Origin of the sequence: Paenibacillus sp. FSL H3-0310 (genome assembly GCF_038002785.1) — a bacterium.
Classification (GTDB): domain Bacteria; phylum Bacillota; class Bacilli; order Paenibacillales; family Paenibacillaceae; genus Paenibacillus_AQ; species Paenibacillus_AQ odorifer.
Genome location: NZ_JBBODC010000001.1, coordinates 4036176 through 4266861, shown reverse-complemented (window position 1 = coordinate 4266861; position 230686 = coordinate 4036176). Strand labels below are relative to the sequence as shown.

Genomic DNA, 230686 nt, shown 5'->3' with positions numbered 1-230686 from the left:
CGAAGGAAATAGTAACCGGTAAATATAATGGATAAGGTAGGGATCATCTCATGGCTAAAGCATCGAATAAAGTAAATACAACTTCACTGGAACAGATCATGAATCGTCAGGTTGCTAACTTAAATGTCCTGTACGTAAAAATTCATAACTTTCATTGGTATGTCAAAGGAGAACAGTTCTTCTCCCTTCATGTGAAATTTGAGGAATTATATAATGAAGTAACCCTTCACATGGATGAAGTAGCAGAACGCTTGCTAACCATCAAAGGCAGTCCGGCAGCAACATTGAAAGAATATTTGGAATTAGCTACAATTCAAGAAGCTACAGGTAAGGAAGATACACGGGGAATGGTTCAGTCTCTGATTGAAGACTTCGCCACCATCTCTGAAGAGCTGACAGAAGGCATCGAGCTTGCCGAAGAAACCAAGGATCAGCCAACCTCAGATATGTTCATTAAAATCCGTAGTGATCTGGAGAAACACCAATGGATGCTACGTTCGTTTCTTAGCTAATCATTAAGCAGTTTGAATAAGGCTTCCTGCGGGAAGTCTTATTTTTGCGTAGTCTTATGTTTAATGAAAATCTTCTCTGAGTCACAAGTGATTAGCTAAAGAGAAATTTGTAAAAAAACAAGGTTTGATATAAAATTAGTGAGAATCATTGATAATCATTGTGATTCAATTTATAATAATTATAATGTGATAGAAAATCTAATTGTGCTGGGAATCAGGATTATCCTGTTTCAATACAACTTTTGATTTCGCAAATCGATCAATGGAGGGAATAATATTATGGCAGCAGAATTTGTCATTGAGGGTCTTAAAGCGACGATTGAGGGAAAAGAAATTTTGAAGGGGATTAACCTTCAAATGAAAGGTGGCGAAATTCACGCCATCATGGGACCAAACGGTACAGGTAAAAGTACTTTGGCTTCGGCGCTAATGGGTCATCCTAAATACGAAGTAACTGATGGAACTGCGACTCTTGATGGTGAAGATCTTCTGGAGATGGCTGTTGATGAACGCGCACGTGCAGGTCTTTTCCTGGCAATGCAATATCCAAGCGAAATCTCTGGAGTAACTAACTCCGACTTCTTGCGTTCTGCCATCAATTCCCGTCGTGAAGAGGGAAGCGAAATCTCGTTGATTCGTTTTATTCGCCAAATGGAAGCAAAGATGAAAGAACTAGATATGAACCCTGAGTTTTTACACCGTTACTTGAACGAAGGCTTCTCCGGTGGTGAGAAGAAACGTAATGAAATTCTACAAATGATGATGCTGGATCCAAAAATCGTGATCTTGGACGAAATTGACTCCGGTCTTGATATTGATGCTTTGAAAATTGTAGCTGAAGGCGTAAACTCCATGCGGAGCGAAGAACGCGGCTTCTTAGTTATTACCCACTATCAACGTCTTTTGAACTACATCAAACCTGATTATGTTCACGTTATGATGCAAGGTAGAATCGTGAAATCCGGTGGTCCAGAGCTTGCACAGCGTCTGGAAGCAGAGGGTTATGAATGGATTAAAGAAGAACTTGGAATTGAAGATGAAACTGTAGGGCAAGAAGCGTAAGAAACGCCAGGAAGGAGGAGACCACTATGACGACACAGACCATTCTTCCGGTGGATGCCGAACGCTTGAGCGAATTATCGCACAGCAGCGGCGAACCGGGTTGGCTGAAAGAAAGCCGCTTGAAGGCACTAGAATTGGCAGCTACTCTGACACTGCCTAAATTAGAGAAGACACGGATTGATCGTTGGGATGTCAATAATTATGGTAGCTATAAAGCAAGTGCACCTTTTGCTTCGCTAAGTGATGCACCTGCATCTATTTCTTCCTTGATCAAGGATCAGGAGGAAGGCAGCCTGATTATTCAACGCAACTCTGGTGCAGTATATACACGTATCGCTCCTGAGCTTGCAGAACAGGGTGTTATTTTTACAGATCTACAGACAGCTGTTAAAGAACACGGAGATTTGGTTCAACGTTACTTGCATAAAGCCATTCAGCCAGACGAACATTCTATCGCAGCGCTTCATGCTGCATTGTGGAATGGTGGAGTATTCCTCTATGTTCCTAAGAATGTTGTTATTGAAACTCCGCTTCAAGCAGTGCTGTTAACGGATGATGCGGAAGCTACTTTTGTTCCACACATTCTGGTCGTAGCTGATACTAACAGTTCCGTAACCTATGTAGACAACTACGTATCGGATAAAGAAGAAGCTGGACTACACAATGGTGCGGTAGAGGTATTCGTGGGCGCTGGCGCTAAAGTTCGTTATGCTACAGTGCATCAGCTTGGTGTAGATACTACAGATGTAACTTATCGCCGGGCTGTTGTTGAGAATGACGGAGTCATCGAATGGATCGTTGGTGAGATGAACTACGGAGATACTGCGAGTGATACCAAGTCTGTGCTTAAAGGCAACGGTTCTAGCTCCGATGCTAAAGTAATTGCAGTAGGTACGGGATCACAGAAACTGAATTACACCACTCAAGCTCAGCATTTTGGCAAAAGCACACCAAGTGACATGATCACTCGTGCAGTTATGCGTGATTCTGCTACTTCTATCATCAACGGAATCACCAAGATTGAGAAAGGTGCTACTAGAGCGGACGGCCAGCAAACGGAAAAAGTATTGATGCTGAGTCCAAAAGCCCGTGGTGACGCCAATCCGATCCTGCTTATTGATGAAGATGATGTTACAGCCGGCCATGCCGCTTCCGTAGGACAGGTCAATCACGAGCAAGTCTTTTACCTAATGTCCCGCGGAATTACACGGCATGATGCAGAGACTCTGATCATCTACGGCTTCTTGGCTCCTGTTGTGTCACAAATTCCACTGGAGGGACTGCGCAATCAGCTCCAATCTCTTGTGGAAAGGAAGTTAGTGCAATGATTAGCAACGCCATCCGGGAGCAATTTCCCATACTGAACCAAAATGTGAACGGACATCCACTGGTCTATCTGGACAGTGCTGCTACTTCACAGAAGCCTCGGAAAGTAATTGAGGCGGTCAAGTCGTATTATGAGTGGGATAACGCCAACGTACACCGTGGCGTCCATACTTTAGGCAGCCGAGCAACCGATGCCTACGAGGGAGCCCGGGAGAAGCTAGCTAAGTTTATTAACGCCCGCAGCACTAAAGAAATTATCTTTACACGCGGAACAACTACAGCCTTAAATCTTGTGGCCTCTTCTTACGGACCCTCTGCTGTGGGTGAAGGCGACGAAATCGTCATCACCTTAATGGAGCATCATAGTAATCTGATTCCATGGCAGCAGCTCGCTAAGAAGACCGGTGCTACATTAAAATATATACCGTTGCAACCTGATGGAACGGTTACGTTGGAAGCTGCCGAGCAGACGATTACGGATAAAACCAAAATCGTTGCTATCGCTTATGTATCCAACGTTATGGGAGTAACTCATCCTATTAAAGAGCTTGCGGCTATTGCTCATCGTCATGGTGCAGTAATTGTCGTAGATGGTGCACAAAGCACACCACATATGAAGGTCGATGTGCAGGATCTGGATTGTGATTTCTATGCACTATCTGGTCATAAAATGCTCGCACCAACCGGAATTGGCGCTTTGTATGGCAAGAGAGCACTTCTCGAAGCCATGGAGCCCGTCGAATTCGGTGGCGAGATGATCGATGATGTGGGTCTTTATGAATCCACATGGAAAGAACTGCCTTGGAAGTTTGAAGGCGGTACGCCGATCATAGCTGGTGCTGTTGGTCTAGGTGCAGCCATTGATTTCTTACAAGAAATCGGTTTGGATGAGATACACCGCCATGAGAAAGCTCTTGCAGCGTATGCAGAGCAACGTCTGTCAGAGATCGAGGGTCTGAACATTTATGGTCCTCGAAATCGAGAAGTCGGCGTTGTCACCTTTAATCTGGGTGACGTTCACCCGCATGATGTCGCTACAGTGCTAGATGCGGAAGGCATTGCCATCCGCGCCGGGCATCACTGCTGTCAGCCGCTGATGCGCTGGCTGGAAGCCAGCTCTACAGCACGTGCAAGCTTTTATCTGTATAATAACGAGCATGATGTAGATCGACTGGTGGACGCTTTAATCAAGACAAAGGAGTACTTCAGCTATGAACTTGGATGACTTATACAGACGCGTAATTATGGATCATTATAAAAGTCCTCGAAATCGCGGTTCATTTGAAGATGATGCTCTAAAAATTGAACTGAATAACCCAACCTGTGGTGACCGGATTACTCTTCAGCTTAAGGTAGAGGATGGAATCGTAAAGGATGCCCGTTATAATGGTGAAGGCTGTTCGATCAGTATGTCATCGGCTTCGATGATGACTGAGGCGATCAAAGGACAAACGGTTGAACGTGCGCTTGAACTGGCTGATAACTTCTCCTTACTGATGAAGGGTGAAGACGTGGATTTTGGAGATTACGAAGACATTGAAGCCCTTTCGGGTGTGAATAAATTCCCTGCGCGGATCAAATGCGCAACACTGGCTTGGAACGCACTTCGTAAAGGAATTGACGAAGAAGAGCAACATAAATAACAGTAGAACAAGGAGGCTGACACCATGGCTAAGAAAGCGCCTGATATGGAAGAATACCAGTACGGGTTCCGTGATGAGCATAAATCGATATTCCAGTCTGGTAAAGGTTTGACGGCCGAAATTGTTAAAGAAATTTCAGCAATCAAAAATGAACCACAGTGGATGCTTGACTTCCGCTTGAAATCTTTGGAGCAGTTCCGTAAAATGCCAATGCCAACATGGGGCGGCAATATGGATGATTTGGACTTCGAGGATATTCAATACTATGTAAGACCTTCAGAGAAGCAAGGGAAGACTTGGGAAGAAGTTCCTTCCGAAATCAAAGAAACCTTTGATAAGCTGGGGATTCCGGAAGCGGAACAGAAGTTCCTCGCCGGCGTTTCGGCACAATATGAATCTGAGGTAGTCTATCACAGCATGCAGAAGAGCCTTGAAGATCAAGGGGTTATTTTTACAGATACCGACACTGCATTGCGTGAGCACCCAGAGCTTCTGAAAAAATATTTCGGGACGATCATCCCTCCAACCGATAATAAATTTGCCGCACTTAACAGTGCAGTTTGGTCAGGCGGCAGCTTCATCTATGTTCCTAAAGGTGTGAAATGTGAAGTTCCTTTGCAGGCTTACTTCCGTATTAACTCCGAGAACATGGGACAATTCGAACGTACTTTGATCCTTGCTGATGAAGACAGCTTCGTGCACTACGTAGAAGGATGTACTGCTCCAATCTATAGCACGAACTCTCTGCACAGTGCGGTTGTTGAAATCTTGTGTATGAAGAACGCCCGCGTTCGTTATACCACAATCCAGAACTGGGCTCCAAACATCTACAACCTCGTTACGAAACGTGCGGTTGCAGAAGAGAATGCTACCATGGAATGGGTCGATGGTAACATCGGTTCCAAGCTGACCATGAAATATCCTGCGGTTGTTCTTAAAGGCCGTGGTGCTAAAGGTTCAGTACTATCCATCGCGGTAGCAGGTAAAGACCAGCATCAGGACGCGGGTGCCAAGATGATCCATTTGGCTCCAGATACAACATCCACCATTGTATCGAAATCCATCAGTAAACATGGCGGTAAAGTAACTTACCGTGGTCTAGCTTCCTTCGGCCGTCAAGCAGAAGGTGCGAAATCGAACATTAAATGTGATACGCTGATTTTGGATAATGAGTCCACTTCGGATACTATTCCTTACAATGAAATCATGAACGATAACATCGTTCTTGAGCATGAAGCAACCGTGTCTAAAGTTTCTGAGGAGCAACTGTTCTACCTGATGAGCCGTGGCCTCACAGAAGCAGAAGCGACTCAAATGATTATCATGGGCTTCATCGAGCCGTTCACAAAAGAACTGCCGATGGAATATGCGGTCGAAATGAACCGTCTGATCAAGTTCGAAATGGAAGGTTCAATCGGTTAATAAGAGCGCTTATGAATGGAGGCCCGTCCTCCTAACGCTTATATATTTCTTCAAAGCATCCGTAGATATTTTTCTGCGGATGCTTTTTTATTGGCACAATTGAAAAAATCCCCGAATGCTCCGGGACACACCTTTAATATTTTTAATTATCCATTTCCGGCAACGGCAATTCCACTGAAGGATCTGGCTCCCAGAGATGCCGTTCTAATCGCTGATGCTACAATGGTGTATTGGATCTGGCCGGTAAGCACATCGGTCGAAGGCGGATAGTCGACAGCGGTTATTCCAACCATTTCATATTGGGTCATTGTATTATTAATGTTTCCGGGGTAGGTTGTACTAAAAATTAATATATTATTGCGGTAAATACTAAAAGTAACATCATTCTGAACTATAATGCTGACATCAACACTAAGTCTGGCAAAAGCATTCAATGTGACTCTCACTAAACCTGCATTGGCAGGGGTAACATTTACTGTCTGAAGTCCAATGTCACCGAAAATTGCACTTGAACGAACTAAATTAAGACTTTGTGAATCCATAGTACTGTCCTGTGAGATCCGCATATCAAGAAACTGTATACTCATCCAATTCACCTAACCTCTCATTGTTGATTTTACATTTTATGAGAGAAAGAATAGAATGGCGCCAAATCATTGGCGGTTTTTTTATATATATAGTAAAGGCTACTGTTTTACCAGATCATTCACTTCTTTACTAAAAGCCTCTGAATATTGATTGAATTTACCTACATCAAGTTTTAAGCTGTTATCGTTTGCTTTTGGAGGTGTCTCCTGGATCTGTTTATATAAAAGATCAATTTCTGGGGAAAGCTTGGCCCATATTTTTTTTATAGAATCATACTTTGTATCTAACTCATTCATATATGTATCGTATTCTTTTTTCTCTTCTATGGCTTTGCCAAGCTGTTCGATCGTAAAGTCAATGTCCATACTCGCTCCTGTACTGCTTGTACCACTTCTAGTGTATGAGATAACATCTACAAACCCCACATTCCAAATGTCAGCAATAACAAAATTGCTTATTTCTCTTAGCATTTTTTCAGGTGAGGGTGCTGTATCAGTTTTTGAGGAGATTTCTCCGAAATTAAACAAGTTTTTAGATTCGTTGATCGCAGTGTTTGCGTCCGTAGGGTTAATGTTATTTGTATTGCTACACCCTGAAAGAAGGATAATGGCGATAATACAAGATAAAACAAGCTGCTTTTTCAATATAGTTCCCCTCCATAATATAAGTAAAAAGTGTTGTATTACTATATTACGGTAAATTGTGGTAAAAGTTTTACATCTGAAGCAAATTTAAGACGGCGAAAAAGTGAACTCTTCGTATCCCGGAATAAATTCCAATAATTATGCAAAAAACCGAATAAAGGTCCTCCTAATATTACACGATGATTACAATAATCATGTAGATTCTTAATTCATCAGGATTAAGGAGGAAACACGAGCATTTTAAGATAACGAGGGTCCTTTATATCATGTAGATGCTGCTTTTTTCCGAAATAACCGCAAAAACGCGCAATTCTCCCCTTTGCCGCATTAAATTATGGATGATACACTGCTTAAAGTCACTAAATTGTAAGCGCTAAAAAAAGCTAGCTTACGATGTAACATTTGCTTTATACAAAAAAATGCTTACTAAGTAAGCCTTAAGGAGGAGAGATATGGATGTTCTCAGGCAACTGCGCGGTTATTATCGGGAGAAGCTGCATTTTCTGATTCTTTCGATTATATGTTTGGCCGCTGCAACTGCAGTGGGGCTGATTACCCCCAATTTGTTAAGAAAGCTGATCGATGATGTTATTGTGCCACTTAAGTTTACAGAGGTGCCAGTGCTCGCATTGAGCGTGTTAGCTGTAGTAATAGTAAAAGCATGCCTGCAGTTTGCACATGGATTTTTTGGAGGACGGCTAGGTAACTTTCTTGCATACCGGCTGCGTAATGCTTGTTATGAGAAGCTGCAATTCCTATCTTTCCGTTATTATGATACCGCGAAAACGGGAGATTTGATGTCCCGGCTAACCGGAGATTTGGAAGCGATTCGTAACTTTATCGGTTTCGGTTTTGCTCAGCTGCTGAATGTCTTTTTTATGGTCATTTTTGGTTCGATTATGATGTTCTCACTCAATTGGCAGCTTACTCTAGTAACTTTGATTACGATGCCCATCCTGGCGTTTATTGCGCTAAAATTCGAGTCTAAGATTCACCCGGCCTTTCAAGAGATGCGTCTTGCACTCAGTTCTCTGACAACGGCTGTACAGGAGAATATCACGGGTGTGCGCACCGTCAAATCATTTGCGAGAGAGGCTCATGAAGTAGAGAAATTCTCACACCGCAACGAACGTTATAAGAATAACCAGATTTTTGCCGCTGAGCTCTGGAGTAAGTTTTTTCCGGCGATGGAGTTTTTAGCATCGATCAGTGCAGCTATTCTGCTTGGAGTAGGCGGAACGTTAGTTATTAAGGGGAAAATGTCACTAGGCGAACTGGTTGCTTTTTTCAGCTTAATTTGGTACATCATTGGACCGATTTGGGGTCTTGGATTCCATATTAATAACTATACACAGTCCAAAGCATCGGGAGAACGTGTATTGGAAGTACTTAATCAGAATATTGATGTGAAGGATAAAGAGAACGCCCGTGAACTGGTACCTTCTGAGGTTAAGGGAGATGTAGCGTTTAATCACGTCACATTTGCTTATGGGAACAAAATGCCTGCGGTTACAGACATTGATTTTGAGGCAAAATCTGGTGCGGTTATAGGGTTCCTTGGAGGTACGGGCTCTGGTAAATCGACCATTACACAGCTGATGATGCGTGCTTATGACGTTAATGAAGGCAGCATCACACTGGATGGGATGGACATCAGAGAATACAATGTTCGCAGCTTGCGTTCACAGATCGCGACGGTCTTTCAGGAGACCTTCCTGTTCTCCTCCTCAATTCGCAACAACATCTCCTATGGGTTGAAAAATGTAAGCATGGAAGAAATTATCCGAGCTGCACAACTTGCCAAAGCCCATGATTTCATCATGGAGATGGAAGACGGTTATGACACTGTGGTGGGTGAGCGCGGAATGGGTCTTTCCGGTGGACAAAAGCAACGGATTGCCATCGCTAGAGCCCTGCTTAAGAATCCGCGGATTCTTATCCTCGATGATGCGACCAGCGCTGTCGATATGGAGACGGAGCACGAGATTCAAGCCGGATTCCAAGAGGTCATGAAGGGGCGCACTACACTTATTATTGCCCATCGGATCTCCTCCTTGCGCCATGCAGATCAGATTATCGTCATGAACGAAGGTCATGTGCAGCAGCGTGGTACCCATAAAGAGCTAATTGAAGTGCCGGGTCCTTATCAGGATGTATACCGGATACAGTATGCTGATTATCTGGCCAGAGCGACCGGAAGAGGGGAGGAGTGAGGCATATGAAACTTGAAGCCAAACCAATGACCGCTACGGGAGCAAAAAATAAAGCAGCCGAGCAGCAAGAACTGGATGAACGTTTTGTATATAAAGATGATGATGTCATCGATAAGGCTTTTGACTGGAAGCAATTCACCAGACTATTCGGGTACATGAAGCCTTATGCAAAACAGATGCTTCCATTGGTGTCCATCATGATGATTCTGGGAACCATCACGAAGTTGACCGTCCCGTTCCTAACAAGTTTAGCCATTGACCGTGCGATTGCGCCAAAGGTGGGGAATCCCAGCTTATCACTGCTTTATTCGCTTACAGCAGGGGTAATCGTCTTATATCTGATTCAATGGATTGCGGGAGTGTACCGGATTAAATATACGAACATCATAGGCCAAAGAGTGATTTATGATTTGCGCTCAGATTTGTTCAAGCATATTCAGAAGCTCTCCTTTAACTTCTTTGATAAACGTCCGGCAGGTTCGGTATTAGTACGGGTAACCAATGATATCAACTCACTGCAGGATCTGTTCACAAACGGGGTTGTCAATCTGATGATTGACTGCGTGCAGCTTATGGGGATTACCATTATTCTGCTAGTGATCAACTGGAAGCTAGGTCTTGCAGTAATGGTTACGGTTCCGATTATGTTCTTTGTTTCAACTAAGCTGCGCCAAAAGATTCGGATCGCTTGGCAGGATGTGCGGATGAAGAACTCCAGAATTAATTCTCATTTAAATGAATCGATTCAGGGAATCAGAGTCACACAAGCCTACACCCAAGAACAAGAAAACATGAATTATTTCGATGTTATGAATACCGACAGCAAAAAATCCTGGAACAAAGCCTCTGCGATGAACCAGGCGTTCGGTCCGATTATTGAGGTCACAGGTGGTTTTGGAACAATGATCCTCTTTTGGCTGGGGGCTTATCTGATCCAATCTGGAGAACTCACAGTAGGTATGCTGGTAGCATTCAGTTCTTATGTCAGCAATTTCTGGGACCCGATTAATCGCCTTGGGCAGATGTACAATCAGCTGCTTGTGGCAATGGCTTCCTCGGAACGGATCTTTGAATATTTGGATGAGCAACCGGCGGTGCAAGATAATCCTGGTGCTAAGCCAATGGGAACGATTCGTGGGGATATTAACTTTGAAAAGGTCATTTTTGAATATGAAAAAGGCCGGGCTGCACTAAAAGGTATTGATCTGGATGTTCAAGCAGGACAGTCGATCGCGCTCGTAGGTCATACAGGTTCTGGTAAAAGTACGATCATTAACCTGATTGGCCGGTTCTATGATATTAAGAGCGGCCGAATCACGATAGACGGTGAAGATATCCGCGGGGTTACGTTAGACAGCCTGCGAAGGCAGATCGGAATCGTGCTGCAAGATACCTTTATTTTCTCGGGAACGATTCGGGATAATATCCGTTTTGGCCGTCTGGAGGCTACAGATGAAGAAGTGGAAAATGCCGCAAAAGCCGTGGATGCCCATGACTTTATTATGAAGCTGCCCGGAGGGTATGAGACTGAGGTGGAAGAGCGCGGTAGCGCATTGTCGATGGGACAACGTCAGCTGCTCTCCTTCGCCCGGGCGCTTTTGGCAAATCCGCGGATACTAATCCTGGATGAGGCAACTGCCAGCATTGATACGGAGACGGAGCTGAAGATCCAGGAGGCACTCAAAATCCTGCTTCAAGGCCGAACCTCCTTTATCGTAGCGCACAGACTCTCTACCATCCGTCATGCGGATAAAATAGTCGTCCTCGATCATGGAGAGATTAAAGAAGAAGGAAACCATCATGAGTTGACATCCCGTGATGGGGTATACAACGGTCTGATCGAAGCGCAATTCCGCTTCCTATAGACCGACAGAACGGAATAGAACAACAGCTCATTCCAGTTGCTTAGGCAACTGCGGGGTGGGCTGTTTTTTATAGGGATATAGTGATTAAGGTGGTCGGGGCTTGGTGGATCAGAGTAGAGTGGAATATGGCAGAGGTATTACGGAACAAGGCAACCGAAGAACGGAAGAACGGAAGAACGGAAGAACGGAAGAACGGAAGAATGGAAGAACGGAAGAACGGCAGAACGGAAGAACATAATGCAGCAGGGTAAGATTTCTATGATTCAGTTACTTGGGGCGTTTGGATACCCTGCCCGTCACACGCAGCTCAAACATTTGTGCACAAATATCTTGATGCCATTGTAGATCAGCTGTCTGTTCCGCTAATAGGATTTCATTTTGTAATCGGGCCATCTCATAGCAGTAGGTTGCGTTAATTTGCAGGCACTGCTGTTGCTCCGTTTCCTCAGCAGCAGTAAGCTGCCGTCTACGGCTCAGGGTGAACAACTCGGCAAGGCGTTCATGGACAGGAAGCATGCTTTTTTCCTCCTATAGCAATTTAAAACCACATATTAGTCTCGCCATTAGAAGAGGAATTCAAACGTTACGTCAGATAATTAAATTGAGGGGCCTTACTATGTTGAGGGTAGGGAGGAACTATCTTAGAAGTCAGAAGGAAACAATAGAGGTGAGAGAGGTGAGAGAGGTGAAAATCGAGGAATGTTTAGGAGTAATCTGGAAACCAATCTTTAGTTGCAGTTTGTACAATAGAAACCATCATTCTCGTTATAAAAATACTGTTAATTGCACTTTGTGCAGCTATTTTCGAGAAATGTGCTTATAAAGAGCATTTTCCTTAATTCTAGTTGCACAAAGTACAACTAAATCAGAATTTGGCTTGCTAGACGTGGATTTAGTTGCACAAAGTACAACTAAATCAGAATTCAGCTCGCAAGACGTGGATTTTGTTGTACAAAATACAACAAAATCAGAAATCGGCTCGCTAGATGTGGATTTAGTTGCACCAAGTACAACTAAATCACAATTCAGCTCGTTAGATGTGGATTCTGTTGCACAAAGTACAACTAAAAAATCCCCCGTAGTTAAACCGGGGGATTTAGTGTACAAACAGCAGCTCTGAACCTTCTGCTAAGCAACGCAGGACCTCAAGAAACGCCCTAGTCCATGTAGATTTCCACAATCGTAACGTTACGTTCGCGGGCTAGATCGACAAATAATCCATCGATCTTTACCAGCGGACGGAAAATATCAACTGGATTGTTCATGATAATCACACCTGTGTCCCCCGTGTTCAGCAATACTCGCTTGCCGATAAAGTTGGGCATTAAATGTTGTATAAAGGCTTGAACCGTTCTGCCGTTCAGCTTACCAAAGCTGAGGTCATTTAGTTCACATAGGACAGAAATAAGCTCTTGCTTGGACTGATAGACGCGTTTGGAAGTCATCGCACTATAGATGTCAGCTACAGCAGCAATTTGCGCATAAGGATGAATCTCGGATTTGGTTAGATTATTAGGATAGCCAGAGCCGTCCTCACGTTCATGATGCTGTAGGGCTGCCAAGGCTGTATGTGAGTCATCCATCGAATTGCGGATAATTTCGTAGCCGTACTTAGTATGTAGTTTAACTTCTTCGAATTCTTCCGCGGTTAATTTTCCAGGCTTATTTAATAGAGCAGGTGAGATTCTACATTTTCCAATATCAATTAAATATCCAGCTCGTCCAATCTCATAGCATTCTTGTTTGGAATACCCAAGCCAGATTGCAATATAATAAGAGAGCATACCTACCTGCAAAGAGTGATTGTAGGTATAATTATCTTCGCGATCGAGCAGAAGCAGGAGGGAGACTACATCCTTTTGCTTGTCCAACGATTGAAGCGAAGGCTGAAGAATGTCGTTAACCACGGATTGGTTAAAGCTTCCTTTTAATAGTGCTTCCATATAAAGATTCTCAAAGCCGTCAATCATGGTATCAAAACTAGTGGTCACCGTCTGAATAATTGAAGGTCTGCTTAATGGGGCAGGTGCTTCCACTAACGTCTGGATATCAACATAATCAACTCCATGCTGCATCAGCTTGGCGATATCATCTATCTGGAGCAGCGATCCCTTTGGTAATACATGCAGACCTCTTGAACTATAAGCGTCTGAGTTGAGGTGATTACCAGGTTTTAGATCCGAGACGTGTACTCTCAATGCCTATGCCACCTTTTATCCGATTTTATCCAGAATATCAACAAAGTGCAGATTTTTCAATGAAAAAGGAGTGAAGATTAATTGTGGAGGGAATCGGCAGCCTTTTGTTCAGAGCCTACCCAGTGCTGGCCTGATTCATTGATGTCTTTTTTCCAGATAGGGACGGTCTGTTTCAGCAGTTCAATGGCCCGACGACTAGCCTCGTAACAGGTATCGCGATGAGGGGTGGAGACAGCAATGATAACGCTTGCTTCCTTAAGACCAACAAGCCCAATGCGGTGGGAAATCGCGCAGCGTGCATTCCAGCGATTCTGTACCTCATCACCAATTTCTTTCAGCTTATTTAAGGCCATAGGAATATAGGCTTCATAGTCTAATGCTGTTGTGCGTTGTTCTCCGGTCATTTCGCGTGTAGTTCCTACAAATAATAGGGATGCTCCATGATTGGCATCGAGGACGGCATCCAGAAGCTTCTCAGCATTTAATGGCAGATCCGTTATGCTATAGAGGCCGTCAGGAGTGCTCTCATATAAAGAACCATTCTCTCCCCCGGAAACGGGAGGGATTAATGCAACTTCGGCAGACTCGGTGATGAGGGCTTCATCAGGTGCATATTCCCGGTCAATAGCGACCAAAGAAGTTCCAATTAGGGATGCTGCATCCGGATAAGAGGTTGAAAGGAGTTCTTTTAACTTCCCAGCGGTTAAGGGATTCTCCGTCGCATGAAAGGTCAGAGAAGATGAACCGATAATCTCAGCCAAACCCGCGAACAGGCGGATTGTGATATGCATACTTATTCACCTCTGAAATATGTTGTAATGTCTACAATATACCATAATGAGCCTGAAAATGTTATGCTAGGCTCTATAAGATCATGCATCGGCTGCTTCATTAAAGAGCGGCTCAACAGGTAGGAGGAATGTTGCTAATGGGGCATGTGCCGCAAAGACTGACCATACTTCATACCAATGATATACATAGCCATTTCGAAATGGTGAGTCCATTGGCAGCAGAAATCGAGAGACAAAGAGCTGCAGCGGGAGAAGAGCCTGTGCTGCTGCTGGATATTGGCGATCATATGGATCGTGCAGCCGTCGAGACAGAAGGAACTATGGGTCAGGCTAACATTGATGTACTTAATTTAACAGGATATGATGCTGTAACCATCGGTAATAATGAGGGGTTAACATTCTCACAGGAGATGTTATCCTCTATTTTCTCCGGGTTACAGTGTCCAGTGGTATGCTGTAATTTTGTGGAGACTGCAACAGGGGAACCTCCCCACTGGATGAAGCGTCATGCCATCTTGGAGAAGGACGGAATCAGAATAGGAGTGACTGGAGCGACAGCGGCATTTACTTCGTTTTATTCCTTGCTGGGCTGGGATGCTCTGGATCCCGAGACAACCCTTCGGGAACAATGCCTTCTTCTAGCTCCTCAGGTGGACATTCTAATCATCCTTTCTCATTTGGGGCTTCCCGCAGATCGAATTCTGGCAGAGCGGCTGGAAGGTGTGCATGCTATTCTAGGTGGACATACACATCATATGCTGGAAGAACCGCTCATGATTAACGGAACAGCTGTATGTGGAGCCGGGAAATTCGGGCGTTACCTCGGGCGGCTTCAATTCGAGCGGAGAGAGGGACAACCTGGATTTAGCCTGGTGGCGGGTGAATGTATTCCGATTGACCCAGGACTGAAGGAAGAGATTGTAGGTCCTGCCGCTACTATTCATTTGGAGCGTGGTCGTGAGGCTCTTCAGCAGACCGTTGCGATCACAGATCGTGAGCTTCCTTTGATTTTGCAGGGAGAATCCCCTTTTGGCAATCTTTTAGCCCAAGCTGTACGTAGATTTACAGGCACTAGTTTGTCGATAGTTAACACAGGCCAGCTTCTAGGACCTTTGCCTGAAGGGGAGGTTACAGCGGGAATGCTGCACGCCCTATGTCCTTCTCCCATTAACACCTGCGTAATCAAGCTGAAAGGCCTAGATATTCGCATAGCTTTGGAGCAGAGTCTTACTGAAGAATTTTATAATAAGGTGATTTTTGGGTATGGCTTTCGCGGGAATTATCTGGGCAGCTTAGCAGTAGATGGGATAAAAATCTTGTACGATCCGCAGAAGATACCGTATGATAACAATATTGCAGTTTTTGTCGAAGGAAACCCGCTGGAGGATGATAAAGAGTATAATGTTGGTACGCTGGACATGTTTACTTTCCGTGCAGGCTATGAGACGATCGCCAATGGGAAGGATCCTGTATTTTTGCTGCCTCATTTTTTACGCGACCTGCTTGGGATGGAATTGCAGCGTCCGGACAGTCTTGATGAATGCATGCTCACTCGGTGGGAGATCAAGTCTGAGTAAACCTGCAGCTCACAAGATATACTTTTTGATTCCATTTAAACAGTGCTAGATTCCCGAAAAATAGGAGGAGATTATGGACACGATTACAGCTATTATTTTAGCAATTGTCGAAGGGATCACTGAATTTATTCCTGTTTCTTCTACAGGACACATGATCTTGACCTCGAAGCTTCTGGGCTTTGATGAGCAGGATTCGATTATGAAGACTTATGAAATCGTTATTCAGCTAGGGGCAATATTGGCGATTGCGCTTGTTTACCGCGAGCGTGTGCTTAATTTGCTGGGCATTGGGCGTAAGAACTCAGGAAGAGGCGGTGTGATGCCGGCGTCTCGTTTGAACTTAATCCATGTAATACTTGGGATTGCCCCAGCACTAGCTGTGGCATTTTTTGCCCGCGATTTTATAAAAAGTCTCTTTGGAGCCACGACTGTTCTTTGGGCGCTTGTCGCCGGCGGGATTCTAATGATTATCGCAGAATGGGTAAACAGACGCAAAATTAGAATTACAGCGCATGAGCTGGACGATCTTTCTTACGGACAGGCGCTGGCTATCGGGATGTATCAGATTATTTCAGTGCTGTGGCCAGGATTTTCCCGTTCGGGATCTACGATCTCCGGAGGGATGTTAAGTGGGGTTAGTTATAAAGCATCTGCGGATTTTTCCTTCCTTATAGCCATTCCTATTATGTGTGCGGCTTCCGGATATGAAATGTTGGATTCTTATAAGAACTTCACTAGTGAGACGATTGGCTATTTTGTAATTGGATTTCTGATTTCTTTTGTAGTGGCTTATGTAGTGGTTATTTTGTTTATGAAATTGATTCAAAAGATTAGATTGACGCATTTCGCGATCTACAGATTTATTCTTGCTGCTATATTCTGGTTGTTTATTATGCGTTAATGCCCATAGGCAAAGACCTAGACACACCCGATGTTCTTCATGGTGCACCTGTCTGATCTCTACATAAACGGTATAGACAAAGCGTGTGACCCAAGGATTTCAAAACAGAATAGCATTTTACCGTTAAAGGCAGGAGTGAGCTAAGTGCGTTTAGTATCCGTGAATCAGCTTCAAGCAGGCATGAAATTAGGTAAAAAAATATATAATGATGAAGGTCTAACTCTCCTCGCGGATGGGGTGGAGCTTACTGATGCATTGATCAAGAGGCTTTCAAGAATTGACATCGGTTATATTTACATAGAGGACTCTGTCACGGACGATGTTGAGATTATAGGTATGCTTCAAGATGAGACACGTAATCAGGCACTGAAGGTGATTCGTAATCAGTTTCAGCAAATGACAGGCGCTTCAGGAATAAGCAAGGGATTCTACCATCTGGATAAAAAATTCTCAAAGATCATGGATAGCATCCTGGATGATTTGTCTTTACAAGAAGATCCGATGATCATGCTGCTTGATATGCACACCGCTGATAACTACTTGTACGTCCATTCCCTGAATGTCTGCTTGTACACTTTGGTGCTTGGCATTGCGCATGGGTACAGCAAAGAGGAGCTTCGAGTGATTGGTCTGGGTGCGCTGCTGCATGATATTGGCAAGACCCAAGTCCCGATAAAAATCATTCAAAAACCCGGTAAGCTCAGTGAAGATGAATTTCGCCATATGCAGGCACACACCGAGATCGGGTATCAGATTCTCAAGGAAGAACCGAATATCCCGCTGCTCGCGGCTCATTGTGCGCTTCAGCATCATGAACGCATTGACGGATCCGGATATCCGCGGGGATTAAAAGGGCCTCAAATTCATGAATATGCCAAATGGTTGGGCGTGGCTGATTCCTACGATGCCATGACCTCCAACCGGGTCTACAAAAAGGCTATGCTGCCACATCAAGCCGTTGAGGCGCTTTATGTAGGTTCTGGTACATTGTATGAGCAGAAGCAGCTAGAGTTATTTAGAGATCGTGTGGCTATCTATCCTCTTGGTCTTACGGTGAAGCTCAGTACGGGGGAAAGTGGAGTTGTTGTCAAAATAGACCCAAGTACGCCTCACAGACCGATTGTACGTGTGCTTACAGGGCCTGAAGGAGAAAAAGTCGTACCGTTCGAAAGGGATCTAGGAAAAGCCCTCTCCGTTGTTATCGTTGACGTCGCAGATCAAGGCGATTCTGTGGGAACGCCAAAATATTTATCATAGCAGCGAAGAGAGAAGATTAGGCTTGTCCGCATAACTCGCGGAAGCCTATTTTTCGTCTCGCTGCTATTATTTTTTACAGTGAAAAAGCTTGTAAGGACAGTCTGAAAGACATCCGAAGTGCAGTTTTTCTGACTAACGTGGTATGATATAGGATAAGACACCGTTCAATCTTCATGATTATGGGTTAATAATAGGAATAAGATTTAAAGGAGCTAGTACAAATGAATGTTTTAAGACCATTAACATCTTCACCGAAGGAGCTGTCGCCAAGCTACGATCCGTGGGATCCCATTACTTCTTTACGTAAGCATGGACGCCATGTGCTAACGAGTGTGGAATTCACAGTAACCAATTTATGTAATATGCGGTGTGAACACTGTGCGGTAGGTGATAGTTTAACCTCTAGAGAAGGGGATATGCTGCCGCTTAAAAATATGTTGGACCGTTTAGATGAGGTAGAGCATCTGGAGACGATTAGTATTACCGGCGGAGAGCCTATGTTCTTGGCTGGAACGGTGGATAATATCATAGTGCCGCTCTTAAAGTATGCCAAAGAGCGGGGGATTAGATCGCAAATTAATTCTAATCTGACGATGCCGTATGCTCGATATGAAAAGCTGCTTCCGTATTTGGACGTTATGCATATTTCTTTTAATTATGTGAACGGAGACGATTTTCATGAAGTTGGTTTTGCCAACAGCGGGCATGCAGTTTCAAAAGAAAGTGCATATCGGTTATATAATGCAATGATTGAGAATTCTCGACGGCTAAGTGAGGATGGTATGCTAATTTCTGCGGAAACTATGATTAATTACCGTACACATACTAAGCTGCCTGAAATTCATAAGTTGATTCTCGATATGGGCGCCAAACGGCATGAGGTACATCCTATGTACAACTCCAGTTTTGCTTCGGCTTTGCCAGTGTTGTCCTTGAATGAAATGCGGACGGCAATCCATAAACTACTGGATACCCGTGATCCGGAGATTTGGATGCTGTTTGGGACCCTTCCGTTTTTTGCTTGCAGCTTCCTGGAAGAAGATCAGAAGCTGATAAGCAGAATGCGCGCCGAGAAGAATGTTACCCTTCGCAATGATCCGGATGGCCGGAACCGAGTGAACGTAAACATGTTTACTGGCGATGTTTTTGTTACAGATTTCGCTGATATCGCAGCCTTTGGCAACATCGAGAACCAAAAGCTGGATGATATATTTATCGATTGGCAGACTAAACACCCGCTGAACCAAAAGGTGAACTGCCACTGCGATGCAGCAGGCTGCTGCGGACCTAATCTGTTAGTGGCTGATATGTATTATCCGGAAGTTGACTTCAAAACTAGAAAAGCGATCAATCTGTAGAAATGAGGCGTTGTTAAGTGGTGCATACGGAATTTGAAGTAGGGAGATTATTGCTTAATCTTTTGCTGGTTCTGGTGCTCGTATTATTGAACGGTATTTTTGTAGCAGCGGAATTTTCATTAGTTAAGGTCAGGCAGTCCCGCCTGACCCAACTTGTCAGTGAAGGTAATAAAATGGCTGGATATGCTCTGAAAGTAAATAAGAGACTGGATTCCTATTTATCCGCCACTCAGTTTGGGATAACACTTGCGTCGCTGGGCTTAGGTTGGGTTGGAGAGCCCGCGATTTCTGAGCTGTTGGTCGAACCTTTAATGTACCAGATGGGGATCACCGATCATACCCTGATTTCTACCGTATCTGTGATTATTGGATTTTCGATCATTACATTTTTACATATTGTACTTGGGGAGCTTGCTCCTAAATCGCTCGCGATTCAAAGAACAGAAGGTTCGGCACTGTTGTTATCTGCACCCCTGATGTTCTTCTATAATGTGTTCATGCCTTTTATCTGGGTGCTGAACGCTTCAGCCAACGCGTTGCTTCGGTTAGTCGGTGTGGAGCCTGCAAATGAAAGTGAAGCAGCACACTCGGAAGAGGAAATACGTATTCTGATGAATCAGAGCGCCAAGAGTGGTGTCATTGACAAAGATGAAATGAAACTAATGGATAATATCTTTGAATTCTCAGATCTGCTTGCACGTGAAGTCATGCTGCCTCGTACAGATATGGATGTGCTTTACAGCAATCTTTCGTTAGAAGAAAATATGAAGATTATTACCGAAACGAGACATTCGCGTTATCCGGTTGCTCTGGAAGATAAGGACCGTATTATCGGTTTTATTCATATTACCGACCTGTTGTTTGCTCCACCGGAGCAACAGAATGATCTTACAACTCTGGTTCGGCCTATCCTTAACGTTCCGGAATCGATGGAAATCAGCCATACTCTTCGTTTTATGCAGAAGAATAAGGCTCAGCTGACGTTAGTTGTCGATGAATATGGCGGCACAGCAGGTTTGCTGACAGCAGAAGAGATTCTGGAAGAAATCGTAGGCGATCTGCATGACGAGTTCGAAGATGAGCGTCCAAGTGTGGAACATAACGGGGAGTACATCTCTGTTGAGGGCCGGATGCTGATTGAGGATGTCAACGATCTTACGGGTGTTGTGATTGAAGACGATGAGGTGGATTCCATCGGCGGCTGGTTGTTTAAGGAGCTGGAGGGTAATCCAACCAAAGGAAAACGTGTCAAAGTAGAAGATGTTATTTTTGAAGTCGAGGAATCAACAAGATTGCGTATCACTAGAATTAATATCCACCGGGAACCACGAGTCGAGGACGAAGAAACCTCAGCAGAACTGAATGAGGATAAAGAATAACCTATTGAAAATTATAACGTATTGTTCCGGTTGATCAGGGATATAATGAACTCCTCCTGCAAGAGCTGTATGGCTCATGACAGGAGGAGTTTTTTGTGGACACATAAAGGACATAACGCTCGTCTATGCTAATGTTTATTAATTGTTTGAAAGCGGGGTCTAGATTGAAAAAGAAACTTCTTCTCGTTGAGGATGAAATTCGTATTCGTGAACTGGTATCTGATTATTTCTTACAGAATGATTGGGAGGTACTTGAGGCGGATAATGGAAGAGATGCATTGGTTTGGTTTGATTCACTGCTGCCGGATCTGCTGATTTTGGATATCATGATGCCTGCTATGAATGGATTTGAAGTGTGCCGTGAAGTTCGTGAAAAATCAGCGGTACCCATCATTTTGTTAACAGCCAAGTCCACAGATGACGACAAAATCTACGGTTTTGAATTAGGAGCCGATGATTATGTTACAAAACCATTTAGTCCAAAGGTACTAGTAGCCCGGGCAAATGCACTTATGAAACGGGTTGAAGGCACTCATCAGCCTGAATCTAGCATAATAAAATTTGGTTCCGCGATGTTTAATACCATGGCCCATCGGCTGGAGGTAGAAGATGCGGAAGTGGAGCTTACCCCTAAGGAATATGATCTTTTATGGCTTTTAATACGAAATAAAGGGATTGTTATTTCAAGGGATACGATCCTCAGTCGGATCTGGGGAATTGAATTTGAAGGAGATTCCAGAGTTGTGGACAGTCATATCAAAAAGCTGCGAAGTAAATTGGGTTATGAATCACGTTTTATTCGTACGGTAATTGGCACAGGATACATGTTCGAGGAAGAGGCATGAGAAGACGGGGAATTACTTTTAAACTGTTTGTGATGACCGTTATCTTTTTCCTTTGCTTCTATGGCATGGTGATTCTAAGCCAATTGCTGTTGTTTGACAATTTCTATCAGAAGCAAAAAGAGCACCGCGTGGAGAAACACCTTAAGAGCTTTGCGGCAAGATATATAAGCGAGCCATGGGGAAGCACCCGAACCTCTCAGGAGCTTGTCCGGTTTATGCTGCGGAATAAAACACAAATGGTTATTTTGAAGCTGGATGGAAAGATGAATTCAGAAGATCCATTTCATATAAAGCTAATCGATGATGACGGGAAGAGTATGGTTGTTTCTTTATCCCTATTCATGAATCAGTACGGAGATTCACTGAGAGCAGCAAACATTAAAGTAGATGATCAGTTGAGCGTGGAAGGCGAACTTCTGGATGAAGACAGTGCTTCACCCGTTATACTCTACCCCATAAGCATTACAAAAAAAGGGGGCGAAACCATAGGGGAGACGGGAGAGACTGGGACGATTCATGCATCTGGTACTGTTGCAGAAGTTGTACTGCCTGATTTAAAAATATGGAATCCCCGCCAGGGAATATTGTTTGAGGCTCTTGAGGAATGGTTTCCTTTGACACCAGCGCAGATAGAAGACTTTAAAAATTTGAAAATACAGAAGCAAGACTGGGTTGCTCCCTGGAGTGGGAGTCGCAATTCTGTGGTTATTCTGCCCCTGAAGCAAAGTAACGGAGAAATTGAATTACTATTCACAGTCACTTCATTACAGGAAGTTAAGGATTCGAACGATGCCTTACGTTGGTTCTTTTTATATCTGGGAATGGGTGGCTTTGTCCTGATTCTGGTGCTTTCTCTCTTTTTCTCGAAAATGGTAACGCGTCCGCTAATTAAGTTAAACAAGATAGCAAAACGGATGGTTTCTCTGGACTTTACAGGGGACACATCGATTCGGCAGAAGGATGAGCTAGGCAGCCTTTCTAACAGCATGTTCACCTTATCACTAAGTCTGGACTCTGCTTTAAGGGAGTTAAGAGAGGCCAATCAGCAGCTAGTTGAGGATATGGAGCAGAAGCAAAGAATGGAGATCATGCAGCAGGACTTTTTTGCCAACGCCTCCCATGAATTGAAGACACCCCTCAGTATTATCAAAGGGTTTGCTGAAGGTTTGGAAGACGGCGTTAGTGCCGGCAAGCAGGATCACTACATTAAGGTGATTATTGAGGAAGCCGATAAAATGGAGTTTCTTGTTAAAAATATGCTAGATCTAGCGCGGTTGGAGTCGGGCACGATTAAACTACGGAAATCTTCCTTTATGTTAAGTGAACTGACGGAAAAGGTGACAGACAAGCTGGTCCACTTGCTGAGTGAAAAACATTTGGAGGTCATCATTATTCCTGCGAATGAATTACCGGTCTATGCGGATGTGAACTGGATCGAACAAGTTATGCTAAATTTTATGACCAATGCTATCAGGCATGCGGAAGAAAGAAGTTCTATCACCGTCAATATTGAGAGTCATGCCCAAACTATTGTATTCACTATTCAAAATATAGGAGAATCAATCCCAGAAGATCAGCTGGAGCAGATCTGGGAACGGTTCTATCGGTCGGAGCCATCCCGCAGTCGAATGACAGGCGGTACGGGTCTGGGGCTTTCCATTGCAAAGCGAATACTAGATATGCACGCTTGTCTTTATACAGTGAAAAATACGGAGAACGGTGTCAGCTTTACTGTGACCTTTGAAGGTTAAACCGAATCAACAGAAATACTGCTATGAAAGGGGTGAAATTGTATGAAATTGAACTGGTTGCCTTCAACGTGCACACTCGGAAATTTGGGACTAGGATCACTATCCTTGTATTTTACGATTCAAGAACGATATAGCCTAGCTTTATTAATGATATTGCTCGCGGCAATATGTGATGTACTGGATGGATTACTGGCAAGAATATTGCAATGTACTAGTGAATTCGGTAAACAATTGGACTCATTGGCGGATATTATATCATTTGGTTTAGCGCCTACCTTCCTTATCTTGTTGTATAGGTTAGAAGATGCCCACTGGATTGGACCTGCAGCTGCAGTTTTCTTTTTGATCTGTGGCGCACTTCGTTTGGCCAGATTTAATCTGTCGGCGCCTTCCAAAGGGTTCGTGGGGATGCCCATTACTGCTGCTGGAGTCATTCTGTCGATGATTTCTTTACTAGATGAACGGATGAAACCAGGACTGGTCATCGGATTAATGGCATTGCTGTCCGTAATGATGATCAGCCGTATCCCATTTCCGTCCCTTAAAAAATCCTTCAACAGGAAGTGATACACCCATGCCTTGGATTATAGAGTTCATTTCACAATACGGATATTTTGCCATATTTGGCCTTATGGCACTTGGGATTATCGGACTTCCTGTGCCTGATGAGGTGTTAATGCTGTTTGTAGGCTATTTATCCTCCGTTATGGTTTTGGATTTTTCACTTTCCGTATTGGTTTGTTTTATGGGATCCATCACAGGAATGCTTATCAGCTATACCATTGGTTTAAGGCTAGGACAACCTGTGGTAGCTAAATTCGGCAAGTGGGTTGGCCTTACACCCAAGCGTTTTGCCAGTATGAAAAGATGGTTTTTGCGGTTCGGAAACTGGGCGATTTTCATTGCTTATTTTATTCCAGGTCTGAGGCATGTATCGAGCTATATCTCTGGAATCAGTGCTATGTCTTTCAAAAAGTATATACTCATAACGACTGCAGGAGCGCTAACCTGGTCACTCCTTTTTGTTTCCATCGGCTTTTTTGTGGGGGCTAAGTTTTCCTTTTTATAGCCATTGAAGCTTAACATTATTAATCGCAATTGAATGGAGCAAGATCAATGAATGTATTCAAGCGATTCTACGCGAATAGTACTACCAGACGCTTTTTTATTCTCGCACTTATCGGGTTGCTGCTGTACATGGTTCGAGGGATGCTTAATCTGGTACTGCTGACGTTTCTGATTGCTTTTGTCATGAACAGCTTTCAGATTGTGCTCAGTAAAAGAATTGGTAAATTCATGAAGGTCAACAGTAAGGTGATTATTGTCATTTTATACCTTGCTTTAATCGCATTGATTGTACTGGCCCTTGCAAAATATCTTCCTAAAGTATTGGAGCAGATTAAGCAATTAGCCATCTTCCTCACCAATCTCAAGTCAGAGGACCTTCCGCAGAACAAGATTACATTATATTTGTATGATATGCTCAGGGACCTTAACTATCAGTCCTATATCAAAAGAGGCATCGATTATGTGCTGCAGGTTAGCAACTGGGGTGCAACTTTCGTTCTATCAACCATTTTAAGCTTTGTGTTTATTCTGGAGAAGAACCGGGTCGTCAGTTTCACTTCTAGGATAAGAGAGAGCAGGATTGCCTGGTTTTATATAGATCTGGAGTATTTCAGCCGAAAATTCATCGTTTCCTTTGGAAAAGTAATTGAAGCGCAAATTCTCATTGCCATGTTCAATACCTGTCTTACTGTTATTGGCTTGTGGCTGCTTAACTTCCCGTATTTATTTGCCCTAGCGATTTTGATTTTTCTGCTCAGTCTCATTCCGCTGGTTGGTTTTTTGATTTCGCTCATTCCGCTTTTAATAATTGGTTACAACATCGGCGGTCTGATAACAGTTACATATGTGCTGGCGATTATTGCGGTGTTGCATTTTATCGAAGGCTATTTCTTGAATCCTAAGTTGATGTCCACAAAAATGAATTTGCCGATGTTTTTCACCTTTAGCGTGTTGTTGTTCTCTGAGCATTATATGGGTGTCTGGGGACTTATTCTTGGTATTCCTATCTTTGTATTTATGTTGGATATCCTTGAGATTACCCACGAAGATTCGTTCAAAAGAGCGAAGCCCTAAGCTGAATACTAAAAAACCCAAGTTATAAGCTGTTTTCGGTACTTTTCCGGAGACAGCTTATTTGTCATGCACATTGCACAAAAAAAATTGCTAATGGGCTTTTTTTGTGAATAACGTTTTATATTGTGTCCTGCTGTCATAAGTTAGCTAAGGGAGTAATGTTCAGAGTCTTTAAAGAAGGAACAGGAACAAAGGAGGTACAAAAAAGATGGAATCACAGCTGCGGAGGTATACCCCCTTTAGGGGCCCGTTTGATCCTTGCCCACCGGTGCCGTTCAAGACGTATGTAGTTCCACCCAATCAATTTATCACCTTTCAGCCGCCCGATTTGCCACAGTTTAGTTTGCAGGAGGCTCTGAAGTATGGAACGCTCTGGCCAGCACTATTTAGTCCGTATGAATCCAAGTGCAAAGGAGGAGGAAAATAGACTATGGAGGCAAATCCTTGCGACCAACGTTATTATGAATTGCTTGAACAGTTGCAGACCCTTGATTTTGCCTTAGTGGAGTTGAACTTATATCTAAATACGCATCCTGACGATCTGAGAAGTATTGAACAATTTAATCAGCTTACGCTGGAACGAACTAAGCTAGCGAATCATTTTCAGGAGTTATATGGTCCGCTGCAGAATTTTGGCCGCGCTTATTCTAAATGTCCATGGGAATGGAATCAACCCCCTTGGCCTTGGCAGGTGTAAGAGGAGTATAACCGTAAGGAACTATTTTTCTAGAGGAGGGAAGTTCCCGAATGTGGATATACGAAAAAAAACTGCAATATCCGGTACGGGTGGGTAAATGTGATGTCCGGATGGCGCGTTATTTGAGTGAGCAATACGGAGGCGCAGATGGCGAGCTCGCCGCTGCACTACGCTATATGAATCAAAGATACACGATTCCAGATAAAGTTATTGGCGTGTTGAACGATATTTCTACTGAGGAATTCGCTCACCTTGAGATGATTGCCACGATGATCTACAAGCTGACGAAGGATGCTTCGGTATGTGAATTAGAGGAAGCGGGATTAGGGCCACATTTTGTAGCGCATGATCATGCCTTGTTCTACACGGATGCTAGCGGAGTTCCATTCACCGCAGCCTATATTCAAGCTAAGGGAGATCCGCTGGCAGACCTTTATGAAGACATTGCGGCTGAGGAAAAAGCCCGGGCTACATATCAGTGGCTGATTGACATGACGGATGACGTGGATCTGCAGGATAGCCTTAAGTTCCTGCGGGAGCGGGAGATTGTGCATGCATTACGGTTTAAGGAAGCGGTGCAGATTATTATTGATGATCGGAATCAGAAGCGGGTGTTCTAAGGATTTCTGTGAAAAAGACATTTAAAGCCGTTCTCTTTTAAAAGAGAACGGCTTTTTTACGTTAAAAAATATGGAGGCTCCGCAGGAATTGATAGAAGAAATACCCGCCAAAGCCGATTAATACAACACCTGCGCTGATAGTCACCCATTTAATAGCCGTCCGGTTCATTGCTTTTCGTGTGGTGGATACAATCGTCATCAGGCCAATATCATGGAGCAGGATACCAATCAGGATACCTAATCCTACGAGCAAAAAGCTGCCCGTATTAGTACGGTCAAAGGAGTCGGACAATACGGTACCAAAGACACTAACCCAAAATACCAGGTTTCCTGGTGAGATCGCCACTAGCAAACCATTTTTGTAAGAAGAGAACAGCGATTTGGACGTCTTCTCTCCTCCAAGGGAAATATCATGATCTGCATTCTTGATGCTGTCATATCCAACGTAGCATAGGAAGAGAGCTCCAACTAACCACATGATTACTTGTATGATAGGCATGGAAAGAATAGAGGCTAGACCCAGGTATAAGCCTAGAATTAGGAAGAGGTCGATAGTCATTCCCCCGAGGCCAACAATCCAACCATGCATAAAGCCATTTTTCAAGCCTTGTTTGGTCATTTCAATGGTAATGGTACCTACAGGTAGAGCGATGGAAAAGCCGAGCAAAACGTATGTAAGAAATAAAGTCATTAAAATTTAAAGCCCCCTTTATCAAATTAAACGAAAGTATATTTTACACCATGAAGTAATAGGGGGCAATTCTTTTGAGTGAATTTATCTATTACAAATTTGCTCTAAAATTTTCGACCGCTCTAATAGAGACGGTCTTTTTTATTTATTTGAGGATCGCCAGAGATGAATATTAATGGTCTCGATTTTCTTTACCGATGAATTATTGCTCGAAAATTAAAGGGTGACATGAGATGAAAAATGTGATTTAGTTAGGTGAAAGTTAGTATATAAGCGATTATTTGAAAAAAAAGAGCCTCATTAGCTTCGGCTAACAAGGATCTTGATACTGTCACGAGTTTGGATTCCATTATTTAATTGTTATCTTTATCGGTTTGTTTGATCAGTTCATAAGCGATATACCCGATCATTCCCAAGAACAACCCTGTGCCTGCAATAATGTAAACGATCGTAAATATTTTTCCGAGTGCTGTCTGGGGAACAAATGTTGGATGACCTAATGTACTAAGCGTTGCAACGCAGAAATAAATAGCATCCAGGACAGACAAACCTTCCTGTTTGACATAAAAAATGGTTCCGGACAACAGTGTCATCAAAACTAATAAGAATAATGCTTGGAAATTTTTACGTTTGAGCGCTTTCCATAAGCCCGAGAATAAACGTTTTAAAGTTAGTAAAAATGATAACATGCAGCTCCACCCTTCATTTATATTAGAGCATACATAACAAATTAACGTCAAATTTAAAATAGATTTGCGGGAAGAAACTGAGGAGGCTGTGGGGAACTTGAATTTCTAGCATTCAGAGCTGAAACTGGTCACACTCCATTCAAAGCTAGTCTAAGCTATGTTATTATTACCTTATATTTTCCTATAAATAACAAATTATAGAGTTTGGAGGTTTAAGAATGAAAAGTAAGCGTAACTTGATAATGCTGTTATTGTTTGCTTTGACGATTATACTTTCAGGATGTAATGATAAAGAAGCTGCGATATTATCCCTGGATGAAATACGAGATCTAGCTCAGCGAGGCGAGGCGTTGTCGTGGAAGGATTTTGAAGGTCATCCCTTTGAAGATGTCGGTTCAGGTTTGTACATCCGTAAATATGAAATTAATGAAAACTACCATGTGCTGGTGGGTGGCGGAAGTGTTGATGCAGCTCCTCTGTATATAAATCTTGTCAAAAGAAACGGAGAAAAGATCGATATCCGTTATGATGACATCGATCATTTTATCCTCAATTAAATGAGGGGTTTTTAGGCTATTCAAATCTTATTCCGTTAGATAATTCATCCAGACGCTCCCAGTCGAGTACAACAATTTCTTGCTTAACTTTATATAAAATTCCCATGTCGGTGAGCCGCTGAATGACACGGTTTAAATGGCGGGGAGTAGTCCCAATTAACGAAGCTATATCTGGGATATAGGGTGTCTGAATTTCTTTTCCAAACTCACGTTGGAGTTGAATGGTCAATAAATAACTTGCAAACCTTTCCTCTACAGAGCCCAGCAAGTTCGTTCGGGATGCGGATGTGCAGGTTAGAAGCTTGTAGGAGAGATGTTTCAGCAACAAGTCTTTAAACCTGTGGTTATCCATTAGGTCAGACTCAACCTTTTGTTTGGGGATAAATAAGAGGGTGGTTTGTTGTACCGCTTCAACTTGGGATTGGATCACAACCTCCTGCACGTATTCAATATCCCCGAATAATGACAAGGGTGAGCAGAAACGTAATAACAAGGATTTTCCCGTCCCCACACTAGAAGAAACCTTGGTACGCCCCTCCACTTGAAAATAAATTCCGTCCAGCTCATCCCCCTCACGCAAAATGATTTCATCCTGCTCATAGACAAGTAACTGGATTAAAGCATGTGTTGACGTTGTGAATACTTGGTCTAGATTAAATTGTGTAATGTAATGTGATATCAGATTTGGATCGTGAATAGATTTCATCGTTTACTCCTTTTTGGACATCGGTCCTTTCCATTATATCTGAACTCGTTAATATAGAGAAAAAGGGGAGGTTATTAACTGTGAAATTTATTTTTGATTTAGATGGGACGATTTGTTTTAACGGCAAACCTTTGAGTGAATTTATTGTACAAGCCTTGGATTCTCTAATTGAAAAAGGACATGAGGTTATTTTTGCGTCAGCCCGGCCTATTCGTGATTTATTGCCTGTGTTGCCTGCTCGTATGCATCATTTTTCTATGGTTGGCGGGAATGGCGCGTTTATTGCAAAGGGTGGGGAGGTTATTTCGACGATACATTTTGACCCACAGACTGCGGATAACATCCTGAATTTGATTGAAGAATTTGATGCAACTTATTTGATTGATAGTCATTGGGACTATGCATATTCGGGTTCTGCGAACCATCCCATCCGGAGAAATGTAGATCCAGAACAACGCGCCAAAAATGTAACTCCATCAGAGCTGGATGAGATTGTGAAGGTAGTTATTTTGAGCAGTCTGAACGGGGAACAACTTATACATAAGCTGCAAAATCTGCCGATTGTGATCTACCAGCATGGACAAGAAGATATTATGGATATAAGTCCACAAGGTGTGAACAAATGGACAGGACTAAAGAGATTAGGCATAGAACCGCAGCAATTTATTGCTTTTGGTAACGATGCTAATGATATAGAAATGTTTAGACATTCCGCACATTCGGTTTGTGTTGGCGATCATATAACCTTGGGAGAAGTTGCAACGGAAAAGGTTAGTAGCGGTGAAGAGCAGATTGTTAGAACAATAATGGAGCTGGTGCGAGGTCTGCGATAATTGTTGGGATGGTGATCACCAGCTCAGAGGTCATTGTTGCGGACTGTATAGTCGCTATTTCAGGATTTAGCTTCATTAGGCGGAGTGTTCGGACTCAGGAGGCGTTATCTAGTCAGAAGACAGCGGTTTTTGCACACAAACAACTCAATAACGACTCTGGGGTCCGAATAACCTCATTTCTGTCTATTTCGAAGCCAATAAGGACATTTGAGTCCGATGGTAGGAGGTTGGTCGCTATTTGCAACAAAAAACCTGCCATAAAATCAGCAGGTTTTTTTGAGTGGATGAGCAGAAATAAGTGCGATAACTATTCTAGATAAGTTCTTGGCGGCGATTTAAATAACGATATAAAACACAACCGGATATCGCGCATATAGCTGCACATAAGCCGATAAAACCATACCCAGCTTGAAGACCACGTAGCAAGCCAGTTTGTGTTTCTGCTCCGTAAAGCCTCTTTACACCTTCGATTACTGCACCTATGGCATAGTTGCCAATCACGCTACCGACTCCCATTAGTGTAACTGTAAAGGTGATGGCAGTGTCACTGCCATGCGGATACCTTTTTGCGATAAACGCCATGACGGTCGGATAAATCATAGCGATACCTATGCCTGCTGCTGCGAATAGAAACGCGAGCTGTTCCCCACCCAAAATAGCAGCAAACGTACATAAGGCAGAGAAGGCTGAAAAGATGATAAGCGATAGATTGAAACCAATCTTATCTGTAACCGGCCCCAGCAGGAGCCTTGCTAGCGAGAAGCAGAGAAAAAAGGTGGACAACATACCAGAAGCTGTAACTGTATCCCACAAGTATGCTTTTTCCAAAAAATTCACTAGCCATCCACCTACTGCAAGCTCTGACACTACACCGAAAGAAAGAATAAGCACCATCAGCCATAAAGCGGGATCGCGGACCAGTGTTTTTAATGAGATCCGGTCCTCTTGCGGAAGATCGTCACCCGGAAATGTACTGCGCAAGGCAGATAGAATAGGCAGTAAAGATAAGCTTAGCATAATCAGATACATTCCGCGCCAGTCGAGTGGATGGCCAAATATACTTACCGACATGAGTCCTGTTGCCAGCAGTGGAGCTAAGGTTGAACTAAATCCGTAGAAAAAATGGGATAAGTTCATCATCGTCCCGGTATTTTTTACGAAGATGCGTGCTCCCAAAATGGCAAGACCAATCTCCAGCATTCCGTTTCCGATGTACATCAGGAAATAAGAAGCTGAGAAGAAGGGATAGCTGTGGGAGATATAGATTAACACTCCTGAGAATATCATGGATGCAAAAGCAATGATACTGACAGCCTTGATCCCCCACTTCCGAACCAATACAGCTGTAAAGGAGCAGGCGATCAAATAACCTAATGCATTTAGGGATAAAAGGGTGCCGAGCTGTTTCTCGTCCAGATTAAAGTCGAATTGGATTCGCGGAATGGCAGGTCCTTTAATATTTTCCGATATGCCAAACACTATAAATCCTAAAAAGATGGTTGCCAATTGCATGGCGTAAATCTTGTTAAATCCCCCGAAGCGCTTTTTCAAATTGAGATCCTCCCAGAACGGGTTACTTTATTGCTCAATGTCTCTGTAATACTCTTCTTTAAGTTTTTCCCAGTGTTGCTTATCGTCGTCGGTGATTGCTCTTAATACCTTGCATGGGTTCCCCACCGCAATTACATTGTCAGGGATATCCTTAGTCACGACTGAACCTGCACCGATGATTACATTGTTGCCGATTTTTACCCCAGGATTAATTACTGCGTTTCCACCAACCCACACGTTGTTTCCGATGGTAATCGGTGTACCGAATTCAAGCATACTAATACGCACGTCCGCATCTATGGGGTGACCAGCAGTATATACGCCTACCCTAGGTCCAAAGAGAACATTGTTACCAATCGTTACTTTAGCTACATCAAGGATAATGCAGTCAAAATTAGCGTAGAAGTTATTGCCAACGGTAATATTACTGCCGTAATCACAACGGAAAGGAGGTTCAACATATAATGACTCTCCTGTAGACTCAAATAATTGCTTGAGTAGTTCTACTCTATATTCACCTTGTTCTTCCGTCGTATTGTTAAATAAACGAGTGAGCATTCTGGATCTTTTGTTATCCTTTGCTAATTCTTCACCGCCTGCCATATATAGCTTTCCTGCAATCATGTTTTCTTTGTTTGTTGCCATTCGTAGTTCCTCCTGAAGTGTATGTTAGTTTTATGTTTTACCGGCGCTTCTCAACCAGCTGCAACGAGTAGGTTAAGCTTTCCAGTGTGATCGCAATTAATCCGTTCATGTAATGATCATCAGGTTGATCCAGCACAATTAAGTGAGGCATATGCTCCTCTGGAATCACTTCCAGACAACGTTGATAAATCGGCCGCACATTCTCTTGTTTGACTTGCTCTCCTGTGAGAGCTATGGTCTCTGGATTAATAATTGCAATCAGGGACGATATAGTGTGAGCCGCCAAAGGGATGAAGGTATCCGTGTGGTCCAAGCTACTCAATTGCTGTTCACGCGAGATTCCAAACGGTAAAAAAGAGACTTCACCAGCAAATCTGGTATTACCTTTGTGGATATGCCCGTCGATCATCATCCCGGCGCCTGGAAAAGCTCCTTTGATAAAGGTCACCACGACAATGGTTTTATCCTCTTCATAATCCTGCTGTTTATAGAACCCGTAAACGGTCAGATTCATATCATTTTCAATCGTGACTTCAAGCTCGTATTTTTCTCTGAGTAGTGATTCTAAGGGAGCATTAATTAACTCTTTAATGTCACAGATATTAATGACACCTTGGTGAGCAAGTCCGGGAATCCCAATCCCTACTGCCTTGATGTTGTTATATTGTTGGATAAGCGTATCCAGCAGATGGTCGATGGCTGCAGCATCTACGTACTCTAATTCCATCCATCCATGATCCACACGATCACCAACTGAATTGGTCACCGCATAGGTTATGGATTTCTGGCCATCCTCAATTTTGGCATAGATACATGCAATATAGGAGAAATCAGCGTTATAGATAAATCGTCTGGCCGGTCGGCCTCCATTTGAAGCCTCCAGTTCAGTCTCAATGACTTCACCAGTCTCCAGAAGTTCATTCAGGATATTTCCGCAGGTAGCAATACTTAATCCGGTGGCACTTGCAATCGTGGATTTGGTTCCTTCCTTCATCGATTTCAAGGCCTGCTTGATAAGCTCCTGATTTATCTTTTTAACACGAATAGAATTGTTTGCGATTTGGTTTATTTTATTCACCTCTAGACTTTTGAAAATGGTTATTAAAAGTATTATCAATACTATAACTTGGCTCTATATAATTGTCTAGCAATCGACAGTTTTTTTATTATGGATTTTTTTGAACGGACATGTGGCTTTCAATCAACCTGCGGTGTCTAATTAAATGTAAGGTCAAGAGGAGGTTCTTACAATGTCTGGAGCTCATGACAAATCCACTGTTTATCCGGATGAACAGGGAGACAAGCAAAGCTTTGAAATCACTTATAATCAATATCGCGAAAGAATCCATAAATATCTTTCGTTGAAAGTAAATTCGGGTAGCGCGGAAGACTTAACGCAACAGTTTTCTTAAAGGCCTTGGAAAAAATTCATATATTTAAAGGAATTCGAGCTTATTCACTTGGATCTTCAAAATCGCACAGAATATTGTGAAAAATGAATATTGGGGCTTTTATTTCATTGCGCTTTTTTGTAGACTGCACCTTGTCAGAGATTTCTAAGATTGTTGGAATGCGAGAAAGTGCGGTTAAGAAACGATTGTACCGTGCATTAGAGAAATTAAGAAGTGAACTAAAAGAGCTGTTGGTGAAGTAGACGCTCCTAATTGGTTCATTGGCACTTTTGAGGGAAACAAATTGAAAATTGTTTCTCCTTTAGATCCAGGGCCAAAGCATACGTATGAAACTATTCTTAAATCCACGCTGCACTTGTTTACAATGTGGTTAATCGGTGACATTAATCCACTTGCTCCTAAATGGCTGTGTCAAGGGATTGCAGGATACGAAGTAAAACAAATGCCTGATGAGTTCATTAAAAATTCGACTTCAGAGCAAATTCATAATCTTGTTATTCCTACTTTTCAAGAATTAAATTCCGAGGGCTGGGATTTCGAAACGATGAATGGCTTTCAGTTCTCTTATTTAATCGCTGAATTATAGTTTTTATTATAAAAGGGTCACATTTACCATGTATTTGAGGCTATTGTGACCCTCTTAATTGTCGGGCTAGAAACTATTAAAAGAATAGACAGCATCATTTGTTTCATCGAACAAAAATCCACCATTTACGAAGATTTTCACAAAAAGACCACTTGTAATGAGTGTACACCATGGAAATTAATAGAATCAATGTTATATAATTCACTAAGATACAAGCTAAAAATGTTCACTCACAATTTGAACCGGTGACATAATCTAGGGAAAATTTATATTCGGCCAGCCAGAACCTTCTGGTTGGTCTTTTTAATGTGATGCGTCTACTTCGTAGGCGATTTCGTTATATTTAGTAGATTGGTAGATTGGTAGATTGGTAGATTGGTAGATTGGAGGGGAATTAAATCGGGGAGGACAAATGGGTCACAGAAGCGCAGCAGGGCAATGAGGCAGCGGTGGAATTATTAATTCGGCATACCTATAGTGATATTTATCGATTCATCAGATGGAAAATACATAATGACGAATTGGCCTGGGATCTTGCACAGACGGTGTATGAAAAAGCATGGGCCAAGCTTGACAGCTATCAAAATAAACAGGGGAGTTTCCGAGCTTGGTTGATGGCGATCGCGCGAAATGTCTGCATTGACTATTTTCGCAGCAAAGGTGCTCGGCAAGCCGAGTTGAATCAAAGCTTATCTGATGAAATCACAGTCGAAGGAGATTTTCTTGAAGGAATATTACTTCGTGAAGAGGTTAAGCAGGTATACGCCGCGATTTACTCACTGCCAGAGGAACAGAGGGATGCGCTCTTGTTAAGGTATAAATATGAATTTACGTTTACAGAAATAGCTGCCGTAACTGATGAACCTGAATCTACTGTGAAGTCAAGGGTAAGCCGATCGCTGATTAAATTACGTGATTTACTAAGCTATTCCAAGCAAGAGGACATATCCCAACCCCTAAAGAAAGGAGCAGGAAAATGAGGGTTAAACGTAACCATCAAGATTACTTCAATCTGAATTTACAGGATGAGATGACAGCAGAGTCTGTAGAGGAGATCGTGAATTATATCAGGTGCATTCCTGAACCGCCACGCCTTGACGGTTTTGCAGAAGAAGCCATGAGCAGGTGGAGAAAATCCAAGCGGGCTTTACCTGCGCCAGTACCACCCGTTCCTCTATTTGCACGGCAACAGCTGAGGATTCTTTTTTCACAGGGATGGTGGAAAGAGGTTGTGCTTGGTGTGATCTTGTTTGTAGTAGGATATTTGGTGCTGAGTGTTATGGAGATTGTTAGCCCTATGTTCATTCTGTCCATCGTGGGTTGTATTCCTTTACTGGTGGTCGTCTCTCATACGGCTCGGAATACGCTCTGTGGAATGGGAGAACTCGCACGTAGTTTTAGAATTCCGTTGCATCGGTATGTGCAAGCTCGGTTCCTTATGGCAGGGGTGATCTCACTACTGATTAACGTTAGTGTAACTGCTATGGTAACCCCGGTAGGGGGAACGGAGTTTATGCTGCGTATGACCCTGCTATGGTGCATCCCGATCCTAAACAATGCGGCGGTAGCGTTAGTATTATCCACGCTGATACGTAATTTTAGACAATTAACGACCGTACTCTTCATGGTGCCTCTCTTTTGGATGATTTTATTTTCCGGAGAATTTGCAGTGAGATGGACGATGTCGGTCGAGTTATTTTGGTTAATGGGACTGGGCGTTCTGTCGGCAGTGGTATTTAGCCTAGCCATGAGGTTTCAATCCAGAATATTGAGCAGGGGAGGGTTTCTGATTGGAGCTTAAACTATGTAATATTGTACATGATTTCGGCAAAAAGCGAATTTTAAATACGATCAACCTTTCTATGTCACCTGGTGTGTATGGTCTTCTAGGACCTAACGGAACAGGAAAAACGACATTGATGCGTATTGTTGCAGATATTCTGTATCCGACTCGTGGAAATGTACTTTTAGATGGACAAAACAAGGATGATATGGGGGATCAGTACCGGGCTCAGATAGGTTATTTACCGCAGGAACTGGGGATGTACAATCATTTTTCAGCTCGCGATTTCTTGTATTATGTTGCTGCCCTAAAGGGGTTGACCAAGAAGGAGGCGAGTGATCGTATAGAGGTTCTTGCTCAAATGGTTAATCTATCCGGAGAAATGGATAAAAAATGTGGTAAGTATTCCGGCGGAATGAAACGTAGACTCGGTATCGCTCAAGCATTGCTTAATAATCCGGGCATCCTCATTCTGGATGAGCCCACAGCAGGACTTGACCCCTCGGAACGCGTAAGATTTCGAAATTTAATTTCTGAAATATCAAATGAGCGCATCGTTATTTTGTCTACTCATATCGTTTCTGATGTTGATCATATAGCTAAACAGGTGCTACTGATGGGGCGAGGAGAGTTACTTCGTCAAGGAACAATTAAGGAGTTGACCAATGAATTGCAAGGAGAGGTTTGGGAGGCACATGTCCCCGGGCGGTTGCTGGCTCAAATCGAAGAGAATGGAACTGTAGTGAATGTGCAGCAGACAGATACTGGACTAGTGGTTCGGGTAGTCAGCAAGACTTTGCCAGTTGAGAATGCACTGATGGTGAATCCTTCATTAGAAGATGTATATATGCATTATTTTCGGAGGGGATGACACACATGAAACGTCTGGTGATGTTTGAATTACGTAAAATTATGATTCCCAGAGTCTGGATTTCTATAGCTGGAAGTATTGCATTAGCCATTTTTTGTTTTGTTAGTTTCTACCCATCCGGTACGGATAGTCTATTGGTTGTAAACAAGGAAAAGCCTGAAGCTATCGCCGCTCATCTAGGACCGATTCAACCAGATTTAGCTTTGAAATACGCACCTAGACTCAAAGAAGAATATGCTGAAGACAGCGCTTGGCCCAAAGAGGAGAAGATGAAACGAATTCTGGAGCAACACTATGCTGGTACAGCTTATATGGTAGATCAATTCAACAGAAATTTAACAGAGCTGAGAGAGCAGAAGGTTTTAATGGAGAGGCAAGAACCAGGATCTTATGCGCTAAGAGATGTTACTAAAAAGCTCTCCATGCTGGAGGAGGGAAAACCACGGGGGTTTTATGTAACTGAGGACTGGGACTTATTACATATATTTTTTTCGAGCTCGCCTGGCGTCGGGGATCTTTTGATCGGTCTTATTCTAGTATTTGCACTGGCCTCCCTGTTCTCCGGCGAGGAAAACTATAGAATGGTTGCACTTATTCTATCTAGTAAATACGGAAGGTTGAAGATTGTTGCGGCAAAACTATTAGCTGGATTTATAGTTACGTTTGTCTGGGTTACTCTTTTTTACGGGATTTGCACATTGCTGGCCTGTTTACCGTTCGGCTTCGTGGGCTGGAATGCCCCGCTGAATAGTTACTTTTATTTTGATGAGACTCCATATGCCTTAACCCAGCTGCAGGGATTTGCCGTGAAATATGCTGTAACCTTGCTGGCTGCATGTGGTCTTTTGTTATTGACAGCGCTGATATCCGCTTTGTGTCGGAGTAGCTTAAGCAGTCTTGGACTGGCAGCATTCTTAGTTATTCTTCCCCTTTTCTCTTTGCCTGGAATGTTGGGCAAAATAATCTCTTTTTTGCCGTCAGGTGTAATGGTTAGCAGATCCTTAATCGAAAAATATGTATCCTATAACATTTTTGGCATCCCTATATTACATCTACCCTTGTCAATCCTTTCGGTGATAATTATAGGTATAATTGCTATAATGCTTATCCCCAAAGCTTTCGAACGTCGATTAAAGGTCTAAGTAGTAGATACGTCCAGATCGTTCCCGCTATGAAGTGGGGCGATCTTTTTTTGTTCTTCTTGTGAAAAAGGAGAGCAGTATATTTACGAATTAGACATTTCACCCGATAGTTAAGACAAAGGGGAATCACGATAAACCTGGCAAAGAGAGCAGGAACCCCTTACCGATAAGAACGAAAGGGATTATTAAAATGAAGATAATGAAGCTATTGGTACTAGGTCTTATCTCAGGGACAATTGTGACATGCGGCAACGTGAGTTATAGAGTTCATGCTGACACGACAACGTACGAGAATACAGGGACATATGAAGAAGTGGACGAGGACGGTGAGGAGGATCCGGTATCTTCACTGTTTACTGACATTCAAGGTCACTGGTCAGAGCCTTGGGTGCGCTGGGCGTTTGGCAACCAATTGATGGTTGGTTATGATGATGGGAGTTTTCGACCGGATCAGCCGATTACGGAAGCGGAATTTTTGAAATTATTTTATCTTTCTTTCGGCTATCCAAAGGCTACTAGCATAGGCGAAGAATGGACAGCAGCACCGTATAGAATGGCTAAGTGGTGGAATCATCCAGTTACTGGACTACAATATCCAGTGGCAAAATCGACTCCAATCACCAGAATGGCCGCCGCAAGGTTAGTTGCATCTGGTCTAGGGATGAATTACAACGAAACGGATTCCGTGGTTTATTTGCTGGGTAACTCTCTACTTCCACTTCCCGGAGAGCCAACTTTAGTAGGTTTCAAAGGAAATCTCCCGCTTACAAGAGCAGAGGCTATACAATGGATGAGAATGCTCAAGCTTAAGGGAATATATACTGTAATTTCTCGTCCAGAAGAACGATCGGATCGGAGTCTATTACCGTCATTACCGGAACAGGGTACAGGCTTGAAGGATTTTATAGCGGTTCCGGTAACTGATCGTGATTTCGGAATAGCGGATAGTGGACGTAATCTTTTTATTGATTTTGGGAGTTCAAGAATGTTAGTAGAGGAACATTACGGGGATTCAACAGGTCAAGATGTATTCAATAATGAAATGTATAAAGAAGTATCTGTACATTATGATACCGAAGGTCGGCTGAACGCTTGGAAAATAGACAAAGATAATGAGCGCATTGATCCAATCCACATAGGTACATTGAACAATATTCGACCTGGGGTAAGTACATTGGAAGATGTGCTAAAGGCATACGGTACATACGTTGCAGTGGATAACGAATACGGGATTATAGTGAGTTACTGGTTTGAGAACAAGGGTGGAGTGTATGAGCCCCGATTGTCACCTTTTGAAATGGATAATATGGAGGGTGGGTTCTATATAGGCTTCATTATTGACAAACAATCTCTGAAAGTTCAAACCATACTCATATCTACAGCTCAGCAGGCAATGAATCCTACGGATATATAGGAATTGTACTGGAACCTTATTCATTCTTTAAAATGTGACGGCATGTCTTTCTGAGGCAGCCGTCTTTTGTTTTATAATTTTTTTCACCTCATAAGCTAACATTCCGAGAACTTTATCGTTATACATACGAAGGGAGGTGCAGGATGAAGCCCGGGCAGCTACATCAGATACTTCAACCTAAAATGTTAGAAATTCAAAAATACTTGATTCGTCTCGGGGCACCTGCAGCCGACGCTGAAGATATCGTACAGGATACGGTGTATAAGGCTCTTTTGTATATTAATTCCATTGATGAGAACAAATTCAGTGCATGGTTATATAAAGTAGCGATCAATCGCTACTATGATCTGTGCCGCCGCCGCAAGCGGATAGTCATTCCTATTGACTATGTAGATGTGCCGGATATGGAATTGCCAGAGGATCATGTGCTGTTAAAAGAGAAACGGGAAGACATCGAAAGAGTGTTGGATGAGCTTCTACCGCTCCATAAACAACTCATTATTATGAAGTATGAGCTGGAGCTGTCCTATCAGGAGATAGCTGAGCTTCTGGGAATTACGACAGATACAGTGAAATCGGCATTGTTTCGTGCCCGCAAGCAATTTCAAAAAAAGTATAGAGGTGAAGCGGAATGACAGCTCCATGGGAACAAAAGGATGATCAGAACCTTTCAAAAGTAATTAAGAAGGCAAAACGAAAAACAATGATTCGAAACACAATCATTTCTCTAGTGGTGACGGTTATAGTATTATTCGGCGGGATGCTGGGTAACGCCCATCTGACAAGCTGGTTGGCGATGCGTGGTTTGGATGAAGAGAGGATCATGATGAAGATTAGCAGTCCTAACCTTCAGGAGTTGAGAACTGAGCTTGATTTAGGGTTTCTATCGGGTAAAGTTGAACTGAGCACTTACAAAGTTGTTGAGGGTGTGCCCATCGTATGGGATACTAAAAAACTGTATTTCGATATGGGCAGCCGGTTTTCTCTGCTTAATAGGGGATACTCTAGTATAAATGTTCCTGACCCGGTAATGACACAGCAAAATTATGAATACTACCGAGGATATAACAGTCAAAATGGTCAGCGGGAAATGATGTTTTATGTGCCTGGAGTGAATTATAACGAAAAAGTGCTGAATGACCTGCCTTCACTCGAACAAATGGAACCTGGCAAGCTCGTAGAAATGGCTGTTTCTTTTGATAAAAGCTACACTCAGGTAGAGGTAGAGAAGATGCTGCCGGCGGGTTTGACACAGACTTGGTATTGGGTAGATACGTATGACAATAAAAAGAACCTTGAGTTTATTAGGAATGACAGCAGCCCGAATAAATATGCCTTACCGGAATCTGCTAGACAAGTATATGGCTACGGTGGGGAATGGGAAGGGTTATTTAAGCCGAAACCAGAGGATTTTTTACAATCCTTAACCTATGGGCTTCAGATGAAGGGCAAGCATTACGGAGAGTTTGAGCGAATCTCGAATTACTTGAAAAAGGATAAAGCGGCGCCGGACGCCAGTGATGTACAGCTATTGGGAGTTGTCGTTACTGGAACTGCGAAAGAGCTCCAAAGCCTCAAAGGAAAACCCTATGTAAATACGGCAGTTCTCGGCGCGATTGTGGATAAATATTAGATCAATATAGTAAAAATGCTGGAGGGGTTATTCTATATGTGGATTTTCTACGAAAAGAGACGATCTCTCCTTCATTTTCAAAAATGCAAGGGTCAAAAGAGCAGCGATTCATCCTCCTATTGGATCTTCGCTGCTCTGCGTTTTTGATTATCCGCGATCTGCTTCAGTAGTAGATTGAAGGCAAGGCAAAGCCTGCTGACCTCAAGTGGTAATTTGTCTATGACGTGATCGCAGAAATCGCTGATATCTCCGGTTGTTTTTAGTTAACCAAATCCGTATTCCGACTCTATAATTAGGGAATTTCTCTCTATAATTCTTAGATATTTGGTCATCTAACTTATAATTAGGGAAAACCTCCCTGTGATTTACCTGATTTGGTGAAAAATAAAGGAATTACCTCGATTTTTAGGGAGAAATTCCCTCATAATGCTCTTTTTTAGCGAATTTCGGCTATTTTTCGGGAGTTTTTCCCCAATTACACTAAAGCGTACATCATACATCGCACACCGCACACCGCACACCGCACGCCGCACGCCGCACGCCGCACATATCCCATGGGTTAAGTAAGAATCCATCCATTGTATAGCCTATTTATAAAAAAGAAGCTGCCCTATAAGTAGAATTCTCTACTTTTTGGACAGCTTCTTTTTTCATCAGTCACAATCTGATCAAGCTAAGTCCATTTCGCGGACCACAGCTTCATTTCCTTCAAAATTTGATGTAAATCCTCACCTTTGGGAGTAAGCGAATATTCTACCGTAACAGGAACAGTCGGAAATACGTGACGTTCAAGCACACCATGCTCCTCCAGATGGCGCAACGTAGTGGTTAGTGCGCGGGGAGAAACATTAGTGATTTTTCGTTGCAGTGCCCCAAAACGCTGCGTGCCGTCGAATAGCTCTCTGAGGACAAGAAAGGCCCATTTTCCACCTAATACTTCAAGTGTTTTTTCAACATTACATTCAATAGTAACAGGGGTTTTGGGGATATAATTATTAGTAGATTTAGCTGTCTTCAAGGTATCTCCTCCTGTTTGTGAAGCTACTATACTCTAGTATAGTAACTACACTAGAGATCATATAATAAACTAATTTTCACTTCTTTCTATTATATACAAACTATTCTAGAATGAATATGAGTGCTAAGCAACCTGCCAAAATCAAACACGGAACTATGGAGAGGAGCAGTTATTATGAAATATCGCAGATTAGGTGGAACCGGTTTAAAAGTCAGTGAGATTAGTTTGGGAAGCTGGCTGACATACGGAGGCTATGTGGAAAGAGATAATGCTGTTAATGCCATTGAAACCGCTTACGACTTAGGCGTAAATTTTTTTGATACTGCAAATGTTTATGAAAAAGGTGCTGCCGAGAAAGTACTAGGTGAGACTTTACGTAACTACTCTCGTGAGTCCTATGTATTAGCTACTAAAGTATACGGGGAAATGGGCTCGGGGCCTAACGACCGTGGACTATCCCGCAAACATATCACGGAACAGTGTCATGCTAGCTTGAAACGTCTCGGAGTAGAATACGTGGATATTATGTATTGCCACCGTTTTGATCCGGAAACTCCAATTGAAGAGACCTTACGTGCGCTAGATGATCTGGTTCGGCAAGGCAAGGTATATTATGTCGGTGTTAGTGAGTGGACGGCGGCGCAAATGACCGATGCGTTAGCTGTAGCAGACCGCTATTTGCTAGATCATATTGTTGTTAATCAGCCGATTTATAATATGTTTAACCGTTATATTGAGAAAGAGATTATTCCGCTCGGCGAGCGCCGTGGGATTGGACAGGTGGTATTTTCTCCACTGGCTCAAGGGCTGTTAACTGGAAAGTATAACACGGACATCCCTGAGGATAGCCGTGCTGCTAAGCTGGATCGATTAAAAGATTCGATTACAGAAGAAAAGATTGAAAAAGTCCGCCAATTGAGTGGGATCGCCACGGAACTGAATATTTCTGTTGGGAATTTGGCTTTGGCTTGGATTTTGCGTCAACCTAATGTAGCTAGTGCGCTGGTGGGTGCCAGCCGTCCGCAGCAGGTCGAAGAGAATGTTAAGGCTTCAGGTATTGAGCTTTCGGAAGAGATTTTGAAGCAGATTGAGGAGATTCTGGAGTAGTTGTTAGCTTCATAAAAAAGGAGACACACTCATGGCGAAAGTAGTTGTTACAGGCGGTAGTGGGATGTTGGGCAGATGGGTGGTCCGGCATTTTGTAGAGCAAGGGTATGAGGTTGTGAATGTAGATACGCAAAAATCCGCAGATTCTTTGTGCCCAACGATGATTGCTGATTTGAATAATTTGGGTGAAGTATATGGTGTGCTTGCAGGCGCTGATGCAGTTGTACATTTGGCTGCGATCCCAGCTGCAAATATAAAGACGAGTGAGGTCACCTTTCAAAATAATGTAGTATCTACCTATAACATTTTGGAGGCTGCAGCGGGTCTCGGGATTCGGAAAGCAGTGATTGCTTCCAGTGAATCCTCTTACGGAATCTGTTTTGCGGTTAATCCTTTGGGGCCGAAGTATGTGCCTATGGATGAGGAGCATCCACAGTTACCTGAAGACAGCTACGGTCTGTCTAAGGTTGTGAATGAGCAAACCGCTGAGATGTTCTATCGCAGAAAGGGTATACAGGTCGTTTCCCTACGAATCGGAAATGTTATTGATCCATCGGCGTATGAACGTTTCCCTTCCTTCATTCATGATCCAGCGCAGCGCGATCGGATTCTATGGAGTTATATAGATACACGGGATGTAGCAACAGCTTGCCAATTGGCAATCGAAACGGATGGATTGGGAGCGGTTGCTCTTAATATATGTGCAGATGAGACCAGCATGGCTGTTCCTAGCAGAGAGCTAATGGCCGCACGTTATCCAGAGGTGACGGATTTCCGCCAGCCACTGGAGGGTCACGAGTCGCTACTCAGTAATGAGAAGGCCAAAAAGCTGCTAAATTGGCAGCCGAAGCACGTATGGCGAAATTTTGTTAACCAGTAAATAACGAGCGGATTCACTATAAGGAGCGTGCAAAATGAAGGTCTTATTTATCGGAGGTACGGGATTAATTAGTCAGGCTGTATCCCCGTTGGCTGTAGATCAAGGAATCGAGCTGTATTTGTTCAACAGAGGACAGCGGGATGAATTCGTTCCAGAAGGTGCAAAAGTAATTAAAGGAGACATTCGTAATCCGGCAGAAGCCGCATTAGTATTACGAGATTACGAATTTGATGTAGTGGTAGACTGGATTGCTTTTACACCGGAACATGTGCAGGCAGACATTGACCTGTTCACAGGTAAAACGAAGCAGTACATTTTTATCAGCTCAGCCTCTGCTTATCAGAAACCGCAGCGTAATTATGTAATCACAGAAGAGACACCGCTGGAGAATCCTTATTGGGAGTACTCGAGGAATAAAATTGCGTGTGAGCAGCTGTTGATGGAAGCTTACAAGGCGAACGGATTCCCGGTTACGATTGTTCGTCCTTCCCATACCTATGGAAATACAGCCATCCCTGCGGCACTCACGAGTGGCCAGCATCCTTGGTCACTGATCGATCGTATCCGCCGTGGCTTACCTTTAGTCATACATGGAGATGGAACCTCTTTGTGGACACTGACACATAATTCGGATTTTGCCAAAGGTTTCGTTGGATTGCTTGGACATCCGGAAGCGATAGGCGAGGCCATTCATATAACTTCCGACGAGGTATTAAATTGGAATCAGATTTACGCGGCCATCGGACAAGCGGCAGGTGTGGAACCTAAAGTGGTGCATATCTCCACAGACTTTATCACAGCCTTTTCCCCTCCAGGGACAGCGGATGGTTTGGTCGGTGATCAAGCGGTAAGCAGTGTTTTTGATAATAGCAAAATCAAACGTTTCGTGCCTGACTTCCAGGCTACTGTGCCTTTCTCCGAAGGGATCAAGCAGTCGGTTGCTTGGTTCGAGGCTCATCCTGAGCAATGTACGGTCGATGCAGAATGGTCTGCGTTACTTGATAAGTTGATCGAGAGACATGGAATTGAGGCCAAACCTCTCTCATTCTACGCATAAGGTTTATACAGTTATATTTAAAGACGGTCTGTTCCTAAGGGAGCAGCCGTTTTTTTAGGTTTGTCTCGTTCAATGTAAGGTTATGGAATGAATCAGCAAATCATGAATATACTCTCACTACCTAAAATTCCGTTGAAAAAGGAGTCCTGGCCATGCCAACCCATCCCTTTGTCTCGCGTTTTTTCGTAAATTCAGATGCACGTCGTGAGAAGTTAATTTATGATCTGCCGGAATCATGGTGGAGCCGTCCCTTTGAATATGAGTGGTGTATTAACTTTATTTCTCCGCATGGTGTTGTGCTGGATGCAGCCTGTGGGATTCCTCATCCCTTAAAGTTTTATTTGGCAGGGGTTTGTGCAGAGGTCTATGCCTGCGATATGGACAGTAGGGTTATTTACCCAAAAGCTATCCAAGAATGTATTGAGAATGAGATTGGGGAAAAAGCGGCGAAGCAGGTTATCGCTAGAAGAACAAACAACCTGCATTTCGCTCAAGCTAATCTGACGGATCTGCCTTATGAGGATGAGAGCTTTGACACTGTTTTTTGCATATCGGTATTGGAGCATTTGAGCTTTGAGGATACGGTCGGTACTTTACGGGAATTTCACCGGACGTTGAACGAAGAAGGATTATTGGTATTGACATTTGATTATCCAACGGTAAATCTGAGTCTTATGAATGACCTGTTGCTGCAAACTGGATTTCAGTATTGGGGGGAGACAGATTTTGAATTGCCTGCGGATGCTGTGCATACGGATGCATGGGGTGGATTAAATTGTTTTAGAGCCGTTCTGAAAAAAGCAAAGGAATAACAGGTCTTTCTACTCTTAATTTAGTAACCTCTTTCCAGTATGCTAGGATCATAGCTAACAAAAGATGAGAGGAGGCTGTATTTTTTGAGATTAGGATCGAAGATTTTGCGTAGAATAGCACTCATTACACTTATGTTATCACTAATAGTTCCTGTGACATCTGCTTCCAGTGCAGCTTCACTATCTTCAGATCCTATAAAGCTTGCTTTTGCGGGTGATATCCTTTTGGACGGTTTTGTTGGCGATCAGATTGCTAAATATGGGGTGAACTTTCCGTTTTTAAAGGTCGCACCTACTCTGCAAAAGGCTGACATCGCCTTCGCCAATCTGGAGACGCCTGTGTCTATCCGAGGGAAAGCGGCAGAGAAAACCTTTGCCTTCAGATCCAAACCAGCAACGTTGGGCGGCTTAACCTATGCAGGGATTGATGGAGTGTCCTTGGCGAATAATCATATTTTGGATTATGGAAAAGACGCTATGCTCGACACGCTGATCCATTTGGATCGAAACAAGATTGGCCATACAGGTGCTGGCAAAGATGAAGACGAAGCGTTCAAGCCTTATACTAAGACGGTAAAAGGGAAAAAGATCGCCATCCTTGGTGTTAGCCGTGTGCTTTCAAATCCTTCATGGTATGCCGGCAAAAACAAACCGGGAGCCGCTTCAGCTTACACCTCGCAGCCTATGCTTAGCGCCATTCAGAAGATGTCCAAGGAGAATGATTTCACGATCGTATATATTCACTGGAATGAAGAGTTTAAGGATTTCCCTGAAAAGTACGCTCGCACACTAGCTAAACAGATGATTGATAGCGGGGCGGATTTAATCCTTGGCGCACACAGTCACTGCCTTATGGGCATCGAATACTATAAGCACAAGCCCATTTATTATTCACTTGGGAATTTTGTGTTTAATCGCTCCACACGTGGTGGGGAAAAAACACTTAATTCTATGCTATTGAACGTTGAGATTAAGGACTCCAAGATGACCAGCAAGATTACCCCTGTCAAAATCATTGGCGGACAGCCCAATTTTATGGATGATTCCTACAATAGGAAAACGATTAAGCTCCTGAACACCCTATCTTTTAATGCCAACATAGATGCTAACGGCAGGGTCACGGAGAAAGAGCTTTAATAAATACAAACTCTGATTAGCTATTCACGGATCGCGCTCGATCTCGTTAGAATACGAAATGTGTGGAGTACTTATGAAGTAACTGTGGAGTCCGTATGGGGTGGCATGAAGTACGTATGGAGTATGTATGGGGTGGGATGAAGTACGTATGATGTACGTATGATGTGGCGTATGGAGTACCAATGGAGTGCCTATAAAGTATCACCGTTGTGTTTGTGAAATAACTGTATTCTATACACCTATTTTATATGTAAAACGGACCATTTTGCTTTTAAGTGTATTCTATACAACTAAAAACTAGAGAATCGACCTAGAGGGCAATAAATCAACAAAATAGTTGCACGAAATACAGCTATATCCATCGGCCGAGCGAGTTGCAGAATTATAGTTGTACAAAATACAGTTAAACTACTAGTTAGTATTGGAATGTCTGCATCAAAAGCTGACCGCAGCAGTATGTAGAGTATTGGAACGTCTGCATCAAAAGCAGACTGCAGCAGTATGTAGAGTATTGGAGCGTCTGCATCAAAAGCTGACTGTAGCAGTATGCAGAGAGTACCAATGGAGTACCAATGGAGTACCAATGGAGTACCAATGGAGTCCGTATGGAGTGCCTATAAAGTATCACCGTTGTGTTTGTGAAATAACTGTATTCTATACACCTATTTTATATGTAAAACGGACCATACTGCTTTTAAGTGTATTCTATACAACTAAAAACTAGAGAATCGACCTAGAGGGCAATAAATCAACAGAATAGTTGCACGAAATACAGCTATATCCATCGGCCGAGCGAGTTGCAGAATTATAGTTGTACAAAATACAGTTAAACTACTAGTTAGTATTGGAACGTCTGCATCAAAAGCTGACCGCAGCAGTATGCAAAGTATTGGAATGTCTGCATCAAAAGCAGACTGCAGCAGTATGTAGAGTATTGGAGCGTCTGCATCAAAAGCTGACTGCAGCAGTATGTAGAGTATTGGAACGTTTGCAAAAAGGGGGAGATCCATATGGATCTCCCCCTTTTTATGCAGAAGCTAAGGTTGGGAATCAGATAATCAGCCCTTCACCGCCCCCGCAACAACACCCTTAACGATATACTTTTGCAAGAAGATGAATACCACGATCGATGGCAGCACCGCCATGACCATAGCTGTCATCGCATATTGCCAATCTGAGGTATATTGGCCCACGAAGGTGTAGGCAGCCAGTGTCAGCGTTTTGGTATCTGGGGAGCCGTTGACCATGAGCAGCGGGAGCAGGAAGTCATTCCAGATCCACATTACGTCGATAATGACAATGGTTGTTGTGACTGATTTCAGGAGTGGGAAGATGACACTGAAGAACAGGCGGAAGCCGGATGCTCCATCAATCGTGGCACTCTCATCAATTTCAACCGGAATACCCTTGACGAATCCATGGTAGATAAACACGGCGAGTGGAGCACCGAAACCCCAATATAACAACCCAAGTCCCCAAGTACTCTCAGAGAGATTTAAAGTCTTAGCCGTTTGCAGAACGGTCAGCATGATCGATTGGAACGGAATCAGCATCGGCATAATGCAGAGGAAATAAATCACCCCGCTCAGTCTGGATTTCGTCCGTGCCAGCTTGTAGGCTGCTATGGATGAAATGAACACAATACCCAGAAGACCTACACCGGTAATGACAAAGTTGTTCAGGAACAGCTTCGGATAGTTGATAAACTTCCACACGTAGGAATAGTTGCCGAAGACCAGATGTTTCGGCAGGGCGATGACATCCGTCATGACTTCGCTAAAGCTTTTTAACGAGTTGATAATCGTCAGAAATAGCGGATATAGAAATAGAAGAGAGAGGATGACCATAACAACCTCTAGAATGATTCGTCCTGCTTTGCGGTTTGTATTCATTATGCCTCAACCTCTCTTCGTTTGAAGAATGCTAACTGGAGAATGGTTACCACCAAGACGGCTAGGAACAGGATAAGCGCTTTCGCTGTACCGTATCCATACAGATTGTTCTGGAAGGTATCCCGGTAGATATCGTAAGCGATACTGTAGGTAGTTCCGCCAGGTCCGCCCCCGGTTAATGACAGGATGACATCGAACACCTTGATCGAATTGGTCAGTGCCATGAACACAGAAATCGTAATGGATGGAGCGAGCAGTGGCAGTGTAATACTGAAGAATTTTCTCATGGGACCAGCGCCGTCAACTGTGGCTGCTTCTTTGAGATCCTCAGGTACAGATTGCAGACCGGCAATATAAATGACCAGATAAAAACCAATCGACTGCCAGATGGAGACGGCCAGTATGGAGACGAAAGCAAGTCCCGGCGTCCCTAGCCAGCTTAGACCAAATATGGACCAGCCTGTACTTTCTCCGAGTGAGTTGAAACCTTGCATAAAGATAAATTTCCAGATAAAACCGACAATGACAAGACTGAGGATATAAGGAATAAAGAAAGCGGCTCTCAGCCAAGGGGTGCTCTTCAGCTTCATGTCCAGAACCAGTGCGAGCAGAATGGCCAGCACGTTAACGAGAACAATGTACAGAATCGCATACTTTATGGTGAACCAGGCTGAATTGGCGAAGTTGGTGTCGCCCATAAAGATTTGTTTGAAATTATCAAGTCCGACAAACTTAGGGTGTTTCGAAATTCCGTTCCATTTGGTCATCGAATAGCGGATAGTCATGGCAAACGGAATGTAGAATGCTACAGCGATACAGATGAGGACTGGGAGAGTGAATAATCCGAATTCTGTTTTCTCGCGCCATCTTTTGCCGAGTGATTTTAACATGGATGCACCTCTTCTTGATTTGTTGGGTGGTAATATCGACTAGGCTTGCCACACATAACCATTCCGGTTAGTCTATATTGTGTATTATAGAGCAGTACCCTATACTCAAAAATGGATTTAAGAGTACAGTTAGGGGTAAAAAGGTGAACTGAAATATTTATAATTAAGCCTGTAAATCGTGGAGGAGGTTGCCGGTCATTATTAAAAAGTGGATCATAAAGCGGTTTGAACCCGTGCTGGAGCTTGTCTCACGCAGGTTGGCGAACAAGCTTATTTTGCTGTTTACAATAATCATTATTTTGGTGGTGACCTCACTGACATTCATTTCATACGGCATGCTGCGAAAAGAATCGGTGGATAACAGCATCGCCAGTACGAGCAACAATCTGTTGCTTGTCGGCCGGAATCTGGAGAGTTATTTGGACGGCATCGAGCAATTATCCCTGCCGCAAATATCGTATGACGAGATCGCCTATGCGATTTTGCATGAATCGGAGGATTATGCCTCGAAGATGTATGTGGAGGACTACTTGAAGAACCTGTACTTCTCCCGCAATGATCTGGAAGCTATCTACCTGTATGTGATCAAGGAGCACAAGTATTATTATGTCACCAAAGAGAACTACAATATTACCGTGCGGGTCGCCGAGCATCCGTCGATTGAGAATCTTTCCTGGTATAAAAAAGCGCTGGCCAGCCCGTTTAACCGTTCTTACCAGTCTTTTGTAAAAAACCAATCCTCGATGATCAATAGCTCCGACTACCCTATAAATAAGGATAAAAGCTTCATGGGCTACCATCGATTGCTGCGCTCCATAGTCTCCAGGGAACCGCAGGCGGTGCTCTCCCTTTATTTCAACTCCTCGGTTACGGACGAGATTATGAAGGATATTCCCTTCAGTAAAGGGCAGCACCTAATGTACGTCAGTCCCGATAATGAACCTTTTGTGGTGGATGACCCCGGGTTTTATCAACAGAGCGAACAAGAGGGACTGCTTAAGGAGCTGACACCAGCCTCAGGAGGACGCGTGACGTGGTCGGATAAAGAAGAGAAGTATCTAGTGATTTATGACATCAGCAAAAAAGAAGGCTGGAAGCTGATTAAGCCGATTCCCTACAAAGAAATTTATGAAGCGGCCACGACAACACGCAAATTGAACTATTTCATAGGACTGTTATTTTTAATCGTTTCGGTCATCTTGGTCAGCTTTATTTCGAACAAAATAACGAGCCCGCTAAAGAATCTGTCGCTGCAGATGAAGCGGTTCAGTACAGGCAGCTTTGACGCTGAAGCACAGGTTGAAGGAAAGGATGAAATTGCTTATCTGTCTCGCCACTTCAATAAGATGGTGGAAAAGACGAATGAGCTGATCAATGAACGGTACAAAATGAAAATTGTCGAGAAAAATGCTGTACTCAAAGCACTGGAAGCTGAGATCAATCCGCATTTCTTATATAATGCCCTGCAAGCCATTTCCACCAAGGCGCTGAAAAACAACAATGATGATATTGTCGATATGGTCGATAATCTTGCTATGACGCTAAGATACTGCATTAGCGGTAAAGATGTGGTCCATGCCAGAGAGGAATTAAAGCATATTGAACGTTATTTAGCGCTGCAGAAGGCCCGTTTCGGAAACAGAATGCAGGTGGCCTACCAGTGGGAAGACCCTTTGCTGGAGCTGGAAATTCCGAAGCTGTCCATTCAGACCTTGGTAGAAAACTGCATCAAGCATGCGCTGGAAAAAGTATCCACAACGATCACAATTACCATTGAAGCGCATGTGACGCCTAGCCATACTGTTATTTCAGTGACGGATGATGGACCGGGGTTTAGCGGGGAGCGGCTGGAGCAAGTGAGAAATTCTCTTCAAATCCAGTGGGAGGATCAGGGCGGAGAAAACGCTGCAGAAAGTGACACGGAAAGCATCGGACTGAAAAATTTGAACACGCGGCTGAAGCTTTTGTATGGTGAGGCTGCGGGTTTGGCCATTACCAGTGATGCTGGCGGAACAAAGATGGACATGCGGTTACCGCGGGGAGGGATTAACCATGTATAAAGTACTGATTATAGATGATGAGGAACCGTTGCGTGAGGCGATCAACATCCTGGGAGACTGGAAAGGACTAGGTGTCGATCAGGTACTGGAGGCTACGGATGGAAGTATGGGCCTAGCCATGCTGCGTGAGCAAAAGATCGATCTCGTATTGGTCGACATGAAGATGCCGGAGCTGAACGGAAGTGAGCTGCTGCAGATCGTGGAGAAGGAGTTCCCGGAACTGCTGACGATTGTAATCAGCGGCTACAATGATTTTGAATATACCCGCCAGGCTATCCGCTCTAAGGTAGTTGATTATTTGCTGAAGCCGGTCAACCGGGTGGATTTGAATGCGGCCTTGCGTAAAGCTATAGATGTGCTGGAGGCCAAACGCAAGAAAGAAAGTGAGTTCATCAACAGGAACATTACGCTCAACATGTCTCTGCCGAAGCTAAAGGAGAAAATCTATCTGTCGATCATTGAGCGCAGCTTCAAAAATCAGTCCAACGAGGCTTTTCTGCCGTTGATCGGCGCCGATACAGCTGGGAATTATTTTGCTGCGGGTGTACTGCGGGTGCTCAATTTGGAACAAGTGCGTCGTAATCGCTTCCATGAGGACCGGGATTTGCTGCATTTTGCCGTCACAAATGTGATTAATGAGAATAGCGATGAGCATTTTCAGGCTTTCAGCTTCGCCAGCCATAAGGGAGAACGCGAGTTTATCGCCATCTTCACGATGAAAGGCGGCTATGAGAAGGACGCAACTTTCCGCTCTTTACATCATATGAAGAAGTTAGTCTCGACGCTGAAAGAGCTATTCGGAATTGTTGTTGCCGGAGGAATCGGACAGCCCTATGGTGACATCATGGCGCTTGCTCAATCCTATGAGACTGCCAAAGCCTCTCTCGACGGGATTGACCTTCTGAAGCTGAAGGGAGCAATTGTCACAAATAGCAGCAACGATACTTCCCAGGGGAAAGATAATCCTTCCTTGACAGGGCGTATGCCCTTGATTCGCAACGCACTGGAGAGCGGGAATATCAATCATGCCAAAAGTATTTTAAGCGAATTCACGAAGAAATGGGAGGCTTCCGGACGTTTTAATCTGGGCGAGGCTGACCGGCAGATAGAGGAGTTTATTATTTTGCTGAACGATATTGCCACGGAGCTGGATGCGATCCCCGAACGTATTCGCGGCGGTAAAGATAAAGGATTGCGTGGGCTAGGCATCGGGAGCGATTTTGCTTCCTTTGGCGAATTTGAGCGGGTGCTGAGCGGAATTCTAGATTGCTATGGCAATGAAATCAGCAAAAGCCTTGCTGGCAATCGCCCCAGCGTACTGGAAAATATTAAAGCATACATTGATAATCACTATTTTGAGAATATTAAAATATCGATGTTCACGGATAAATATTTCCTGAGCAGAGAATACTTGATGAAACTTTTTAAAGGGCAATATGGTTATGGCATACATGAGTATGTACAAAAGGTAAGAATGGACAAGGCAAAGGAGCTGCTATCCACCCCCGACTTGAAAATCCAAGACATTTCCGAGATGTTGGGGTACAAGGACAAAAATTATTTCAGCAAGGCGTTCCGGAATTATTATGACTGTTCACCTTCTGAATATCGGGTTCTGCTATTGAACGGGGAGGAGTGAAGCGGTTACATGAACACACTTTTTTACCCTAATAAGTTCACTTATGTACATTCTTATCCTTTTTCTTTTTCTTTAGAATTGTCTCAAGACCACTAGATGCATGAGGAAAAGGGGGCAACATCATGTTAAAAAGATTTATGGCTTTATCTGCGAGTCTGCTGCTCGTCGGCGGATTACTGGCGGGCTGCGGCGGAAACAACAATGCCGCTAACAATAGCGGAACAGGGAATACTCCTGCCACAGATTCTGGCAAGCCGGTCACGATTAATATGTTCACCGCATCACCCGAGTACACTGATGCTTTTAACGCTTATATTGCCGAGTACAAGAAAGTTAAACCGAATGTGACGATTAATCTGGAGATTATGCAGGCTGACTACAATACGGTGCTCAAATCGAAGATTGCTGCGGGAAGTACACCTGACGTATTCCAGACCACAGCGGGCGGAGATATTGATACCTTTGCGGAGTATAGTGCTGACCTAACTAATGAGCCACTGGCTGCGGCGATGACCGATGCAGTGCGTTCTAACATGAGTTCTTCGGACGGTAAAGTGCTCGGTCTTCCGGTAAAAGGAAATCTATTCGTCCTGATGTACAATAAGAAACTGTTGGCTGATGCTGGGATTACAGAAGTTCCTAAGACAACAGCCCAAATGGACGATGCGATTACTAAGCTTGAAGCTAAAGGCATTACTCCTTTTGCCAACGCCTATAAAGAGTGGTGGGTATGGAAACATATCTTCCAACACTTCGTAGATGCGGCAGCCCAAGATGCAGGTACGGATGCTAAGACACTAGTAAATGATTTTATTGCCGGAAAAACCACGATCAAGGATCACCCGGTGCTGTACAATAACTTCTTCAGCTTCGTTGATACCACTGTTAAACATGGCACAGACAAACCGCTTGAACGGGACAGCAATGCTGAAGTCAGCGACTTTGCATCCGGCAAAACAGCGTTCATGACGGGTAAAGGCGCATGGGATGAAGAAGCCATTAAGAAAATTACACCGGACTTCGACCTGGGTATTATGGGTTACCCAGTCAGCGACAAGGCTGAACAGTCCCAGATTATTACTGGTGCGGATCAAGCCCTGCGTATCAATAAGGATTCTGCTGTAGCTGGTGAGACTATTGAATTCTTCAACTGGCTGTATACTTCTGAATACGGTAAGAACTGGTTCTCTACAGTAGCTAAGGTTATTCCTCCAATTAAGGATGCTCCAATGCCTGACCTGCAAATGCCAAAAGAAATGGAAGAAATCCTCAAAACAGAGAAATCCGGCGACCTGTCCGTGAACTACTCTCTGGATACCTTCCACCAAAAGTTTGGTGAGCTCATGCAGGCTTACATCGGCGGCAGCAAAACTAAGGATCAAGCCATCGATGAAATTCAAAAAGCTTGGATTCAATTCGGATCGGCAGAATAATTAGGTTCAGATCAGGGGCGGGCTCCAAGGTAAGATTCACTTACTGGAGAACCGTCCCTTTTTTACATGTTATATAATCATAAGAAGATACTGAGACAAAGTCAGGAGGTACATTATTGTGAATAGCAAAATGATTGAAATCATTGAAAATGGACTATATCTTACGATTGAAGTTACGGAAGATCAGGATGTTCGGCTGTTGCATTTTGGAGCGGCACCTTTGGAAGCAGCCATAGCGGATAAGAACAAGCAAGGCTTCCGGCTGCTGGAGCTGCAATTATCGGGCGAAGACCGCGCCGAATATCACGGGCGCACACACCGAGCATCCTATCCGGGTCTTCGGATGGTATATGCGGGGCACAGCGATAAAGTGAATGCGCTCGGACGTAAACTGGAGTTTAGCTTGGCTGATCCGATTTCGGGAATCCAGGCAGTGCAGCATTTTCAGTTCTACAAGGGTGTGCAAATCGTTCGAAGCTGGACAGTGCTAAAGAATGCTGGAGAAGCTGAGGTGGCAGTGGAATACATCTCCTCCTTTGCTCTTACAGGTGTAGACAAAGAGGGGGGCGGGGAGCGCAATGATAAGATTGAAGTATCCCTTGCTCACAGCGGATGGCAGAGTGAACTTCAGTGGCGGACCTACCGCCTGCCTGAGCTCGGAATGTATCATTTGGCAGACCGTGGCTCCAAACGAATTGCCGCAAGCAATACAGGCTCTTGGTCAGCATCGGAACTTCTGCCGATGGCGGTTTTGCATAATAAGGAGAGCGGGACAAGCCTGTTCTGGCAGATTGAGCATAACGGCTCCTGGCATTGGGAGCTGACGGATCAATACGATCAGCTTACACTGCTGGTCAGCGGACCTACAGAACATGACAACCATTGGTGGCTGAAGCTAGCTCCCGGTGAAGAGTTTACTTCAGTACCAGCAGCTGTAGGTGCAGTGCGGGGAGGATTTCAGGGCGCGGCAGAACAGCTTACGGTATATCGCCGGATGATCCGCAGACCTAATGAGGATAATGAGCTGCTGCGGATTATTTTTAATGACTATATGAATTGCCTATGGGGAAGCCCAACGACTGAGAAGCTACTGCCTTTAATTGATGCTGCCGCAGAAGTAGGTTGTGAATATTTCTGTATTGATGCTGGCTGGTATGCACCCGGAGAGTGGTGGGATGGCGTAGGCCAGTGGGAGCCTTCCAGCGAACGGTTTCCGGAAGGGATTAAATATGTGCTCGACTATATCCGCAGTAAAGGGATGATTCCCGGACTATGGCTTGAGCTGGAGGTTATGGGCATCAACAGCCCGAAGCTTGCGGAGACTGATGACAGCTGGTTTTTCATGCGGCATGGTAAAAGGGTTAAGGACCGTAGCCGCTATCAGCTAGATTACCGCAACCCGAAAGTCATTGATCATGCAAACGGTGTTATTGCGCGTCTGGTTGAGCAGTACGGTGTAGGATACATTAAAATGGATTACAACATCAATGCAGGCATTGGGACAGAAACGGATGCGGACAGCTTCGGAGATGGGCTGCTACAGCATAACCGCGCTTATCTGGCTTGGTTGGACAGCATCTTTGTTCGTTATCCGAAGCTTGTAATCGAGAACTGTTCCAGCGGGGGAATGCGCATGGATTATGCGATGCTCAGCCGACACAGCATCCAGTCTACTAGCGACCAGGAGGATTATGTACAGTATGCGGCCATTGCCGCAGGTTCTCCGGCAGCGCTGACACCGGAGCAGTCCGCAGTTTGGTCTTATCCGCTGCGCGAGGGGGACGATGAGGAAGTCATCTTCAATATGGTTAATGCGCTGTTGCTTCGTGTACACCAGAGCGGTCATTTGGCGGAGCTTGAACCCCACCGCAGAAGTCTAGTTAAAGAAGCGCTGGATTATTACAAAACCATTCGCAGTGATATCCCACACGCCACACCTTTCTGGCCACTCGGCCTGCCGGACAGTGAGGGCGAATGGGTCAGCCTTGGCCTGCGGCGCGGCGAACGACGGTATGTCGCGGTATGGCGGATTGCCGGAGAAGCTGCGAATGTCCAATTGCCGATAGAAGAACTGAAGGGACTTGAACCAGCGATCACCTGTGCCTATCCTCAGCAGCATAGCTCAACCTGGAATTGGGATAAATCGGCAGGGGTTTTGACGGTGGCGCTCCCACCAGGAAAAACAGCGAGATTGTTTGAGATTACTTCGTAAAGCTTGCGGCGGGCCTGCTCTCCTTCAATCTGATGTTTGGGGAGCGGTCGCTGTAGCTTGCTAGGGAAATAGTTTATTCACTGCCTTTCTAATTCGGTCAGGATTGGCGTATCTGCTGAAAGTATGTTTAGAAAAGGCAGTACAATGATAGTTTCGAATTCATTATTTTCAGCGTTAGTAACCAGATGACCTCCGTATTTTTCGGTGACACTTTGAATATTTGTTAAGCCGAATCCGTGAAAAGCGGGATTCTCTTTAAAATTATGCTGTACTATAGTGCTAGAATCGTTCCGTGAGTTGGTGACTTGGATAAACAATGAAGTATCAGTAGTGAAAATTAGCAGCAGAATAAATCTATCTTCTTTTTTGGGAACTCTTGCAGCGGCGTTTAGAGCATTATCCAGCACGTTCCCGATCACGGTACATAAGTCAAACCGATCAATATCAATAGCTTCGGCGTGTATATGAATATCATAATTCATAGCAATTTTGTGTTCACAAGCAATATTTAGCGCGTTACCAATTAAAGAATCAATTACCAAATTACCTGTTGATAGTTTTAGAGAAGGCTGATGAATTTGACCGAGCATTGAATTAATATGATGGATAGATTCCTGAATCTCATTCTTCTGAATACAAGTCCGGACATATACCAATTGCTTGTTCGTATCATGGATAACTTGTTTGATGCTTGTAAGGGAATGTGCGGTTTTTTCATAGCTGTTGTGTTGATAATCCATTTGTTTATGTAATTGCAGATTTTCTTTAGTCAGTTTGGCATTTTCATTAATTTTACCGAATAAAAGGATGGTTTCTCTGATTAGCAGAATAAGCAACATCATGATTACCATTGATAGATAAAGAGTCGTCATCCTCGTTCTTTGAATTGTGCAATCATATAATAGGCGTAGGCTTCTTTAACCTCTTTTGCCTGAGTACGGCCAATAGGAAACTGCTCTTGATTGTGCATGATTACGGAAGTAGCTGTAAACTTATGGACATGTTCCAGATTAACAATAACGGAACGATGAATAAGCATAAACGGACGGTTTAGTTTACTTATATATTCTGAAATTGTACCTGAAATTATGTAATGCTGCATTGAGGTAATGATCTTTAGCCGGTTTTTAGCCAAGGAATGTTTGATTTTAACAATCGCAATAACGTCAGAATTTTTGATCACGATATGTCCATCTTCAGTTTTAATCATTAGAAACCTATTTACAGAAGAAATGATATAGTTACATAGCTTTATTATCTTTGCCTCAAAATACTCATAGTCTACCGGTTTAATCAAATAATGGAAGGGTTGCACATCAAAGCTGTTCATTACGTACTGCGGATAGTTAGTCAAAAAAATAATTTGAACCTCTCGATCCGGAAGTGCACGGATTTTTTTTGCAACCTCGATTCCATTTAATCCTCTCAGTTCAATATCCATTAGAAGTATATGAAAAGGATAACTACTCTGTTGATTATAATAGTGAAGCAATTCCTCACCACAGGTAAAATATTGAATCTCGAAAGAGTAAGCCGTGCTTTTCATAAGTCTTGGGAGATATTCCTTTAGCAACTCGTGTTCCTTTTTCTCGTCATCACATACGGCTATGCGTAACAAAGTCATTCCCCCCATAATTAAATTTGTTAATCTTCAGAGATACAAAAACCTGACACAAAACGTCATTCAGCCTCCTATTTCAACCATTAGCTACCAAATTACCCCAAATATTCTTTTATATGATATATTGATAGCGTTCTCAATGTCAAACCGAAGCTTGAAAGTAGAAGAGGATATATTCTATGAATGATAAGAATACCCTTAAAAAACTTATCAGATTATTCAAACCGCATAAAAAGAATTTATGTTTTATTTTTCTGCTCTTAATATTTTCTACTTTGATTAGTTCCATTTTGCCGATGTTCAACAAAATCATTATTGATGAAGGATTTATGAAATCAGATGTTAGAACCATTATTTTAACGGCAATCTACATTTTTCTTTTGTCAATGTCTAGTAGCTTTTTAGATTTGCTCAAAGAAAAACAAAGAATAAAAATAGCTTCAAATATTATCTACTCCTTGCATAAAGCTGCATTTGATCTACTTATGAAAGTGAAAGTGAAATATTTCACTGATAAAAACTGCAGTGAAATTTTAAATCGCGTTAGTACCGATATATCGAATATTTCGCAAATAACGGATGGTAGCATGCTTTTTATTGTTAGTCAGTGTTTTAGTTTGGTAGGAGGAGTTATTGGACTTTTTATCATAAGTTGGGAACTTACACTCATTGTGCTTATTTTAATCCCTATAGAATATTTTATTTTGAAATCGTTTGCTAAAAAAAGAAAGATGCTTGCGGAAAAATACATCACGAAAGATGGAGAATATTCGCATTGGTTTGAGGATAGTTTGAACGGTGTGAAGGAGACAAGGCTTTTTAATTTATTCGTTTTCAAAGAAAAAGAATTTGCGGACAAGCAGAATCAAGTAATAACCTCCCATATGGGAATCAGTTTATTGGACAATTGGCGGATTACTGTGGAGAGATTTCTAATTGGAGGACTAGTTCTTCTTATATATGCTTCTGGATCGACGATGATATTAGATTCAAAGCTTTCGGTAGGAAGCATATTTGCTTTTATTACCTACAGCGCTTATGTAACCACTCCTATCTCATCGATGTTGAATATTGGATACTTATTGTCGGGAATAATGCCTTCTGCCCGAAGGTATTATTCGTTGCTCGAGGAAGAAATCGAAGCTTGTGATGTAGAATCCGACAACATTGGTATGAAGCGACTCAATCCTTTTGGGAGCATTCAGTTTGAAAATGTAAGCTTTGCTTATGATACTGAACTGATCTTGTCAAATGTGAATTTCACGATTGGCAGCCATGAGAAAGTGGCCATTGTAGGAATGAATGGTTCGGGGAAGTCTACAATCCTAAATTTAATCCAGAGGTTTTACGAACCACTTGCAGGACGAATTTTATTCGATGGAGTGGATATTAAGGCTATTAATTTGAATGAATATCGGGAATTAATTTCGACCGTTAGTCAAGAGGTATATCTTTTTGACACAACCATCGAAAATAACATAAAACTTTACAGTGAAACCCATGATGAGCAGTATAGACAGGCTATTGAGGCTACCCAATTATTAGAGAAGAATACAAGCCAGTTTAAGAATTATGTCGTAGGTTCTAATGGGAACAAGTTGTCCGGTGGACAAAAACAAAAAATCGCGATAGCCAGAGCATTAGTAAAAAGCAGGCCCATGGTGATTTTTGATGAAGCGACCTCCAACCTTGATCTTCACTCTGAACAAGCAATTAACCATCTATTAGATACAGTACTCAGTAACAATACAGTGATTATAGTCAGTCATAGGCCGGAAATTCTGAAGCATGTGGATAGAGTAATCTTTTTAGAAAAAGGTCGGGTATCCGATATTGGACTTCATGAGGAGTTGTCCTATACAAATGAAAGGTATCGGCTCATCACTCAACAGCATCAATTCGTTTAATGGGTTTACCCTTCGAGTGATTTAAATATCAAATATTGATATTTAGATAAATACGATTTGAAAGGAGGAATAGGCATATGAAACAACTTGTAAAAAGAACAAATGCAAATTATGAAACGTTGGAGGCATATGCAGCTTGCAGTGCATGTCCTTGTTATGCATGTACATGCAATGCCAGCGGATCAAACAAAGCAGCCATGAAACAAGTAACCTATACTGGTAACTCCATGAAGATGACTGCTATTGGAATCGGGTAGTAAGTGCAATCTTAAGTATAGCTAAGAGCAGGATGGCTAAATGGCTTTATTAAAAAAGCTGTCCTGCTTCACTTTTAGAGTGGGGGGAGTTCAGGTGCCAGTATTTCATTTATTTGAAACGGTAATGGGAAAATATATGTTCGATGCGAATGCAAATACATTTCTTAAATTAAATGAAAGATCTTATCAGGCTTTGTTGAACTATAGAAATTCAAACTTTGAACAAGTGGAACCGGAGATTCAAAACTTATTTGATTCCGGTTTTTTGGCGGAGAAACAGGATTTTGAGATGATTCATCCCATGAGCGACTCTTTGCAGCACAATTTAAGCAGAAGCGTTGGCTCGATAACTTTGCAGGTCACGCAAAACTGTAATTTAAGATGCAGCTATTGCGCGTATTCAGGGAGCTACTTACACAGAGTACATACCAATAAGAGAATGAAAAAAGAGGTTGCTTTGAAAGCAATTAAGTTTTTGATTGAGCACTCCGTAGATTCTCCAATTATTAATATTGGATTTTATGGAGGAGAGCCCTTACTGGAAATGGACTTAATAAAAGCTTGTGTTGCTTATGCCAGAGAACAAAGTGCGGGCAAAGAACTAACGTTTAACCTTACTACAAATGCAACTTTAATTACCGACGAAACCTTAGAGTTCTTATCTTCTAATGATTTTAATTTAACGATCAGCCTGGACGGCGATGAAGTCGCGCATGATAGAAACCGAGTTTTTGCGGTAAATAATAAAGGTAGTTTTCAGACTATTATGGATAATATTGAAAATATCAAAAACAAAACACCAGACTATGTTGATAAAGTGATGTTCAATGCAGTTATTGATCCAAATTCAGATTTTAGCTGTTCCACAAACTTTTTTTCAAACTATGAGACCGTAAAAGACTTTGCTGTTATGGCAAGTGATATAGCAAGTAGCTACAAAAAAAGTGAGTCCTTAATCAATGACAGTTTTATCAAGATGTATAATTACGAAGTTTTCAAATTATTTCTTTATAAATTTGATAGGCTTAAGAAAAATGATGTATCCAAGCTGGTGATGGAAAGCTTTGATCAAATCCAGGAGAATGTCCATAACAGGCTTAGAATCTCTTTCTATGATGTAAAAAAAGACCATCATTCCGGACCGTGTGTTCCAGGAGTACAACGATTGTTTGTGAATGCTGACGGTGCTCTGTATCCCTGTGAAAGAGTTAGTGAAGCATCTAGTGTAATGAGGATTGGGCATATAGATACAGGCTTTGAATTGGATAATATCCGGAACATACTAAACATTGGAACAATAACGGAGAAAGAATGCAAAGAGTGCTGGGCCTTTAGATATTGCACTTCTTGTGCAATGGCCGCCGATGATATCAGTGAGTTTTCTGCTGCCAAAAAATTAAGTATCTGCAATAAAGTTAAAGAAAACACTGAGAGTTTGTTTAAAGATTATTGCGTACTAAGAGAGTTAGGCTACGACTTTGATAAAGAAAAAGTGTAATGGGGGAGACAATGGTGAAAAAAAGAGCAATTGTTTATCCATATCATGCAGATTTCGGTCCGGTCGTCAGATTCTCCAATTTACTGGGCAACTATGAGCTTGTTTCATTAATGGCACCTTTAGGTTTTGGACTGAATGAAAAAGATGCAGCGTACAGCTATTATGGTGAGGATGTGGGTATAAAAGTTAAAGATTCTTTTTCAGATGCTGAATTTGATGTGTTAATGATTTGTGAATTTGAATGCAGTTTTGAAAAAGTGGTGTTCCCGACAATTATCAAAGCCGCAGAGATGGGAAAAGATATTGTTCTGCTTAACAGATGTGCTGATCATGAAGTTGAAATGGTAAAGAAGGTATGCCTGAAAAATAATGTGGAACTCACAAGTTTTTTTGGAATTGACATTGACAGAACGAAAGTAGAACTCGTTGAGAAAATACTGCTGGATATTAATGTTCCGATAATCTGCGTGGCGAGTCTTATGGAAAAATCCAATAAATTTGATGTTCAGCTTAGCCTAAGGGATTATTTCTTGAAAGAAGGGTACAAAGTAAGTCAAATTGGGACAAAATCTTATTGTGAGATTATGGGATTTCATTCTTTTCCTGATTTTATGTTTAATCATAAAGAAGCGGAGATAGATAAAATATTTCTTTTTAATCACTTCTGTAAATATATTGAATTGAACGAACGACCTGATGTAATGATTATCGGAATTCCAGGCGGGACAATGGTATATAATAATCTGTTTACCAATAGATTTGGTATTACTGCATTCGAGGCGGCTAGTGCAATCCATCCGGATGTCGGTATTATGAACTTGACCTATGATGATTTTAATGGAGAGTTTCTCGATAAGATATGTGTGTCAACAAAGCATAAATTAGGTTTTGATATTGATTGTTTTAATATGTCAAATCATAAATTTGATACGGGCAGAAGCAAACAGGATAAAGAATTGAAGTTTTTTACGGTTGATTCTAAGTTGGTTGATGAAAAAATTGCAAAAATATCGCTAGAGTCAGTGGTTCCTCTGTTTAATTCGTTAAATGGGACAGACACTTTGAAATTAGCAGAATGCTGTGAAGCTCTATTGTTACAGGAAAATATGCAAATCGTATAAAAGAAGGGTGATATTTATGGATCTGGATCAAGTGCGTGAACAGATAAACGAAATATTATTCGACGTAATGGGAATGGACAAGATCAAGCTTAATGAAAACTACTTCTATGAAGATTTATTGGGCGAGGCGATGCAGTTCTCACCACGGGATTTGTTGGTTCTATTTGTACATATTGAGGAAAAACTAAAAATACAAATTCCGGAAACCGATATATTAAATGGATGCTTCAACAGCCTAGATCGAATTAATAATACAGTTTGCCGCATTCTACAGGAAAAAAGAATAAGGGAGTTGGTTTAAGTTGTTGAATGTAGCTTCACTCAGTAGCCTGAATCGTGCGGGGGCTGCAATGGTAATCCAGAAAAATAAGAGTTCAGAGATTTCATTTCAAGACGCGCTATCGACATCGAGTTCGGAAGCGGTTTTGATGGAATTGGAAAAAAAATTCGACATTAAAATCAACGTTCAAGCCATACCAAAGAACAATGAAGCAGTGAAAAGTGTATACTCTGGTAGTGTTGGCAAAGGGAATGTAACCATTGCTCCAAATATACTGAATCAGTCGGCAACAGATTCACAAATGCAAAAAAGGGTAGAAGCAATTATTCAGGATCATTTTGATTCCAGCGCTAATGATAAACCCGGTGATGCCAGTGGCGTCATTATACATCCGGATGGAACAGCTACTTTTTGGGTGATTGGTGATTATTTAACACCTGCCGAGCGGGAGAAGATTAATAAAGAAGTAGAGGCAGATAAAAAGAAAAAGGCGGAGCAGTTAGACTCGTTGAGTAAATTAAGTAGCAGCTCTAGCCTATCACAATTCGGGTTATTTATTGACAACTCCAATAATGGTGAAGAAGATAGCATGTATTTAAATAGTGTGCTACAAGCTAGTCTGGATTCGATGCTGCGGAAAAAGAACCTGTTTAATTAAATGATTAATCACTTTTTTAATCATGACTACCGTCTGGGTCAATGGATTTGTGACCAATGAGGCGGTTTTATTTTTGTCGATCTGTAAAAGGAGATGATGAACATCGAAGCTAAAGTGAAAATTGCCGTGATTGATGATGGTATCAACGAATATTTGCTAGGTGAACCGGTTGTTCAACAGTTGATCTTCAATGAAGATTTCACAATAGACGCTTATACAATAGACAGTCCCGAAAGAATAACTCACGGCACCATCTGCGCAGGCATAATTAAGCACTATTATCCGGAAATCTATATGTATAGCTTGAAGATATTGTCTTCTACCTTAAGGGGAAATATCCAGAAGTTGTATAGTGCACTAGAATGGTGCGTTCAAAATGATATCCAAGTTGTAAATATCAGCTTGGGAAGCCATTGCTCAGCGGATTTATTAGAAACGCAGAGAGTTATAAACAAGGTTGCTGGTCAAGGCTTAGTTATTGTAAGTGCCGCAAGTAATCATAATTATATTACATATCCAGCTTCTTTTTCAAACGTTATAGGCGTTAAGAGAGAGGTAAGCAACACGCTGCACGAAGGGGAGTTTTATCTCAATGATAATATCATCGACGGTATAGAATTTACGGCTTTTGCTAGACATCATTTGAATGGTAAAGAGTGCAGCAACTCGAACAGCTTTGCCGCGCCCATGATTACAGCCAAAGTATGTGAACTCATTGGTAAATCTCACCTAACTAACTTGCAGCAAATAAAACTCATGTTGTCGAAAATGGCAAATAACTATAGGGACGATAAACACTTGTTTATTTGCTATGCTGACCCTGATTGGATAAGTGATATATTAGTATGCTATGTGAACGGAAAATGCAAATTGGACAATCTGAATCTTTGCGTTAACATACACGGTGAAATTGTCGTTCCCGCTGAGTCGGTTTATGATGCTGTTGATGCAGCCCTATTGGCTTACAATGAAAATATTGAGACTCTCGTTGTGATCAGCAGAGATCTTTACCCTGATGCTTATGTTGAATTACAGTGGATTGCTTCGAAATACAATAAAAATGTAGTGTTTATTGACAATTACCAAGGAAAAGATATGAACAAGATAGTTAACAATCAGTGTACTAACATTAAGTTATGGCATAGCTTATTCAAAATACACAACATTTACACACTTAACAGCACCCCGTTGCTGATCGAAGAGCCAATGGTTTCTATTTACATCCCTGCTGACACTGACTTTGAAGTTATTCTCTGGTTAAAAGGGCAATTTAAAAATAATAACTATAACAGTTATTTTGCATCGAATCACCCTATCGGAGTTTTATACGGAATAGACTATGTTCCTGAGACAAACTCAGCGCAGACATCTTCCTATTTTTCCTTAATTCTGAATAAGAAATCTTACGATATCGCGATATATGTCTTATATGGCTATGATATTTCGGATAAAATAGAAACGGATATTGAAATAGACATTGAACCATTAAACGGTTACTTTCAAGCAACTTTTGCTGTAAATGGCTTATGCCAGGAACGTATTATCAATATTAAACAGATTGATGAAACCTTTATCAGAGAACTATATAATTCTATAATTTATTTACTCTCTTAATGGGGGACAAAAATCATCAAACACTTAGAATACTCTCCATTAATAACTTCTTTGCTAGCCCCTCGTTAGTCGACTTCCGGATTCATCGTATTTACACTACAGTGATATCATCAGCCTTATATTTACATGAGGATTCGATACACACACTACTCATAGCGAATTTATTATTCCAATGATAGATCCTATTTAAGTTTGACTTACTAAACATCTGGGTAAATGACGGAGTAGCGTTCTTGCTAGTTTTCGACAATTTCCTACTTACTGTGATTGCGGATAAGCGGAGTGACAAGATTTACAAATAGATTAACGAAGGTATTTTAGGGTAGAATTGTCATCAAGTAGGGTTACATTCTGGGTGAATTTCGACATTCCAGAGAATCCCCTATTTTTTTGTGTTCTGACATGGCTTCAAATCTTGGTGCTCAACAGATATCATACATTGTCGAAATTTTGTCGAATAATATCATATAATGTAGAAAAATAATTGACAGGAAATGAATAGAACTTTAGAATTAGGTAGTAGCGTAATCATTACTATCATATAGAAGCGTACATAGCTTTTAGCAAGAATGATTATAAATGTGACTTCAAGGGAGGATGTACGATGATGAAAGCAACAGGCATAGTAAGAAAAGTGGATGAATTGGGACGTATCGTAATTCCTATTGAACTGCGTAGAACAATGGGAATCGACATAAAAGACCCGCTCGAGATTTTTGTAGACGCTGAAAAGATTATCCTTAGAAAATATGAGCCAACTTGTATCTTCTCCGGAAGCTCAGAAAACCTGATCAATTTCAAAGGTAAAATGGTAAGCAAAGATGTTCTTGATGAACTTATTGCAAGCTTTGATAGAGCATAATCCATATACCACATATGATTTCAAAAAAAAGAACCGGTATTACAAGCACAAGATGTGCATGTAATACTGGTTCTTTTTTTATGGTGTACTTTGGAAAGCGGGTTTTATTTAGACTCTAGCACACTTTGGATTTTTTTGATAAAAGCATCATATTGTACGAGGCCTAGCTCCATGCACAACTTCTGGTAGGAAGATAACTTGTAATCTAGCTGGTTCAACTTCTGTTCCAGATCGTCGTACATTGCCTGCTTTTCTATCAATGCTTGCCGAAGCAGATTATCTATGTTCTCTTTGTCCGTCTTTTCCCCAAAATACAGGTGCATAAAAAAGTCAGAACGCAGAACATCTTTTTCGGCTGGTGATTGTAGATAAGCGTGGAACTGATCCAAGCCGGCAGAGGTAATGGTGAATACATTTTTGTCGGGTTTGCCTTCCTGTCGCACAGATTCTTTAGTGATCAGATTCAGCTTTTCCATCTTGCTTAGGGTAGGATAGATCGTGCCATAGCTGGCATCGAAGAAAAATGAGAAGTATTCCTCGAAATGTCGTTTTATCTCGTAACCAGAATGAGGTTTTTCGCTTAAAATCCCCAGAATAACATCTTGTATGTTCATAAATCATTGCCGCTCCTTTCTTTCACTTCCTACCATATCACAACTGCATATCGCTCTCAATTTGAAATGGCATAGCCGGAGTGGCAAACTGTATAATTACGCATTTACTGGCACGGGCTCTTGTTCTCGTGAGATCCGAGTTTCTTTACGGAGGAAAGTGACAAGTACGCTTAATACAGCAATTGTTGCCCCAATACAGAGTAAATAGAACATATCCTTCCATACCCCGTTACCCCCGATAACCAGGTCGAGCATACCATTAACTGCATAGTAAGCGGGCGAAAAGGGACCGATCCAGTTATAAAAAGGTGAAAGCACATCGCGTGGAATAGTTGCTCCGGACGCTAACATTTGCATGGAGAGAAGCGCAATATTTAGCCAGCCGCCAGCATCCCCGAGGAGCAGCAGACTAAACTGAGCAAGGATCATACAGGAGAGAATTACCGTGAACTCGAACAGCCACATAAGCAGAAAGCCACGATTAGAGTGGATACCGAGTGAGTTAACCATGATAGTTCCCACGAGTGAGATAAGCACAGCCGTTCCACCCATTATGACAAATCGGGCTGCAAAGCGATTCCATTTACTAAATTGTCCAGACAAGTTGGAGGAAGCTTTATGGAGATTCATCGCGAGTAACATAGCACCGGTAAATGAGGCGGTAACGATCATTAAGGGAACCATAGTTTGTGCAAAATTAGTTGTAGGGTTAATGATTTCGACGTTGGCGGAAATGCGGCTGCTTGCAGCACTTTTGATGATCTCCGCTTGTGCTTGCGGCAGATTCATAGCTTCCAAGGTGTGGCTTAGTGCTGAATTACTGCTTTGAGTGTTCATTGCTGCCGTGACTTTAAGTGCTACCGACTGCATCACATTGCTGACCATCTGCGGATTAGATTCATTTAAGAAGTAGTGGAGTTCAGTCTTTGCAGATGGATTACTGATCTGTCCAGTGAACCCTTGGGGAATATTGATAATCATGCGGATTTCTCTATGCTCAAGTGCTTCTTTTGCATTTTCTAGTTGGAGATCCTGTCTGGTTACGAACTGAAGTGATCCTGCAATCCCATCGACTATAGGCTGGGCATTTGTACCATCCTCATTAACAATAGCAATGGGCAACTGATCTACCCGATCCGTTACATGATCGTACCCTGTAATCCAAATTAAGCTGAAAAAAACTTGGAACAACAGTGCAGTTATAATTCCAATGATGGTAGCAGGCTGCTTGAGGAAGCGCATGATTAATTGATTTGACATGGTTATTTCTCCTTTATATTTCAAGTTGTAATATTACAGATTGAAATATAGCATAACGAAATATAAACTGCAACAGAAAAAGCTAAGAGCATGGACATTACAAAGCGATTTCATATATCATAGGGCTTGTACTGGAAATATCGCACAGATGAATGTCTTACCTGAAGCTGAACAGAATGGGGAGGAACAACAGATGAGTAACGAAGTACAAGGAACGGAACAAAACGTGGTTCATGCGAAACTGAACAAGCCAGAAGCGATTGTATTTGATATGGATGGAACATTGTTCCAGACTGAAAGTCTTTTATTGCCTGCATATCATAAAATGTTCGATATTTTGCGGGAAGAGGGACTATACGTAGGACCTACACCACCAGAAGAACGTATTCTAGGCTGCTTAGGGATGTTGCTGGCAGACATTTGGAAGAATGTTATGCCTGAAGCAGATGAAGCCGTGCACCGCCGGGCGGATGAATTGCTCCTGCAGCTGGAGATTGAAGGGCTTGAAGCCGGAGGCACACTACTGTATCCACAGGTGGTTGAGACACTGACAGCGCTTAAAGAGCGCGGAGTGAAGCTGTTTGTGGCTAGCAACGGGCTGGAGGATTACATTCACAGCATCGTTGTGGTGCATGAGCTTAAGGCGTTGTTCGAAGGCTTGTATAGTGCGGGAGGTCAAGGCACTGCGACTAAGACCGAGCTGCTACGTATTCTTTTGGATAATCATGGTATCAGCAGTGCCTGGATGGTTGGGGATCGTTCTTCTGATGTTCAGGCAGGTAAAGGAAATGGCCAGACCGTAATCGGCTGCGCCTATGCAGGCTTCGGACGTCAGGATGAGCTGAAGGGCTCTGATGTCATTATTACCTCCTTCGACGAATTGGTTGACTTATACGACAACGCAACGATTAGTGAATAAGAACTTACGATGGGGAGTTTGCTTAGCTTACAAGCAAGCGCTTGATCAAAAAAAGGCATCCTTGAAGAAGGGTGCCTTTTTATTTTCAATACTCCAAATGCAGGTGCAGGAGCGGTCAGTCTAATGTCAAAGATATACATAAATAAAGGGAGTAATCCGATAAAAAATGGAGAGGAAAAATGTAGAAACCGAGAAGCGAGAAGTGGGCCAAGGGAGCATAAATATGATAATGAGTTTCTTTTTTATTGCTTTAAGTGCTGCTATTGGAGTGGGGATGTGGTTTTTAGTTATAGGTATAGTCTTTTCTATTGGTGGAGGGAGCCTATTTGTAACTCATTATGATTCCTTGTTTTTTTATAGTGCTGTTCTTTTGTTGTGCATTGTAAGTTATCTATGGTTTATAAAACATCTATTTGAAAAAAATTTGGAGCTATTGCTCCTTATCTGTGTGGGTACCACAATGCTCTTTTTTTTCCTTACAGGTTGGCTTAACTAATCATATGGGGGGAGGACAGGCAATTCTTTATGTACTACTGGTTATTGGCTTATATCTTATCTTATTAATACAATTTATTCTGACTTTATATTATTTAATCAAAGTAAGAAATGAAATTTAAATAATATAAAGGGTTCTAAATGTTTTGCATGCCTAATATGTAAACCCTTTATGTTAAACTATCGTTCTCTGTTGGTTAAATTACCAATCGGATTCATTTACTTTAAAAGAAGTGATTCAATAAATGGCTCTATGTCAAAGGGTTCAGTCGTTGTTTCGTATCTACCGTATACATGACCGTTTCTATCGATTAAAAACTTTGAAAAATTCCACTTAACCCCATCTCCGGCATATATGTCCGGATACTTTTCCTGCAGAAAATCCTGCATCCACTTACCGCCTGATGTCTCAGTATCGAATCCTTGAAATAGTGCTTGCTGTGTTAGATATTGAAATAAAGGATGGGCAGACGGTCCCCTAACCTCAACTTTTTCAAATAACGGAAACTTAACTCCAAAGTTGCTCTCACAATATTCATGTACTTCCGAGTTGCTTTCTGGCTCCTTCTCGTTGAATTGGTTACAAGGAAAACCAAGTATTTCAAACCCTTGCTCATGGTGAACTTCGTAAAGTTTTTGAAGATCAGGTAATTGGCGAGAATAGCTGCACCTACTGGCAGTGTTCAGAATAAGCAGAACTTTTCCACGATAAATGGACAATTCAACAGGCTCACCATGAATTGACTTTGCTTGAAAATCATAAATAGACATCAGACCATCCCTCCACGTAATTAATAACATAATAGCGCTATAGGCGTTTATTGGTCTAATATATAATAGGAATAATATTTATAGTATTAACCTATAACGAGTATATCTCCACTATAAAATGCCGCTTAAATTTTTATTTTTGCGCTTTTAACCAATGAGCAGTTTCCCTCTTATCCTTCAGGTTACTTTGAAAATAATTCTAAGAGTATCAGCAACGAAAATTCCCCAAACGTAATCATTTTGATTGAATTATCCTGCTCGCCGTCGTATTGATTCAAGGTTGGCCATTATACCGCTTTCATCACGGTGTTCGAAGGCCAAAAGAAGCGTGCTCCTTAATGGAGACACGCTTCTTGACCGGTATGATAATTGCCGCGGCGGTGCTTACTGCTGCTTAGCGTACCATTCGGAAAATTGTTTCTGGTATTCAGCGATATATTTGTCTATTCCCGCTGCTTTTAGTCTGTCTAGCGCTTTGGGAAAGGCGGTGTCATAATCACTGAAGCCGCTGCCGATCGGAGCGAGGTATTCAGTGAATACGCCGTTCAGCTTCGTTTCTTCATTCTTGACGGGTGTATTGTCAAAGTTGAAGCCGGCACCTTTGGAAATGATGGCTCCATCGTCCCAAGCTTTATATTCTGCAATAAACTCATCCGGTACCGTGTTGTCGAAACGCATGAAGTTTTTGTTCATCAGCAGCCAGTCGGGGATCAGCGAATCAGTGGTTATTTTGGTCAAACGCCCGTTTTCATCCAGCGTATAGTCTGTTCCTTCTATCCCGTAGGCGAACAAGTCGTACAGCTCCTGGTTTTTTTGCAGCAGATTGAAGAACATGACGTAACGTTCAGGTTCTTTAGCTGCGGTGGAGACAAAAAAGGCGGTGCTGTAAGTGCCGCGGCTGATTTTTGGACGACCGCTGCCGAGGAAATAGTTGACCAGTTTGGCATCAGGCACTGCTTGTGAGATGGTTGCTGCACCTTCGAATGGACGTGCTGCTGTGCCGGCCCAGAACATCGCTTTTCCGGAGTTCCAGTCAGACTGCAGCTGTGGGACATTGGTGGCGGCATATTTCGGAATGATTCCTTTTTTATACCAGCCGTGCATAAGGTTCGCATAACTCTTGAACTCTTCGGTTTCAAACCAGCTAATAATTTGATCATCCTTCACAGACTCATCCAGGGCAATAAAATCATTTTGCCAATAGAGGTTTTTGTCCGTGTAATCATATTGTAGGAGTCTGCGTGCATCGGTGTTAGCGTATCCGGTCAGTTCGGGATGAATGGCATGGACCTTATCATAGAACTGCTCTAATTCTCCCAGTGAAGTGACCTGTGTCATGCCGGCTTCTTCAAGTAAATCCTGTCTAACTAGCGCACTGTAGAATTCCGCAGAATTCGGTTTGTTGCCGACGGGGATCGCATACTGCTTGCCTTCCAGCTGAAAGGCTTTGAAGGAGGCCTCGTCCACATTTTTACTCAAATCAGCGGCTGCATCGGCATACGGAGTGAGGTCGGCATAAAGCCCCTTTGCCACAGATTTTACCATGTAATTGGCATCTGTATAAGTTGCGAAGTCTTCTCCCGTAGACAGCATTAAGTCAGTTTTGCCGCCGCCATATTCGGTCCAAGGAAGAAACTGGAATTCAACCTCAGCATTGATTTCTTCCTTAATAGTGTCGTAGAACGATGTCTTCGCTAGTTCCTTCATCCGGTTGGACTCATCCCCGTACAGCACAATTTTCAATTTGGCAGGAGCCAAGGCGCTGCCGTCTTTACTACCGCTATCCGTAGAGGAAGAGGTACCTTCATTTCCAGTTCCAGAACTAGGGGGAGCGCTTTCATTGTTGCCCTGAGCACAGCCACTTACCAAGAACACCGCAGCGAGGAGCAAACTTAACCAACCTTTTTTCTTTTTCATGATGAACCCTCCTGAAATAGAATCATAATGTTTGAGGCATCTATTGCAAAGGCCGTGCTCCCTTAAGTCCCATTGTACATCAAGAAGTAGGGGAGCATAAACCCGGTGCAACCGAACATAATATGGCATCTTTGCTGGAAATTAGCCTTTGACTGAACCTACGATAATGCCTTTGACAAAAAAGCGCTGGAGAAAAGGATATAATATGGCGATTGGCAAAACGGTCAGACAGGTCATTGCCATTTTGGCTGTCTCCAGTGGCGGTGCGATGATAGCTCCACCAACTTGAGCAGCATTGCCGGAAGCCAGGAACTGAATGTTCGCCATCATGTTGTACATCAAATATTGGATCGTATAGAGATCCTGATCGGTTACCAGCATTAGTGGCAAATAGAAGTCATTCCAGAATTGCAGTGCGTAAAAGAGCGAAATGGTGACCAGTCCGACGCGGCCCAGCGGAATCATAATGCTGAAGAAGATCCGCAGATGTCCGGCACCATCGATTTGCGCAGATTCCACGATTTCATGCGGGATGCTGCGGAAATAGTTAGCCATGAGAAACATCAGAAAGACGCTTAGCACATAAGGGATGAACAGGCCGATGAGCGTATCGCCCAAATGATAGTATTTGGTGCTAAGCAGATACCATGGCAGCGTTCCTCCGCTGAACAGCATTGTAAAATAGGCGAAGAAGGCGAAGAAATTTTTGAGCCGGAAGCTTTTAACGGAAATGACATAAGCGTAAGCGGTGGTCACCAATACGGCCGATATGGTACCCAGCACCGTAACGATCACCGACATGGAATACGCCCGCAGAATCTGCTGTGCCTTCGAGCCAAACAGGAATTCGTAGGTTTCAAAGGTAAAGCCTCTGGGCCAGAACGAATAGCCTTCCGCGGCGATTCTGGATTCGGTAGATAATGAGCCGGATACTGCCAGAATAAACGGCGCTAGACAGATTACTGAAAATACGGCAATACAGATGTAAAAGAAAATGAGCAGGCCTTTGTTTTCGGTAGTTTGCATCTTATCAGTCTCCTAAAATAGTTTGCTGTCTTTGTCATACCAGCCGGCTAATTTGTTGGCCACCAGCACCAGAATGAAACCAAAGACGGATTGATAGAGCGTGATGGCTGAAGCAAAGCCGAATTCTCCGGAACGGATGGCTGTGCGGTATACATACACATCGATAATGTCGGTAGTCGGCAGAAGCAACGGATTCAGGAACGTTACCCCCATAATCATACTGAGATCGCCTTTCAGCATGCCCCCGATGCCCAGCAGCGTCATCAGAATGATCGACGGAATCAGCATTGGCACCGTAATTTTGGTGATAATCTGCCATCTGGAGGCACCATCGATTCTTGCAGCTTCATAATAGGAAGTGTCGATGCCTTGCAGCACCGCATAATAGATGATGGCACCGTAACCAGCGCTTTTCCAGATATTCGCTAGCACGAGAATGATTACGAACAGCCAAGGGCTGGAATACCAGTCAACCTGGGAGAAGCCGAATGTCTGGAGCAACTGGTTCATAATGCCTTTGTCGTAATCCAGCAGGGAGAACAGAATGGCTCCGATAATAATCCAGGAAATAAAATACGGGAAAAACATGACGCTCTGCGTGATTTTGATAAACCATTTGCTGCGCAGCTCATTTAGAATAATGGCGATGGCCACTGAAAAAAACGTGCCGGTTAGCATATACAGCGCATTTAACATCACCGTGTTGCGTGTAGCCCTAAGAGAATCTTCCATACTAGAGAAGAAAAACTCGAAATTAGAGAAGCCGGCCCACGGGCTGCCGAAGATTCCGTCGTTGAAGTTGTAATTTTTAAAGACGAGAATCAGACCACTCATCGGCAGATAAGCAAAAAGAATTAGAATGACGATTCCCGGAAGAGCGAGCAAATAAAGCGAGCTGTCCTTCCTTAGGGATTTACGGAAGCTCTTGGCTTTGGCCGTCCTGATTCCCGGACTTGGCATTCCTTGTGTCTCCGATGTAGCCTCTTGCATCATTAACAGTCCACTCCTTTATACTAGTGTTGTCATTTCCGTCCCTTGTTTTAGGAGAACGCTTTATATGAAAATCATAAATCCACCCGTAATGTAAACGCTATCATAATAAACGGAAAAAAGTTAAAAAAAGCGGAAAAGGGCAGCTTAAAAAAACGAAAAAGACAGAACTTTTTTGTTTTTAGGGTGCTCAAAAGCCTGATTTAAAGGGGGATTTCATAGTATAGGCCGGCGCGAGGGTTATTCATTGAAAGTCAAAAAGGGGATGTCTCCGGCTATGAAAATGCTGCCGGGACATCCCCTTTGTTCCTTACTTTTAGCGGGTCAATCAGGAAGATTCTGTTTCTGTAGAATATGATTCATTCTCCATTTAGAAGGTGTAACCCCATAACGCTTTTTGAACTGGGTTGTAAAATAGGTGCTGCTGTTGTAGCCCACTTTCTCGGCAATTTCCCGGATATCCAAGTCAAGCTCAGTGACTAATAACATCTGCGCCTGCTCCAGACGCAGCAGGTTAACGAAATCGGGAAAGCTGCAGTTTACTTCGTCGGCAATAAGTCTACTGAGATAAGCGGGACTTAGCGATAGCTTGTCAGCAAGGGCATTAAGGGAGAGCCTGGAGTCATCATAATGATCTCTGATATAACAAATGGCTTCACCAGCAATGCTCTTGGTCTGTACAGCGCTCATGCTGGCAATACGCTCGTGGGCGGTATAACAGCTGTCTACAATCCAATTCCATAGCTTGTCATAGCTTTGGATCTGCCAGATATGCTGGTAATTATCTAGAAAGCCGGAATGCTGGACGTCTGCATTAAGCTCAGCCGTGCGACTGAGTTCAAAGACCAGTCTCGATAAAGCGATGGTGGCAGGCTCGACGCGGTAACTGCAGGCTACTGCCAGCAATCTCTCCACTGCCTGCGGAATATGGTTCGAGAGTTCCGTCTGCTTAACGGCTTGCAGTACCGGTTCAAGGGCACTGTCGGGCATTGGGCTGCTGTTCAGGTGGATCGTATCATCGGCAAAGATGATGTTCTGCTGCACATGAAATTTAATATATTGCAGACTGTCCGCAGCCTCATTGTATTTAGCCCTCAGTAGGTTTAAATCATCCGTCAGCCCGCTGATTCCGAAGGCGCAGCAGGCTCCGGAAAGCTGTAGCTGAGCGGCGGTTTCTTCCCATTTGCCGCGGTACAAAGCGTAATCGCCGAAGCTGCCGCTGTGAAGCTCGCTCAGAATAAGTACAGCAGTGCCCTGATGCGGGCGGAAGGATTGAATGGCTGCAAGTTCACAGAAGGCATGTTCAATCTGTTGTATGTTTTCCTCAAAGGTATGCCGGAAGTCGGAGTCTTCAGGTTGTTCGGGCTCCAGAGCGGTCAGCACGCATACACAATATGCTCCCACAGAAGCGGCTATGCTCATCAGGGGTGTCCCGCTGTTCTCTGGTGTTCTCTGCGGGGAAAGCAGCCACCGCATCAAGGCGCTATCATCGCTTTCTTTTTTTAGCTGCTCCAGCTTAACGCCAATCTGTTCGAGCTCCTGGCTTACGGTATCGAAATCGCCACCGGTTTTCAGCGCTTCTTCATTACCAGATAGATGAGCGATATTGCCGAAGAGCCGGCCGATTGGCTTATACATCCGCCGCGAGATCAGGTTGGCGGTTATAGATGCGGCGGCAATCAAGGCCAAGCACAGGCCAGTCATCAGATTACGGGCATTGGAGATATCACGGATGCTATCCTTGTAGGAAGTCTCCGACACAAACCACAGCTTGTCCGCTGCAGAATATACATAGGTAATCAGCTGTGGCTCTTCACCTCCCTTATAGACAAAAGAGCCTCTTTCTGAGGTGGAGGACACCACCTGCTTTAACATGCCCTCTTCCAGAGGGATGTCAGATAATGCACTGTGCATGAGCACAGATGCTTTTCCGTCAAGCACAGCGTAACGGGTGGCTTCGCCTTCTTTTTGCGTAAACAGATTATTCTGCAGCTTTCCCAAATTGACGGTCAGTGCTACCGCACCATTATATTCGCTATTCACAAACGCCCGGTCATTATAAAACACGGTGAGCAGGGTAATGGGGGTACCGTTATTCAAGGTTGCCTCCCACAGAAACGGTGATTCAACAATGATGTTATCCCGCATTCTCGAGAATAGCTCCAGCTTGGATTCAGGGCTTAGCGGAAGGTTTTCGAACATGGCAACAGGCTCATCCACTCCCATGATATAGGCGTTCTCCATATATTGGTTCACAACCAATGCTCCGCGGATTTGGCTTAAGGCACTGTACAACTGGTCGCTCCAGCTGGTATCGCCATTCATCATGAGCGCGTTGATGTTTGGATTCCTATAGAAGTCCATAGCGTAGTTCTGGACGATCTCTTCATAGTTTGTAAAAACGGTTTCAGTATTCACCAGTACATTTTGGTTCGCCTTGTTGACATTATCTATCGTAATATTCCGGTACCAATAAAAGATCACTACAGCCAGTACTAGAATACAGCAAACTGAAATCGCGGTTAGGCTCATAAAAAAGCGGGAGTACAATTTCTTTCTTTTTCCCAAGCTGCTCACCCCTTCAGGTAAATCCTATTACACCCATTCTAGAGGGAAAGGCTATTCGCTGACAAGGAGTGAAATATGGGCAATATAGCATGAAAGTATAAAAATGAAGAAATAGAACATAGAAAATACAAGAAAGTTAAACTTATACGAACTATAATTGGTGGTGCTTACATTTGAATTGTTTTGAGGAGGATTACTTTTAATGAGAACATTCCGCAATCCAGTGCTGCCGGGATTTTATCCTGACCCTTCCGCTATCCGTGTTGGTGAAGATTATTATCTTGTGACTTCAAGCTTTGAATTTTTCCCAGGCGTTCCTATCTTCCACAGCAAGGATCTGGTCAATTGGCGCCAGCTTGGCCATGTACTGGACCGCCCGTCCCAGCTCAATCTGGATCACTCGATTCCCTCCATGGGCATTTGGGCACCGACGCTCCGCTATCATGAGGGAGTTTTCTATATGATTACCACTTTTATTGACAATGACAAGAACCAGCATAATTTTTATGTAACAACAACCGATCCGGCCGGAGACTGGTCTGACCCTGTATGGCTGGAGGATGCACCCGGTATTGACTCCTCTTTGTTCTTCGATGAAGACGGCAAGGTGTATTATACCGGCAACCGTGTTCCGCCGGAAGGGCAGGCTTATCCGAAGCATATGGATATCTGGCTGCAGGAGATTGATCTCAGCCAAGGGAAGCTAATCGGCCCGAAGCAGAGTATTTGGCAAGGCGCACTCAAGGTAGCTCATGCGCAAGAGGGACCGCATATTTATAAGATCGGCGCTTGGTATTACGTGCTGATTGCCGAGGGCGGAACCGGGCATACTCATGCGATTACGATTGCCAGAAGCAAGAGTGTGACCGGTCCTTATGAGGGCCATAAAGCCAATCCGATTCTGACGCATCGCCATCTTGGCAGAGCGTATCCTATTGTTAATGTGGGTCATGGAGAGCTTGTGGAGACTCAGCATGGTGACTGGTGGATGTTCTGCTTGGCTTCACGAACCAGCGGTGGTTATTACCGCAATCTGGGACGTGAAACCTTCCTGACACCGGTAATCTGGGAGAATGAATGGCCTGTGGTCAATCCTGGCAAAGGAGTGCTGGAATTTGAGACGGAGGCTCCGGATTTGCCAGAGACAAAATGGCCGGAATTGCCTGCGCGCGATGAGTTTATAGGTAATGAGCTGGCACCGATCTGGAATTTCCTGCGGACACCGCGGGGTGAATTCTGGAGTCTTACCGACAAGCCTGGAGTTCTGCGGCTTCGCCTGAAGCCAGAACGGCTCTCGGAGATTGCCAATCCATCTTATATCGGTAGACGCCAGCAGCATTTGAGCTTCAGAGCGGCGACTGACATGACGTTTAGTCCCGCTGCAGAAGGGGAAGTAGCTGGTCTTGTTCTCCTCCAAAATGCGGATCACCACTTCCGTTATGAACTGGGGCTAGAGGCAGGCGAATGTGTATTACAGCTGATTCATCGGATGGGTGGCAGCGAGCAGCTGCTGGCGTCAGTGCCATATCCACAGGATCAGGTACAGCTTAAGGTGGAAGCCAGAGGACAAGAGTATAGCTTCTATTACAGAGCTTCTGAAGCCGCCAAGTGGACAGCCTTCTGTGAACGGACGGATGGCAGAGTGCTCAGCACCGATCTGGCCGGAGGATTCACAGGAGCATACCTCGGGATGTACACAAGCTCTCAAGGTGCAAAGAGCGAAAGCTATGCCGATTTCGACTGGTTTAGCTATGAAGGACTTGAGTATTAGGAGGAGGTGAAATTCAATGAGCAGCAATCTTGTAACTAACACGTATCCGATTCCCGAGCTTCCCCAGATTCCCGAACGGACTTTTGCAATCACGGATTATGGGGCAGAAGAGGGGGGATTAACGCTATGTACCTCTGCTATTCAGGCTGCACTGGATGCCTGCGCTGCGGCGGGAGGCGGAAAGGTTGTTATTCCCGCTGGCATCTGGCGCACAGGACCCCTTACTTTACGTAGTCGAATTAATCTGTATGTAGACAAGGGAGCGTTGGTGCAGTTTGACCCTGATCATACCTTGTATCCGTTACTTTCTTCCCATTATGAGGGGAATGCCGGCTGGCGCTGTCAGGCTCCGCTCGATGGAGAAGCTTTAAGCGATGTGGCAATAACCGGTGAGGGGATATTCGACGGCAGTGGCGAAGGCTGGCGCCCAGTGAAGCGGTTTAAGATGACCGAGAAGCAATGGGAGCGTTTGATCGAATCTGGAGGAGTGCTTGATCCGCAGGGCGAAGTATGGTGGCCTTCCCGGAAAGCCATGGAAGGTGAGGACTTCTGCCGGAAGCTGTGGGACAAGGGAGAAACTAGTATGGAGGCTTATCTGCCTGCTCGTACGTATCTTCGTCCGACGTTGCTTAGCCTGCGCAATTGCCGGCGGGTGCTGCTGGAAGGGCCGACCTTCCAGAATTCACCTGCTTGGTGTCTTCATCCCATTGGTTGCGAGCAGATTACCGTACGAAATGTTCAGGTACGTAATCCTTGGTATTCGCAGAACGGGGATGGCCTTGATTTGGAATCCTGCACGCATGCTCTAGTTGAGTACAGCAGCTTTGATGTGGGTGATGACGCCATCTGTCTCAAGTCAGGCAAGGATGAGGAAGGCCGTAAGTGGGGAATGCCCTGCCAGTATATTACCATCCGGAATTGCACGGTATATCACGGACATGGAGGCGTTGTGATCGGCAGCGAGATGTCCGGAGGTGTACATGCAGTTCGAGTTAGTGACTGCCTGTTCATCGGCACGGACATCGGCCTGCGGTTCAAAAGCACCCGGGGAAGAGGCGGTGTGGTGGAGGATATTGTAATGGAGAATATCAACATGACCGGCATCATCCACGAGGCTGTATCCTTTCATATGTTCTATGCAGGGGTTGAAGGATCGGAAGGGTATGACGAGCAGTTATTTTCGGTTACAGAGGAAACTCCGCAATTTCGGAAGATTACCCTGAAGAATATTGTGTGCCATGGTGCGGCAACCGCTCTACTGGTTAACGGGCTGCCGGAGATGCCGCTTGCTGATCTAACCATCGAAAAATTCCACGCAGTGAGTGATCAGGGAATTGTGCTGCGGCATGCCACGGGGCTCACGTTGGATCGTATCCGGTTGCAGACTTCGCAAATGCCGAAGATAACAGCGCATAGATGCAGCCACGTCACGCTCACTCATTCCGAAGATTTGACGATTACAGATAGATAAAAAATTCTATGGATGATGGAAATCCGTCTTGAACTTCCGTGGGTGTGACCTTGCTTCTTTTCGGTATTGGAGCGGGGTCAGACCGGTTGATTTTTTGAATGTTTTATTGAAATGGGAAAGATGTTCAAATCCGACAGCGGAGGCGATCTCCTGGATTTTGCCTGTAGATCCGACAAGCAGCCGTTCGGCTTCCCTTACGCGGACATGAACGATGTATTCCCGAAAGTGAAAACCCGTCAATCGGTGAAATACCCGGCTCAAGTATGAAGGACTAATGTAAAAATTACTCGCAGTCTCTTCCAGAGTAAGGGCCTCACGGTAGTGATCACGGATATAGGTGGCTACATCCGTTACTAGATGATGGAGCGGATGTTTCGTCCCTCCAGCTTGTGAGATACTCTCTGAACGCTGGAGGAGAATCATCAGCTCGGAGAATAAAGCGATTACGCTGGTTTCGTAATACGGGCGCTGCAACCGGCATTCTTCCAGCATCCGGTTCATTAGGATTTCCGCTTCGTCCTGCTCGCGCAGGGTCAGCTTGAACAAGCGGTACCCGCGGTCATGAAACCAGATGGCTTCATTCTGCAGGGATGGCGGTAGAAGAGCAGGATCATAGTTGATCAGAATCCGCTCGAACTCGGCTACTTCCGAGCTTGCTGTGGAATGAAGCTCCCGGCCGGAGATAAGAATAAGCTCACCCTTATGAACCGTAATGACTCGGTCGTCGACAAAGTATACCCGCTCCCCTTGTATCAGATAGTACAGCTCGGCTAAGTCATGGCTGTGGGGACGTGGCATAGCAGTGATGCCTTTACGTTTCATATGCTGGATGCTGTAGCGGTCTTCTTCAATATGATATTTGTGATTGGGGCTAGTCAGGCTAGTCATAATTCTCCTCTTCTCTTACGAAGCGTTACGGTTATTATAGAATAAACTCAGGTTGATAGGAAAGGAGCCGCAGATGTTAATTACAGTCTCTAAGAGTGTCGACGAAGGATTCAGTAGTCTACAGGCAGCGTTGGATTCAATTCCACAGGAACACAAGGAAGAAGTGACGATTCGTATCAAACCCGGCATTTACGAGGAAAAAATTACAGTGAAACAGGGAACGCCTCCGGTTCTGCTACTGGGGGAAGACACGAATTCCACCATCATTACCTGGTCAGACAACGCGCACACTTTAGGTCCGGACGGAGAGCCGATTGGCACGTTCAAATCCGGTACCCTGAATGTATTCGCTGAGCATTTCACCGCTGAAAATCTGACCATTCGAAATGCATCAGGTCCCGGCACTGGTCAGGCGGTGGCTGCTTTTGTTGATGCTGGTCATGCTGTATTCCGGCGTGTACGCCTGCTGGGTGATCAGGATACTTTGTATACAGGGCAAGGAAAGCAATATTATAACGAATGTTACATTGAAGGCGATGTGGATTATATTTTTGGCGCGGCTACGGCTTTGTTTGAACGTTGCCGGCTGCATAACAAACGTTCCAGAGGATATATAACAGCCGCATCAACGCCTGAAGGCGCACCGTTTGGTTATGTATTCCTCGATTGTGAAATTACTGGCGGTCAAGGTGTAAGTGAAGTGTATCTTGGCCGACCTTGGCGCCCTTATGCACATGTGGCTTTTATCCGCACGGTCATAGACAGTTCGATTATCGGCGAAGGCTGGCATAATTGGGGGCAGCCGGACAGGGAGGAAACTAGCCGCTATGAAGAATATGGCAGCAGTGGACCGGGAGCCAATCCCGAAGCCAGAGCTGCATGGTCGCGGCAGCTGATTCCACAGGAAGCTGCGGAGTATAGGGTGCTGACCGTGCTTGATGGCTGGCATCCTGAAGGATATTAAGGAAGGAGCACTTCGGATGGAGCCTCTGGAACAATACATGAAAGAACTAGCTGGTTCAGCACAACGTAACTCGGCTTTCAGCAAAGACATACCCTTTCAGCAATGGCGTGATGAGCTTAGCGCAGCATTTACGAAGCGGTTAGGTGGCTTTCCAGAAATAGCTGAGGAGCTGCAACCGGTTCTGCTGGAACGAACCGTCTGCTCCGGGTATACCCGTGAACGTATAGAGATAACTACCTATGAAGGGTTGCGCATGCCGCTGTATCTTTTGATCCCGGATCAGCCGTTCTCTACCCCTGTTCCTGCCGTTCTTACCATTCATGGACATGGCTATGGAAGCCGGGAGATCGTAGGCTTGAACCCGGACGGATCGGATCGGCAGGGAGATCCCGGGCTGCACAAAGACTTCGCTGTTTCACTGGTAAAACAGGGCTTTGTAGTGGCAGCCCCGGAGCTGCTCGGCTTTGGGGACAGACGATTGGAAGAAGACCTAACAAGCGGGGAGCCTGGACGTAATTCCTGCTTCCGCCTGTCATCCGCATTGTTGATGGTTGGGAAGACAATGGCCGGCTACCGTATCTACGAAACCATGCGGGCACTGGATTATTTGCAGACAAGAAAAGAAGTTAAGGATGAACGAATTGGAATTATGGGTATTTCCGGCGGGGGACTGGTGGCTGGCTTCACAGCTGCACTTGACGAACGAATCGCTTGTGCGGTCGTAAGCGGGTATGCCAATACTTTCGCAGACAGTATTCTGACACGCAATCATTGCCTTGATAATTATATTCCAGGGATTTTGCTGGAAGCGGAGATGCCTGACCTACTGGGCCTCATTGCCCCTCGTGGCCTGTTCCTCGAATCGGGAGATGCCGATCATCTGTTTGGCCCGCGCGGAACAAAATTAGCTTTAACCCAGTTGCAGACGATTTACAGGTCGGCGAATCATATCGGACAGGTAGAAGCGGACTTCTTCACCGGAGGTCATGAGATTCATGGTGAACCAGCCTTTGCCTGGCTGCGCAAGCAGCTCAACTGAGCATAAGATTAGACTTCATATGGATGACAAACGAAGGAGGAATAAGGATGTCTATAACTGAAGCAACAACCGTTCGCTTGTCCAGTAAAATCGCGAGTACGATTCTTGGAGGGTGCAACAAGCAGGGAGAGCATGAATATGTGCTGGAAAGATGGGCTTATGTTCCGGGCATGCTGCTGATGGCAATGGCCCGGGCGGGTGTTCAGCTCGACCAGCCTGAGTATGTCTCCTTTATGGAGCGGCATATGGACACATTTATTGGAGAGGATGGTTCCATCCGTACCTACAGGCTGGAAGAATACAATCTGGACCAGATTAACGAGGGGAAAAACCTGTTCTTGCTATACCAGAAAACCGGAGAAGAACGGTATGCTGAAGCAGCCCATTTGCTGGCCGCACAGCTTATTGGACATCCCCGCACCTCCGAAGGGGGATTCTGGCATAAGAAGGTATACCCTTTCCAGATGTGGCTGGACGGGCTGTACATGGCATCGCCATTCCTAGCGGAATACGGCAAGGTTTTTCAACGACCTGAACTGATTGACGAAGCGGCGCATCAGCTGCTGCTGGTTGAGCGGCGGACCCGTGATCCACGGACCGGTCTGCTCTATCATGGCTGGGATGAATCCAAAGAGCAGGAATGGGCTGACTCTTCTACCGGATTGTCCTCTCATTTTTGGAGCCGGGCGATGGGCTGGTATGCGATGGCTGTGGTTGATTGCCTGGAGCATTTTCCGCTCACTCATCCGCAGCGGGGGACGATCATTGGCATTTTCCAGCGGATGTGCGGCGCGCTTCTGGAGGTTCAAGACAAGGAGACTGGCCTCTGGTACCAGGTGTTAGATCAAGCGGGGAGAAAAGGCAATTATCTTGAAGCTTCCGGCTCGTGCATGTTTGTTTATGCGATGGCTAAGGGACTAAGATTAGGTTATCTGGAATCCTCTTTTATAGAGGCGATGTTGCAAGGGTATGAAGGCATTTTGACGCATTTGACTGAAGAGGATGAACAAGGTGTGCACTTGCACCAGATCTGTCATGGAGCGGGTCTGAGCAAAGACCGTAATGGCTCATACGATTACTATATCTCTGAGGACGTATTGTCGGATGTGCCTATGGGCGTCGCTCCATTGTTATTAGCATCACTTGAGGTGGAACGGTACCAAGCTGAAAAATAACAGAAGCCCAATCATTCCCTCTGAAATGGAATGATTGGGCCTTTTTTTGCTGCCAGATATATATTTATTAGCGTTTCAGCAGATCCTCGCGGATAGGTGTGAAGACATCGAGCAGCGCAGAATCTGCTTCCAATGCGGTTACACCGTGCTTTGCATCTGGCGGTATGGCAATACTTTGCCCCGCGGTTACCTTATGCTTCTCGCCGTCAATACGAAATTCAAAGCTTCCACGCAGACAGTAGCTCATCTGCTCGTGAGGATGGCTATGCTCATAGCCCTCGGCTCCCTTTTCGAAATGAACCTCCATCATCATCAGACTGGCTGCAGCGTTCAAGATACAGCGTTTAACTCCCGGTTCTGCTGGTTCCCATACTCCAAGATTGCTCATGTTCTAATCTTCCTCCTTGTATATAGTTATCGGGGCATGGCGATGTGAATTCTGCCTGCCTCAATTCTTAATTGGGTTGCTTCAGGTTGCCCGGATGTTGACTCAGGTTCTCCGAGCAGCCTAAGCGGTCCGAGACCCGGAACAGTAACAAGGTGTTCCTCCTTGGTGCCGTTGATGGCGGCGATAAACCATTTCCCATCCGTACGGGATATTCTGTACAAGCGTACTCCTTCGATAGCCTCTTCAAAATCAAGCTGTTCAAGCTGTAGTGAAGAAGCATCTTCTGTCCGGGGATGAAGCAGAATGACGTAATCGCTTTTACCACCATAAACACGAAAATGTTGCTGCTCTGCCAGCGGATAATTCCCGGCTACAGCGCCTTCTCCCATTGTAATCACTGGAAGTTCTGGTTCGGCGATATAAGCGCTTAGGTGCTTGCCGTTCAGGCAAGCTGCATCAATGGATTGCTCCATTATACTTGCATCAGTACTGAGTGTATGCAGATTCCAGACGCTGTTCGATGCTCCCTCAATTCGATCCCATATCAAGTAGACGTTAAAGCCTGCTTTAATGAACAAGAAATTCCGCTCATATTCCCTGGCGTTAGCCTCTGGAATAAGACTGCTGGCATGATCTAACTCTTCTGAAAAGCGTACTTCCTTGCATGTGCTTTGCAGTGGCCCATTGGCAAAATTTCCGAATGAATCGGTAAATTGAACAACATTATGAGCTGCGCTGGACACATACCAATGCCGATCCCCGTTATAATAACCTCCCGTTCCAGAATCAAGGGTTACTGGAACACCATCTGCCCAGATGGAGAAGTGCCCTTCATCATGATGAGCGTGATAAGTCAGCGGAGACGCCTCGTAGATTGCATAATGCTGAAGGTTCTGTTCTCCGTTGCGGAAGATGACATAACCGATATCGGGATAATGTACGGAGTCGAGTGCAGGCCTTTGTTCTGCTAAATCGGGCTGTGGATATAACAGCGCGACCAGAGGCAGAGGAAATGCGCCACTATCCTCAATCGGTTCTCCGCCGTGCTTCCACGTCCAGAGCATTTCCCCGGCAAGCTGGGGGTCTTCGTCCATATAGAATGGGGCCGCATATCCAAGCAGGCGAAACCATTTTTCCTGCACATTGGCATCGCCGACCGCTGGTGTAAGCAGGATGGGGGAGCCAGAAGAGCCGCCTTGAATAATATCTGGTGCAGTCACTGTTCCGATTAGGAAACGGTACATGCCCTTTACCTTCTCATGCTTGAAATAATCAATGCCCTTCAAACGCTTTAATAGGACGAAGAAGAGAAAATAGCGATGCAATACTGCGCCATGGTAGCGAATATTTTCTGGCCATGCGCCGTCTGAATCAACCACTTCTGCCAGCTGCCAGTTGATGACAGAGAGGGCATGATCAAGATATGCCTCACTTTGTTTTTCATTGGGAAAGAGGAGGGCATATACACCCAGTCCGGTTGCCCGGTCGGCATTCCAATTACTGCGTTTTCCCCCCTTTTCATCTGGGAAGGTCTCCAGATCAAACCGGTAGTAGTGGGTATCCATCATCATGTCTGCGATATAGCGGAAATGAGCGAGAAGTTCGGTTTCTTCTCCAGTGAGGAATACACTGCTGCCAGCAATCTGATCGTAGATTACCGAAGCAGCAGCGAGCCCCCTCCCGATATGCACCGCGCCGTAAGTATCATCGTCATGCCAGCCGTCTCTACGGAAAATATCCATGCCTACCCGTATATCGGCAAGCATGTACTGGAGCTTTTGCTTGGCTCGAACCGCAAATTCACTTTCACCCGTGATCATATACATATTGGCGTCCGCTCCCGTAGCCTCCAGCAGGTAGGCCCAATTGGTAAGTGTCGGCCGATTAAAAAGCGGGGAGAGCAGCTCAGTTCCTAACGGCTGCCCCGCAGCATTTAGAAAATGGACCCCGATGCAGATTCCTTCGCCTAGAGGAGCTTCCAGACTGAGCGCCGTCTGCACGCTGTAATGATCACCTTCATATACAGGTATGGTCTCTCCATAATGAAGGATTGTCAATCCTTTCACTTCCTCATTACTGATGCAGATACATTGCAAATCGTCTGCCAGACTAGCGCCAGATGGGGTTACACCAGATGGCTGGAGACCTTGCTGCCAGCTGGCCAATTTCTCTAGATATACTGTGCTTCCGTTTTCTCGGTCTTGACTCCACCCCAGCATCCCAGATTCTAGACCGCCATTCGCTAGTTCAACCGGCAAGCCAAGCTGCGAATGAGTCAGACGCAAGCCCCCGATGCGCGCCGTGCCCTTTCCCCGAATCTGTACAGAAAGCTTGAGGAAGGCCGTTCTGGGAGGGGTTTTAAAAACAAAGGGTTCTACCCGGAACACCCCGAGTTTATGGAGGGGCGCAGCAGCTTCTCGGCTGGCAAATTGTTCAGACAGCTGTTGTTGTCTTTCGTACTCTTGCCGGACCTTGGGAAGCTGTTCGATTCTAAGGCGTATGCCCTCAAGCTCTCCTTCGGTATAACATCCGAAGGGGCGTGAACCGCCACCATATGCTGAAATCATCGGTAGTTCTAACCTCCTTGTAAAGTAGTCATGGTTCGTGGGTGAGCTTTCTCTTAATTAGTATAAACGTGGCTTTACGAAGGACGGGATAGATAAACAAATGAAGGAAAGGGGACAAAGCAACTGAAAAAGTGAAATTCTCCCCCAAGCGCAGTCGCTTTCTCCCTAACCGTTACGAACGGATAGAATTATCATTAAGGACATAAGCTTAGTCCAATGGACAGGAGGAACAATAAATGAATTTATCAAAACGTCAAATTAACGCCTGGACCTTCGTTGCTCCCAGTTTGATTCTGACGCTGGTTTTTGGAGTATATCCGATCTTTTGGGCTCTGAAGTACATGTTCTATGATTACCAGGGTTTCGGCGAACCCCTGTTTATCGGACTGGAGAATTTCGAGCGCTTATTAAGGGATAAGGAATTCTGGAAGTCAGTGGTCAACACCTTTATCTACGCTGGAGGCAAGCTGCTCATCACCTTGCCATTATCATTTTTACTGGCGGTTGTCCTCAATCGTGCTTTGAAAGGGCGGCAGCTGCTAAGAGCGATTTACTTTATGCCGACCGTAATCAGTGCTTCGGTTATGGCCATCGTATTCTACGTTATCTTTAATTCATACAACGGGATGGTTAACCAGCTATTGGTCGGCTCTGGAATTATTTCCGCTCCGATAGATTGGTTAGGGCCGAAATATGCCTTACTAACCGCTATTATGATTGCGATATGGGGGGCTATCGGTAACTATATGCTGCTCTTTATCGCTGGTTTACAGAACATTCCTGAGGATCTCTATGAGGCGGCATCTATAGATGGAGCTGGACCTTTCAGAAAAATGTGGAACATCACCGTTCCCATGCTCGGACCTGTATTGCAAATGATCATTATGCTCGCTATTACCGCCTCCCTAAAAGGCTACGAGAGTATTATGGTGCTTACCGAAGGCGGTCCTTATGGCAAGACGGAAGTTATGTACCTGTACCTGTATAAGCTGTTCTTCCCTGTATCCAGTGGAGGTACAAGCATTCAGCAATTTGGCTACGGTAGTGCGGTTGGTTTTGCCACAGCAGTTATTGTAGGTCTGATTACCTTAGTCTACTTTTATGTATCTAAAAAGCTAAATGATATCTATTAAAAGAGAGGAGAATGAACAGTGAGTACATTACATGCGGAGACGAAGAACACTTCGGTCCAGCCTGTCCGGTCCTTCAAGACCCGAGCGGTGCTGTCCCGGACCTTGCTGTGGATTTTTCTACTTATAGTGGCGGCTTTTGCGTTGTTTCCGATTATTCTGGCTTTTTTCGGATCCCTTAAGACCAATCTGGAGTTGACGACAGGAACCACCTTGCTGCCTAAGTCATGGCAGATTGGAAACTACGCGCAGGCTTGGAATTCGGCTAACTTTGCCCGCTTTACATGGAACAGTGTGTTTATCAGTATCTTTACCACCTTAGGCACTCTATTAATTGGAACGATGGCCGCATATGCGGTAGCGAGAGTCGATTTTTACGGGAAACGTATATATGTTGTAATTCAGTCCTGCACGCTGTTTATCTCGATCGGTGCTGTGGTGCTTCGGCCGCAATTTGACCTTATGGTAGCGCTTAATCTACAGAAATCGTTATGGGGTGTCATTATTATTCTGATTAGTGCGCATGCCACGGCATTTTTTATGTTGATTGGTTTTGTACGAGCGATTCCGAAGGATCTGGATGAGGCTGCTTTTATTGACGGCTGTAATTTCTATAGCGTATACTTTCGAGTTATCTTACCGCTTCTGACACCCGCCCTTGGAGTCACGGCGCTCTGGACCTTCCGCGGAGCATGGAACGAATATATTCTGCCGCTGGTTTTTACCATGACACAGCCAAAATTACAGACACTCACCGTAGGATTGGCGGGGCTAAAATATGGTATCGGCGATGCGGCGCAACCTCAATTGATGCTCGCGGGTGCATGTCTGTCCATGTTGCCAATGATTGTTGTCTATATTTTCGCTAATAAATCGTTCATGCAGATGACAGCTGGCTCTGTAAAGGGCTAAATTCGGGGCGGGCTTCGGACAGTTATTCAAGAAGGATGTGAATACATGCTGAAGGCCTGGGTTTATCGTACCTCTTTGAAGAAAAGAATATGGCTATCTTTTACCGCACTGACGGTATTCTGTATTTCTGTCACCGGTTTATTGGCTTACTCCATCGCTTCTCGGGCGATGGAGCGTAACTCTGTCGAGTTAAATCAAAATGTGCTGAATCAGTCAATCAATGTCCTGGACCAGAAGTTAAAGCAAATCATTGTGGCTTCCTCCACGATGATGTTGAGCGAAGCTTATCAGCAGACCATCCGGGATATTAAAGCTCATAATATGGAACGTTTTTTTGCCAATTTTTCTATGCTGCAAGCGCCCTTCACGCAGGTAGAGTTGACGGAAAACTCCATTGAATCTATCTTGATCAGTACGCCGGACGGGGATTTCTACTCTACCAGCAATCAGCGCAGAACCTTGACCCCATTTCTAGAATCTTCGCTGTATCAACGGATTAAGGAGAAACCTGAAACCAATTGGGTGGAGAGTCATCGGGACGAGCTATTTGCCGGGAAACACCATGTTATTTCCCTAGTCTTGCAGCCGCTTACAGACAATTATGTCCCTGATCTATTTTTGATCGTTAATGTAAAAGAGGACATTCTTGAAGATACTGTAAGTGGAGGCGGGAGTCTTGGCTCCGCACGTTTTTTACTGATCAATAAAGAGGGAACAAGCGTCTTCGGAGACGGGAGACGTCCGGAATGGTCTCGGGACTCTGTGTTTTTGGACAAACTGAGGGAAGCAGACCGGGGTAATTTTGAATATTCTGCTGGGGATGGGCCAATGCTGCTCAGCTATGCCAGTTCAGGGTACGCAAAAGACTGGGTGTTGGTCAGCTACCTGTCCAAAAAGGAACTGCTGCAACCTGTTCGGAGTATTCAATGGCTGGTGTTGATGATCATGGCGGCATGTATCGTCATCGCGCTTTTCCTTGCAAGGTATCTGTCCGCTTTGCTACTGGGACCGCTGCTGAAACTGCAACGGACGATGTCTCGTGTTGAGCAAGAGGATCTCAGTGCACGCTTCCAGAGTCCTTTCCAGGATGAGATTGGGGAGGCGGGACGCAAATTTAACCAGATGTTGGACCGGATTGGTGAGTTGATTGCTGAAGTCAAGGATACAGAAAAAGAAAAGAGAAAAGCGGAGATCAAGGCGCTTCAGGCGCAGATCGAGCCTCATTTTTTATATAACACATTAAACACGATTTTCTGGAAATGTGAGATGGATGAATATGAAGATGTGAAACAGATGGTCATTTCGCTGTCTGCACTGTTTCAGCTGGGACTGAACAACGGGCAGGAAATTACGACCTTAGGCAAGGAACTGGAACATGTCCGCCAGTATCTAAACCTTCAGCAGCAATGTTATGAAGGGTTGTTTGACTATACAATTGATGTCGGAGTGGAACTGCTGGAGCTTCCTGTATTGAAAATTATTATTCAGCCCTTGGTGGAGAACTCAATCCTGCACGGCCTTAAGGAATTAAGGGGAGGGGGAGTGATCCGGATCTCTGTAGAAGTAGCCAAAAACACACTGCTCATCCGGGTTACCGATAACGGAACCGGCATGAATGCGGAGAAACTCAATGCCTGGCTGAAGGAGCCGAACGGCAGTGGAGGCTATGCTCTGTCTAATATATGTAGCCGACTGCAGCTGTACTACGGCAAAGAAGCCGGATTGGTCTTTCGAAGCAGTCCGCGTGTTGAAACCGAAGCTGTTCTATCCATTCCTGTGGAAGGGGGAATAAATCCTGAGCGCCCATTCAATTAAAATATGTATTGTTGATGATATTCCTGCAGTGGTCCGCGGATTGTCGCAGCGGATTCCTTGGGAGGAACATGGGATTGTGATCGCGGCCACCGCGGCAGACGGGGAAGAAGGTCTGGAGCAGATCCGCAAGCATCGTCCTGACATCGTATTGACGGATATCCGAATGCCTTTTAAGGATGGTTTAGAGATGATGCGGAGCATCCAAGCCGAGCAGCCAGGCATCAAACTGATTTTTTTGACGGGTTATTCTGATTTCACCTATGCCCAGGAAGCAGTTAAGCTGGGTGCCTTTGATCTGATTGTAAAACCGTATACCAAGGTTCAAGTGCTTGAATCTGTGTTGAAGGCCAAAGAAGTGTTGGAGCGGGAACGCAGTCAAGCTGAGCAGATGATGGGCATGGAACAAAAGCTGCGCGAGAGCTTACCTTATTTGCGTCAGGAATATATGCGTCTGCTCATCCGTTATGGAACTAGACAGCAGCACTTGAGCCAGCAGTGGGATTTTTACAATATCGAGATGAATAACTATAATTTTTGCGTGATGGTAGCGGAAGTGGATTTTTTTGTGGAACGTACATCAGAACTTACGGTTTCCGAGGTGGAATTAATCCGCTTTGCCGTACAGAATATTTTGGAAAATACAATATCCGAATACACTCGGGGCATTGTGTTCCGGGAAAATGTGAATCAGTTCGTTATTGTGATGAACCCTCTGGCGGAGCCGAATATGGAGCAACTTGCAGAGAAATGCCGGGAAAATGTACATCGGTATACGTACCAGACGGTATCCATTGGACTGGGTGGAGAGGTGGAGGAGGTAGGGCAGCTTTCTGCTTCCTATGCGCAGGCGCTGTCTGCACTTGCGAACACCTTTCTGAACGGTGGGAACAGCGTGTACACCTATGTTGAAGATGCAGTCGTGAATGCCGCGCTACCCAGATACTCATATGACAAGGAGAAAGAATTGCTTTATTGTCTGCGTTCGGCGAATTTACCCAAAGCAGAGGAGCAGCTGGATCATATTTGGCATGATTGGATTACTGCACCGGCAACGCCTAATCCGTCCATCGTTAAGACGTTATGTCTTGAACTGGCTCATTCTATCCATCGGATTTTCTCGGAAAAAGCAACGGATTCGGAAGTTAAAACTCTGGAAAATAAGCTTGCAGACATGAGCAGTGCAGTCTCTTTTGAAGATCTTAGCCGCCAGATTCGGGAATTTTGCCGTTTGGGCTGTACGTATTTGCAACAACGCCAATGCAGTGACGCGCGTATGCTTGTGGATCGGGCCATCACTCATATCAATGGAAATCTGCATCGAAATCTATCCGTCGCGGACTGTGCACGGGAGGTGCATCTTAGTCCTAGCTACTTCTCCAATCTTTTTAAAAAGGAGACGGGAATGACACTCGCCCAATATATTATCGGGAGACGAATGGACAAAGCCAAGGAGCTGGTGCTGGAAGGCATACAGGTTCAGGATATTGCCATCTCTTTGGGCTATGAGGATCGACCCTATTTTACAGAGCAGTTCAAAAAATACACCGGAATGACGCCGACTGACTTTCGTGCAAAATATACCTTGCCCAAAGTGGAGGGAAACAGTGATTTCGTCTCCCATTGACAGTTGTTTTCTCCTTCACTGATAAAAGGGCAGTGGAATTATAATTTTCTTAAGAAATGAATGCGATTTCAAAAGAAAAGGGAGGCATTTTAGATGAAAAGAAATAAATGGATATTAGCTGGGGTTTCGCTGATGCTGGCTGGCTCGTTGGCCGCCTGTTCATCATCCGAATCTAATACGGAGGTAAGCAGCAGCAATACAAACTCCGACAAAACAAAATTGGTCTACTGGACCATTGATCGTCATGATTCTGATTTTATTGAGCAAAAGATCAGCGAGTATGAAGGTCTTAATCCCAATATCGAGATTGAAATGAAGGTTATGGCAGAGAACTATACGCAGTCGGTGGATATTGCCTTCTCCAGCATGCAGGCGCCTGATATTCTCCGGGTGGATACTTATAACGTGCCAACATGGGTCAAAAGAGGGTATCTGGAATCTTTTGATAGCTACATTTCACCAGAGATGAAGAGCCGGTTCGAGAACGTACTTATCAACGAGAAAAATACCGTTGACGGCAAAATATATAGCCTTCCCAATATCGGTCAGTTCTGGCGCCTCATCTATAACGGAGATTTGTTCGAGAAGGCTGGCATTACAGAGCCGCCTACCACACTCGCAGAGATGGTCGAGGATGCCAAGAAAATTACGGCAGCGGGAAAAGATATAGGCGCTTACGGCTTCGCGGGTAATTTCAAAAGTACCAGTGGATTTGAGCGTATCGCTTATCCAATAACAACACTTAGCAAGACTAAGGGCACAGAGGGCTTCGACTTCCAGACCGGGCAATTTGATTTTAGCGTCTATAAAGAGGTTGCTGAGGCGCTGCGGCAGATTAAGGTGGATGGAAGCATGATGCCAGGATCGGAATCGCTTGATATCGACCCGCTGCGTGCGCAATTTGCTCAAGGCAAGATCGGTATGTATTTCAACCATTCCGTTGAGCCGACGGTCTACAAAACCCAATTCCCAACTGAAATTCGCTGGGCAGCTGCGATTCCTCCAACCATTGACGGGGAGCAGAAGGGTGTCAGCCAAGTTATTGCAGGAAGTTATTTGGCTATGAGCAAGGATTCGAAGCATAAGGAAGAAGCTTGGAAGTTTATTGAATGGATGTACAGTGATGATGTGCAGATTGCTTACCAGGAAGCAGGGTATGGGGTTTCGGTTATCCCATCGGTTGCTACTGTTGCCAAGGCACCAGACATTGCAGGAATTGAAGATTTTCTGCCTACGAAGTTAGACGGGATTTATCCAGCGACTCCGATGGTTATCAGTGAGGGACGTCTGGAAGGACTAAAGAAGGTTGATGTCTTCAATAGATACATTTTTGGTGGTGGAGATTTAGATAAAGAGCTTCAGGACTTGAATACTCGCTATAATGCGGCACTTGAAAAAGCCAAAGCCGCAGGTGACACCGATATCGAAGCACAGCCGGACTTCAATGCAGGTTCCCTGCAGGGATCATTGGCCAAATAAATCGAAAAAGACGCCTCTTAGGCTCCGTATTAATACGAGCTAGTGGCGTCTTTTTTTGATGACTACTATGATAATTTTTATTCCTCAGTCGTTTTAGCTGTGCTCGGGGTTCCTTTGTTATTGTAGAGCCACAGCGCGTATTCTAGAGGGCGAATCAGGGCTTTGCGGTATGTGGTTCCGTCACCTGATCTTGCGAACACTTCACGGGCGGGCTTGGGATTAACCTCCAGCACGTAAATTTTACCTTCGCGATCAATGGCGAGGTCCAATGCAAGCTCACATAAGGCTCCGTAACTTTCTTCCAAGAAGGCTGCGGCATCAAGGCCCAACCTCTCGGCAGTCTTCATGACCTTATCGGTTTTATCCTGACTGCCCAGCCATTCCTTCAGCAGCGTTTCCGCTCGAACGGCATGACCACCGCCATGAAGATTGGAGGTTACACTCCGCGCTGCACCGACCCGTGCTGCCATACCTGTCAGTTCCCAGACACCTTGCCCATTCTTTTGAACGAGCATCCGGTAATCATGGAAACGTCCGCCCGGCAGACGTAATGGGATCCCCTGTTGGATAAGGAAACGTCCGCCGATACACCATTGCCGTACGATGGAATCCAGCCGAGTAGAAGAGACTTTACGGGTGGGAATGATTCGGCGATCCTGGCGACGGCCTTGAATATCATATACCCCACGCCCATCCTTCATTCTCTCAATTCTGAGGATGCCACGTCCGCCTGTGCCGTTTGCCGGCTTGATATAGACTACTGAATTGGTTTTCAGCATCCGGCGCAGGTCGGCAGAGGACTGATAGAGTAAAGTTTCTGGCATATGCTGCCGGAAACGGCTTTTTTGTGAAAATGTTTGGTGAATGGTCCATTTGTTGCGCAGTGGACGATTCAGAAATAACAGATGATTGTAGCGTTCTCGGAAACGAAGCAGTTGCTGAAAGCGTGAGCTGCGCTGAATACGGCAACGGTCATAAATCATATTCGGAAAAGAACGCCATTTGCGTGACCATTTTCCGCTCTTGGGATCAAAGACAAGGGCATGGATCTGCTCTTTGCTGGGATGAACATCCATGGGGGTAAACACAAAGACATCCAAGCCAATTCGTTTGCCCTCGACGATCATTCTCCGGTACACGGCCTTTTCTTCAAGCTGCTTAGCTTCGTTAATATATAAAGTAAGAATGCCTAAGACGGGCTCTGGCACAGGAGTTCACCTTCTTGTGGAGAAATAGTAGTGCTGCCGGTATGATGGGGTGACCGGAGCAGTAATGTTGGCTTGCCGGTAGGACCAGTGGTAAGTGTGTCGGCAGCAAGGCCGATATTGAAGCACATCTTTAGGCTAGCAGTATTGTCGCAGGCAACACTGCATTGCAGATGCCCGAGGCGTTTCAGCTGGGCAGCCATTAAGGCAGTGCCGGTATGTCTATTCCGGTAGAAGGGGTGCACAGCGACAAGACAGGCTTCTGCACCGAAACCGGATACGAAGCTGACTCCTGCGAGCTGGCGCCCATTCTGACCGCGTACGGTGGCGACAAGCAGCGAGATACCCGGCTCTGACAACTGATCCGGTGTTAATCGGGCCAGCACTTTGCAAGCTTGGTTTGTGATTCGCTTCTCCCCATGCGCTCTTATAAACTCAAGCAGTCCAGCCAGCCGTGATTTCCACTGCTTGGCATTTATGTCATAGATGGAGGATATCTGCATGCTGTGTCACATCCTTTTAATGATTTCTATTTAAACTGGCGCGCTAAGTGCTGGCCGTAGTGAAAGATTCGCTCTAGGGACAGCTTGCGGATCGCGGGTTCATCAAATTTCATCGGCCGGGAGTTGGCCTCAAAGAACCAGAGTCCCCCGTTCTCATCTACACCCAGATCCATCGACATCTCTCCGAGCATAGAATCAGAAGCTCTTTCAATTTGTCTAGCGATAAGAAGGGCGGTTGTAGGTACACTCTTCAGGATCATGGCTGCTCTTTCGGTTCCAAATGTACTTTCCAGCATGCTGGCAGGCTCTTCAATACTACCGCCGCGTGGTACATGTGTTGTTATACTTCGGGCACCGGCGAGGCGTGCACCTATGCCGGTGACTCCCCAGCCGCCTCGGCTGTTTTTTTGCAGCAGCACCCGCAGATCAAACGGTCTTCCCCGATGAGTCGCCAGTTCAATAGCCTGCTGCACAATATAACGAGAGGTTCCTTTTTCTTTTCCTATTCTTGCCCAGAGCCGATCCATGGAAGCTGCTTTGTACGTCACATTTTTTTTGCCGCTTTGAATTTGGAGCCGGTAAGGCAAAGCGGTATCTGCACGATATTTTAGGCGCATAATTCCTTTTCCTGCTTTGCCGTTCTCTGGTTTAAGGTAGAGGCTGGTATGCTGATTCAGCATGGCAGTAAGGGTGTTTGCACTGCGTAAACGCCTCGTTTTTGGAACATGCTTTGAGGTGGAGTGCGAACCCCTTAACCATTCGAATAGACTCCATTTATTGAAAAAGTATGGATTATATAGCTTAATGCCTGGATGTTCCAGGCATTGAGCTATTTTACGTACCACAGCAGGCTTTTCCTCATCCTCACGGGTGGGAATTCGGTTATAAATGATTTGTGGAAGAGGTACAGGAATGCTGTACCAGATTTTACCGCTGGACGATGGGACATATCCGTTCACCATCCGTTCCTCAAGCTTGAGGTCACGGACAGTGACGACGTAGACAAGAAATCCCATTTCTTTGCCTGTGCGAATAATGTCCCGGAAGTTGCTGCGGTTGCCATTAAATTGCCGTACTTTATCGCTGGTTGTCAGTATGGCAATAACAGGTTTTGTATCTTCCGGATTATGGGTGCTCACATCTCATCCCTCCTGCGGAATTTGCTGAGGTATAGACAATGCTCCAGAATGTGCTCGATGGAAGCTTTGCCCTCAGCGCGCAGGGAAGGGTGACGGAAGATGGAACGACCTGGTTTGGCGTTGGCCTCGAACATCCAGATGTCTTCATCCTGATCAATTCCGAGATCAAAGCCAATTTCACCGAGCAAATGACGATGCTGGACTTCTAGTGATTCTGCCAGCTTGATGGCTGTAGTCTTTGCACGCTGCAGTACTTCATCAGCTCTTGCGCCGAATACACGTCCGAGTGCTTGCTGAGGTGTAAGCAATGCTCCTCCATTTTTAAGGTGAGTGGTGACACTGCCACGGCCGGCTTTTTTAGCGCCTATGCCGACTACAATCCACTGATTACTGCCGTTTTTATGCATATGGAACCGGAAATCAATCGGGCAGCCATCTATTTCAATGAGACGTATTCCCTGCTGAACTATATAATTTTGCAGATTTTGACCGTGACGCGAACGAAGCATACGCATAAGGGCTTCAAAGGTGGTAAAGCGTAAAAGAACGTTTTTTCCACCGCGGCGGTAGCGGGCAAAATACCCCTTTTTCGGGAGATAGGTAAGCCGATAAATGCCGTGACCCAGACTTCCCGCAGAAGGTTTATAGTATACAAAATGATGGTGATCCAGCATTTCTCTCATTTTTTCCGTGGACGGATTGCTGTGGGTTTCAGGTACATAACGATTTGCCGCCCCATCATTTTCTAAAAGCTTATAGATATCGGATTTATTGAAAAAGCTCCAGTTAAAGTATGGAATTCTTTTCCGCATAAATCGTTCGCGAAGTTGGTTGATATAGGGTGAGGTCTCAGCTCTCCGACTGGGCAATCGATTATAGACAACATCAGGCAGAGGGACCATTTTTCGTTCAAACTTACCGCTTGAGGTCAAAAAATATCCATAGACCTGTTCCTGTTGCCAGTTGATGTCACGCGGCATAAAGGCAAATATATAACATTTGTTGCTGCCTTCCCGCAGCAATTGCTTGATGAACCCTGTGCGAGAACCGAAGGGCTGAGACGAAGAAGCAGGACCATCGGACAATATGCCAACTAAAGGTCCTAGCTGCACCTCGTCATTCTGTAGATTGCGTAAATAGACACCGCCCGATTTCGGAACCTTGATAGCGCTTTTTACGCCTGAGGCGAGATATAGGTGATTTCCGGCGCGCTTGATGGGCTTGATCATGGTCGGGGTGGCATCTTTACCGAGCCTTAAGCGTATATTTTTTTTCCCCGTTAACTTCAAGCTTTTCATCAGTGCACCTGATACATATACAACTCTTTGGGGCTGCTTAGTGAAATGCACATTGCAAAAAGTGAGACTCATTTATGAATCCTCCTTAGGAACCATTGTTATCATTCTCCCGTTTGTAACGGAGCTGTCCGTAGATAGGGATGGTATCCGTCGTTGTGTGAGCAGTAGATGGCGCGCATAAGACAGTGGATTCTCGGCGGCGAGCTTAGCAGCCCGGCGGTCGCCCGTCAGCCGGAATACCGTGCGCCCTGGCTTGGAATTTGCTTCTAGTAAATGAATCCGACCGCTCGAATCAATACCGAAATCAAGGCCGAGTTCTCCAAGCCTGCCGCATGCAGCCTCCAGTAGGGGAGGCAAGTATGCAGCTTCTGCAGCAAGCTCATGCATGATGTCTTTTCCACCCTGACCATATTCAGCAAGCAAAAAAGGCAGGGGAGAAACAGCTGTTCCGCCGCCATGCAGGTTCGAAGTCAGCGAACCTTGGTTACCCAGCCGTACGGCCATGCCGGTAAGAGTCCAGCGGCCAAGGCCATTCTTTTGCATCAATACACGCACATCGAACGGTTGCCCCTTACTATTCGTTAGGTGCAGGAAAGGCTGTATAATATAGCGGCGTGAGCCGATAAATTCATGAATCCAGTTCAGTCCTTCAGCCTGTGAGTCGAAAACATATTGAAAAGGTGTATTTGTACCGTCACGCCCTCGTACTCTCATGCCTCTGTTTTGCAGTATGGCATGTAATGTACGTTTGCCATGGGTGCCGGCCTTGGGCTTTAGAAAGACTCCATATTCTCTTTCAGCAAGCATTGTACTTAACCTGCGGGTACCGGTATAGAGTACAGTTTCCGGCAGTATTGCCGCTGCTCTCCGGTCGCGCTTCAATATCTCATGTACACCCCATTTATCTGGCAAACCTCGAGACCAAGGCAGGGAACGATGAAGAGTAGAGAGAGCAGCGGAAGCTTCTTTTCTTTCTTTAGGACCTTCGTAAAAGCAGCGATTATAGACAATATCTGGCGGTGAAGAAGTGGTATTCTGCCAGCTTCCATCTTTCCAGGTATAACCGGTAATGGAGGACCCGTCTGCCGCTACTCCGTCTGGATGAAATACGAGGACTTTTAGGCTGTATAGAGGAGCTGCCCGGCATAAATGACTGCAAAACTCTGGCTCGGCGATCGGTGGATTCCCGTTGCGGCGGCCTGTCATAATGCCGAGGAACCCCACTTCTGTTTCAGTCATCGTGTCCTCCTTATAAACCGGCCAAGTAGCGGCAATATAAAATCATTTGCTTGACGGACGGTCTTATTTTTTGATCATTTAACGGTGTATTATCGTTCTTGGAGGGCTTGGAGTTAACCTCTAAGAGCCATATTCGTCCTGATTGATCCAGTGCCAGATCGATTCCGAGCTCTCCGAAATGAGCGGGGATAAAGGTTTCGACCCCTCTTGCAATGGCAAGTGCTGCTCTGGGCAGCTGAAGCTGAACGTTTTCTTTTGTGCCCGGAGGAAGACTGCTCTTGCTAACCGCTTCTTTTACTGTGCTGAGACTGCCACCTCTAGCTAAATTAGACACGAAGTGATTGCTTCCGGCGGTGCGGGCGACAATGGAGGTAACCCCCCATTTGCCGCTGCCATTCTTCTGAACAAGTGCCCGGAAATCTACAGGTCGCCTTCCTAGCTCCATCAAAGGCAATCCCTGCTGAATCTGGTATCGAGTAGTCTTCATTTTGGGAGCGATGGACTGGTACAATTTAGCGAGAGTGGTGTAGCTTTGCTTGCGTGTACCTATGGAGGTAGTAGACAACAGACGGTAACCTCCGCCTTCTTCTTTAGAGATACGAAGTATGCCTTTGCCGAGACTGCCTCGTACAGGTTTCAAAAATACACTTGGGTAATGGCTGCACATCTTCTTCATTACGGCAAAGCCGTTCAACGCATGCGACTCAGGTAAATACCGCTGCAGGGAAGGGTCTTGCGCTAAAGCTTCAAATACCTCTGTCTTGTCAAGAAATTTTTCGTTGAAGAAATGCGTTCCATATCGTGATTTTACATCCGCCAAAAAATGCTGTACGCTAGGTTTATTCTCCACCTTTCGCGTCGTTAACCGATTGTTGATTACATCGGCAATGGGCAGACTCATTTTTCTCCAACCCTCGTTGTATACCCAGCCCTGAATGGAAGAACTGCGTGTTTCCAGCGCTTCCGGGGTAAAGAAATATACATAGGCGCCTTGTGTGTGGCAGGCATTTGTCAATTCCCGGCAGAACATGGTAATGGGTCCAAACAACCTGTCGAGATTATCTGGATGGTCACGACTGACGAGCACGCCGATCAACGGTCCAAGCCGCAAGGTGCGGCTTACAGAGCTGTAAGAAACGTTGAGGGTTTGTCGGTGTTTCCATCCGGTCCGCTGCGCCAGTCCTTCGCTTACACGCAGGATGTCGGATTTGGGAGCCGAGATAATGGTAACCTCCTGCCGGAAAGAGCCGAATGCCAGCTGGAGTGTTCCGTGAGACGGGATTTTGAGTCTTTTCATGGATTTTTCGCCAAGCATTATAGCGTTTTCCTGCAGGATGCCCGAGTTGACCGTATGGACCGGGATCTTGAATTGGGACATCGTGGATCTCCTTCCGGTAGGCAGCATGATGCCGGCAATTTGGTAGCTAAGGGTTACATATCATTCATCATATGGAGACAGATGACCCTTGGTGATTGACCTAACCGCTAAAAACCTTGCCCAGTCATTTCATAAGCTCGGCCCAAGAAGCGAAACAAGTATGGAATGAGCGAATATTGGAAACTGAAGCGACGTGGATTCAGGAAGCAGCTGCTAACAAAACTTAAGCGTATGTTTTCGGAGTGAGTTTTTAGAGCAGAGTAGATTCAGGAAGCAGCAGCTAACAAAACCTAAGCGTAAGCTTTCGAAGTGAGTTTTGTACGAAGACGATTTGAGGAGTGTACGCTAACAAAACTTAAGCGTATGCTTTCGAAGTGAGTTTTGTACGAAGACGATTTGAGGAGTGTACGCTAACAAAACTTTTAGGAGGAATCATAATGAGCATTCACGACAAAGCACATGAATTGGCGAAAGCCATTAAAGAGAGCAGCGAGGTATCGGATATCAGAAATGCCATGAAGGTCGTAGAAACAGATCCTGAAGCGAAAGCGATGCTGGACAATTTCCGCCAAGGTCAGATGGAGCTGCAACAACGGATGATGAGCGGAGAAATGCCTCCACAGGAAGAAATGGAAAAGATGGAGAAGCTGTTCGAGGTGCTTAACTTGAATCTTGGCATTCGTCGTCTGTTCGATGCGGAACGCCGTCTGAGCGTTGTAATCGAGGATGTAAATAAAATTATCACCGAGAGTTTGTCTCAATTGTACGGCGAATAAATTTTAGCAATGAAAATCAAAAGAGGGTGTTCCCGAAGCCGGTGGCTCTGGAAACACCCTCTTTCTTGTGGCTGTGACTATAGGGCTAGCCTAAGTTCAAGCTCGACCCAATCTCAACCTCAACCTAATCTTGTTTACCTTCGACTGCGCAGAGAAGAATACCAGCTGCCAAACCTAAGCGGCGATCAAGCTTGCCTTTTCGATCCTCCGAGAAGTCAGCCATAATTTTGGTGACAAATGGATTGAAATTTTGCTTGAATGCAGGGATCGTAGTATCATCCATCTCGATATTATATTTCTGCGGAATAATAGCGATGAAGCGGCGCAGTAGAGCCATCGCGGTGCTGTCTTCCTTGATTTTTCCGATTTCCTGATCATGACGGTCAAGAATAATCCATTCATCCTTCAAAATAGATTTGAGACCCTTACGTCGAAAAGAACCAATATGCTCACCGGACTCTGTATCGTGTACATCATAAGTAGCACTAAAATCGACCACGTTGCGGGCTTTTATGCGCAGCAGCTCCTTCTGCATGGACTCATCCGTATAAAGTGCAATGTCTTCTTTAAGCTTGAACGCTTTCATTTGCGAATAGAGCACAAGCTGCTCAGAGCTATCAAAAATATGAAGTTTCGCACCCATGATCGAAAATACTTTTTTGCGAATTATGTATTCGGTATGATTATAAGCTGCATTCAATTCAAAAACGCCTCCCTAAATGAAATCATCATCTCATATATAAGCGTCTCTTGCTATATAAATGCTAACCTTTTATACATAATTTTGAAAAGGTATATATTTTTTAATGGACTTGTCTCATATTACGGGCCTCATGTTCATAGAGTAGAGATATAGATTCAATCGAATATCCTGTCTACGAAGGAGCTGTTATTAATGAGAAAAAGAAACAAGTTCAAACATGGTATCTATTTGTTGCTGGCGTTGGCCATGCTTTTGTATGCACTGCCGAAGCTTTCGCTTGCGAATGGACCGAGCTGGGTGTTTGGTTTTGGAGTCGTCTGGTCACTTTTTGCGTTTATGGTCATTGCGGCACATTTGCATTTTATTATCGGGGTTGATGAAGAAAAGTCCAAACGTTTGGAAGCTGTGCGAAAAGCAAAGCTGGAGCAATGGCAGACAAAGTGGAATGAAGAAACTAGAGTTTCGCAAAGATAATAGAGTTGACATCGGATACTAAAAAGCTAGATTAGCTTCAGGTCTCTCGAATAAGCGCGGCAGTCGTGCAAAGAGAGGCAAAAATGACTTAGAATGTTGCGGAAAGCGCAGAAGTAGTGCAAAGAGAGGCAAAAATGCCTCAGAATGCTGCGGAAAGCGCGGCAATGGTGCGAAGAGAGGCATAAGTGCCTTAGAATGCTGCGGAAAACACCAAAGTAGCCAAAAGAAAGGTATAAATACCTTAGAATGCCGCGCAAAACACCAAAGTAGCCAAAAGAAAGGTATAAATACCGTAGAATGCCGCGCAAAACACCAAAGTAGCCAAAAGAGAGGTATAAATACCGTAGAAAGCCGCGCAAAACGCGCAAGTAGCCAAAAGAAAGGTATAAATACCGTAGAATGCCGCACAAAACACCAAAGTAGCCAAAAGAAAGGTATAAATACCGTAGAATGTCGCACAAAACGCGCAAGTAGCCAAAAGAAAGGTATAAATACCGTAGAATGCCGCGCAAAACGCACAACTAGCCAAAAGAGAGGCAAAAATGCCTTAGAATGCTGCGGAAAGCGTAGGAGTGGCGCGAAGAGAGGCAAAAATGCCTCAGAATGCCGCGAAAAGCGCAGAAGTAGCGAAAAGAGAGGCATAAGTGCCTCAGAATGTTGCGGAAAGCGCGGCAATGGTGCGAAGAGAGGCAAAAATACCGTAGAATGCCGCGCCAAAAGACACACTCATACGAAAAAGCCCACTAGCCTAAGCCAGTGGGCTTTAATATGCCCCTGCATTGCTAGCAGGGGGCTAAATGTTATTTTCAACCCGTAAAAGGATTGATCTCATTCGTGAGATCTCTTCCAGCCTTCTTTTCTTCTGCAGATATCCGTTTACCGAGAGCCGCGTAATACCACACTGCAGGAACGAGAACCGCGAGTATAACAAGAAATTGCATAAGCTCAGCTCCTTTCACGTCGATAGTATAAACTTTTTTCCTGATCGTAGAAAGGATGGATATGATCCTACCATCCTCCCATCCGACCATCATCCCACCCACTTGTTGCAAAAACAATCCGACTACTTTTTACTGACCGAGCCTTCTACTTCAAATACATAACTGGCGCTTCCCTGAGGCCATCTTGCATGGATGATATACAGATGTCTGCCTCTACCTGCTGCGAGTTGAAAACTATTTTTGTCCACGGAAAGGGCTTCGTCCGGTCGTTCCTCACGGGGAAATGAAGCCATAACCTCTATCTCTTTGGGTGCATATGAGAACTCGAGTTCTACCCGATCACCGCTGATGGCTTTAGGATGTACCTTTTGTTTGGAAACCAATTCATCGTAAGAAGCCATATCCACACATACGCCTTTGCCATTGTCGTTCCAGCAATAAGAGCCTTGAATAGACTCGAACCGCTCACCGCCAACAGTAACTTGAACACTTGGGGGCTGTGGGTTAGCAGTGTCTTCTGATGAAATCTTATCTTTAAAAGTTGATTGAAACAAGTCCAATAGATCTTTTTTGCTGGTATCTGACAGATGATAGTGGCCCATTTGTCCGGATTTAATGAGTAACCCACTGTTACTTCCGCCGATCCAAAAAGAGAACTCATAACTTATGCCATCCTTCATGTTCACAGTGGTGCTGTAATCGCTGGGAGCAATATCTAGTTGTCCTCTATCATATTCAGCAGTAGTTATGGCTTGAACGAAACGTTCAAACGAGGATGGATCCGAAATAGTGGCCATGGGCTGTTTTTTTTCAATTAAGTTAATAGAAACTATATTATTTGCATCCAACTCAATCTGGCCTGCTTGTTTTACTTCGTTTCCCGTATTTCCACAGCCGACCAGTCCTATAAAAAGCAAAGTAATAGTAAGTAGTAATAAAGCGGTCTTGTTCATATCTTCAATGCTTCTTTACACATTCTTTAATTCTCAGACTATAAAAAAAGGAAAAGGTTGCTAAATAAAGGAAGTGAATTTTTAAGGTCAGCTTAAAACGCATCAGAGATATTCAGTTTCAAAAAATTCGATTTTAAGGTGGTTTTCAAACTTACTATGTGGCAATACCTACCTTAATCGTAGATTGTGTAAGGAGAGTGAAATTCGAATTCGAAGCTTATGAATCGGTTGTACTGAGCCATTCTATCCGTGTATAATAGGTACAATTATACACGAAGGATTAATAAATCCTTTAAGATACTGGTATTTCTAACTATTTTATAAATGAAATCATGTGATGAATAACGGATAAATAACATTTCTTGCAAAAAATTAAAAGTCCAGAACATTCCCGAACTTTATCTTCACCTTTTCTCCAGCACTCTGCTTCATTTTACTGGTGATATGAGTATATATCTTTAATGTCGTCTTTGGACTTTCATGACCGACTCTTTTCATAATGGTAGGCAAATCCACTCCGGCTTCAGTCAACATGCTAATGTGTGTGTGTCGAAATATATGAGGTGTAGCTGGCTTGGTGATGCTTGTCATTCTTAGTAATGTTTTCATTCTATCTAAGAAGGCTTTTTGAGTATAAGGATATCCGTTAGAACGACAAAAAATAAAATCTCCATTATGAAAATCTGAATAATGCTTTTTATATTCTCTGTGAATTTCATTTTGCTTTACTTTAAATTTTAATAACATGTCGATAATGGATGGGTCTAAATCTATAGTCCGAACTGATCCTTTTGTTTTGGGAGGGGTTAATCGGTAATCTAGCATATTGTTATGAGGATTGTATAACGTTTTTGTGACTCTGATTTCATTTGTATCTTTGTTAAGATCACTCCACTTCAATACACTTGCCTCCCCTGGACGTAGACCGCTAAAAGCCATCAGATAGAAAAACTCCTTATCTCGTTCCTTTCCATGTTCACGAGCAGCCTTTAAAAATTCTTCCAGTTCATGTATTTCTAAATATTTATCTTCTAATTTATTTTTCTCTATATCCTCCACCGTTTGAACTTTGGACGGTATTACAACTCCCGTGCAAGGATTGTCCAATCTAAGTTTATTTTTGATCGCGTACTTCATAATCTGATTAGCAGTACTATGTACACCTTCTATAGTGCTTCTTGTATAATTTTCATTAAATATTTTCTTAATCACTTTCTGGTAATAGGCATGAGTTACCTTTTCGACTACCAAATTAGCCATGTACTTATTCAGAATAGCTATCTGACTCTCTCGAATTCTAACGGTGCTTTCTTTAACCTCACCTAAAGCATATGTCTCCAGCCAGTCAAGAGCTATTGTCATGAATTTGGCTGATTTTGCTTTCTTTGCGTCTAGTCCAAACTTCAACGCCTCTACAGCGTCTTGAGCGCGCTTTGATGCTTCTCCTTTAGTGTCCGCACGGCGAGAAACTTGTCGTCGCTCACCAGTAGACGGGTCTGCTGGTCCTTCCATGACACACAGCCATTTGTATCCTTGTTTATTTTTTGCGGGTATTTTCTTTAAGTACGCCAAGAAAAAACGCCTCCTTTACTAAAAATTTATAGCATCTTCTATAGCTTCCATAGGTAGATACAAACGCGAAACTGCTGTTCCGTGGCGCCAAGCTACCCTAGACAGGTTAATGGTTACATATCCTCTGCGGCTAGGAATGGAGAGATCTCCAGTGAGCACAGTTGCAAATTCTCGGGAGATGTGTGAAGGTAAGTCGCAGCTTTCATAATTTCTATCAACCTCAACGTCTAGTGGTTTGTCCCAGTCGAATCCCTCAGGAGGTTCGATGATGAGTATTTCTGGACGGGAACAATCTCCATCCCAATTGTAATATGCTTGGATGCGAGTTTCTGATCCAAATCCATAAGTTGAGTTATTAGAACCTTCAGTTGATTCACAGAGAGTTTCTTCAGATGCAGAAATATATTTGAATGTGGACAAATATAGCCCCTGCCTTATTCGATCCTCAATTTGTTCAAATCTCTTCTTCGCAAAATTTAGTGGAACTTTAAATTCACGAGATAAATATCCAATTGCTTCGGCTCTATTTGAAGGAAGGCTTATTTTTTCGATCATAAAGAAAGGAATAGCAGCGTAAAAAATAAAACGATCTGCTTCAATCTCTTGTGCTTTTGTAAATTGTTCTGGCATCAATAATTGGTTTCCAGCATGTCGGAGTAAGTGACAGAGTTCATGAAAAAACTCAAGACGTTGTGATTCTTCCGAAAGGCGATTGTCAAGAAACATACTGTACACCCCATTAGAAACCTCGATTCCTTTGCTCTTCTTATTATGATAATGAATCCAAACATTGAATTTTTTTGCTAACAATTCAATAGATAAATGTGATGGCTCGATGATGTTATGGCTCTGATATAATTCAGAAATCTTTTTTTCAAGTGGGGGAGTTTGGTAGTTTTTAATCATGTTATTCTCCTTGTATGCGATCATATGTTCTGATTTATATTAAAAAGAAAAGCCATTTCTGGCTAAAATTTCTTTTGGTCATTTTTCTCCTTGGACATCTCCAGGCTTACGGCCTTTCTCTTTATCCTGGAGTATCTTAAATATTTCCCGCATTTCTTCGCGTCGTTCTTCGGGGGCGCTTAAATAATCTCTAAAAAAGATACCATGTTCAGGGTTGTTAATGAAATCCTCAAACTTGGCTTGTTCTTTTTTTTCTAAATCACCCTTATCCAGAGAAGATCCTTTATTGTTTGTTCTTCCAAGGATGTAATCGCCCGAAACATCAAAGAAATCTGCAAAGGAGTTTATTTCACTGTCTGCTACAGGACGTCTACCGGATTCTATTCTCGAAAGAACACTGTTGTTAATGCCGATTCGATTAGCAAGTTCGATTTGGCTTAAATTTCTTTCTTCTCTCAATTGTCTAATGCGATCTCCTGAAATCGACATCCCAGCCACCGCCCTTTATTTCTGTTTTAGCAATATGATATTAACACTTTTCTAAAATAGAAAAAACATTTTTGCTAAAACAACAAAATATTATTGGCATTGCTATTTTAGCAATGTATATTTAATGCAAGGCTTTGCTAAATCAGCAAAGAACGGAGGTGCAAGATGGGACATCTAAATCTATTATTTATAAAAAAACGCCGTCTAGAATTAAACTTATCACTTCAAGAAATGGCGGAGTCACTAGGTTTTAAAAATGCTTCAACATATATGAAATATGAGGAAGGTACTTACTCCTTTAAAGCCAACCACTTGCCGATTTTAGCAAATAAACTCGATGGAAAAATTGAAAATTTTTTTATTGATAACTTTGCTGAAATAGCAAAGTTAGAACATTCCGCAACTAAGGAGGTTGTCTAAGTGGCCATTGTTCTTATTGAAACCAATGAACTTGAAAAAATCATTAACAAAGCTATCTCTACCGCTTTAGAAGGCCAACGTAGCAATAACTTACCTCCACTTCTAACCAGACAACAATTCATGGAATTGCTTGAGATAGGAGCAACGAAAGCCGCAGAACTTTTCAATCGGCCCGGATTCCCTGTCACACGGGAATTTGGTAATCCCCGAGTAATCACCCGCCTGCTTCTTCTGTGGGCAGAGGAAAACAGTGAATGGATGAGCCAGCATGCCAATGTAAGCTGGAAGTCAGCGATTTAAAACCCGCCGCGCCATAACGGTTGCGGCGGTTGAGGGAATGTGGGCAAGGGGAATTGCTTAATAAAAGCATACATCATTCCCTTGTCCAATAGCACCTAACTAATTTGGACAAATAAGGGGGCAATAAGTGTGGCAGTTGGACATTTTCCAGGAGCACTTCAAGAAGTGCTTAAAAGAACAGGCGATTCATATCAAAAGGCTGGACGAGCTGCACATGTTGACGGTTCGCAGATAGGGAAAATCATAAATGGTACTCGCAAGCCATCTAAACCAGTAATGCAGGCTGCGGTTAGACACTACGATGATATTCGGTTGATTATTGGCGCAGCAGAAGAGGTTACGGGTGGGGCATGTGTACCTTACTTAGATGGCGCTGACTTACATCCAAGTTCAACATACATAAAAACAATCGAGGAAATCCAAGAAGCATTACTGGCTTTACAGTCAATTCCAATCACTAAGAGATTAGACCAGTTGACGCCTGCTGATCATGAGAACGTCAAAAATGGACTAATGGAGCAGATAGAGGCCATAACGGCACTTACACATAATGCAGCAGTCCTTTGTCGGAAATATGATATTTCTTACCTTGGGTTATGGGCGGATCATCGGAATGAACTGAGACAAAAAAAATATATGAATTGAGGTTTTTTTATGAGACTCGAAGATTTGGAAGATCAAGCGCGGTTTGAAGCTAAGAACGCTAAGCGTAATCTGAAAATGATAAAACGCCAAGCAGAACATATTGATCCGATCAAGTTGAAACGAAACATTCGTTGGCTAGAATTGCTGATCTGGTTGCATCAATGTGAAATGCATCATGCCAAAGAACAACATAAAAAAGCCCGCCTGGCACGGCGGACCTCATTGAGAACCCGGTTGATGAGCCTCGTTACGTCTATTTTAACTCTTGATCGTCTAAAGCACAAGCAAGAGACAGTGTAAATGGTTGAGCTTACGCTTTAAGGCAGAAAGGCTTCGGCCTCTGTCTCACAGCATCAGACCTTAGATTAACCTTCCTCCGGCCGATGCTGTGAGATGCGGCTGACGCATCCTAATTTGCTATGAAAGGAGATACCCAATGAATGACAACCCCTTTTCAAAAGTCTCAGTCAGAAGTCATATTTCAGGATGGAAGACCCCTAACAAAAAGCCTAGTCGGACCTCGGATAATGCTTCTACTGGATACCGATCCGGCAGCGTTTGAGCAGGAAGCGATCAATTATTTTGCTGTAGGTTATCCAGGATTAACAATTGTTCGGTTTGAAAACCCGACTTTCTACCTCCGTGATGACAGACCATTGAAACCTTATTTTAAAGAAAAGCAGCGACAGCGGAGGTGAAATTATGCCTGAGGGCAGTTACCCCTTTCCGATGTACTCCGGGTTATTTGAGCCAAAACATTATAAAAAAATAGCTTCAGCGATTTGGCTGTTTGCCTGGTGCATCAGCTCCAGGACGAAGGAAGTCGAAGAGGACGGAACTATCTGGGGCATTGTTCTTGGTAATAAGCCGATGAAGCTGTCAGAGATCGGAGAGCAATTTGGGGTCAATGACAAGACGGTTAGTAGGTGGCTCGGAGATCTACAAGATCATGATTATATTCAAGTCACAAGAGCACCTAGAGGATTGATCATCAAGGTGAAAAATTCTAAGAAAGACTTGCTTAAGAGATCAGACAAGAATGTCCGATCACAAGAAAGTGATAAGACAAAAATGTCCGATCACATATCAGATGATCAGACAAAAATGTCCGATCATGAGCCAATTTCATCGAGTGATCAGACAAAAATGTCCGATGCAAAAGATATTAAAGATCTTATTACTACTACTACTATTATTTTAGAAAATGAGTTTTCCGAAGAAATCAATCCAAATCCTGAACTGGATGGAATGATCGCCATTTTAAACGCTTATTGCGAATTGCATAAAAAAATTGACACGAATGTCAGCGCACTTGAACGCCAAGCCATGAATCAGATGGTCGCCGGGGGGATGCCGGTACCCTTTACCATCAAAACTATGGAAAAAATGTACAAGGCCAAGCAAAACCGAGATAAGGATAACTTTTACCAACCGAATAGTTTTGCTTACTACGTGTCCGGTATCGAAGAAGCGTGGCGGAATACCAATGCTGTAAAAACGACACAACCTAAAAAAACTACGCCACGAAACGGCAAGCAGGATAAACTTGCTGACCTAAGGCGTAGAGCAGAGGAGGCAAAGCAACTTGAAGAGAGCAGAAGTCATTGAGCTACTAGTAAGGATTGCAGAGGAATATAGCCAGGTCGATACTAGCGATTCAGAGATTGATCGGCTTTATGAGCACCTTAAAGATTTCCCGTTTGATGTTGCTTCCGAGAATGTGCGACAGCATATTTTGACTAATACGTATCCACCCAAGATTGCACAGATTCGCGGCAAGCATGGAGACTTAAAAGAGCATACTCGTGAGAAGTTAGAGGCTGCCCACTTCTTAGCGGAAATGGAAGCAGCTCAGGCAGATATCATTTCACCGCCGCCCGGCTGGAAGGAGAAAATAAATGGAATCCTTGGCAACAAGAGAGTTACCGAATAGTCCGTCAGCCGAAGCAACAGTACTAGGAGCAATCATCATTGACAGCACAGGGGATGCAGCAGACTTAGTAGCAGCGATGAGTCCAGAGGCTTTTTATAACCCGGCAAACCGCAATATATTTGGTGCTATTACATCCCTATATCAGTCAGGTAATCCAATAGAGTTACCGTCGTTAGCTAACCAATTAAACCATGAAAAACAACTGGAACAGATTGGTGGAGTGTCCTACTTAGCTAAGTTGGCTAGATCAGTACCCACAGCGTCGGATGTAACTTATTACATAGGCGTAATGAAGGAAAAGCACACACTACGGAAAGCAATCCATTCAGCGCAGGAGCAAATGGAACTTGCTTACAACAGTGATGATGCTGAACAAGTCGTAAATAGTATGCAGATTGCTGCTTCAGATATATCGGACCAAACGACCACAAAGGCTGATTTCAAATCTGTGAGAGACGTCTTGATTGAAGTGATTGAAACCACTGAAACCAAAGTAGAAAACGCCATTAATGGTGTAGTTTCCGGAATTCATACGGGATATACGGATCTTGACCAAATGACGGCGGGTCTTCAAAAAGGGGACTTAATGATAGTGGCTGCTCGGCCTTCAGTTGGAAAAACTGCATTTGCCTTAAACATCGCTCAAAATGTGGCGGTTCGCTCAAAAGAGACGGTAGCAATATTCAGCCTTGAAATGTCGGCTCCCTTACTCGTTCAACGGATGGTAAGTGCCGAAGTCAATTTAGACGCTTCAACGCTACGGACTGGATCAATGCGGGAAGATGATTGGAATAAACTATCTGTTGCTGCTGGGATTCTAGGTGAGTCCAATCTATTCATAGATGATCCTGCAGTAATTACGGTTCATGAGATCCGCGCGAAGTGCAAACGGTTGAAGAAAGAGAAGGGATTAGGTTTGATTGTCATTGATTACTTGCAGCTTATTCAGGGCAGGGGCAGTAAGAACGGCAGTGAGAATCGTCAACAGGAAGTATCTGAAATTTCTCGTACTCTCAAGCAGATTGCCCGTGAACTGGATGTGCCGGTTATTGCATTGTCCCAGCTCAGTCGTGGAGTGGAGCAGCGCCAGGACAAGCGTCCAATGATGAGCGACCTTCGCGAATCAGGATCTATTGAACAAGACGCTGATATCGTGTCATTCCTATACCGTGATGATTACTACAATCAGGATTCCGAAAAGAAAAACATCATTGAGGTGATCATTGCCAAACAGCGCAATGGCCCTACTGGAACCGTTGAACTGGTGTTTTTGAAGAACTTTAATAAGTTCGTGAATTATGAAAGGGCGCATGTCTCATGACTATTGTCTGCATTGAATGCTGCACTGACATGGTGGAAATCAGAACGGACCTATACCGCTGTAAATGTGGATTTGAGATAGAACAACTGACCATTGAAAGGATGGATGAACTTGGATTCTGCAATCAGAAAGATACAAAAAGCCTTAAAGCTTGCTGATGGAAATGCGAATGCCGAAGAATCTCAGAATGCAATCTTGCTTGCTCAACGGTTAATGGCTAAGCACGGCCTAACGGCTCAGGACGTTGGCTCTCAGGAGGAAAAAGCACCTGAAGCACGTAAGGGTTCTATTCGCAAGAGTCGTGTTGAATGGTGGCACCGTATACTCAACAGTATCATTGCCGATAATTTTCGTTGCTTTGGATTCTTTACCAGTGGGCGGAATATTGGATTCCTTGGTTTGCCGGAAGATGTTGATATTGCAATTGAGGTGTATGGATTTGCCGAGAATGCTATTCGGCATCACGCAAGCGAGTACCTGAAATATTACTGTTATTCAAGTTCCCGTAGGGTATCCAATGGGATCAAGAATGATTACATTACCGGATTCTTGCAAGGCTTACGTGAGAAGCTTAAGGAGCAAGTTGCAGCAGAGTGCTACTCACTGGTTCTTGTGAAACATGAAGTTGTTGTCAAAGCACATGATGATGCAGGCTGGAAGACGGGTAAGCCCGTTCAAATGAATCTTGCCGGAGACAGCGAAGCACGCATGCAGGGATATATTGACGGCAAAGAGTTTAATAACCCGGTTGGGAAAATGATCGGATAAAAGGAGTGAGTGAATGAGTCAGTTCACAGTTAAGTCAATCCATCCCAGGGCTGTTGAAATGATAACTCAAGCTATCCGTCCTCTTCTATATAAGGGATGTAAAATAGAATCCTTGCAACTGTACGTATGCTATCAATCGGAAGTTGCTCAACACGAAACCATAGATACGGCATTTGGTAAATTACGTGTGCGTGCAAGCTACTACATTCCAAAGGGATTCTCTTATATCCGCGAAGATCCTGGAAGTAGGTTTTCGTGGGTAACATTAAAACAATCTAAGGAGAAAAAAGCAATATGAATGGATTGATAATAAAAGCGAAGTGGGCTGACCTGATCCTTTCTGGTGACAAGACTTGGGAAATAAGAGGAAGCCGGACAAATAAGCGTGGAACAATCGGGATTATCAAGAGTGGCAGTGGACTTGTATATGGAACTGTGGATCTTGTGGGTTATCTGCCTCTAACTATGTATGCTTGGGATTCGAATAAGGAGAAACATCTTGCACCTTACGCAGATATAAATTACAAGACTCCGTATGCATGGGTACTGCAAAATCCAATTATCTATCCGAAGCCAATTCCTTACACACATCCACAGGGTGCAGTCATATGGGTTAAGTTGCCGGAAAACCTATTGGAAGGAGTGAATCCATCATGAGTAATACACCAGAACGTATAAAAGAGATCAATCAAATAATGGTTGGAAAATGTGTAAGAGAAGAATTGGAAGGCGCAGATTTTCCTTCAGCCGAAGACAAAGCAATTATAGATTTGCTGGCTGCTTTGGAAGATGCATATCAAAGAGAAACGAAATTTAAAAGTGATATAGAAAATCTTCTTAAAAAGTACGGAGCATAACAAAGACCCCTAAAACCTGGCCGGGTGCTGGGGTCAATGTACAATAAATCTCTCAAACCCATTATAACACAAAGGGGAATGAGGGGAATGGCAATGGTGTGGGAACAAGGGGAATTGTTTCCGAGTGCGAACAAGGCGGATATTGCAAAGACCAAAATGCTGCTCCGCAAATATCCAGATATGATGTTAATCGTTAATGGATTGCAAGTGAGAACGGAGCTTTCAGCGGATGAAGAAGCCATTCTTAAAAAATGGGGTCCAACCATTAAGAACATGGAATTGGCGATTGAATCAATAATTGATCATGAGGTAAAACAAATCATGAAATATAGATTCATTAGTCGCAATCCGCGTAAGGCTGCTGTCACTAGATGGTCGTCATTCACTGACCGTTCGCTTGATCGGAAAATTCAGGAAGGCATTGAGTCTGTTGCCGGAACACTTAAGTTACTCGGCATAATCTAAAACGTGTCTGTTTTACGTCTGTTTTGCGTCAGCATTACGTCTGTAGAATGGATTTAAAGTAGGGACATAGGGAAGAGGTTATTCCCAGGTGTCCCTGCTACCCTTAATCGTGGCAGGACTCGTCAGAGCTGAGCAGTGATGATGTCTGTTGCCATAGCAACGGTTTTAATGGCGGAACTGATAGCACAAGTAGAAAGTAGATGTTGCGGCGGTCTGATGCGGGGGATGAGAGTTCATAATCACTCTCGAAGCGCTCCACCCGGGCGCGATATGAGCATAAGGGATATGTTACGGCTTAGGTCGTACGACACCGTGCAAATACGGGTATTTATTATATGGCCTCATGGATCAGAGGGTTCGATTCCCTTCAAGGCCATAACGAATAGCATTATAACGAGGTCGCTCATTGATGGGCGGCTTATTAAGGTGTCTCCGAGAGCCACCGGAGAAGCAGTATCATTCTAAGTGTAAGGGATGTGTCTGAAGTCGCTGGGAGCGCCAGTTCAATTTTGCTCAAAGACCTTGGGTTGCATTAAGTCTAATTATTGAAGGGGACCCTTTAACCTTTTTGCGCTTAGTGTCATAGTATTAAAAACGTTAAACAAGTTAGAGGATTTGGATAAGATAGGGTAAATAGTAAATAAATAAAGATAACTATACAGGGATGTGTTAATATAAAAAAATCCAAAGTATAGGGGCTGAAGAATTTGATTGAAAACCAACCAGATAATCCTAATTCATATGAACACTTTCTAGAAAGTTTCTCGTTAAACTTATATTCTTTAAGATCATTTGCGAACAATGTGAGTCCAGTGCTAATTAGTGAAATTCCAAGTATTACAGATATAAAAAAAGTTGGGGAAATTACTGTCGTACATCTTATACAGTCAATACTATTTCTTAAGGACAATCCTGATTTAGAGAAAGATGAGTTCGAAGAACTAGAGGAACTAGAGGAGCTAGAAGAACTAGAAGAACTAGAGGAACTGGAGGAACTAGAACTAGAGGAATTAGAGGAACTAGGGAAACTAGAGGGACTAGAGGGACTAGAGGGACTAGAGAAACTAGGAAAGCAAGAGGAACATAGTGGATATTATGTGAAAAACAAACTTTTATTTCTGGAAAAATATCTTTATGAAAATTATGGTGTTGAAATAAAAGAAGGTGGAAAGCTTAAAATTTCCGGAAAAAATGCCAAACAAACGTCAAAAGCTATTGATGAATTTCAATCAAAAATGAAACAATTACATATTCTTTATCAAAGTACTTTGATGAGTCTTGCAATATATTTTGAGGTATTAATTGCTTCAATTATCAAGCAAAGGATGGTGTTACATCCTAAATCATCTGATATTGAGGAAAAGACTCTAACATTAGAGAATATAAGGAAATTAGGTTCTTTTGAAAATGCAGAGTTATTTTTAATTGAACAAGAAGTAGAGACTATTATACGAAAGAGTTATACGGATTGGATTGATTATTTAAAGAAAAATATGAAATTGAAAATGGATTATATTGAACGTTACAACGATAAAATTATTGAAATTATTCAAAGAAGAAATTTGTTTGTTCACAATGAAGGAATTGTAAATAGTATTTATTTGAAAAATATTGATCCTAAGTTAAAAGAAGGAGTGAAGTTGGGGGAGAGACTTTCTATAGATCATGCTTATATAGATGAAAGTATAGATATAGTAGAACATGCTGGTACTCTACTTGGTTTAGAATTTTGGAGTGTGATGGAGAAGCGATCCGATGAAAGAGTGAAATATACAATAAATAAAGGTATAGACCTAATGTCTGAAAAAAAATGGGAACTCTCAAAAGATCTATTTCAACTCGTTTTAAATGAAAAAATAATTGATAGCCGAGAAAAGAGTCTTTCGCAAATAAATTATTGGCTCAGTATGAAGAGATTAGGAAAATACAATGAAATTCAAAGTGAAATTGAAAATAGTGATTTTTCAGATAAAACTAGAGATTTTCGAATGTGTTATTATGCGTTAAAAGGTGAAACAGATGTAATGTATGAAATTATACAAAAAGCTCTCGAAGTAAATGAAGTTACGTTAGCAGATTTAAGAAACTGGCCAGTTTTTGACGACTATAGAGATGATGAGCGCTTTATTGGCATAATGCTCGATGAGAAGGATGAAGGTGAAGAATCTATCTTTTTATACCCCCCGGTAAGTTGAAGATGGATTTATACTTTTCTTGTTTTATTAATTGAAAAAAAAGTCGCTCATTCTTGAGCGACTTTTTATTTTTTTATTGGAGGGATAAATATTATGAAGAGAGGGCGATAAGGTTCTGGGCAAGCTCTCTGCAAAGCATGCCATGATACTAAGACTGCAAGAGAAGACGGTGGTTTTGGTCGATATATGTCTATTAGTAGAATAATTACTTGTTAAAATTCCATATTGTAAATATACTCCATTTATAAGTATTTTATATAAGGAGAATGAAAATGGAATTGAGAGATGGCTTAGAACTGGTATATTTTATTACTGGTGGCCCTGTGTTGGCTCTTATTGGCGTTTATGGATTAAAACAGCTGAAAATATCAAAAAAAGATATTTCTACACGTATTGAGAGAGAGGGTTTAATTGTAGCTAGTGATCAAGTTAAGATATTCCTCGAAAATATTATTCCTATTTTTGATGATTTCACAAAAAAATTGAATGAGAGCATGAATGCTGGGGTTTGTGAACGATTTGATATAAGTGATTTTAAGTGGGATACCTTTAAACAGGAATACTCGACTGAAAAAGCAAAAGAATATAATGGTTTAATGTTTGAGCTAATAGAGGAATTACTACTTGTTTTAAATGCTTTGGAATCATTTTCGGTATATTTTACAAAAAGAGTAGGCAATGAAGAAATTGCATACTCAACCATGGGTCTCTCCTATTGTGATACGATAAGCGTTTTATATCCATTTTTATGCCGATTAACTGAAAACGGGCATTTCAGTAACATAGTTGAGTTAACGTTATTATGGAATGATCGCAGGACTATAGAGAATACAGAAAAAGAAATTGATAGATTAAAAAAAAACTTGGAAACCAAAAATAAAAAAAAATTAAAGTTATGGGGAGTTTAACAAAAAAAGCAAGCACAATAGATGCTTGCTTTTTTTGTCCCCAATTAGTAAGAAAACAACAAATTACATTAGACCGAATCGAAATCAAATGTATGAAAATATCCCTAACAAAATTTAAGGAGCTTATCCGTGGAAGGTTTGATTGCTATGAAATAATAATATGCGATACCTCAGATGAACTGAACATACATGAACGTAAATTGACCGTAAGTTGAATACCATATGTCAGGTTTTCCGTGATACATTGGTAATGTAGAATTTGAAGAGAAAAAATTATCTAAAGGTCGCTTATACAAATGCGACTTTTTTTGTTTTCCAATGGAGGAAAAACATGAAAAGGATAAAGACTTTTAAGGAATCGCCGCTTCTTAAGCAGCTAAAGTATAAGGGGTATATATTTGGAGAATGGGAGGAGTCATTTGTTCAATTCTGTTCTAAGCAAATTGAATCTGTAAGGTCAGATGGTGGTGGAGGCGAATGAATTTTGTTCAGCCGATTCGCGATCAAGAGACTATTGATGATATCAAAAGATTCTTTCGGAAGGAATTTGGCAAACAAGGCGAACGAAACTGCATGATGTTTGTTCTAGGCATTAATACGGGACTGCGGATTCAGGATATTTTGAAGTTCTGCAAACGGGATGTTATTGGGGATCAGATCGTTATGAACGAGATGAAGACAGGAAAAAGGAAGATTATTCAGATCAACCCAACCCTAAAGCGCGAACTAAAAAAGTATACGGCTGACATGGACATGGATGATTGTTTATTCGCTTCTCGACAAGGCGGGAGCAATAAACCGATTAAGCGTGACATGGCATATAAGATCATGCGAAAGGCTGCTGATGAGTTTGGTCTAGTGGACATTGGTACTCATACCCTGAGGAAGACATTTGGTTATCACATGTACCAGAAGACGAAGGATATCACGCTCGTGAAACGTTTGCTAAACCATTCGAACGAGAGCATTACAATGGGGTACATTGGTATGGATCAGGACATGATGAACATTGCTATGAATCGTTTTGGCCTATAAGTTATTCATTTTTAATGAGTGTATAACTGATACTTACGTAGTGTTCATAAACCCTTATGTATCAAGGGATAGCAGCTGCCAACCGAGTTATGCAGAATATTAAGATATGAGGAACTGGTAATCTATACAAAATATGCAGTTTAGTATGATTTATGTAGTAGTTATTTATCATATAGCAGCAGAATGAAGCCCTTTTAAATAAGGGTTATTTGGCGTTGTTTGCCTAAATAGTTCCGTGAATATTTATACATGATAGGATGAAGAGGATGTGAAGCAGTGGCTTTGAAGAAATTCTGTAGGAAGAGTGGATGTAAATCACTGGTTGAAGGCGGGTATTGCGAGGAGCATAAGGACCTTGATAAGCAGTATGAACAGCAGAGAGGATCAGCAGCAGAACGAGGGTACGACAGCAAATGGAAGGTTGCTCGCGCGCGGTTTTTACGAAGCCATCCATTATGTGTTCACTGTGAATTATCAAGCTTAGTGACAGCTGCTACAGTGGTCGATCACATCATTCCGCATAAAGGAGACATGCGCCTGTTCTGGAATGTGAGCAATTGGCAAGGGCTTTGTGCCTCTTGTCATAGTATCAAGACAGTAAAAGAAGATGGAGGTTTTGGGAATGTTCCAAGAGCTGTTAAGTGAATGTTAGACGAATAACAAAGAGCCTATGGGTAGCACCCCATAGGCTCTTTGTTCCACGCTTGTACACCTCAACTCGTTTGCAATTGTTAGGGACTCAGGCTTGGTTTTCTGAGCAACGACTATGGTTGGTCATCTAACCTAACAATGCCAAAAGTGCTATCTCAGCTTCTATGTACGAGGCCATGACTTATGCAGCTGTGACCCTGCAAATGAAGCTTGTCTTCCCCTGTAAGCCCATGGCAGCCGATGATTCACGTAACATGATGCAACCCGTTATGTTCCGTTTTATGCCCGTCGGCAGGAAGGCAGCGATTACTTCCCATCAACGCCCCCGGTTTACGCCCGTGTGCGGAGAGCGGTGTTAACACTCAATATATACACCTGGGTTATGTTACGATCTTCATCCTAATTTGAGGAACAAGGGGAGCTCAAAAATTGGCCCAATGAGACCAACTCCTCTCTCCCCTCTCTCGAGGGATAATAAAGATACGCATTTAATGCAGATAAGTTTCGGAAAATTATTCCTTTGAAAATTTTTTTTTCAATTAGGGGGAGGGGGGCAAAATCTCTAAAAATTTTTTATATAAGAGACCGCATCGGAGTTTATTCGCGTAAAAACTCGTTTTATGAATTTTTTGAAGATTTCAGGAGGTGGCCCGGATGGGCAGAAATGCGAAACCTGTTGCTCTGCAAATTGCCGAGGGCAATCCGAATCGTTTGACCAGGGAACAGATCCAGCAGCGGAAAGATGCAGAGGTAAAGTTAGGGAAATCAGACTTGGATCGACTCAGGCCACCTGCTTTAGTGAAGACGGACGCGGTTGCTCTGGGACACTGGAAGCAGGCATTGAAGGAGTACAAGGAAGCTGCCAAGAGTGGGGCTAACCTTCTAACCAGTTCGGACGTTGGGCTGCTGGCGATGTATTGCCGGACCTATTCCGAATACGAGAAACTGCTTATTCAATATCAGACGATTGAGAACATCAAGATTGACACTAACATTTTCGAAGAATACTTTGATAAGGCTGAAGAAGTGGAAGGGATCGAGCTGAAGGCGCTGGTCTATCTGTCTCAGCTGGCTTCCCTTGAAGGCGTTCTGAAGATAGAGACGGCCATTAATAAAAAAATGGACATGCTGCTGAAAATGCAGGATCGGCTTTTCCTTAACCCGTCCTCCAAAGTGAAAAATGTTCCGACTCCAAAGAAGAAGCAGGAGACACCAAGCAAGTTCAGTCGGTTTACCGGGAATCAAAGTGGATAGCGTGGGGATCTACCCGTATAACGCCGTTTCAGAGTTGGACAGGGTAACGGCATACGCTCATGAGGTTGTCTCCGGTCGGATCATTGCCGGACAAACACAGCGCCAAGCCTGTGAACGGCACCTGAGGGATTTGGAGCGGCAGGGAACAGCAGAATTTCCGTTTGTGTTCGATGCTGAGTGTGCCCAAGTTTTAATCGACTTTGCAGAGGCGTTGACACTGGCAGAAGGAGAAGAACCGGAACCACTCCAATTGTGGGGCTTCCAAGACTTCATTTTTGGGAGCTGGCACGGTTGGTTAACGCTGGACGGGTATCGGCGCTTTCGAACCTCTTATGTCCAAGTCGCCCGACAAAATGGTAAATCCCTTGGTAATGCTGTGCCGTCTCTTTTTTATGGCAACTTTGACGGTTACAATTATCCGCAGATTTATTGCGCTGCCACAAAGGAAGATCAGGCGCGGATTGTTCTAAAGGAATGCTTGAAGTTCATAAAAGCTGACCCTGAATTATGTGGGAGCAAATATGAAACGGGGCTGTTCACTTCTAAAGAATATAAGAGCATGATTCTTTGCAACAATACGCGCGGCGAAATCAAGGCAATCGGTCGGGACACGGAGACAATAGACGGATTCCGTCCTTACTTTGCTTCGGTTGATGAATATCACAAACACAAAACTAATCAGATGTACAAGCTGCTTACCGGCGGTCAGCGAAAATTAAAGCAATGTTTAACTTCAATCATTACAACTGCCGGTTTTGATCTTAACCTTCCATGTTACGAAGAATACGAATATGGAAAAATGATTCTCGCCGGACTTCATCACGATGAGACGCATTTCGTATTTATCTGTGAGCTGGATAAAGATGATGACATTTGGGATGAATCTAACTGGCCGAAGGCAAATCCGTTATGGACCGAAGAAACATTAACAAGCCTGCGTTCTGATGCACTCAAAGCTAAACAGAAAGGCGGCAGTGACCTTCGCGATTTCATGACAAAGGCTTTGAACATCTGGGTGATGTATGCGGATAAGCAATTCATGAATCTGCAGCATTGGAAAGACTGTGAATCTGACCTGACCATTGCAGATATGGCTGGTCGTGAGTGTTACCTCGGGTTGGATCTTTCATCCGGCGGTGACTTGACTTCCGGTGCTTTGGAATTCCCGATTGACGATGAAGAGACTGGGGAACGCAAGTATTTCATTGATTCACATAGTTGGATTCCATCAGCGCGGGTTGCGGAACATGTGAAGACTGACAGCGCACCTTATGATATGTGGATCATGGAGGGCTTACTTACTCCAACGGAAACCATGGGTGGTGTAAAGACAGATTACAAATACATCATTGCGCATTACCGCGACCTTATCAAAAAGTATAATCTCAAACTAAAAGGCATCGGTTATGACCCACATAACGCAGATGCCTTTTTGTCTGACCTGGAAGAGTTCGGGGTTGATACTGTCGAGGTTATTCAGAGTGCCCGCAGCCTAAATGACGCCACAGTAGATTTTAGGCTGGAAGCTGAGGCAAAAAACCTCATGTATGATCGGAGAAACAAGCTGCTTACATGGAGCATGGCGAACGCCAAAACGACAGGAAACAGCTTCGGTGAAATCAAAATCGATAAAGAACCGAACGCTAAAACGAAGCGGATTGACCCGATTGACGCGGTCATAGATAGCCATAAACTGTTGCTTTCTATGTCTGCCAAGAATAAAAAATCTGTTTACGAGGAACGTGAAGTTCGCGTTCTATAAGGGGGTGAAGAATTGAGGGTTCCTATTTTGTCAAATTGGCTGGAGCGGCGCAGTGATAGCAGCGATTTAACTCATCCTAAACGATGGCTACTCGACTCCTTTAGGGATTTTATTGGAAAAGGTATTTCGGTTTCTGAGAAAACGGCTATGCGGTCAACGGCGGTTTTAAGCTGTGTGCGGATTCTTTCTGAGACAGTCGCTTCTCTACCGATACCAGTTTATAAGCGGTTAAATCCAAGAGGGAAACAACGTGTTAGTCATTTGGTTTCTGATTTGCTGGGTAAACTGCCAAATCCAAGAATGACCGCCTTTACGTTCCGAGAAACAATGATGGCTCATATCTTGCTCTGGGGGAATTGTTACGCTGAGATTGAGTATAATGCAACCGGGGATATTGTAGCCTTGTGGCCCATTCCTCCTTATCGGGTTGAGCATATGGAGACTGTGGAAGGTATTCCATATTTCCAGGTCACAACAAAGGATGGAAAGCAACACAATGTGCCATTTTCTAATATGTTTCATATCCCTGGGCTTGGTTTTGATGGAACAAAAGGAATTTCCGTCATATCATGGGCGCGACGTTCTATTGAGTTGTCGTTAGCAACTGAACAGTTTGGTGCAGAGTTTTTTGAAAATGGGACAAACGTTGGGGCCGTTGTTACACACCCAACTACATTAAGCGATCCGGCGTTTGAACGTTTAAGCAAGTCTCTACAGGAAAAATATGAAGGTCTTGGCAAATCTCATCGACTAATGCTACTTGAAGAGGGAATGTCCTTCGCTAAAAACTCTATCCCTCCTAATGACGCACAGTTTTTGGAGACGCGGAAGTTTCAAATTCTTGAAATCGCTCGGCTTTTTCGGGTACCGCCTCACATGTTAGCAGACCTAGAGAGAGCTACATTTAGTAATATTGAACAACAAAGCATCGACTTTGTAACCCACACGATACGGCCTTGGTTGATTCGATGGGAGCAAACAATAAATTGGAAGTTGTTCAGCGTTAATGAGCAAAAACGTCTATTTGCTGAGTTTTTGCTTGATGGTTTGTTACGAGGTGAGACAAAGGCGCGTTATGAGGCTTATAACATTGGTCGTAACGGCGGGTGGCTCTCAGTAAACGACATTAGGGAAAAGGAAAACATGAATCCAATAGAGGGTGGAGATCGTTACTTGCAGCCATTGAACATGGCCGAGGTTGGTAAAGCCGATGAAGGAGGTGAGAAGAGTAATGAAGACAACAAAGGAGCAGAGGGAGACCCTATTGCAGGGGAGCCGTTTGGAGGTGAGACGTGAAGATGGACAGCCTGCTAAGATTATTGGATATGCGGTTCGATGGGATCAGCTCTCTAATCCGATATTCGGAATGTTTCAAGAGCGATTTTCTCGGGGGGCATTCGCAGCTAGTCTGATCAACCCAGATGTATATGCATCCTGGCAACATGACAGCCGTGAGATTCTTGGCCGAACGCCAAACACGTTAATTTTGACAGAGGATGATTTGGGGCTAAGATACGAAATCACACCGCCCAGCTGGGCAGATAAATACATTGAGACGATCGAGCGCGGCGACGTGCGGGGATCGTCTTTTATTTTTCGCTCTGTTCGAGAAGAGTGGGACGATTCGAACGCAGCTATGTCCATTCGCACGATTTATGAGGCTGAACTATTCGAAGTCAGTCCAGTTACTATGCCCGCCTACCCTCAGTCTAGTGTGGGCATACGGTCAGCAGAGGAAGTATTTGCCTCCCGTCCACAATCAGAGGCAGAGGCCCGGGAAGCACGGCAGGCAGAAGAGGAACGAATCATGAATGAGCATGAAATGAGATTGAAAAAATTGAAATTATAAGGAGTTGGTTTCGTTGTTTAAAAACCTGAATGAAATGCGTAAAAAATTGGCTACGAAGAAAGAAGAAATGCGTTCTCTAATCATGCAAGCACAGTCTGAGAAGCGTGGTTTTTCTGCTGACGAGGAATCGAAATTTGGTTCTTTGGAAAGCGAAGCAGATGCGCTTGAGGCAGAAATTAAGCTAGAAGAACGGTCACAGAAATTGGCAATGGAGGGCGGACACAAAGAGAATGAAGAGAGGGATCAAATCGAGACAACCAAGGAATATCGTAGCGCCTATGAGAAATACCTAAAATATGGCCGAAATGCAGACTTCACCGACGAAGAACGCCAGGCATTCAAGGCAAAACAACAAGAAGCTCGTTCCATGGTTGAAGGAGACAAAACAGCTGGCGGCATCCTTGTTCCAGAAGATGATAGCAAGGAAATTATGCTTCAAAAGAAATCTAAGCGTTCTATCCGAAATTTGGTAGGCGTAAAACCTGTAGGGACCCTTTCCGGCAGCCGTCCGAAACGTCGCGGAACAGATCTGAAGCTTAAAAATTACGACGAAAAAGCCCCTATTGGTAAAGAAGGTACGCCAGAGTATACCGAGGTCAAATATAAGGTTCATAAATATGGTGGGATCTTTGAAGTTACTAATGAGCTGCTTGCTGATAGTGCAGTAAATATCAGTGAGGAACTTCGTGACTGGTATACAGAGGCATCACTTAATACTGAGAATGACCAAGTATTTAATGGACCAGGGGGAGAGGATTCAGCAGAAGGAATTTTTGTAACTTCTGCTTATCGAACAGTCCCTTCACCGTCACAAATCGATATTAAAACTCTTCGTAAAGTAAAAAACATGGTCGATGCCTCTTATAGAGGCGGCGCAAAATGGATCATGAATACCGCAGCGACAGAAGCACTTGCAGATATGAAATATGCAGACGGGAAAAGCGTTCTTGTCCCAGATCCGACACAAGCGGATGTCTTCACATTGTTTTCATATCCAGTTGAGGTATATGACGATATCACGACGACAGCAGGTAAAACAGAGATTGCCTTTGGTAATTTTGAAGTAGGTTATTATTTCTTTGATCGTAAAGTGTTAGAGGCTAAGACCACAGATGAGGGTGGGGATGCATTCGAGAATGACACCACACTCACCCGTGTCATTCAGCGTTTTGATGGTAAGCCAGCCAATGAAGATGCAATCGTAATTCTTACTGGTCTTAGTGTGGAAGCGTAAATTATAAGGGGGTCAGCCCCCTTAAGGAGGGTTTCTATGGGTTATATTACAAAGAATCACGCTAGCGCGGAAAAATGGGTAGTTGGCGGTGAGCTGGCGTTTGTAGGTGAAGCGAGGATTACTAAAGACGGTGAAGAGGTGAGCCTTGGAGGTGACGGAGTTCCGGGTCCTACAGGCCCAAAGGGCGATAAAGGGGATATTGGGGCAACTGGTCCTAAGGGTGACAAGGGGGATACTGGCGCCGCTGGTACTTCCCCGGCAGTGGGGACTCCTGCTTTATTGCAAGCGGGGAGCGATGCTGTACAACGTAGCTGGTCGGCTAAGGATATTAGCGATGAGATTAAACGGCAGATAGCAGCAATTTCTTCGGGTGCTTAATGTTAACGACACTTAAACGAGCTAAGTCGGCACTAGGTATCATGGAGGGAGATACGGAGCAAGATTTTTCCCTGCAAATAGCATTGGAGGCTGCATCGAATGCTATTGAACGGGAATGTAATCGCGAATTTGAGTTGAAGACATATACACAACGTCTTGACGGATCGGGAACACAGTTTCTACGGCTTCGGAATTTCCCTATTCAAACCGTTTCTGAAGTAAGAGAGGCTGGAAAGGTAATTGCAGATGATAGCTACGAAATTGAGGGAGATAACGGAATGCTATTTAAGCGTTACTGCTGGCCGTATGGGACACGGAATATTAAAGTGGAGTATACAGCAGGCTACGTCCTTCCAAGTGATGTAGCAGGGGCAGCCGAGAGTACATTGCCCAGGAATTATGAACTAGCTTGCATCCTATTTGCACAGACTCTAATGCAAACACCAGGCGTTACATCGGAACGGGTCGGGGATATTTCTGTGACTTATGCTTCCACAGCCTCCGGTGTGCTGCCTTCTGCTGTAGCTGCACTAATAAAATTATGAGGTGATTTTATGGCGAGTCAAAGATCCAGAGCGAGGCGGGTCGGTGTGCAAGTCACCGGCGAAGATAACCTGCGGTTGCTAGCCGAGCGACTTCACCCATTGACCAAGAATAAGATTCGTATTGGTATGCAGGGTGATGCCGAACTGGCTATGATTGCAGGAGTTCACGAATACGGCTCGGTGAAAATGAAGATTCCAGCCCGTTCGTTTATCGGGACCGGAAAAAAGAAAGGACAGGCTCCTATAGGTAAGTTGGTCCGGGCTGGGGTGACAGAGATTGCCCACGGTCGCAAGCGGGTAGACGAATTATTTTCGGAGATTGGTGAGACGGGACTTGATCGAATGAAGAAGAATTTTGAACGAATTAAGCAGCCGCCCTTATCCGCCCGATATGCCTCAAGAAAGACTGGCTCCCGAAAGTTGCTGCACCGGGAAGACGAGCTGCGCGACTCCCTGATTTATGACATTGTACCGAAGGGAAGATAATCATGCGGCAATTTAGATTTGCTGGCGTCATTCGAAAATATTTCAGACCTTATACCCTGATCCGAGACAGTGGAGGTGCGTGGGTCAAGGGGAAATGGGTTCCAAACTCACCGGAACGACTAATATGGAGCGGCAGCATCCAGCCTGTGAGTGCTCGATTGAAAGCGACAGAGGGCGGTAACTATACCGAGACAGATCGTATGTTATATACGACTTCGACGCACAGTACGGGTGAACGTATTGACTACATGGGCGTACAATACACCGTTAATGAATCACCAGATCGAGAGTATTCCGATATCAATCAATATCTGTTGCGGAAGGTGGTCGCCAATGCTCCCGTTTGAGGATATTAGAGTTGCCATTGTTGAGGGTATGGAATCGGCTTCCGGTGGTCTGGTCATTGAAATGAACGGCGGAGGGGATACTCCTTCCGGTGATTTCATGACTTATAGTTTCGTTGGCGGCTTCGCTTCCACCGGCGGACAACCGATTATTACCCAGCAGCTAGGAAAGCAATATAGGATGGAGACGGTGACATTTACCGTCTCTTTTAATTGTTATGCGGATGACTCAGACGTAGCTCTAGTTAACGCCATGAGGGCGAGAGATTGGTTTAAGTCAGATGGACATGATCTGTTAAAGGACAAACTTGACGTGATCGTGATTGAGATTGGAGAGATCCAGAACCGGGACATCAACATTGGTGAAGAGTGGGAAAGGCGTCAGGGGTTTGATGTTGAGTTTCGGGCTACAGATGTTGTGATAACGGATATGTCAGGCTGGATTGAGACAGCACCAACAACAAAGGAGTGAGTATTTTGAGTATTAGGGATGTTACGGTAACCATTGCCGTACAGCAGCCTACGCCGATCTTGGGCGGATTCGGGAAGCCCTTAATCTTGGGTAGTAGTACGGCAGGGAAGGATTTTAAAAACTACGCAGATATCAACGCGGTAAAGGTGGATTATCCGGCTTCGACGGAGGAATATAAGGCTGCATTTGCTCTGTTTGCACAGAAAAATCCACCAGCGGAGATTGCAATCGTGTCTCGTAAGACGGGAGCGGCTCCGGTGACGCTAGAAGATTTGCTACCGTCTTTGTTCCTCAAGGACTGGCACTTCCTAGTTACGACATCAACTGTAGTAGCGGACATTATTGCAATAGCTGACGCAGTAGAGGCGGATAAGTCTAGGCAGTTTGTCGCCCGGACCAGTAGCAAAGAGGACCTAGCAACTATCAAGGCCAAAGGCTATGCAAGGACGTTTGGCATGTATCACAAAAATATTAACAACTATCCAGATGCAGCTTGGGTTGGCGCTGTGGGAAGTCTTCCTGTGGGCAGTGTGACTTGGAAGGGCTGGACACTAGTTGGAATTGAACCTATGGACATTGACGCCACTGAACTTAATGCAATTCACGCACTGGGTGCTAATACCTATTTGACCAAAGCGGGAACCAACGTCACTAGTGAGGGGAAGACGTTCAGCGGTGACTTCATTGATTTTATTCACTGCGAAGATTATATCGTGTATTCCATTCAGTATGAAGTGCAGGACTTATTTAACCAGGCTCAAGCTGCGCTTACGAAGATCCCATATGATAACCGTGGAATCGCTCAGATTGAGAGTAGAGTACGCACTGTTCTTCAGCGGTCATTCCTTCAAGGCATGATTGCTGCTGACAATGATGGTGTACCACTGTATAACACTACATTTCCACCACGTAGCCAAGTGGACCCGGCGAATATCGCGGCCCGTAATTATCCTGATGGTCAGTTTGAGCTTGTAATCGCTGGGGCGATTCATAATACCGCTATTCGTGGTACCATCAAATTTGCGTAATTTAAGGAGGGATTCAAGTGTCAGAAGCAAAAACATATGACCCTATGGACGTCACCGCAATTGTGGGTGGCGTTTTTTTAACGGGATTCGCAGAAGACTTAGTCACCGTGGCTAAGGATGAGGAAAATTTCAGTACAAAGGTAGGAGCGCAAGGTGATGTGGTCCGAACAAAGGTAAACAATCCACTCGGTACGATTACGATTACCCTTCAATGCACCAGCCCGCAAGTGCCTTATTTAGATAGTCTAGGCAACAGCGGGAAATTGGTTCCGGTGTCCGTTGTTTATTCCGGGACACCCAAAGAAACAAATACCGCAACGCAGGCCTATCTTAAAAAACCATCAGACCGAGAGTATGGCGCGGAAGCTGGAGATCGTTCGTATGAATTTCAATGTCTTGACTTAAGCATGAACTAAAATCCAAAACTTGAGAGGAGCCAATATCCATGGCTAATACAAATTTTAAACAAAAAGAGATTACTACAAAAGCAGGAAAGACTTATACGCTTCAACATCCAGGTGTGCGCAATGTTACCCGAATTAATGACCGGGTAAAAAATAAGCATGGTGTGAATTCCGAAGAAAAGATTTGCGATGAAATGTTCAAACATGTTGTCGTGCAACCCAAGGTAACTATTGACGATTTTGAGGACTACGGAGAAATGGTTGAGGTCGCCAACAAAGCCTTTTACTTTGTTACTGGCACTCCTGATCCAGACGAAGTAGACCCGGATGAAGACAATGACGATAAGTAAAGAAGAAGCAAAGCGGCGGGCTAAAGAGAATTGGTCTTTGTGGCGGCTTTTACTGTCGGATATGGGCATTACCTATAATGACCTGGACAACATGGATCAGGATGACGTCGCCGAAGCCAACGCTGCCTTAGATATTCATATTGAACAACAGAATAAGCAAAGTAAGAAATAATAGGCGTCCTCCGGGGCGCCTACTTCTGTTGCTAGAAAGGAGGGCATATGGCAGGCGGAATAATCGGATCATTAATGTACTCCGTGGGGTTCAAGTTTAACAGCAAGGGTTTGAATGATGCAGATAAGAAAGTCGGAAAGCTCACGAAAACGGTTGTTGGACTTGGAGCTGCGGCTGGCGTTGCAATGGTCGGTATTGCGGCAGCTGGTTTAAAAGCAGGCTCTAATTTTGAAACAGCAATGAAGCAAGTCCAGGGAGCTACTGGGAAAACAGCTGAACAGATGGAAGATACTCGGGATATTGCCAAGGATCTTTATTCCAAAAACTTCGGTGAGGATTGGAACGATTTAGGGGCTGCCATTGCTAATGTACAGCAGGTTACCGGGCAGACCGGGGTTGAGTTGGAGAATACTACACGAAACGCTATTCTAATGCGGGATCAGTTCGGGTTTGAAATACCGGAATCCATTAAATCTGTGGATACCATGATGAAACAGTTTGGCATAACCTCTGAGGAATCTTATAACCTGCTTGCTCAAGGTGCGCAGCGGGGGCTTGATAAATCAGGTGAGCTGGTGGATTCTGCGAATGAGTATGCCAACCAATTTAAATCGTTAGGCTTTACCGCTGACGAAATGTTTGATGTCTTCGCCGCTGGATCTGCGGAAGGTGTTTTTCAAGTTGATAAGGTGGGGGATGCGGTCAAAGAGTTTAACATCCGTTCCAAGGATGGCAGTAAAACATCTTCTGATGCATTTACAGCTTTGGGACTTAATGCAGAAGCCATGATGCAAGTCTTTGCTAAGGGTGGTCCAGACTCGAAGCAGGCATTCAGTGATATCGTATCCATGATATCAGATATCGAGGACCCCGTAGCCAGGAATAATATAGGCGTTGCGCTCATGGGTTCACAGTTTGAAGACCTTGAGGTTAATGTCATATCGGCAATGGGGGCTGCAACGCGGTCGTTTGATAAGACGAAAAAGACCATGGATGATTTGAACCGAATCAAGTTTGAAAAGCCTGGAGAAGCGATGAAAATGTTTGGTCGTCAGATCGAGGTCGGCATACTGATTCCTGTTGGACAAAAGTTGTTACCGTATTTAAACCGATTCGGTCAATGGCTGTCTGACCATAAGCCGCAGATCGAGGCGGTGGGCAATGCAATTGGTGACGGTCTTGGTGCAGCAATCAATATGGTAAGCGGCTGGATTCAGGCGGCAATGCCTTATCTACAACAATTTGGAACACAAGCATTGCAGGTGTTTGGGTACCTGATTGATAAGGGGAAAGAATTGTGGACCTCTATCCAGCCGGTGGCCGTGATGATTGGGGAGACCTTGTTAAATGCCGCAATTCAATTATGGCCACATATCCAGCAAATCGGTTCATCAATTGCTGATGCAGCTAAAGCATTCTACGATTGGGAAGGATTTGCACCGGTGGTGAGCGGAATTGTCGCGGCACTGGTCACATATAAGGCAGTCGTGGGCACGATAACAGTCGCAACCAAGATTGCGGCAGCAGCGACCAAAGCATGGACTGCAATTCAGAAGGCTTTTAGTATAGTCATGGCTGCCAATCCTATTGGCATAATTATCGCCGCCCTAGTGGGTTTAGGCGTGGCGCTGGTAGTCGCTTATAAAAAATCAGATAAGTTCCGGGCGTTTATTGACGGGATGTGGTCTGGAATCAAGACGGCTACCATGGCGGTACTGAATTTTTTCAAAATTACGGTTCCCCAGACCTTCATGACAGCTTTTAATGCAGTGACTGGATTTTTGAAGACTTGGGGAGTAACGATCCTGGTTGTGATTGGAGGCCCCATTGCATGGATCGTTGCCTTGGTCGTTAAATACTGGGATGAAATTAAGGCAGTGACATTTGCAGTGTTCAGCGCAATTGGTAGCTGGTTATCATCCATATGGAGCAGTATCAGTAGTACTGTTTCTGGAGCTGCAAACGCCGTTTGGAATGCGATCACCGGTGCTTGGAATAGTGTTTTATCTACTACGTCAAACCTGATGACACAGGTATGGAATAAGATAACAAGCATTTGGGATTCAATTGTAAATGGAATTAAGACAGCAGGGACAAATGTTTGGAATGCCGTGACCACGATATGGGGGAAGGTAACTAGTTTTTTCGATGGAATTAACCTTATGGACACAGGCAAAAAAATTATTCAGGGTTTGATCGACGGAATTAGTAATATGGCGGACACTCTTATGATCAAGGTCAAAGGGATTGCAGATAACATCAAAGGATTTTTTGGGTTTAAAACTTCTGCGAGTGTGTCCGTTTCCACCGAAACTAATGGTTCCGTGGCGGTTGATGGTAGTCATGCAAACGGGCTTGCAAACGTACCGTTTGACGGATATATTGGCGAACTACACAAGGGCGAACGCGTTCTAACCGCCGAAGAAAACAAAGACTACAACAGGGAATACACGCCGGATTCGGCTCCTGCCCGGACAAGCAATAATCAAAAGGGCAGCATCCCAGCACCAATAATCAACATTACGGTGCAAGGTAATGCGGATACAAATACGGTTCAGGAGATCGGAAGCGTTGTAGATCAAAAACTGCAAGACTTTTTAGAAGCAGCAGCCCGGATCATGGGGGTGGAGATCGTTGGCGCTAATTGATGGTAAGTATATCACTGTAGAGTCTGAATCTCCGTCCTTTCCAGTGACTGTTACTGAGCAGCCAGTGGAAAAGGGGATTACCCTCATCGACCATGTGCAGCCCCAGGCTCGGATGTTGTCTTTATCTGGTGTGATCGTCGGACCCGAAGCAGCGAAGATCCGAGCCTATATCATTGGGGCTAAGGATAAGGGTCAGATTATCAACTATATTGGTCGTAACCAGTTCAAGGGCTTAATCACTGATTTCTCTACCGGGCATGAATATACCATTGCGGATGGCTTCACATTTTCCATGGAGCTGCGAGAGATAAGGATTGCAACGTCTTCGTATGTTGACACTCTCCCAGCACCTATAAAGACACAAGCTGCCAAAATCGTCAATTCTGGAACGAAACAGACCAAGGAGAAATCTAGTAGTAAAAATAAGAAAACAACAACTACAAAGACTAAAACTAAAACAACCACCACTAAGAAAAAAGAAAAAGAGAAAGAAAAGGTTCAAAAGGTTAAGTTTAAGGAAGGTAGTAAGTGGAGGGAATAATATGAAGATTATCGAGATCGAGAAGGAAAACATTCCATATCGGTTTGATATATCCATCGCTGATGAAATCTTTACTTTCGAAGTTCATTATAATTCGGATTATGATTTCTTCACAGTGGATCTTGAAGGTGGTGGCGAACAACTAGTATTTGGAGAAAAGCTTATCTATGGTTTACCACTTTTTTATGACGTTCAGGATAACCGATTCCCCAAGTTACTTATCGTACCCTGGGATGAATCGGGAAATAGCACAGCAGTATCTTGGGAGACGCTTGAGGCAAGCGTCTTTTTGTATGTTATGGATAAGGATGAGGATAATGGCGAGTAGAAATTTCGGGCGGGTTGCGGAGATTATGACTGCCAATATGAAATTCATGCTTGATAAATACACGATGGAAGGGTCTGTGCCTTTTGACAATGACGCGCTACCGAACGAGTCGGAGTTGCGGTTGTGGAATCTGGCACAGACCACTATCAATAACATCAAGCGTAACGCTGTAATCATGGTTAATGCAGGCTACAGTGGAGATATTGGACTTATCCTACATGGTCGTATTTCATCGGTCAGAACCAAGTGGGAGGGCGTGGACAAGATCACTACCATTAATGTCCTAGACAGCGAAGACCTGAGCAAACGCGAGGTTACAGAGATTGCCTTTGCTAAAGGCACCCTTGCCAGTGCGATCATTAAGCAAATGGCAGGATACATTGGCTTGCCGGTGGCACAAATGACACTTAATCAAGATTACAGATATCAAGATGGGTATACGGCAAAAGGAAAGGTAACGGATATCATTACAGAGGTTTGTAAAGATTGTGGAACTTCATGTTTTATTAATCAGAGTAAGTTATATGTTCGAAATCTCCGCAGCGGTGCTGACGGAGTCTTTGCCTTGTCACCAGATACCGGTTTGATCGGCAGCCCGGAGTATTTTGAAGACAACGGCATCCAGGGCTTTAAGATACAGGCTCAACTACAGCGCCGTTTAACCACAGTATCGGTCATTAACTTAACCTGTCGTGAGTGGTCAGGCAAGTTACATGTCCGCAGCGGTAGTCATAGGTTTTCGAATACCGGCGACTTTATCACAGAAGTGGAGGCGATTATGTGAATAAGACAGACCCAGCTGGAGCGCTGGCCCGTATGCTGGGCGGGCATGGAGCAAAGCAAGCTGACAATATCAACGTGGCTTTGCCGTGCAAGGTAATAACCTTTGACCCTGTGACGCTTACAGCCTCCGTGCAGCCTTTGCTCAAACTGTCCGCCGCTGCTCCTGCTCAAATCATGTCCGTACCCGTTAGCGGGCAGAAATTTAAATTTGAATTGGATATCGGTAACGGTCTCCGGGAGTTTGAAACGATCATGCGCCCAGCACTGGAACCGGGAGACACTGTCTTTGTCGTTTGCGCAGATGCTGAGATTAGAAAAACACTAACTGGTCGCGTGGCTGCGCCAGACTCTGTCAGGCGGCATAGTCGTATGGATGCCGTAATTGTGGGGGTGATGCCGTGTTCACTTTAAAGATTGACGATACCGGTGATATTGAGCTGAAATCTGGACACCTACAAATGGTTTCGGGTCAGGATGAAATCGCTCAATCCTGCCGGATTATCCTGGGCATAAACAAGGGCGAATGGTTTCTTAACCCAGAACTAGGCATTGATCATTCTAAATTTCTAGGCAAAGGTGTATCTGAGGATGAAATGCGAGATGAAATCATGTCAGGGCTTCTGCAAGAACCTCGGGTGCAAACAGTGGAATCCATTGATATAGAGATCGACCGTGCCAATCGGAGTCTAGTGATTTCATTTGTTGCGATTTCGAAAGAGGGTCAAGTCATAACGGCTGAGGGGGTGGAGATCGGTGGATGAACAAGGATTTAAGCGTCTACGCTTTGTAGACTTTTTGGACGAAATGACTGATAAAGCAAAATCAGCGTTTGGCGACGAGGTGGACACCTCAGAAAATTCACCACTTGGAATGATCCTGCGCTTGTTCGCTTGGCATCTAGGCAAGGAAGATGAAAGATTAGAGGATGTCTACAACTCAGCTTCTCTCAACGCATCCACGGGGGCAAACCTTTATAAACTTGGGGGTAATGATGGGTTGTCTATTTATAGTGAAGAATTTGCAAGTGGGCAGTTAACGGTAATGGGTACACCGGGTTATGTGTTGCAGGCTGGATTTTTGGGTGCTACAGATTCCGGGGTGCGTTTTGAGACCATGGAGGATCTCACGCTCTCTGCAACTGGAAACGGGATAGTTGAAATTATGGCGATGGAAATGGGGAGTGCAGGTAATGTAGAAGCTCACAAAATAACCGTTATTATCAATCCTAATCCAGATGTGTTCAGCATTACCAATGTCACACCTACCAAGGATGGGCGGGACCGCGAGACTGATTTAGCTTTTCGGGAACGCATTTTGCAACGGAAGCAAAATCCTGGTACGAGTGGCAATAAAGCGGACTATCTTCGCTGGAGCCGGGAAGTTCCAGGTGTGGGGGCGGCAAGAGTGTTTCCGCTGTGGGCAGGTCCTAAAACAGTAAAGGTTGTCATCGCAGATGCTGAAAAATTGCCCGCCTCTGCTAACTTGGTTGCCGAGGTTCAGGCATATATTGACCCGGACCCTGGGCTAGGAGAGGGGCAAGCGCCTATTGGTGCTGTGGTAACAGTTTCCGCCGCCGTTGCTAAAACGATTAACATTGCTGCTAAGGTTGCTCTAGTTTCCGGTTATGCACTACAGGATGTCATTGAAGCGTTTCGCCTTAAGGTTGAGGACTGGCGAAAGAAAGCTGCGTTTGAAGTTTCCTATATCAGTCAGGCAGTGCTTGGTGCGCTGCTACTTGGAACGGATGGGGTGCTTGATTATTCATCTCTGACTTTGAACGGCAGCGGAGCAAATATTGCACTGACTGATGAAGAAGTGCCACTTCTTGGTACTGTAAATCTGGGGGTGTGATATGTCCTATCCAAACGACATTGATGTTTTTAACGAGAAGCTGAATAAGAATCAAACCGGGAAGAGTTACGTGATCGAGGAACGTCTGTCGATTGTAGGCGGTGTCTACGATGGTCCACTACGGCACGATAATATCAATAACCAAACGATCCGGGTATTTGCCGGTTCCCGGTTTACAGGAGAAGAAATAAAAAACTATAGTATATCATTCCCTGATGCTACGCCATGGCGCCGGTTAATCAAGATTTTCACCTCTTTGTCTGAAGTTTACGTAACTTACGAAACACCAGGTGACACGGTAGAGGCTGATGATATTAATGCGCTACAAAGTGCAGTAACAGCCACACAAACAGAGGTAGAGCGGTATAAATCGAGTGGACTTATAGACGGCGGTTCATTTACGAGAGGGGTATAAGATGGCACAGACGATACAAATAAAACGTGGTACCAAAGCTCAACTTAGCACTTACGGTGCATTACTCATTGGCGAAATGGGCTTTTGTACAGACACAAAAGAAATATATATCGGAGACGGTACAACGAACTCAATGGTTGGTAGAGCTTTATCAGGTGCAGAGGCTTCGCGTCCGGTGGCCGCATCGGTCGGACGTCTGTTTTATGTCACGAGCGGAGCCAATAGCGGATATCTTTACTTTGATGATGGGACCACTTGGAGGCGTGTGAATGCTCAAGCACTCAGTGATTTAACGGGGTCGCTTGATAATATAGCGGATGGTGCTACTTATGCAAAGGTATTAAAGGCTGATGTCAGTGCGGGTCATATCAATAAGGTGTCAGATGGCACGAATACTAAAACTGCTGCTGAAATCAAAAATCATATTGATGATGCAATTAAACACCGAGTCATTAATGATAGTGGGATTGCTATTACGGACTTATGGTCTGCCCAAAAAATCAAGAATGAGATTGAGTTAGCCAAGCATAATATCGAGCCGCAGGCGTCAGTTAAAGATCAGCATTTGACCACCCCGCCGGCAAGTCCCGTAGAAGCCGACCGTTATATTATTCCAGCATCAGCGACAGGGGCATGGGCAGGTAAGACAAACCAGATAGCAGAGTATCAGTCTGGAGCCTGGGCTTACTATACGCCTGCTGTCGGTTGGACTGCTTACGTTGACAATGAACAAAAAATCTATAGTTGGAACGGTACGGCTTGGGTTCGGACAGGTGGCGCCTTACAGACAATTACAGCGGGTAACGGTCTAACCGGTGGAGGGCAGTCTGACAGTGTTACATTGACGGTTGGAGCCGGGAACGGGGTTGTTGTGGATTCTACAACCGTTGCAGCCAAGGCAGGCAAAGGTATTGTTGTGAATGCGACAGGGATCGAGGCTAATATTGATAGTTCCAGCATTGTCTACGATACAGCTAATGGTAATAAACTTACGGTGGCTACGATTGATGGCGGTACGTTCTAGGAGGTGAGGCAATGGCTAGAAAAGTAATGATTCAGATCCGACGAGGTCTAGAAAGTGCTATCGGCACACTAGCTGTCGGCGAGCTTGGCTATTGTACTGATACAAGCAAGTTATATATTGGTGGGACTACCGGTAATGTCTTACTGGTGGCTGCTCAAAGCTCAGGGGATATGCTTAAAAGTATCTATGATACAAACAATGACGGTAAAGTGGACTATGCTGCCAATGCTGATGCTGTTCCGTGGTCTGGCGTTTCAGGCAAACCAGCAACATATCCACCATCATCCCATACACACAGCGAATATATGCCTAAAGGTCCGATTTCATGGAACCAGATTAAGGGGGTATAGTGTATGGCCTATGGAGAATCTCAATATGGCACATTACTATTTTCAGACCAGTCGGAAGATGAAGATTCTTCGGTCGTTCCGATTCCTGATATAAGTAAATCCTTACCTGATATTTATCATAAATCTCAGAACGGAAATCTCAAAAAGCTACTGGATATCCTGGCAGAACAAATTGCAATTCTCAATAATCGAACGGAGGACATAAGGGCGCAAAACATTGTGGATATGTCCACATGGAGTCTGAGCCGTTGGGAGCAAGAGCTAGGTTTATCCGTTGACACCTCTAAATCATTCGATACCAGAAGGGAAATGATTAAGGCAAAGTTGCGAGGAATAGGGACAACCACTCCCCAAATGATCCAACGGACAGCCTCCGCATTTTCTGGCGGTGATGTATCAGTAGAAGAAGTTCCAAATGAGTATAAATTTATCGTTCGCTTTATCGGTGTTTTGGGCATACCGCCTAACATGACTGGTCTGATTCAGATTCTAGAAGAGATCAAACCTGCTCATTTGGCTTATGAATTTGCCTACACCTATACGTTTTGGGAGTCGGTTAAATCTCTGCTATGGTCCTCAGCTGCAAACAAAACATGGAATGAATTAAGAACCTACGGATAGGAGAGAGAAAATGAAAAATACAGGAAATTTAGGTCTGAAAAAGCCAGAAGGCACAGATTTGGTTGATATTGACGATCTCAACTATAATGCTGACATAATAGATACTGCTATTAATAACAAGGTTGATAAGGTCACAGGTAAACAGTTATCTACCAATGATTACACAGCAGCCGAGAAAACAAAGCTGGCGGGTATCGCAACAGGAGCAACGAACTATACTCACCCGGCAACTCACCCACCATCTATAATCGCGCAAGATGCAAGTAATCGATTTGTAACTGATGCTGAAAAGACAACATGGAATGGAAAAGCACCGAATACTCTTGTTTCAGCAGCACCGCAAAGTGACGGGTTGATGCGGGCAACTGACAAAATAAAGCTCGACGGAATCGCCACAGGAGCAAATAACTATGTTCATCCAGCAAATCATCCAGCAACTATGATTACTGAGGATGCTACTCATAGATTTGCGACTGACACAGAAAAATCTAACTGGAACAGTAAACCCAATTTAGCTACTACACCGCAACAAACAACAGCAGACATAACTTACTATGTCCGTACAGACGGGAATGACAGTAATACTGGGCTGGCGAATACTGCGGGTGGGGCCTTCAAGACAATCGGGAAAGCTATTAGCGTAATCCCACAGATGTTGAATCACGCAGCTGTCATAAATATTGCAAACGGAACTTATGCAGAAACCGTTTCTATTTATGGATTCAGCGGGAAGGGATCAATTACATTTAATCCGAGCACATCTGCCATTAACGATTCTTTGATGATTAACAATATGATTGTTACAAGATGTTCCATTCCCATTGTTGTTAATGGTATCAAGGCTATATCAACTTCGACCGATGCGTTTTCGGTTTGGGAGAGTATTAACGTGCAATTCCTCTATTGTAAGTCAGATTCGACAGCTCTGAATAGAGTGGGAATATTGGGGAATTGCTCAAAAGTATATATATATGAGTGCATTTTATCTAATAAAAATTACGGAATATATGGAGGATTAAACGCCGATGTATTCAGTTTTAGTAACTCAGGAACGGGAAACACTGTTGCTACTTATGCCGCTGAAGGCGGTCGAGTTTCTAGGATCGGCAGAGCTCCTGCCGGAACATTATCTACAGAGGTTGGAAACAGTGGTTTAATCGTTTCTACTGGAGTTATTAACCCATGGGGAGATAATACAATGTATTCTCGTAGTGTTATGAGGGCCTCTATGGGTAGTGCAGCAACTATTGCACCGAATGCTTTCTCAAAGTTGGCGTTTAATGTAATGCATCAAGATTTTTCAAATGAATTTAATACAACTTTAAATAGATTCACAGCGAAAAAAACCGGTTGGTATTTGGTTTCTGGCTCTGTTAGTCTTGGTCCAATCGCTCCGGGGAATGCTATAAGTCTGAGTGTTTTTGTTAATGGGAACAGGGAAATGGATATCGGATCATTTTCTCCTAGTGGTGTTGCCGGTCCAGGTACAGCAACTCAGGGCGCGACCTGCTTATACTTACCTGCCGGCGCCTTTGTAGAACTGTTCTGTTACCCCAGCGTAACAGTAACAACTTATGCTGGCTCAGCACATACCCACTTCACAGTTACACAGATAGCATAAGGAGGCGACATAATGAATATTGCAGATGCTATTATTTTCATTTATCCAGAGGCGATACCTTTACGAGATTTTGTTATTCAAAACAACGGACCTGAGCCTGTATTACGTCCGGGGGCAGAAGTAAAAGGGCGTGTTCTATATGAGATCAAGCAGCCAGAAAAAGAAGAGCAGACTGTTGAGGGAGTGCACTACCGTTACGGTATAGACTACAATCTGCTTACCGAGGGCGAGGATTACGACCTGCTTGAGAGAGGCCCACATATTGCAATGTGGAATCTGAACGCGCCACAACCGACTGAAGCCGAACTTCAAGCAGCTTGGACAGCCTACCAGGAAGCCGAAGCTAATAAACCGCCCGAATTGACGGAAACTGAGCAACTACGCGCTGATAACGCAGCTTTATTACTGGAGCTAGTGCAGACGCAGGCTAGGCAAGATCAAGCTGAACAAGATCAGGCAGCCTTACTGCTGAGCCTCGTGGAAGGAGGTGTGCTATAAATGAACTGGTACGCACTGGTTAAGCGATACTTTGACGCAGGGTTGTATACGGGAGAGCAGTTACAGGTATTTGTTACCGCCAAAAAGATAACAGCTAAACAAGCAGAAGAGATTACAGCCAACGCCGAATAGTAGGCGTTTTTATTTTGCCCTCGGATCTCCGAGGGCTTTCATTTTGGGGAGATAGATGGGGGGAGGGGCAATCGTGACAGAAATGGATGTACTTAAATATTTTTTAACGCAAGGTCCATTCGCGGTGTTATTCGTTTGGCTGCTGATCTACGTAATGCGCGCGAATAAAGAGAGGGAAGGACGATTGCAGGATTTACTTGGTAAGTTTTCTGAAAAATACGATGTAATCATCGTGGAGCTGCGTGAAATGAAAGAGCGATTTCCACACAGAAATTAATAATATTGAGAGGATGAATTGATATGGAATGGAATGTAGTTGCGAATTTTATTAAACCGGAATTATTACTTATTGTTGCTGTATGTTGGGTGATTGGCTTTTGCTTAAAACAAACTCCGAGAGTACCAGATTGGACAATCATTTATCTGGTCACATTGGCCGCGATCATCATTGTATGTCTTACTCTTGGCTTTAATGTAGATAGTTTTGTACAAGGCATCTTGTGCGGAGCTGTGGCTGTATATGGTAATCAGTTGCTTAAGCAGGCAAAAAAGGGGGTTGATGAGTAATGCAAATCTTTCAGAAGGGAAATAAGCACACAAATTGTAGCGGTCGAGGTGGTCATATACCGTTTGCTATTGTAAATCATATAAGTGGCGGTACGATGAGTTCTATGGATAGTTGGTTTCAATCTTCTGGTAATTTAGTTAGTAGCGCTCATTTTGGCGTTTCTAAATTGGGGGAGATCCACCAATACGTTGATATAACAAAAATGGCTTGGTGTAACGGAATCACAGTCGATTCAATTCCCAAAGCCAAGGCGGCAATCGTCAAGGAACAAGCACCAACGAATCCTAATAAGTACACTATCAGTATCGAGCATGAGGGTATGGATGGTAGTTTGACAGAGGCGCAGTTTGCTGCCTCCGTATGGCTACATAAATTTATTAGTGATGAAGTAAAAAGGCTCTACGGTAAAGCTATCATCTTGGACGAGAAACATGTGATAGGTCATTTTCAAATTGATCCGGTGCGAAAGCCTTATTGTCCCGGTGCGAAATTTCCATGGAGTCGGTTGTATACTGCTCTAAAAACTAAGGAGGCGGAAGATGTGAGGGTGGATAAGGCTAGCACTGTAGTAAATGGGGAAAAACTGAATGAAGGTTGTTTTCTGATCGAGGGGCGTACTTACGTACCGTTGGCAGCCATCGGCAAAGCGTTGGGTGCAGTAGTATCTTTTGATAATGAAACTAAAACAGCTACTATCACTACCAAAAAGTAAATATCTAACGATTAGAGATACGAAAAAGCCTCACTAACCTATATAAGGTCAGTGGGGCTTTTTTTATTATAAGGATTAACGGCGTCCACTGGCTTTAATTAGTGCTGCAATCGAGAGGACCAATGCAGCAACAATTACTATCCAGGTAATCATGTTCAGCATATACCTTCCTCCTTTAAAGGGACCGTAGCCCTTCGTTACTTAAAAAATATCATCGACACTGATGGTGACTGTTCAAGATCAAGAAGTTCTTCCTCAGTCACCCAAATTTCATTTGATCCACCAAAACTCCAGAGAACTATAGCTAATCTTGCCATTTCCTTTTTTCCTCCTGTATATGCCCGCCGACTAATTGTATCGTTCAAACCGTTTATGTTATGATTGGGTGGAGAGCAAGGGGTGCAACCCTCACTCTCCGGGAACCTATTTACGTTTGCGTGGTCCGCGGCGTTTTTTGGTTCCTTTCTTTTTGTCCTTTAGCAGCAGCGTTGCGGTAATGAGTTGAATGATTGCTGTAAGGAGCGTAACCCAATCTTTCATGTGCCTTGTTCACCTCCTTTCTTATCTTAATTATATACTGGTACCAGTATATTGTCAACATATTTCTATACTGGTAACAGTATATTTTTTGTGGTATCCTATAGCAAAGGGGTGATAACCTATGGAACAGCAAGGTAAGGCATCAACACGCGCAAAGGATAAGTACAACGCCGCAAATTATGATCAAGTGAAACTTTGGGTTAAGAAAGGTGACAGGGAAAAGATTGACGCTGTCGCTAAACAACTTGATAAGAGTCGCAACGCCTTCATTTTGGAAGCGATAGAAGAAAAGATATCAAGAGAATGTACAGAGCCGCCACAGGAGTAGTCCTGAACGGCTCTTTTTTGTCATAAAAAACCATTGATTAAAAAACCAATAAGCACATACAATACAAACAAGTGTTCTTATTTTGGGGGCGTTAATTATGTTAAGCGATACACCGCGTAAGCTTTTATTGATCATTACTCATTACTCACGACATTTTGGTCGTCTCCCTTCATTGCCTGAGTTAGAACGATTGAGTGGACGAATGCCAGTTGATATCCGAAATGGGTTGAAAGAGTTGACGGAGGAAAACTACATCGAATGGAATCCAAATACGCCACCTGAAATGGCCTGCATTATCTCTGGTTGGGAAAGAGATAATCCATCACACCGAGATCCAGAAGAGGCACAAAAGGTTAAAAATGTAGCTAGCAGCACTGACTATTGGCTGTATTATTAGGGGGATATGTATGCAGAGAAAAAAACTAGAAGGTAATGGTCTGTGGGAAAGTAGTCGAATGATTATGCCAGAACACAAAATCAGGATACTTGACGATGCCCTAAACGAAGAGACTCGTAAAAAGCCCGAATTAGACCCTCAAGCCTTAACTGAAATCTCAGAGGTATTAGCGCAATCGTTAGAGGATTGTAGTCCGATCACACTTAAATTGTTCGGGGAATATGAAGACAGATCCATCCATGGAATAGTTATGAGGGTTGACCGTCTGCTGGGTCAGATTAAGTTTCGTCATGATGATGATTGGGAATGGATTAAAATAGAGGATGTTGTAGGTGCTAATACATAGTAAATTCCCAAGCGCTTACGAATTTAAAAACCCCGCCTTTTGATTGGCGGGGTTTAGCTATGTAAAGATGATAAGAATCACAATCAATAGAGCAAAGGCAATACCTATAAACTTAAATATAGTAAGATTCTTTTTTCGATTTTCAATTTGTTTTGGTGTCATTTCATCCACATTTAGTGTCGGGTTACTACGACTAGAATGTGACGATTTCCCTCCACCAATTTTTTTAGAGTATGAAAGCCCGGTTCCAGGAAGGGATACTGTAGCCCTTTTCCCACTAGGACCGGCACTAACTCGCGCACCTTTTACACCGGCGCTAATTCCAACGCCCTTTTTACCTAGGTTCAACTTTACACCGCCACCAAGATTTATAGACTTTCTAAATCTGAACGATCCCATATTAATCACTCCAACAAGGAAATTTATTCCTATTGTATAATACATTAAGGAATGATGATATATAAGTTATCATTGTTAGTGTTTGCACTCGAAATGTGGGTTGGTTTATTTTTAACGTAGCACATGAAAGAAATAACTAAAAAATCACAATATTAATGAAAGTACGCGAAACTAAACGGCAGTTTATTAATAGTTAAGATAATAAAGAACCGTATATAGTGTATTAATGAAAGGTTGCGCAGGTAAGCGAAAGTATATAATATATAGGTACAGTATAGTACAGATCGGAGCATGGGGGTGTAACAGTTGGAAGGTCAAGGCGATGCGATTACTAAACACGAGCAACTGCTGCAGCATATTGAAGGTCTTAAGGTAGGCACCAAAATATCTGTTCGCAAGCTCGCCAAAGAAATGCTAGTCAGCGAAGGGACTGCTTACCGTGCAGTGAAGGAAGCTGAGAATCTCGGGATAGTCATCACGAAGGAACGGATTGGTACAGTTCGTGTAGAAAAGAAACCTCGGAACATTTCAGAACAGCTGACGTTTGGCGATGTAGTTGATATTGTTGAAGGGCATGTGCTCGGCGGAGCAAGTGGACTAAATAAACATCTGCATAAATACGTGATCGGGGCGATGAAGGTCGATGCGATGATCCGTTATATAGATGCTGACAGTCTGTTGATTGTAGGTAACCGTGATGATGTTCACTCTCTAGCGCTGGAGCAGGGTGCGGGGGTTCTGGTGACAGGGGGCTTTGGGACGAGCCGTGAAGTGAAGGCCTTGGCAGACGAGCTGGATCTTCCCATTATTTCTTCGAGACATGACACGTTTACCGTCGCTTCAATGATTAACCGTGCTATTTTTGATAGATTGATTAAGAAAAAAATTATGCTGGTAGAGGATATTATCGACAGCAAACCGCGCCTGAATACGTTAAAAATCTCTAGTACCGTCGGCGAGCTACGACAGGTTTCTGAGGAAACTGGAGAGCAGCGCTTTCCCGTTACGGATGAATGGAACCGAGTCATCGGCATTATCGGTCGCCGCGATGTAGAGGAATTGACGGAAGGCCAGATCATTGAAAAAGCGATGATCCGCAGTCCGGTTACGGCTGCACTGCAAACCTCACTAGCCTCCGCGGCCCAGATCATGATGTGGGAAGGCGTGGATTTTCTGCCCATAGTGGACCGTAACCGTAAACTGGTAGGCTCCCTAACCCGTAAAGAAGTGCTGCAAAGCTTACGCGATGTCCGGAATCAACCTCAGCTGGGAGAGACTTTTGATCATCTCATTTGGAATGGTTTTGCGGATGAGCGGGACGAAGAGGGACGATTGTTCTTCCATGGCTTTATTACGCCGCAGATGGCCACGGATCTTGGGACGATTTCTGAAGGAATATTGTCTACGCTTATGACGCTCTCGGCATTTAAAGCAGCTAAGGACATCACAGGAAATGATTATGTACTAGATAATATGTCCACTTATTTTATCCGACCGGTACAGATCGAACATGCGATCATTGTAATGCCGAGACTGCTCGAAATCAGCCGCCGTACCTGTAAGCTTGAAATTGAGATCAGCCACTCGGATACTCTGGTAGCCAAAGCTGTTCTGATGCTGCAATCCATTGATCATGGCTAAAAATGGTTTGCTAGCTGGATAGCATACGGTAAATAGGATCGTATACATGCTAAATAGACTGCCCTCATCATTGAAAGAGAGGGGAGTCTATTTTATTCTTTCTATTCCGTCAGAACAGCAGCTAAGCTTTCGACTAGTGTTGTTCCTGGCTACGGCTGCGACTACGGCTGTAAAAACTATAGCTGCGTAGCCCCGAGAAGATGTTGAACGCACCAATCAGCAGAAAGGCAGCTTCAACAATGATATTAACGGTAGAGCCGCGAAACAAAAACATGGATATCAAGGACAGCGTTACGAGCATAGCACCGAGCATCACATTCATGACGGAGCGTTTCAGCCCTTTATCTTGGGGATTTAAGGCACGGCGGGAGGATATGCTGAACACAGCGGCACCGATTACAAAGATCACCAGCAGGATAAACAATAAATACTTGATAAATAAAACCATGGACAGCCAGCTCCTTTATCGTGTCTTGCAGTAGCCAAGAAGTAATTTCCACGTCTGTCCATTATTGTATCACACGATGGCTGTCAGCTGCGCTTAAAAGGACTGATTTCTACCCAGATTTGCAGGACGCCTTCCATGACGAGCATGGTTCGGATTTTGACAGAGTATTCCTTGTCACGCACAATGTATAGCTTGCCATCCAACAGCAGTCTAACCAGTTTGCTGTCTGTATCAATATCGAACATGCTGCGGCCGCGCATCGGTTCCAGATCTGAGCCCATTTGGCTTATGATTAATTTTACAGTTACGGGGTCAAGTGGGGTATCTTCTTTGGATTTGCTTTCCTCCGATCGAATTTTGATTTCTCTGATCACGGTTGAGGTATTATTGTATTTTTTGAGTGTCTGAATATCTTTTTGATATTGCTCGATCTGTACACGCAGATCTTGATTATGCAGCCATAATACGTTATATCCTACATGGTAAATAGCATTGTATATGACAGCTCCTACGACGATCCCTAGCATGAATATAGCGGAGATCTGGGTGAATCTGCGAAAACGACTGAATGGTGGAACTCTCACTGGCGTTACCCCCTGCCGCACACCCATTTTACTAGCTCACTGCCCATATGGGCTCCTAGAAAAGCGAAGGCAAGATACATGATTTGTTTGATGGCGGGGGAGAGGTTGCCTCCAATCATGTTGCTTTCAATGACCCGTAAGGGGTCCATAGTACCTCCTACAGCGGCTGCTAGTGCCCATATTTTAATCCGATCTGCCACATCCAGCATCGTTTGCGTCGGCGGTTGCAGGGATACAACGGCGCCGATTCCGCCGAGCATAGCTCCGCCAAGCACGATGCCGAAGGCGATAAAGAAGTCGAGGATAGCTTTGCTCATAAAAATGCTCATACAGGCCCCTTCCCGGACGAGGCATTTACAAGCTTTGCCTGTCCTTATGCTCTTAATCCATTCTATGGGCGGGTCCCCCTTTAATATGATAAAATAGTTTCATCTTATGTTTGATTTTTGCAGTAGAGAGGAAGTGGGGTTATGAGCCCTTTCGTGCATTTGCATGTGCACAGCGAATACAGTTTACTGGACGGGGCGGCGCGCATTACCGATCTCGTGCGCCGGGCCGGCGAATACGGCATGAAGTCGCTGGCGCTTACGGATCATGGAGTGATGTACGGGGCCATCCCCTTTTATAAAGCGTGTAAAGAGAATGGAATCAAGCCGATTATTGGCTGTGAAGCTTATTTAACCGCGGGTTCACGCCGTGAGCGGGGCAGTCGAAAAGATCAACCGATCTACCACTTGATTCTGCTCGTCAAGAATGAAACCGGCTACAAGAACCTGATGAAGCTGATCTCTATCGGCCATCTGGAAGGCCATCATTATAAACCACGAATTGATATGGAAGTGCTGGCAGCTCATTCAGAGGGGATTATCTGCCTAAGTGCTTGTCTGGGCGGAGAAGTGCCGCAGCATCTGATGCATGGACGTGATGAGGAGGCGCGCAAGGCTGCGCTGCGATATAAGGCGATTTTTGGCGAAGATTTCTATCTGGAGCTGCAAGACCACGGGATCTCCGAGCAAAAGAGAGTCAATCCCAAGCTGATCGCCCTTGCCGAGGACTGTGAAATTCCACTTGTGGTGACGAATGATGTCCATTATTTAGCGAAGGAAGATGCTGAGGTTCAGGATGTGCTGATCTGCATCGGAACAGGCAAAACGGTGGATGATGAGGAACGTCTCAAGATCGGAACAGATCAGCTGTTTCTAAAAAGCAGCGAGCAAATGGCGGCATTGTTTCCGCATGTGCCGCAGGCTATCGCCAATACCTTATTGATCGCAGAAAAATGTAATTTGGAGCTGACCTTTGGCAATCATATTCTGCCTGCCTATTCTCCGCTCCCTGAAGGCATGGATTCCGCTGCTTATTTGCGTGAGCTGTGCTGGAAGGGGATGGAGGAACGATATATAGATACACCGCAATGGACTACACCTGAGCAAAGAGAGACGGCTGAGAAGCGTCTCACCTATGAGCTGGGCGTTATCGAGAGTATGGGCTTCAGCGATTATTTTCTAATTGTGTGGGATTTTATTGCTTATTGTCATCGTCAGGGAATTGCTACGGGACCCGGACGGGGATCTTCCGCGGGTAGTCTCACCGCATACTCTTTGCGAATCACCGATGTGGACCCATTGAAATATAACTTGCTCTTTGAACGTTTTCTAAATCCAGAACGGATCACCATGCCGGATATTGATATCGATTTTAGCGATGAACGGCGTGATGAGGTTATTGGTTATGTAGTGGAGAAATACGGCAAAGAACATGTGGCGCAAATTATTACTTTCGGAACTATGGCTGCACGGGCTGCCGTTCGTGATGTAGGCAGGGTGCTGAACTTGCCTTATAACGAGGTAGACAAAGCTGCCAAGCTTATACCTGGTCAACTAGGGATCAGCCTTGCCAGAGCGCTGGAGAGTACACCAGATCTTAAAGCACTGTATGATAGCAATCCAAAGATTAAAGGGTTGCTGGATATGGCTATGAAGGTGGAGGGCATGCCCCGCCATGCTTCGACACATGCTGCTGGGGTTGTTATCTCGAAAGGTCCGTTGACCGATGCAGTCCCACTTCAGGAAGGTAACGAAAGTACGGCGTTAACCCAATACTCTATGGAGCATTTGGAGAGTGTCGGGCTGTTGAAAATGGATTTTCTGGGTTTGCGCACGTTGTCGATTATCGAACGCTGCATGAATTCGATTAAAGAAATGAGCGGAAGTGTTCCGGATTTCCGTGTCATCCCAGATCATGATCCAGCTACGTATGAAATGCTTGGGGCTGGTGAGACAACAGGGGTCTTCCAGCTGGAGTCGGCGGGCGTTAGACGAGTACTTAAAGATCTGAAGCCTAACGGCTTTGAAGATATTGTATCGGTTCTAGCGCTGTATCGTCCCGGTCCGATGGAATTTATCCCGAAATATATAGCAGGCAAACACGGTGAGATTGAAGTAGAGTATCCACATTCTGATTTGAAGGCTATTTTAGCGGACACCTATGGGATCATTGTGTATCAGGAACAGATCATGCAGATTGCTTCTCTGATGGCGGGCTTCTCGTTAGGAGAAGCGGATCTGCTCCGTCGAGCGGTCTCAAAGAAAAAACGTGAGACGCTGGATAAGGAACGGAGCCATTTTGTTCAAGGCAGCTTGCAGCAGGGGTATAATGAAACGGATGCAAATGCTGTTTATGACATGATCGTGCGCTTTGCTGATTACGGCTTCCCGCGTGCTCATGCCGCGGCTTATGGAGTACTGGCTTTCCAGACAGCCTATCTCAAGGCACATTATCCGGTGCAGTTTATGGCGTCTATGTTGACCGCTGTAATGGGCACTCACCGCAAGGTAGCGGAGTATGTGCTGGACTGCCGCCGCACAGGCATCGGCGTGTTGCCGCCGGATGTGAACGAGAGCGGCGTATTGTTTACTCCGGTTCCTGGCGAAGGAACCGGAACCGGGCATATCCGCTTTGGACTCGCAGCCATTAAGAACGTCGGCACGCTGGCAGTGGAGAACATTATGGCGGTCCGCAAGGAGCGGCCGTTCGACAGTCTGCTAGATTTCTGTCGACGTGTGGACCTGCGGGTCTGTAATAAGCGGGTAGTGGAATCTTTGCTGCAGGCGGGAGCTTTTGACTGTCTGCCGGGTCATCGCGCCCAGCTGCTGGCTATGCTGGACGAGACGGTTGACGCTGCGCTGAAATGGCGCAAGGAGCGGGATGAACTGCAAATCCAGCTGTTCGACGATTTGGTGGAGACACCGAACTGGGAAATCCGCTATCCGGATATCCCTAAGTTCACCATTGGCCAGCAGCTGGAGATGGAACGTGAGCTGCTGGGGTTATATCTTTCGGGCCATCCGCTTGATGATAGCGCGGAACTGCTTGAGGAGCCCGGCATGCAGCGGCTGATGGATCTTGGTGAAGCCGCGGATGAGAGCCAGACGGTTACGGCCGGAATGGTAGTATCCGTTAAGGAAATTACGACGAAGCAAGGAAAATCGATGGCCTTCGTCGAATGGGAAGATCAGATCGAGCGCTGCGAGGTCGTGCTCTTCCCTGAGGTGTGGAAGCGAAGCCGCAGCTTGATTGCCAAGGGCGCGCTGCTGGCCTTGCGCGCTAAGGTTCAGCAGGAAGACGAAGGCTTCAAGCTGCTGGCCGAGGAAGTGGCGCTGCTGTCTGCGGAGGCTCTCCGCGGGCTGTTGCAGCGCCGCAGTGCCGCCGCGTCCCGCTCGTACAGCGCGGGACGCTCGGCCTCGGCAGGAGCGCCGCCACGCGGCGCAGCTCCTGCTTCCCGGACCAGCGGTGCCGCCACTGGTCCGGCTGCCAGGCCAGCAGGCGGCACAACGCCGCCTGCAACACCTGCACAGGCCGCGCCAGCAACAGCGGCGACCTCAGGCCAGCGTGTCTTTATCAAGATCACACCGGCCTCAGAGAATGCAGCGTTGCTGTCGCGCCTGAAAGAGCTGCTGCAGAATCATCCCGGTCCAGCTGCGACGCTTCTGTTCTATGAACAGGATCAGAAGCTCCTAGCTCTTAGCGATAATTATCGAATTAAGCCGTCCGAGGAACTTTTCGCGGCGATCGAGGTTATGCTGGGTGCAGGTACGGTAAGAATAAAATAAGAACAATTCTCCCCTTTTCCGCATACATTAGGAAACCACAGGGCACATCCCTGTACGGAAAGGGGAGTCGCAGCATGTCCTATCAAATGGCAGTAGATCTGTTGGAACGCAGAGGTGTATCACTTTCCTCCATTGCTGAAATCGTATATATTTTACAATCGGTTTATTATCCTGGTTTAACCAAGGATGAATGTCTGTCCAGCGTCAAGTCTGTTTTGGGCAAAAGAGAAGTGCAGTATACTTTAATGACAGGTGTTGCTCTTGATGAATTAGCCGAGAAAAAACTGCTTCCACAGCCGCTGCAGGCGGTAATGGAGGCTGATGAATCCCTCTACGGAGCGGACGAGACTCTGGCACTTGGTATTACAGGGGTATATGGGATGATCGGACTGACAGGTTTTGGGTATTTGGACAAAATAAAGCTTGGAATCATTGGTGAACTGAACGATGATAAAGGTAGGATTCATGTATTCTTGGATGACCTTGTTGCCGGCATTGCTGCCGCCGCTTCCGCCAGAATTGCTCATCGGCATGAAGGGGCAAAAGTATATCCTTTAGGCACGGACAAGGAATAATTGAGCCCCTTTATTTCGTTTGAACAAGTTCCTCAGTCTTGCTTCCTATGCCCTACTCCTGTTGCGGGAAAAAAGAAAACTGTGTTATCATAATTCCATTATACGGGATACGGCTGGGAATTAAGATTGGGGAGGCCTTGCAGGGCATGTGGACGGTAATATATATCGCGCCGACCGCCAGAGTGGCGGATATGATTAAGAGTAAGCTGACAGAAGAAGGTTTTTTGGTAGAATGCCGTCCAATCAATATGTCCAAGCAGCAGTTTGAGATATTGGTTCCTTCAGGTGAGCTGGAGGAAGTACAGGAAGTCCTTAATCTTATTCTGCATCCCTGAGTTTCTTACAAGACAAAAGTCATGACAGCGGCAAGCTGCATAACGCAAATAAACGGCTGAAGAGGTGCGGGTGTGTTCAAAGATTTATTTCAGAAGAAACGGAAGTACGCGACTATTCCTTCAGAACGTCTGGAGCGGAGCGGCGGGCCTGCGGAAGGCGAACGCCCCAAACGTGAAATCCCTGAAGGATTAATGAGCAAATGTAATAAATGCGGAACGATCCAGTATAGTAAGGAATTAGAGAAGAACCTAAAGGTATGTCCTAATTGTGGTCACCACTTGCGCCTAAATGCTGTGGAGCGCATTGCAATGACATTAGACCCTGAGGGCTTTATTGAGTTTGACAGTGAAATGTATTCTATCGACCCGCTGAAATTTCCGGGTTACGCTTCCAAAGTGGAGCAACAGCAGCTGAAATCTGGACAAACTGAAGCCGTAATTACGGGTCAGGGTTCCATTGGTGGCCATCCAGTCATCGTAGCTGTGATGAATTTTGAATTTTTCTCAGGCAGCATGGGCTCTGTAGTAGGGGAGAAGATCACCCGTGCGATAGAAGAGGCCACAGAGCAACAGCTTCCACTCCTTATTTTCTCTACTTCAGGTGGAGCGAGAATGCAGGAGAGTATTCTTAGTCTAATGCAAATGGCGAAGACCAGCGCTGCGCTGGCTCGTTTTAACGAGGTTGGAGGTCTTTACATCTCGATAATTACGGATCCTACTACCGGTGGAGTATCTGCGAGTTTTGCCAGCCTTGGTGATATAATTATTGCAGAGCCTGGAGCGGTATTTGGTTTCGCAGGACGTATAGTCATTGAGCAGACCATTCGCCAGAAGCTTCCGGATGATTTCCAGACCGCTGAATTTAATCTTCAGCATGGGTTGCTTGATATGGTCGTGCACCGCAAAGAAATGCGCGCTACATTGACTAAAATTTTGGAGCTGCATGACGTGAAAGGGGGATTTTAGGTTGGCAGGAGAGTTGCCTTTTGAAATGCCTCTGGTAGAAATGCGCAAGAAGATTGCTGAACTGAAGCAGTTTGGCGAAGAGAAGGGTATTGATTTTACGGACGAGGTAGCTAGGCTGGAAGAACGATACCGTGTGCTGGAGGAAGAGATATATTCTAATATTTCTCCTTCGCAAAAAATGCATTTGGCTAGACATCAAGGACGTCCGACTTCCCTTGATCTTATGGGGCAGATCTTCACTGATTTTATTGAACTCCACGGTGATCGGATGTTTGGGGATGATCTTGCTATTGTAGGCGGCATCGGTAAACTAAATGGGTTGCCGGTTACAGTTATTGGCCAGCAGCGCGGTAAAGACACCAAAGAGAATATTTTACGATTCTTCGGCAGTGCACACCCTGAGGGCTTCCGTAAAGCGCTGCGTCTGATGCAGCAAGCGGACAAGTTCAAACGTCCCATTATTACCTTCGTGGATACGAAAGGTGCATACCCAGGCAATACAGCCGAGGAAAGAGGTCAATCCGAAGCGATTGCCCGTAATTTACGCGAGATGTCTCAGTTTGGTGTTCCTGTAATCTGTGTGGTCATCGGTGAAGGCGGAAGCGGTGGCGCCCTGGCATTGGCGGTTGGGAATAGAGTGCTCATGCTGGAACATGCCATTTATTCGGCGATATCTCCTAACGGAGCGGCCTCTATTCTGTGGAAGGATGCTTCGAAGGCTGATCAAGCGGCAGAAGCCATGAAGATAACGGCTGCTGATCTGCTTGAGATGGAAGTTATAGAAGAGATCGTACCAGAGCCTAAAGGCGGCGCTCATCGGGATTACGAAGCAACAGCAGCGGCGATTAAGGATGCATTATGGCGGCATCTGCAGGAGCTAACCCAGATGAACTCAGTGGAATTGAAGGATGATCGATACCGTAAATTCCGTAAAATTGGTGAGTTTGCAGAGGCTCAGCAGGAACAAATTTTTATTGAAGAAGAAGTGAAGTCAGAAGTGTAAAAGTGCAAAATCATTTGCACTTTAAGACATATAGCTATACTTAGTGGGTCTTTTGGATATAGTGTAAAATATACAATTTATTGGAATTAAAATAATCTCGATCCACTAACGGGATTATTTTAATTTTTTTTATGTTTACAGAAAATTCGACTTAAAGTTACACCCAAAAGTGCCTACAACATTGATTTTGTGTCTGGTTTGCAGTAATATTCATAAGGGCGTACTTAAAGGCACATGTGACAAAGTTCCTATTTTATTAGTTAGCCTTGTAGTAGATTTTGTAGTTGGAAAAAGTGAGACAGAGAGAACGAAAAAACGGAGGAAAACCTAATGCGGAAAAGTAAAATTGTATGTACGATCGGACCTGCGAGTGAATCGTTGGAGAATATCAAAAAATTGATTTTGGCTGGTATGAATGTGGCCCGTCTGAATTTCTCCCACGGCGATTTCGAAGAGCACGGTGCTCGGATCAATACGATCCGTCAAGCATCTAAGGAACTGAACAAAACAGTTGCTATCCTGCTCGATACTAAAGGACCGGAGATTCGCACAGGCAAGCTGGAAGTAGAACCGATTGAACTTGTTCAGGACGAGTACCTGACACTGACTACGGAAGAGATCCTTGGTACTCAAGATCGTATTTCCATCACGTACAGCGAACTTCCTAACGATGTTCAAGTAGGATCCACAATCCTTATTGATGACGGTCTGATTGGTTTGACAGTTGTCGACATTCAAGGTACAGAAATCAAGACCCGTATTGTAAACGGTGGTACGATTAAGAGCAAGAAGGGCGTTAACGTACCAGGAGTAAACATCTCCTTGCCGGGTATTACGGAAAAAGACACCAACGATATTCTTTTTGGTATCGAACAGGACATCGATTTTATCGCCGCTTCCTTCGTTCGCAAAGCTAGCGACGTTCAGGAAATTCGTGAGCTGCTTGAGAAAAACAACGCTTCTCACATCCAAATCATTTCCAAAATCGAAAACCAACAAGGTGTTGACAACCTTGATGAAATTTTAGAAGCTTCTGACGGCCTGATGGTTGCTCGTGGTGACCTTGGTGTTGAAATCCCAGCTGAAGATGTACCTTTGGCTCAAAAATTGATGATTCAAAAATGTAACGTTGCTGGTAAACCAGTAATCACAGCTACACAAATGTTGGATTCCATGCAACGCAACCCACGTCCTACTCGCGCTGAAGCAAGTGACGTAGCAAACGCTATTTTAGATGGTACAGATGCAATCATGCTTTCCGGAGAAACTGCTGCTGGTAAATATCCAGTAGAATCCGTACTTACAATGTCCCGCATTGCTGAGAAAGCGGAATCCGCTCTGAACCACCATGAAATCTTCATGAAACAACAAACTGCACAAGAAACTACAGTTACAGAAGCAATCAGTCAATCCGTTGCAATTTCTGCTTTGGATCTGAACGCTAAGGCTATCATTTCTTCGACTGTAACAGGTCATACTGCACGCGTTGTTTCCAAATACCGTCCTAAAGCACCAATCATTGCCGTTACAACACAAGAAAGAACTATGCGTCAATTGTCTCTCGTTTGGGGCGTAACGCCAGTGTTCGGACAAGTTGCATCTTCCACAGATGAGCTGCTGGAAACAGCAATCAAAGGTGGTAAGGATTCCGGTCTGGTTCAAACTGGTGACCTAGTTGTGATTACTGCAGGAATTCCACTTGGACGTTCTGGTTCCACTAACTTGGTAAAAGTAAGCACAATCGAGTAGTTCTCGATTGGCTTCACCTGTTTAACAGGTTCCATAAAGCTTAATTAAAGGGTTGTCTCAACTGTAGTGAAAATCTACAAGCGAGGCAGCCCTTTTTTTCGTGTTTATCAACATATTCGATTGAAGATTATGTTAAATCCATTTATGCTGTTAGTAACAAATCTTGAATGATAGGTTCGAGTATTTTTATTTGGGGTATGTTCGTTTGACAGTAAAAGAATCCCCACGATGGTTTGGACAAGAAGGAACGGCGATAGTAGCGTTATTTTGCACCATGATTCCTCCCATATTGAGAGTGAGCCTTGGACTTTTGCCATTAATTCGACAGCAATAGAAGCAAGTAGGGGAGACACGCGCCAGCTTTGCGATCGAGCCGTCTACCTCGGGAGCCTCCATAATCCATTCACCAGAGGTTTGTGGTCCGGTATATCGCTGTAATGTTCGAAAAATCCAATTTCGGCTCAAATTGCGGAGCGTAATCGTCCATTTGTTGCGGCCTACCTTCGTGATGTTCGCTTTTATATGGTCTCCAGGGCTCACTGGAAGGGGAATTACCGTTTCGACATCAGGAAGGATTTCCCACCAAGCGTAATACCGGGCACGGCCATTTACGAATTCATGGCCTGTACCCGTTTGGATCAGGCTGCTGTTCTTGAAACCGTCTATACCAATCCAAGCAGAGGAATAGGAAGGTTTAGAGGTTGGTTTTACATATGGAACGATCCATTCACCGGCAATGCGGTTAAAAGCCCCCTTTTTTCCAGTGATCGTATATCCGCTCCAGTTTGTTGAAGACCAGCCGAAGCCGGAGCTTTGAAATTTGTTCGCATTAGATTTGTCTTTTAGACATGGATGATTGACCCGATTAGAATTTTGCTTATCATTCAACTTGTCCACCGCCTTTATAGTACTGCTATATTAAATGCGGTGATTACATAGGAAGTACGGGTGTTCTGCTAAAATATAAGAGAGTGCAATGCTTGATTAAGAAGCTGGAGAGGATTTGTAGCTTAAAATGGAAAAATTATCGAAGCTGCGTGGCTTTTATCTGTTTTTAGGATTGGCCGGCGGTTCATTTGGCTCATATCTAACGCTGCTGCTTGTCCACAATGGACTTGATAGCGGGCAGATAGGTATACTAATGGCAACAGGCACGCTAATTGCGATCACGATTCAGCCAATATGGGGAATTGTCTCGGATCGGTATAATCAGACGCGTTTGGTACTAATCCTAAGTGTGGCGATACCGGCTTTATTAGCCGTCTTTTACCGTTCGGAATATTTTATAGTGTTACTGCTGGTGTATACCCTCTCCACAATCTTTTCCTCGACACAGGCGCCTATAGCCGATTCTTACGCGATTTCAGCGGCGAAGAGGGCTGGGGCTACTTATGGCAGTATAAGGCTTATGATGAGCATTGGAGCGGCTGTGGGCGCCTATTTAGGCGGATTGTATGTATCGTCCTTCTCTGTATCCACGATATGGCTGCCCTTTCTTATGTTTAATCTGATTGCTGTTCTTATTGCATTGACGCTGCCGAAGCAGGCAGAAGAGAATCATATGATGCGGCAATCGTTTTCTCAGGGGGTTAAAAAGCTGCTGGGGAATCGGGTGTTCCTAGCGTTTTTGGGTGGCAGTTTTCTTGTGAACCAGACGATGACTGCTTTTGGAACCTACTTCGTCATTGCGTTTCAGTCGGTTGGAGGTTCAACTCGTTATGCAGGAATTGCGCTTTTCCTCGCATCTGTAACGAACGTGCCCTCCATGCTGTTTGCTTCCAAGGTAATCAAAAAGCTGGGGCGCGAGCGGACGCTGCTCCTTGGCGCACTTATTTATGTCTTGCGGTGGGGTATTCAGGTGGCTTTCCCTTATCCATCCGTAATGATTGGAGTGCAGGTACTGCATGGTCTGTCATTCGGGTTCTTTTATATTGCTGCCGTTGAATATGTATCTCAGATCACCTCTAACGAGATGCAGGCGACTGGGCAAAGTGTTTTTAATATGGTGTTCTCGGGTTTTGCCGGTGTTGTTGGCAATTTATTAAATGGATTCTTGCTCAATCAAGGCGGCGTAGAAGTGATGAACCTGTCTTGTATGTTGAGTTCAATTGCAGGAGCGATGCTGTTATTTTATGTCGCCAGAAGCTCCCGAAGCAAACTATCGACGACAAAGCTATCTTCAGACGGGGCCCGGGCCTAAGCTCTCCCTGCTGCCTATGCCGAAAGGAGTATTTATAAATGGAATTACAGCAAGACGGCTTGCGAAGCCGGTGGTATGAGTCTACCCTGCGTGTTCGATACCAGGAAAGTGATCAGATGGGCGTAGTGTATCATGCGAATTATTTGAACTGGTTTGAGTCTGGCCGTACGGAGTTGTTACGTCAGCTTGGCTTTACTTATCGTGAGCTTGAGAATCAGGGAGTGCTGCTGCCTGTTACCTCAGCCGATTTGCAATTTAAAAGTCCGGCGCGATATGATGATCTTATCTCCGTGTATGCGCGAATGACTACCTTTTCGGCGTTAAGAGTCGCATTTGAGTATCAGGTGCGGAGGCTCTCGGAAGCAGAAGGTAGGAATTTAGAGGGTTCAGCGGCTACTTTGGGACAATTGCGGTCGATGGACCTCCCCGGGGAACTGCTGGTTACCGGCTCGACAAATCATGTTTGGGTGAATCGAGAATGGAAGCCTGCCAGGCTGGATAGAGCCCTTCCGGAGCTGTTTCACGCGATTAAAGGAGCGCTGCGGGAAGAAAGGGGTTCTGTATGATTAGAAGCAAATGGTTGTGGGCTGCATTATTTATCATTCCTGCCGTGGAATTATTCGGCTTTATCTTTGTAGCAGATCAACTTGGAGCATTCAAAACGCTGCTGCTTATGTTGACGACCTCGGTTATCGGACTATTGATGATGCGTTTCGAAGGGAATAAAGTGCTGCAAGACAGCAGAACACATATGCAGGAGGGACGCGTTCCTGGCCGGACGATGCTGGATGGCCTATGCATTTTTTTCGGTGGCTTACTGCTGATCTTACCTGGCTTCATAACGGATATTGTAGGTTTCTCCTTGGTGTTTCCGTTGACTCGGCCTTTGTATCGTATATTTTTGCTGAAGTGGATTGAGAAAAAGATGAAAAACGGCACCTTCACCTTTTACCGCCGCTAGTCATAATCAAAACAAAAACAGAGCGGGCCCCTGTCATTGATAGGAGCCCGCTCTGTTTTGCTATTCCAAGAATTGTAGGGTATTGTTTATTATCTTAGTCTTCCGCTGACAATATAGCTGTGTAATGCGTGAAATACACCTGCTCGGTTAAAGGCTACAAGAATAACTAGAATAACGGGACCGATGATCAGCCCAAGCATACCGAACAGCTGCAAACCTGCAAACATGCCGACCAGCATAGCAAGGGGATCAAGCCCAATGCTGCTGGCGAGCACTTTCGGCTCAAGCACTTGGCGGGTTACAAGGATAACGGCATATAGGATAGTAAGTCCGATCCCCAGTACCAGATTGTCTGTCATGTAAGAGTATAACGCCCAAGGAATCATTACGATTCCAACCCCTAAATAAGGCAACAGATCCACAAAACCAATCATTAAGCCAATAGCGAAAGCAGATTTTACACCCAAGAGCAGCAACCCGATCACGACAATGACCGCTGTAATGGAGATCAGGATTAGCTGAGCCCGGAGATAGCCGAAGAGAGCTTTTCGCAGATCCCGCCAGATACCCGATACCGGCTTTAAGAATGGGGCTGGCAGCCAGCCTGTGAGTTTGGCATTATGTCTTTCCCAGCTAGTACTAATAAAAAAGGCAGCGAGAACGACCACGATAAGAATTGTACCCATACTGGGTAGAGCGGAGATCAGCTTTAAGATCACATTAAAAAATCCGGTCACCACTTGCGTAACTGCGTAACCAACGGTTTCCGTTGTTCTGCTGATATTGCTGTCAATGGTGGCGTGATAGTCAGGATTGTCGCGGTAGAACTGATTTATCTGGTTAATGATATTCTGTATGCTTGCATTCTGGCTCAAGGACAGCAGAAGCTCTCTCCATTGGTCCGTATGAAGATTAAAGGTCTGCAGCAGCACGATCAATTCTTTCACTAGCCTTGTAATCATCGCGGTCAGTACTAGTGCGGTTCCGCCTATGTAAAATAGCAGCGAGAGCGACACCGCCAGCCACGCTGGGAGCTTAAGGCCTTTAAGAATCAACACTAGTGGATGCATGATATAAGCGAGCAACCAAGCGAGCAGGAGGGGGTATAACAGCGGAAGCAATAAATAGATTGCCAGCAGGAGGATAGAGGTAGCCAGAACGACCCACAGGCCGCGCAGCAGTCTTTTTAATGCTAATCGGTCCATACGAAGATCTACACCTCCTTCATTCCTGCGGATGCAGGGGAATAAAAGCTCGTCTTCATATATATTCATAGAACCTATTTAAAGACTAGGAAACGGGATAAATATTGGGCTGAACCGGATGCTATAAACTAAAATCCCAACTGTGAATCAAGGGTTTAGAAGTTTTTTTCTATCTCTGTGATAAAATCATTTGATGCGCTGCAAAGCTTCCACATTGTTCACATAACCGACAAAATCCAGTATGATGAATAAAGATTCGATTACGAAAGTCAGACAACATCCTCGCCGGATATGTCCTTGAACTGCACTCCTTAGATTTTTCAATGCTTTAAATTGGAAATGTTTACATGAAACCGAGAATGCTTTTTATACCTTGTTGGCAAAGGAGAGATATGCTATGACAGCTACCAAAGGCTTGGAAGGTATCGTTGCAACAACTTCATCCATTAGCTCTATTGTGGATGGGGTACTCACTTACCGTGGTTATGATATTGATGATCTCGCAGAAAATGCTACCTTCGAAGAAACCGCTTATTTATTGTGGTTTGGCAGTCTACCAACAACACCAGAGCTGGAAGCGCTCAAACGGGATTTCAGTGCTTTCGCACGGATTCCTGAGCCAGTCATCGAGCAAATGAAGCTCTATCCAAAAGACACCAACACCATGGCAGCATTGCGGACTGCTGTATCAAGCCTTGCTCTCTATGATGAAGCGGCTGACGATATGAGTAGAGAAGCTAATGAGATTAAAGCAGTAAAACTACAGGCACAGCTCCCGACGGTTGTGGCGGCCCTATCGCGTATTCGCAAAGGTCTGGAACCTGTGGCTCCTAAAGAAGGCGTCTCGATTGCCGAGAACTTCCTGTATATGTTATGGGGAAAAGAGCCTGACAGTGTATCTGTTAAAGCGCTTGATACCGCACTTGTGCTTCATGCGGACCATGAGCTGAATGCTTCAACTTTTGCAGGCAGAGTTACGGTTGCAACCTTGTCCGATATTTATTCCGGCGTGACCTCCGCTATCGGCGCACTAAAGGGTCCACTTCACGGTGGGGCGAATGAAGCCGTTATGAAGATGCTTGAAGAGATCGGAAGTTTGGAAGCGGTTGAACCTTATATTCGTAAGAAGCTGGATAACCGCGAGAAGATCATGGGCTTCGGCCATAGAGTATACAAAAATGGTGATCCACGTGCTAAACACCTGATGAAAATGTCACTTGAACTTGGCACAATGAAAAATGATACTACGCTGTATGATATGTCCGTAAATATCGAGGAATTGATTACCGGACAAAAGGGACTTAAACCGAATGTTGATTTCTATTCGGCATCAGTTTATACACAGCTGGGTATTGAACGTGAGCTGTTCACTCCTATCTTTGCAATTAGCCGGACTTCAGGCTGGACTGCACATATTCTGGAGCAATATACAGATAACCGTATTATCCGGCCACGTGCAGAATACACAGGTATGATTGAACAGAAATACGTTCCAGTAGACGAAAGATAGAAGGGCAGCCTTGCAGGCTGCTCCTAAAGTTTAGTAGAATGAACCCTAGAATATATGCAATAATGCATATTCATACGTAGAGAGTTTTGTTCGAGGCTTGTCCATGAGAAATTAAATCCCACAAAACTTTAGGAGGAATACACTCAAATGTTGAAACTAGAAAAATTCGATCTGCCAACAGAAGGCGAACAAATCACAATTAAAGATGGTAAACTGCAGGTTCCTAATCATCCAATCATTCCTTTTATCGAGGGTGACGGCACAGGCCGTGATATTTGGAAGGCTTCCAAACGCGTACTTGATGCAGCAGTAACTAAAGCTTATGGCGGCACAAAGCAAATCGCTTGGTACGAAGTTTTTGCTGGCGAAAAAGCCTTCAATACATATGGCGAATGGCTGCCAAATGATACTTTGGAGGCAATCCGTGAATATTTTGTAGCTATTAAAGGTCCACTTACGACTCCAATCGGAGGCGGTATTCGTTCATTGAACGTAGCTTTGCGTCAAGAGTTGGATTTGTACGTATGTCTGCGTCCAGTTCGTTATTTCGAAGGGGTTCCTTCTCCTGTTAAACGTCCTGAGCTGGTGGATATGGTTATTTTCCGTGAGAATACAGAGGATATTTATGCAGGGATTGAATATCAAGAAGGTTCTGCTGAAGTGAAGAAAGTCATCGAATTCCTGCAAAAAGAGATGGGAGTTAACAAAATCCGTTTCCCTGAAACTTCTGGTATTGGTATCAAACCAGTATCCTCCGAAGGTTCAAAACGTTTGGTACGCGCTGCTATTGAATATGCGATCAAACACGGACGCAAGAGCGTAACGCTTGTGCACAAAGGAAACATCATGAAGTTCACTGAAGGTGCCTTCAAAAACTGGGGTTATGAAGTTGCTGAGCAAGAGTTCGGAGATAAGGTCTTCACTTGGAATCAATACGATGTGATTAAAGAACGTGAAGGTGAAGCTGCTGCCAATGCTGCTCAGAAGGATGCTGAAGCTGCGGGCAAAATTATCATCAAGGATGCCATTGCGGATATCGCATTGCAACAAGTTCTGACTCGTCCGACTGATTTTGATGTTATTGCTACCTTGAACCTGAACGGGGATTACCTGTCTGACGCGCTTGCTGCGCAAATCGGCGGTATCGGTATCGCTCCTGGAGCGAACATTAACTATATTTCTGGACATGCGATTTTTGAAGCCACTCATGGCACCGCACCTAAATATGCAGACAAAGATGTTGTGAACCCTGGTTCCGTGATTCTGTCCGGCGTAATGTTGCTGGAGCATCTGGGTTGGCAGGAAGCAGCAGATCTGATTTATAAAGGTATGGAAACAGCTATTAATAACAAAACCGTGACTTATGACTTTGCCCGCCTGATGGAAGGCGCAACTGAACTGAAATGCTCTGCATTTGCCGACGAGATTATTAATCACCTCTAAGATAGGCTGGCTCAACCAACTGAATATATTGAAGTTTAGCTAATACAAGCTATACCGACACCGTTCTAGGAGGAGAATCCTTGGCAATCAAACGTTATAAAATTACAGTTGTAGGTGCCGGTTTTACTGGGGCTACTACAGCTCTTATGCTTGCTCAAAAGGAGCTTGGTGACGTTGTGCTGCTTGATATCCCACAAATGGAGAACACAACCAAGGGGAAGGCACTAGATATGCTGGAAGCAGGTCCTGTACAGAAATTTGACAGTCAAATTACAGGAACCTCAAGCTATGAAGATGCTGCGGATTCAGATATTGTAATCATCACTGCAGGGATTGCCCGTAAACCTGGAATGAGTCGCGAGGATCTCGTGAACACCAATGCAGGTATTGTGAAGTCGGTATGCGAGAACATAAAACGTGTAGCACCAGATTCCATCGTAATCATTCTGAGTAATCCAGTTGACGCTATGACCTATGCGGCATTTAATGCGCTGGGTTTTCCGAAGAGTCGCGTAATTGGACAATCCGGAGTGCTGGATACAGCCCGTTATAACACGTTTATTGCACAAGAGCTGAAGGTATCTGTTGAAGATGTACGTGGTTTCGTATTAGGCGGACACGGCGATGATATGGTACCGCTCGTAAGGTATTCCAGTGTCGGTGGCATTCCAATTGATACATTGATATCTGCGGAGCGTATTGATGAGATTGTGCAACGTACACGTGTAGGTGGCGGAGAGATTGTTAACCTCTTAGGAAATGGTAGTGCTTATTATGCACCAGCGGCTTCTTTAGTTCAGATGGCGGAAGCTATCTTGAAGGACAAAAAACGGATCATTCCGGTTATCGCTTTGCTCGAAGGAGAATATGGCTACGATAACCTGTTCATGGGTGTTCCGGCGTTACTTGGTGCCAATGGTATTGAGAAAATTTTTGAACTCGAGCTTACAGCTGAGGAAAAAGCGGCTTTAGATAAGTCTGCTGAATCCGTTCGTAGTGTAACAGCTGTGCTAACTGTATAGATTGTGACAGAGGTATGAAGAAACCCCCATTTTGTTCACTTAAAATGGGGGTTTCCTTTTCTTCTCAAGCAATAATGGGTATAATTAAATGTAACTATTATCACAGTTAAAATGGAGGAGATATGTTATGGATTGGAACGTGTTGTTTTTCTTACATATGATCGGAACCTTGGCACTTGGCTTCTACCTTGTGCTACCCTTCATCCTAGGACGTGCAGAGAAACTGTCGTCTGGGGCTAAAGAAGGAACGTTAAGTGCAGTAACCGGATTTAATCGTTTTGCGCAGTATGGATTGGTGATCCAACTCCTTACAGGCGGTTATATGATGACCAAAGGTGATTATTCAGTAGCGTGGATGATTATTGTTGTTGTGTTATTGCTAGCGATGTTTGCGCTTGGCGGTATTATGAGCAAGCCTTTGCGTCTTGCAGCAGCTGGAATTCGTGAGAACCGCGACGTTAGCGCAGAGACTGGCAAATTGCGCACACTTAGTGCACTGCTTACGGTGTCATTGCTACTAATGGTATTCTTCATGGTGTTTAACGATATAGTTTAATCTATAGCGAATTATACCCGCCTCCGTAATGGAGAGCGGGTTTTTCGTATGTTCCGGTAATTTATCTTCATAAAACGTTAATCCCTGATAGGATTCGTATAAGATTTCGGTCGGTAATTTAACGGAGAAACACCCGTCCATCGTTTGAATTGTCGGCTGAAGTGGCTCTGGGAAGCAAACCCGAGTTGTTCAGAAATCCTCTGTATTTTTAAATCGGTATGAAGCAGCAAATGTTTTGACTTCTTTAATCTTAGGTTAGTTATGTACTGCCTAGGAGATATCTTATATATCTTTGTAAACAACTTATGGCACTGCACCCGACTTAAGCAAAGCTGCTCAGCAATCAAATTAACCGTGAGCTCCGGCAAATGAATATTGGCTGCAATATATTTTTCGATCTGATAAGCAGTTTCCACCTCGTACAAAGAGTTTGCTTGTCGCGCTGCGTTGGAATTCTCCGAATTCGAGAGCTGTACATCAATGAGTTCAGTCAAAATCATCAGGATGATCGCTTGCAAACGAAGCCTTTCTTTTACAAGAATCATTTCTTCAATTTCCTCGGGAAATCCAGTGGAGGCCGTCGTGGCGAGAATATTGTTCTTAATAAATTCATCCAAATGTTCCAGTTGGTGATTTAATCCCGAATGCTGCATTTGCTGGTTATTCCATTTCTGTACAGCCTGAGACTGAAACCATTCACGAAACTTTAAATCGTCAATATCGAAATGAAAGGAGAGGTAGATATAGTTGCTCAGGCCAGAATTAACTACATAATGACGTAAGCCAGGCGGAATAATTAACCAATCTCCTTTACCAAAGGCAATGGAACTTCCTTCTACATATTGATGGGAGTTGCCGTCGTAGCAATACAATAGTTCGAAGATTTTGTGATGATGATCAGGGTATGTCCACCCAGGTTCTGCTACACGATAATGAACACCGATCAGCTGCAGTGTACTTATAATGTTCGGAAAGCTGACTTTGTAAGCGATAGGAGTTCTCCTCCTTAGGATCAATAGGGATGTTCTTAATTATATCAAGGATACCTATACATATGACCATTTTGCAGTGTGAGCCGTTGATCATTCCACGGTTTTCGTTACAAAAGGTCAAAAAAAAGAATGAAATCATCATTTGAATCACTTTAGAGAACAGGGATAATGAAGGGACCTAGGGAAGTATTTCGAGAAACGGAAGGAAGTGTAATGAAGTGAGAAAGCTGTGTAGGAATATACTAATCTTATCTTCTTTACTTATGGCTTCATTGACTCTTACTCACGGTAAAACAGAGGCATCCCTATTAAAAGATGGGGCAGAGAGGCAACCTCCAACCCAAATTGCAAGCGTATACAAGTTTAATTTTACAAACCAAGTTAAAACAGGATATCAATCCGTTAGGTATGATCCTAATCGCGGTGCACAATTGTATGACTCATCTTTAGGTTATGGTTTTGTTCAAGAGACCAACGCTTTACCCGCCAGAGAAGTGCACACCGACTCAATTACATCCGATGGAACAGGTTTTTTCATCACAGAACCTATTTTTTTTGCTGAACCTAAATCTGAGAAAGATAATTATAACAACTACGGAATGGCGTTTCGAATGGATGCTCCCCCTGGAACCTACAACGTATATGTAAAAACGACTTCTGACGCAGAGGATGGGATCGTGTCAGTATCAGGAATGCAGACCAGCCGCTTGTTGAAAAGTGGACATTGGGACGCTGCAAAGCTTGTACCCGTCAAGCATACGGCTGTAGCCAAAGGGAAAGAGTGGACTTATACGTATGTAAACGGCCGTGACCATATAGATATTGAGATCGAACCGAACAAAGTGAACACAGCTGTGGGGATTGAGGAGATCATACTGGAACCGATTTTGACTCAGCATAGAGCGGCTGGAGCTCTTCCGAATTTATTTATACTTGGAGATTCCACGGTCAAGTCCTACACCTTCGACGAAGCACCAATGAGTGGTTGGGGCCAGATTATTGGCAGTATGTTTAATCAACATAAATTGAGTGTAACTAACTATTCCATGGGGGGACGCTCGTTTAAAAATGCCTATACAGAAGGACGACTGAACGACATTTTACTGAATGGCAGCATTGGGGATTATGTGTTTATTCAATTCGGACACAATGATGAGAGCGCAGATGAGTTCAGACGTTACGGCAGAGGTTCGACAGAAGCAATGTATGAAAATTACCTTAAAGAAGTCTATCTCCCTGCGATTCAAGCCCGGGGTATGATACCAGTACTGGTAACCCCAATGTCCAGAATTAAAGGGAATGCAAGTCCGGGATATATCTATGAAAATTCTTTTAAATCAAGAAAGTTTGTAGATATTCTTAAACGGGTCGCAGATGAATCTGGAGTTACACTTATTGACCTTAACTCGGAAAGTCTGAAATATTATAACGAGATCGGTGTAGAAGCAATAACAGCCCTCTTCATGTCTATTGAAGCCGGAGAAACGCCAGGCAAAACAAATGACGGAAGTTACGCTAACGGGCATCCTTCAAAGAAAGTCGATGGGACTCATTTTAAAGAAGCGCTCTCCAAACAATTTTCGCGGATGATTGTTACGGAGCTTGTAGAGAAAGGTGCTACTGGCGATTCTACTGCTGCCTCCATTACTCCTTACCTTAAAGGGAACGTTAAGCATGCGGCACTAACAGGGAACTGGGGTAAGATTTTTCCGGAAATAACGAATGATACGACGACCGGGGAAGCTGCATATTACCGTAATCAAATTGAGAAATTAATCCAGCTGGGAGTAATGGGCAAAGACCGTCAAGGGAATTTTAATCCGGATACGGAGATGACAGTTGCTGAATTCACACGCAGTATTTCTAAGTTAATGAAAGTGGAAAGATCAGATCTTGCCTATTATCCGAAAGGTAAGCTGTCACGTGAAACGATGGGTGCTATTCTCTATGACGTTTACCAAATAAAGTTTGCTAATAAACCTAAGTACATGACTGATTATAACGGCACAGCAGTAGTGCCAGGAGATCCTGGCTATGATTCGAATTTGGAGCCAGGAGCTAGAGGTGCGATGTACTATCCTCTTGTATCCTGGACGCAGCTTGTTGATACAGCGGACATTTCTCCTTATTTAATTTCAAAAGTAAAAAGTGCATATGAATTAGGACTCATTAGATCTGAAATGGGGATTGCCAGAGGCGAAATGGTCAATGGGACAGAACTAGAACCTAAAGCTATAGTGACCCGGGAGAAAGCGGCCAAAGCTCTGTACTTTATGTGGGTGCTGGAACATGAAGTGAATGCAGAAAATCATGTTTCTTCTCTAAAATAGTCAGGGTGAACAATTCAAGGCACAGCAGCGATGCTGTGTCTATTTGTATGCAGTGAATTCCTCTCCAGTTACAGCAGTATATCTCTCACGGTTGTTTATATCTACTTTCATTGTGGTAAGTAAGATTCGTAAAGCGATTTAAGAAAATGACAAACCCAGCGTATAAACGTGCATAGTTGTGCCATCCTAAGACGATCAGTTAACTATCAATTTGCTTAACGAGAGGAGATAGGGAAGATGTCAGGCAACAATAAACAAGCTACAAAAACCTTACCCCCACAGGAGCAGCATCATCAGCCAGGGATTGAGAGTGAAATGACGCCGCTGCCCAAATACGAGCCGGCAAATTATAAAGCAGCAGGTAAACTGCAAGACAAGGCGGCGTTAATTACCGGTGGAGACAGCGGAATTGGGCGTGCAGTTGCTGTGCTTTTTGCTAAAGAAGGCGCTGATGTGGTCATTTCATATCTTAATGAACACTCAGATGCAGAGGAAACTAAACGTCAGGTCGAGCAGGAAGGCCGCAAATGTATCCTAATTCCAGGTGATATCGGTGACGAGAAATTCTGTAAGGATCTTATTAAACAGACGGTGGAGGGCTTAGGAAAGCTTGATATTCTCATCAATAACGCGGCAGAGCAACATCCGCAAGCTAAGATCGAGGATATTACTTCCGAGCAGCTTGAGCGTACTTTCCGTACGAATATATTTGCGATGTTCTATTTAACAAAAGCAGCTATGCCTCATTTAAAAGCAGGATCTACCATTATAAATACAACTTCAATTACCGCTTATCGCGGAAGCCCGCAGCTGCTGGACTATTCATCAACTAAAGGAGCTATTCTTAGCTTCACACGATCCTTGTCCACGAATCTGGCAGAGAAGGGCATACGGGTAAACGGTGTTGCACCAGGTCCAATCTGGACACCGCTGATTCCCTCTACCTTTGATGCAAAACAGGTTAGCGAGTTTGGAGGTACACAGCCTATGAAACGGCCTGGACAACCAGAAGAGCTGGCACCAGCCTATGTATATCTGGCCTCTGACGATTCCAGTTATGTGACTGGACAGGTTATTCATGTAAATGGTGGCGAGGTAGTAAACGGTTAGATCAGTACAGCTAATGTGAATAAATGGGTGTATTTCAATAAAAAAATATGTTACTATAAACCACGTTAGCATTTTAAAATTGTATATTTATGTCACTAGGGGTGCCGATTGGCTGAGACGGAATGGATTTCCGGACCCTTTGAACCTGATCTGGTTAAGACCAGCGTAGGGAAGTGGAGAACGAATTTCTGTTGTCGGGCTATTTGTAGTGCCGTCTATATACAGATTCTGACTGCCTTCCTTACGGGGGGCAGTTTTTTTGTTTTTTACTGACCTACAGGGAAGTGAGAGAGGAGATCGTGATGTTGCAAGCTGAGATCCATCTAATATCAGACGGCAAGCTACAACTGAGACATTTTGTTGAACTAGCTGTCACGGTGCAGACATGGGTCGATTATATTCACCTGAGAGATAAGCAATGTCCTGCATGCGAACTGCTCGCTGCGGCACAGCAGCTGTTGGCTGCCGGTATGCCCGCTACCAAACTGATAATCAACGACCGGATAGATGTAGCATTGGCAGCTGGTGCCGCGGGGGTTCAGTTGGCTTGGCACAGTCTGAGTCCGGTTACAGCCCGGCGAATTGCACCTCAGCTTCGGCTGGGGAGATCGGTTCATTCTCCGGAAGAAGCGGCGAATGCCTCAGAGCAGGGAGCTGATTATTGCTTGTTTGGTCATGTATTTCCCTCGGATAGCAAGTTAGGGCTGCCCGCACGTGGGTTAGAGCTGCTTGCAGAAACGGTGAAGACCAGCTCTATTCCTGTAATTGCGATTGGCGGAATTAGCCCCGCTAATGCGGCGCAGATCATCAGGAAAGGTGCGGCAGGAGTTGCTGTGATGTCCGGTATTTGCGGAGCGGATGATCCTTATGAGGCCGCCAAAGCTATTCATAAGGCGGTTCATTCATAGCCTGGAGGTAACAGCATGGGCGAAGGGGGTGATTCAGAATGAAGCTGTTGATTAACGGGAAATCCGCAGAGTGTTCTGGTGGTATTCAAACTATAGCTGATTTGATCAGTCTTCCTGAGTGGTCGGGTCGTCTGATGATCATTGAGCTGAATGGAGAAATTGTCAGTAAGGAGAATTATGAAAGTACTGCTCTGAGCGAGGATGATCGTTTGGAACTGGTGCACTTTGTTGGTGGGGGTTGAGATGGAGCGGTATAGAATTTTGAGAAATTTATACGAACCAAAGGGAGGTAATTTCATGCATGACCCGTTACATATTGGCGGCATCGAATTAACCAGTAGATTATTTATCGGAACCGGAAAATATAGCCGGAATACGTTGATCCCCGAAGTGATCGCAAGCTCTGGTTCTCAGGTGATTACTGTAGCGCTTCGCCGAGTGGACCCGCAAGGTGGAGCAGAAAATATCATGAACCACATTCCCGGCCACATGACTCTTCTGCCTAATACCTCAGGAGCGCGTACAGCGGAAGAGGCAGTCCGTATTGCAAGATTAGCAAGAGCTGCGGGACTGGGGAACTGGGTCAAGATCGAAGTGATCAATGATCAGAAATACCTGCTTCCAGATAATCTGGAGACCATACGAGCTACAGAGATTTTAGCAGCGGAGGGTTTTGTAGTATTGCCATATATGAGTCCGGACCTTTCGGCTGCTTTACGTCTGAGAGATGCCGGTGCTGCTGCTGTGATGCCGCTTGGTGCGCCGATCGGGACGAATCGCGGCCTGCGCACTAAGGAGCTTGTGCGTATTCTTATTGAAGAAGTGAATTTGCCGATTATTGTAGACGCCGGGATTGGCAAGCCCTCGGAAGCGGCGGAAGCAATGGAGATGGGGGCCGCTGCTGTTCTGCTTAATACGGCTATTGCAACGGCACGTAATCCGCTCGTCATGGCGGAAGCGTTCCGCGAGGCGATATCCGCTGGCCGCAAAGCTTATTTGGCAGGACTCGGTCCTGTAGAAGAAGTTGCTTTTGCTTCGTCACCGTTGACTGGATTTTTGAACTGAATTTGATAGGTCACGAAAGGAGGGAAGATTAGCATGAGCTTTTTTGACACACTGGCCCGCTTGGAGCAGTATCCTTATGAGCAACTGTGGAAGGAGTTCCGGGAGGATGACGTTAAGCGGGCGCTTGGAAAAGACAAGCTGAACGAAAATGATTTGCTGGCATTGCTCTCTCCGGCAGCAACGCCGCTGCTAGAGGAGATGGCGTTGGCTGCACAGCGACTGACCCGTGCACATTTTGGTTATTCGATGCAGCTGTTCACACCGATGTATCTTGCGGATTTTTGTGTGAATCATTGTACCTACTGCAGCTTCAGCTCCATTTATGATTTTCCGCGCAAAAAGCTGTCCTTGGAGGAGGTTCGCAGGGAGGCTGAGAAGATTGCAGCTACAGGTCTGCGGCATATCCTCATTTTGACTGGTGAATCGCGCCGGGAGAATCCTGTCTCATATATTAAGGATTGCGTAGATGTACTCAGGGAATTTTTTTCCTCTGTCAGTATTGAGATAAATCCTCTATCAACTGCAGAATATAAAGAGCTTCTTCAAGCAGGGGTGGATGGATTAACACTATACCAAGAGGTGTACCACCAGGAGACTTACAGAAAGCTGCATGTTAAAGGGCCTAAAAGAAACTACCGGAATCGCCTGGATGCACCTGAACGCGGCTGTCAGGCAGGTTTTCGTTCTGTGAATATTGGTACGTTGCTCGGGATGTATGATTGGCGGCAAGAAGCATTCCAAAGTGCCATGCATGCCCGCTATTTGCAGGATCGGTATCCAGATTGCGAGATCAGTCTGTCACCTCCGCGGTTTCGGCCTTATTTAGGGGAATTTAACCCGGAGTGTGATGTTACCGACCGATCGCTAGTGCAGATTATTTTGGCATACCGGTTATTTTTACCCCGTTCGGGCATTACTTTATCTACACGAGAGCCTGCCTCTCTACGCGATCATTTAATTCATCTAGGAATAACTAAGATGTCAGCCGGGGTCACTACTGAGGTGGGCGGTCACACTAATGCAGGGGGAACTCCGCAATTCGAAATATCCGATGGCCGTAGTGTGCAGGAGATTACGGAAATGCTATATACGAAGGGTTTGCAGCCCATTTTTAAAGACTGGGATATCCTGACCGAATCAACAACGTAACGCTTGTATTATCAATTATTAATCACTAATGGACCCCTGCGAGATTCATGCGGAGGTCCATTTTTTTTGTATAGAGGGTGTTTAGTTTCCGGCAGAGAGCTCATCGAGAGACATTTCGAAACTCGGTGCCATATGAGTCAGAAAATAATCCACTTCCTGCAGGTCAAGCCCACGAAGTTTTGCTGCTGTCTGCTCCTTCGCGGCGGCAAATTCTCGGTTTCCTGCAGCAACTTCCCATACGCATTTCAAATAAGCATCCAGCCGATCAGCGGCTTTCACATAGCTGTGCAGCAGAATGTCTTCCGAATCGGGAGGGCTGTCTTCCGGTCGTATAAGCTGAGTGTAGATGCTTTTCAGCTCTGATGGAATCATTCCAGTTAAGCGATCAGCCGCAACTTTCTCCATTTCGCGGAAGCTGGTGAGCAAGCGAGGATTGTTGTATTTTACCGGCGTGGCGATGTCACCTGTGAACACTTCGCTGGCATCATGGAACAGAGCTATGGTTGCTGCTCGTTCCGCGTTTAGTGAACGTCCAAAATGAACATTACCGATGGAACAGAGCATATGTGTGAGCAATGCAACATGAAAAGAATGCTCAGCGACGTTCTCCGGTGCGGTGCTGCGCATCAAGCTCCAGCGCTGAATATACTGAAGACGATATAGATAGGCAGAAAAATGGTAGCTCAATTTTAAAGTAACCCCTTTCATGCGGTGCTAGGTATGATATTATTATACTAATTGTATCAAACTTTAGATAACCTGGAACTGCCGAGAGGAGCTTGAATGAAGATGCAGCATTTTGAAGACAGTATTTATAACCTTATCGTAGAAACTTCCACGAATTTGCCGGGAGATGTACGCCGGGCAGTTGCAAAAGGTCGCGCGCTGGAAGACAGGGCTACCCGGTCCGGTCTTGCTTTAACCACGATTGCGCAAAATATCGGAATGGCTGAGCAGCAAGTGTCTCCGATCTGTCAGGATACGGGAATGCCTACATTTATCATTCACACCCCTGTGGGAATCAATCAGATTGAGATGAAAAAAGATATTCATAATGCCATTGTACGAGCGACCAAGAATGGTAAACTTCGTCCCAATTCTGTAGATTCATTAACAGGTGAGAATAGCGGAGATAACTTGGGTGCAGGCACACCAGTCATTCATTTCGAACAATGGGAAGAGGATAAAATAGACGTTAGACTTATTCTGAAGGGTGGAGGCTGCGAGAATAAAAATATTCAATACAGTCTCCCGGCAGAATTAGAAGGACTCGGCAAAGCGGGTCGGGATCTTGACGGAATCCGTAAATGTATTTTACACGCGGTATATCAGGCGCAGGGACAAGGATGTAGTGCCGGTTTTATTGGCGTGGGTATCGGCGGTGACCGTACGACTGGCTACGAGCTGGCTAAGAAGCAGCTGTTCCGCAAAGTGGAGGATGTTAATCCAATAGAAGACCTTAGTAAGCTGGAAGACTATATTATGGAGAATGCTAACAAGCTTGGAATTGGCACGATGGGCTTTGGTGGTGAAGTATCGCTGCTGGGCTGTAAGGTTGGCGTAATGAATCGTCTGCCAGCTAGCTTTTTCGTATCCGTTGCTTATAACTGTTGGGCCTTCCGCCGCCAAGGGGTGCTGGTTGATCCATCCACAGGCAATATAGAGGATTGGTTGTATGAGAGTGGTACAGGGATATCTGTAGATGATGAAGGGGCACATGAATCTGAAGCAGTAGTTGCTGAGGGAGCTAACAGCCCGGCCTCTGAGTCGCGGGAAGTACGTCTTACAACGCCGATAAGTGAAGAGGATATCCGTAGTCTGCGTGTTGGAGACGTGGTTATTTTATCCGGTGAAATGCATACAGGCCGTGATGCTTTGCACAAATATTTAATGGATCATGAGTCTCCGGTAGATCTGGAAGGGGCTGTGATTTATCATTGTGGTCCTGTGATGATGAAAGATGAGGAAGGCTGGCATGTAAAAGCTGCGGGCCCAACTACGAGCATTCGTGAAGAGCCTTATCAAGGCGATATCATCAAAAAATTTGGAATCCGTGCAGTCATCGGAAAAGGTGGTATGGGTCCAAAAACGTTAAAAGCGTTGCAGGAGCACGGCGGGGTATACCTCAATGCGATTGGTGGAGCCGCCCAGTATTATGCTGAGTGTATTAAGAAGGTCAACGCTGTTGATTTTATGGAATTTGGTATTCCTGAGGCGATGTGGCATCTCGATGTGGAGGGTTTTGCAGCGATTGTGACGATGGATGCTCACGGCAACAGTCTGCATGCGGATGTGGAAAAAGATTCTGCAGCTAAATTGACTCAATTCAAGGAGCCAGTGTTTAAATAAATGGGGTTACAACCGGTGGATAAGTCATGAGGAGGGCAGATTCTCTGAATGGCTTTTCCATGGGTTTTAATCAAATTATAAGGATTTATATGTCCAGACTATAAATGATCCTTAAGGAACGCCGAAGGCGTTTTTGCCTGTCTAAAGGAGGACAACGAATGGCACCACATTATATTAGAAATGGGTTTCTTAACGTTACGCCGTATTTTATTGCGGAAGATGCAGACCAATTGATAGATTTTGTTGTGCACTGCTTTGATGCCAAAATTATTGATATGCTGCGAAATGATGAGGGAAGGATTAGGCATGCCGAGGTCAGAATCGGTGATTCCATCATTGAGATTTCCGAAGCGAATGAAAAGTATTCACCGGTACAGCTTGCCATTCATCTTTATGTAAGAAATGTTGATGAGACCTACCGCAAGTGCCTGGATGCCGGGGCTTCTATTATTGAAGAACCACTGGATAAATCCTATGGAGAAAGAGGAGCAGGGGTTAGAGACCGTCAGGGTAATCAGTGGTTTCTTGCCACCCGTACAGAATAAACTCATGTGTTTTTACAAAAGTAATACAAAGTAACAGTCCAGAGTTAATCAACTCGGGCTGTTATTTTTATATAATCTACTCTGGGGGGCTTATGTCACGGTCATAGTCGTACTGGTATTTTGAAGAAAATGAAGTTAGGATAAAAGATACAATGATAAAGGGAGAGGCAAATTTCAGATGAAACCGTTTCGTGCTCGTCTTACGTTTATACTTATGGCCTTAATCGGTATTTCCATGATTGGTACTGGATTTACGATGGCTCATCTGTTTAAGAGCTCCCATATAACTGCTCTGGAAGAGAATATGTCCCGGGAAATAAGCTTGCTCTCAGGCACACTGGAATTTGTTGATATGAATTCTTCGAATGCGATCCCGCATTACACTGAACAGGCGGAGCATATTTCTAAACTTTTAGATTCTCGGATAACGTTTATTACAAATTCGGGTAAAGTAATTGGCGATTCTGAGAAAAACCCCTTGGAAATGGACAACCACTCCAATCGTGAAGAAGAGATAGGGGCTGCGAAAGAGGGAACTGGACGGGCAATCCGTTACAGCGAAACTCTAAAGCATGAGATGTTATATGTGGCTGGAAAGGTAACTTCTGATCAGGGATTTGACGGCTATATTCGGGTCTCAATGGGACTTGATGCTGTAACGCAAGGTCTTAAGCATGCTTGGATGATCATGGCTGCAGGTCTAATTATCTTGTTCTTGTCAGCAACTATTGTGAGCTATAAAGTAGCTTCAAGCATGACTTCCCCGCTGGAGCAAATCACAAGAGTTGCCCGGCGGATTACCGATCTGGATTATGATGCCAGAGTTCATTTGAAGCGTAAAGATGAAGTTGGACAGCTGGCTACAGCGATTAATGCGATGGCAGACAGTCTTCAAGACCAGCTTAAGACGATTCGTGATAATGAGGATCTGCTGCAAAGCGTGCTGGATAATATGACTGGCGGCATCATAATGATCAATGCGGAAGAAGAGATTGCGCTGCTTAATCGGGCTTCAGAGCGAATGCTTGATGTCAGTAACGGTGAAATGGCGGGTCATTCGTACAAAGAGTTAAAACGGCATTATGAGCTAACCCGTCTGCTTGAAGAAGGGGTGTTAAGCCGGGAGCCGATTCATGAAGAACGAAGTATTTATAACCCAAGAGAGCGAATTGTACGGATGGACGCGGTTCCGATGATCCAGGATGGTACGTACAGAGGTATGCTTTTCCTATTGCAAGAGGTTACGGAAATTCGCCGTTTGGAGCGGATGCGTAGTGAATTTGTAGCTAATGTATCGCATGAACTCAAGACTCCGGTTGCAGCGGTCAAAGGGTTTGCCGAGACCTTACTGGGAGGCGGAGTTAAAGATGAGAAGACGGCGAGATCCTTCCTGCAAATTATTTATGATGAGAATGAGCGTTTAAATCGCTTGATTGGAGATATTCTGGAATTATCTAAAATCGAATCTAAACGGGTGCAGCTCGATTGCTCACCGGTTCATATCATTGAATTCTTTGATTCCGTGCTGGGAACCATCAGTAAAGTCGCTGAGAAGAAAAACATTAGTCTTAATGTAGAGGTTCCAGAGGAGCTATTCATTGAGGCGGATGAGGATAAGCTGCGTCAAATCTTTATGAATCTGTTCTCTAATGCGATTAATTACACACATGAAGGCGGAAACGTAAAGGTCTACGTTAAGAGTCTACTGAAACCAGACGGCTCCGAAAATGTTCAATTTACTGTTAGCGATACAGGTATGGGGATTCCTAAAAAAGATCTGCCGCGTATTTTTGAACGTTTTTACCGGGTGGATAAGGCAAGATCCAGAAGCTCCGGCGGAACGGGATTGGGGCTGTCTATTGTGAAGCATTTGGTAGATATGCACCATGGAGTGATTTCAGTTGAAAGTGATTTGGGAATCGGCAGTTCCTTTGTGATTGAATTGCCTTTGCTGCAGGAAGAAAAGACCGATTAGATTTTTGTGAATTCACTTTTTCAATTTTACACTAAGTTAACATTACGGTGATATGATGGTTTTGTTGCTGTTTTGTAAAAATCAAACTATATGGAAGACGGGGGAACCTATGGCTCAACGATTGCTTGTCATTGAAGACGAACCGACACTAGCCCGGCTGCTGTCCTATAACTTAACGCAGGAAGGTTACGAGGTGACGGTAGAGGATCATGGAACGGCAGGATATGATCGTGCGACGAGGGAACCTTTTGACTTGATCGTATTGGATCTGATGCTGCCAGGAATGAATGGCATTGACATCCTTGATAAATTGCGTGGACAAGGTATCCGCACACCTATTATCGTATTGACTGCTAAAAATGCTGAAGAAGATGTGGTTAGAGGGCTGAAATCCGGTGCTGATGATTATATAACCAAACCTTTTGGGGTATCCGAATTGCTTGCAAGAGTGAGCGCTGTATTGCGGCGGATTTCCGGTCTTGCTGAGGAGGCTCCACAAGAGACACCTATATCTGCTTCTACGATCATTCTGGGACAACTAGAAATCTATCCTGAGCGGTATGAAGTTTCCTTAGGTGGACATAGCATTAACCTGCGACCGAAAGAGTTCGAGGTATTGTTATATTTGGCTCGTAAACCAGGGGTAGTGCTGACAAGAGATGATCTTATGAACGCTGTATGGGGCTTTGATTATATTGGTGGACAGCGCACCGTTGATGTGCACGTAAGTTCACTTCGTAAAAAGCTTGAGCTAGATCCAGAATCCGTCCATATCGATTCCATTCGAGGTGTAGGTTATAAATTAGTTGTTAACAAAAAGAGAGCTCCGGTCATTTAGCATGACTGGAGTTTTCTTCTTTATCCCGTTCATAAACAAGATTCAGGTGAGATTACACGCCGAATTGTAGGGAATACTATCACGTGGACTAATTCATCTTCACCAATTTTACATTGCGTTAACATTTCTCTCCAACTGTATTTACATTAAAAGCTTATTATGGAGAACGAAGATGATGAGAAGGAGACGTAAATACTAATGAAATCCATCATTGACATAGAGAAACTTGATCTCTACTATGAGTCATTTCACGCACTGAAGAATGTGAATCTGCAAATTCCGGAGAAACAGGTTACTGCTTTTATTGGACCTTCCGGTTGCGGAAAATCCACTCTGTTGCGCACGCTGAATCGTATGAATGATATGATTCCTGGTACACGTATTGAAGGAACTGTAAACATCGGCGGCAAAAATATTTATAGTGACGAGGTAGAGGTAGAAAGCCTGCGTAAGCAGGTGGGCATGGTATTCCAACAGCCCAATCCTTTTCCGAAGTCGATTTACGACAATGTAGCTTATGGTCCTCGCCTGCACGGTATTCGTTCAAAGAGCGAACTGGATGAGATTGTAGAGCAAAGTCTGCGTCATTCCGCGCTGTGGGAGGAAGTTAAAGATTTTCTGAAAAAATCTGCCCTTAGCTTGTCCGGCGGACAGCAGCAACGGCTGTGTATCGCCCGAGCTTTGGCAGTACAGCCGGATATTCTGCTCATGGATGAGGCAACGTCTGCACTTGATCCTGTGTCTACGCTCAAGATAGAGGAGCTTGTACAGGAATTAAGAAGTAAGTATACAATCGTTATGGTTACTCATAACATGCATCAGGCGGCACGTGTATCTGGTCGAACCGTGTTTTTCTTGAATGGTGTAATTGTAGAGGCGGCGGATACAGAGGTGTTGTTCTCGACTCCTAAGGATTCCCGCACCGAAGATTATATTTCTGGACGTTTCGGCTGATACGGGCTACAAGGGCGCTCGTCCTTGGAAATGGCAAGCTGACCATACATTAATGAGGAGGATCGCTCTTACTATGATTCGCAGAAAAGAATTTGATAAAGATTTGGAAGAGCTGCGCAGTCTGCTGCAGCAGATGGGTGAACATGTAATAGATGCTCTTGGTGGAGCAATTGTTGCTTTACAGAATCTTGATACTGTGCGCGCTCAGGAAATCATTAAAGCAGATTTGCAGCTGAATGCCATGGAAGATAAAATCATGGAAATTGGCTCACGGCTAATTATTACACAGCAGCCTGTAGCAAAAGATTTGCGCCGCATTATCGTTGCTTTCAAAATATCTAGCGATTTGGAACGTATGGGTGACTTGGCTATTGATGTTGCGAAAGCAACTATGCGCATCCATGGACAGCAGCTGATCAAGCCGCTTGTAGACATTCCACGTATGGCGGAAATTGTGACGACCATGATTGATGAGGCTATCCAGTCTTATCTGGATGAGAACACGGATCTGGCTTATAGAATGGCACAAGATGATGATCAGGTCGATCAATTATATGGTTCGATGATCAATGAGCTATATAGTTATATGGTGGCAAAACCGGATTCTGTATCCCAAGCTATGTTATTAACGCTGGTAGGCCGTTATATTGAACGGATTGCCGATCATGCGACTAACATAGGTGAGAGTGTTGTTTATCTGGTCACAGGCAGCCGTCCGGACTTGAATCAGTAATTTGCACTTACACAGCTTTTGTTATATCTTTAGTTAAACTAAGTAGCCGCCCTTTTAAAAGGGCGGCTACTTGTTGTATATCCTTAACATATCAGCTTATCCCACTGTTTAGGTTGGTAAAGCCGTTTCTACTTGTACAGGGCATATGGTAAGATGTAAGGAGTAAGCATGAAAAAGGCGAGGTGCACTATGGACAAGTTGATACTTATAGATGGAAACAATATTATTTACCGTGCTTTTTTTGCGATGCCCCCGCTGACGAATACAGCAGGGCAACAGACAAATGCGGTGTACGGATTTACAACGATGCTGCTTCGTTTAATCGAAGAACATAAACCGACACATATGATTGTCGCTTTCGATGCAGGGAAAGTTACTTTTCGGCATGAAGGTTATCAAGATTATAAGGGCGGCCGGCAAAAAACACCGCCGGAACTCTCCGAGCAGTTCCCTTTGTTGAAGGAATTGCTGACTAATTTAGGTGTACCGCAGTTTGAAATTGGCAATTATGAGGCTGATGATATTATTGGCACCATTTCACGCCAGGCGGATGAAGCGGGACGGCAGGTTATGATCGTGTCGGGAGACAAGGATATGTTGCAGCTGGCCTCTGAACATACGACCGTTGCCTTAATCCGCAAAGGGGTCACCGAAGTTGAGCTTTATGGGCCGGAACAAATCCGGGAGAAATATGACCTAACCCCTGAGCAGATCATTGATCTTAAAGGGCTGATGGGCGATGCAAGTGATAACATCCCGGGAGTACCCGGCGTAGGTGAGAAGACAGCTTTGAAGCTGCTGCATCAATTTGGATCAGTGGAAGGTGTCTTAGCTGGAACCGGTGAGCTAAAGGGTAAAATGAAAGAGAAACTGGAAACCCATGCGGAAGATGCGGTGATGAGTAAAAAATTAGCGACCATCTATCGTGAAGTACCGCTTGAGCATTCGTGGGAAGACATGGTCTTCAATGGAATTTCAGCGGATACAGCCGGACCAGCGCTTGCTAAGCTGGAATTTAAATCATTGTTGGACCGTTTGTCGCTTAGTGCTTATGCTCCTGTTACCGAGGGTGAGGAGAGTGCAGCTGAAGTAGAAGCTGCGGCACTTGATATTACGATCGTAAGTGAAGAAGAACTTAAGGAGCTTAGTGAAGCCCTGGCTGGTATTTCGGCGCTGCATGTGGAATCGAATGGAGATAATCCGCATCGTGCCGAGGTAATCGGAATAGGATTGTCCTCTCTGGAGCGGCATTACTATGTGCCGTTTGAATTACTGCATAAACCGGCCGCTGCGAAGCTGCGTGATTGGCTAGGAGATGAAAAGGCTCCGAAAAGTGGATATGATCTTCACCGCGCTGATTTGGCTCTACACTGGCAGGGAATTGCTTTTGCAGGTGCTGCCCATGATGTGCAGCTGGCGGCTTATTTGCTTGATCCTACGGAGGCTAATCAGAATCTAAATGATCTCACTGCTAAATACGGCTTGCCGCGGCTCTCTCCTGATGAAGAGGTATTTGGTAAAGGTGCCAAATACAAAATCCCTGAGCTTGAAGTTTTAGGAAATCACGTTGCACGAAAGAGTGCAACGGTTCTTGGAATCGCACAGAAGCAACAGCAGGAGCTGGTGGAGACCGCAATGACAGGGCTATTCGAGGATCTGGAAATGCCTTTGTCACGGATTTTGGCGGATATGGAGAAACAGGGGATTGCAGTCAATGCTGGTGATCTTAAAGAGCTTGGAAAAGAATTCGAGGCGCAAATTTCTAAATTGGTCAGTGAAATATACGAGATTTGTGGCACTGAGTTTAATTTGAACTCACCAAAGCAGCTGGGTGAAATCTTGTTTGTAAAGCTAGGTCTGCCTGTCGTCAAGAAGACGAAGACGGGTTATTCCACGGATGCCGAAGTGCTTGAGAAACTGGCGCCATACCACGATGTGGTGCGTTTGATTCTGCAATATCGCACAATTGCAAAGCTGCAATCTACCTACGTAGAGGGGCTGCTTAAAGAAATTTCCCCGAACACAGGGAAGGTGCATACATTCTATCGGCAGACAATTGCCGCTACAGGACGGCTTAGCAGCCAATTCCCGAACTTGCAAAATATCCCGATTCGTCTAGAGGAAGGACGCAAAATCCGCAAGGTATTCGTTCCGTCCGAACCGGGCTGGTCCATCCTGGCAGCCGACTATTCGCAGATCGAACTGCGTGTGCTGGCACATATTTCCGGCGATGAGCGGATGAAGGAAGCCTTTCTGCATGATATGGATATTCACACGAAGACAGCGATGGATGTGTTCGGTGTGACCGCAGAACAGGTGGACAGTAATATGCGCCGTGCCGCAAAAGCCGTTAACTTTGGGATCGTCTACGGGATCAGTGATTACGGTCTCTCGCAGAATCTGAATATTCCGCGTAAGGAAGCCGCGCAATTTATTGAACAGTATTTTGAGGTTTATCAGGGTGTACGCCGCTATATGGACGATATTGTAGTGGAGGCACGGAAGTATGGTTATGTGACCACATTGCTCGAACGTCGCCGTTATCTGCCGGAGATTAATGCGAAGAACTTTAATCTGCGCTCTTTTGCGGAGCGGACAGCAATGAATACACCTATACAGGGAACAGCAGCGGATATAATCAAGCTGGCGATGGTGCATATGGACAAGGCGTTATTTGATCGTGGGCTTAAGAGCCGTATGCTGCTTCAAGTACACGATGAGCTTGTATTCGAGGTGCCAGAGGATGAAATGGAGCTTATGAAGACGCTTTTGCCGGAAGTAATGGGTGGAGCCCTAAAGTTATCTGTGCCGCTTAAGGCAGAGGTCAGCTTTGGAAGTAACTGGTACGAGGCGAAATAGACTCCCTTTAAGGTGTGCATATCAGCTATAATGTAGTTGAGGTGAAGACATCATGCCGGAATTACCGGAAGTAGAGACAGTCAAGAGAACACTTAATGAGTTAGTTAATGGAAAGCAGATAGAGAATGTAACCGTCCGGTTGGCGCGGATTATTCAGCGTCCGGATGATATTCAGGCTTTTGCCCACCTGCTGGCAGGTCATAGCATTGTAAAAGTTGAACGAAGAGGAAAGTTTTTGCGTATTGTGCTGGATGGTCTGGTGCTTGTGTCACATTTACGGATGGAAGGCCGTTACGGACTTTTTTCAAATGATGACCCACTGGACAAGCATACACATGTGATTTTTCATTTTACGGATGGAACTGAGCTGCGTTACACGGATGTTCGCCAATTTGGGACAATGCATCTTTTTCAGATGGGAGAAGATCTTCAGCTGCCGCCTTTAAATAAGCTGGGGCAGGAGCCGCTGGAGCCTTCTTTTACACCGGAGAGGTTTAAGCAGATCGTGTCCGGTAAAAGCACCAAAATTAAATCGCTGCTGCTTAATCAGGAATATATCGTCGGCATCGGCAATATTTATGTAGATGAGTCGTTGCACCGTGCGGGTATCCATCCTGAAGACAGCGCCAAAGCGCTCACGGACAATCAATTGGACAAGCTGCATCATGCTATTGTAAGCACGCTGGCCGAAGCGGTTAACGCCGGAGGTTCATCTGTTAAGTCATATGTTAATGGCCAAGGTGAGAGCGGTACGTATCAGCAGCAGCTATTGATTTACGGTCGTAAGGATCAGCCGTGTAGTAACTGCGGAACGATGATTGAGAAGACGGTTGTAGGCGGTCGTGGCACGCATTATTGTCCAAATTGCCAGCGTCCGACTGTTCACTGAATTTGTTGAAATAATAAGGTTGGCACCCACTACTTGTCCCGCCCATATACTGTGTGAAGAATGCTTAATAGAGAACGGAAGCTGAAACGATAAAATTTCAGTTTTCCGGTTCTTCACAGGAGGGATTGCGGGTGCTCAGCCCATTATTTTCACTGCTATTGCTAGCGTTTGCCTTGAGTTTGGATGGTTTTGGTGTAGGAATTACATATGGGCTGCGTAAAATGAAAATACCACTGCTCTCCGTTCTGATTATCTCGCTCTGTTCGGGGGTAGTTATCTGTGTATCGATGCAGGTTGGGGTTTTGCTTGCCAAGGTAGTGTCTCCGAATGCAGCTTCTATAGTTGGTGCGGTTATACTTGTGCTAATGGGATGCTGGTCGCTTGTTCAGATGCTGATGCAAAAAGAGAAAGATGCAGATGGCGGACGTAAAGCTGAAACGGTAGATAAGGGCTCATTTTCCGAGCAGGCTTGGGCAGAGGTAGCTGCTGATTCTGAAGCGGGTACAGAACCTGTTATGAATGATGAACCGTTGAAATCAGCTGTTTTTTCACTTGAGCTTCGCCGTTTGGGAATTGTAGTACAGATCTTGCGTACCCCGTCTTCTGCGGATATGGATGCCTCAGGAAGCATCTCTTCGATGGAAGCGATGATACTGGGGATTGCGCTCTCTCTGGATGCTTTTGGGGCTGGACTTGGCGCAGCGCTGCTTGGCTTCAATCCGATATGGACATCACTTACAATAGCTTTGTTTAGTGGTACATTTCTATTGCTGGGTATGAAGACTGGACTTAGATTTGCCGGGAACTACTGGATGAAGCATGCTGCCGCATTACCAGCGTTATTATTAATTGCAATGGGAATACTGAAGCTATTATGAGGTGAGTACATGATTATAGGCTTAACCGGAGGAATCGCATCCGGAAAAAGCACAGTGTCTGCACTGCTTGTGAACAAGGGAGCGAGGCTGGTTGATGCCGATGTGATCGCCAGAGAAGTTATGCTTCCCGGGCATGAAGTGTTGGCTGCTGCTGCTAAGCAATTCGGAAAAGAGATCCTTTTTCCGGATGGAACACTGAATAGGGCCAAATTAGGTGAAATCGTCTTTCAAGATCCTGTGGCCCTGCAAACCTTGAACAATTTGACGCATCCTGCTATCCGGCAGGAAATCAAAGACCGTATGTACAGCATGGAGCAGGAAGAGCCGAAGCGGCTTATTATTGTGGATATTCCGCTTCTTTTTGAATCAGGGCTTGAGACCCTGTTCCATGAGATTGTAGTAGTGTACGTTCCCCGTGAAATGCAAATTGCTCGATTAATGGAACGTAATAGGCTCTCTTTAGAAGAAGCAGAAGCGCGATTGAATGCACAGATGGATATTGAACAGAAACGTAATAAAGCGGACTACATCATCGACAACAGTGGCGATCTTGCGTACACTGAGCAACAGGTTGCTGTTTTTTGGGACAGGCTGGGTTTATCATGAAATGGCTACGTAAAAAAAGAGTACTGCTTCTGCTATTTGTGGGTTTTACGGCAATATTGTTTCTGAGTACTAACTGGATGTCGTGGTTTTATCCCATCCATTTTAAAGATGAGATTCGCAAGCACAGCATCACTTATGAGATAGACCCGTTTCTTGTAACCGCGATTATTCGTGTAGAAACGAACTTTAAAACTGGACGAGAATCCAAAAAAGGCGCACTAGGGCTGATGCAGCTTATGCCGGATACCGCGAAGTGGGCGCTGGAAAAGGCCAAGCTTCCAAACGTATCTATGGAAGAACTCAAGCATGAGCCTTCGGCTAATATTGAACTGGGTACATGGTATCTTTCAACTTTATCCCGTCAGTTCGAAGGTAAACGTACAGCAATTATCGCAGCCTATAATGCTGGGCCCGGAAAAGTTCAACGCTGGTTGGACGAAGGGGTCTGGGATGGGACAGATGCAACCATTAAAGATATTCCCATTGGTGAAACCAGGCATTATGTACAGCGCGTTAATTATTACTATGATCAGTACACGGACATTTACAAAGAATTTTAATTTCTACCGTGTTATGTATAAAAAGAAGTATTAAACGACCTGTAGGTCGTTTAATACTTCTTCAAAAAGCTTATGTTGGTCAGGTTATTTGTATTGACCTGCCAGTTGTTGTTCTGCCAGGGTTACAAGACGTTTAGTGATGTAACCACCGATCGAACCATTTTCATAAGAAGTTTTATTGCCTTGGTAACCATCTGGGGAAAGCGTGATTCCTAGTTCTTGGGCAACTTCGTATTTAAGTTGTTCCAAGGCACCGCGGGAATTTGGAGCTACAAGGTTATTGGAGTTGTTGCTTTGGCTCATTGCTGTTCACCTCCTCTGTTGGTAACTGTATTATGTGCCGGACTTGCCATTATCATTACAAGAAAAAAACGGTGATTTCTGGAAATAATAAAAAAGCCGTTCAAAAGCCGGATTTATAACGTGCCGGGACCCATACCATTATGTAATAGGAAGTGATGAAGCTTATGAAATGCCCTTACTGTGATCACACAAATACTAAAGTGCTGGACTCGCGACCAGCGAATGAAAATAAGTCAATCCGTCGTAGGCGTGAATGTGAGCGTTGCAGCAAACGTTTCACTACTTTTGAAATGATTGAAGAAACGCCACTCATTGTAATTAAAAAAGACGGCAGCCGTGAGGAATTCAGTCGTGATAAAATACTCCGTGGTCTCATCCGTGCTTGTGAGAAACGGCCGGTTTCTGTGGAACGTCTAGAAAAGATCGTGTCCGAGGTTGAGAAATCTCTGCGCGGCATCGCCGTTGCGGAAGTGGAAAGCCAACAGATTGGTGAATTCGTGATGGAGCAGCTCTACCCAGTAGATGAAGTGGCTTACGTTCGTTTTGCGTCCGTATATCGCCAGTTCAAGGATATTAATATGTTCATGAAGGAACTCAAGGGGCTGCTATCCAAGAGTACGGGAGAATTAGAGGGATTATAGGGTTTTGTCCAGTTAGGGCGTACAGCAAATCTTAGGGTCTGTTAGGAGTGCTTGTACTGGTTTGTTTCCTCTGAGTTTTGAGCGGGGAATTTGAGTGGAAAAATGATTTTTAAAAAAAGTGTTGACATAGAGGGCGATTTTTTATATTATATAGAAGTCGCCTACGACGCTTGAGTTTATCGGAACAACTCAATTACGACCAAACTAAAATTAAAAAATGTGTGATTTCATACATCTGAAATTTCAGTTTGGGGCCATAGCTCAGCTGGGAGAGCGCATCGCTGGCAGCGATGAGGTCAGGGGTTCGATCCCCCTTGGCTCCACCAAACATCATATGGACTCTTAGCTCAGTTGGTAGAGCAGTAGACTCTTAATCTATTTGTCCAGGGTTCGAGCCCCTGAGAGTCCATCCTAAAGAAACGGCAGAAATGCCGTTTTTTTGTTGTTTGGGGAAGAGTGACTTTTTATTTGGTTTTGATCGTGGTATAGTTTGGGTAGATAAAACGTACAATGCAAAGAGAGTAGTGCGGAAACACGACTCCCGGTGCAATAGCCGCTTTTAAGGGCGGCGGCTTCGGAAGTTTAGTCAGGAAATAGACCGCATTCCTTTGCGAGAGGGCGGTCTATTTCTTTTTGAGGTAGTTGAGCAGTGCAATAATGAACATGCCGAACATGAACATCAGTGACAATTGCTGACTCCAATTACAGACAATCCATATCTAAAGAAACAGGAAGATGCTGTTTCTTTTTTTGTTCCCATTTATTAATTATCATTAAATCCATTAAACTCCTGAAGCATTTGGATAAAGGTTTCAAGCTGTTGATTATCCCATTGGGCTATGCGCTCATAAAATATGAACTCCTTATCCTGTAACGCGTCAAAGGTTTTTTGTCGTCCAAGATCAGTGAGAGTAAGAAGGATCGCTCGACGATCATTAGGAGAGTCTTCTCTTCTAACATAACCCAAATTCTCGAGTTGCTTGATGAGACGGCTGACTGAACTACGATCCATAGCCGTTGATTCTGCCAACACAGAGGCGCTTGTTGGTCCATAAGAGTACAGCCAACGGACTATATGGAAAGCAGCAGGCTGTATAGATGAATCGAAAGCGGCAGCAGTTCTGACATTTAGGGCATGCGAAGCACTAATGAGGGCACTAATTTGTCCACCTAGCTTCAGTTCTAATTGCCCTCTCAACGTGTCTTTACGTTCGGCATTCATTGTTTTGACCACCTAACCTTGTATTTTAAAGTTGTCATACATCTATTTAGTTGACATATGTCAATCATCAACATATAGTTGATATATATCAATTATATGATTTGGACAATACGCTGTCAAAATGAAATTGCCCCTGATGAATTCCTGATATAAAGGAGAATGTAGATGATGACAAAGCCGATTATTGTAATTACTGGAGCTACAAGCGGTTTGGGACAACTCGTTGCACTTGAAATGGCTAAGCGAGGTGCCCATCTTGTTCTGACTGCAAGGAGTAAAACGCGTTCGGAAGCAACTGGAAAAATGATAAAGGAGAGCGTACCAGCAGCCGAAATTAGTTTTTTTTACGGAGACCTATCCTCAATGAGGGATGTCACTAGGTTAGGACAAGAAATATCTAGTGTTTTTCCGAAGATAGACGTGTTAATAAATAACGCAGGGCTTCATGGGTTTGAACAGCGGATAACTGCCGATGGATTCTCAGAAATGATGGCTGTGAACTATTTTGCACCATGGTTATTGACGCAAACCTTAGAACGTTCTTTGAGAGCAGCAGGAAGTGCAAAAATCATAAATGTTGCTTCAGAAGCTTCACGCCGTCATGGAGTGCTAAAGTTGCCAGAAGATTTGCTCAATACAGCTTCTTTTACTTCCAGAGGATCTTCTGAGATTTATGGGAAAACCAAACTGTTAAATATTATGTTTACCAGTGAGCTTGCACGCCGCTGGGCGGGAACGGGAATCAGTGTTCGTGCATTGAATCCGGGTTTTAACGTTACAGGTCTCGGGCGTGAACTTTGGTTTTCTTCGATGCTTAAGCACTTATTGAATTTCTTTCGTATTGGCGATCCTCGTAAAGGAGCGGAGATCATTATTCGTTTAATGACCGATCCTAAGTATCAAGAGAGCAGTGGGGGATATTTTAACGTTGGGACAGGCAATCCCATTGTACCCGTACAACCGGGAGGAGATAAGGTAATGGAAAATAAATTATGGAACGATACGCGAGACATTTTGCAGCAGAAAGGTTTCTTTGGAAACTGATTTAATTAGTGAAACTAACCTCATGTCCGTTCGAATCACCCATTCATGATCCTGCGGACTGTATAGCTCTTATTTTCTTTATTTAGTGAAATTAGTCGAGTGATCGGACCGTAGCGCACTTATTTCCTCTCCAGTAGCAGTATTTTGCTTTGAAAAGACTAGATAAGTGCGTAGGAGTCCGATAGCTTGGGAAAATGCCCCATAATGAGAAAATAAGAGCACCTCGGTCCGTTGTATCTCAACCTTCCGCCAGTCCGACATTTTTTAGTACTACGATCAGAAATAGACCGATCCCTTGTGAGAGAGGGCGGTCTATTTTACAGTTACCGTTAGTTACCGTATTCCTTCAAAAGCGTATCTCACCAACTGCTGCACATAAGCATCGTCTATGGGTTGGCCGGTCACCAGCAAGCGGTAGAATATCGGCCCGTAAATAAGATCGGTAACAACTTCAATATCGAGATTATCCTTCAATTCCCCCCGCTGAACACCTCGTTCCATAAGCAGCCGTGCCTCAAGCCGGCGAGGCTGGAAATATCGGGTCCGATAAGCTTCCGCCAAGCCTGAATCCATCTGTCCTTCGCCAATGATCTCCGTAATGATTTTACCCTCTCGACTAATCAGGAACCGGGATAAGTTCGTTGCATGCATGAGAATATCATCGAATACTGAACCTGTGTCAGGTACGGGCAGTCTGTCCGCAGCCGAGGATAGGAATCCATCCATCACCACGGCAGCCTTGTTAGGCCACCATTTATATATCGTAGCTTTGCTGACCTTGGCACGATCCGCTATTTTTTCCACCGTAACTGCTCCAAAACCATTTTCCAATAACAAATCATAGGAAGCGGAAAGAATAGACTTCTCCGTCTCAACATTACGCGGACGTCCTCGTTTACTCTCCATCTGAAATCACCCTTTCGTTAATCTGTCTCCAATCAAAATATAAACTATACGTTCAGTATACTAAAAAAATCCGGAAAAATAAATGACCATCGCCTATTTACAAAACGATACGTTCAGTATATTATTTAAACATGAATTAGTGAACTGAACGTATAGTATTTAAATTATTATGATCATCTGAGGAGGATTCACATGCAAAAAGAACAAGCGGCGAAAGAGAACCACATATCAAGTTGGATGATGTTTATGTTAGCAGCGGCATGCGGGCTTATCGTGGCCAATCTTTATTATGCTCAAACCCTTGTCGGACCTATCAGTGTCTCGACAGGACTTTCTTCTACAGCCGCAGGCTTGATCGTCACTTTAACTCAAATCGGTTATGTTGTAGGTTTGTTATTTATCGTGCCGCTGAGTGACATTGTTGAGAATCGGCGTCTCACGATAATCACGTTAATGGTTGCAGTGGGTGCATTGCTGGTTGCAGCTTTCGCAGCTAATGCGCCTTTGTTCCTGACAGCATCTTTGTTTATAGGAACCGGTTCTGTGGTAGCTCAAATCCTGGTGCCTTATGCCACCTATTTAGCGTCTGAAGAGCAGCGTGGGCGTGTGGTTGGTAATGTTATGAGTGGACTCTTACTTGGTATTATGTTTGCCCGGCCCGTGGCAAGCTTTATCACCAGCATCTGGGGATGGCAAGCCGTTTTTATTTTTTCAGCGGTCGTCATCACGTTGTTAGCCATTCTGCTGTCGCGATTTCTTCCTGAACGTAAACCTGCACCTTCGGTAAGCTATAGTAAATTAATTGTCTCTTTAGGCACCCTTTTAAAACAAACGCCTATATTGCGCCGACGTGCCTTATATCAAGCTTGTTTATTTGGAGCTTTTAGTCTCTTTTGGACGGTGGTTCCGTTGCGGTTGGCGGATGATTTTGGAATGTCGCAGCAAGGTATCGCATGGTTTGCTTTAGTAGGTGTTGGTGGGGCTGTAGCCGCGCCGATTGCTGGAAGACTGGCAGATAAAGGTTGGAGCAAATGGTTAACCGGGCTGGCCATGATCATTGCCACCTTGTCTTTTTTACTAATTCATCTTTTCCATAGCCACTCAACTTTTGCTCTCATCCTGCTCTTTATTTCCGCGATTACATTGGATATGGCCGTATCCGGAAATCTTGTACTCGGACAGCGTGTGATTTATTCATTGGGAAGTGAAGCGAGGGGACGTCTTAATGGGATCTTTATGGCGATTTTCTTCGTGGGTGGAGCCGTTGGATCATCTTTGGGTGGTTGGGCTTATGCCTATGGGGGATGGACCTTCGCCTCACTCATCGGAGTGATCCTGCCGCTATTGGCTTTGGTTTACTTTTTCACTGAAAAAAGATCAACTAAAGCTGTTGAATAAATCCTTGCTTTAAGAGTGGGGGTTAGGCTTACGGCAGAATAGACCGCTACCTTTGGTTAGGGCGGTCTATTTCTTTTTGAGGTAATAACGCTTGATAAACGTTAGTTATGCTCTGCTAACTGCACCTCAAACCCGTCCGGGTCCAGGATATAAAAGAACCGCAGGTGGGGATTGGGTGCGATTGGTCCGCGCGCTACTGGGATACCTTGGCTTTTTAAACTCTCCATCGCTTCATCAAGTGACTCCACTTCGAAACCCACAGAAACGCCACATTCCGGCTTCAAAGCCGGGTCACTTCCCTGAATAAGCTCGATCTTGGGTTGCCCCTCCAGACCTAACATGACGATCTGTTTTCCACTGCTCTCAAATCTACGCTCAATGGGTAGCCCCAGTATCCGGTTATAAAAATGAAGGGAAGCCTCCAGATCGCGGACCCGAAGCGTAATCCAATTCATACTCAATTTCATGGTTTTATAGTCTCCTCTGATGAATATTCTATATCGTATATTATACGCTATCATCTTGCCCGGAAACAGGGAGAATAGGAAATCAAGAACGTTTAATGAGGATAAAAGCCCGCAAAATCAGCTGTGCAACCAGTGGTTGACAGTATGTAAGGGTAGATAGGTAGTCAATTACAGAACGTTATAATATGATGAGCATGAGGTGATGGCGAATGGACTTTGCAAATAAATTGCAAAGCTATAGGAAACAGAGAGGAATGTCCCAGGAGAACTTAGCGGAGGTGATTGGTGTTTCGCGGCAAGCCGTGTCTAAGTGGGAATCAGGTCAATCCTATCCCGAAATGGATAAGATGATTAGTTTAAGTGAATTATTTCACGTAAGTTTGGATCATCTGGTGAAGGATGCTTCAAGCGATACCAAAGCAGAGCATGTCGCAAGCCCCGTATATGTAGATCTGAATTCCTTGTTTCATTATGAGTACAAAAGTAAGAGAACATGCTTTGGAATTCCTCTGGTTCATATCCATATCGGGCGGGGGCTATACGTTGCCAAAGGGGTTATTGCCATAGGTAATGTTGCGATTGGTGCGGTATCCATTGGTATTGTTGCTTTGGGCGGATTATGTTTAGGTGCGCTTGCTTTAGGACTCATCAGTTTTGCAGGTCTGGCTCTAGGGCTTTTGTTAGCCGTTGGGGGCATTGCGGCGGGTACAATGGCCGTTGGTGGAATAGCATTGGGGATATTTGCTGTTGGAGGTTTAGCTGTAGGTATGTTCTCCTTGGGTGGTCTCTCTATCGCTTCCCATATTGCAATGGGTGGATATGCAAGCGGGCATATAGCTATAGGGGATACCGTAAAAGGTGCTTATACCTTTATTACTCAAGATAATAATTTCAACGACATCAAGGGGGAGGAGGTAAGAAAGTTAATTGAGCAAGAATATCCACATCTTTGGAAACCCATTGTGCAGGGAATTATTTCAATCTTCAAATAGCTGATTAATTTGCGGAAATTTCTTTACGGTTGTTTCATATGGATATAATTTGGGTAATAAACGATTGGCGTTTGTCATATATTGATCCGGCAAAAATACTTGTTGCTCAGCAACAAGTATTTTGATTTTGTGTTGGATATTTGTGAAAATATAAAACCTGATATTAGATTTTTTGCTGAAAACCGAAATTTTTACAGAGGAGTATTTATTTGAAAAGCATTCATAAGCGCTTATTATTCTTGCTGCTTGTGTTTATAATTCTACCGTATTTTTTATCCGTGTTGTTGATCTATCGGCAGACGAAAGAGAATGTGGAACGACATGAACTTGAGAACAGCCAAGAGCAAATTCAGCAGGCGTCAGCCGATCTAGAGCAATATTTTGATGAAATCATTAATCTTCCATATATTTTATACCGAAATCCAGACTTATTCAGGGTGTTTGAAGAAGGGTTAGAAGAAGATTTTTATTACAAGCAGCTTGAAATTAATAAGGGTATGACTAACTTCTATCTCATGAGGAGTGAAATTCGTCAGATCCGTTTATTCATAAATGAAGGGAAAAGCTCATTTACAGTTTATAATGCCATGTTAAGTTCCCGTAAAAGGAATCCGGATTTATTACAGCAAGCTTCCATTCAGAAGCTGATGAGCTCTAATAGCAATGATCTTATTGAAGCTCCGCATCCGATTGAGAACTATAACGATACCTCCATTATGCCTCCTTCGGATAAAACGATGGTCTTGACGGTTCATCACAAAATTGTGGATGTCCTAACACAGGAATTTCTGGGCGTCATCACTATAGATATTGATTTGGACAAGATTACTCATATCGCTAATCATTTTCTACAGAAAAATAAAGAGAGCGTATGGCTTTCCGATGCGGAGAATCATGTCATTTACGCAAGTGATGAAACATGGATAGGCAAAACCGTTCCCGATGAACTGCAAAGGAAAATAAGTCCGATACAGGCAGATACTAAATCTCCAGAAGGAGATATTGTGTTTACTAGAACATTGCAGGAACCGATAAAAGCGTGGCATTTTGCTAAGGTAACCCCGAGTTCTTTTTTATTTGAAGATGTAAGGAAAACTGCCTATACAAACATCATCGTAGGTGTGGTTGTAGGTGGACTGGGCTTGATAATGATAACAATCATTTCTTATGGATTTACACGGCCGATAAAACTGCTTAGTCAAAAAGTCCAGCGTATCGAGGGGAGGAATATGAATGCCCCATTCGACGATATGCGGGAGGACGAAATCGGTATTCTAGAAAGACATATCAAGGAGATGATGAATCGGATCAACCGTCATATTGACCGGGAGTATAAGCTTGAGATAGAGAACAGGAAAAATCAGCATAGGGCGCTAAAGTCGCAGATCAATCCGCACTTTTTATTTAATTCTTTACAATCCATTGCTGCTGTTGCCCTACTCTCTGAATCTCCAAAAGTATATCAACTGATTACCTCTTTATCCAAGATGATGCGGTACTCAATTCGTGTGGATCAGAAGGCGACGCTTCAAAGCGAAGTGGATTATGTCCAGGCTTATTTGAATCTTCAAGCGGAACGTTTTCAGACTGATTTTAGCTATTCCATTGATGTACCTAAAGATATTCTTGATATTCCGGTTCCTAGTATGATCTTGCAGCCGCTCGTTGAGAACTTTTTTAAGCACTGTTATGACGAGGGCTATGAACAAGCTTACATCCATATTTATGGTGAAATACAAGGTGAATATTTGAATCTAGTCGTAGAAAATAACGGAAACAGCGTGACGGATGATGAACTTGAGGCATTAAAAAATAATCTCTACACATCGGTTAACGAAGGCATTCCTTCTTTTGCGCATATCGGGTTAAAAAACATTCATGATCGCTTGGTTCTTCATTTCGATCAGACAGCGGGAATCAAACTAGATTCGATGCAGGGACAAGGGTTCACTGTACGGCTAGTAATTCCACTCTACCTAAAGGAGAAGTAACGTTTATGAAAGCTCTTATTGTAGATGATGAGTCTAATGTTAGAAAAATCATCCGTTTTTTGGGACGGTGGGAACAATACGGGATTACCGAAGTGCTGGAAGCCAGAAATGGTCTCGAGGCTAAGGCGTTGATTGAGCAGAAATCTCCAGAAATCATAATGACAGATGTCAAAATGCCCAAAAATAGCGGGATGGAGTTAATCGAGTGGTTGGCTGCTAAAGACTATCCGGGAAAAGTGATTATGATTTCAGGGTTTGACGATTATTGTTTCATGCGTAAAGCGTTTAAGCTGGGATGCTTTGATTATTTGATGAAGCCAATTGAAGAGAAAATGCTGAATGAAACTTTAGAAGGGGCGTTGAGAGCCTGGGAACAAGAAGAGGGAGAACGTCGCAATATGGAGTCCGGATTTTATGAAGAGGTAAAAATGTTTCGCTTAAACAGGGAGATTACTGCTGCTTGTAACGGTGAAGCTTTTGATGCAGGCGAAATTGCCTCGGCTCTCCCACAGGCAGAAGTATACGACTTCACCATGATGTATTTTTACCAATCTCATTATTCGGAGCCATACATTCAGCTTTTGACCGAAGAGCTGGCTACACGGGAGTGGGGAAATGCATTTACGCTTCAAAATGATCCTAATGTCTGTGTGATTCTGTCCCTTCATGGACAGCTTTTCCCGATAGAGGAATGGATTACCCAGCATTTTGATATACCTGTTCGTTTGGTTAGTGGCCCCTCCATCCAATCGCTCGCAGAGATATCGTTATCTTTTCAATCTGTACAAAGGTCTATGGCTGAACAAAATTTTAGAGCAATCCATCGTTTGGCGGATTTAGATGATGTTAGGCGTATGAATGATATTGTCGCATTTGTTGATGAGCATTATATGGAAGAGCTAAGTTTGGACAAATTATCCACCCGTTTTTTTCTGAGCCGAGAACATATCTCGCGGAGATTTAAGCAAGAAGTAGGGAGGACTCTTACTAACTACGTCATTCATTTACGAATAAATCAAGCGAAACAGTGGTTACTAGAATCGGATGAAAAGATGTACTCGATTGCCTTAAAGCTAGGGTATCAAGATGAGATTTATTTCTCTAAGCTGTTCAAAAAAAACGTCGGTATGACGCCTGCTGAATATCGTAATTCACAGGGAGCAAGAGAAATAGACGCGGAAGTCAGGATAGCCAGTACATAAGTTCATTGTTGAATGCATCTGGGGGAATTATGAAAATAAAAAGGGTTCAAATGATTATCGTGGGGTTGATTACGCTAACGCTTTCTTCATGTGGTGCGCATACACGTCCACTGAAGGAAGCAGATTTGAAGGTAGCGGATAAGGCAGTCACATTGGAGGTACTGAATCCTAAAGTGGAAATCTCTATAGAATTCGAGCAGATGGTTAAGGAATATGAAAAGGAAAACCCGAATATTAACGTAGAAATTCTAACCTTTGGCGGGGGAGCTAACTACCTTGATGAGCTAAAGGCGAGGTTTGCGGCCAATGTTGGTCCGGATATTTTTCCAAATGGCGGTTATGAAGAAGCGAAGGCATGGAGTAGATATCTTGAGGATTTATCAGATCAACCTTGGGTGGAACAGGCTTATGACGAGGCGCTAGAACCGATGAAGATGGACGGGAAAATATACGGGATGCCGATCAATTTTGAAGGCTACGGTTTTATTTATAATAAGGATTTATTCGCAAAGGCTGGGATTACTCCTCTCCCAACAACGTTTACGGAATTAAAAGAGGCGGCGAAAAAGCTGAAGGCTATAGGTGTGACTCCTTTTTCTGTTGGGTATTCCGATCATTGGTTTTTTGTACTCCTGTTGAATATTGCTATTGCACAACAGGAGGACCCGGATGCTTTTATTCAAGGGTTAAACAACGGAACACAATCTTTTCGAGCGAATAAGGAAGTTAAAGATGTCATTCGGATGCTGGATTTGACCGTACAATATGGTAACGAAAATTTTTTGACAACAGATTATAATTCGGAAGTTGAGTTATTTGCAACAGGGAGAACGGCGATTCTAAAACAAGGGAATTGGGTTCAGTCTAAAATTGATCAAATATCGCCGAATATGAATATCGGTTTTTTACCCATGCCTATTAATGATAGTGCCGAAAACAATGCGTTGCCAGTAGGGGTATCTAATAATTGGGCTGTTAATAAAGAATCTTCGCCAGAAAAGAAGAAGGAAGCCAAAAAGTTTTTGAACTGGATGGTTTCCTCGGAAACAGGGAAAAAGTTCATGAAGGATCGCTTTCATTTTATTTCAGCTTTTAAAAATATAGAGACGGACCGTTCGGGAGCGCTTGTAAAAGATCTTATGCGATACGTCGATGAACAGAAAACTTTATCTTGGAATTGGTTCAAATTCCCTCCCAGAGCAAGAGAGGAGTTTGGCTATCTTATGCGAGCTTATGTAGGAGAGCAAATTAATCGGGATCAATTGCTTCAAGAACTTCAAAAATCGTGGGATACCCATGTGAAGTAATAAAACCAAATCAATATAACCCTGTAAATGCATCAATTTACGACATACTCATAACGTCTACTCTTCATTAGAATTTAAAAGGGGAACAGCACAAAGGAAGATCGAAACCCAAATTTAAAGTATAAGAGGAGTTAGATGATGAATTTCAAGAAAATGATTAAACAAACAACAATCCTAACCTTTACAGCTGCTTTAATGTTAGGTGGAGCTACTCAAACCTTTGCGAAAGGAAATAACAAGCCGAACAAGCCGGAGTACAATGACTATGGTTTCTCTCATATCACTCGCGCTGACATGTTGAAATTACCCAAACAACAAAATAGTAAACAATTCCAAGTCCCAAAATTTGATGCTTCAACGATTGAGAACATTCCTGCAGCCATTAAGTTCGATGAGAATGGAAACAAAATTGAAATGGATGTTTGGGATACTTGGCCGCTGCAAAATGCAGATGGAACTGTAGCCAGTTATAAGGGGTATCAAATTGTTTTTGGTCTGGCGGGCGACCCTAATAATGGATCAGACACATTTATTTATTTGTTCTATAAGAAAGAAGGAGACAACTCTATCAGCAGCTGGAAGAATGCCGGCAGAGTGTTTAAGGATAGTGACAAACTTGTTCCTGATGATTATGTTTTAAACAATCAAGCCGAAGAATGGTCCGGTTCAGCAACCATGACATCTGATGGCAAAGTTCGCTTGTTTTACACTAATCGTCATCCTTGGGATCCAGATCGCGGATTTTACGGGAAACAAACTTTAACTACAGCTCAAATTAATGTCTCTGCCCCGGATGGGGATACCCTTAAGATTGATGGCGTAGAAGATATGAAATCCATCTATGACGGTAATCAAGGTGAAATTTATCAAAGTGTTGATATCACCGGTTTTAGCAAAGGCGATTACGACGATAATCATACCTTAAGAGATCCTCACTATGTGGAGGATAAAGGCCACAAGTATCTTGTATTTGAAGCAAATACAGGGACAACTACGGGTTACCAGGGTGAAGACTCTCTTTTTAACAAAGCTTATTATGGTAATAGCAATGCCTTCTTCCAAGCGGAGAAAAAGAAATTACTTAGCAGTGCTGACAAAACATCTGCGGAAACCGCGAATGGTGCGCTCGGTATCATTGAATTAAATAATGATTATACATTCAAAAAAGAAATGAAGCCGCTACTTGCCTCCAACACCGTGACAGATGAAATTGAACGTGCGAACATATTTAAATTGAATGGCAAGTGGTATCTGTTCACAAGCTCAAGAGGTTCTAAAATGTTCATTGATGGCATTGATGATGAAGACATCTATATGCTCGGGTACGTATCTAATTCTTTAACCGGACCGTATAAACCATTAAATGGTACAGGAATTGTCCTCCATCAAGATCTTAATCCTTATGATATTACCTGGACTTATGCTCACTTTGCGATTCCGCAAGCGAAAGGGAATAATGTAGTCATCACAAGTTACATGACGAATAGAGGTTACTTTGGGGATCATCATTCCACTTTTGCCCCAAGCTTTGTGCTGAATATTAAAGGCTCCAAGACTTCAGTTGTACCGAACAGCATTTTGGAACAAGGGCAATTGACGCTTAAAGGTAACAAACCGTATTAATCATTTACAAAGTAAATGCCAATGTAGTTGGCGTTTACTTTTCTTTTTATAAGCTGAGATTAGCAATGTGAAAAAAGCGAGGTATATTTTGAATAAGAAAAAAATGATAGGAATCACTATATTAATCCTTTGTTTAATTTGTTTTGTGACGATAGTATTAGTAACTTATGACGCTGGAGAGAAGAAGAAGCCGGGGACCGACGTTCCTGATCATAAACCTACCACTCGGGCTAGCTATCATTTCACTGTACCTGAGCATTGGAAAAACGATCCGCAAAAACCCATTTATTTTGATGGTAAATATCATTACTATTATCTCTATAATGCTGATTACCCGGATGGAAATGGTACAGAATGGAGACATGCCACATCAACGGATTTGGTGAGCTGGACAGATGAAGGCGTTGCGATTCCAAAATATACAACACCCAATGGTGATCCCTGGTCAGGATCTGTTGTTGTTGACGATAGCAATACAGCAGGTTTTGGCGAAGGGGCTATTGTGGCGATTTTAACACAGCCCTCTGCAGAGGGGGGGAAGCAAGAACAATATTTATGGTTCAGTACGGATCGTGGGCTGACGTTTAAATCTTATAGTGATGATCCTATTTTGCCAAATCCGGGCACAGAAGATTTCAGAGACCCGAAGGTAATATGGGATCAACATTCTCATAAATGGGTGATGACGCTAGCCGAAGGTACGAAAGTGGGCTTTTACGAGTCTGACAATTTAAAAGATTGGCACTACACAAGCGGCTTCGAAACAGAAAATATCGGAATTGTAGAGTGTCCTGACTTCTATATGATGCGGGCGAATGATGGCACTTATAAATGGGTTCTTGGGGTCAGTGCAAATGGTAAGTCGATAGGTAAACCTAACACGTATGCCTACTGGACTGGAGATTTTAATGAGAATGAATTTATCGCGGATCATCATGAACCACAGTGGCTAGATTATGGATTTGATTGGTATGGTGCTGTAACTTTTGAAGAAGGAAAGGACAAGGATCAATACAATCATCGATATGCTTTGGCCTGGATGAATAATTGGGATTACCCTCATGTTACCCCCAATCTTAACGAAGGTTTTAACGGAATGGATTCAATCGTGCGTCAAATAAAATTAACACGAGATGAAGAGCAGTCGTATCAGTTAGTATCACAGCCCATCGAAGCATTAGATCAAATGGTAACTTCAACGGATTCCTTGCAACAAATAAAAGTGAACGGCTCGTCAACACTTGATATCACAGGCGAAAATTACCAGCTCGATGCAGATCTATCTTGGTCAGAGATTACCAATGTAGGCTTAAGACTTCGTGAATCCGCAGATAAGACGCGCCACGTGGACGTAGGAGTGTTTGTTGAAGGACAATATTCTTATGTTAATAGAGCCTTCACTGGACAACCTGATGAGAGTGACAGATATCTTGAAAGCAAGGCCCCCTTTGATGTGAACAAGAAAAAAGTGCATCTGAAGATCCTTGTGGATAGAACAAGTATTGAAGTTTTTATAGATGATGGTGAAATTGTATTTTCTAATGAAATCTTCCCGGAAATAAAGGATCAAGGCATTACCTTGTTTTCTGAAGGTGGCACCGCGATTTTTAATAATGTTGTAATTAAGCATTTTGGCAAAGATTAGAATGAATATACAGAGTTTTTCTAATTCTTGCGCAATAAGAGGGCACTCCAACCTATGGATGTCCTCTTTTTTTATTATAAGTACGTAATATTAAACCTAATTCACGAAGGAATACATAATTGTTAAACGCTATCTTGAATTCTAGAATGAGGTTATTGGCATCACGTTACTTTTTTGGTTTCAAAATCATTCTGGGAGGTTGTCCTAATGAAGCGAAGGCCTATTTATGTTGTTCTTATTCTGTTTATTGTATTAGGTTCATGGTTGCTGCTGAATCACCGGGAAAATAACAGCGCCTCGGAGAAGCAAGTGCAGGAAGTGCTGCCTACGAGTACTGTTGATACTAACACAACAATGGCTAACGTTACTGTAAATAACAGAGAAACTCCGGTGCAGTACTTGGATCCCGCATATAAAGTTACAGTGAAACACGATATTTTGTATGCAAGTAAGAAAAACGAGACGGATGCTGAAGAACCGCTGAAGCTCGATTTGTACCAGCCCATTGGAGATGAAACCAAGCAGAGGCCAGTATTTATTTTTATTCATGGCGGAGGTTATACCGGAGGGGATAAGTCTGATGCAGCAGATTTTTCCGAAGGCCTGGCGAAACGGGGGTATGCTGTTCTCACTATTGATTATAGGCTAAAAAAAGATCCGTTTTTCAATTTCACTCGCACACTTAACGATGCGAATGAGGATATAAACGATGTGATCAAATGGATTAATGAGCATGCGGAGACTTATGGATTGAACAAGGAACGTATAGTTATTGGCGGAGATTCAGCAGGAGGTCATCTGGCCATGAACTTTGTGAATCTATCCTTAGCAAAAGATCCCTCCCTAGTTAAGTCTGTATTTTCCATTATAGATATTTATGGTGGTGAACTGACAAGAAGTGCTGACAGCAAGCTGCCGCCTGTCCTAATTATTCATGGAACGATAGATAAAATGGTGCCGTACCAGCAAAGTGTTGACCTAGCCGCTCAATTGAAAGAGAAAGGTATTTATCATAATCTGCTCACGCTGGAGGGAGTCGGACATGATTATAAAAATGAAAAATACATCGATGAAATTATGGAGACGACAGCACATTTTCTGTGGAATGTCATGAACAGTTCGGACCTTGCGAGTCTTCCGGAAAATTCGGGGATCACGGTTGCTTCTGGTTCTGCTTTTGATATTAAGCTGCCTGAAGCTTATCGCAGCGCATCGAAGGAGCCGCTTAATATCGATTTGCCAGAGGGATGGCTGCTTAGTGGAGAAGAAGAAGGTTCGCTGTGGATACAGGTTCCGGAAAGCTTGGTGCGCGGAAACGATTCGCTGTTCGTCTCTCGGGGTGCAGAGCCTACAGCGGCATCAAGCTTCACTATGAATATCAACGTAATCGACCCGCTGGCAGTGTATTACGAGACTTTTTATGAGGAGTCTGCCAAAGAGATAAAAACCCATATGGATGTTACCAATCAATCTACAAGCAATTTCAGCGGTTCAGTGGAAGCTGATTATGAGACGGGACGATCTACCCGAGGTACTTATACTTCAACTGTGGAAAATCTGGAGCCGGGTAAGAGCGTTCGTCTTGAGATTCCTGAGCTGGCAAGAGGCCAGCGTTCGCTTAAAGTTTTTAATGATATAGGTACCTTATTGCAATCGGCAGTTGATTCTTCTAACGTGCTTCTGTTGCCGAAACTCAGTCCGCCTGTCCAAATCGATGGCAACTTGTCGGACTGGGGGAATCAAGCTCCCTTTGATATGAAGGATGTCAAAATCATGGGCTGGCAAGGAGAGCAGGATCTCAGCGCCAAGGGTTCCTTAGCATGGGATGCCGACAATCTTTACCTTGGGGTAGAAGTTATCGATGATTATCATGCACAGTCAGCATCAGGAGATGCCATCTGGAGTGGGGACAGCATCCAGATTGGAATTGGCATTGCCAACGGGGATGGAACGGTGCCTTCTGAGTACCATGAACTCGGTGTGGCTCGCGGAGATACGGGCGAATTACTCAAATGGTGCTGGTTGGCACCAAAGGGGTTTAATTGGGGTGATGTTATAGAATTACAATATGCCGTGGAACGTAAAGATTCAAAAACCAGCTACGAACTAGCCATTCCCTGGCGTGAACTAAAATCCGACGATGTACAGGTGAAGCCAGGAATGAAGCTGAAATTTTCGTTATTGGTCAATGACAATGATGGTGAGGGGCGTAAGGGCTGGGTGGAATATAACAGCGGCATTGGTTCGGCTAAGGATGTTGATGCTTTTGGTGATCTATTTGTGCATTGACATATTATGCTGTTAACACTATGATATGAATGAAAAAATAATTATTCATTCACGGAGAGACGAAAAGTGGAAGACAAAAAAACAAAGATATACGAATGTGCGAAAGAGCTATTTAGCAATAAAGGCTTTAAAGACACGAATGTTTCTGGCATTACCACAATGGCTGGAATAGCTGTAGGAAGTTTTTACAACTATTATCCCTCTAAGGAAAAGCTTTTTATGGATATTTTTTTAGAGGAAAACGAAAAGCTCAAAAAAAGCTGTATGCAATCGCTCGATATGAGCCAAAGCCCATTAGCACTAATACGGCAGATGATGGTGCTTAATTTGGAAGGTATGATAGCCAACCCCATTCTTAAGGAATGGTATAACAAAAGTGTTTTCGCAAAAATCGAACAGTTGTACCGGGAAGAAACCAACATTCAGGTAAACGACTTCTTGTATGATAGCTTCCATGAAATCATTAAGCAGTGGCAAGCCGGTGGTAAAATGCGCAGCGATATGGATAGTAAAATGATTATGATGATCTTCGGCGCAATGATTAATGTGGAAACCCACAAGGAAGAAATCGGGCTGGAGTATTTTCCACAACTCTTGGACAATATGCTGGAACTAATTATGAAGGGTTTGACAGACTGCCCCTAATACACTTATGGTGCAGTTTTTTTTTCTTGTAAAATGAATGAATAATTAAATATTCATTCAAATTTTAAAGCAAAAGGAAGGAGGCAAGCAGGTGAGTAAGAGAAGAGGAAAAAAGCGAAAATTCAATAAATGGATTATTGTTCTCAGCATTCTATGCGGGATTACAGTCATAGGTTGGATAGGTGGTATTCTCTTATCTGCTCCGGGAAGGCATGAAGTTCAGCAGCTTACTATCCACGCCATAGATATACAGAAACTGCGGGAGGGCAGCTATGTGGGGGAATACATTGGCATCAAAGATCATTCCAGAGATACCAAGGTGAAGGCCACAATATCTGCTGGACGGCTGTCAGATATCAAAATACTCAAAGGTGCCTTGGACAAAACAGGGAACCCTGCTGAACTGAAGGGTGGGCTAAGCATTGGTGATTTGTTTGGTCATGTGATTGAATCGCAGTCTCTTCAGGTGGACGTTATCAGCGGGGCAACGCTTACCTCTAAAACACATCTTAAGGCACTCGAAAATGCCCTACTGCAGGCGGAGACGAAATAATTCATTTTAAGGAGAATTTATATGAACATTGCAGTCATTTCGTATTCATTCACAGGTAATAATGAAGCATTAGCAAGGAGTGTGGCGAAAGCGTTGTCGGCTGAATATATCCGAATCTCGGAAGCTAAACCCCGAACACTCGGTAGGATTACCTTTGATATGATTTTTGACAGGATACCGTTGGTTCAACCGAAGCCTGAGCAAATAGGAAAATATGATATTATCCTATTTTTTGGACCGGTTTGGATGGGGAAAGTGGCCACACCGCTCCGTGCCTATTTAGAGTACTTGAAGAAAAATCCGCAAAAGTATGGTTACCTTTCAATCAATGGTGGAGCTGACGGTCCAAATCCGAAGGTGCCAGGGGAGCTTAGAAAAAGAACTGGAGCAGACCCTGTTGTATTCATCGAGCAGCATATCGCAGATCTGATATCAGCAGATCACAAACCTGCACGTAAAGATACCTCAGCTTATAAGTTAAATGAGGGCGATATTAATCAGTTAACTGGAAAAATAGTGAAGAAAGTAAGGGATATGACCTAGCTTTTAAGCTCCAGCGAGACGAACAGAGAAACGGCAAAGCTGCCGTTTTTTTTGTTTTCTCTGCAATCTGGTAGAAATTGTTCTATTATAAAGTGTTCCTTCAATTCGCTAGATGGTATGATAGGTATGGGAGGGAATTATAAAATGAACAATGAGACGACTAATGAAAATGAAATAACAAATGAGAATGAGGAAGTAAATGATAATACAGAAATGTCTGAAGAGGATATGGCGCAGCTGCTAAAGGCTGTTCACCATAACGGCCTTGTAGCGTTGAGAGTACACTTTAAAGATGTTGAAGGACAAGTATTGAACATGGAAGCCTACGGCCCTGTTTTTGTTTTTCACGTGAAAACTGAATTAGATCAGGTGTATTCCTGCGGATTTTTTCTGCGCGAGTTAATTGCAAGATTCCAGTCGGGTAAGGATCCGGCAGCATGGATGGCCTCATTCTTCGTTGAGCTGATGAAAATTGAGGGAGGCAAAACACTTCCAAAACCACCAGCAAGTGAAGAAGAAGCAAAAGGGATCATTGACAATGTGTTAGTTCCGCTTTGTATTGAGGAAATTACCCAAGAATTTGCTCCAGAAAAAGTGCATGTCGGGCTGGCATGGAACGAGAAATTGGGACCAGTCTTCGAGGCTGGATTTCCAGCGATCACCGATGGGAATAACGTATGCGCATTCCCGCTTCATCTGTTGCTGACTCATTTGCAATTGAACCGGGATCCATCCGAACTGCTTGTTCAAGGCATGTATAACATCCGCAAAGAACATGGATTGGAGTAAAACAGGCTCTGAGTCCTGACCATCCATAACCCAAAGAAACGGCAGAAATGCCGTTTCTTTTTCTTTTGACATTCAAAGAGTAGATCCTTGCTTGATGAATTCATTCATATCTACTTTGAACTGATAGCTTTAAGCTGATAACCTGCTGCTTGAAGGTTTCGTTCACATCATCTACGGACTGTATAGCGCTTATCTTTGCTTTTTAGCTCCATTTACCGAACTCGCGGACCGTATAGCACTTATTGTCTGTTTATTGCCTATAAAAGTAGGAGGATTAGCCAAATAGTTGCATCTCAGTCCGTTAACAGAAGAATTCTCTTGAAAATGAACCAATAACGTCTCCTCGGTCCGATAGGCCTTGGTGTTGCTGGATTATATAAAGAAACTGTCAATACTTTTCAGATAGTTTAGGATAAAATTTCATTTAAGGAATACGTTTGCGGACCAAGCTATATGTACAGCACCACTATACTTTTTTAGAAAAATAAATGAAGGCGTGCTCATCCAACTTCTAATCAGGAAACTTCTCCTTCTCCTGATCCTTCAGATAACCGCAGAGAAGATACTGTGTTCCTCAACAAAAATATAGGTTGGAAAACAGTCTATCATTTTCAAGGAATGTCACGTGAAGATATGGAGCTTTATACAACTAGTGATGGGGGAGAGACTTGGAAGGAGATTGGGGATAGCTTACAAGCAGGAAGTACTCTTCCTAGCGGGGTGAAATCGGGACTTACTTTTGTTAACGAAAAAGAAGGCTGGATTACAACGAATGCGCCTTGGCAGGGAAAAGTTGGTTTATATAAAACAATGGATGGTGGAGTTACCTGGAGTGAACAGACAGTCACAGTGCCGGATGAGTTAGTAAACTCGCAAATCTATGCTTATCCTCCCCTCTTTCTTACGAAGGATCAAGGAATCTTAATTACTCGGCCCGCTGAAAATGAACATACATTGTTATATATAACGATAGACGGGGGACAACATTGGAAATCATTCCTTGACCATCAAGAGGACCAGTATGCTGGTATCGCATGGACGCTCTCAGAGAGTATGGCGACGGTAAAATACGCAGAGAAAACCTGGACATTAAGCATGCAGAACTATGGAAAATGGTCCCTTTAATCGAAATGTTGGCATATTGCGTTTAGAAAAGACGTACACATCAAATGAAGCGAGGCGTTAACCTGACTCTGGCTGTTATAGCTGTTTATGGGATAACGTTTTGTTTTATCCATTATTCGAAACCGGTTTCAAATGTGCGAGCGCGCCGCGCAATGAAATCAGTAGGAGGAAAAGACGATGTTACGAAAAGGAAAAATGTTAAGTCTATTTCTGCTGTTCACCCTCTTAATTGCTTGGGTACCTACAGGGAGTTCAAGCGCGGCATCAAGCTGGAATCTGGCATGGAGCGATGAATTTGATGGGAATTCTCTGAACACTAATAATTGGTCGGCGGAAATAGGTACGGGTAGCGGGGGTTGGGGAAACAATGAGCTTCAGTATTATACCAGTCGTCCGCAGAACCTGCAGGTAACGGGTGGGAATTTAGTGATTACTGCACAAAAGGAGTCGTATGGGGGGATGAATTATACCTCTGCACGGATCAAAACACAGGGACTCAAAAGCTTCACCTACGGAAAAATCGAAGCTAGAATCAAATTGCCTTCAGGACAGGGGCTCTGGCCAGCATTTTGGATGCTTGGGGCGAATATTGATTCAGTGGGTTGGCCGAAATCTGGGGAAACGGACATTATGGAGCGTGTGAACAATAATGCTTTTGTTAACGGGACGGTACATTGGGATGCCAATGGGCATGCCGAGTACGGTCAGGTGTCTGGTAACCTCGATTTCTCACAGTACCATGTGTACAGCGTGGAATGGGAAGCGAATTATATAAGATGGTTTGTAGACGGCAACCCGTTTAATGCTTTTTATATTGAGAACGGAACTGGGAATACGGAGGAGTTCCAGAAACCTTTCTTCATCCTGCTAAACCTTGCCGTGGGTGGAAATTGGCCGGGAAGTCCAAATGCTTCAACTGCTTTCCCAGCTCAAATGCTGGTTGATTACGTACGTGTGTATCAGGCTGCGCCTACCTCAAGCATTGTTAGTGGTGGGATTTACACTTTAGCTGACAAGGCTAGTGGTAAGGTTCTGGACGTAGTAGATGTATCCACAGCAAGCGGGGCGAAAATGCAGCAATGGACCAATTACACTGCCAATAATCAGAAATTTAAAGTGGAGAGTACAGGCGACGGTTATTACAAGCTTACGGCGGTGCATAGTGGAAAAGTGTTGGATGTGCCGAACTCATCAACCGCGAGCGGTGTACAGCTGCAGCAATGGGATGACAATGGTACCAACGCTCAGCGATGGAGCATTATTGATGTTGGAGGGGGCTATTATAAGCTTATTTCAAAAGTGAGCGGATTAGCCATGGATGTATCCGGAGCATTAACAGCCGATGGTGCAGCAGTTCAGCAGTGGACGGATAACGGGAGTGATGCTCAGAAATGGTTTTTTACGAAAGTGAACTAAAGAAATGCCGCCCCATATCAAATGGGGCTTTTTCTAATCGGTCTAATCGGTCTAATTTGTTTTAAATCGGCTAAAAGAATAGGGGTTAAGTTCAACTGAACAATTTTTATTTTCTGCTTGTTTCTTTTTCGGGTGAGGTGTGGTTTTAAAGGGCTGCTTTTCCGTTTTCTTCGTCTGGTTTTGGCTCTGGTGATTCTCCAAGGGGTTAGCTTTAGGAATTGCTGATATAGGGATGAACCCGCGGAATCTTTATTCCAGCATTTATCATCTCCGGCAAAATGGATGATTTTGTTAGTGAAATCATGGTCCGGAATGTTTGTGTTGAACGAATTAAAACGGATATCAAGGGGGAGGTAATTCCCACCAAAAACTGCATTCAGAACATCCTGATCTGGCATGGTGACATCAGGAAAGGTACGTAGGAAGGTTAGCATTTCTTCGTACCAGTTGGTATTCTGGCGGATATTATGCAAAGAAAATAAAATCACTCCGGAATTAAAATAAAGATCAGGATTTAATCCCTTAGCGCTCACAATATGAGCAACCTCTCTAATTCCCTGGTCCCAAATTGCAGCCAAATACTTGTCATTCAGTTCAACCTGCCATAATTCAGTAATGTCCATATTCACTAATACATCGCAGTCCAGATAGATGATTTTGTCCACGGGTATTAGTGCAGGAAGAAGCAATCGATACATACATGCCTGCGTCCATACATTAATGGAGTTAACATTGGCTAGCACCTGAGTTAGATCATCAGGCATAGTGATTGAATAAAAGCTAAGGGTATGATTATGTTTTGTAGTTAATGCGCTAAGCCTGCGCTTATTAGTTTCACTTAAAGAAACATCATGTAAAATATGAATATGAATTGGGGAACTCGTATGATGAAAAATTGACGCTAGAACGACTCCGGCATGTTCAGCATATTTCCCATCCTTATCTTGAAAAGCCAAGGCGATATCGATCATTTGATTTATCCTCTCTTCACGTTTGTGTACGAATGTACCACAGTATACGTTCGCCTTGATCAGAGGACAGAGACATTAAACCCAGAATATTCACCCAATTTCATGTGAACACCAAAAAACCAAGTGCTGAATCTCAGCAACTTGGTCGGCTAAGGACTTCAATCTTTATTTTCGCAGCTTAATTTGATCTACGTGATGATTGTTGTCCTTATGCATTATAAGATCCGCACGATTTCGGGTGGGCAGAATATTTTGCTGCAAATTAACGTAGTTTATTTCTTTCCAGATCCGCTTTGAAATTTCAATAGATTCCTCTAGAGACAGCTGTGCATATTTTTTGAAATAAGATTGTTCATCTTGGAAGGCAGTATCTCTGAGCTTAATAAACCGATCAATGTACCATGTCTCGATATCGTTCACATCAGCATCCACATAAATAGAAAAATCAAAGAAATCAGATACAAAATAGTTAGGCATATTATGATTATTTGTAATCGAAGTCTGAAGAACATTTAAGCCCTCAACAATTAGAATATCCGGATTCTCAATCGTAATATATTCATCTGGCACAATATCATAAGTTAAGTGAGAGTATACAGGGCTTTGGACCCGCGGCACCCCAGACTTCACATCCGTTAAAAAAGAAATTAAACTACGCGTGTCGTAGCTTTCAGGAAAGCCCTTTTTCGTCATTATACCGCGCTTTTCCAGCTCTGCGTTGGGATGTAGAAAACCATCAGTCGTAACTAAATCCACTTTTGGATGGGAAGGTAATTGTGAGAGGAGTTTTTGTAGGAGTCTGGCCGTAGTGCTTTTACCAACAGCGACACTTCCCGCGATACCTATGATAAATGGACCTTTTTTTAGATCATTGTTCAGAAAGTGATTTATAGACTCATTAAATTTATGAGCAGATAGAAGTTGCAGATTTAGTAAATTGGACAGAGGAAGATAGACTTCGTTAACATCCTCGCTGGAGATTTTTTCATTAATACTTTGGACTTCCATAAGTTCTTCTTCTGATAATTGGATAGCGGTGAAATCGCTTAGTTTTTTCCAATCCTCACGTAAATAAAGTGTATATGCTGAATTATTCACCATTAAATTTTCCACATCCCTGAAGTTTTTAGAGATTTCTTATGCACTTAGGTATTATAACCGTTCATACAGCTTCATTCCATTCATTGTAATCGACATAATTATGGACATTAAGGAGATTGCATTTCAGTAAATGGGAAAATCAATTAAAATATAGAATATTAGGAAGGATGGGGTGGGGCAATGGGAGTTTTTCGAAAAGTTGAATTATTGAAGGATTACACACGCACGGAAACGTTCCAAGAAGAGTCAGAGGGAAGGAAAATAGTTATAAGTATTTATTATCCGGATACAGAGGGTGTATTAAATAAAAACGCATCTGCAATGAAATATATGGAGCTTTTCGGGCCCTGTGAACAACAGGCGAGAGAGCTTCTACAAGATATTGGCATGAACATGGAAATCATAAATACATTATCTACCTCAATCAGCGATCGGACCTTTCAAAGCAAATCCAAACGCTCCTATCCAGTCATCATCTACTCACCTGCATTAGGTTTAGATAGAGATATGTATATTTATAATATAGAAGCGCTGGCCAAGCAAGGTTTCATAGTGGTAACGGTCAGTGCTGCGTACGAAGCTATGTTTACTGTTTGCCCTAGTGGAGAATTTATTAATCAATCCGAAGCCATGAGGCAAATAAAAGCTGCGGATTATACCGATTTACATAACTTAATTTCCATTCGAAAAAAAGATATTCAATACGTTCTGGATCACCTGTCCACGCTTAATTCTATGGATAAAGATGTGAAGGGCTTATTTGATATGAATAAGATTGGTATTATCGGCCATTCCATCGGCGGTGCTACTGCATTAGATTTAACTATGGAAGACGATAGAATTAAAGCTGCTATTTTATTAGATGCAAGCATGCACTTATATATTGAGAATGAAGAGAAGAACAATACTGTGCCGCTTCTTGTATTAAGGCAAAAGGCCTCGACCTTAGAATCCTTAAGTAATATATTACAGGAGAAACTGGCAAATGATTTCATCAAAGGACAAGAGGCGCTTTTTCAGAATTGGAACGGATATAAATCTTTTCTGAAAATACGAAAGGCTACACATATGTCATTTAGCGATCTGCCCCTTTATGAGGAAGGAGAGAATTTAAAACAAAGAACCTGTGAAATTCATACTTGCTTAAATGAGCTTATAAGTAAGTTCCTTGTGGAGCATCTTTTAGATCAGGGGCAAGGTTATTCGGCATTAATTAGTAGGGTTCATAAAGATTTTTGTGAGATCCATGGTAGTGGAGAAGAAATTCTGTAAATTAGCAATAAACTCTCCTTTGTTTATACCGATAAACATATATAAGGGAGGGAATTATGAATGCATTCTGCTCAGTCTAATGAGAAAATATGTAATCATATTGAAAAATACATAGGTGTTATTGATAATGTTTTTAAAGAAATTATTTCAGGTGTTCTGTCGATAGATATTCTAATTCTTGATCCGACGCCTGAGCGGAACTTCTATACTTTAATTACCTCTGGAATGAGCGAATTACCGATGACGGTGCCAGAAGGTGCAGAAGAATATCAATATGCTGAACTAATGATTTGTCTCCCTCCTACCTGGAAGCTGTCGGATGAGGCTTTTAAGGATGAACGGAATTATTGGCCGATTCGAGCCCTGAAAACAATGGCTAGGTTTCCGCATGAATATAATACATGGCTTTATATGGGGCATACGCTTGTGAACGGTAATCCCGCCCAGCCTTATAGTGAGGATACAGGATTTCAAGGGATGTTCGTTTGGGTTCCAGATGTAAAAGATAAAGCCGGTTTCTTTAATTTAGAAATGAGCCATGAGAAAGTGGTGCACTTTTATACGTTAATTCCGCTCTATGGGGAGGAGTTAGATTATAAAATCAAGCATAGCGAGGAAGAGTTACTACACAAGTTAAATAAGATTGGGGTTACGGATGTTTTGGATCCTTCCCGTAAAAATAGTTGTAAGAAGTTATGGGGACTCTTTTAAATACAAGAAAAAACGGCTGAGAGCCGTTTTTTTATTTTTTGATTCCAAAAGCAATCCAGCGACCATCCACATCTTCGATCACAAATTCCTTGTTATTATAATCGGTGTTTGATAAAGAACGAACAATATGAACACCGGCGGCTTCGAACTCCTTCTCCAACTCTTGTTGCTGCTTCGTAATAAAATAGGCATCGTATCCATAACCGTACAACTCTCGATTGGGAATGACCTTTTGTCCATGGGATTGCGTAAGGATAATCTCTGTATCGTCACGATACAAACAAAGATGTGGTTCTTGTGTATCTAAATAGGGCACAGCTTTAAAACCTAAGTACTGGCTGTAGAAGGCAGCGGTTTGCTCAATATTCAACGTAGGGAAAATACTATGTGATTGTAAGAGCTTTTTGTCCACGAGTGAGGTCATCCTTTCAAAGAAAAATAGATATCCATATATTACCTTAAGATAGAAGTTTCAACAATACACGGAGTTTCCATTTAGCAGAAGATTATTCACGGTTGACATCATCGCTATTCTATAATAATATACATGCATGAGCATGCATTTATAAATATTTTATATAAGATGAACTTAGAAACTCATGTTCACTGGAAGCATTGATCATACTATACTTAGTTTTTTATAAAGAGGAGAGATATCATGAAGGACTTGTTCACCCCGTATGAATTGAAGGATTTGAAGCTGAAGAACCGCGTGGTTATGCCTCCAATGTGTCAGTATTCAGTGTCTAACAAAGACGGGATTGCTACGGATTGGCATTATAATCATTACGTAAGCCGCGCTGTTGGCGGAACCGGATTAATTATTATTGAAATGACGGACGTGGAGCCTGATGGCCGGATTACTGATTTTGATCTTGGCATTTGGTCTGATGAGCAAATTCCTGCACTGGCCAGAATCGTTGAAGCTTGTCATTCATATGGTGCTAAAGTGGGTATTCAGATTGCACACGCCGGACGTAAAGCAGAAGATGCAGCAGTTCCTGTATCCTCCTCTAACGTTCCTTTTGATGCTGACTCCAAAACACCACGTGCCTTAACAACTGAAGAAGTGAAAACTATGGTTGAGAAATTCCGGTTGGGCGTGAAGCGGGCGATTCAAGCGGGATTTGATGTTATCGAGCTTCATGGAGCGCATGGTTACCTTATTCATCAGTTCCATTCCCCTCTAACCAATCAAAGAACAGATGAATATGGCAAGGATTTAACACTGTTTGGTACAGAAGTCATTCGCGCAGCAAAAAGTGAAATGCCGGAAGGAATGCCATTAATTATGCGTATCTCGGCTCAAGAATATGTTGAGGGCGGGTACGGTATCAAAGAAAGCTTGGAATTTAGTAAAGCTTACAAAGAAGCAGGCGCAGATATTTTTCATATCAGTGCAGGTGGTGAAGGTCCTATCGCAGCTGCCGGGAAACCAGGGACGCATGCAGCTTATCAGGTCCCTTTGGCTAGAGAAATCAAATATGGCTTGAATGTTCCGGTTATTGCGGTTGGCAGATTGGATGAGCCTGTACTTGCTAATGCCGTGATTGGGAATGAGGAAGCTGATCTTGTTGCCGTGGGCCGGGGCATGTTGAGAAATCCATACTGGACGCTGGAAGCAGGGGTCGAGCTTCAGAAAGATGCTGGTATTCCCAGACAATATTCTTTCGGGTTTCCAAGAATTAATGGATAAAGATTAATTTAAATGGTGTGAAGTCTAAACAAAATAATTGTAAAGTGTGGAGGGGCCGGCTTCTTGGAGAAACGGTCTCTCCTCTTTTTTTAAAATAAAATAAAGTATAAGTATCGAACCTATACTTTATGTATGGTTGTGGATTGTAGTACTATTATATAGAAGGAAAAGATCATGAAAAGCCATACACCCGGGAGATGAATAATAAAATGGGCGACATTCTTAACAATGAACTTATAACGAGTTGGTTGACGTTAACGCATATACAAATGAATGTGACGAATGAATTGGAAGCTAATCTACAAGCCAAACATGGCTTATCCTTGAAAGAATTTTATTTGCTGTTATTTTTGTCGGAAGCGCCGGAGAAGAAACTGAAATTGCAGAAGCTCGAAGCTATGGTGGGTTTAAGCCAGAGTGCAGTTTCCCGACTGGTTAGTCGGTTTGAGGCCAAAGGCTGTGGCGCTTTAGAAAGAAAAGCGTGTGATGCTGATCGCAGAAGTATCTATACTGCCTTGACTGCCATTGGCGAAGACAAGCTCCTTCGTGCACAAGATACCTTTCAAGAGACCCTGCTTGCAGCTTTTCCAGAAAAAGATGTGAAAGAGCTTTTGAATCAAATGCTTCGCATGAAGCAACAGTCATGAATTCACAATAAAACCTCTGTTTTGGTAAATGGATCGAATCTCCATTTCCCATACAGAGGTTTTTTAGTGTGGGGCGCTATTTACATCCTACCTGTTCATTCTACTGTTGCTGGGAAAGCCGGTAATAATTATAGTCTTCATGTTCAATTGTAATCTCGTCAAGAAGCTCGAAACCACATTTTTGAATGACTCTATTAGACGGGATATTGTGTTTCAGAGCAATGGCGTTTAATACATCGGTAGAGCTATTATCAAACAAATACTTAATTAATCCCTTGGCAGCTTGAGTAGTGTAGCCTTTACCGCGATGATCCTTGGATATGGCATACATAATCTCTCTGTTAGGAACAGGCAATTCATCCTTAATTCCTGTACAACACCAACCAATAAACTCACCGGACTCTTTTAAAATAATGCCTAAACGAAGACGAAGCTCTCCGATATCTCCGCCCGCTGAGATCGCTTGAAGAAACTGCTGGTTCTCTTTTATTTCATAGTTTATTAACCAGTCCAACCGTTGTTCTTTAGGAACATTCCAATCTGGCAAGAATTCAATAATTTCAGGCTGTAGAGTAAGCGCATGAAACTCCTCTAAATCCTCCACGCTATACTCCCGCAGAAAAATATCTTTACAATCAATCGTAAATAAATCACTAGAATTGGCCTCTTCATTCACAACCTCGCTCAACTTGTACCACTCCTTTATTAACTAACAGATATTTTACCATGAAACAAATGATTGATTTGGTAATATTTGATTATAAAAATTGTTTTCTTTTATTTCACATAAATATTAATTGGTTAATATATTAATTGACTATAAAATATGTTATTATGTTTCGTATAAACGGCAATGAACTAATTTGGTTAGGTTTTTAAGATTTCTACTATAAAGATAACAGGTGATCTTCTATGAAAAATAACAACGGTAACAAATTTATTAATGGTAGTCTAATTGCGCATTATAAGTTTGATAATCCAGAGGATGTAGGTCAAGATTTCTCGGGGAACGGCAATGATGGAACCGCTTCAGGTACGAAGCTGCCGACTATTAAATCCGTAGCAGGTAGACAAGCTGTTGCGCTTGCTGGGGGAGAACATGGCACATCTTATATTTCATTACCTAACGATCTGCTTAAAGAGGTCAGTGACCATACAGGAATTACGATTTCGACCTGGATGTATGTAAGCAAAGCTTCAAGCTTATGGGAAAGAATTTTTGATTTTGGTAAAGGTGAAACAGGACCTTATCTTTTTGTAACCCGCAATTTGCGGGGCACTTGTTTTGCAGGGGAAGACTTAATTGCAGATCCAGGGAAATCCTTTGCGACTGATGAATGGGTACACGTTTCCTTTGCAGTTACAGGCACAAAAGGTGGAACACTAAGCAGTGCAGGACCTGTGATGTATGTAAATGGTGAAGTAGTTGCGGATGGCATGATCAGCCAAACCTCTAGTGGCACATATGCTAAGCTGCGCACATGGTTTGCTACTTTTGAAGATCAAATGAATTATAGCAATAATACAATCGGGAAATCCCAGTACGCGGCAGATGTTGATTTTGGCGGCTATATTTCGGACTTCCGTGTATATAAAGCAGGCTTAACTCAAGATGAAGTGATTGAAATTATGTGCGAATCTTTGACGGATGAAGATATCGTTAAGCTTGCAAAAGATAAATACTTAACCTTCCCAAGCTCGATTATTACCAAAGATATCGAATTACCAGCTTCGCTGATGGGCGGGAAAGTTGACGTATCTTGGGTATCCAGCGATACCAAAGTCATTTCTAATGAAGGCGTTGTGAATAAAGGAGTTCAATCTGCTCAAGGCGTAACACTTACAGCACACTTGAAAAAGGGAGCTAGTATAGTAGAAAAGAGCTTCACTGTGTCTGTGCTTCCGGAAGATTTGCCACCTTACACCTTAACGATTGACGGCAATCAGGAGATTTTGGATGTTAGCCAAATTCTATATGGTTTATTCTATGAGGACATTAACAATGCAGCAGACGGTGGGATCTATGCAGAGCTAGTGCAGAATCGCTCCTTCGAATCTTTTGCTTTTGACAGCTATTCGCATGTATGTGGTGTACATGGTGCTTCCACCGGAAGAAATTATACACCTCTTCACGCATGGTCTGGGGATACAGACCAAATGACTGTCCATAATACAGGCGGATTAAACGATTTCTTCGGCATCGATGATAAAGATATGAATGCGCATTATGTGACGGTAGCGGATGGCGCGACGATTAATAATAGAGGTTTCGCCGATTCCAATCAGCACTGCTCGATGTTTATTCAGGAAGATGCCAAGTACAACTTCACGATTTGGGCGAAGGCAGAAGCAGCGGGCACAATTACCTTGCAATTGCTCGACAAAGACGGTAAAGCCATCAGCGATACTGCAGTTGTTGAAGTGAACGGTGACGGCAGCTGGAAGAAGTATGGTGTCGATTCAAAGCTTGTATTAACAGGATCTGAAACTGTGCTTGGTCAGCTGGCTTTAACCTTTAACGGTGAGATCTCCATTGATATGGTTTCCTTAATTCCTGATGACGTTTGGGGCGCTGGTGAAGAGGAACGTTCTGCTACAGCTCATGCTAACTATAAAGGAAATTCAAACTATAGATTGCGAAAAGACTTAGTGAATGCACTCGTTGATCTTCATCCTACCTTCCTGCGTTTCCCTGGGGGTTGTATTTCTGAAGGTTCTCACATTTGGGAGAACGTGTACGATTGGAAAGAGTCCGTCAACGATATCGAATTGCGCAAAGAGAACTATAACGTATGGGGCTACATGATGACCATGGGTCTTGGATATATGGAGTATTTCCAATTAGCCGAGGATTTGAACGCAACACCACTTCCGGTTATGGCCTGCGGCGTACTCTGTCAAGCTCGTTCGGATTATGCGAATCCAGCTGGCGGTGCGTTAAGAGATTATTATGTGAAGAACTTTACGGATCTGATTGATTTTGCGATTAGCATGGATTTTGACAATAATGAGTGGGCTGCATTGCGTAAAAAGATGGGCCATGAAGCAGCGTTTGATCTGCGTTATTTGGGTGTGGGGAATGAAAACTGGGGTACAGAGTTTTTCGCCAACTTCGAATATTTTAAAACAGTGATTGATGAGTATATGGTGAAGAACTATCCTGATCATGAATTGACTATTCTCTCTACCGTGGGTGCACAGGCAGATGATGATGCTTACCAGCAAGGTTGGAAATTCCTAAGCGGAAATTTACAGGGCTCGGAAAAAATCAGCTTTACGGATGGTACATCGAGCATCGAAGAGACTGTTACCTGGTACGAAAAACAAAAGAACTACATGGATACCATTGCGGATGAGCATTACTACCGTTCCAATGAATATTTGTTAGAGAATGCTGATCGTTACAACTACTATTACAGAGCCTATAAGGAAGACGGCAGCTTGGATGAGGCTGAAACTTCAAAGGTTTTTGTGGGTGAATATGCTTCCACAGATAAAAACACATTGGCAGGAGCTGTTGCTGAGGCGGCGATTATGTCCAGCTTCGAGAATAACTCTGATGTGATTAGATTGGCGGCAACGGCACCGTTGTTCAACAAGGTTCTGACAGATGGCACCTATAGATGGACACCGGATTGCATCTGGTTCGATGATGAAACCGTATGGTACACACCGAACTATTATGTTCAGCAGCTGTATGCTAAATACCTGGGAACCAAAGTGGTTGGCACCTCATTTTCGACTTATCGCAACGGGGAGAAGGTAGACCTCATTCCTCATGGAGGAATTGAAGTGGCTGCCGGGAAATCAGCTGTGATCGTGAAACGGGTGAAAGTGACTTCGAATGTAGATGACAGTGTATGGTTGGATCAAGATTTCACGCAGCCGCTGGATGAAGCTTGGAAAGTGATTCCTGGCTCTGCCGGATATACGATTGATCCTTCCAAAGGTCTGGTATTGAAAGCGCAGAATGGCGGATTGAATGGATTGTATATCCTTAATGATGCGTGGACTAATTATAAAGTAGAGGTTGTAGCTGAAAAAGCTTCTGGCGAAGATGGCTTCTATGTAGGCGCAGGTCTGACAGAAACCTCACCGGAAAATAAAGATGTTATCGAATATGCGATTGGCTACAATGGCGATGCCACAGGAGTTAAGGTGTACAAGCAAGGGATTGAGGCTTATACTCTCGGCGATTATTCCTCTAGTACCGCTGCTGGTAACCTTAGAGCCAGTTGCTATGAAGAGCTTGCGGATCATACGGAATATACCATCACCGTTAATTATGGCGGAGCAGATGGCAAACATTTGATTTGCTCTTATACAGATGGCAAGGTAACAAGCAAAGTACTGGATTATAAGCTTGAGGCTTATAACAGAGAGGTATACAATTCCGTAACTAAAGATGATAAGCATCTTTATGTGAAGCTTGTAAATGCGGATGGTGTAGAAAAAGCAACGAAGCTTGATCTAAAAGGCTTAAAAGTAGCTGCTACGGGTAAACGGATTACCTTAACCGGAGACGCCTCGCTGGTTCACACACCTAATGTGAACAGAAAAAATGATGAGAAGGTTACACCAGTTGAAACGGAAATCGTAATTGATAAAGACACGGCAATTGTGAAGCTAGCTGCCAATTCCGTGAATGTGATTGTTCTGGATCTGATTTAATAGAAAATATGCTGTTCAACACGCGCCGATCTTTTTGTTCGGCGCGTGTTGTTGTTTAACAAGCCTCTAAATCGGTTGATGATTATATAGAGAGAACTGCCCACTTGCTTGATGAATCTCAGAATCTATCTTACACTGGTGAAAGTACAATCACCGACTGACCCTCCAGCCCGCGATCCTCCCAGATGTTTTATCCACAGTTGCCTTCATTACTCCAGAATACAGTGCATACCCTAGCCCCTAAAAAGGAGAACGATAAAATGATGAAATCATTCAAAACGGACTGGAAAGCAAATCTGAAAAATCCTCAAACGATTATGGCCTTGTTTACTTATCGTTATGGAAATTGGGTGTATTATCGAGTGAAGAATGGCATCGTGCGAAAACCTTTGTGGCTTTTGTATCGGATAATGGATGTGCTTTTTGTCCGTATTCTTGCGAATGGCGAGCTTCACGCTCAAGCTCAAATTGGTGACGCGCTTCATTTACCGCATGGTTTAAATGGGATTATCATTAGTCCTAAAGCGGTGCTTGGAAGCCATGCTACTATTTTTCATCAAGTGACTATTGGCGGGAGAAATAACTTAGGAGAGCCAGTGATTGGAGACAGAGCTTTTATTGGAGTAGGCTCCAAGATTCTTGGACCGGTTGTCATTGGTAACGATGTTAATATCGGGGCCATGTCTGTCGTGGTAAAGGATGTGCCGGATAACGCTTCGGCTGTAGGTATTCCTGCTAAAAATATATTGCGGAGTGAACCGAAACCAGAGAATACAAGATAAAGACGTTAGGTTCTAGTACATAGGGTACGCGTGCGCTTTATTTTAATATCTTACAGGGTATAATTAAAGCATCCAAGTAATCTTGTAATAACCTTCTAGAGATCGGAGTAATGAAATGAAATATAGCAATTTAGAAGAGTGTGTTAATGATTTAGAGAAACACGGACATTTAGTTCGTATTCATGAAGAAGTGGACCCTTATCTAGAGATGGCGGCGATTCACCTAAAGGTTTATGAGGCTGGTGGACCTGCATTATTATTTGAAAATGTAAAAGGCTCGAAGTTTCGGGCCGTATCTAACCTTTTTGGAACGATAGAGCGCAGTAAGTTTATCTTTCGGCGTACTTGGGACTCCACACATAACGTAATTGCCCTTCGCAACGATCCCGTAAAAGCACTCAAAAATCCATTTAAATATGTTGGTACCGGATTATCCGCGAGAAAAGCATTGCCGATTAAAAAGCCAGGGGGTCTGCCAAGCGGTTTTCAGGAAATTAGTATCTCTGATCTTCCGCTAATCACACATTGGCCGGGAGATGGTGGTGCTTTTGTAACCTTGCCGCAGGTGTATTCAGAAGATCCGGACAAGCCGGGCATTATGAACTCCAATCTGGGAATGTACCGTGTGCAGCTGACTGGAAATGAGTATGAATTAAATAAAGAAGTGGGCATTCATTATCAAATTCATCGCGGCATTGGCGTACATCAGGAAAAAGCGAACCGCCAAGGACAACCGCTTAAAGTAAGTTGTTTTATCGGTGGACCACCCGCTCACTCTTTATCGGCGGTTATGCCTTTGCCTGAGGGAATGAGTGAGATGATCGTTGCAGGATTACTTTCAGGACGCCATTTCAGCTATAGCTATGTGGATGGTTATTGTATCAGCAATGATGCGGACTTTGTAATAACAGGTGAAATTCACCCTGGTGAGACGAAGCCGGAGGGGCCTTTTGGCGACCATTTAGGCTATTATAGCTTGGTTCACCCTTTCCCAGTAATGAGAGTACATAAAGTGTACGCCAGAAAAAATGCAATCTTTCCATTTACGGTTGTCGGCCGGCCGCCACAAGAGGATACCGCGTTTGGTGAGTTAATTCACGAGCTGACAGGTGGGGCTATCCGCCAAGAAATTCCGGGCGTCAAAGAAGTTCATGCAGTCGATGCTGCGGGTGTTCATCCCCTGCTGTTCGCCATTGGCAGTGAACGTTATACGCCTTATCAGCAAGTAAAGCAGCCAGCGGAAATTCTGACCATTGCTAACCGGATTTTAGGGACGGGTCAGCTTAGTTTAGCTAAGTTTTTGTTTATTACAGCAGAAGAGAATCAGCCTATCAGCACACATAATATCGAGGATTTCTTGACGTATATCTTAGAGCGGATTAATCTTCATAGAGATATTCATTTCTATACCAATACCACGATTGATACACTTGATTATTCCGGCACAGGATTAAACAGCGGAAGTAAAGTGATCTTCGCAGCAGTAGGGGATAAGAAAAGAGAGCTATGTACAGAGGTGCCAGGCCTGCTGAAAGAATTACATGGATTTGAACATGCACGAATGGTGATGCCTGGTCTTGTTGCCCTTCAAGGCGCTAAATTCACAAGCTACGCTGAAGCAGCACTGGAAATGAACAAGCTTAGTGAAGCTATTCAGGAGCAAGGGTCACTTCCTTCTTGCCCAATGATTATTTTGTGTGATGATAGCGAGTTTTTGAGTGAAAAGATCGACAATTTCCTATGGGCGACGTTCACCCGAAGTAATCCATCTCATGATATCTATGGAGTGAACAGTTCTACTGAGTATAAACATTGGTCCTGTGACAACGTGATTATTGATGCTCGGGTAAAACCCCATCAAGCCCCGCCACTGATCCCGGACCCAACCGTTCAAAAGCATATCGAACGATTATTTGCGTCAGGTGGCAGTTTAAGCAGAGTTAAGATATAGAGAAACATTTATCGGCCTTCTTGGGAATCCAAGGAGGCCTATTTGCTGTTTGTGAAATGATTTTGCTCATATGAAATAAAAAAGGAATAGGGGTATTATGGGGTGTATGGTATATATTTACTATTAATATTGGGGAAGTGTTGTTCTGATGGAAATTATGGAAACCGAACGTTTATGGATTAGAAGGTTCTCAGCAGAGGATTGGAAAGACCTTCATGAATATTTGTCGCAAGAAAGTGTTGTGAAATATGAGCCCTATTCCGTGTTTAATGCAGATGAATCTCGCACTGAGGCGCTCAGACGGTCATCGGACCGTGCTTTTTGGGCAGTCTGTCTTAAATCTACGACAAAAATGATCGGCAACTTATATTTTCAAGCGAGCGAACCAAAGGTTTTTGGCGTTTGGGAATTTGGATATGTTTTTAACCCTGATTTTCAGGGAAGCGGGTATGCTACAGAGGCTTGTAATCAATTGTTAAACTATGGCTTTGATAATCTGAAAATGAGACGTGTGATTGCGAACTGTGATCCCGAAAATACACGCTCATGGAAACTGCTTGAACGATTGAAGCTTCGTCGAGAAGGACATTTTTTGCAGACGGGTTATTTTAAATACGATAGTAATGGAGAGCCAATCTGGCATGATACTTATTCCTATGGATTGCTCAGAAGCGAATGGTTAAGGATGAAGGAATAGCAAAACTGTTGTCGTAATCTCAAAAGCGGGTGTCCCCTCACTGATTCTTCTGTCCTAACTTCTTCCCAAATCGTAGGTTTTTATAACTATAGGCGAAGAAATTGAACGGTTTAGTGTATGATAAAATCTGTTTTTTAAATGTTCAGAGTGACACTTAGGTGGTAGTATCGTGTTGGATATGAGTGAAACTGGAATCAGCTACCATCCAGCTTCCTGAGCAAAGAGGAGGGGATACGCGCACGAAGTGAACTTATATTTGAAGAACGAATGACAACGAAGCTTATTGTAAGCGTTTACTACAACGGGGCTAGATGCGTACTAAGTTCTTTCAATCATAAGAAAGCGGGTGAAGCACGGAAGATGAAGAGGAATAAACTTGGAAATAAAATATTTATGGTGTTATTGTCGTGGATCTTCATTTGTTCATCAATACTTCCATCTACAACATTTGGGGGGCAACAGGCCAGTGCAGCTTCAGGCCCAATAACCTTGCAATATGATTTTGGAACAGCAACAAGTCCTGTTATGAGTGGTTATACAGGCGTGCATGAATCTGAATTATATACGAATGAGCTAGGGTATGGTTTAGATCAGGCGGTTGCTTCAAGGAATCGTTCGGGTGGAGACGATATGACCAACGATTTTGTATTGGGACTGTCCTATTCTTTTTTGGTGGATCTTCCTAATGGGGATTACGATGTGACTGTATACTCAGGAGATTTACTAGCGGGTACAAGTACAACCAAAACTACGATTACTTTGGAGGGTAGTACGGCTGGGTCGATAAGCAGCAAGCAAGCTGTAAATCAAGCTACCTACCGGACGACTGTTCAAGATGGTCAACTGACCGTCGGCATTACGGGTACAGGGGTTGGCGGATATTTAAATGGACTAATTATTCAGCAGATTGTACCAGGTCCATTGAAAGCCCCTGAGGGATTAGTGGTTCATAATATCACTCCCACTGAGGTATCTCTGGGGTGGAGCAGCGTGACAGAAGCAGTCTATTACAATATTTATCGAACGGTTCTTCCTAGTGGAACCCTTCAAGCCATAGGTCAAGCTGCTGCTAACAGCTACGTGGATTCAGACGTAAATGAAGGCAGTGGTTACATTTACAATGTGTCAGCTGTAAATGGAAAGGGTGAGGAGTCTGCTTTGAGCGCATCTGTGACCGTAGACAAAATTCCGGGGGTAGAGGTTCCCGCAGCACCAACCGGTCTTTCAATTGTCAGTGTCGGTGTAAGTTCTGTTCAACTGAATTGGAACAGTGTGGCTGGAGCTAGCCGCTATACGATCTTAAGGTCTGATTCAGCAGATGGAACATTCCATGAGATTGGTCAGTCAGAGAAGACGACATTTACGGATGCCTCAGCGGACACCTCAAAACGGCAATATTATGGGGTGAAGGCAGCCAATGACCAAGGCGAATCAGAGCTATCTAACATGGTGGAAAGCGCTGTGTATTCGCCTCCTGGAACTTTGCCAGAAGGGGATGTTTATTCCTTTGATTTTGGCCCGGGTGCTGTGGCTGAAGGTTATCTTAAGGTAGATGCAGGGGTATCTTATTCCTCTGAGGTTAAATATGGATTTACAGATATATCGAAAGTAACTGGGGGAGACCGAGGAACCTCAGATCCTTTGCGATCAGATTTTGTGGTCCCTAAGGATGCAACTTTTAATGTAGATTTACCGAATGGCGATTATACAGTGTCACTTATCGCTGGTGACAGCGCCGGAGATACAGAGATTGGCATCAAAGTCGAATCCATTCAAAAAGTTCAACAGACGAGCAAAACAGCAGGCCAGTATTTGGAAATGAGCTTTGACATCGCTTTGGTGGATGGACAAATGAACTTGGTGTTCTCTGGCACTAAGCCAAATATCAATGCACTGGTGATTACTAAGCAGCCAGACCGTCCTGCTAATGAATTGCCAACAGTTTATATTGCGGGTGATTCAACCGTGCAGACTTATGATCCTTATTGGATACCACAGGCAGGCTGGGGACAAATGATTCCTGATTTCTTTAGCGAGGAAGTAACGTTTAAGAATCACGCTATCGGAGGACGCAGCTCTAAGTCATTTATTGTCGAGGGAAGGCTGGATGAAGTGCTGCGTAAGATCCAACCGGGTGATTATTTCCTGATCCAGTTTGGTCATAATGACGCAACGATTAGCGTTCCAGACCGATATGCTTCTCCAGCCGATTACAAAGTTTATTTAAAAACATATGTCAATGGAGCTAGGCAAAGAGGAGCAACTCCGATTCTGGTGACCCCCATGGGGCGCAGAGATTATAATGCTGCGAGCGAAAAATTCAATGTGAGCTTTCCAGAATATGTGCAGGCTATGAAAGAGGTAGCAAGTGAACTTGATGTTGATTTGGTCGATCTTAGCGCACTCAGTGTAGCTTTTTACAATTCTATCGGTTTTGCAGCTACACGCTCTGTATTCCTTCACCTCGATGCAGGGATATATGGTGCTTTCCCAAATGGCTCGACAGACGATACTCACTTTCAAGAATACGGAGCCATTCAAATGGCCCGTCTGCTGGCCAAAGGAATAGGGGAATTAAATATTCCACTCTCCAGCTTTGTGCAGGACATCAAACAGCCGGAAACGGTGCCTGTGAAGCCTGAAGGTCTTGTAGCTGGGAGTATCAGTAATGCAGGTGCAGTACTGAAATGGAATAAAGTAGAAGGTACAGATATCTATAAAATCTATCGTAAGCTAGCGGCAGAAGCCGAATCTGCTTATACATTAGCGGGAACTTCAACTGTCCCTTCATTGACATTAAGCGGGTTGGTTGAAGGTCAAAGCTACTCGGTAAGAGTGACTGCAGTGAACGGGCTAGGAGAGTCTGAGCCTTCAGATGAAGTGAAGCTGACTACGAAATCCGCCCAGTATCGTTATGATTTTGGACCTGTTGGTTCACCCGTTGCTGCGGGTTATACGGAAGTGAATGTGAATGTCCTGTATACCCCAGAACGTGGATATGGTTTGACCTCGAGTGCAGGGATGATTGATCGGGATCGGGGAAATGCGACGGACGATCTGCGCAGAGATTTTGTGATTTATTTTGGAGGATCGTATGAATTCAAAGTTGATTTACCCAATGGTTATTATTCTGTTAAGACCTATACAGGAGATTGGATTGGATCTGCCAAGACGAATGTAGCCATTGAAGGCAAAGATTACGGAACAGTCTCCTCAGGTAAGGAAAATATTGCTGAGAAGCTGTATAACCAGATTGCTGTCAAAGACGGGCAGATGAATCTTGTCTTTAGTGGCACAACCGCTCATCTCAATGGCCTGGAGATCACACCGTTATTATTAGCCCCAACGAATCTGAAACTGGGTAGCCTGGATTTAAACAGTGAGCCTATCACAGCTAATCTTTCTTGGGATAGTATGGAGAGTGCGCTGAAATACCGTGTATATCGTCAGGCTACGGTTGCGAATAGTGCAGAGCTGCTGGGCGAGACAACAGAGCCGCTCTACACAGATACCACTGCGGATATTGGTATGGAATATATCTATACGGTAACTTCGGTCGACAGCACGGGACTGGAATCTGTAGGCTCCAATGCGCTAAAAGTGTCTATGATTGACCCCTCCGTAGCAAAAGCAGCCGTACCTAGTGGTCTAGCTGTACAATCTACGAACAAAAATGATGTGACCTTTACTTGGAATGAGGTACCGGATGCACGGATGTTCAACATTTATCGTGCGAAATCCTCAGACAGTGAGTTCATCCTGATCGGCAAATCATTCGAAGCTTCGTACACAGACACGACCGTTCTGACTACCATTCCTTACTATTACAAAGTAGCCTCGGTAAATGCAGGCGGCATCTCTGATCTATCCGCTACGTTGGAAACCTCAGCGGTGACAACTTTATACCGGAAGATGGAGGCGCTGAATCGTGCGCCTGTAGCGGTTAAGACAGATGAGGGTGTTTATATCAGCTGGCGGATGTTAGGTCTGGATCCGGAAACGATAGGATTCAATCTGTATCGTGGCGATAAGAAACTTAATGATTCGTTGATTACTCAAAACACGAACTATCTCGATACTAAAGGCACGGAGGATGCCAAATATAGAATCACATCAGTAATCAATGGAGTCGAGAAATCTGCTTCGGAACCATTCAGCGTATGGCAGAAGCAATATCTATCGATCCCTTTGCAAAAGCCAGCAGATGATTACACCAAGGATGGTCAACCGTATACGTATAGTGCGGGAGATGCAAGTGTAGGTGATTTGGACGGTGATGGTGTATATGAAATCATCATGTTGTGGTCACCTTCGAACAGCAAGGATAACTCTCAAGCTGGGTATACTGGACTTGTCTATATGGACGCTTATAAATTAGATGGAACTCGCTTATGGCGGATTAATTTAGGGCCTAATATTCGTGCCGGCGCACACTATTCTCCATTCCTGGTATATGATCTGGATAGTGATGGACGTGCCGAAATTATGATCAAGACGGCAGATGGCACAGTGGACGGTCAAGGAAAAGTCATCGGCAATGCCAGTGCAGACTATCGTAACAGTTCGGGTTATGTGCTGCTGGGCAATGAATATTTAACGGTGTTCGAAGGGGCAACAGGCCGGGCATTGGATACCGTTGATTATGATCCGCCACGTGGAGATGTTGGCGCTTGGGGGGATACCTATGGTAACCGTGTAGACCGCTTTTTGGCAGCTGTAGCTTATTTAGACGGCGAGCAGCCAAGCGTGATTTTTAGCCGCGGTTATTATACTAGAACCGTACTTGCAGCTTACAATTATCGCGAGGGCAAGCTCGAGAAAGTATGGCGTTTCGATTCTAATGATGAAGGATATGGAGACTACGTTGGTCAAGGAAACCACAATCTTTCTGTAGGCGATGTGGACGGCGACGGCAAGGACGAAATAACCTTCGGCGCGATGGCAATCGACGATGACGGATTGCCGCTGTATAATACAAAGCTTGGCCATGGTGATGCAATTCATTTCGGAGACCTTGATCCTACCAGACCCGGGCTGGAAGTCTTTGATGTTCATGAGCATACCGATTCGAAGTATGGGATTGAAATGCGTGATGCAGCTACAGGAGAAATATTATGGGGTGTATTCACGGGGATTGATACTGGACGGGGAATGTCAGCAGATATTGATCCGCGATATGCTGGCGAAGAGGTATGGGCTGCAACGATCACCAACGAGGAGCATATACCAGTTACGGGCCTATACAGTGCGCAAGGGGAACTAATCACTAAAAAACTGCCTTCCTCCACGAATTTTGGTATTTGGTGGGATGGTGATCTTTTACGTGAATTACTGGATGCGAATCGAGTGGATAAGTGGGACTATACCAACCAGACAACGGTTAACTTATTGACGGCTGTAGGTGCTTCTTCAAATAATGGCACCAAAGCGAATCCAAGCTTGCAGGCAGATCTGTTCGGGGATTGGCGTGAAGAAGTGATCTGGCGGGCAACGGACAGTTCTGAACTACGGATCTACACAACAACGGATATGACAGATTATCGTATTCGCACATTGATGCATGATCCGATCTACCGGCTGGCAGTAGCTTGGCAAAATGTAGGCTATAATCAACCTCCGCACCCTGGATTCTTTCTTGGTGAAGGGATGGAACAACCAGCGGCTCCAAAAATTCAATATGTAGGCTCACCGGGAGAAACTGAAGATACTACACCACCTACGATTTCTGGTTTACCTTCTGCTCAAATGAGTGAAACAGATGTATTGAAGGTGCAGGTCGTAGCGGAAGATCCAGAGTCTGGCATTCGCAGTCTGGATATTACCTTTGATGGTAAACCTGTCGTTTATGGAGATGAGATTCCACTCACAGGGCTTGCGGGAGCGCATACGTTCATCGCAACAGCCATTAATAACGCTGGACTTTCGACGACAGAACAAGTGATTGTGTTCGTAAGTGGACCTCAGAAGGCTACAGGTGTTCCGGGGCAATGGGTTCTATCCAATAATAATGGGCAGGATACAGGACTTTTGGACGGGGATTACCAAATCACAATGAATATGTGGTGGGGCAATAATGGTACGGTCTACAAGCTATATGAGAATGGTGCCTTAATCGACACGCAAACCTTACGTGATGATTCCCCAGCTGCACAGACTGCAGTGACTAATATTACCGGAAAAGAAAACGGAACCTACACCTATACGGCTGAGCTGACCAATTCTTTTGGCACAACGGTGTCTGCTGCTCATGTAGTTATCGTGAAGGATGCTGCACCAGCTAAGCCGGTGTTGTCCAATGACAACTGGGATGGTGATGGAGAGTATAAAGTGACCATGAATTTATGGTGGGGGATGAACGGCAAAGAGTATCGCTTGTATGAGAACGGAATACTGATCGATACTCAGACTTTAACAGCGGGCACCCCAAACGCACAAACGGCTTCTACTTCTATCACTAACCGTTCTCCAGGCGTCTATGAATACCGGGCTGAACTGTTGAATGATCAAGGGGTAAATGAGAGTGCGATCATGAAAGTTACGGTAAAATAAGTGAATATTTGTTAAAAAAGCGCCTAAGTCGGTAATATCCGGCTAGGCGCTTTTTTAAGATTATCTAAGATTTAAAGGATTCTGCAAGACTAATTCTCCTATCAGCCTCATATGAATCTAAACAACGAATGATAGGGGGATTGTAAATATGGATTTGACGCATATGATCTCAAAGCTTGTGGTAGTTATACATGTTATAGCATCCATAGTGGGAATTGGACCAGCTTTTGTGCTGCCAATACTGACAAGCTCAGCCAAGACAGGTAGTCAGCTTCGTTTTGTATTTGGTCTTATGAAGAAAATAAACAGATTCCCTAAGACAGGTGGGATCACCCTGATCGTTACAGGTATTTTGTTAATGATCATAGATAAAATGGGCTTGTCGGTGTTGTGGTTAAATCTGTCGTTATTATTTTTTATCGTGATCGAAGTGATTATTATTGGAATGGTTGAGCCCCGATTGAAAAAGCTAACCCAGCTCGTAATGACCAGCGAAGGGGAAGAAATTCCTGATGGTTATACTACCGCTATGAACAAGATCGCTCCGCTAGAAGCGGCGGTTCATGTACTTACTATCGTCATTATTATATTAATGGTAGTAAAGCCGGTATAAGATCATAACGCCTATTCTCAATGATCTCTTCATAATCGCGGATGAGTCCATCAAAAATATTCTCCCAAGAGCGGCCGAGTGCCAGCTGTCGACCTTCATGCCCCATAGCAGCTAGCTTTTGAGGGTGCTCTACATATGCACAAATCTCACGAATAAAAGCATCCGGGCAGCGGGGCTCGACAATCATTCCTGTGCGGCCGGGTGTGACCAGATCCTTCACCCCACCTTCATTTACTGCGAGGACAGGCAGTCCTGAGGCCATAGCCTCTAAGACAACATTACCGAAGGTTTCTGTACTGGAAGGGAAGATGAACAGATCTGCGGAGGCATATAATTGGGCAAGCTCGTCACCATGTTTATAGCCTGTAAACGTGACATTATGCGGCGCCTGTGCCCGCATTTCCGGCAGAAGGGGACCGTCTCCAACGACCAGCCAATGAACCTGAGATTGCGTAGATTCGGGCAATTGCTGCATGGCGAGAGCAAGCGTCTGTATATCTTTTTCAGGGGCGATTCTTCCCACATATAGAAGCAGTAACGGTGCGGTAATTCCGTAGCGCTCACGGACCTCATGGCTGCGTTTTTTGGGGGTATACTGCTGGCAGTCGATGCCTCTGGACCATAGCTTCAGGCGATGAAAGCCTTGAGCTTGGAGGGAATCGAGGGTTTCGTAGGATGGTGCAAAGGTGGCATCACAGGAGCGGTGAAACCACTTCATGTATTTCCAATAGAGCGGAGCGATTTTTTTCATCCGGTAATATTCAAGATAGCGGTCAAAATGGGTATGATAGGAGGCGACATGGGGCAGATCATGTTTGCGCGCATAACGAAGGCCGCAGAGACCGATATTGAACGGAGTTGCCATATGAAGCAGATCGGGACGAAAAGCTTTCAGCTCTGATTGGATAGAGGACATATTGGGCAGTGCGAGTCTACATTCAGGGTATAAGAAAAAGGGGATGCTGGTAATGGGACGTATGGGATCGGCATAACTGTCTTCAGGAGCAGATTTTGGTGAGAAAAGCAGATGTTCAATACCGCGCTCTTTCAAATGGGTGGTTAATCGTTGAAGCGTACGTGAAACTCCGTTGGTTTGCGGAAGAAATGTGTCCGTGAATAAAGCAAGACGCATGGAACCCCTCCCAGGTACTCTTGATGCCCTGATCATAACAGGCGATTATTTGATGGAGGTCAAACGGATGTTAAACAGAATATAAAAATCCACTGCACCAGGTAAGATAAAGAGGTGTGCAGTGGATTTATTAGTTTTAATGGGATGAAGCCCTACAAGGATTCGTATATCTGTTGCAAAAAGGTAATGCTTTCTCCTAAATGTGACTCAGGAGTGCTTTCCAGGATTCCTTGAATATGAGGACGT

At 44.0% G+C, this 230686-nt stretch carries 231 protein-coding genes, 2 tRNA genes and 1 riboswitch (1 of these 234 running past the window's edge); of the genes, 176 read left to right on the top strand and 57 right to left on the bottom strand.

The genetic code is table 11. The features are described from left to right. The first annotated feature begins 50 nt into the window (after positions 1–50). From MHH63_RS19430 to sufB, 6 genes are all read left to right on the top strand, one after another. On the top strand, positions 51–512 hold the full coding sequence (locus MHH63_RS19430; RefSeq protein ID WP_036684350.1) for a Dps family protein: 462 nt from the start codon (positions 51–53) through the stop codon (positions 510–512). A 279-nt stretch (positions 513–791) separates the two neighbouring features. Continuing rightward, positions 792–1574 carry a Fe-S cluster assembly ATPase SufC gene (sufC, locus tag MHH63_RS19425; RefSeq protein ID WP_036684347.1) on the top strand — a complete coding sequence of 261 codons (783 nt, stop codon included), beginning with the start codon at positions 792–794 and terminating at the stop codon, positions 1572–1574. Positions 1575–1600: 26 nt separating this feature from the next. After that, positions 1601–2902, top strand: coding sequence for a Fe-S cluster assembly protein SufD (sufD, locus tag MHH63_RS19420; protein WP_340977078.1), 1302 nt, complete (start codon positions 1601–1603; stop codon positions 2900–2902). Continuing rightward, a complete protein-coding gene (locus MHH63_RS19415; RefSeq protein WP_076301338.1) occupies positions 2899–4125 on the top strand; it encodes a cysteine desulfurase in 1227 nt (408 codons plus the stop codon). The genes sufD and MHH63_RS19415 overlap by 4 nt, the downstream gene beginning before the upstream one ends. Beyond that, the gene (sufU, locus tag MHH63_RS19410) at positions 4112–4543 is read left to right on the top strand and encodes a Fe-S cluster assembly sulfur transfer protein SufU (RefSeq protein ID WP_036684339.1); all 432 of its coding nucleotides are present in this window, start codon (positions 4112–4114) and stop codon (positions 4541–4543) included. The genes MHH63_RS19415 and sufU overlap by 14 nt, the downstream gene beginning before the upstream one ends. Positions 4544–4567: 24 nt before the next feature. Beyond that, positions 4568–5965 carry a Fe-S cluster assembly protein SufB gene (sufB, locus tag MHH63_RS19405; protein WP_036684335.1) on the top strand — a complete coding sequence of 466 codons (1398 nt, stop codon included), beginning with the start codon at positions 4568–4570 and terminating at the stop codon, positions 5963–5965. 146 nt (positions 5966–6111) lie between these two features. Here the strand turns inward: sufB and MHH63_RS19400 are convergent, their stop codons facing one another. Together MHH63_RS19400 and MHH63_RS19395 are read right to left on the bottom strand one after the other, a co-directional pair. After that, a complete protein-coding gene (locus MHH63_RS19400; protein WP_076187081.1) occupies positions 6112–6552 on the bottom strand; it encodes a hypothetical protein in 441 nt (146 codons plus the stop codon). A 99-nt stretch (positions 6553–6651) separates the two neighbouring features. Next, a complete protein-coding gene (locus MHH63_RS19395) occupies positions 6652–7197 on the bottom strand; it encodes a hypothetical protein (RefSeq protein ID WP_341171973.1) in 546 nt (181 codons plus the stop codon). A 452-nt stretch (positions 7198–7649) separates the two neighbouring features. On the opposite strand from MHH63_RS19395, the gene MHH63_RS19390 reads away from it, so the two are divergent. The 3 genes from MHH63_RS19390 to MHH63_RS19380 all read left to right on the top strand — a co-directional run bounded on the left by MHH63_RS19390 (position 7650) and on the right by MHH63_RS19380 (position 11526). Further along, entirely contained in the window at positions 7650–9410 is a 1761-nt protein-coding gene (locus MHH63_RS19390; protein ID WP_036684103.1) for an ABC transporter ATP-binding protein, read from the top strand. Positions 9411–9436: 26 nt separating this feature from the next. Continuing rightward, the gene (locus MHH63_RS19385; protein ID WP_172628886.1) at positions 9437–11275 is read left to right on the top strand and encodes an ABC transporter ATP-binding protein; all 1839 of its coding nucleotides are present in this window, start codon (positions 9437–9439) and stop codon (positions 11273–11275) included. Positions 11276–11355: 80 nt separating this feature from the next. Then, positions 11356–11526 carry a hypothetical protein gene (locus MHH63_RS19380; protein WP_341171972.1) on the top strand — a complete coding sequence of 57 codons (171 nt, stop codon included), beginning with the start codon at positions 11356–11358 and terminating at the stop codon, positions 11524–11526. Between the two features lie 16 nt (positions 11527–11542). Here the strand turns inward: MHH63_RS19380 and MHH63_RS19375 are convergent, their stop codons facing one another. After that, positions 11543–11791, bottom strand: a complete 249-nt coding sequence (locus MHH63_RS19375; protein ID WP_076124783.1) for a DUF7667 family protein — start codon at positions 11789–11791, stop codon at positions 11543–11545. Between the two features lie 370 nt (positions 11792–12161). Here MHH63_RS19375 and MHH63_RS19370 point away from each other — a divergent pair, with 370 nt between their 5' ends. Then, positions 12162–12395, top strand: coding sequence for a hypothetical protein (locus MHH63_RS19370; RefSeq protein ID WP_341171971.1), 234 nt, complete (start codon positions 12162–12164; stop codon positions 12393–12395). 37 nt (positions 12396–12432) lie between these two features. Here MHH63_RS19370 and MHH63_RS19365 read toward each other — a convergent pair whose 3' ends face one another. Both MHH63_RS19365 and MHH63_RS19360 read right to left on the bottom strand, forming a co-directional pair. Then, on the bottom strand, positions 12433–13473 hold the full coding sequence (locus tag MHH63_RS19365; RefSeq protein ID WP_341171970.1) for an HD-GYP domain-containing protein: 1041 nt from the start codon (positions 13471–13473) through the stop codon (positions 12433–12435). 77 nt (positions 13474–13550) lie between these two features. After that, on the bottom strand, positions 13551–14264 hold the full coding sequence (locus MHH63_RS19360; RefSeq protein ID WP_076187089.1) for a molybdenum cofactor biosynthesis protein: 714 nt from the start codon (positions 14262–14264) through the stop codon (positions 13551–13553). Between the two features lie 137 nt (positions 14265–14401). On the opposite strand from MHH63_RS19360, the gene MHH63_RS19355 reads away from it, so the two are divergent. From MHH63_RS19355 to MHH63_RS19295, 13 genes are all read left to right on the top strand, one after another. After that, on the top strand, positions 14402–15841 hold the full coding sequence (locus tag MHH63_RS19355; RefSeq protein ID WP_341171969.1) for a bifunctional metallophosphatase/5'-nucleotidase: 1440 nt from the start codon (positions 14402–14404) through the stop codon (positions 15839–15841). A 73-nt stretch (positions 15842–15914) separates the two neighbouring features. After that, positions 15915–16742, top strand: a complete 828-nt coding sequence (locus MHH63_RS19350) for an undecaprenyl-diphosphate phosphatase (RefSeq protein WP_076124791.1) — start codon at positions 15915–15917, stop codon at positions 16740–16742. Positions 16743–16886: 144 nt separating this feature from the next. Next, positions 16887–17999 carry an HD-GYP domain-containing protein gene (locus MHH63_RS19345; protein ID WP_076187093.1) on the top strand — a complete coding sequence of 371 codons (1113 nt, stop codon included), beginning with the start codon at positions 16887–16889 and terminating at the stop codon, positions 17997–17999. A 221-nt stretch (positions 18000–18220) separates the two neighbouring features. Next, entirely contained in the window at positions 18221–19357 is a 1137-nt protein-coding gene (gene yfkAB, locus MHH63_RS19340) for a radical SAM/CxCxxxxC motif protein YfkAB (protein ID WP_036684078.1), read from the top strand. A 20-nt stretch (positions 19358–19377) separates the two neighbouring features. After that, positions 19378–20736, top strand: coding sequence for a hemolysin family protein (locus MHH63_RS19335; protein WP_076125129.1), 1359 nt, complete (start codon positions 19378–19380; stop codon positions 20734–20736). Positions 20737–20900: 164 nt separating this feature from the next. Continuing rightward, positions 20901–21581 (top strand): response regulator transcription factor, encoded by a 681-nt coding sequence (locus MHH63_RS19330; protein ID WP_076187095.1) that lies wholly within the window; start codon positions 20901–20903, stop codon positions 21579–21581. Further along, positions 21578–23332 carry a sensor histidine kinase gene (locus MHH63_RS19325; RefSeq protein ID WP_341171968.1) on the top strand — a complete coding sequence of 585 codons (1755 nt, stop codon included), beginning with the start codon at positions 21578–21580 and terminating at the stop codon, positions 23330–23332. The genes MHH63_RS19330 and MHH63_RS19325 overlap by 4 nt, the downstream gene beginning before the upstream one ends. 42 nt (positions 23333–23374) lie before the next feature. Further along, positions 23375–23899 carry a CDP-diacylglycerol--serine O-phosphatidyltransferase gene (gene pssA / locus MHH63_RS19320; protein WP_036684073.1) on the top strand — a complete coding sequence of 175 codons (525 nt, stop codon included), beginning with the start codon at positions 23375–23377 and terminating at the stop codon, positions 23897–23899. Between the two features lie 7 nt (positions 23900–23906). Continuing rightward, positions 23907–24401: a DedA family protein gene (locus MHH63_RS19315; protein WP_341171967.1), complete on the top strand. Its 495-nt coding sequence runs from the start codon at positions 23907–23909 to the stop codon at positions 24399–24401. A 47-nt stretch (positions 24402–24448) separates the two neighbouring features. Beyond that, positions 24449–25474 carry an AI-2E family transporter gene (locus MHH63_RS19310; protein WP_341171966.1) on the top strand — a complete coding sequence of 342 codons (1026 nt, stop codon included), beginning with the start codon at positions 24449–24451 and terminating at the stop codon, positions 25472–25474. Positions 25475–25682: 208 nt separating this feature from the next. Further along, positions 25683–25901, top strand: a complete 219-nt coding sequence (locus tag MHH63_RS19305; protein WP_036684070.1) for a spore coat associated protein CotJA — start codon at positions 25683–25685, stop codon at positions 25899–25901. 3 nt (positions 25902–25904) lie between these two features. Next, positions 25905–26171: a spore coat protein CotJB gene (locus MHH63_RS19300; RefSeq protein ID WP_036684069.1), complete on the top strand. Its 267-nt coding sequence runs from the start codon at positions 25905–25907 to the stop codon at positions 26169–26171. A gap of 50 nt (positions 26172–26221) precedes the next feature. Continuing rightward, positions 26222–26791 (top strand): manganese catalase family protein, encoded by a 570-nt coding sequence (locus MHH63_RS19295; RefSeq protein ID WP_036684067.1) that lies wholly within the window; start codon positions 26222–26224, stop codon positions 26789–26791. Between the two features lie 61 nt (positions 26792–26852). Here the strand turns inward: MHH63_RS19295 and MHH63_RS19290 are convergent, their stop codons facing one another. Further along, positions 26853–27482: a LysE family translocator gene (locus MHH63_RS19290; protein ID WP_076187101.1), complete on the bottom strand. Its 630-nt coding sequence runs from the start codon at positions 27480–27482 to the stop codon at positions 26853–26855. A gap of 353 nt (positions 27483–27835) precedes the next feature. Further along, positions 27836–28171, bottom strand: coding sequence for a potassium channel family protein (locus MHH63_RS19285; protein ID WP_076124810.1), 336 nt, complete (start codon positions 28169–28171; stop codon positions 27836–27838). Positions 28172–28389: 218 nt separating this feature from the next. Between MHH63_RS19285 and MHH63_RS19280 the strand changes: the two genes are divergently transcribed. Continuing rightward, complete coding sequence (locus MHH63_RS19280; protein ID WP_340395326.1) at positions 28390–28728, top strand: hypothetical protein; 339 nt, start codon at positions 28390–28392, stop codon at positions 28726–28728. Between the two features lie 16 nt (positions 28729–28744). Here MHH63_RS19280 and MHH63_RS19275 read toward each other — a convergent pair whose 3' ends face one another. After that, positions 28745–29434 carry a Crp/Fnr family transcriptional regulator gene (locus MHH63_RS19275; RefSeq protein ID WP_341171965.1) on the bottom strand — a complete coding sequence of 230 codons (690 nt, stop codon included), beginning with the start codon at positions 29432–29434 and terminating at the stop codon, positions 28745–28747. Positions 29435–29514: 80 nt separating this feature from the next. Between MHH63_RS19275 and MHH63_RS19270 the strand changes: the two genes are divergently transcribed. Further along, positions 29515–30267, top strand: coding sequence for an HAD-IIB family hydrolase (locus MHH63_RS19270; RefSeq protein WP_341171964.1), 753 nt, complete (start codon positions 29515–29517; stop codon positions 30265–30267). 312 nt (positions 30268–30579) lie between these two features. Here the strand turns inward: MHH63_RS19270 and MHH63_RS19265 are convergent, their stop codons facing one another. The 3 genes from MHH63_RS19265 to MHH63_RS19255 all read right to left on the bottom strand — a co-directional run bounded on the left by MHH63_RS19265 (position 30580) and on the right by MHH63_RS19255 (position 33457). Next, positions 30580–31779, bottom strand: coding sequence for an MFS transporter (locus MHH63_RS19265; protein ID WP_076301393.1), 1200 nt, complete (start codon positions 31777–31779; stop codon positions 30580–30582). A 66-nt stretch (positions 31780–31845) separates the two neighbouring features. Continuing rightward, positions 31846–32463 (bottom strand): sugar O-acetyltransferase, encoded by a 618-nt coding sequence (locus MHH63_RS19260; protein WP_076187110.1) that lies wholly within the window; start codon positions 32461–32463, stop codon positions 31846–31848. A 37-nt stretch (positions 32464–32500) separates the two neighbouring features. Beyond that, entirely contained in the window at positions 32501–33457 is a 957-nt protein-coding gene (locus MHH63_RS19255) for an ROK family protein (protein ID WP_081390522.1), read from the bottom strand. Between the two features lie 256 nt (positions 33458–33713). Here MHH63_RS19255 and MHH63_RS19250 point away from each other — a divergent pair, with 256 nt between their 5' ends. The 10 genes from MHH63_RS19250 (at position 33714) to MHH63_RS19210 (ending at position 41304) form a co-directional block, all read left to right on the top strand. Continuing rightward, positions 33714–33875, top strand: coding sequence for a hypothetical protein (locus tag MHH63_RS19250; RefSeq protein WP_256716162.1), 162 nt, complete (start codon positions 33714–33716; stop codon positions 33873–33875). An 83-nt stretch (positions 33876–33958) separates the two neighbouring features. Beyond that, entirely contained in the window at positions 33959–34117 is a 159-nt protein-coding gene (locus tag MHH63_RS28630) for an RNA polymerase sigma factor (protein WP_256717484.1), read from the top strand. A gap of 122 nt (positions 34118–34239) precedes the next feature. Continuing rightward, positions 34240–34461, top strand: a complete 222-nt coding sequence (locus tag MHH63_RS19245) for a hypothetical protein (RefSeq protein WP_341171963.1) — start codon at positions 34240–34242, stop codon at positions 34459–34461. Between the two features lie 449 nt (positions 34462–34910). Beyond that, positions 34911–35441 carry an RNA polymerase sigma factor gene (locus MHH63_RS19240; protein ID WP_339247563.1) on the top strand — a complete coding sequence of 177 codons (531 nt, stop codon included), beginning with the start codon at positions 34911–34913 and terminating at the stop codon, positions 35439–35441. Next, positions 35438–36262 (top strand): hypothetical protein, encoded by an 825-nt coding sequence (locus MHH63_RS19235; RefSeq protein WP_341171962.1) that lies wholly within the window; start codon positions 35438–35440, stop codon positions 36260–36262. Before MHH63_RS19240 ends, MHH63_RS19235 begins: the two co-directional genes overlap by 4 nt. Continuing rightward, the gene (locus tag MHH63_RS19230) at positions 36252–37115 is read left to right on the top strand and encodes an ABC transporter ATP-binding protein (protein ID WP_076187118.1); all 864 of its coding nucleotides are present in this window, start codon (positions 36252–36254) and stop codon (positions 37113–37115) included. Before MHH63_RS19235 ends, MHH63_RS19230 begins: the two co-directional genes overlap by 11 nt. Before the next feature lie 5 nt (positions 37116–37120). After that, positions 37121–38257 (top strand): ABC transporter permease, encoded by a 1137-nt coding sequence (locus MHH63_RS19225; RefSeq protein ID WP_341171961.1) that lies wholly within the window; start codon positions 37121–37123, stop codon positions 38255–38257. A gap of 199 nt (positions 38258–38456) precedes the next feature. After that, positions 38457–39671, top strand: a complete 1215-nt coding sequence (locus MHH63_RS19220; RefSeq protein WP_341171960.1) for an S-layer homology domain-containing protein — start codon at positions 38457–38459, stop codon at positions 39669–39671. A 143-nt stretch (positions 39672–39814) separates the two neighbouring features. Beyond that, positions 39815–40306 carry an RNA polymerase sigma factor gene (locus MHH63_RS19215; RefSeq protein WP_340395332.1) on the top strand — a complete coding sequence of 164 codons (492 nt, stop codon included), beginning with the start codon at positions 39815–39817 and terminating at the stop codon, positions 40304–40306. Further along, a complete protein-coding gene (locus MHH63_RS19210) occupies positions 40303–41304 on the top strand; it encodes an anti sigma factor C-terminal domain-containing protein (protein ID WP_076309816.1) in 1002 nt (333 codons plus the stop codon). The genes MHH63_RS19215 and MHH63_RS19210 overlap by 4 nt, the downstream gene beginning before the upstream one ends. 673 nt (positions 41305–41977) lie before the next feature. Here MHH63_RS19210 and MHH63_RS19205 read toward each other — a convergent pair. Then, the gene (locus tag MHH63_RS19205) at positions 41978–42322 is read right to left on the bottom strand and encodes a winged helix-turn-helix transcriptional regulator (RefSeq protein ID WP_036684053.1); all 345 of its coding nucleotides are present in this window, start codon (positions 42320–42322) and stop codon (positions 41978–41980) included. 174 nt (positions 42323–42496) lie between these two features. Between MHH63_RS19205 and MHH63_RS19200 the strand changes: the two genes are divergently transcribed. The 5 genes from MHH63_RS19200 (at position 42497) to MHH63_RS19180 (ending at position 47315) form a co-directional block, all read left to right on the top strand. Next, the gene (locus MHH63_RS19200) at positions 42497–43429 is read left to right on the top strand and encodes an aldo/keto reductase family protein (RefSeq protein ID WP_038569620.1); all 933 of its coding nucleotides are present in this window, start codon (positions 42497–42499) and stop codon (positions 43427–43429) included. A gap of 31 nt (positions 43430–43460) precedes the next feature. Continuing rightward, on the top strand, positions 43461–44309 hold the full coding sequence (locus tag MHH63_RS19195; RefSeq protein WP_339172697.1) for an NAD-dependent epimerase/dehydratase family protein: 849 nt from the start codon (positions 43461–43463) through the stop codon (positions 44307–44309). 34 nt (positions 44310–44343) lie between these two features. Then, positions 44344–45366: an SDR family oxidoreductase gene (locus MHH63_RS19190; protein WP_339172700.1), complete on the top strand. Its 1023-nt coding sequence runs from the start codon at positions 44344–44346 to the stop codon at positions 45364–45366. Between the two features lie 152 nt (positions 45367–45518). Further along, entirely contained in the window at positions 45519–46178 is a 660-nt protein-coding gene (locus MHH63_RS19185) for a class I SAM-dependent methyltransferase (RefSeq protein WP_076124835.1), read from the top strand. A gap of 132 nt (positions 46179–46310) precedes the next feature. Continuing rightward, positions 46311–47315 (top strand): CapA family protein, encoded by a 1005-nt coding sequence (locus MHH63_RS19180; RefSeq protein WP_445321771.1) that lies wholly within the window; start codon positions 46311–46313, stop codon positions 47313–47315. Between the two features lie 1058 nt (positions 47316–48373). Here MHH63_RS19180 and MHH63_RS19175 read toward each other — a convergent pair. After that, positions 48374–49207: a carbohydrate ABC transporter permease gene (locus MHH63_RS19175; RefSeq protein ID WP_036684045.1), complete on the bottom strand. Its 834-nt coding sequence runs from the start codon at positions 49205–49207 to the stop codon at positions 48374–48376. Beyond that, complete coding sequence (locus tag MHH63_RS19170; protein WP_036684044.1) at positions 49207–50097, bottom strand: carbohydrate ABC transporter permease; 891 nt, start codon at positions 50095–50097, stop codon at positions 49207–49209. Before MHH63_RS19170 ends, MHH63_RS19175 begins: the two co-directional genes overlap by 1 nt. 197 nt (positions 50098–50294) lie before the next feature. Here MHH63_RS19170 and MHH63_RS19165 point away from each other — a divergent pair, with 197 nt between their 5' ends. The 4 genes from MHH63_RS19165 (at position 50295) to MHH63_RS19150 (ending at position 57441) form a co-directional block, all read left to right on the top strand. Further along, positions 50295–52157: a sensor histidine kinase gene (locus tag MHH63_RS19165; protein ID WP_341172014.1), complete on the top strand. Its 1863-nt coding sequence runs from the start codon at positions 50295–50297 to the stop codon at positions 52155–52157. Then, a complete protein-coding gene (locus tag MHH63_RS19160; RefSeq protein WP_341171958.1) occupies positions 52150–53796 on the top strand; it encodes a response regulator in 1647 nt (548 codons plus the stop codon). Before MHH63_RS19165 ends, MHH63_RS19160 begins: the two co-directional genes overlap by 8 nt. A gap of 122 nt (positions 53797–53918) precedes the next feature. Next, positions 53919–55229, top strand: a complete 1311-nt coding sequence (locus MHH63_RS19155; RefSeq protein ID WP_076179646.1) for an ABC transporter substrate-binding protein — start codon at positions 53919–53921, stop codon at positions 55227–55229. Between the two features lie 130 nt (positions 55230–55359). After that, positions 55360–57441, top strand: coding sequence for a glycoside hydrolase family 36 protein (locus tag MHH63_RS19150; RefSeq protein ID WP_341172013.1), 2082 nt, complete (start codon positions 55360–55362; stop codon positions 57439–57441). A 77-nt stretch (positions 57442–57518) separates the two neighbouring features. On the opposite strand, the gene MHH63_RS19145 is transcribed toward MHH63_RS19150, so the two are convergent. Continuing rightward, complete coding sequence (locus MHH63_RS19145; protein WP_076184251.1) at positions 57519–58292, bottom strand: sensor histidine kinase; 774 nt, start codon at positions 58290–58292, stop codon at positions 57519–57521. Positions 58293–58309: 17 nt separating this feature from the next. Further along, complete coding sequence (locus MHH63_RS19140) at positions 58310–59059, bottom strand: LytR/AlgR family response regulator transcription factor (RefSeq protein ID WP_076184252.1); 750 nt, start codon at positions 59057–59059, stop codon at positions 58310–58312. A 182-nt stretch (positions 59060–59241) separates the two neighbouring features. On the opposite strand from MHH63_RS19140, the gene MHH63_RS19135 reads away from it, so the two are divergent. The 8 genes from MHH63_RS19135 to MHH63_RS19100 all read left to right on the top strand — a co-directional run bounded on the left by MHH63_RS19135 (position 59242) and on the right by MHH63_RS19100 (position 67259). Beyond that, positions 59242–60969 (top strand): ABC transporter ATP-binding protein, encoded by a 1728-nt coding sequence (locus MHH63_RS19135; RefSeq protein ID WP_341171957.1) that lies wholly within the window; start codon positions 59242–59244, stop codon positions 60967–60969. 77 nt (positions 60970–61046) lie between these two features. Next, positions 61047–61226 (top strand): CLI_3235 family bacteriocin precursor, encoded by a 180-nt coding sequence (locus MHH63_RS19130; protein WP_036684027.1) that lies wholly within the window; start codon positions 61047–61049, stop codon positions 61224–61226. 40 nt (positions 61227–61266) lie between these two features. Continuing rightward, positions 61267–62724, top strand: a complete 1458-nt coding sequence (ccpM, locus tag MHH63_RS19125; RefSeq protein WP_341171956.1) for a Cys-rich peptide radical SAM maturase CcpM — start codon at positions 61267–61269, stop codon at positions 62722–62724. Next, positions 62724–63845: a TIGR04066 family peptide maturation system protein gene (locus MHH63_RS19120; protein WP_081387796.1), complete on the top strand. Its 1122-nt coding sequence runs from the start codon at positions 62724–62726 to the stop codon at positions 63843–63845. Before ccpM ends, MHH63_RS19120 begins: the two co-directional genes overlap by 1 nt. Positions 63846–63861: 16 nt before the next feature. Next, positions 63862–64146 (top strand): hypothetical protein, encoded by a 285-nt coding sequence (locus MHH63_RS19115; RefSeq protein WP_036684022.1) that lies wholly within the window; start codon positions 63862–63864, stop codon positions 64144–64146. Position 64147: 1 nt separating this feature from the next. Beyond that, positions 64148–64783 carry a DUF6033 family protein gene (locus tag MHH63_RS19110; protein WP_341171955.1) on the top strand — a complete coding sequence of 212 codons (636 nt, stop codon included), beginning with the start codon at positions 64148–64150 and terminating at the stop codon, positions 64781–64783. 114 nt (positions 64784–64897) lie between these two features. Beyond that, the gene (locus MHH63_RS19105; RefSeq protein WP_341171954.1) at positions 64898–66397 is read left to right on the top strand and encodes a S8 family serine peptidase; all 1500 of its coding nucleotides are present in this window, start codon (positions 64898–64900) and stop codon (positions 66395–66397) included. Positions 66398–67001: 604 nt separating this feature from the next. Then, positions 67002–67259, top strand: coding sequence for an AbrB/MazE/SpoVT family DNA-binding domain-containing protein (locus MHH63_RS19100; protein ID WP_036684015.1), 258 nt, complete (start codon positions 67002–67004; stop codon positions 67257–67259). Between the two features lie 104 nt (positions 67260–67363). Here MHH63_RS19100 and MHH63_RS19095 read toward each other — a convergent pair whose 3' ends face one another. Continuing rightward, the gene (locus tag MHH63_RS19095; RefSeq protein ID WP_036684013.1) at positions 67364–67873 is read right to left on the bottom strand and encodes a PadR family transcriptional regulator; all 510 of its coding nucleotides are present in this window, start codon (positions 67871–67873) and stop codon (positions 67364–67366) included. Between the two features lie 96 nt (positions 67874–67969). Beyond that, entirely contained in the window at positions 67970–69133 is a 1164-nt protein-coding gene (locus tag MHH63_RS19090) for a YhgE/Pip domain-containing protein (protein WP_339281887.1), read from the bottom strand. 193 nt (positions 69134–69326) lie between these two features. On the opposite strand from MHH63_RS19090, the gene MHH63_RS19085 reads away from it, so the two are divergent. Both MHH63_RS19085 and MHH63_RS19080 read left to right on the top strand, forming a co-directional pair. Then, positions 69327–70052: an HAD family hydrolase gene (locus MHH63_RS19085; protein ID WP_051491308.1), complete on the top strand. Its 726-nt coding sequence runs from the start codon at positions 69327–69329 to the stop codon at positions 70050–70052. Positions 70053–70218: 166 nt separating this feature from the next. Continuing rightward, positions 70219–70548: a hypothetical protein gene (locus tag MHH63_RS19080; protein WP_076191118.1), complete on the top strand. Its 330-nt coding sequence runs from the start codon at positions 70219–70221 to the stop codon at positions 70546–70548. A gap of 218 nt (positions 70549–70766) precedes the next feature. Here the strand turns inward: MHH63_RS19080 and MHH63_RS19075 are convergent, their stop codons facing one another. The 5 genes from MHH63_RS19075 to MHH63_RS19055 all read right to left on the bottom strand — a co-directional run bounded on the left by MHH63_RS19075 (position 70767) and on the right by MHH63_RS19055 (position 77819). Continuing rightward, positions 70767–71318, bottom strand: a complete 552-nt coding sequence (locus tag MHH63_RS19075) for a glutathione peroxidase (RefSeq protein WP_340950594.1) — start codon at positions 71316–71318, stop codon at positions 70767–70769. A 384-nt stretch (positions 71319–71702) separates the two neighbouring features. Then, a complete protein-coding gene (locus MHH63_RS19070; protein ID WP_341171953.1) occupies positions 71703–73235 on the bottom strand; it encodes a DUF3502 domain-containing protein in 1533 nt (510 codons plus the stop codon). Positions 73236–73376: 141 nt separating this feature from the next. Next, a complete protein-coding gene (locus MHH63_RS19065) occupies positions 73377–74261 on the bottom strand; it encodes a carbohydrate ABC transporter permease (protein WP_341171952.1) in 885 nt (294 codons plus the stop codon). Between the two features lie 12 nt (positions 74262–74273). Beyond that, complete coding sequence (locus MHH63_RS19060; RefSeq protein WP_051491306.1) at positions 74274–75254, bottom strand: ABC transporter permease; 981 nt, start codon at positions 75252–75254, stop codon at positions 74274–74276. Positions 75255–75575: 321 nt separating this feature from the next. Then, a complete protein-coding gene (locus tag MHH63_RS19055; protein ID WP_341171951.1) occupies positions 75576–77819 on the bottom strand; it encodes an AraC family transcriptional regulator in 2244 nt (747 codons plus the stop codon). A 202-nt stretch (positions 77820–78021) separates the two neighbouring features. On the opposite strand from MHH63_RS19055, the gene MHH63_RS19050 reads away from it, so the two are divergent. Then, entirely contained in the window at positions 78022–79590 is a 1569-nt protein-coding gene (locus MHH63_RS19050; protein ID WP_341171950.1) for a glycoside hydrolase family 43 protein, read from the top strand. A gap of 16 nt (positions 79591–79606) precedes the next feature. Beyond that, a complete protein-coding gene (locus MHH63_RS19045) occupies positions 79607–81061 on the top strand; it encodes a glycoside hydrolase family 28 protein (RefSeq protein ID WP_341171949.1) in 1455 nt (484 codons plus the stop codon). A gap of 6 nt (positions 81062–81067) precedes the next feature. Here MHH63_RS19045 and MHH63_RS19040 read toward each other — a convergent pair whose 3' ends face one another. Continuing rightward, a complete protein-coding gene (locus tag MHH63_RS19040) occupies positions 81068–81949 on the bottom strand; it encodes a helix-turn-helix transcriptional regulator (protein WP_076179655.1) in 882 nt (293 codons plus the stop codon). A gap of 73 nt (positions 81950–82022) precedes the next feature. Here MHH63_RS19040 and MHH63_RS19035 point away from each other — a divergent pair, with 73 nt between their 5' ends. Genes MHH63_RS19035 through MHH63_RS19025 form a run of 3 tightly spaced genes read left to right on the top strand, consistent with a single transcriptional unit; the run spans position 82023 to position 85127 of the window. Next, on the top strand, positions 82023–82913 hold the full coding sequence (locus MHH63_RS19035; RefSeq protein ID WP_076191130.1) for a pectinesterase family protein: 891 nt from the start codon (positions 82023–82025) through the stop codon (positions 82911–82913). Continuing rightward, positions 82888–83952, top strand: coding sequence for an alpha/beta hydrolase family protein (locus MHH63_RS19030; RefSeq protein WP_341172012.1), 1065 nt, complete (start codon positions 82888–82890; stop codon positions 83950–83952). Before MHH63_RS19035 ends, MHH63_RS19030 begins: the two co-directional genes overlap by 26 nt. A gap of 47 nt (positions 83953–83999) precedes the next feature. After that, positions 84000–85127: a glycoside hydrolase family 88/105 protein gene (locus MHH63_RS19025; protein WP_076278570.1), complete on the top strand. Its 1128-nt coding sequence runs from the start codon at positions 84000–84002 to the stop codon at positions 85125–85127. Between the two features lie 67 nt (positions 85128–85194). Here MHH63_RS19025 and MHH63_RS19020 read toward each other — a convergent pair whose 3' ends face one another. Both MHH63_RS19020 and MHH63_RS19015 read right to left on the bottom strand, forming a co-directional pair. Continuing rightward, a complete protein-coding gene (locus MHH63_RS19020) occupies positions 85195–85515 on the bottom strand; it encodes a cupin domain-containing protein (protein WP_036683993.1) in 321 nt (106 codons plus the stop codon). Positions 85516–85541: 26 nt separating this feature from the next. Beyond that, positions 85542–88082, bottom strand: coding sequence for a heparinase II/III domain-containing protein (locus tag MHH63_RS19015; protein WP_340395342.1), 2541 nt, complete (start codon positions 88080–88082; stop codon positions 85542–85544). A gap of 236 nt (positions 88083–88318) precedes the next feature. Here MHH63_RS19015 and MHH63_RS19010 point away from each other — a divergent pair, with 236 nt between their 5' ends. From MHH63_RS19010 to MHH63_RS18990, 5 genes are all read left to right on the top strand, one after another. Then, positions 88319–89215 carry a carbohydrate ABC transporter permease gene (locus MHH63_RS19010; RefSeq protein WP_036683990.1) on the top strand — a complete coding sequence of 299 codons (897 nt, stop codon included), beginning with the start codon at positions 88319–88321 and terminating at the stop codon, positions 89213–89215. A 90-nt stretch (positions 89216–89305) separates the two neighbouring features. Further along, positions 89306–90124: a carbohydrate ABC transporter permease gene (locus tag MHH63_RS19005; protein ID WP_036684144.1), complete on the top strand. Its 819-nt coding sequence runs from the start codon at positions 89306–89308 to the stop codon at positions 90122–90124. A 45-nt stretch (positions 90125–90169) separates the two neighbouring features. Further along, positions 90170–91939, top strand: a complete 1770-nt coding sequence (locus MHH63_RS19000) for a cache domain-containing sensor histidine kinase (protein WP_076184266.1) — start codon at positions 90170–90172, stop codon at positions 91937–91939. Then, entirely contained in the window at positions 91917–93563 is a 1647-nt protein-coding gene (locus tag MHH63_RS18995; protein WP_076301310.1) for a response regulator, read from the top strand. Before MHH63_RS19000 ends, MHH63_RS18995 begins: the two co-directional genes overlap by 23 nt. A 93-nt stretch (positions 93564–93656) precedes the next feature. Then, positions 93657–95042 (top strand): ABC transporter substrate-binding protein, encoded by a 1386-nt coding sequence (locus tag MHH63_RS18990; RefSeq protein ID WP_341171948.1) that lies wholly within the window; start codon positions 93657–93659, stop codon positions 95040–95042. A gap of 77 nt (positions 95043–95119) precedes the next feature. Here MHH63_RS18990 and MHH63_RS18985 read toward each other — a convergent pair whose 3' ends face one another. Genes MHH63_RS18985 through MHH63_RS18960 form a run of 6 tightly spaced genes read right to left on the bottom strand, consistent with a single transcriptional unit; the run spans position 95120 to position 101804 of the window. Next, complete coding sequence (locus MHH63_RS18985; protein WP_076184268.1) at positions 95120–96250, bottom strand: YheC/YheD family endospore coat-associated protein; 1131 nt, start codon at positions 96248–96250, stop codon at positions 95120–95122. After that, on the bottom strand, positions 96232–96750 hold the full coding sequence (locus tag MHH63_RS18980) for a GNAT family N-acetyltransferase (protein ID WP_341171947.1): 519 nt from the start codon (positions 96748–96750) through the stop codon (positions 96232–96234). Before MHH63_RS18980 ends, MHH63_RS18985 begins: the two co-directional genes overlap by 19 nt. 26 nt (positions 96751–96776) lie before the next feature. After that, on the bottom strand, positions 96777–97889 hold the full coding sequence (locus MHH63_RS18975) for a YheC/YheD family endospore coat-associated protein (protein ID WP_076184269.1): 1113 nt from the start codon (positions 97887–97889) through the stop codon (positions 96777–96779). Next, positions 97886–99259, bottom strand: a complete 1374-nt coding sequence (locus MHH63_RS18970) for a YheC/YheD family endospore coat-associated protein (protein ID WP_036683976.1) — start codon at positions 99257–99259, stop codon at positions 97886–97888. Before MHH63_RS18970 ends, MHH63_RS18975 begins: the two co-directional genes overlap by 4 nt. Beyond that, positions 99260–100426, bottom strand: coding sequence for a YheC/YheD family endospore coat-associated protein (locus MHH63_RS18965; protein WP_076191142.1), 1167 nt, complete (start codon positions 100424–100426; stop codon positions 99260–99262). It abuts the gene before it with no gap. Between the two features lie 10 nt (positions 100427–100436). Further along, positions 100437–101804 (bottom strand): YheC/YheD family endospore coat-associated protein, encoded by a 1368-nt coding sequence (locus MHH63_RS18960; RefSeq protein ID WP_341171946.1) that lies wholly within the window; start codon positions 101802–101804, stop codon positions 100437–100439. A gap of 437 nt (positions 101805–102241) precedes the next feature. Here MHH63_RS18960 and MHH63_RS18955 point away from each other — a divergent pair, with 437 nt between their 5' ends. Continuing rightward, positions 102242–102580 carry a YlbF family regulator gene (locus MHH63_RS18955; protein WP_036683973.1) on the top strand — a complete coding sequence of 113 codons (339 nt, stop codon included), beginning with the start codon at positions 102242–102244 and terminating at the stop codon, positions 102578–102580. A gap of 124 nt (positions 102581–102704) precedes the next feature. Here the strand turns inward: MHH63_RS18955 and MHH63_RS18950 are convergent, their stop codons facing one another. Then, on the bottom strand, positions 102705–103280 hold the full coding sequence (locus MHH63_RS18950) for a hypothetical protein (protein WP_076184272.1): 576 nt from the start codon (positions 103278–103280) through the stop codon (positions 102705–102707). Positions 103281–103475: 195 nt separating this feature from the next. On the opposite strand from MHH63_RS18950, the gene MHH63_RS18945 reads away from it, so the two are divergent. Further along, complete coding sequence (locus tag MHH63_RS18945; RefSeq protein ID WP_076184273.1) at positions 103476–103757, top strand: hypothetical protein; 282 nt, start codon at positions 103476–103478, stop codon at positions 103755–103757. A gap of 806 nt (positions 103758–104563) precedes the next feature. Here the strand turns inward: MHH63_RS18945 and MHH63_RS18940 are convergent. From MHH63_RS18940 to MHH63_RS18920, 5 genes are all read right to left on the bottom strand, one after another. After that, on the bottom strand, positions 104564–104698 hold the full coding sequence (locus tag MHH63_RS18940; RefSeq protein WP_256717184.1) for a hypothetical protein: 135 nt from the start codon (positions 104696–104698) through the stop codon (positions 104564–104566). Between the two features lie 122 nt (positions 104699–104820). Then, a complete protein-coding gene (locus tag MHH63_RS18935; RefSeq protein ID WP_341171945.1) occupies positions 104821–105651 on the bottom strand; it encodes a hypothetical protein in 831 nt (276 codons plus the stop codon). A gap of 372 nt (positions 105652–106023) precedes the next feature. Then, positions 106024–107223 carry a tyrosine-type recombinase/integrase gene (locus tag MHH63_RS18930; protein ID WP_341120748.1) on the bottom strand — a complete coding sequence of 400 codons (1200 nt, stop codon included), beginning with the start codon at positions 107221–107223 and terminating at the stop codon, positions 106024–106026. Positions 107224–107241: 18 nt separating this feature from the next. After that, positions 107242–108129: an ImmA/IrrE family metallo-endopeptidase gene (locus MHH63_RS18925; RefSeq protein ID WP_341171944.1), complete on the bottom strand. Its 888-nt coding sequence runs from the start codon at positions 108127–108129 to the stop codon at positions 107242–107244. A gap of 78 nt (positions 108130–108207) precedes the next feature. Next, a complete protein-coding gene (locus tag MHH63_RS18920; RefSeq protein ID WP_341086010.1) occupies positions 108208–108618 on the bottom strand; it encodes a helix-turn-helix domain-containing protein in 411 nt (136 codons plus the stop codon). A gap of 165 nt (positions 108619–108783) precedes the next feature. On the opposite strand from MHH63_RS18920, the gene MHH63_RS18915 reads away from it, so the two are divergent. From MHH63_RS18915 to MHH63_RS18665, 51 genes are all read left to right on the top strand, one after another. Continuing rightward, positions 108784–109038, top strand: coding sequence for a helix-turn-helix domain-containing protein (locus tag MHH63_RS18915; RefSeq protein ID WP_076316753.1), 255 nt, complete (start codon positions 108784–108786; stop codon positions 109036–109038). Continuing rightward, positions 109039–109338, top strand: coding sequence for a DNA-binding protein (locus tag MHH63_RS18910; RefSeq protein ID WP_341171943.1), 300 nt, complete (start codon positions 109039–109041; stop codon positions 109336–109338). It begins immediately after the preceding gene. Positions 109339–109467: 129 nt separating this feature from the next. Next, complete coding sequence (locus MHH63_RS18905; RefSeq protein ID WP_076316754.1) at positions 109468–109983, top strand: helix-turn-helix domain-containing protein; 516 nt, start codon at positions 109468–109470, stop codon at positions 109981–109983. Positions 109984–109992: 9 nt separating this feature from the next. Further along, positions 109993–110283: a hypothetical protein gene (locus MHH63_RS18900; protein ID WP_341171942.1), complete on the top strand. Its 291-nt coding sequence runs from the start codon at positions 109993–109995 to the stop codon at positions 110281–110283. Between the two features lie 402 nt (positions 110284–110685). Continuing rightward, entirely contained in the window at positions 110686–111591 is a 906-nt protein-coding gene (locus MHH63_RS18895; RefSeq protein WP_445321762.1) for a hypothetical protein, read from the top strand. Beyond that, positions 111569–111916: a replicative helicase loader/inhibitor gene (locus MHH63_RS18890; protein ID WP_341171941.1), complete on the top strand. Its 348-nt coding sequence runs from the start codon at positions 111569–111571 to the stop codon at positions 111914–111916. The genes MHH63_RS18895 and MHH63_RS18890 overlap by 23 nt, the downstream gene beginning before the upstream one ends. Further along, positions 111882–113237 carry a replicative DNA helicase gene (gene dnaB / locus MHH63_RS18885; RefSeq protein ID WP_341171940.1) on the top strand — a complete coding sequence of 452 codons (1356 nt, stop codon included), beginning with the start codon at positions 111882–111884 and terminating at the stop codon, positions 113235–113237. Before MHH63_RS18890 ends, dnaB begins: the two co-directional genes overlap by 35 nt. Positions 113238–113348: 111 nt before the next feature. After that, positions 113349–114005 (top strand): DUF2786 domain-containing protein, encoded by a 657-nt coding sequence (locus MHH63_RS18880; protein ID WP_341171939.1) that lies wholly within the window; start codon positions 113349–113351, stop codon positions 114003–114005. Between the two features lie 13 nt (positions 114006–114018). Next, positions 114019–114303, top strand: a complete 285-nt coding sequence (locus tag MHH63_RS18875; RefSeq protein ID WP_341171938.1) for a hypothetical protein — start codon at positions 114019–114021, stop codon at positions 114301–114303. After that, positions 114300–114662, top strand: coding sequence for an ASCH domain-containing protein (locus MHH63_RS18870; RefSeq protein ID WP_341171937.1), 363 nt, complete (start codon positions 114300–114302; stop codon positions 114660–114662). Before MHH63_RS18875 ends, MHH63_RS18870 begins: the two co-directional genes overlap by 4 nt. Continuing rightward, a complete protein-coding gene (locus MHH63_RS18865) occupies positions 114659–114862 on the top strand; it encodes a hypothetical protein (protein WP_341171936.1) in 204 nt (67 codons plus the stop codon). Before MHH63_RS18870 ends, MHH63_RS18865 begins: the two co-directional genes overlap by 4 nt. Before the next feature lie 87 nt (positions 114863–114949). Further along, a complete protein-coding gene (locus tag MHH63_RS18860) occupies positions 114950–115327 on the top strand; it encodes a hypothetical protein (RefSeq protein ID WP_341171935.1) in 378 nt (125 codons plus the stop codon). Between the two features lie 707 nt (positions 115328–116034). Continuing rightward, on the top strand, positions 116035–117522 hold the full coding sequence (locus MHH63_RS18855; RefSeq protein WP_341171934.1) for a TPR end-of-group domain-containing protein: 1488 nt from the start codon (positions 116035–116037) through the stop codon (positions 117520–117522). Between the two features lie 272 nt (positions 117523–117794). Continuing rightward, entirely contained in the window at positions 117795–118430 is a 636-nt protein-coding gene (locus MHH63_RS18850; protein WP_341171933.1) for a hypothetical protein, read from the top strand. A gap of 331 nt (positions 118431–118761) precedes the next feature. Next, on the top strand, positions 118762–118911 hold the full coding sequence (locus tag MHH63_RS18845) for a hypothetical protein (RefSeq protein ID WP_341171932.1): 150 nt from the start codon (positions 118762–118764) through the stop codon (positions 118909–118911). Next, complete coding sequence (locus tag MHH63_RS18840) at positions 118908–119465, top strand: site-specific integrase (RefSeq protein WP_341171931.1); 558 nt, start codon at positions 118908–118910, stop codon at positions 119463–119465. The genes MHH63_RS18845 and MHH63_RS18840 overlap by 4 nt, the downstream gene beginning before the upstream one ends. Before the next feature lie 276 nt (positions 119466–119741). Then, positions 119742–120110: an HNH endonuclease gene (locus MHH63_RS18835; RefSeq protein WP_341171930.1), complete on the top strand. Its 369-nt coding sequence runs from the start codon at positions 119742–119744 to the stop codon at positions 120108–120110. Between the two features lie 660 nt (positions 120111–120770). After that, positions 120771–121370 carry a terminase gene (locus MHH63_RS18830; RefSeq protein WP_341171929.1) on the top strand — a complete coding sequence of 200 codons (600 nt, stop codon included), beginning with the start codon at positions 120771–120773 and terminating at the stop codon, positions 121368–121370. Positions 121371–121404: 34 nt separating this feature from the next. After that, positions 121405–123132, top strand: a complete 1728-nt coding sequence (locus MHH63_RS18825) for a terminase large subunit (RefSeq protein ID WP_341171928.1) — start codon at positions 121405–121407, stop codon at positions 123130–123132. A gap of 12 nt (positions 123133–123144) precedes the next feature. Continuing rightward, a complete protein-coding gene (locus MHH63_RS18820; protein ID WP_341171927.1) occupies positions 123145–124428 on the top strand; it encodes a phage portal protein in 1284 nt (427 codons plus the stop codon). Further along, positions 124364–124981: an HK97 family phage prohead protease gene (locus MHH63_RS18815; RefSeq protein WP_341171926.1), complete on the top strand. Its 618-nt coding sequence runs from the start codon at positions 124364–124366 to the stop codon at positions 124979–124981. The genes MHH63_RS18820 and MHH63_RS18815 overlap by 65 nt, the downstream gene beginning before the upstream one ends. Positions 124982–124994: 13 nt before the next feature. Next, positions 124995–126215 (top strand): phage major capsid protein, encoded by a 1221-nt coding sequence (locus MHH63_RS18810; protein ID WP_341171925.1) that lies wholly within the window; start codon positions 124995–124997, stop codon positions 126213–126215. 36 nt (positions 126216–126251) lie between these two features. Continuing rightward, positions 126252–126593: a collagen-like protein gene (locus tag MHH63_RS18805; RefSeq protein WP_179088419.1), complete on the top strand. Its 342-nt coding sequence runs from the start codon at positions 126252–126254 to the stop codon at positions 126591–126593. Next, positions 126593–127138, top strand: a complete 546-nt coding sequence (locus MHH63_RS18800; protein ID WP_341171924.1) for a hypothetical protein — start codon at positions 126593–126595, stop codon at positions 127136–127138. The genes MHH63_RS18805 and MHH63_RS18800 overlap by 1 nt, the downstream gene beginning before the upstream one ends. A 9-nt stretch (positions 127139–127147) precedes the next feature. Next, positions 127148–127624 (top strand): hypothetical protein, encoded by a 477-nt coding sequence (locus MHH63_RS18795; protein WP_341171923.1) that lies wholly within the window; start codon positions 127148–127150, stop codon positions 127622–127624. Between the two features lie 2 nt (positions 127625–127626). Beyond that, on the top strand, positions 127627–127971 hold the full coding sequence (locus MHH63_RS18790) for a hypothetical protein (protein WP_341171922.1): 345 nt from the start codon (positions 127627–127629) through the stop codon (positions 127969–127971). Next, positions 127958–128440, top strand: a complete 483-nt coding sequence (locus MHH63_RS18785; RefSeq protein WP_341171921.1) for a phage neck terminator protein — start codon at positions 127958–127960, stop codon at positions 128438–128440. Before MHH63_RS18790 ends, MHH63_RS18785 begins: the two co-directional genes overlap by 14 nt. A 5-nt stretch (positions 128441–128445) precedes the next feature. Beyond that, complete coding sequence (locus tag MHH63_RS18780) at positions 128446–129468, top strand: DUF3383 family protein (protein ID WP_341171920.1); 1023 nt, start codon at positions 128446–128448, stop codon at positions 129466–129468. Between the two features lie 17 nt (positions 129469–129485). After that, positions 129486–129884: a phage structural protein gene (locus MHH63_RS18775; RefSeq protein WP_081384397.1), complete on the top strand. Its 399-nt coding sequence runs from the start codon at positions 129486–129488 to the stop codon at positions 129882–129884. Positions 129885–129913: 29 nt separating this feature from the next. Further along, complete coding sequence (locus MHH63_RS18770; RefSeq protein ID WP_076316778.1) at positions 129914–130222, top strand: hypothetical protein; 309 nt, start codon at positions 129914–129916, stop codon at positions 130220–130222. Next, entirely contained in the window at positions 130209–130394 is a 186-nt protein-coding gene (locus MHH63_RS18765; RefSeq protein ID WP_076098433.1) for a hypothetical protein, read from the top strand. Before MHH63_RS18770 ends, MHH63_RS18765 begins: the two co-directional genes overlap by 14 nt. Positions 130395–130441: 47 nt before the next feature. Next, positions 130442–133042: a phage tail tape measure protein gene (locus tag MHH63_RS18760; protein WP_341171919.1), complete on the top strand. Its 2601-nt coding sequence runs from the start codon at positions 130442–130444 to the stop codon at positions 133040–133042. Beyond that, positions 133029–133583 (top strand): phage baseplate protein, encoded by a 555-nt coding sequence (locus MHH63_RS18755; RefSeq protein WP_341171918.1) that lies wholly within the window; start codon positions 133029–133031, stop codon positions 133581–133583. Before MHH63_RS18760 ends, MHH63_RS18755 begins: the two co-directional genes overlap by 14 nt. Before the next feature lies 1 nt (position 133584). Beyond that, a complete protein-coding gene (locus tag MHH63_RS18750; RefSeq protein ID WP_341171917.1) occupies positions 133585–133911 on the top strand; it encodes a phage baseplate plug family protein in 327 nt (108 codons plus the stop codon). After that, complete coding sequence (locus MHH63_RS18745; RefSeq protein ID WP_341171916.1) at positions 133901–134695, top strand: phage protein; 795 nt, start codon at positions 133901–133903, stop codon at positions 134693–134695. The genes MHH63_RS18750 and MHH63_RS18745 overlap by 11 nt, the downstream gene beginning before the upstream one ends. Continuing rightward, on the top strand, positions 134692–135105 hold the full coding sequence (locus MHH63_RS18740; protein ID WP_036681206.1) for a Gp138 family membrane-puncturing spike protein: 414 nt from the start codon (positions 134692–134694) through the stop codon (positions 135103–135105). Before MHH63_RS18745 ends, MHH63_RS18740 begins: the two co-directional genes overlap by 4 nt. Then, positions 135093–135455, top strand: coding sequence for a DUF2634 domain-containing protein (locus tag MHH63_RS18735; protein ID WP_341171915.1), 363 nt, complete (start codon positions 135093–135095; stop codon positions 135453–135455). Before MHH63_RS18740 ends, MHH63_RS18735 begins: the two co-directional genes overlap by 13 nt. Further along, positions 135448–136545 (top strand): baseplate J/gp47 family protein, encoded by a 1098-nt coding sequence (locus MHH63_RS18730; RefSeq protein ID WP_341171914.1) that lies wholly within the window; start codon positions 135448–135450, stop codon positions 136543–136545. Before MHH63_RS18735 ends, MHH63_RS18730 begins: the two co-directional genes overlap by 8 nt. A gap of 1 nt (position 136546) precedes the next feature. Beyond that, positions 136547–136960: a phosphoglucomutase gene (locus MHH63_RS18725; RefSeq protein WP_076098427.1), complete on the top strand. Its 414-nt coding sequence runs from the start codon at positions 136547–136549 to the stop codon at positions 136958–136960. Between the two features lies 1 nt (position 136961). Next, positions 136962–137984: a DUF2793 domain-containing protein gene (locus tag MHH63_RS18720; protein WP_341171913.1), complete on the top strand. Its 1023-nt coding sequence runs from the start codon at positions 136962–136964 to the stop codon at positions 137982–137984. 11 nt (positions 137985–137995) lie between these two features. Then, entirely contained in the window at positions 137996–138334 is a 339-nt protein-coding gene (locus MHH63_RS18715) for a hyaluronate lyase N-terminal domain-containing protein (protein ID WP_341171912.1), read from the top strand. Positions 138335–138337: 3 nt separating this feature from the next. Next, on the top strand, positions 138338–138955 hold the full coding sequence (locus MHH63_RS18710) for a putative phage tail protein (protein ID WP_341171911.1): 618 nt from the start codon (positions 138338–138340) through the stop codon (positions 138953–138955). Positions 138956–138965: 10 nt separating this feature from the next. Beyond that, complete coding sequence (locus MHH63_RS18705) at positions 138966–140576, top strand: hypothetical protein (RefSeq protein ID WP_341171910.1); 1611 nt, start codon at positions 138966–138968, stop codon at positions 140574–140576. A 12-nt stretch (positions 140577–140588) separates the two neighbouring features. Beyond that, positions 140589–141074 (top strand): XkdW family protein, encoded by a 486-nt coding sequence (locus tag MHH63_RS18700; protein WP_341171909.1) that lies wholly within the window; start codon positions 140589–140591, stop codon positions 141072–141074. Then, positions 141075–141206, top strand: a complete 132-nt coding sequence (locus MHH63_RS18695) for an XkdX family protein (protein WP_081382347.1) — start codon at positions 141075–141077, stop codon at positions 141204–141206. It abuts the gene before it with no gap. Between the two features lie 55 nt (positions 141207–141261). Next, positions 141262–141483 (top strand): BhlA/UviB family holin-like peptide, encoded by a 222-nt coding sequence (locus MHH63_RS18690; RefSeq protein WP_051491604.1) that lies wholly within the window; start codon positions 141262–141264, stop codon positions 141481–141483. A 23-nt stretch (positions 141484–141506) separates the two neighbouring features. Beyond that, positions 141507–141773 carry a phage holin family protein gene (locus MHH63_RS18685; protein ID WP_036689199.1) on the top strand — a complete coding sequence of 89 codons (267 nt, stop codon included), beginning with the start codon at positions 141507–141509 and terminating at the stop codon, positions 141771–141773. Beyond that, a complete protein-coding gene (locus MHH63_RS18680) occupies positions 141773–142486 on the top strand; it encodes an N-acetylmuramoyl-L-alanine amidase (protein ID WP_341171908.1) in 714 nt (237 codons plus the stop codon). The genes MHH63_RS18685 and MHH63_RS18680 overlap by 1 nt, the downstream gene beginning before the upstream one ends. 661 nt (positions 142487–143147) lie before the next feature. Continuing rightward, entirely contained in the window at positions 143148–143354 is a 207-nt protein-coding gene (locus tag MHH63_RS18675; protein ID WP_341120822.1) for a transcriptional regulator, read from the top strand. 97 nt (positions 143355–143451) lie between these two features. Next, entirely contained in the window at positions 143452–143751 is a 300-nt protein-coding gene (locus MHH63_RS18670; RefSeq protein WP_341171907.1) for a hypothetical protein, read from the top strand. 64 nt (positions 143752–143815) lie between these two features. Then, on the top strand, positions 143816–144097 hold the full coding sequence (locus tag MHH63_RS18665; protein ID WP_341171906.1) for a YolD-like family protein: 282 nt from the start codon (positions 143816–143818) through the stop codon (positions 144095–144097). A 57-nt stretch (positions 144098–144154) separates the two neighbouring features. On the opposite strand, the gene MHH63_RS28625 is transcribed toward MHH63_RS18665, so the two are convergent. Further along, positions 144155–144496: a DUF4236 domain-containing protein gene (locus tag MHH63_RS28625; protein ID WP_445321761.1), complete on the bottom strand. Its 342-nt coding sequence runs from the start codon at positions 144494–144496 to the stop codon at positions 144155–144157. 306 nt (positions 144497–144802) lie between these two features. Between MHH63_RS28625 and MHH63_RS18655 the strand changes: the two genes are divergently transcribed. Further along, complete coding sequence (locus MHH63_RS18655; protein WP_076124897.1) at positions 144803–146137, top strand: DRTGG domain-containing protein; 1335 nt, start codon at positions 144803–144805, stop codon at positions 146135–146137. 133 nt (positions 146138–146270) lie between these two features. On the opposite strand, the gene MHH63_RS18650 is transcribed toward MHH63_RS18655, so the two are convergent. The 3 genes from MHH63_RS18650 to MHH63_RS18640 all read right to left on the bottom strand — a co-directional run bounded on the left by MHH63_RS18650 (position 146271) and on the right by MHH63_RS18640 (position 147498). Further along, positions 146271–146585, bottom strand: coding sequence for a YtpI family protein (locus tag MHH63_RS18650; protein WP_076124899.1), 315 nt, complete (start codon positions 146583–146585; stop codon positions 146271–146273). A gap of 83 nt (positions 146586–146668) precedes the next feature. Then, positions 146669–147169, bottom strand: a complete 501-nt coding sequence (locus MHH63_RS18645; RefSeq protein ID WP_038569663.1) for a DUF4044 domain-containing protein — start codon at positions 147167–147169, stop codon at positions 146669–146671. Between the two features lie 5 nt (positions 147170–147174). After that, positions 147175–147498 carry a YtrH family sporulation protein gene (locus tag MHH63_RS18640; RefSeq protein ID WP_036678886.1) on the bottom strand — a complete coding sequence of 108 codons (324 nt, stop codon included), beginning with the start codon at positions 147496–147498 and terminating at the stop codon, positions 147175–147177. A 141-nt stretch (positions 147499–147639) separates the two neighbouring features. On the opposite strand from MHH63_RS18640, the gene MHH63_RS18635 reads away from it, so the two are divergent. The 6 genes from MHH63_RS18635 to pyk all read left to right on the top strand — a co-directional run bounded on the left by MHH63_RS18635 (position 147640) and on the right by pyk (position 155909). Then, complete coding sequence (locus MHH63_RS18635) at positions 147640–151281, top strand: DNA polymerase III subunit alpha (protein ID WP_339190330.1); 3642 nt, start codon at positions 147640–147642, stop codon at positions 151279–151281. 74 nt (positions 151282–151355) lie between these two features. Further along, complete coding sequence (locus tag MHH63_RS18630; RefSeq protein WP_036678892.1) at positions 151356–151856, top strand: phosphatidylglycerophosphatase A family protein; 501 nt, start codon at positions 151356–151358, stop codon at positions 151854–151856. A gap of 146 nt (positions 151857–152002) precedes the next feature. Then, entirely contained in the window at positions 152003–152191 is a 189-nt protein-coding gene (locus MHH63_RS18625) for a hypothetical protein (protein ID WP_036678895.1), read from the top strand. Between the two features lie 72 nt (positions 152192–152263). Further along, on the top strand, positions 152264–153157 hold the full coding sequence (gene accD, locus MHH63_RS18620; protein WP_076124903.1) for an acetyl-CoA carboxylase, carboxyltransferase subunit beta: 894 nt from the start codon (positions 152264–152266) through the stop codon (positions 153155–153157). Position 153158: 1 nt separating this feature from the next. Then, complete coding sequence (locus MHH63_RS18615; RefSeq protein ID WP_036678900.1) at positions 153159–154160, top strand: acetyl-CoA carboxylase carboxyltransferase subunit alpha; 1002 nt, start codon at positions 153159–153161, stop codon at positions 154158–154160. 330 nt (positions 154161–154490) lie between these two features. Further along, positions 154491–155909, top strand: coding sequence for a pyruvate kinase (gene pyk / locus MHH63_RS18610; protein ID WP_076146191.1), 1419 nt, complete (start codon positions 154491–154493; stop codon positions 155907–155909). Between the two features lie 186 nt (positions 155910–156095). Here pyk and MHH63_RS18605 read toward each other — a convergent pair whose 3' ends face one another. Further along, positions 156096–156797 (bottom strand): G1 family glutamic endopeptidase, encoded by a 702-nt coding sequence (locus tag MHH63_RS18605; RefSeq protein ID WP_076184278.1) that lies wholly within the window; start codon positions 156795–156797, stop codon positions 156096–156098. Between the two features lie 127 nt (positions 156798–156924). Between MHH63_RS18605 and MHH63_RS18600 the strand changes: the two genes are divergently transcribed. The 3 genes from MHH63_RS18600 to MHH63_RS18590 are packed head-to-tail and all read left to right on the top strand — an operon-like array spanning position 156925 to position 159070. Continuing rightward, complete coding sequence (locus tag MHH63_RS18600) at positions 156925–158109, top strand: MFS transporter (RefSeq protein WP_036678905.1); 1185 nt, start codon at positions 156925–156927, stop codon at positions 158107–158109. Positions 158110–158147: 38 nt separating this feature from the next. Then, the gene (locus MHH63_RS18595) at positions 158148–158675 is read left to right on the top strand and encodes an acyl-CoA thioesterase (RefSeq protein WP_038569667.1); all 528 of its coding nucleotides are present in this window, start codon (positions 158148–158150) and stop codon (positions 158673–158675) included. Further along, on the top strand, positions 158672–159070 hold the full coding sequence (locus tag MHH63_RS18590) for an FxsA family protein (protein ID WP_076124906.1): 399 nt from the start codon (positions 158672–158674) through the stop codon (positions 159068–159070). Before MHH63_RS18595 ends, MHH63_RS18590 begins: the two co-directional genes overlap by 4 nt. Before the next feature lie 89 nt (positions 159071–159159). Here MHH63_RS18590 and ytvI read toward each other — a convergent pair whose 3' ends face one another. After that, positions 159160–160275: a sporulation integral membrane protein YtvI gene (gene ytvI / locus MHH63_RS18585; RefSeq protein WP_341171905.1), complete on the bottom strand. Its 1116-nt coding sequence runs from the start codon at positions 160273–160275 to the stop codon at positions 159160–159162. A gap of 397 nt (positions 160276–160672) precedes the next feature. On the opposite strand from ytvI, the gene citZ reads away from it, so the two are divergent. From citZ to MHH63_RS18565, 4 genes are all read left to right on the top strand, one after another. Continuing rightward, complete coding sequence (citZ, locus tag MHH63_RS18580) at positions 160673–161785, top strand: citrate synthase (RefSeq protein ID WP_036678915.1); 1113 nt, start codon at positions 160673–160675, stop codon at positions 161783–161785. A gap of 147 nt (positions 161786–161932) precedes the next feature. After that, positions 161933–163228: an NADP-dependent isocitrate dehydrogenase gene (gene icd, locus MHH63_RS18575; protein ID WP_036678918.1), complete on the top strand. Its 1296-nt coding sequence runs from the start codon at positions 161933–161935 to the stop codon at positions 163226–163228. 80 nt (positions 163229–163308) lie between these two features. Then, positions 163309–164250, top strand: coding sequence for a malate dehydrogenase (mdh, locus tag MHH63_RS18570; RefSeq protein ID WP_341171904.1), 942 nt, complete (start codon positions 163309–163311; stop codon positions 164248–164250). 127 nt (positions 164251–164377) lie between these two features. Beyond that, entirely contained in the window at positions 164378–164806 is a 429-nt protein-coding gene (locus MHH63_RS18565) for a hypothetical protein (RefSeq protein ID WP_036678923.1), read from the top strand. A 77-nt stretch (positions 164807–164883) separates the two neighbouring features. On the opposite strand, the gene MHH63_RS18560 is transcribed toward MHH63_RS18565, so the two are convergent. After that, complete coding sequence (locus MHH63_RS18560) at positions 164884–165822, bottom strand: AraC family transcriptional regulator (RefSeq protein WP_341171903.1); 939 nt, start codon at positions 165820–165822, stop codon at positions 164884–164886. A gap of 239 nt (positions 165823–166061) precedes the next feature. Between MHH63_RS18560 and MHH63_RS18555 the strand changes: the two genes are divergently transcribed. From MHH63_RS18555 to thiH, 6 genes are all read left to right on the top strand, one after another. Continuing rightward, positions 166062–168128 (top strand): GDSL-type esterase/lipase family protein, encoded by a 2067-nt coding sequence (locus MHH63_RS18555; RefSeq protein WP_341171902.1) that lies wholly within the window; start codon positions 166062–166064, stop codon positions 168126–168128. Between the two features lie 237 nt (positions 168129–168365). Further along, on the top strand, positions 168366–169238 hold the full coding sequence (locus tag MHH63_RS18550) for an SDR family oxidoreductase (protein ID WP_038569678.1): 873 nt from the start codon (positions 168366–168368) through the stop codon (positions 169236–169238). 87 nt (positions 169239–169325) lie between these two features. Next, a riboswitch (TPP riboswitch) is annotated at positions 169326–169427 on the top strand. Positions 169428–169522: 95 nt separating this feature from the next. Next, positions 169523–170146 carry a thiamine phosphate synthase gene (locus MHH63_RS18545; RefSeq protein ID WP_248549320.1) on the top strand — a complete coding sequence of 208 codons (624 nt, stop codon included), beginning with the start codon at positions 169523–169525 and terminating at the stop codon, positions 170144–170146. A 38-nt stretch (positions 170147–170184) separates the two neighbouring features. After that, positions 170185–170388 (top strand): sulfur carrier protein ThiS, encoded by a 204-nt coding sequence (gene thiS, locus MHH63_RS18540; protein ID WP_038569682.1) that lies wholly within the window; start codon positions 170185–170187, stop codon positions 170386–170388. Positions 170389–170443: 55 nt separating this feature from the next. Next, positions 170444–171211: a thiazole synthase gene (locus tag MHH63_RS18535; RefSeq protein ID WP_038569684.1), complete on the top strand. Its 768-nt coding sequence runs from the start codon at positions 170444–170446 to the stop codon at positions 171209–171211. A gap of 33 nt (positions 171212–171244) precedes the next feature. Beyond that, positions 171245–172360 carry a 2-iminoacetate synthase ThiH gene (gene thiH, locus MHH63_RS18530; protein ID WP_076304385.1) on the top strand — a complete coding sequence of 372 codons (1116 nt, stop codon included), beginning with the start codon at positions 171245–171247 and terminating at the stop codon, positions 172358–172360. A gap of 81 nt (positions 172361–172441) precedes the next feature. Here the strand turns inward: thiH and yfbR are convergent, their stop codons facing one another. Further along, complete coding sequence (yfbR, locus tag MHH63_RS18525) at positions 172442–173047, bottom strand: 5'-deoxynucleotidase (protein ID WP_143762727.1); 606 nt, start codon at positions 173045–173047, stop codon at positions 172442–172444. Positions 173048–173149: 102 nt separating this feature from the next. Here yfbR and MHH63_RS18520 point away from each other — a divergent pair, with 102 nt between their 5' ends. The 11 genes from MHH63_RS18520 (at position 173150) to MHH63_RS18470 (ending at position 185546) form a co-directional block, all read left to right on the top strand. After that, positions 173150–174709, top strand: a complete 1560-nt coding sequence (locus tag MHH63_RS18520) for a fumarate hydratase (RefSeq protein ID WP_076191426.1) — start codon at positions 173150–173152, stop codon at positions 174707–174709. A gap of 158 nt (positions 174710–174867) precedes the next feature. Further along, entirely contained in the window at positions 174868–175254 is a 387-nt protein-coding gene (locus tag MHH63_RS18515) for a VOC family protein (RefSeq protein ID WP_076124919.1), read from the top strand. 178 nt (positions 175255–175432) lie between these two features. Next, complete coding sequence (gene pnpS / locus MHH63_RS18510) at positions 175433–177229, top strand: two-component system histidine kinase PnpS (protein ID WP_341171901.1); 1797 nt, start codon at positions 175433–175435, stop codon at positions 177227–177229. Between the two features lie 109 nt (positions 177230–177338). Then, a complete protein-coding gene (locus tag MHH63_RS18505; RefSeq protein ID WP_036678951.1) occupies positions 177339–178067 on the top strand; it encodes a response regulator transcription factor in 729 nt (242 codons plus the stop codon). A 198-nt stretch (positions 178068–178265) separates the two neighbouring features. Next, positions 178266–179021, top strand: a complete 756-nt coding sequence (gene pstB / locus MHH63_RS18500) for a phosphate ABC transporter ATP-binding protein PstB (protein ID WP_036678954.1) — start codon at positions 178266–178268, stop codon at positions 179019–179021. A 73-nt stretch (positions 179022–179094) separates the two neighbouring features. Continuing rightward, a complete protein-coding gene (phoU, locus tag MHH63_RS18495) occupies positions 179095–179754 on the top strand; it encodes a phosphate signaling complex protein PhoU (protein ID WP_036678957.1) in 660 nt (219 codons plus the stop codon). 189 nt (positions 179755–179943) lie between these two features. Further along, positions 179944–182613 (top strand): DNA polymerase I, encoded by a 2670-nt coding sequence (gene polA, locus MHH63_RS18490; RefSeq protein ID WP_339247632.1) that lies wholly within the window; start codon positions 179944–179946, stop codon positions 182611–182613. Positions 182614–182665: 52 nt separating this feature from the next. Then, positions 182666–183502 carry a DNA-formamidopyrimidine glycosylase gene (gene mutM / locus MHH63_RS18485; protein ID WP_076124923.1) on the top strand — a complete coding sequence of 279 codons (837 nt, stop codon included), beginning with the start codon at positions 182666–182668 and terminating at the stop codon, positions 183500–183502. A 131-nt stretch (positions 183503–183633) separates the two neighbouring features. Then, positions 183634–184380, top strand: coding sequence for a manganese efflux pump (locus MHH63_RS18480; RefSeq protein ID WP_076124925.1), 747 nt, complete (start codon positions 183634–183636; stop codon positions 184378–184380). A 9-nt stretch (positions 184381–184389) separates the two neighbouring features. Then, the gene (gene coaE, locus MHH63_RS18475; protein ID WP_076220141.1) at positions 184390–184986 is read left to right on the top strand and encodes a dephospho-CoA kinase; all 597 of its coding nucleotides are present in this window, start codon (positions 184390–184392) and stop codon (positions 184984–184986) included. Then, positions 184983–185546 (top strand): lytic transglycosylase domain-containing protein, encoded by a 564-nt coding sequence (locus tag MHH63_RS18470; RefSeq protein WP_076124928.1) that lies wholly within the window; start codon positions 184983–184985, stop codon positions 185544–185546. Before coaE ends, MHH63_RS18470 begins: the two co-directional genes overlap by 4 nt. An 84-nt stretch (positions 185547–185630) precedes the next feature. Here the strand turns inward: MHH63_RS18470 and MHH63_RS18465 are convergent, their stop codons facing one another. Further along, a complete protein-coding gene (locus MHH63_RS18465) occupies positions 185631–185849 on the bottom strand; it encodes an alpha/beta-type small acid-soluble spore protein (RefSeq protein WP_036678974.1) in 219 nt (72 codons plus the stop codon). A gap of 164 nt (positions 185850–186013) precedes the next feature. Here MHH63_RS18465 and nrdR point away from each other — a divergent pair, with 164 nt between their 5' ends. The 3 genes from nrdR to MHH63_RS18450 all read left to right on the top strand — a co-directional run bounded on the left by nrdR (position 186014) and on the right by MHH63_RS18450 (position 186899). After that, positions 186014–186490 carry a transcriptional regulator NrdR gene (gene nrdR / locus MHH63_RS18460; protein ID WP_036678976.1) on the top strand — a complete coding sequence of 159 codons (477 nt, stop codon included), beginning with the start codon at positions 186014–186016 and terminating at the stop codon, positions 186488–186490. Between the two features lie 250 nt (positions 186491–186740). Continuing rightward, positions 186741–186816 (top strand) — tRNA-Ala (locus tag MHH63_RS18455). 10 nt (positions 186817–186826) lie between these two features. Beyond that, a tRNA-Lys gene (locus MHH63_RS18450) sits at positions 186827–186899 on the top strand. A gap of 214 nt (positions 186900–187113) precedes the next feature. Here MHH63_RS18450 and MHH63_RS28620 read toward each other — a convergent pair. Both MHH63_RS28620 and MHH63_RS18445 read right to left on the bottom strand, forming a co-directional pair. Further along, the gene (locus MHH63_RS28620; protein ID WP_367946865.1) at positions 187114–187179 is read right to left on the bottom strand and encodes a putative holin-like toxin; all 66 of its coding nucleotides are present in this window, start codon (positions 187177–187179) and stop codon (positions 187114–187116) included. Positions 187180–187253: 74 nt separating this feature from the next. After that, complete coding sequence (locus MHH63_RS18445) at positions 187254–187712, bottom strand: MarR family winged helix-turn-helix transcriptional regulator (RefSeq protein WP_076184289.1); 459 nt, start codon at positions 187710–187712, stop codon at positions 187254–187256. A 165-nt stretch (positions 187713–187877) separates the two neighbouring features. Between MHH63_RS18445 and MHH63_RS18440 the strand changes: the two genes are divergently transcribed. Further along, positions 187878–188756, top strand: coding sequence for an SDR family NAD(P)-dependent oxidoreductase (locus tag MHH63_RS18440; RefSeq protein ID WP_341171900.1), 879 nt, complete (start codon positions 187878–187880; stop codon positions 188754–188756). 333 nt (positions 188757–189089) lie between these two features. Here MHH63_RS18440 and MHH63_RS18435 read toward each other — a convergent pair whose 3' ends face one another. Then, positions 189090–189662: a TetR/AcrR family transcriptional regulator gene (locus MHH63_RS18435; protein WP_076184291.1), complete on the bottom strand. Its 573-nt coding sequence runs from the start codon at positions 189660–189662 to the stop codon at positions 189090–189092. 192 nt (positions 189663–189854) lie between these two features. Here MHH63_RS18435 and MHH63_RS18430 point away from each other — a divergent pair, with 192 nt between their 5' ends. Then, positions 189855–191060 (top strand): MFS transporter, encoded by a 1206-nt coding sequence (locus MHH63_RS18430; protein WP_076184292.1) that lies wholly within the window; start codon positions 189855–189857, stop codon positions 191058–191060. A 101-nt stretch (positions 191061–191161) separates the two neighbouring features. Here the strand turns inward: MHH63_RS18430 and MHH63_RS18425 are convergent, their stop codons facing one another. After that, complete coding sequence (locus tag MHH63_RS18425; protein ID WP_051491055.1) at positions 191162–191527, bottom strand: VOC family protein; 366 nt, start codon at positions 191525–191527, stop codon at positions 191162–191164. Positions 191528–191736: 209 nt separating this feature from the next. Between MHH63_RS18425 and MHH63_RS18420 the strand changes: the two genes are divergently transcribed. The 13 genes from MHH63_RS18420 to MHH63_RS18360 all read left to right on the top strand — a co-directional run bounded on the left by MHH63_RS18420 (position 191737) and on the right by MHH63_RS18360 (position 207647). Beyond that, positions 191737–192519 (top strand): helix-turn-helix domain-containing protein, encoded by a 783-nt coding sequence (locus tag MHH63_RS18420; RefSeq protein WP_339247647.1) that lies wholly within the window; start codon positions 191737–191739, stop codon positions 192517–192519. Between the two features lie 209 nt (positions 192520–192728). Continuing rightward, a complete protein-coding gene (locus MHH63_RS18415) occupies positions 192729–194510 on the top strand; it encodes a cache domain-containing sensor histidine kinase (protein WP_341171899.1) in 1782 nt (593 codons plus the stop codon). 5 nt (positions 194511–194515) lie between these two features. Beyond that, the gene (locus MHH63_RS18410) at positions 194516–195712 is read left to right on the top strand and encodes a response regulator transcription factor (protein WP_076301292.1); all 1197 of its coding nucleotides are present in this window, start codon (positions 194516–194518) and stop codon (positions 195710–195712) included. A gap of 29 nt (positions 195713–195741) precedes the next feature. Beyond that, positions 195742–197019: an ABC transporter substrate-binding protein gene (locus tag MHH63_RS18405; RefSeq protein WP_076301291.1), complete on the top strand. Its 1278-nt coding sequence runs from the start codon at positions 195742–195744 to the stop codon at positions 197017–197019. Between the two features lie 138 nt (positions 197020–197157). Beyond that, positions 197158–198642, top strand: a complete 1485-nt coding sequence (locus MHH63_RS18400) for a glycoside hydrolase family 68 protein (protein WP_341172010.1) — start codon at positions 197158–197160, stop codon at positions 198640–198642. A 103-nt stretch (positions 198643–198745) separates the two neighbouring features. Further along, complete coding sequence (locus MHH63_RS18395) at positions 198746–200287, top strand: glycoside hydrolase family 32 protein (protein WP_445321770.1); 1542 nt, start codon at positions 198746–198748, stop codon at positions 200285–200287. A gap of 207 nt (positions 200288–200494) precedes the next feature. Continuing rightward, entirely contained in the window at positions 200495–202576 is a 2082-nt protein-coding gene (locus MHH63_RS18390; RefSeq protein WP_280752696.1) for an alpha/beta hydrolase fold domain-containing protein, read from the top strand. Positions 202577–202642: 66 nt separating this feature from the next. Further along, positions 202643–203221, top strand: a complete 579-nt coding sequence (locus MHH63_RS18385) for a TetR/AcrR family transcriptional regulator (RefSeq protein ID WP_341171898.1) — start codon at positions 202643–202645, stop codon at positions 203219–203221. A 91-nt stretch (positions 203222–203312) separates the two neighbouring features. Further along, positions 203313–203774 (top strand): FMN-binding protein, encoded by a 462-nt coding sequence (locus tag MHH63_RS18380; RefSeq protein ID WP_076301289.1) that lies wholly within the window; start codon positions 203313–203315, stop codon positions 203772–203774. 21 nt (positions 203775–203795) lie between these two features. Next, a complete protein-coding gene (locus tag MHH63_RS18375; protein WP_076184300.1) occupies positions 203796–204317 on the top strand; it encodes a flavodoxin family protein in 522 nt (173 codons plus the stop codon). Between the two features lie 144 nt (positions 204318–204461). Next, positions 204462–205106: a hypothetical protein gene (locus MHH63_RS18370; protein WP_076107537.1), complete on the top strand. Its 645-nt coding sequence runs from the start codon at positions 204462–204464 to the stop codon at positions 205104–205106. A 618-nt stretch (positions 205107–205724) separates the two neighbouring features. After that, the gene (locus MHH63_RS18365; protein WP_341171897.1) at positions 205725–206231 is read left to right on the top strand and encodes a WD40/YVTN/BNR-like repeat-containing protein; all 507 of its coding nucleotides are present in this window, start codon (positions 205725–205727) and stop codon (positions 206229–206231) included. A 177-nt stretch (positions 206232–206408) separates the two neighbouring features. Then, positions 206409–207647 carry an RICIN domain-containing protein gene (locus MHH63_RS18360; protein WP_341171896.1) on the top strand — a complete coding sequence of 413 codons (1239 nt, stop codon included), beginning with the start codon at positions 206409–206411 and terminating at the stop codon, positions 207645–207647. Between the two features lie 17 nt (positions 207648–207664). Here the strand turns inward: MHH63_RS18360 and MHH63_RS18355 are convergent, their stop codons facing one another. Next, positions 207665–208618: a glycosyltransferase family 8 protein gene (locus MHH63_RS18355; RefSeq protein WP_076184303.1), complete on the bottom strand. Its 954-nt coding sequence runs from the start codon at positions 208616–208618 to the stop codon at positions 207665–207667. A 165-nt stretch (positions 208619–208783) separates the two neighbouring features. Then, on the bottom strand, positions 208784–209719 hold the full coding sequence (gene coaA, locus MHH63_RS18350; RefSeq protein WP_341171895.1) for a type I pantothenate kinase: 936 nt from the start codon (positions 209717–209719) through the stop codon (positions 208784–208786). A 180-nt stretch (positions 209720–209899) separates the two neighbouring features. On the opposite strand from coaA, the gene MHH63_RS18345 reads away from it, so the two are divergent. Together MHH63_RS18345 and MHH63_RS18340 are read left to right on the top strand one after the other, a co-directional pair. Beyond that, entirely contained in the window at positions 209900–210991 is a 1092-nt protein-coding gene (locus tag MHH63_RS18345) for an alpha/beta hydrolase (protein ID WP_076191209.1), read from the top strand. 60 nt (positions 210992–211051) lie between these two features. Continuing rightward, positions 211052–211702, top strand: a complete 651-nt coding sequence (locus MHH63_RS18340) for a suppressor of fused domain protein (protein WP_076124958.1) — start codon at positions 211052–211054, stop codon at positions 211700–211702. A 31-nt stretch (positions 211703–211733) separates the two neighbouring features. Here MHH63_RS18340 and MHH63_RS18335 read toward each other — a convergent pair whose 3' ends face one another. Next, positions 211734–212114 carry a VOC family protein gene (locus MHH63_RS18335; RefSeq protein WP_076191215.1) on the bottom strand — a complete coding sequence of 127 codons (381 nt, stop codon included), beginning with the start codon at positions 212112–212114 and terminating at the stop codon, positions 211734–211736. 246 nt (positions 212115–212360) lie between these two features. Between MHH63_RS18335 and MHH63_RS18330 the strand changes: the two genes are divergently transcribed. Next, positions 212361–213398 carry an NADH:flavin oxidoreductase/NADH oxidase gene (locus MHH63_RS18330; RefSeq protein ID WP_076191218.1) on the top strand — a complete coding sequence of 346 codons (1038 nt, stop codon included), beginning with the start codon at positions 212361–212363 and terminating at the stop codon, positions 213396–213398. Between the two features lie 197 nt (positions 213399–213595). After that, a complete protein-coding gene (locus tag MHH63_RS18325) occupies positions 213596–214045 on the top strand; it encodes a MarR family winged helix-turn-helix transcriptional regulator (protein WP_256720936.1) in 450 nt (149 codons plus the stop codon). Positions 214046–214145: 100 nt separating this feature from the next. On the opposite strand, the gene MHH63_RS18320 is transcribed toward MHH63_RS18325, so the two are convergent. Beyond that, positions 214146–214733, bottom strand: coding sequence for a GNAT family N-acetyltransferase (locus MHH63_RS18320; protein ID WP_256716512.1), 588 nt, complete (start codon positions 214731–214733; stop codon positions 214146–214148). Positions 214734–214957: 224 nt separating this feature from the next. On the opposite strand from MHH63_RS18320, the gene MHH63_RS18315 reads away from it, so the two are divergent. The 6 genes from MHH63_RS18315 (at position 214958) to MHH63_RS18290 (ending at position 229308) form a co-directional block, all read left to right on the top strand. Next, positions 214958–218716, top strand: a complete 3759-nt coding sequence (locus MHH63_RS18315) for an alpha-L-arabinofuranosidase C-terminal domain-containing protein (protein ID WP_341171894.1) — start codon at positions 214958–214960, stop codon at positions 218714–218716. Positions 218717–218976: 260 nt separating this feature from the next. Beyond that, positions 218977–219498, top strand: a complete 522-nt coding sequence (locus tag MHH63_RS18310) for a serine O-acetyltransferase (RefSeq protein ID WP_036679239.1) — start codon at positions 218977–218979, stop codon at positions 219496–219498. A gap of 115 nt (positions 219499–219613) precedes the next feature. Then, on the top strand, positions 219614–221449 hold the full coding sequence (locus MHH63_RS18305; protein WP_340975493.1) for a UbiD family decarboxylase: 1836 nt from the start codon (positions 219614–219616) through the stop codon (positions 221447–221449). 157 nt (positions 221450–221606) lie between these two features. Then, positions 221607–222146, top strand: coding sequence for a GNAT family N-acetyltransferase (locus tag MHH63_RS18300; protein ID WP_076125152.1), 540 nt, complete (start codon positions 221607–221609; stop codon positions 222144–222146). A 360-nt stretch (positions 222147–222506) separates the two neighbouring features. After that, positions 222507–228695 carry a rhamnogalacturonan lyase family protein gene (locus MHH63_RS18295; protein WP_341171893.1) on the top strand — a complete coding sequence of 2063 codons (6189 nt, stop codon included), beginning with the start codon at positions 222507–222509 and terminating at the stop codon, positions 228693–228695. A 148-nt stretch (positions 228696–228843) separates the two neighbouring features. Continuing rightward, positions 228844–229308, top strand: coding sequence for a DUF2269 family protein (locus MHH63_RS18290; RefSeq protein WP_232061246.1), 465 nt, complete (start codon positions 228844–228846; stop codon positions 229306–229308). Here the strand turns inward: MHH63_RS18290 and MHH63_RS18285 are convergent. Beyond that, positions 229280–230440, bottom strand: coding sequence for a glycosyltransferase family 4 protein (locus MHH63_RS18285; protein WP_076304401.1), 1161 nt, complete (start codon positions 230438–230440; stop codon positions 229280–229282). The genes MHH63_RS18290 and MHH63_RS18285 overlap by 29 nt on opposite strands. 152 nt (positions 230441–230592) lie before the next feature. After that, on the bottom strand, positions 230593–230686 hold the 3' portion of the coding sequence (locus MHH63_RS18280) for a sugar phosphate isomerase/epimerase family protein (RefSeq protein ID WP_339247677.1). Its footprint extends 749 nt past the window's final position; the window shows 94 of its 843 coding nt (coding positions 750–843); its start codon lies beyond the right edge, outside the window — the gene reads right to left on this strand; the stop codon is at positions 230593–230595.

What these genes read in the sequence shown, in the direction of transcription:
- MHH63_RS19250 (WP_256716162.1), top strand. Translation starts at nt 33,714, where the DNA reads ATGTCTGGAGCTCATGACAAATCCACTGTTTATCCGGATGAACAGGGA.
- MHH63_RS19355 (WP_341171969.1), top strand. Translation starts at nt 14,402, where the DNA reads ATGGGGCATGTGCCGCAAAGACTGACCATACTTCATACCAATGATATA.
- MHH63_RS18600 (WP_036678905.1), top strand. Translation starts at nt 156,925, where the DNA reads ATGGAAAAATTATCGAAGCTGCGTGGCTTTTATCTGTTTTTAGGATTG.
- MHH63_RS18430 (WP_076184292.1), top strand. Translation starts at nt 189,855, where the DNA reads ATGCAAAAAGAACAAGCGGCGAAAGAGAACCACATATCAAGTTGGATG.
- MHH63_RS18850 (WP_341171933.1), top strand. Translation starts at nt 117,795, where the DNA reads ATGGAATTGAGAGATGGCTTAGAACTGGTATATTTTATTACTGGTGGC.
- MHH63_RS18680 (WP_341171908.1), top strand. Translation starts at nt 141,773, where the DNA reads ATGCAAATCTTTCAGAAGGGAAATAAGCACACAAATTGTAGCGGTCGA.
- MHH63_RS18435 (WP_076184291.1), bottom strand. Translation starts at nt 189,662, where the DNA reads ATGGAGAGTAAACGAGGACGTCCGCGTAATGTTGAGACGGAGAAGTCT.
- MHH63_RS18370 (WP_076107537.1), top strand. Translation starts at nt 204,462, where the DNA reads ATGAACAATGAGACGACTAATGAAAATGAAATAACAAATGAGAATGAG.
- MHH63_RS18535 (WP_038569684.1), top strand. Translation starts at nt 170,444, where the DNA reads ATGCATGACCCGTTACATATTGGCGGCATCGAATTAACCAGTAGATTA.
- MHH63_RS18640 (WP_036678886.1), bottom strand. Translation starts at nt 147,498, where the DNA reads ATGAGCATTTTTATGAGCAAAGCTATCCTCGACTTCTTTATCGCCTTC.
- pssA (WP_036684073.1), top strand. Translation starts at nt 23,375, where the DNA reads ATGAAATTGAACTGGTTGCCTTCAACGTGCACACTCGGAAATTTGGGA.
- MHH63_RS19100 (WP_036684015.1), top strand. Translation starts at nt 67,002, where the DNA reads ATGATGAAAGCAACAGGCATAGTAAGAAAAGTGGATGAATTGGGACGT.
- MHH63_RS18285 (WP_076304401.1), bottom strand. Translation starts at nt 230,440, where the DNA reads ATGCGTCTTGCTTTATTCACGGACACATTTCTTCCGCAAACCAACGGA.
- MHH63_RS18405 (WP_076301291.1), top strand. Translation starts at nt 195,742, where the DNA reads ATGAAAATAAAAAGGGTTCAAATGATTATCGTGGGGTTGATTACGCTA.
- MHH63_RS18925 (WP_341171944.1), bottom strand. Translation starts at nt 108,129, where the DNA reads ATGATTAAAAACTACCAAACTCCCCCACTTGAAAAAAAGATTTCTGAA.
- yfkAB (WP_036684078.1), top strand. Translation starts at nt 18,221, where the DNA reads ATGAATGTTTTAAGACCATTAACATCTTCACCGAAGGAGCTGTCGCCA.
- MHH63_RS18695 (WP_081382347.1), top strand. Translation starts at nt 141,075, where the DNA reads ATGAACTGGTACGCACTGGTTAAGCGATACTTTGACGCAGGGTTGTAT.
- thiS (WP_038569682.1), top strand. Translation starts at nt 170,185, where the DNA reads ATGAAGCTGTTGATTAACGGGAAATCCGCAGAGTGTTCTGGTGGTATT.
- MHH63_RS19155 (WP_076179646.1), top strand. Translation starts at nt 53,919, where the DNA reads ATGTTAAAAAGATTTATGGCTTTATCTGCGAGTCTGCTGCTCGTCGGC.
- MHH63_RS18945 (WP_076184273.1), top strand. Translation starts at nt 103,476, where the DNA reads ATGAGAAAAAGAAACAAGTTCAAACATGGTATCTATTTGTTGCTGGCG.
- MHH63_RS19415 (WP_076301338.1), top strand. Translation starts at nt 2,899, where the DNA reads ATGATTAGCAACGCCATCCGGGAGCAATTTCCCATACTGAACCAAAAT.
- MHH63_RS19185 (WP_076124835.1), top strand. Translation starts at nt 45,519, where the DNA reads ATGCCAACCCATCCCTTTGTCTCGCGTTTTTTCGTAAATTCAGATGCA.
- MHH63_RS18765 (WP_076098433.1), top strand. Translation starts at nt 130,209, where the DNA reads ATGACGATAAGTAAAGAAGAAGCAAAGCGGCGGGCTAAAGAGAATTGG.
- sufU (WP_036684339.1), top strand. Translation starts at nt 4,112, where the DNA reads ATGAACTTGGATGACTTATACAGACGCGTAATTATGGATCATTATAAA.
- MHH63_RS19035 (WP_076191130.1), top strand. Translation starts at nt 82,023, where the DNA reads ATGTTAATTACAGTCTCTAAGAGTGTCGACGAAGGATTCAGTAGTCTA.
- ytvI (WP_341171905.1), bottom strand. Translation starts at nt 160,275, where the DNA reads ATGGACCGATTAGCATTAAAAAGACTGCTGCGCGGCCTGTGGGTCGTT.
- pyk (WP_076146191.1), top strand. Translation starts at nt 154,491, where the DNA reads ATGCGGAAAAGTAAAATTGTATGTACGATCGGACCTGCGAGTGAATCG.
- MHH63_RS19235 (WP_341171962.1), top strand. Translation starts at nt 35,438, where the DNA reads ATGAGGGTTAAACGTAACCATCAAGATTACTTCAATCTGAATTTACAG.
- MHH63_RS18805 (WP_179088419.1), top strand. Translation starts at nt 126,252, where the DNA reads ATGGGTTATATTACAAAGAATCACGCTAGCGCGGAAAAATGGGTAGTT.
- MHH63_RS19210 (WP_076309816.1), top strand. Translation starts at nt 40,303, where the DNA reads ATGACAGCTCCATGGGAACAAAAGGATGATCAGAACCTTTCAAAAGTA.
- MHH63_RS19245 (WP_341171963.1), top strand. Translation starts at nt 34,240, where the DNA reads ATGTGGTTAATCGGTGACATTAATCCACTTGCTCCTAAATGGCTGTGT.
- MHH63_RS19325 (WP_341171968.1), top strand. Translation starts at nt 21,578, where the DNA reads ATGAGAAGACGGGGAATTACTTTTAAACTGTTTGTGATGACCGTTATC.
- MHH63_RS18465 (WP_036678974.1), bottom strand. Translation starts at nt 185,849, where the DNA reads ATGAGCCAAAGCAACAACTCCAATAACCTTGTAGCTCCAAATTCCCGC.
- MHH63_RS19225 (WP_341171961.1), top strand. Translation starts at nt 37,121, where the DNA reads ATGAAACGTCTGGTGATGTTTGAATTACGTAAAATTATGATTCCCAGA.
- MHH63_RS18375 (WP_076184300.1), top strand. Translation starts at nt 203,796, where the DNA reads ATGAACATTGCAGTCATTTCGTATTCATTCACAGGTAATAATGAAGCA.
- MHH63_RS19280 (WP_340395326.1), top strand. Translation starts at nt 28,390, where the DNA reads ATGAAAAGTAAGCGTAACTTGATAATGCTGTTATTGTTTGCTTTGACG.
- MHH63_RS18895 (WP_445321762.1), top strand. Translation starts at nt 110,686, where the DNA reads ATGCCTGAGGGCAGTTACCCCTTTCCGATGTACTCCGGGTTATTTGAG.
- MHH63_RS19095 (WP_036684013.1), bottom strand. Translation starts at nt 67,873, where the DNA reads ATGAACATACAAGATGTTATTCTGGGGATTTTAAGCGAAAAACCTCAT.
- MHH63_RS19305 (WP_036684070.1), top strand. Translation starts at nt 25,683, where the DNA reads ATGGAATCACAGCTGCGGAGGTATACCCCCTTTAGGGGCCCGTTTGAT.
- sufC (WP_036684347.1), top strand. Translation starts at nt 792, where the DNA reads ATGGCAGCAGAATTTGTCATTGAGGGTCTTAAAGCGACGATTGAGGGA.
- MHH63_RS18960 (WP_341171946.1), bottom strand. Translation starts at nt 101,804, where the DNA reads ATGTCCCAATTCAAGATCCCGGTCCATACGGTCAACTCGGGCATCCTG.
- MHH63_RS18875 (WP_341171938.1), top strand. Translation starts at nt 114,019, where the DNA reads ATGAGTCAGTTCACAGTTAAGTCAATCCATCCCAGGGCTGTTGAAATG.
- MHH63_RS18980 (WP_341171947.1), bottom strand. Translation starts at nt 96,750, where the DNA reads ATGCAGATATCCTCCATCTATGACATAAATGCCAAGCAGTGGAAATCA.
- MHH63_RS19315 (WP_341171967.1), top strand. Translation starts at nt 23,907, where the DNA reads ATGCCTTGGATTATAGAGTTCATTTCACAATACGGATATTTTGCCATA.
- phoU (WP_036678957.1), top strand. Translation starts at nt 179,095, where the DNA reads ATGATTCGCAGAAAAGAATTTGATAAAGATTTGGAAGAGCTGCGCAGT.
- MHH63_RS18565 (WP_036678923.1), top strand. Translation starts at nt 164,378, where the DNA reads ATGGATTGGAACGTGTTGTTTTTCTTACATATGATCGGAACCTTGGCA.
- MHH63_RS18425 (WP_051491055.1), bottom strand. Translation starts at nt 191,527, where the DNA reads ATGAAATTGAGTATGAATTGGATTACGCTTCGGGTCCGCGATCTGGAG.
- MHH63_RS18785 (WP_341171921.1), top strand. Translation starts at nt 127,958, where the DNA reads ATGCTCCCGTTTGAGGATATTAGAGTTGCCATTGTTGAGGGTATGGAA.
- MHH63_RS18395 (WP_445321770.1), top strand. Translation starts at nt 198,746, where the DNA reads ATGATAGGAATCACTATATTAATCCTTTGTTTAATTTGTTTTGTGACG.
- MHH63_RS18725 (WP_076098427.1), top strand. Translation starts at nt 136,547, where the DNA reads ATGTCCTATCCAAACGACATTGATGTTTTTAACGAGAAGCTGAATAAG.
- MHH63_RS18970 (WP_036683976.1), bottom strand. Translation starts at nt 99,259, where the DNA reads ATGAGTCTCACTTTTTGCAATGTGCATTTCACTAAGCAGCCCCAAAGA.
- MHH63_RS18800 (WP_341171924.1), top strand. Translation starts at nt 126,593, where the DNA reads ATGTTAACGACACTTAAACGAGCTAAGTCGGCACTAGGTATCATGGAG.
- MHH63_RS18920 (WP_341086010.1), bottom strand. Translation starts at nt 108,618, where the DNA reads ATGTCGATTTCAGGAGATCGCATTAGACAATTGAGAGAAGAAAGAAAT.
- ccpM (WP_341171956.1), top strand. Translation starts at nt 61,267, where the DNA reads ATGGCTTTATTAAAAAAGCTGTCCTGCTTCACTTTTAGAGTGGGGGGA.
- MHH63_RS19350 (WP_076124791.1), top strand. Translation starts at nt 15,915, where the DNA reads ATGGACACGATTACAGCTATTATTTTAGCAATTGTCGAAGGGATCACT.
- MHH63_RS19430 (WP_036684350.1), top strand. Translation starts at nt 51, where the DNA reads ATGGCTAAAGCATCGAATAAAGTAAATACAACTTCACTGGAACAGATC.
- MHH63_RS19160 (WP_341171958.1), top strand. Translation starts at nt 52,150, where the DNA reads ATGTATAAAGTACTGATTATAGATGATGAGGAACCGTTGCGTGAGGCG.
- MHH63_RS19220 (WP_341171960.1), top strand. Translation starts at nt 38,457, where the DNA reads ATGAAGCTATTGGTACTAGGTCTTATCTCAGGGACAATTGTGACATGC.
- MHH63_RS18505 (WP_036678951.1), top strand. Translation starts at nt 177,339, where the DNA reads ATGGCTCAACGATTGCTTGTCATTGAAGACGAACCGACACTAGCCCGG.
- MHH63_RS18710 (WP_341171911.1), top strand. Translation starts at nt 138,338, where the DNA reads ATGGCCTATGGAGAATCTCAATATGGCACATTACTATTTTCAGACCAG.
- MHH63_RS19065 (WP_341171952.1), bottom strand. Translation starts at nt 74,261, where the DNA reads ATGCAAACTACCGAAAACAAAGGCCTGCTCATTTTCTTTTACATCTGT.
- dnaB (WP_341171940.1), top strand. Translation starts at nt 111,882, where the DNA reads ATGGAATCCTTGGCAACAAGAGAGTTACCGAATAGTCCGTCAGCCGAA.
- MHH63_RS19310 (WP_341171966.1), top strand. Translation starts at nt 24,449, where the DNA reads ATGAATGTATTCAAGCGATTCTACGCGAATAGTACTACCAGACGCTTT.
- polA (WP_339247632.1), top strand. Translation starts at nt 179,944, where the DNA reads ATGGACAAGTTGATACTTATAGATGGAAACAATATTATTTACCGTGCT.
- nrdR (WP_036678976.1), top strand. Translation starts at nt 186,014, where the DNA reads ATGAAATGCCCTTACTGTGATCACACAAATACTAAAGTGCTGGACTCG.
- MHH63_RS18635 (WP_339190330.1), top strand. Translation starts at nt 147,640, where the DNA reads ATGAGCCCTTTCGTGCATTTGCATGTGCACAGCGAATACAGTTTACTG.
- MHH63_RS18390 (WP_280752696.1), top strand. Translation starts at nt 200,495, where the DNA reads ATGAAGCGAAGGCCTATTTATGTTGTTCTTATTCTGTTTATTGTATTA.
- MHH63_RS19180 (WP_445321771.1), top strand. Translation starts at nt 46,311, where the DNA reads ATGTTATCACTAATAGTTCCTGTGACATCTGCTTCCAGTGCAGCTTCA.
- coaE (WP_076220141.1), top strand. Translation starts at nt 184,390, where the DNA reads ATGATTATAGGCTTAACCGGAGGAATCGCATCCGGAAAAAGCACAGTG.
- MHH63_RS19175 (WP_036684045.1), bottom strand. Translation starts at nt 49,207, where the DNA reads ATGAATACAAACCGCAAAGCAGGACGAATCATTCTAGAGGTTGTTATG.
- MHH63_RS19115 (WP_036684022.1), top strand. Translation starts at nt 63,862, where the DNA reads ATGGATCTGGATCAAGTGCGTGAACAGATAAACGAAATATTATTCGAC.
- MHH63_RS18750 (WP_341171917.1), top strand. Translation starts at nt 133,585, where the DNA reads ATGAAGATTATCGAGATCGAGAAGGAAAACATTCCATATCGGTTTGAT.
- MHH63_RS28630 (WP_256717484.1), top strand. Translation starts at nt 33,959, where the DNA reads ATGAATATTGGGGCTTTTATTTCATTGCGCTTTTTTGTAGACTGCACC.
- MHH63_RS18345 (WP_076191209.1), top strand. Translation starts at nt 209,900, where the DNA reads ATGGGAGTTTTTCGAAAAGTTGAATTATTGAAGGATTACACACGCACG.
- MHH63_RS19010 (WP_036683990.1), top strand. Translation starts at nt 88,319, where the DNA reads ATGAATTTATCAAAACGTCAAATTAACGCCTGGACCTTCGTTGCTCCC.
- MHH63_RS19290 (WP_076187101.1), bottom strand. Translation starts at nt 27,482, where the DNA reads ATGACTTTATTTCTTACATACGTTTTGCTCGGCTTTTCCATCGCTCTA.
- MHH63_RS18305 (WP_340975493.1), top strand. Translation starts at nt 219,614, where the DNA reads ATGAAATATAGCAATTTAGAAGAGTGTGTTAATGATTTAGAGAAACAC.
- MHH63_RS28625 (WP_445321761.1), bottom strand. Translation starts at nt 144,496, where the DNA reads ATGGGATCGTTCAGATTTAGAAAGTCTATAAATCTTGGTGGCGGTGTA.
- MHH63_RS19275 (WP_341171965.1), bottom strand. Translation starts at nt 29,434, where the DNA reads ATGAAATCTATTCACGATCCAAATCTGATATCACATTACATTACACAA.
- MHH63_RS18650 (WP_076124899.1), bottom strand. Translation starts at nt 146,585, where the DNA reads ATGGTTTTATTTATCAAGTATTTATTGTTTATCCTGCTGGTGATCTTT.
- MHH63_RS19295 (WP_036684067.1), top strand. Translation starts at nt 26,222, where the DNA reads ATGTGGATATACGAAAAAAAACTGCAATATCCGGTACGGGTGGGTAAA.
- MHH63_RS18300 (WP_076125152.1), top strand. Translation starts at nt 221,607, where the DNA reads ATGGAAACCGAACGTTTATGGATTAGAAGGTTCTCAGCAGAGGATTGG.
- MHH63_RS19130 (WP_036684027.1), top strand. Translation starts at nt 61,047, where the DNA reads ATGAAACAACTTGTAAAAAGAACAAATGCAAATTATGAAACGTTGGAG.
- MHH63_RS18840 (WP_341171931.1), top strand. Translation starts at nt 118,908, where the DNA reads ATGAATTTTGTTCAGCCGATTCGCGATCAAGAGACTATTGATGATATC.
- MHH63_RS18770 (WP_076316778.1), top strand. Translation starts at nt 129,914, where the DNA reads ATGGCTAATACAAATTTTAAACAAAAAGAGATTACTACAAAAGCAGGA.
- MHH63_RS19135 (WP_341171957.1), top strand. Translation starts at nt 59,242, where the DNA reads ATGAATGATAAGAATACCCTTAAAAAACTTATCAGATTATTCAAACCG.
- MHH63_RS19090 (WP_339281887.1), bottom strand. Translation starts at nt 69,133, where the DNA reads ATGTCAAATCAATTAATCATGCGCTTCCTCAAGCAGCCTGCTACCATC.
- MHH63_RS19040 (WP_076179655.1), bottom strand. Translation starts at nt 81,949, where the DNA reads ATGACTAGCCTGACTAGCCCCAATCACAAATATCATATTGAAGAAGAC.
- MHH63_RS18295 (WP_341171893.1), top strand. Translation starts at nt 222,507, where the DNA reads ATGAAGAGGAATAAACTTGGAAATAAAATATTTATGGTGTTATTGTCG.
- MHH63_RS18445 (WP_076184289.1), bottom strand. Translation starts at nt 187,712, where the DNA reads ATGAATGCCGAACGTAAAGACACGTTGAGAGGGCAATTAGAACTGAAG.
- MHH63_RS19190 (WP_339172700.1), top strand. Translation starts at nt 44,344, where the DNA reads ATGAAGGTCTTATTTATCGGAGGTACGGGATTAATTAGTCAGGCTGTA.
- MHH63_RS18520 (WP_076191426.1), top strand. Translation starts at nt 173,150, where the DNA reads ATGCAGCATTTTGAAGACAGTATTTATAACCTTATCGTAGAAACTTCC.
- MHH63_RS19390 (WP_036684103.1), top strand. Translation starts at nt 7,650, where the DNA reads ATGGATGTTCTCAGGCAACTGCGCGGTTATTATCGGGAGAAGCTGCAT.
- MHH63_RS19360 (WP_076187089.1), bottom strand. Translation starts at nt 14,264, where the DNA reads ATGCATATCACAATCCGCCTGTTCGCGGGTTTGGCTGAGATTATCGGT.
- MHH63_RS18400 (WP_341172010.1), top strand. Translation starts at nt 197,158, where the DNA reads ATGAATTTCAAGAAAATGATTAAACAAACAACAATCCTAACCTTTACA.
- MHH63_RS18630 (WP_036678892.1), top strand. Translation starts at nt 151,356, where the DNA reads ATGTCCTATCAAATGGCAGTAGATCTGTTGGAACGCAGAGGTGTATCA.
- MHH63_RS19195 (WP_339172697.1), top strand. Translation starts at nt 43,461, where the DNA reads ATGGCGAAAGTAGTTGTTACAGGCGGTAGTGGGATGTTGGGCAGATGG.
- MHH63_RS18310 (WP_036679239.1), top strand. Translation starts at nt 218,977, where the DNA reads ATGATGAAATCATTCAAAACGGACTGGAAAGCAAATCTGAAAAATCCT.
- MHH63_RS18830 (WP_341171929.1), top strand. Translation starts at nt 120,771, where the DNA reads ATGGGCAGAAATGCGAAACCTGTTGCTCTGCAAATTGCCGAGGGCAAT.
- MHH63_RS19060 (WP_051491306.1), bottom strand. Translation starts at nt 75,254, where the DNA reads ATGATGCAAGAGGCTACATCGGAGACACAAGGAATGCCAAGTCCGGGA.
- MHH63_RS19255 (WP_081390522.1), bottom strand. Translation starts at nt 33,457, where the DNA reads ATGAAGGAAGGAACCAAATCCACGATTGCAAGTGCCACCGGATTAAGT.
- MHH63_RS18365 (WP_341171897.1), top strand. Translation starts at nt 205,725, where the DNA reads ATGTCACGTGAAGATATGGAGCTTTATACAACTAGTGATGGGGGAGAG.
- pstB (WP_036678954.1), top strand. Translation starts at nt 178,266, where the DNA reads ATGAAATCCATCATTGACATAGAGAAACTTGATCTCTACTATGAGTCA.
- MHH63_RS18935 (WP_341171945.1), bottom strand. Translation starts at nt 105,651, where the DNA reads ATGAACAAGACCGCTTTATTACTACTTACTATTACTTTGCTTTTTATA.
- MHH63_RS19045 (WP_341171949.1), top strand. Translation starts at nt 79,607, where the DNA reads ATGAGCAGCAATCTTGTAACTAACACGTATCCGATTCCCGAGCTTCCC.
- MHH63_RS19120 (WP_081387796.1), top strand. Translation starts at nt 62,724, where the DNA reads ATGGGGGAGACAATGGTGAAAAAAAGAGCAATTGTTTATCCATATCAT.
- MHH63_RS18915 (WP_076316753.1), top strand. Translation starts at nt 108,784, where the DNA reads ATGGGACATCTAAATCTATTATTTATAAAAAAACGCCGTCTAGAATTA.
- MHH63_RS18815 (WP_341171926.1), top strand. Translation starts at nt 124,364, where the DNA reads ATGAAGACAACAAAGGAGCAGAGGGAGACCCTATTGCAGGGGAGCCGT.
- MHH63_RS18670 (WP_341171907.1), top strand. Translation starts at nt 143,452, where the DNA reads ATGTTAAGCGATACACCGCGTAAGCTTTTATTGATCATTACTCATTAC.
- MHH63_RS18625 (WP_036678895.1), top strand. Translation starts at nt 152,003, where the DNA reads ATGTGGACGGTAATATATATCGCGCCGACCGCCAGAGTGGCGGATATG.
- MHH63_RS19020 (WP_036683993.1), bottom strand. Translation starts at nt 85,515, where the DNA reads ATGAGCAATCTTGGAGTATGGGAACCAGCAGAACCGGGAGTTAAACGC.
- MHH63_RS18330 (WP_076191218.1), top strand. Translation starts at nt 212,361, where the DNA reads ATGAAGGACTTGTTCACCCCGTATGAATTGAAGGATTTGAAGCTGAAG.
- MHH63_RS18860 (WP_341171935.1), top strand. Translation starts at nt 114,950, where the DNA reads ATGGCAATGGTGTGGGAACAAGGGGAATTGTTTCCGAGTGCGAACAAG.
- MHH63_RS18745 (WP_341171916.1), top strand. Translation starts at nt 133,901, where the DNA reads ATGGCGAGTAGAAATTTCGGGCGGGTTGCGGAGATTATGACTGCCAAT.
- pnpS (WP_341171901.1), top strand. Translation starts at nt 175,433, where the DNA reads ATGAAACCGTTTCGTGCTCGTCTTACGTTTATACTTATGGCCTTAATC.
- MHH63_RS19000 (WP_076184266.1), top strand. Translation starts at nt 90,170, where the DNA reads ATGCTGAAGGCCTGGGTTTATCGTACCTCTTTGAAGAAAAGAATATGG.
- MHH63_RS19260 (WP_076187110.1), bottom strand. Translation starts at nt 32,463, where the DNA reads ATGGCAACAAACAAAGAAAACATGATTGCAGGAAAGCTATATATGGCA.
- MHH63_RS19030 (WP_341172012.1), top strand. Translation starts at nt 82,888, where the DNA reads ATGGCTGGCATCCTGAAGGATATTAAGGAAGGAGCACTTCGGATGGAG.
- MHH63_RS18900 (WP_341171942.1), top strand. Translation starts at nt 109,993, where the DNA reads ATGAGACTCGAAGATTTGGAAGATCAAGCGCGGTTTGAAGCTAAGAAC.
- MHH63_RS19400 (WP_076187081.1), bottom strand. Translation starts at nt 6,552, where the DNA reads ATGAGTATACAGTTTCTTGATATGCGGATCTCACAGGACAGTACTATG.
- MHH63_RS18965 (WP_076191142.1), bottom strand. Translation starts at nt 100,426, where the DNA reads ATGACTGAAACAGAAGTGGGGTTCCTCGGCATTATGACAGGCCGCCGC.
- MHH63_RS19375 (WP_076124783.1), bottom strand. Translation starts at nt 11,791, where the DNA reads ATGCTTCCTGTCCATGAACGCCTTGCCGAGTTGTTCACCCTGAGCCGT.
- MHH63_RS18795 (WP_341171923.1), top strand. Translation starts at nt 127,148, where the DNA reads ATGGCGAGTCAAAGATCCAGAGCGAGGCGGGTCGGTGTGCAAGTCACC.
- MHH63_RS18665 (WP_341171906.1), top strand. Translation starts at nt 143,816, where the DNA reads ATGCCAGAACACAAAATCAGGATACTTGACGATGCCCTAAACGAAGAG.
- MHH63_RS19015 (WP_340395342.1), bottom strand. Translation starts at nt 88,082, where the DNA reads ATGATTTCAGCATATGGTGGCGGTTCACGCCCCTTCGGATGTTATACC.
- MHH63_RS18940 (WP_256717184.1), bottom strand. Translation starts at nt 104,698, where the DNA reads ATGCAATTTCTTGTTATACTCGCGGTTCTCGTTCCTGCAGTGTGGTAT.
- MHH63_RS19170 (WP_036684044.1), bottom strand. Translation starts at nt 50,097, where the DNA reads ATGTTAAAATCACTCGGCAAAAGATGGCGCGAGAAAACAGAATTCGGA.
- MHH63_RS18955 (WP_036683973.1), top strand. Translation starts at nt 102,242, where the DNA reads ATGAGCATTCACGACAAAGCACATGAATTGGCGAAAGCCATTAAAGAG.
- MHH63_RS18715 (WP_341171912.1), top strand. Translation starts at nt 137,996, where the DNA reads ATGGCTAGAAAAGTAATGATTCAGATCCGACGAGGTCTAGAAAGTGCT.
- MHH63_RS18705 (WP_341171910.1), top strand. Translation starts at nt 138,966, where the DNA reads ATGAAAAATACAGGAAATTTAGGTCTGAAAAAGCCAGAAGGCACAGAT.
- MHH63_RS19215 (WP_340395332.1), top strand. Translation starts at nt 39,815, where the DNA reads ATGAAGCCCGGGCAGCTACATCAGATACTTCAACCTAAAATGTTAGAA.
- MHH63_RS18760 (WP_341171919.1), top strand. Translation starts at nt 130,442, where the DNA reads ATGGCAGGCGGAATAATCGGATCATTAATGTACTCCGTGGGGTTCAAG.
- MHH63_RS18470 (WP_076124928.1), top strand. Translation starts at nt 184,983, where the DNA reads ATGAAATGGCTACGTAAAAAAAGAGTACTGCTTCTGCTATTTGTGGGT.
- MHH63_RS18720 (WP_341171913.1), top strand. Translation starts at nt 136,962, where the DNA reads ATGGCACAGACGATACAAATAAAACGTGGTACCAAAGCTCAACTTAGC.
- MHH63_RS19075 (WP_340950594.1), bottom strand. Translation starts at nt 71,318, where the DNA reads ATGTCTATTTATGATTTTCAAGCAAAGTCAATTCATGGTGAGCCTGTT.
- mutM (WP_076124923.1), top strand. Translation starts at nt 182,666, where the DNA reads ATGCCGGAATTACCGGAAGTAGAGACAGTCAAGAGAACACTTAATGAG.
- MHH63_RS18675 (WP_341120822.1), top strand. Translation starts at nt 143,148, where the DNA reads ATGGAACAGCAAGGTAAGGCATCAACACGCGCAAAGGATAAGTACAAC.
- MHH63_RS19145 (WP_076184251.1), bottom strand. Translation starts at nt 58,292, where the DNA reads ATGGTAATCATGATGTTGCTTATTCTGCTAATCAGAGAAACCATCCTT.
- MHH63_RS19080 (WP_076191118.1), top strand. Translation starts at nt 70,219, where the DNA reads ATGGAGAGGAAAAATGTAGAAACCGAGAAGCGAGAAGTGGGCCAAGGG.
- MHH63_RS18440 (WP_341171900.1), top strand. Translation starts at nt 187,878, where the DNA reads ATGATGACAAAGCCGATTATTGTAATTACTGGAGCTACAAGCGGTTTG.
- MHH63_RS18420 (WP_339247647.1), top strand. Translation starts at nt 191,737, where the DNA reads ATGGACTTTGCAAATAAATTGCAAAGCTATAGGAAACAGAGAGGAATG.
- MHH63_RS18550 (WP_038569678.1), top strand. Translation starts at nt 168,366, where the DNA reads ATGTCAGGCAACAATAAACAAGCTACAAAAACCTTACCCCCACAGGAG.
- thiH (WP_076304385.1), top strand. Translation starts at nt 171,245, where the DNA reads ATGAGCTTTTTTGACACACTGGCCCGCTTGGAGCAGTATCCTTATGAG.
- MHH63_RS18325 (WP_256720936.1), top strand. Translation starts at nt 213,596, where the DNA reads ATGAATAATAAAATGGGCGACATTCTTAACAATGAACTTATAACGAGT.
- MHH63_RS18845 (WP_341171932.1), top strand. Translation starts at nt 118,762, where the DNA reads ATGAAAAGGATAAAGACTTTTAAGGAATCGCCGCTTCTTAAGCAGCTA.
- MHH63_RS18790 (WP_341171922.1), top strand. Translation starts at nt 127,627, where the DNA reads ATGCGGCAATTTAGATTTGCTGGCGTCATTCGAAAATATTTCAGACCT.
- MHH63_RS18360 (WP_341171896.1), top strand. Translation starts at nt 206,409, where the DNA reads ATGTTACGAAAAGGAAAAATGTTAAGTCTATTTCTGCTGTTCACCCTC.
- icd (WP_036678918.1), top strand. Translation starts at nt 161,933, where the DNA reads ATGTTGAAACTAGAAAAATTCGATCTGCCAACAGAAGGCGAACAAATC.
- citZ (WP_036678915.1), top strand. Translation starts at nt 160,673, where the DNA reads ATGACAGCTACCAAAGGCTTGGAAGGTATCGTTGCAACAACTTCATCC.
- MHH63_RS19025 (WP_076278570.1), top strand. Translation starts at nt 84,000, where the DNA reads ATGTCTATAACTGAAGCAACAACCGTTCGCTTGTCCAGTAAAATCGCG.
- MHH63_RS19385 (WP_172628886.1), top strand. Translation starts at nt 9,437, where the DNA reads ATGACCGCTACGGGAGCAAAAAATAAAGCAGCCGAGCAGCAAGAACTG.
- MHH63_RS18595 (WP_038569667.1), top strand. Translation starts at nt 158,148, where the DNA reads ATGGAATTACAGCAAGACGGCTTGCGAAGCCGGTGGTATGAGTCTACC.
- MHH63_RS19050 (WP_341171950.1), top strand. Translation starts at nt 78,022, where the DNA reads ATGAGAACATTCCGCAATCCAGTGCTGCCGGGATTTTATCCTGACCCT.
- MHH63_RS18515 (WP_076124919.1), top strand. Translation starts at nt 174,868, where the DNA reads ATGGCACCACATTATATTAGAAATGGGTTTCTTAACGTTACGCCGTAT.
- MHH63_RS18555 (WP_341171902.1), top strand. Translation starts at nt 166,062, where the DNA reads ATGGCTTCATTGACTCTTACTCACGGTAAAACAGAGGCATCCCTATTA.
- MHH63_RS18410 (WP_076301292.1), top strand. Translation starts at nt 194,516, where the DNA reads ATGAAAGCTCTTATTGTAGATGATGAGTCTAATGTTAGAAAAATCATC.
- MHH63_RS18870 (WP_341171937.1), top strand. Translation starts at nt 114,300, where the DNA reads ATGAATGGATTGATAATAAAAGCGAAGTGGGCTGACCTGATCCTTTCT.
- MHH63_RS18990 (WP_341171948.1), top strand. Translation starts at nt 93,657, where the DNA reads ATGAAAAGAAATAAATGGATATTAGCTGGGGTTTCGCTGATGCTGGCT.
- MHH63_RS19070 (WP_341171953.1), bottom strand. Translation starts at nt 73,235, where the DNA reads ATGAAAAAGAAAAAAGGTTGGTTAAGTTTGCTCCTCGCTGCGGTGTTC.
- MHH63_RS18865 (WP_341171936.1), top strand. Translation starts at nt 114,659, where the DNA reads ATGAGTAATACACCAGAACGTATAAAAGAGATCAATCAAATAATGGTT.
- MHH63_RS18590 (WP_076124906.1), top strand. Translation starts at nt 158,672, where the DNA reads ATGATTAGAAGCAAATGGTTGTGGGCTGCATTATTTATCATTCCTGCC.
- MHH63_RS18290 (WP_232061246.1), top strand. Translation starts at nt 228,844, where the DNA reads ATGGATTTGACGCATATGATCTCAAAGCTTGTGGTAGTTATACATGTT.
- MHH63_RS19150 (WP_341172013.1), top strand. Translation starts at nt 55,360, where the DNA reads ATGATTGAAATCATTGAAAATGGACTATATCTTACGATTGAAGTTACG.
- MHH63_RS19265 (WP_076301393.1), bottom strand. Translation starts at nt 31,779, where the DNA reads ATGCAATTGGCAACCATCTTTTTAGGATTTATAGTGTTTGGCATATCG.
- MHH63_RS18685 (WP_036689199.1), top strand. Translation starts at nt 141,507, where the DNA reads ATGGAATGGAATGTAGTTGCGAATTTTATTAAACCGGAATTATTACTT.
- MHH63_RS18355 (WP_076184303.1), bottom strand. Translation starts at nt 208,618, where the DNA reads ATGATCGATATCGCCTTGGCTTTTCAAGATAAGGATGGGAAATATGCT.
- coaA (WP_341171895.1), bottom strand. Translation starts at nt 209,719, where the DNA reads ATGGTGAATAATTCAGCATATACACTTTATTTACGTGAGGATTGGAAA.
- sufD (WP_340977078.1), top strand. Translation starts at nt 1,601, where the DNA reads ATGACGACACAGACCATTCTTCCGGTGGATGCCGAACGCTTGAGCGAA.
- MHH63_RS18690 (WP_051491604.1), top strand. Translation starts at nt 141,262, where the DNA reads ATGGGGGGAGGGGCAATCGTGACAGAAATGGATGTACTTAAATATTTT.
- MHH63_RS18700 (WP_341171909.1), top strand. Translation starts at nt 140,589, where the DNA reads ATGAATATTGCAGATGCTATTATTTTCATTTATCCAGAGGCGATACCT.
- MHH63_RS19085 (WP_051491308.1), top strand. Translation starts at nt 69,327, where the DNA reads ATGAGTAACGAAGTACAAGGAACGGAACAAAACGTGGTTCATGCGAAA.
- MHH63_RS19285 (WP_076124810.1), bottom strand. Translation starts at nt 28,171, where the DNA reads ATGTTATCATTTTTACTAACTTTAAAACGTTTATTCTCGGGCTTATGG.
- MHH63_RS18315 (WP_341171894.1), top strand. Translation starts at nt 214,958, where the DNA reads ATGAAAAATAACAACGGTAACAAATTTATTAATGGTAGTCTAATTGCG.
- MHH63_RS19300 (WP_036684069.1), top strand. Translation starts at nt 25,905, where the DNA reads ATGGAGGCAAATCCTTGCGACCAACGTTATTATGAATTGCTTGAACAG.
- sufB (WP_036684335.1), top strand. Translation starts at nt 4,568, where the DNA reads ATGGCTAAGAAAGCGCCTGATATGGAAGAATACCAGTACGGGTTCCGT.
- MHH63_RS19200 (WP_038569620.1), top strand. Translation starts at nt 42,497, where the DNA reads ATGAAATATCGCAGATTAGGTGGAACCGGTTTAAAAGTCAGTGAGATT.
- MHH63_RS18340 (WP_076124958.1), top strand. Translation starts at nt 211,052, where the DNA reads ATGCATTCTGCTCAGTCTAATGAGAAAATATGTAATCATATTGAAAAA.